Source organism: Spirosoma radiotolerans, from assembly GCF_000974425.1.
GTDB classification, from domain to species: domain Bacteria; phylum Bacteroidota; class Bacteroidia; order Cytophagales; family Spirosomataceae; genus Spirosoma; species Spirosoma radiotolerans.
Genome location: NZ_CP010429.1, coordinates 3,516,805 through 3,747,490, shown reverse-complemented (window position 1 = coordinate 3,747,490; position 230,686 = coordinate 3,516,805). Strand labels below are relative to the sequence as shown.

Genomic DNA, 230,686 nt, shown 5'->3' with positions numbered 1-230,686 from the left:
CCCATTCCCACTTCCTAATTATACGATCCTGTCTACCAACAAGCTTTCGAATTAGCGGTAGAGAAACAGTTAGTACAAAGTTAAGATGGTATATACAGCCGTTGCCTTTTGGGTGGCGGCTGTGTTTGCCTAGGTCCGTTGCCTCACTCCGATAAACCTTTTCCCCCAATAAGCGTAACTACTTTCTACTGCTGTATGCAGTGAATGGTGGAATGTATTCAGCTGTCATCTTGTAGGTGGCGGCTGTTTTTTTATACAGATCGCGAATTAATCGCGTAGCGACGGGATGTTTATAGACTATGCATAAACTGGACATTTTCGTGCCGTCAGGTATGCAAGCAGGCTATGTTACATACCTGACGGCACGAAAAAACGAGATGCGCGCCCTATCGCTACAAACATTTCGTCGTTACGCGACTGAGCCTGGTAAGAACATTTGAAACTGTTTAGATTTCACCTTTAGTCTTTACCTGTGCTTGCTCGTCGGTTCATTTTACCCCTAGAACTCCCAGCCACCCCCTGAATTTTCATTAAAAAAACGCTGACCCTACTAGAGTCAGCGTTTTGGGCCTATTCCACAAAATAGATGAATCAGTAAGACTCATGGATTTTATAACACATACGCGCTGGCCGAACCAAGTGTGGCAATGCCAGCCATTAATTATTCGGACGACCTGAAGGGGAGAGGCTACTCTCCATAAAGGCAAAAACCCAGCTACTTGAGCCGGGCCTTGCGATTTATGGGATAGATGTAGGCTTAAGACCTGGACGAGGTAATAAGTAACGGACCACATCAAAAAATAAGTTTAGCGAGGGTTCCCTGTCAAAAAATAGCCTCGATCGACACAAGAAGAGAAGAAGTCGATCGGGCGCTACTCCGATGAAAATAGGCTGTAACCACCCGACAGCGGAGTAATCCGACTAATTTTCTTTATTTCTCTTGGTGTACCTATATGCTCGTACGTATCCTAAAATAGAGCATGTCGCTTCAATTGGCTCCATTTTTGCTACAAATAGCCCAAAACAAAGTCTGTAGATATAACGATTAAATTTTAAGTAAACCTTTAGTGAGCACTATTACTTATTATGAAAATAGTTAAATTTATTGATACCAAAAATGACATTTTGCTAAAAGAGGGGTCTAAACAGTAAATAAACGGATTACATGGAAGGGAATACCCACCGAAGCAATAAACAGTCAATAGATCGATCGATGTACACCGTGGTGTTAACAAAATGGTTGGAGGCCGCATCTACTTTTTATAATCACTACAATCAATTACGGCCTTATGCCACACTGGTAAGTTCAGGACAGGACTTGAGCGCGGCCAAGTTTGTTAATCAGAGTCAATGTCCGGCTGGCCAGTTAAGAAGACTGCTGGGGCGAATGCATCAGGAATTGGAAATGCTCGTGCAGGATATGGACCAGGCCGAAACGCCCGATTCAGGCTGTACGCAGCAACAATGCCGCAAACTGACAACTCATACCCGTATCCTTACGCAGTTAAATCAACGGGCGCAGACCATGAGCCTGCTCATTACTCTACCCGCCAGTTAAGACAAATCGCTATTGTGTGTGGCCGTTTACTCCTTCCTGTGCACCAACTTGAAGCCAGCGCTACTATCGGCCACTGCAGAATCCTTACCTGATCGAATCGCATCACCGGTTGGGGCAAGAAATCAGCGTTGGCGGCTCCATCCTCCTAATTTTGGCTGTTTCTTCGGCGCTAAGCCGGCGCACTAATTGTACTGCTGTGAGGGAGGCTGTGAAAGACTACCCGTAAGTCAATCCGATTCATCGCCCGACGCCAGGATCTGGTAATTATACTCAGATTAAAATATATGTAAAAATTAGTCATCAAGCATCCATTGTATCTATTTGCCCTCTATATTAGCTTAATCGGATCGTACGATTCGCGAACTAAGTGAGTAAATCTCCTGTATAGTTGTTTTGTAATCAAATTAATAGGTATTTATAGAGACAAGCGCTACTGTATGAATGTTGCCCTGGCTATGATCGCATCTGTGCTCCTGCAAGCCGTGATGACGGTTACCTTCTTCCACGAAGCCCTGACGACCAAACAGGGAAATTACTGCCAAATCAAATGCACTGCCGCTGGCCTTCTGTATTTAGGTTTTGCCAGCTTACTCGTCTGGCTGCTTTTCACCCGCCAAATTCCGTAGTTGAAGGTGAACCAACCTTCCTGTAAACAGTATAGAAATCTGGCAACGGCGGGTTCATTGCCTTATCGTAAATGAAATATGGTTTTTTTATTCTCGCTGGGTTTTAATCTGGCGAGAATAAAAATATGCCGGTCCTTGTTTACCTCAAATTAATAAACTTGGCATTGCCAATACCGACGTCTTATAGCCTTCCTGAATGGGAAAGTAAGCGCATCGTTCACGTCAGAGGAGGCTGAAAACGTGGCCAAATAGAAAACCAGAACCTGCTTTTACGCGTATGTTGACCGAGCAATACATAAGAATGCATGAATTATGTTCTTTTTTATGGTTGGCAGGTGGGCTACCGTAAGTTTACGTCAGTCCAGCTTTTTCAGGACTTTTTTCAACTATCAATGGGGGATGCGTATGACCGGACACATTCACTTTTGAGCGGAGAAACGTTTTCACTTCCTCTCGATGATACCTACAGTGTAGACGAAGTGATTAGCCAGTTCAGGGCGATTGGGGCTTTGTGCCGCCCCATAAACAGTCCACATGGCACAGCGTGGGAGTAGAAGTGATTGGTAGCTGGCAAACAGCAGAAACACCCCTCTAAAAGATACCTACATTATCGAGGCCGCCATGATCTGGCCCGGATCTATACTCACCCCGGATTCGTAACTCCGTTAAATTCGCTAACACCGCCTGTATATCGGCTTTCGTTGCCCGCTCATATCCTTTTTTCCACCCGCTCAGTTCATCCAGCTTGATAGCGTAGCTGGTCCAGGTTGTGTTGGGATTATAGGCGGTATCAAAGGTGAGGGTGATCATCCCATTCGTTAAGATCACATCAGCTGTATTCCCCTGCGCGTCAGTGGCCGATTGAAATTGATCGAAACGGAGGGTTTTACCATAACCTTTTCTAACCTCATTTGTAAACGGAGTAGGCGCAATGAAGTACCAGACGCCATCTGTGTTATCTACCCCAACGACATAGCCACCGGGGTTACCACCCGTAGCACTAAAACTGCCAACGCCCCCAGCACTAACCCGCCAACCTTGGTCACCATCATCGAATGAGTTGAAATCTGGTGGGTCTAAAGGAGTAAGCGTAAACCGATAACACCCAATGACCAGCGCTAAAAGCAACCCACCGACAACCGCAAATTTATAAAAGACAACTTTTTCTGGGTTAGAGCCTAGTAACTTCATAAGTTGTTGATTTTTGGTTATTATCAACTTGAAGATACTTTTATTTGCAATAGAGTAATAAAAAAATGAGCTTGTGCGACCTAGTCACAGGGACAATCACCGATTGTTTAAACGGACGTAAATGGCATAAAGCTTAATAAATAGCAACGTTATCCAGACCGCCGCGATCGGGCCCGGCTCTGAACTCGCCCCGAATTCTCAACTCGGTCAGATTTTGCAATACCGTCTGCATATCTGCTTTTGTTGCCTTAACCTTCCCTTTTTTCCACCCACTGAATTCATCCAGCTTGATCGAATAGTGGGTCCAGGTCGTCTTTGGGTTGTAGGCCGTATCAAACGTGAGAATAGTTGAGCCATCCGTTAAAATGACATCATCGGCATTAGCTTGCGAATCAGTTGCGGATTGCTCAAGATCAAAGCCGAGGTTTCGCTCATAACTTTTTCGAGTTTCACTGACAAACTCTTTTGACGCGATAAAATACCAGAACCCAAGCGCGTTATCAGTTCCAATAATATAACCACCAGGATTGCCACCCGTAGCGCTGTAGCTGCTAATAGCACCGCTACTTATTTGCCATCCTTGATTATCATTATCAAACGCAATATAAGCTGGAGACGATAGAGTAGTCAAAGTTAATTCTGAACAACCGCTACTAAGAGTGCAAAATGAAATAAAAAGATACGTAAGGTTAGTTGGAAATGGTATGCAATTTAAGATTGGCCTACTTAAGTATGCAGTCAAAGATGAGAGAATATCATAAAAGGCTATCATATCATATCTAAAAAATGCTTTTATTCTGTAATAGCTAAGCTAAGTGTTTCAACCTTTTTAGAATGTACATCAAGAAACAATTCTTCATATTGGCTTGTAATTAAAGGCCAATGATATATCGTTGCAATTTTTTTGCAGTTTTTATTTACAAAAGACATATTATCTTGCTTCTTGTAGCTATTTAAAACAAGTGTAACATCTAAAGAATTCTCAAAATAATACGCGTCATCACCTAGAATTGATTTATTAAATATGTTATTATAAGCACAAATTAAAGCGCTAGATCCCATTGCTTCTAAAAGTGATGGATTTGTACCACCAACGCGGTGCCCATGAAAATACAAATTAGAATGATACCGAAGATTATTGAGTTTATCTAAATCATAGATACCACCCAAAAACATGATATTACGAAAATGCCTATATTTATCAACCAAGTACTTTCCATATCTAGTATTATGATTGCCTATAACTAGAAAAGGTCGTGTCACATTTGCTTCAGAGACACCCTTTAGAATTTCATCAATACTATTATCAGATTGTAGGCGAGCAATCAACATATTATATTGATATGGTTCTAAATGAAATTCATTAAGATAACTAATCTCTGGATTCTCAAAGACGTATGAACCATAAGGAATATAGGTGGATGGCTTCTCATATAATCCTTTAAGATGTTTTTGAATGCCAATAGAATCAGCAACTAAATAATCACTTGTTTGTACCGCCCACTTTTCAGCATGCTTCAAAAAGCGTTGAATTAATGGAGGGTATTTACTACGCATCCATTCTACACCATCCATGTTTGTAACAATAATAGATTTAGATGGTAACAACCAGCCCCAAACTGAATTCGTTGTATAACCTAATTGTAAAATTAGATCAAAATTACGTGAACGAGCATCAATGATACAGTTAAAGTCATAAATAAACTGTCCGGCTAAACCCATAAAGTTTCCTGGATCATAGCAGTGGATGATAGAAACACCCTTATATTCATGACTTTGATGGGGGTGATCATGCGAGTTATAAACGGAAACTGTATGTTCATCCTTAACAAGCTGAACTGCTAAATATTCAGCAAATTGCTCGAACCCACCATAATAGTTAGGAATGCCCCGTGTACCAATAATACCAATATACATAATAAAGGTGAATTAATTTATAGTAAATACTTTATCTAAACTTTCATGCATTTTAGCAACAGAGAATTTTTCAGTGAAAATATCATAGGCATTAAATCCATGAATTTTTAACAATTCTCTATCATTATAATATTGCCTTACATAAGAAACAAACTCAGTAACATTCCCGGGTGTAAATAAGAAACCACTAATATTGTGAGATATTATTTCAGTTAAGCCCCCATGGTTCGAAGCAATTACGGCTTTTTTTAAACTCATTCCTTCGATTGCAATACGACCAAAAGGTTCTGGTTTTAATGAAGGAATAATGATGACATCAGCCCAATCGAATTCTAAATATGTATCTACCATAAAAGGTATAAATGTCACTTTGTCTTGTAAATTTAATTTAGTTACTTTTTCCTTTAATTCATCAAGAATATATTCATTACCTTTAAAAGGGCTTCCAATAATTTTTAGGACCACATTTTCATTTTGATTGAGTTTTGATAATGCATCAAGAGCGAAGTCTTGACCTTTCCAGTTATTAATCCTGCCAATTAGTAATAAATTTAAAGAATGATGATCATTAATTATTTTATCATTTAAAACTTTATTAAAGCCTTCAAAAGCATTATGAATTACATGTGTATTGTCAAATAACGCAAACGCATTTTTAGTTGATAATGAGTTAAAAATAATTTCTGCATTTGAAAATTTACAGAGATAAGACAATATATTACTTATATAAAAATTTGGTATTTCTCGTATATGTATAATTTTTTTACCATGTAAAAAAGGTGATAGCAAATAAAAGTCTAGAATGACAGAAGTGTTGACATAAATAATATCAAATTTAGAAAAAAAAGTCAATTTCTTTCTAAGAAGAAAAAGAGGAGAGAATACTTTGGTAAATTGAAACTTTTTTAATTGCGATTTACTTATTACAGTTAACTTGATAATTTTAACACTGACTCCAATTTTCAATAGCTCATTAATTAATAGCCCTTGACATGGAACTACTACACAAATCTCTGAAAATTTATTTGTTAACTTTAAGTATTTAATTACTTGAAGAAAACTACGGTCAGAACCATACAGCTCGGCACTTTGATGGATACAGATAATTCGCATGTTTATGTCCTTATTTTAATTATTTTAGCAGGTACACCAGCAACTACTGCATTATCTGGTATACTTTTAGTAACAACTGCCCCTGCAGCTATAACACAATTATTTCCAACATATACACCAGCCAAAATAGTGACTTTTGCTCCAATCCAACAATTTTGACCAATTACAATTTTAGATCTAGTAGTGCCTTGATCTTTTATTAATAAATTAATGTTACTATAATTATGATTTTCGGGATGACAACTAAAGTATTGTCCAATAATGCAATTGTCGTGGATTTCGAGCCCTCCAGATCCTCCCAAACTTGAGAATTGTCCAATGCCAACGTTATTACCAATAGTAATGTGTTCTCCAATATTATTAAAAGAGGTTGAGATAATAATTTGGCTATATGAACCAATACCAGAAGAACGCCCTATAATAATCTTTCCTTTACCTAAGCCACTTAAATATACGCCCGTACCTATTGTACTCCAACTACCTAATTGTATATTCTGACTATTAAAAAAACTGACATTTCTTCCAATGAAAACAATTTTAGGTTTTTTGAAATGTAATATATAATACAAGAATCCTCTTAAAAAATCTAAAGAATACTTAAATAGTAAATTAATAAACGTTACACTATTTACATTTTCATCAAAAATAAACGAAGGATTTTTTTTGTTAACAATATATTGAATTAATTTCATAATAAAATACAAATTTTATATAAAAGATAAAGTCGATATACCTTAAAATATTAAAAACCTAATATCTTTATATTTTAAAGCAAGTTTAAATGCAACATAAATCGAATATAATGATGACAAAATACGTGCTAATGGCCTATTTTCGAATATAATTGGCCATGAGCTACGAAGTTGTTTAAACCTATTTAGCATAATCTCAACTGGTGGGTTAGACCATAAAACAGTATTATGTTGGAAGTTTGTTGAGAAAACATATAAATATCTATTGTTTTGTGCAAATTTTAACATAAACGATGAATCAATTCCATAAAAACTTAGTCGTTCATCAAAGTAATGATTATTTACTATAAAATAATCTTTTTTGATTAACATACCACTAGTAATGCATAATACATTTTTTGATTTTATAACACCAATTTTTTCAGTAGCCCAATGTTTACCTTTAAAATTCATTAAAGTGCCGGGACTAACAATTTTATTGCGATTTTTTATTATTGGGAGGAACAAATTTATATTTGGGAATAAATTCACAATGTTTGAAAGAGTATCAAAATAGTTCTTGGGAAACAAGCTATCTTGATCAAGCAAAAGAATGAAATTAAAATTATAATCTTTTATAATACTATTATAAACAATAGATAATTTTTCATTCTTAGCTTTAAAAATATACGAGAAGTTAATATTGTTTTGAACCATTATATCCATATCATCATCTGACAATGGTGTAGGGCTATTATCCCAAATTATTACTTTTAAAGAAAAAAAACCTTTTGTTAATTCTTGGCGTAAAATTGATGTAATCGTTTCCGAATCTTTAATAGTATTCTTAAACAATACTATTAATACCAAGAGATCAATTTTATTATCTTGATTTTTCATTATTTTAAATGTAGAAAATTTTGGTCACTATACATACTAATCCTTTTTTGTATTAATACATCAAAATTGTATTTATTTCTTAAAGTATTTTTGGAGTTGTTGATTAATTCCATTCCTAAAGAAGGATTTAAAATAATATCAGCTATATGACTACAAAATTCTGATGGGTGATCGCTAACGAGGCAATCAAAGCTATTTCTAAATTCTAAGCCTTCTAGACCTATAGTTGTAGAAACGAAGGGCGCTCCAATATTTATTGCATCAATTATTTTTATCCTAACTCCACTTCCTATTCGAATTGGAATAATAAAAACAGAATTTTTTAATTGAGTTTTTATTTCATCTAAAAACCCTAAAAATTCTATATCAACATAAATCGAGGTTAATTTATAAGATGTCTGTGCACTCCATTCTCCGACAATTTTTAGCTTTAAATTTGGAAATTGAGATTTTAAGCTATTCCAACAATTTTGTAGAAACCAGTTTAACCCTTCATTGTTAGGAAAATGGTTTTCTCCACCTAAGAAAACTAAATCATTTTTAAAAATGAAATTATCAGCTTTAATTAAAGTGTCTTCAGTTTGATAAAATAAAGCTATTGGGGAATTGTATATTTTACCCTCTAAAATGTAGTTATTAATTATACGTTGATCATTCTCTGAAAGAACACACACTAATTTGTACTTATTTAGATAATTTATTTCGTATTCTTTGTTTATTTTATATATATATCTTAAAAATGGTGAGTTGAAACTAAGTAACTTGAGTTCTCTTTCTTCTCTAATAAACCGCAATTCGTGATCCACATATATGGTTTTAATATGATTTGGTATATATTTTACAAAAGATATTAACTGATGGAATTCAATCTGGACGAAATCAAAATCACTATTTTCTACTAAATTTTTGAAGTGATTTATATAATCAATTGATAGAGAATAGTATTTTGATCGAAATAGGGTTGAATTTTTAATTAATAAGCGGTCTAAATAAGTTTTGTTTTTGGGATATAAGATGATAATGCCCAATATTCTTAAGATAATTGCCTTGAAATTGTAAAGGATTGAAATGATTTTTTTTGATTTAGTTTCTTTCAGAAGATATGGTTCTATTATAACATCATTCCACTTCTCTGATAGTGTCTTTACGTGATCAATTTCCTCAATTTTATATGTAAAGATTATGGTAATATCAAAAAAAAACCTCATTCGTTCTATGAAAGTATACTGAGCAATTTTACCTCCAGAGTTTAGTGGGTAGGGGATATAAGGAACAACTATCAAAATTTTTTTTTTCATATCATTAATTTACTACAGATTCAAAACAATTGATCTAAGATTTTTTTTGTTTGTTTATGAAAGTAGTCATATACAATTTGAGTTAATATATGACAGAGTACATTTAGCCTAATTCCTTTGTAATTTAGAGATTCTAAAATGTAGTAAGCAATCTCTTTCTTTTTGGAAAATTCAATTAGTTTTGATTTTAATACTATTCGAAAAACCCATTTAAATTTTTTAATTTTAGTTGTATAGTCTTTGATAGAATTTCTTGTAAAATAGAGTTCGACCCAATTTAAATATTTAATATTTGCCGTTAACTTTCTGATAATAATATCATTATTATCCTGAAATGAAGATATATTTATTTTACTTAACCTCCATTTTACTCTAGCCCCTTCAATTGACCTTATACCGCTCACATTTGAAAGTTTTATCCAAGCAGCGTCATCAGCTGACCAGGCTAAATCGAAATAATCAAACTTACCTAATTTGATGAACACTTGCCGTCTAAATATATATTCAACAACAAAACTTTCTATTTCTCTGTTCATTCTCATTTTAAAAAAATCAGAAGTGGAAATATGACGAGGATATTTCGTGCAATTATAAATTTTTTTGCTATTTTCATCAATAATTTGAACATTAAAATGAAATAAATTATCAAAGGAAAAATCATTTTTATTTTTGTAAAACAATTCTACACAGTTTGATTCCATTATATCATCGTCAGAAAAAAACCAAATCCACGGTTCATTCTCACTCATATCTATGCATCTATTCCAATGTGCAACTAAATCGTTTAAACCAAAATTTACTTCAAATACTTTATACTTAATATCAATGATACCACTAAATTCGTTAACAATTTTATCCAAATTGTATGGACTAGCATCGTTACCAATATAAACAGTAAAAAGCTTTACTGTCTGGTTTGAAATTGAATATAATGTTTCTCTTAAAAATGATTCTTTATATGCAGGAATAATGATAGCTAATTCTTTAAGCATTGTAATTTAAATGTAATTACTTTTGTTTAGTTGAATGAAAATTTAATCTTTATTGATCCATTAAGGTTGACCATCATTTGGAATTAGTTTTATTGACTTTCTGTACTTTTTTAAATTTAACAAATATAAAGCATTTTTTTCACTTATATATTGATATAGATATACAACAAATATATTTGCAATTAGGAATTTGTCCGCATATACTGAATCAGAAGTTAATGATGTAAACATTACCATCCATATATAATATTTTAAATAATAAAAGGGTTTAGGTACTTTAACCTTGAAGCTCTTATAAAATATAATAAAATATGCTAACACTGGTATTATTCCGCACATCGCATATAATCCAACTAAACCTATATCTGACAAGTAGTAGCCAACTGTTTGTAGTTTTAATTCTTCTCGTCCTAGAACAGACTTATCCCCATATGGAATTCCATTCCCAAGTATCCTACTTAATAAATTTGGCGAAAAATCTAAAATAAAGTATTTAGCAGAAAGAACTCTAATATACTCACTCCCTTGATGTTGAGTTTCTTTTTGTGTTTCAGATAGACCTCTTACTATTGAATGATTAGAATTTACAGCTATATATATTATACAAAATGAAATACTTAATATTATCAACTTTTTTAAGTTACTAGAAGAGCTAAAAAAATGGTATATATAAATAAAGATTAAAAATACGATACTTTGTCTTGTGACTTGTAATACAGTTACTACTGCTCCTAAACTAATAAAAGTTAACCAAATAATTTTATTTTTTTTGTTATAGCTTAGTTTACAGAGAGATATGAATAAGCTCAAAAAGAATATACCAGCTCCTGGGAAAATAATTCTTGTAATACCTCGATCTACTACAAACTCACTTTTTGTACCAAAATATACTATATCAGAATTTATAAATTGAAACAAAAATAGTATCATATAAAGTGCGCCATAAAATAGTGTTATTTTTTCAATAATTTTTATTTTTATTTTTTTTTGTATTAAAAAAAAATAAAAAAACCAAATTAAGTATGGCATTGTTGATTTAACGCTTAACCATATATCTTGTTTCCATGAAATATATGCAAGTGGAATAGATATTAGTATTGATGCACATATCATTTGTATGGGCAAATTAAATGCAAAGCTTCTCTTATAAAAAAAGGGAATAGATATTATAACTACTATTAAAGAAAAAGTAAAATTAACAGCTCTAATTGTTGCCTCAGATAAATATCGCCATTGAAAAAAATTTATTGAAACTAGAGTTAAAAAAAAAGTAAAATAAATTATTATCTTATTTTTGTTCATAGTTGTAAAAGCCATTACTTACTTTAAACACTTGTTATTTTTTTTTTTTTTTTTTCGATATTTAAAAAAATGATTTATGATAATTAAGTTTATACTCTATTCGTTTGTTACGATCTTTAATTACTTTAAATGGTATTCCACCGACTAATGTATACGCAGGAACATCTTTGTTTATTAATGACATTGCTCCAATCACTGCTCCTTCGTTTACAATTACAGAGGGTAGAATTACAGAATTACAGCTTATCCATGAATTCATCTCTATAATAACTTTTCCCCCACTACCCTCAAAGGTTGGACTATTATAGTCATGTTGTAAAGTATATATTGATACGTTTGATGAAATATTTACATTGTCTTTAATTATTAAACCCATTCTACCGTCGAGCAATGCATTTTCACCTATTATAACGTTATCTCCAATAGTTATTTTGCCCCTCCTAATTTGGCAACATCTGTGTATACTACTATTCTTTCCGATTTTTATTTTTAGAAAGGCTTTATAATAAAATAACCTTAGGCTATGGTTTGGTACATAGCCTATAATTAGCCCAATGTATTCTATGAAGTCAAATAAAAAAACTACAATTGTTTTTTTTACAACACTAAACTTTACTTTCATAGTTAATCTTCTGTTTTAAACCTTTTTGTAAATTTCTATTAATTTGTTATTACTAAATTTTCCAGTAAAAGCTTGTTTAAACGATGATATATATAATTGTATTAACTTTTTCCTGTCGCTTCGTTTCGCAATTACCAAAATTGTTCGAATTATATCTTTAAGGATATACAATGAAATTCTGATATTTATTTTATAGTGAACCAAAGCAATATTAATTATATTTCTTTTAGCCATGCACAGAAATACATCTTTCATTGTTATTGTATCGTTCCTGCTAGTGTTAACTCTTTTATTAGTCAATTTTCCTTCTGTATTTTTCCTCATTCCTATCAATTCGTTAATGTATACATCTGGTTGTATAGATATTGGTTCTACTTTGTGAAAAATAACTGCCTCTTTGATTAAATATATTTTGAAGCCGTTGTTTTGTATTCTAATAGAATATTCTACGTCATCGTGAAAAATGAAAAAATCTTCATTTGGATATCCAACAACTTTTACTATTTCTCTTCCTATACACATGCCAATGTATGAAGCAAATGTAATTTCATGAATGCTTTCTTTAAGTAGTTTTTTGTCATTAATTGGAGTCTGTAAAGGAATTTGGAATTTGTTTATAGATATATACCCTCTGTGTAAAAAATCAATTTCATTATTTTCTACTACAACAGGAGTAAGGATAAAATTTTTATTATATATTAGATTGTGGCAACTAAACATTTTTTCTAGACAGTGTTCATCTGGAAAAGCATCATCATCCATAATCCATATCCAATCAAAACCTTTTTTATATGCCTCCTTTATGCCCCTGTTAAAACCCCCCGATCCACCAGTATTCGTTTGGTAAAAAATTATTAAGCCTTTTTGATTTTCAAGCCATTCTTTAGTTCCATCATCACTGCCATTAATAATTACTACAATGTCATTAATTTTTTTTGTTTGTTTACGCAATGCCAGTATACATTTCTTCAACAAAGTGAGTCGGTTATATGTCACAACAACAGCTACAATTGAATCTTCCATTTCAATAAAGTTAATTTTTTTCTATTTTTTATTACATTCTATTTGCTTTAACTAATGTGTTTATGAGTGGGTTTAATTGCTGCTTTATAAAGTAAAGTCTAAAGAATTTTGTATCAACAGGGTTAATTCCATTTATTCTTAATAATACATACATTGTAAGAGTTATTAATATTTCTGTAATTAGCCAAGCAATTGCTGTTCCAATAAAACCATATTTTTGGACTAATATTACATTTAGTATAATACTTATCGTTGCGCCTATGCTTGTTGTATATAAAAATAATTTATCCATTTTCAAATGTAACATTATTTGTACTCCAAATAGATTACTTAAGGATACTACCATAGGAATAAATGAAAGTACTTGAAAGGCTTGGACGGCTGGTTCGTATTTGTTACCGAAAAAGACTTTTAATATATTTGGTCCTATACTTACCATTATAACCCCCATTAATCCGGTGCATAACATTACAAGTGGCAATGCTTTTTGAACTATAATTATTCCACTTTTTTTATTTTCTCCAAAAGCTTTTCCGATATAAGGGAAAAGTGCCATTGATAGAGGTAGGCTTATTACTGAACGTATGACATCCATCAATCTTTGGCCAGCTGAATAATACCCTACTTGCGTTTCATTTTGATAAAAGCCTAAAATGACAATATTCGTAGTTGTATAAAGACTAACAATTATTATCGAAAAAAAAACAATTTTTTCACTCCATAATACATTTATTATATTTTTGAATGAAATTTGTATGTATTTAACTTTATATCTTTTTAACGACCAAAAAAAAGTTATTACTGAAATACAAATTGTGATTAGACTACTTATTAGTGGTTGCCATATATAGTCTTCTTGCTGTTTTATTGCGGCAACTATTGCAATTGTAAATAAAAATCTGCCCCCGAAATTTACCAACGTAACTTTATGTAATTCTTGCATTGATTGGAATAACCAATTTTGGTTAAATACTACTCCAATGCATCCAATGAATGTAAAAATAGCTACTTTTTTTTCTAAGTTTAATGGTTGTACATTATATAGGCTTACAGAAAATATTATAAGTGACACAACAAACAATAAGATTTTCACATTCATTACTTCACTAAATATATAATTTCTCAGTATAATATTATTTGCATCTTTTGAAATCTTGCGTGTTGCTGTTAAATCAAATCCATAATTTATTAGTAAATTAAAATAAACCATAAAAGCAGCGGCATAGTTTATTACACCGAACTTTTCTGGACCAAATAGTCTAGATGTTATCGGTATAGTTATTAATGGGAAGATATAATTTGCTATTTGAATTAAGCTAAGCGAAGCTACATTCTTAAACAATAGTTTTTTGCTCACAGGTTTATGGTAGTTATTTAGTTTTCATTGTTTGGTTTATACTGTATAATTATGAAATCTATATAATTTCCGTTATATATTAATAGCTGATATTGCTTTACATTTAGTGGGCATTAATATCACCTTTCATCATAGCTGTCACTGTCCACCAGCATATTTTGATGTCGAGCCAGAATGATTTCTTACGATTATAGAATCGATCAAACCGAACGCGATGGATCATTTTAATGAGTTCATCGGTCTCACCACGGCAACCGCGGACCTGGGCTAGTCCGGTAATGCCTGGTTTTGTCCGGTAACGACTGCCATATTTGGGTAATACGCGCCAGAATTGGGCATCATGCTGCACCGCGTGGGGTCTTGGTCCTATGACACTCATCTGCCCTAGTAAGACGTTGATGAATTGGGGCATTTCATCCAGATTTGATTTGCGGAGGAATCGCCCAATGCGCGTTACACGATTGTCTTGTTTTTTGGCTTGCTTAAACTGGGCCTTTGGGTTGTGCGTCATGGTTCTGAATTTCAGGCAATCGAACCAGGTCCCCTTATAACCCGTACGCTTCTGGATGTATAGAATAGGGCCTGGTGAATCCAGTTTGATCAATATACCTAGTAGCGGAATTAACCAGGTGAGAACGAATAAGGCAACAAGTAGAGAAAAACAAATATCGAAGCCTCGTTTCCCAATAGTGTGGTAGTCTACTCTGCGCCGGGTGTTAGGCTCAGTGTACACGTACAGGGGCTTGTAGTGTGTGTCAAGACTAAGCATACAAGTTTAGTTTTAGTTGGGTTGATCGTGGAGAGAGGAAGCAATGTATTTGGTTTCTTTAGGTTGTTAGGCGAACTAGATCGCGATTCGCGTTACAGTCAGGCATTTCCGTTACCCAGCCATTTTTTCTTTTCGCTGCCGCCATAATATTCCCCGTAGTTATAATTGTAGTAATAGGATTCACCTTCGCCCACGCCGTTCAGAATGATGCTGAGCCGCTGGAAACGCTGCTCCTTAAATAGCACATCCACCATCTTGATCGAGTTCTTAGGTGTGTGGTCATGGCGCACCATAAACAGGGTCGCATCGGCATAAGGGGCAATCAGTTGGGAATCCGTCACCAGCCCAATGGGTGGGGAGTCCACTAGCACGTAATCAAAGCGTTCTTTCAATTCCTCGAATAACTTACCCAGGCGGGGCGAGCTCAACAGCTCCGCCGGGTTTGGCGGCAGCGGTCCAGCCGTAATAATGAAGTAGTTATCATAGCCGGTAACGGGTTGCAGCAGCTCGTCGATGGTCGCTTCGCCAATCAGGTAATTGCTCAGTCCCGAGTGGTTTTCCATATGCAGGCTCTTGTGGAGTTTAGGTTTGCGCATGTCCATTTCCAGAATAACCGTTCGGTTATTCACCAAGGCCAGGCTGGCACCCAGGTTAAGGGACATAAAGGATTTGCCCTCGCCACTGATGCTGGAGGTGAACAGCACCACCTGGGGCGTGTTTGGGTCACTCCGCAAAAAGTGTAGGTTGGTGCGCAGGGTACGGATCTGCTCGCCAATGACGGATTGCAGCCGGGGTTTGAACACCATGTTGTCGATGGTGATCTGGCGGCTTTTGACTACCTCGCCCAGAATAGGCACCTGGGTTACGTCTTCCACATCGGTCCGGTGCAAGACTCGGTTGTTCAGGGCATCTTTCGCCGTTAAAAATCCGACCGGCGCTAACAGACCCAGTAAGCCAAAGATGGCGAAGATGGTCATCTTTACCGGTTTTACGGGTTTGCTGCCGGCCCGTGCTGCATCCACTAAGCGGCTGTCCGGGATGGTGGAGGCTGCCGAAAGGGCCGTTTCTTCGCGTTTTTGCAGCAGGTAGGTATACAGACCGTTTTTGATGGCCTGTTGGCGCGTAATGTTGAGCAGCGCGCGTTCTTTACCCGGCACCGTCCGGATCATGCCTTCCAGACGCTGGTTGTTGGCCAGCAATTGGCCCCGGTTGCTTGTCAGTTGCTGCCGAATGGTTTGCACGTTTTCGTTGATGCTCGCTTTCAGGGTTTTCAGCTGGCTATCCAGCGATTGAACCAGCGGGTTGTTGGGCGACATGGTGCGCGACACTTCATCGCGTTTGGCTTCCAGCTCGGATACTTTCAGCAGCAATCCGGTCAGAATAGGATCACTCAGGCCCAGGGTCGCGGGAGCCAGGCCGCTCTGTCCGGCCTGGTGTTGCAAATACCGTTCCACATCGCCCAGGGCACTCAGGCGAATGTTGACCTCGTTCAACTGGGTATCGTTATCTTTTACGGTGCTTAGAAAGGTTTGTGCCTGTGCGCCCAGATCCGTAATGCCCTGGGTCGATTTATAGAGTTCGACTTCTTTCTCTACGGTCGAAAGCTCCCCGGAAATCAGGCCCAGCCGGTTTTCGATGAAGGTAAGCGTATTGCCCGCTTCTTTGTTCTTGTCGATAACGGCCTCCTTGTTGTATTCGTTGATGATCTGGTTCAGGATGGCCACGCCTTTGTCGGGGACAGCTTCATCCAGGGTCATCATGAGCACGGTGGCCTGTTTGGTTGTCGGCTCAACCGTCAGGTTTCCCAGATACCCTTCCACCGTTTCGGTATGGTTGGCGATGGTGGCTACCAGGGGCTCCATCTTACTGCTAATGGGCTTGCGGGTCAAAATACGGAGCTGGCCGTAGGGTGTCCGGATGCTCTGGTTCACGGGGTAGGGCTGCCCGTTCAACATCACCGTTCTGGCGTCTAAAAACGTAAACTCCAGGGCTTCGTCGGGTAACTGGGCCACCGGTTTCTCCACCAACAGGCGGATAGGGGAGTCGCCATAGATCTCTTTCTTTACCGTCCTGGTGGGGGTGTAGTAGTGGACATCGAGGCCAAGGTTCGTCACGACCCGATCCATGAGGGTATAGGACTTCAGGATTTCTATTTCATTTTCCACGACCTTACTGGGTGTAAACAGGTCGAGTTCTTTCAGCATGCTGGTTCCGTCCATGCCTTTCTTTTCGTCTTTGATCAGCAGGCTGGCTTTCACTTTATACCCCGGTGGCTGGTACAGCAGATAAACGTAGGCTGCTCCCAGCGCCAGTACCAGCGACAGCACGAACCAAGGCCAGTTGCGCACGTAGCGCATGAGCATGGCTCGTAGGTTGGTCTCCGGTTCTACTTCGTAAGCCTGAGCGGGGGTGTAGGAATTATTGGTTACCATGTTGGCTGGTGTTAAAGGCGCGTAACAATGATGGCGATAAAGGATAGAGCACTGATAATGATGGGTAAAAGCTGGAATGTCTGGTCGGCGTTATTCACGCGGGCCTTGCCGGGTTCTACATACACCACATCGTTGGGATGCAGGTAATAGTAAGGCGATTTGAAGACATCCCGTTTGGTCAGGTCGATGTGGTTAAAGGTCCGCTTGCCGTTTTCCTCACGGATAATCAGGACATTGTCCCGGCGGCCGTAGATGGTAATGTCACCGGCCAGTCCCAGGGCTGCGGGTAAGGATATGCGTTCATTGGGGATCGAGAAGAGCGAGGGCCGCGCCACTTCTCCCGATACGGCAATCTGAAAGTTCAGATTCCTGACGTTGACCGTGGGTTCTTTCAGGAAGTCGAGCAGTTTGGTCTTGATCTGGGCGGCCGCCTGGCTGTTGGTGAGTCCTGCTACGGTGAGCTGGCCCATCAGGGGTAGTTCGATCTGCCCTTCCTCGCTCACGACATAGCCGGGCGTGTAGGGCAGGGGTGTGGTGGGCGTTACCGTCTGGGGTGAGCCTGCCCGTTCGGCCATCGTAATGGCCGCGTAGGGATTAAAGAACGTGGTGGCTTCGGGGCTCAGGCTGCTGACCTGCACAGACAGCACATCACCCGGTTTAATGGTCGGAATGTAGCGGGGCGCCAGCGCAACGGTTGTGTCCGTACCTGCCGCACTTTGTTGGTACAGCACCAGCTCCTTGCTGGAGATGCAGCCAGACAATCACGCCACCAAACCAAGAAACAAGCACCCAGCCTGGGCACGCAGCACGCGTAATTTCATAAGGGTAAAAGTCATTAACTAATGATACTGATCCTGTATATACCGGCTGTGGTACTGCCGCAGCAGGGCATCCAGCTGGTAACCGACTTTATAGCGCGATGCAATGTTGTAACCCCGGCTATAGGCATATTCCCAGCGAAACTCCTCCGTTGTGCGGAGCCGTACCCGCTGGCCCTGTACAATCCGTCCGGGGGCCAGGGGAATGGCAAAATTGAAACCACCCGTTCCCCCGTTTCCCGTTTTGGTGGCATAAAAACCAACTTCCACATTGCCCAGCTGCCGGATGAGATCCAGTCTTACTCCCCGGTCATGGTGCAGATACTGCCCGCCCGATACCTTGATTGTCACATCGTGCCGGGGCAGCCGGTAAGCCACATCGGCCAGGATGAGCAGGTTATTCATGGATTCATAATAAAACCCGTTTTGCGGGAAGAAATAGAACCCCGTCAGGCCCGTTTCCAGGCCATACGACCAATTTTTGGTAAGATCGGCATGACGGTACTGCACATTGACGCCATACTGATCCGAATAAAACAACCCCGCCGACAGACTCATAAAATTGACCCCGTCCAGCGCCAGAAACTGGTTCAGGAAGGTTGGTGCGGGCCGCACATTCAGGCCCTGGTTGTCCAGGTGATTCGCAATGGGGAACAATACCCCCCAGTTCAGCACCAGCCCCCGGTTCAGGTACAACTGGCTTTGCAGCAACAGATTCGTTTTTGCTTCAACTGTCTGTTCCCGATACCCGAACTGGGCAATGAACTCGGGCTGCAATCGAAAGTCGAACTTGTAGGCCCGGCTGTCGAACGGATGCTGTTTTGCAAACCGTTGCCGTTCCTGCCGCGACAGGATCGTGGTGGTTACCGTGGTGTCCAGCCGGTATTGGGCAATGGGCACCCCCTGGTAGAGGGGCACAAACGTTTGTATGCCGTTGGCTGCCATGGGTTGAGCCGCATCCAGCAGCCCCATGAACGGGTTTCGATACAGCCGCTGCTCATAATACACCCGGTGTTCGGTGCTGTCCACCAGCAGGTTTTCCAGGTTGGACAGCCCCTTGCGCGACTGGGCAAGGCCGTCGGACAAGCCACTCACTAAGAGCGCTATCCCCAGTAACCAGACCGCGAGCCCATGACGTTTTTCCCTCCTCAAGCCGCTCCTCATGGTCGTTTCGGTTTACGGAGTAAAGGAATGGCGTAGGAGGTTGACGCCGTCACCTGATCGCCGTTCAGCAGTCCCGCCTGAACGGTCCAGTGCTTGAACAGCAAGGCATACGCCCCCACGTTGACATGCTGCGAATCCCACTCCACCATGAACCCACCTTTTTTGTTAACATTGAGGTTGACGCCCCCAAACGGCCCGGCCAGATAGTAGTTGGGTTTGTCGCGCTTGTCTTTCAGCGTATAACCCGAAAAAATGTCGGAATCTTTGTCATTTTTTACTTCAGCCCGATAAAGTGAATAGGGGCTGCTCATGCCTAGGGTAAAGGCCGTCGTAATCGACTTGGATATATTGACATGCTTGGTCGCTACGACCACATTGGTAATAAGCGAATTGTCAATGCCAAATGGAGCTGAAATAATAACTGCTACCGATGGACGCTTTGCTTTTTCGGTCAACAGCGCGTACTTAATGTCAATCTGTCTGTCACCGATACCCTTTGCACTATACTGGATAGGTCCATTGGGCAAAAGCAAATTTATATTCACTTCGAGTCTGGGGAAAACGACCAGGTTAACGAATGCAATACTTTCCGAATTACGTGTCGTTACTAATGGGTTAGCTTGTGGACTAAAGCGAAACGCATAGCTCGATGGGTTGAACCCATAGCCAAACGAGAACGTCCCATCTGCCACCACCTCGGCCGAGGGAATGTAGATTAACCCTGGCTTACCGGAAATATTTACCTGCGCCCACGCCAGCCCCGGAAGCCCAAGGCTAAGCACGATCCCTATATTGAAAACCTTTTGAACGGCCTTCAAAACGGAGAATGCTTTGAACGGTTTGCTATATACGTTAAGTATACTACTCAGGTAAATCATTGCCGGTGCTGGCTGAAAAATGGATTTAACAGACGAGTGGTGGCCCAAAGGCCTGATGAGCTATACCGGAGCATCAGGCCAGAAGTGGCTTGATCCATTTGGGACAACGTCCTGCGCTTCGTTTACTTAGTTGAATTTGACTTTTAGTGAGAGCCCCGCTTCCAGCCCGTTGAGGCTCACCTTCTGGGTCGTGCTGCTTGTCTCGCTTTTGACAACCTGGTTGTAGCTGCCCAGATGATACCGGACGTCGAGCGCCAGGAACAGTTTCTTCACCAGTTTTTTCTCGGCACCCACAAACACCTGCAGGCCGTAGTTATTGCCCGACTGGGTTTCGCTGACCGAACCGGTATTGCCTACGACCTGCCGCGAGAAATCATTATTGATAAAATAGCGGGCCACGCTCACACCTAGGTAGGGCGTCAGAAACGGCGCTTTGGGTTCACTGCCAGCTTCTTTGGTTGTTGTACTCACGGGAGCCGCTTTAGCAAAGGTGTACTTCAGGTCGAGCGAGACCGGAATAATGGAAAGCGTCAGTTTTTCGGACCGGTTTGTGCCCCCCACGCTGACATCCCCCGAAACGGAGTTTTTCCAGTAGCCAACCCGGCCACCGATGGAAAGTCCTTTGGTAAGGCCCACTTCCAGGGCGGCCGTAGGCATGATGCCCCCCGAAAAGGTTGCGCCTTTGCCGGCATTATAGTCGAGCAGCATGGAGCGTTCGTTCCAATAGTCGAGCGAGGGTTTCCAGTAACTGGCGCCTACGCTGATACTTTTCAGATTGACCTGCGCCTGCACAGCAGAAGGTCTGGCAAACAGGCCGCCCACGAGGGCCGCTATTGATAAAAAGAGGTAATTGGTTTTCATCGTACTGATTCGGTGTGAGTTACAACAAAATGTCTCTTGTGTGGAAGCATCTGAAAATCAACCGCCATTGCCCTGGTTGTGGCAGCTGGCCGTTGCTTTCGTCAGGGTTGCCTTGAGCGAGCCTGCGGCTGCATTGAAGTTGCTGTTGATCGTGTTCAGGTCTTTGTCGCGGGCCGCCTGGGCATTGGCCAGTTTAGCGGCTCCAACGGCATCGCAGGCGGTTGTTTCGGCAGCCTGTAGCTTGGTGAAAACGTCATTGGCATCGGCCAGCGCTGCCAGGTATAGTAACCTCAGCAGATCGTAGGCACCGCCCAGTATGGCTTTATTCGCATCCAGGCTAGCCATGCCCGCGTCGAAAGCCTGTTGAGCTACCGCCCGCAGGGGTGTGTACTTCGCCGTTAGACCAGCCTTACAGGGAGCACTCTCGGCCGAGATCCCCGTCTGGATCTGAGTAAAATTCGCATTGATAGCCGCTGTCTGGCTGGCCTGAGTTGCCTGCAGACCGGCCAGCGCTGTGTTATAGGCTGCATTGGCCGCTGCCTTACAGGCGTCGTCATCCAGCGCTGCGTTGGCGGTTGCTACGGTAGCGACAATGTTGCTGCCCGAGGTAGCCCCCACGCGTCCGCCCACTGCTTTCCCATTCACGGTCGGCAGGGTGAACGTTGGCAGATACGCTTTGAGCGCTGGATTGTTGCTCAGGGCGGTCAGCTGGCTTTTCAGGTTGGCCGGAATCTCCCCCGTGGTCGACATGGTTTTGATGACGTCGGGCGTGAAGCTGGCCGAAAGCTGCGAGGCAGCGGCTGGTGTAATGGCTTTACCGACATCGCTGGCGGCCTGTTGTACCGCAGCTGGCACGACGCCGGTGGCGCTCAGGCTCGATAGACCGGCACTTACGGCAGCGGCAGCGGTGGAGGAGGTAACTGAAGCCGCTGTAACCGAAACAGCAGCCGGTGCCGTTGGCTTGACGTCAGGCAGTTTGACATCCGTAAAGCCCTTGAAGGTATAGGTGAAAGGCGTCAGCGAATCAACGTCTTTCGTTTTACAATTGTACAGGACGGTTGCCAGACAAAACCCGTAAAAGAGCAACTTGATGTTCGGTTTTGCAGTTTTCATGTAAAGGTTTTTGTGTGATAGTGAAACGTGATTGAATAATTAAATGCCAACTACTTGCTCAATTGACATGATGAGTAAACCAGAGCAACTGGGGTAAAATGGATCACCAGCGTTCTGACCGGAGATTGTAGTATATACCAAGGCATCCAGGTGGTTTACTCCGTGCGCCATATTTGTATGAATAAACTATACAAGTAAAATTAGCGCATAGAATTCCCAGCCTATGAAAATATAGGTCAATGACAGATTGTATTTTCTCCTAGCTCGGTAAGAACAGAAATGTATCTTTAGAATTTATAGAGAGTACACCACCAGCGAATACTAAAAAACGTTATATAAACCTGGCGGGCTGAATCCAACGACAATCGTTTAGCGTATTATAGACTATCGTGAACTTGGTGTTCATAACTACTGTACCAGATCGGGGTAGTATGAATGATCATGAATGGATTTTGTCTCTTTGACAAAGTAGAAGTAAAAAAGGCCATAGATGTAGATAAGTATGTGATCTATCATGTTTACTGAAACATGATGAAGTAAATTTACAAATAAATTCATTCGATAATCTTTTTGATAAAACCCGGCTGTAAAACCGGGTTAAACCTTGTAAGTATATATTGGTTTACAGGTATGGATACATTTACGATGTGATACAGATATATTTTAACTAATTGTTTATATAGTTATACTATTAAGTCGATATAGGACTAAAAAAACATAGAAATGGGTGTTTCATAGAGAATCAATGCGCCGGTAACGCCCACTTATTATAAGTAATATCCCCCTATTTTTAATCTCTTTTTAATCTAAAAGCCTTTTTAGTGTGGAATTTACCATTTTGTACAATAGTAATTAAGAAGTTTACATTTAAAAATTTATGTTAATTAAATATTGGTGTATAAATGGAAACGGAGTATATTTTATAGTAACTTTTGTTGAAGAAGTATATTTTTTTGGTCTGTCTAGTAGCTCACCTCCAGTGTATAATTTAGACGACTGATTAATAAAAAAAAGTGTACATTGAGTATAAAACCATATATAAAAAAAACTGATAAGTATATATTTATATTGCGTTTAAAATAGGGTATAGTATTTAGTTTCTGGCTAATCTATAGATCATAAGAGTTACAACCACTATTAATAAATAGTAGTTAGTTTATACTATAAATTGCTCTACATATGTAGTGGTTATGAACAAGGAATCCTTTTCTCGAATGCAGGATATACGCATATCCTTACGGGTCTTCCTATTTCGATTATTCGTTACGTTGAACCGACAACATCGATAGCCAGGTCATCTATCGGAGCTGATCCATTGAATCAGATAGTGTTTTTTCGGGCAGCGGGAAGGAGACCAACGGGTATATTTGCCCGATGCATAGTGATGATGAGAAATTGATTGCTTTCTTTAAAGGACGAAAATTACCACCCAAAGGATACTTCCAGATCTCAGCCTGGGAATCCACATTCAACGTGAAGAAAACGATAGAACTGGCTATGCTTGGTCTGCAGGCAGGCGATAACGCCAGTCGGGAAACACTCAGACGAATCAAACAAAAGCTGGAAACAAGCGGGAAAATAGCCTAAAAAAGCCCGGCAAACTGAAGCTGACCGGGCAATTATCATAGGTTAGTAACGGTAATTTAGAGGGTATGTCAGAAAGAGCGTCACTTTGCACCGCTGTTGCATAGGTCCGCAGTCCTGACCGATGCCTACGTTTGCCAGGCTCCAGGCCACTTAGCTGAAAATTCGGGTTGACTCATAACCGCCAGATTAATCAAAAATTAATCTGACAAACGCGGACAGGATTCGTTAGAGAAGTACTGTATCAACGACTCACTATCCCCGATAACGTACGCATATGAGCGCTTTTGATCAACTTGTCCCTTTACCCGGTAGCGAAAAATCGGCTCCGGAGGCCACTCCCCTTCAAACACTTGACCCCAATGAAGTGCTGACTGTTACGGTTCGAATCCGTCGAAAGCAGCCGATGGCCCCATTGGTAAGCACCAGCAATCCGGTCGAGAACGTCGTGTCCCGCGCTGCCTATGCAGGTCGTTTCGGCGCCGATCCTGCCGTTATCAAGCAGGTAGAAGCCTTCGCCACGACATACGATTTGAGTTTGGTCGACCAGAGTGCGGCCCGCCGGACGGTGTTGCTGCGGGGAACCGTGGCCCAAATGGAACGGGCCTTCGGCGTCCTGTTAACCAATTACCGCACTGCCGACGGTATAGAGTTTCGGGGCCGAACGGGGCCGATCAATGTGCCGATGGAACTGGTCGACGCTATTGAGGGCGTTTTCGGGTTAGATAATCGGCCACAGGCACAGGCTCACTTTCAGGTTCTGAAGAATGGAGTGGGGGCGCACATTGCTCCGCTGGCAACGAATGTCTCGTTTACGCCACCGCAACTGGCCAGCCTGTACAACTTTCCGACGGGGGTAACGGGAAAAGGGCAGAGTATCGCCATCATTGAATTGGGCGGAGGCTTTCGAAAGGCAGACATCACTACGTACTTTGCCGGTTTGGGCCTCAAGCCACCGACGGTAGTGGCGGTTTCGGTCGATGGTGGCCTCAACGCACCCAGCACCGCCGATGGGGCTGATGGCGAGGTCATGCTCGACATTGAGGTGGCTGGAGCCGTTGCACCGGGTGCTACCATTGTGGTCTATTTTGCGCCCAATACCGATCAGGGTTTTCTGGATGCCATTACCACAGCCATTCACGATACAAAGTACAAACCATCCGTCATTTCCATCAGCTGGGGCGCGGCAGAGAAAAACTGGACACCGCAGGCGCTTACATCGTTCAATCAGGCTTTTCAGGCGGCAGCCGCCTTGGGAATAACCGTTTGTGCAGCTGCGGGCGATACGGGTTCTGACGATAGCGTTGGAGATGGAAAAGCGCATGTCGACTTTCCCTCGTCGAGTCCCTTTGTGCTGGCTTGCGGAGGAACAAAGCTCACCGCTTCGGGCAACTCGATCTCGGCTGAAGTGGTCTGGCACGAAAGCAAGACCAGTGCCACGGGGGGCGGGATAAGTGATGCATTCGACCTGCCCGATTACCAGCAAAAGAGCCATGTTCCGCCATCGGTGAATGATAAAAAACGAAAAGGCCGGGGTGTGCCCGATGTGGCCGCTGTGGCGGATCCGGCAACCGGGTATGCGGTTCGGGTCGATGGCAGTAACCTGATCATTGGCGGAACGAGTGCCGTGGCTCCGCTAATGGCCGGCCTGATTGCCCTCATCAACCAGCAACGGGGCAAAGCCGTTGGCTTTATTCACCCCATCATCTATGCCAATCCAAAAGCGTTTCGGGATATAACCCAGGGAAATAACAGCACAACGACGGGCAACAAAGGGTATACGGCGGTTGCGGGTTGGGATGCCTGCACGGGATTGGGCGTTCCGGATGGCAAGCAATTGGCTACCGTACTTGGGGGCTCGACGACAGCCTGAAAATTTGCTACAAAGCGACCCGGCTGAAACAAATGCGTAATGGCATGAGATCAACGACCTCAGATTAAAAAATACAACAGTCCGGGTATGGTTAGCAGAAAGAGGAGAACAAGCAAAAAAATAAGTTGCCAGAATCGGTCATAATGAACGTACCGGCTGTTCCCTGCAACCAGATTTATTAATTCGTTTATCCAATGGCGTATCATCCAGGTAATTAGGTGGTAAGGCCGGACGAAAGTAAGCGATTTCGGGATGTCCCTTGTATTATAAAATTGTTACGTGGGCAGCCGCTATTTTTTGCGTGGATAAAAATAAATGAATTGGATAGAGGTGAATGTTTTCTCCGTGCTGGTGTAATAGCCCGAACCGTTGATTGCCCAGCTAATGGCTTCTCCCTGCACTTCGTAGGCAAGTGGTAACCGCCGGGGTACACGCTTGAGGGCATCGGCAATGGTTTCCCCTTGCCGACGGCTGTAGTGAAAAATCTGTTCGTAGGTTCGAATCAGAATTTCATGGCCATCCGTCGAAATAGCCGCCGATGTCGCATGATCGAAGGGAATACGCAGCAGGGCCGTCATCCGGGTAGACTGGGTCAGTGACTGTGGATAAGCAGCACGGTACACGGCCGAGTAAGCGCCTTTGGAAATAAGAAACAGGTCTCTTGTGATTGGATCGAGAAGAATCGCTTCGGCATTTTGTGAACCATCGGGCAGGTATACCCGAATGGCTTCGGCATTAGTGATCTGCCCATCGAATGGAAGCACTTTCCCGACCAGGCTTGGTTCCGGAAACCGATAAATGACTTTTTCGGAACGCCAGCGCCGGTTATCGCCAATGTCGGCCACGTAAATGTAGGATTTGCCCGGTATTGGACCAGGCCCGACGGCTATATCTTCCCAGTCCCGGTTTCTCGCGCCTTCAATGCTGAACCGGGCCACTACCTGACCCTCGGGACTGATTAATTGAATTTGATTGGAATTACCGGAATCTTCTTCGGCCCAGAGGTAACCCGGATGATTACGGCTTGCGGCCAGGCCGGATACTTCAGCCAGGTCGGCGTCGTGCATGACGCCGACCTTGTGGGCTTCACTAAATAAGGTAGTATCTTTAGCCAACGTGGCAACGGAATAGGTTACCCAGGGTATCGAATCCGACTGCTGGTTGGATGACCCACAACCGCCAGACAGTACGGCTACTAACGCCAGTTGGAAACGGATGAATGTACGTGTTGGCATAAGGGCATTAATTCCTGTTAATAGATGGACGCGAATCGGCTTTCAGGAGCGCGCGTTGAGTGAGTTGTGTCCTCACCACATACTAATCCGGATGCGGACTACTCACTTATGTAGAGTTCATACGCTTAAAATGCCACTTAAACACGCCACGATCTACGAAGCTAAGTCAGCTATAAACTTACTTCCCCTGAAGGGAAGCTGAATTGACCACACTCCCCGGCACGGTCCTCAGCCGGGCTACCCGAATACCCGAAAGGCGCTTGTGCCATTGAACGTATTCGCTGATGGGGTATGCCGAAATGACCACCATCCCCTGATCGGATGAGGCATGAAGAAGGTGCATCCGGCCATCGGGCTGCCGAATGGCCAGACCAACATGCTTCATGTCCAGACCAGGCCGGGCCGGAACCATCATGACAATGTCTCCCTCATGGAGTTGAGCTTCGGCCTGCCGAATATGTTTCGTCGGTATAAACGAAAACGCCAACTGACTCAGTGAGGCTTCGGTAAGAGCCACCTGTTTAAATATGTCGGGGTTATTGAGTTGAGGATATTTGTAGGTTGTCGATGTCATGTAGGAAACGGGCTTGGCAACGGTCAGGCTACCCGGTAGTTCACCACTCACATCTGAGATCAATCCTTTCCGTTCGTTATCACGAAGCCAGTCCGAAAAATAGTGTAAGCGGCTGGCATAGCCATCAATTCGCCCGTTTCGGTACCGTAGTCTGGTCAGGTAATTGCGAAACGTTTGCTCAGACAGCACCGGATTGGGCTTGTTCGCGACGTCCTGCCAGGCCATAGTGAGCGCCAGCACGCTTTCTAAATACGTAGTGCAATCAAATTCACGGAGGTTGACCACCAGTTGTTCCGTTGCATTCTGGTCGAGCGTGTTCGGAATATAAGGCCTGCCCAGAAATTGCTTGCCGATGGTCAGGGCCGTTTCGGCCGGAGTTTGGCCACTCACGAAGGTGAACGACCGCAAATCGCCGGACGTCGTATCCTGCGCCCGGATGATCGGCGATAGAAACAGCAGGAAAAGTGTAGTAAACAATTTCGTCATGAATGGGCGGGGCTTTCGGGCGTAGTCTAATGGCGAAACGACGCCCGAAATGCGCGACGAAGTTACGATTTAATTTCCAGCACCCGCACACTCCAGGGGGTAAGCATCAGGGGTATTCCCGTTCGTCCAAGTGCTTCCAGTGTTTCGTTGGTCAGGAAGATATCGGTTAGTTGAAGCAATTTGTTGGGGTCAATCGCCATACTGTCAAACGCTGCGGCTGGGATGGCAATGGTGGTGTCGTAGGTCGTGTGTTGCGAAAAGTTACAGACGATGAGCAGTTTTTGCCGATCCGTGTAGCGCAGGTAACTATAAACCTGATGCGCATCGTAGCCCGCGCTTTGCCCATTGTCATTTACGTATTGCAGGTCATAGAAATACCCATTCTGGATGGCGTCGGAGCCATTGACCAGGTAATTTAACTGCTGGTAAAAGGCCCGCAGTCGCCGTTGTTCGTCGGCCAGATTCGCGCCATTGTACTGCCCCTGACTGAGCCACTGTTGCCATTCGGGGACGCCCCAGTAGTCAAAGATGGTCGTCCGTCCATCGTCGCCACTAAACCCTTCGGCGCCCTCTGCCCGAACGCCAACTTCCTGACCAAAATACAGGAGAACAGGGCCCGTATGCATGGTTGCCGACAAGGTCATGGCCGGAACGGCAGCCCAGGGATTATTGGCGAAGAAACGCGAGGCAATGCGGTGCTCATCGTGGTTTTCGAGAAACCGAAGCATGTGCTGCGCAAAGTCGCCGGATTCCTGCTGCCAAACGCGGGTCAGGTCATAGCACGAACCATGGCCTTCCATCAAGCGTCGGACGGCATCGTACAACCCGACTTTATCGTAGAGGTAATCAAAACCACCGTTCAGAATAAAGGGCCGATATAAGCCGGGCTCGTAAATCTCGGCGATGAAAAGCAGGTTGGGGTAGCGCTGTTTTACCTGACGGATGGCCCAGTGCCAAAACTCAATAGGCACCATATGGGCCATATCGCACCGGAACCCATCGACGCCTTTGGCTGACCAGAAAAGCAAAATGTCGAGCATCTGCGTCCAGGTGGCCGGAATGGGATCAAACTGGCGGCTTCCGTCAAATATATTGAGGCCATAGTTCAGTTTGATGGTTTCGTACCAGTCGTTCCGGTCGGGGGTAGCTGTGATGGAGCCACTGCCCGTTACTTTGGCCGGGTATTCGTGTAGGGTACGTGACGGCGGCTGGCTGTCAGCCTGTTCGGGGGCAACAAAGGTTTGCCCTGGCAGGTAATAAAAATTGTTGTTTGGCGCAAAGTCGACAGACGTATCGTCGTTCTGGCCGAGGTCGACAACATCCTGGGGTTTGGCATCGGACCGGTACTGCCGGGCGACGTGATTTGGAATAAAGTCGATGATCACCTTTAGCCCATGCGCGTGAGTGCGCTGAACCAGGGCCTCAAATTCGGCCATGCGGTTGGGCACACTGACGGCCAGATCGGGGTCAACATCGTAATAGTCTTTAATGGCGTAGGGTGATCCGGCCCGCCCTTTCACCACCGCCGGGTCGTCGGGCAGAATACCATAAGCTGAATAGTCCGTTTGGGTAGCGTGCTCGATAATTCCCGTATACCAAACGTGCGAAATGCCAAACTGCCGAATCGACTGGAGAGCCGCATCGTTGATGTCGTTGAATTTGCCACAGCCATTTTCTGCATAGGTTCCATTCCACTGGTTTGTGGTCGACTGGTTGCCGAACAGGCGCGTAAAAATCTGATAAATAATCAGTTTATCGATCAGAGGAACAACGGATGTCGTATGCATACAGGTAAATAAGGACGGAGTGAGACAATCTGTGAGGTTGGTAAACGCAAAACTATGGCCTTTTTTGACGAAAATGCTGGGTTATTTTTGCGTTATTGTTGCATTATTCTCAGTCTGTAACAGAACTCGGTGCGGCTGCACCCGGCCAACCTATGAAAAGAATCGCTTTTACTCTGCTCGTTTTCTTATCGGCTTGTTTATCGCTTGCTTTGGCGCAGCCCGCCCAGATCCAGCGCGTGAACCCCATAAACTGGTGGGTCGGCATGAAAAACCCCAACCTGCAACTGTTGGTGTATGGCCCTAATGCCGGAACTCTCACCTATACAATCAACTATGCCGGAGTTAAACTCCTGAAAACGCATACCGTTGAAAACCCCAATTACGCGTTCCTTGATCTGACCATTGCGCCGACCACAAAAGCCGGGACCATCCAGATTGTGGGCAAACGCGGCAGCCAAACCCTGACCCAGCCATTCGACCTGAAAGCCCGCGATAAAACGCCGAAAGGGCAGGGCGTTACATCGGCCGATTTTATTTACCTGATCATGCCGGACCGGTTTGCCAACGGTGATCCGGGCAATGACAAATTTCCGGATATGCTCGATACCGAAGCCGACCCTAAAAATCCCTACCTGCGGCACGGGGGCGACTTCAAAGGCATTATCAATCGGCTCGATTACCTGAAAGATCTGGGCGTTACGGCGCTCTGGCTAACCCCCGTGCTCGACAACGACGAAACCCTCAAAAAAGAAGGCCCTGACCGAAATCAGGCGGGCTATCATGGCTACCACTTCACGGATCATTATAAAATCGATAAACGCTTTGGCGGCAATGCAGGCTATATAGAACTGGCTGCGGCCCTGCACGCCCGGGGTATGAAGCTGGTGCAGGATGCGGTCTATAACCACATCAGCGACGACCATTGGTTCTTTAAAGATAAACCGATGAAAGACTGGGTAAACGAGTGGCCCAGTTATACCGGTTCGACCCACAAAGAGCAGTCGCTTTACGACCCGCACGGAGCCGCTGCCGATAAGAAAACGCTGCTGGATGGCTGGTTTACGCCTTTTTTGCCCGACATGAATCAGCGCAACCCGTACGTTGCCAACTTCCTGATTCAGCATGCCATCTGGTCTACGGAGTTATTTAGCCTCGATGCCTGGCGGATTGATACCTATAAATACAACGATCTGGCGTTTATGAATCGCTGCAACCAGGCGCTCATGGACGAGTATCCAAAGATTCACCTCTTTGGCGAATCCGTCGTGAACAACCCAGTTGGACAGGCTTTCTTTGTGAAAAATACGGTGGGCTTTCCCTTCAAGAGCAACCAGCCGGGCGGTCTGGATTTTGTTCTGTACAATGCCTTCAACGATGCGTTGAATCAGAGGTTCGACTGGGATTCGGGCGTGAACCGGATTCACCAGGTGCTGGCGCAGGACGATGTATATGCCGACCCCAATAAGCTGGTGACCTTTCTGGAAAACCACGATACGGATCGTTACTTGTCCGTCATTGGCGACGATTACGATAAATACAAAATGGGAGTTACCTGGCTGCTCACCACACGCGGCATCCCACACTGGTACTACGGCACCGAAATCCTGATGAAAGGCACTAAAAATCCCAGCGATGCCGAGGTCCGGAAAGATTTCCCGGGGGGCTTTCCAGGCGATAAGGAAAACAAATTCGAGACGGCCGGGCGTACGGACAAGGAGAATGCGGCTTTTCAGTTTGTCCGCAAACTAGCCACTTACCGGCGAGACAACCCCGTTTTGCATACAGGCAAGCTCATGCAATTTCTCCCGCAGGATGGTACGTACGTTTACTTCCGTTACGATGGCAGCAAGACCGTTATGGTGGCGACGAATACGGGCGATAAAGAAATCGGACTTGACACCGGCCGGTTCGCCGAACGGATGACGGGCTTTACATCGGCCCGTGATGTGCTGACCGATGCAAAACTGACGGACTTAAAACTGGTGAAGCTACCCGCTAAATCGGCGCTGGTGCTGGAACTGATAAAGTGAGTTTTGCTTAAATGCTGTGCCAATGTAGGTGAGTAGGAGTCGAAGCAAATAACCGCCGAATGGATTCTTATTAGCCCACTGCTTTAGCGGTGGATTTAATCAACATTGTCTCCATCACCTTAACCGTTGAAACGGTTTTTGCATGGTGAAACCGTTGTTTATATGCGTTTTGTTGGTGAGGAACCTACAGCTAAAGCTATGGGCTGATAGGTGTGAACTGGCGCTTATTTACTTCAAATCGATTGACCCGATGCTGCTCAAACCCGCCATTACCAGATTACTCTTAACCTAGCTTAAGGATATTTCTTAAGCTAGGTTATAGGTAAACGACTCGCTCAATAGCCACCTTTGTCGGATATTAATTTTGACCAAACGACCTGATGAAAGCTGCTATAACCATACAGCCCGGACCGCCTGAGGTGATCCAGCTACAAGAGAAGCCCCAGCCAACGGCGAAAGAAGGCTGGGTTGTCATTCGTGTAAAAGCCTTCGGGCTCAATCGATCCGAAATGTTTACGCGGCAGGGGCATTCGCCGGGGGTTAACTTTCCCATCATACAGGGCATCGAATGCGTCGGTGAAATCGAAGAGGATTTATCCGGGGTCTACACGAGCGGGCAAAAAGTAGCCGTCTGTATGGGCGGCATGGGCCGAAACTACGACGGCAGCTATGCCGAATTCGTTTGTGTTCCGGCAGATATCGTGATTCCCTTTTCCAGTGAGCTACCCTGGCCCGTGCTAGGGGCCATACCGGAGATGTTTCAAACGGTTTCAGGTTCGTTGCACGAAGCGCTTGACGTGAAGGCTGGTGAAACCCTGCTCATTCGCGGAGGTAGTTCCTCCATTGGCATGTTGGCCGGTCAACTGGCAGCGTATCTGGGCGTAACGGTCATTTCTACAACACGCAACGCCGATAAGCAGCAAACGCTGCTGGAAAACGGCGCGGCTCATGTGCTGCTGGACGATGGAAATATTCGGGAAGCAGTAAGAAAACTTTATCCGGCGGGTGTCGATAAGGTGCTGGAACTGGTAGGCATCACAACCCTGAAGGATTCCCTGAAGTGTATTAAGCCGAAAGGAACTGTTTGCATGACCGGTATCTTAGGCGGCAGCTGGACCATGAATGAGTTCACGCCGATGGGCGATATTCCGTCACTAGGCAAGCTCACTGTGTACATGGGCGAAGCCAGCAATTTAGGCAAAGAACAACTCCAGGACTTTATCGACGCCATTGCTAAAGGAGCTATTGTGTTAAATATAGATAAGACATTTCGTCTGGATCAACTGGTGGAAGCCCATCAGTACATGGAGAGTAACCAGGCGACAGGAAAGCTGGTTGTGGTGCTGTAGCAGGGGGTATGGCTCCGCACCTAAATCTGGCTACCTTTGGGCTTTATACAGCTAATAGCGCGCAAATGAGTCAGATAAAAGCCTTTCTTTTTGACCTCGATGGGGTTATTGTAGACACTGCTATTTACCACTACCAGGCCTGGAAACGACTGGCCACGGAGCTTGGTTTCGATATCTCCGAAGAGTTTAATGAGGGACTCAAAGGCGTTAGCCGGATGGATTCGCTGGATCTTATCCTGGCCCATGGCGGGCTAACCTTACCCGACGAAGAAAAAGCGAAACTCGCTGATCAAAAAAATGAATGGTACCTTGAGCTGGTCAGCCGAATGACGCCCGAAGCTATTTTGCCGGGAGTGGCTATGTTTTTCTCCCAGGTCCGTCAGGCGGGGCTGAAAACAGCCCTGGGGTCGGTTAGCAAAAATGCTCCTTTGATTCTGGAGCGCATCGGTATGACCGACGCCTTTGATACCATCATTGACGGTACTAAAATCAGCAAAGGCAAGCCCGATCCGGAAGTATTCACGAAAGGAGCAGACGAATTAGGCGTTCGGCCAGACGAGTGTGTTGTGTTCGAAGATGCCGTGGCGGGCGTAGAAGCTGGCAAGCGGGGCGGTATGTTTGTCGTTGGGCTTGGTTCGCCGGATGTGCTCCGACAGGCCGATCTGGTTGCGCCCTCGCTGGCCGAACTAACCGTAGATGAGGTGCTGAGCAAGAGTAAGTAATGTGGTTGGTATTCCTAAACAGCCAGAGGCTGTTTAGGAATACAGCACTAAAAACGAATGGAGCCTTTGGACCATTCGGTATACTTAGAACGGGCTTTTAAGAATACACCTGAGTGAAGTCAGATTTAAGAATCTGACTTCACAAAATGCTTACTGCACCGCTGGGAACGCCCGCTGGGCGGCAATAATCTGCCACTTTTTATCCTGCTCTTTCAATAGATGCGTGTAGACGGATGGCGAGGTTGCGGTTGAGTTGGTGGCCGTGCCATACACCAAAATCATGTGATCGTCGAGTGCTTCGGCGTGATCGACTTTTGTTTTTAAAACTTCAGGGGCTGTTCGTTTCAGGATATTTTTTTGCATGTCAGAACCGCTGAGGATCGTTCCGGCTTCGGTCAGAAGCGCTGTTTTAACGGGCATGATGGCCGCTAAAGCGCCCGTGTCACCTTTCGTATAGGCAGTAGCGTAAGCTGTTTCAACGGCGCTGGCAATGGAATCAACTTTAGGCTGAGCCATTGGGCCACCCCGTGGCCGTTCGCCCCGTACCAGGTCTTTACCCGCATTGGCCAGTTTTTTGAAAACCGGTAAATCGAACCCAATGCCCAATGCAAAAATGGCCACAATAACGACTGGAATAACGAACTCTTTCTGGATGGCTCCCGTCCGGCGATTTTTAGTGTAGCCCGTTATCGACGACCAGTTGTTGACAATATGAAATATCGAAGCGGCCACGAACAATATCCCAAACCAGGCATGCGTATGATCGACCAGGTGAGACCCTTGTCCGAAATAAATTAAGAGACCAGTAATGGACAGAACGAAAAAGACGGCTGCCACCGAAAGACTAACTAAATTTTTGGATTTCATCGGAGATATAGTGTAAATGATCTGGTAAAAGTAAGTGCGGAGAAGGCAAAAAGAAACCCCTCCTGCAAAGCAAGAGGGATTGATCACCAACCTAATCTAATTGTCAGAAACCCTGCCAGGCACGCTGGCCGGATGTAAATTTTTATTAACGTGGACGACCACCGCCTGAACGGCCACCGCCAGAACGACCACCGCCAGCTGGGGCCGACTGTTGAGCAGGCTGCTGTTGCTGGTTATCGCCACCACCGTCGCCTTCTTTTACGTCGTCGTTATTAACCGATTTCCGGCGTTTCTGGGGAGCATCGAAACTCATTTTACCGAGTTTGTAGCTGAATGTCAGGCGAACACCGGCATTGTAGAAACTCGTCTGCGAATTCTGGCTCAGAATAGGTGACGACAGTTCCGACCGCTGGGTAAATGGGTGGTTGAAAATATTCTCGGCTGCCAGTCCCAGACTTGCTCTCTTGTCATTAAACTCTTTCCGCATGCCAATGCTGTAGAAGTACATCGGGCTCTGATAACCCTGCAATTGTATCTGCTTGCCCCGGCCACCACCAAATACCTGGAAGCCCCAGCCATTGCTTAAAGAAAGGCTGCTCTGTAGGCGTCCGGCTATAACCAGTCCTGAGTTGGAGGCTGAATAAATCGGGTTCGCGTTGTTGTTTGTCAGACTAACATGGTAGATATCAATGCCGCCACCCAGTTGAAGTTTACGGAACAAGGTTCCGTTCCCAAACAGGTTCAGTCCATAGGCATCCTCGTGACCAACGTTCTGATAAGTGGTTTGGATGACCTGCTGAAATACCTGGCTGATCGGATCACCAACAGGCTGCTGGGTTACATCGCGGACAGCCGTGATCTCGCCATTGGTCCGCCGACCAAACAACGACGCATTTAGGTACAATCCTTTGATGTTGCCGCTCGTGCTAAACTCAACATTATCAGTGAACTCGGGCGATAACAGAGGGTTCCCACGGGTAATGTTGGTTGGGTTTGAGGAGTTCACGTTCGGGTTCAGGAACTGGATACCGGGGCGCTGAATTCGGCGGTTATAGGCCAGTTTCAGAATCCGGCCACCTTTCAGGCTTTTAGAAATGTTAACACTGGGTACCAGCGTACCATAGTTTGGAATGTTGGTCGGCGTTGCTGTCGATTCGTTGCTGAATCGGGCATCAATAACCGTATATTCGTAGCGCGCCCCCGCTTTGATGGTGTACTTGTTCTTCGTCGTCAGGGTGTACGACAGGTACGAGGCACCAATGTTCTGATTGTAGAACAGGGTGTTCGATGGACGAGTTTTGTCAACAATGTAATCGCCGGTGTCGCCCGTGGCGAGGTAGTACTGGTAGTCGCTGTTGGCTTTGCGGAAAATGCCTTTCACCCCAAATTCAAGCAGTTGATTCGTCTTGATTGGCGTTTGATAGTCAATCTGAAGGGTTGACTCCTGGTTGTAGCTCAGGTTATCATTGCGGATTCTGGACGAAATGGTCTGGAAGTCAGTGCCGCTCAGAATATCTGACACGAAGTCGTTGGTCCGGTTATTCCGGCTAAACAACGCCAGGATGCTGAACTCCTGCTGAGGTTTGTAAATCTTGGTATACGTAAGGTTTGCATCGACGGTGCCCGACAAATCAGTGGTCTTTACGTTACGGTCACTGATGGTTGGGAAGTAGCTTGTCGGAGAAGTTGTCTGTGTCAGCAGGTTATTCTGTTTGGCGGTACCGTTGCGGGCGCCATATCGAATGCTGGCAGTAAGCGATGTCCGTTTGTCGATGTCATAATCCCAGCCCAGCTGATAGTTGCCAAACAAACGCTGACTCAGGGTATTGGCTGTTTGCAGCGTCCGGGTGCTGGCCGAGTAGGTGTTGGTTGCCTGATCGTAGTTTCGGGTCGTCTGGTCATTGGTGAAAGCCCCTTTCACATTGTATTCAGCACGCCCGAAGCCGCTGAGCGAAAAGCCCATTTTGCCCGTGCGGTAGTTTCCGCTCAGGCCTAAATTGCTGCCCCGGTTGCCTGCGCCACCATTTACATCAAGAGTAGCGCCCTGCAGCGTTGTTTTCTTGGTGACGATATTAATGATACCCGCTGATCCTTCCGCATCATACTTGGCCGAGGGTGACGTGATCACTTCAACCGTTTTGATCATGTCGGCCGGAATCTGTTTCAGGGCGTCCGCTACGCTGCTGGCTACGATGGTCGAGGGTTTGTTGTTGATCAGTACCGTCACGTTGGCACTGCCCCGAAGGCTGACGTTTCCGTCGAGGTCAACCGATAACATAGGTACTTTACGGAGAATATCACCGGCATCGCCCCCTTTGGCGGCAATGTCCTTGTCGGCGTTATAGACCAGCCGGTCCACTTTTTCTTCGATCAGAGCGGCCTGCCCCACTACGTTTACTTCATTGAGTGTCCGAACATCGGCAGCTAGTTTAATGGTACCAAGGTTGATATCGCTGCTCCGGTCAATGGTAATCAGAGCGCTCCGCTTGTCTTTATACCCGATAAACGAATACTGGAGCCGGTATTTTCCGGGGGCCACTCTACCGATGGTAAACTTCCCTTTGGCGTCGGCAGTGGTGCCGTCGATGGGTTTGTTGGTGGCGGTATTGAGCAGGGCAATGGTTGCAAATTCAACGGGTTTGGTACTCGCCGAGTCAATCAGCACACCGCTGATTTTCCCATTACCACGGGCAATCGGATCCGTTTCCGATGGGGTGGCGGCTGGTTGGGGCTGTGTGCCGGGCGCCTGAATCGTGGTTGGACCACCAGGAGCCGTAAAGTTTTGTGGAGAAGTAGCTGCTGGTGTCGTGCCAAAAGGATCGGGAACCGCGCTGGCGGGTGGAGGAGCCGTGGCCGGTTGATTCGTTGCCGGCGTAACGGCTGTTCCGCTGGCTGGTGCACCCGGTACGACGGGCGTCTGAGCGAACAGCGTTGTTGCACTGACGATGAGTAAGGATAGTAGCAGGGCTTTCATGAGCTATTAGAATTAATGGGTCAAAGTTGATCCTACCCATTTGTAAGCAAAAAACAATCTGGCTGAATGCCGTTTTTTTTACGCCGAAAGCAAAAAATAACTGCACGAAGAACAAACTGGCTGCTAGAACTTTTGGACTCAAATCGACTGGTTTGTTAACCTGAATAATAGCGGAACGGTTAATAAAAAGGTTTTGGCTGGGCTGGTGTCTTGTGTGTAAACCAGTACATTTGCCGATTCGCCAATTGCAGTATCTGGGTTTTATGACGCGTCTTTTTTGGTTTCTGGGACTTTTCTGTCCTTTCTTTTTTCTGTTTACTTATAATTCTGGCTACGGGTACGATGCTTACGAATATTTGATTATTGCCCGTAGCCTCAACGAGGGCTATGGGCTCTACGACTTTATCCCATCCAAATCCTATTTGCTGTATTCGTCCACCAATGTTTTACTGAATTTGCTGGGCGGTTACAACCATGTCAGCGTTTCTGGACTCATTACCTTGCTGGCTACTGGGGCTGTGCTGTCTGCCTGGCGGGCCGCCCGTGTATTCAGTGAGCGAACCGCGTTCATTGCGGTTGGGCTAACGGCCGCCAGTTGTTGCTTTATGGAGATGAATTTTCTGGAACCGGAAAGCTGGGTGTCTATCTTTGGTCTCAATGCGTTTTCGCTGGCTGTGCGTGGAAAAGGACGCTCAGACTGGCGTTGGCTGGGCGCTGGCGTTCTGCTGGGAATTGCGATGTGTTTCAAGAGTGTTGCCGCCTTTTATGTGGTCGGTTTTGGTGCGTTCATTTTCGTTTTGTTTCTAACCGGCCACCTTAAATTCTGGCCGATGGTTGGACGGGGCCTGCTGGTTTTACTGGGGTTTATTCTGCCACTGGTCTTGTCGGCCCTTTATTTTTATTTGACAAACCGGCTGGAGGCTCATCTGGAGTGGACCTACATTTATCCGTTCGGGGGGTATCCGGCTCATACCATGTTCCTGACGAAATTTCTCCTCAAGCTAAGCTGGCTTTTACTTCTGCTGGCAATTTCGTTTGTGCTGGTCTGGCGGCAACCTTACCGAAAACAATACCAGCAGACCCCTGCTGTTTGGCTGGCTTTACTGCTGGCGGCCTTTGCCTGCGTATCCATGATTAAAACACAGGCCAGCCATTACTTTTTTCCGGCGGCCGTTTTCTTCGCCCTCCACCTCGGCTTTTTGGCTGATTTGTGGCTAAACCACTACGAAGCCCGTCATAAGGCGGTGTCGCACAAAATGGTGTTTCTGGGAAGTGGCCTGGTGGTGGTGTTATTGCTGATGAGTGGGTTACTGTACCGGCCCGCTACCATCAAGCGATTGGTGTCCATTGCCGATTATTCAAGTGAGGAGCAGGCTGGCGCGTTTATCCGGGAGCAGGCGGGTCCTACCGGAAAAGTGTTGCTGTTCGACAATGCGCTGAGTTTATACTACCTGTCGGACCGGGAACCCAACGTACCTTTTATCTTCACCGAGATGCAGACATCGCATTACATTGAATCACACCCCGATACCTACGGACGCGCGCTGGCCGACACCAGCCTGAAGCTGGTTGTGTTTGGCAATCGGTCGAGTGTTATTGATGACAGCACGGCCCTTAATAAACCGGCTAATGCCTATGCGATTCAGCAACTGCGGGATGGTTTACAAAAGAATTTTGTACAAATTAAAAATCCACACTTTCCGTTGATATACTGGGTACGCAAATAACACGGAACTTGTTTACCCGTTATCGTTTAAATTTGTTTTATGCTGCTATCTGTTCTTATCCCTGCTTACAACGAGATTAACTCTATTGATACATTACTTGAAAAAATTCAGGCTGTTCCCATAAATAAAGAAATAATTATTGTTGATGACGGCTCAACGGATGGCACCCGCGAACGGCTGAAGACATTTGACGCCGTGCCTAACATTCGGGTTATCTTTCACGACCATAATCAGGGAAAAGGGGCGGCCATTCGCACGGCCATTCAGCATATGACGGGCGACATTGCCATTGTCCAGGACGCCGACCTTGAATATGAACCACAGGATTACATGGCCCTGGTGAAGCCCATTGCCGATGGTAAGGAGAAAGTAGTTTACGGTTCCCGGTTTTTGAACCCCGAGAACCGACACTCGTATTATAGCTTTTATATTGGCGGCCAGGTGGTTACGTTGCTGACAAATGCGCTATTTAACCAGCGCCTGACTGATGAGCCAACCTGTTATAAAGTATTCGATGCTGATTTTCTGCGGTCTATTCCGCTCGAATGCACGCGCTTCGAATTTTGCCCTGAGGTAACGGCCAAAGTAGCCAAACGGGGGATTCGTATCAAAGAGTTACCCATTAGCTATTATCCCCGTTCCATTGCAGAAGGCAAAAAAATATCCTGGCTGGATGGCATCGAAGCAATCTGGGTATTGCTTAAATACAGGGTTATGAAGTAAGGGCGGTGTTTAGTCTACCCGCTCTTTCACCATACTCAGGAATAGTTTGGGCACGGGGGCATTGAAGTGCATGGCCTGGTCTGTAATGGGGTGCTTGAATGCCAGCACCTCGGCATGCAGCCCCAGCCGACCGATGGGGTCCGTGGCGGCACCATATTTAGCGTCACCTACTACGGGGTGGCCAATGTCCTGCATGTGTACCCGAATCTGGTTTTTACGGCCGGTTTCCAGTTCCAGTTCCAGCAATGCATAGCCATTATTGGCTTTCAGGACTTTGTAATTGGTAATAGATAATTGCCCATTTTCGGGGTTCTGGCTCGAATACACGATCAGGGCTTTACTTTCCCGAAGATAGGAGGTGATCCGGCCTTGTTCCGGGTTTGGGATCCCCTCAACCAACGCCACATAGGTGCGCTCTTTGGTGGTGGCGTTCCAGGATTCCTGCATCAACTTCTGCACCTTTTCGCTTCGGGCGAACATCATGACGCCCGATGTCTCGCGGTCGAGCCGGTGAATGATAAAGATCTTGTTTTTCGGGTTTTCCTTTTTGACGTAATCGCTCAGAATACCGTAAGCGGTGCGATCCCGCTCCTTATTGGTTGCCATAGAAAGCAACCCAGCCTGTTTGTTGATAACAATCAGGCTTTGATCTTCAAACAAGATCGTCAGGCCCCGGTATTGCGATGTTTGGGGGGCACGGTTTGCGGCAACCGTAACAACCTGGCCCGGCTTTAGCGGGTGATTAAACTGTGTAAACACTTTTCCATCGACCAGAATTTGCTTATTACTCAGCAACGACTTGATGTTGTTCCGGTTTTTATGCGGCAATTGGGCAATCAGAAAGGCCATTAATTCGGCGGGTTCCGAAACGGGCAGTATGACGTCGGTTCGCTGGCCGCGCTGCCGACGGGGCTGGTTTGGGTTCTCCATCTGGCAAAGGTACATCTTCATTTTCGATCTTACCTGTCTGCTCTGGTTTCTTATCGATTCAATCTGGTAATGTAAGCCGACCAGCTATGCCTTGGCTACAGGCCACAAATTTTATAGACGATTGCGTAGGCCCATGTTGAAAAGCGGATCGAATGCTATGCGCTAGTCGATCCGCTTTTCAACATGGGCGTTTGTCTTTTGTGATACTGAGTCAGTTATATCAAAATTTTTCAGGTGGGCTTAAATAAACCTATGAGTGGATGGGTTTGGCATGAAATTGGTACAAAGGGCATTGGAGGCCCTTTTTGTAAACGTGTAATAGCCAGAATTTAAAGAACGGTTATTTAAAATAGGCCATTTAGCACAAAAGGAGTTGGAGGTAAACCGTACTCAATGGCAAATCTGTATCAGGTGATGACGTATTCAGGGTGGTTAGGAAGGCGATGGTGGGCGCTCATACTGCTCTTTCTGTTCGTTCATAGCCTGGGTGTTCAAACAGCACACGCGACTCACTTCCGGTACGGGAACCTTACCTGGAGGCAATTACCCTCTGACGTGTCAGGACGTACCATTGAATTTAAGTTAACCATGGGGTTTCGGCTGGGTTTTTTCAGCCCAACGCCAGTTGTAGGGGGAACGTTTAGCAACGCGACGGCAAACTCATCCGCAGCGTTCAATTATGGTGATGGCACCTCCATAACGTCGTTTAATTTTTTGGTTACCACCGTTAGTACAGCCGATGACTATGTATATGGTGAGGCTACCCTGACCCATACCTACGCCACAGCCGCAACAGTTACCGCCTTCATCGAAGCCAGCGCCCGGCTTAGTACATTGCAAAACAACGCCGATGGGCGCTACCGGATCAACTCAACCGTCAATGTAGGCACAACCAATCTGCCTCCTGCCTCCACATTACCGCCCATTATTAATTTACCCTTTAATCAGGCAGCGGCTTCGTTTACGGTGCCCGCCAGTGATCCAAATGGCAATGCGCTTACGTTTAGTCTGGCGACCGCAGCAGACCTGGGAGCCACATATGCCTTCACCCAGCCAACAGGGTTGTCCATTACATCGGGGGGTGTTGCCACATTTGATACCCGGTCGCCAAAAGCCGTAGGGCAATTGTATAACGCAGTCGTAAAAATATCAGACGGACAGTCATTTGTTGTCGTCGACTTTCTCATACGAATCGTTGCCGCAAGCGATCCTCCTGTTTTTGTTTACGGAGGTGTTACGCCCGCCAACAACTCCACCATTCAGACCTACGTAGGCTGTCCGGTAAGTTTTACGGTCCGGGCAACCGATACTGACCCGACCAGCAATACGATTACGTTGCAGGCGGTAGGCGTTCCGCCCGGGGCGACGTTTTCGCCGGTTACGGCCTCCAATACGGTGGCGTCGCCCTTTAGCTTCACCCCAACCACAGAGGGGACATCCGTTACCTCGTTCATTGCACAGGATAATATTGGAAATCAGACGATAACGTCAGTTACGTTTCGGGTAATACAGCCTATGTTATCGGCCAATGGCCCGGTGGTTTGTGCTGGTAATACGGTGAATTTAACGGCCACAGCCGGAACAAGTGCGTCTGGTGTGACAAATTATACCTTCAGAGGACCGGGGGGAGTTATCGGGTCAACCAGTACCACCAATACCGCTTCGGTTAACGGGCTGGCCGCAGGCGTATATAGTTTTAGTGTTACGACCACAAACTCGGTCAATTCGAATTCTGCCTGCACCAGTACGGCGGTTACATCTGTAACGGTTGATGCGCTACCAACCGTTACGCTGACCAATTCAGGTACCCTGACCTGCACCAACACCAGTGTTACCTTAACGGCCAGTAGCAGTGCATCTGCTATTTCGTATTCATTCAGTGGGCCGGCGTTCAGCCAAAGTAGTGCGGCTAATACGGCGGTGGTTACGGGGGCAGGTACTTATAGCGTGGTGGCCACGACGGCAAGCGGTTGCACGGCTATCGCTACGACCACCGTCTCGAGTAATACAGTTGCGCCCGCAGCGCCCACGGTTAGTCTCGTACAGCCTAGTTGTACCCTGGCTACCGGAACGATTACCATCACGGCTCCAACAGGTGCGAGCCTGGTGTATAGCATAAATGGGTCTACGTACGCCAATACGACGGGTGTATTTGCCGGTGTGGCCCCAGGCAGTTATTCCGTTACGGTGCGTAACACCAATAGCGGATGTACCTCACCGATCACCTCCGTGACGGTAACGGCCCAACCGCCCACACCTGTGTTAACCTTGAACTCGGTGTCAGTTTGTAGCGGGGCATCAACGACATTAAGCGTAGGGGGCTGTACGGGAGGAACACTGCGCTGGTCGACAGGCGATAACACCGCGTCAATTGTGGTTATTCCGGTTGTCACAACGACTTATTCCGCCACTTGTACCAATGCCTTCGGCTGTTCTGCTACGGCATCCGCTACAGTAACTATACGGCCCACGCCCACCTACACAGGCATTCCCACCAGTACGCCCGCCAACTGCGTGGGTACTCTGGCAACGAATACTGCCCATATTGACTTTACCACGCTTCAGAACACCGAACGAGCCGATATTTCGATTGGGACAAGTTACGCTGGCCCTGCCTACGGGGCTATCAGTAACCGGATCGTCAGTGGGGGCGCGGTTAGTTTAATTAGTCTGCCCAATCCGTCAACCCGTCAGCCCTATACCGTTCGGCTATTTAGTGCATCAGGAACCTGCTACGTGGATGTGGGGATTGTCCTCGATCCGACGACTTGTCAATGCCCGGCGTCATCGTGTGTTAAAGTTAGTATAAAGCGCTGATTATCATAGATTTTAGTGGGGAATTCTTTTATCCGTATACGTACTCAATTAGCCATAATTTTACTTATTGACTTATGAAACCTAGTTTACTTAGACGCCTGCAGTCGTCATTGCGGTGGCTACTGTACTTTTGGGTAATTGGCCTGGGGCTGATTAGCCAGACGACACACGCTTATAAGCCTGGGAACGATTCTGCTCCGAACGTTCTGGGCATTGGTAACCTTGTTTTCCTCGACTATAACCGGAATGGTATTCAGGACGCAGGTGAGCCGGGTATTGCCAATGTACGTCTCCGGTTGTACCAAAGTGGTATTGAACGGGGACAGACACTAACAGATGGCAATGGTCAATACACATTCGCCACCGGATTGCTGCCCAATACTGCCTATGAAGTCAGGATTATTCCCGCTGATTTTCCGACAGGATTGAAATTAACCGGTTATCAGAAAGGGAGTGATCGGGAACTCGATAGTGATGCCCAGTTGATTGGTGGGTTTGCCGTCGTTTCATTCACCACAACGAGTACAAACACGGACGATAATTCCTACGATATTGGTTTTGTGGCTGGCAATCCCGATTTGCTGGTAACAAAGTCGACGGATGTTTCTCAAACTACGTTGGGAAGTAATGCAACTTTTACCATTCAGGTAGCCAATACGGGCAGCGGTGCCGCCACAAACGTTCAGGTACGGGACACGCTGGATGTGGGTCTGGCGTATGTGTCTTCATCGCCAGCCGCCACCACCACGGCCTACGGAGCTACCCGGATTCTGTCCTGGAGTGTAGGCACATTAACGGCAGGGGCTTCGGCAAGCCTAACGGTAACAACGACTACCCGAGCGGAAGGGGTGCTCTATAATACGGCTTATGCGACAACCACGGATACCGAAAATAGTGTGGCCAATAATGTCGGGCGATCGTGCGTAACAGTGCCTATCAAGCTGTGCTCGGGTGAGGAATATGTGGCCAGTTTACCCGCGCAATATACGGATGTCCAGTGGTTCAGGAATGGGGGGACAACCGCTGTAGGTTCTGGAAATAGCTTTACTATTGTTCAGTCGGGTAGCTATACGTTCACCACGACAGCCAATGCGAGTTGTCCGGCTAATGGCTGTTGCCCCATAATTGTAGAAGACGGACTTGTACCAACGCTGGCGATAACACCTGCTAATCCCATCATTTGTCAGGGGCAAAGCACAAGCTTGACCGTGTCTGGTTGCACAGGTGGAACCTTGCAGTGGAGTGCGAACACTGCTAGTGCCACCACCGCCAGTATTCTGGTGACCCCCACTTTAACAACGGTGTATTCTGTTACATGTACACCCACGGCCTATGGAACCTGTCCTGGTGTAACCTCGACAACGGTGACAGTCAACCCATCGGTGACCGCCACCTTGTCGAGCCTGACGATCTGTAACGGCACCAGCAGCACATTAGTGGCCACGGGAGGAAGTACGTATGCTTTCTCTGATGGCACTACCAACACAACCGGCCTATTGCCCGTGTCGCCTACAGTAGCCGGAACATTCCCTTACTCGGTGACCGTGACTTCGGCGTTGGGGTGTTCGGCCGTGGCCACCGCTACACTTACGGTCAACCCGTCGGTGACGGCCACTCTGTCAAGTCTGACCTTGTGTAACGGCACCAGCGCCACACTGACCGCCACGGGCGGGGGCACTGGGGGCACGTATGCCTTCTCGGGCGGGACCACGAACACAACGGGCCAGTTGTCCGTGTCCGCCACGACGGCCGGAACTTTTCCTTACTCGGTGATAGTGACTTCGGCGTTGGGGTGTTCGGCCGTGGCCACCGCTACACTTACGGTTAACCCGTCGGTGACGGCAAACATAACGGTTACCAGCACAACGATCTGTCAGGGGCAGAGCACAACGCTAACCGCTAGTGGAGGGAATAGCTACCTATGGACAACAGGTGAAACGACGGCAGCAATTTCTGTCACGGCGAGTGGTCCCTACTCAGTCACGGTTAATAGTGTGGCGGGTTGTAGTGGCGTTGCCAGTACGACCATAACGGTTAATCCAGCTCCTCAACTAACGATCAACACACTAACCTTATGTGCTGGTACTACCGCGACGCTATCCGTTAGCGGTTGTACGGGAGGAGTACTAACCTGGGCCACCGGCGACAATACGACGTCTCTCGTTATTACACCGCTGTTAACCACCACGTATTCTGCAACCTGTACTTTCCCCACGGGTTGTAGTGGGGTGATTTCGACAACAGTAGTTGTCAACGCGGCTCCCACCTATGATGTGCCGCCTGCGGTTGTATCCGCTACCTGTACCGGTGCCACTGCGAATACCAACGCCCGAATCGACTTCACAACCTTACTGAATACCGATCGAGCGGATATCTCGCTGGGCAGTAGCTACACCGGCCCCGCCTACGGAGCCGCCAGCAACCAGACGGTTAATGGGGGAGCCGTAAGCTTCACGGGGCTACCCAATCCGGCAAGCCCACAAGCATACACGGTTCGACTTTACAGCGCCGGTGGTACTTGTTTTACAGATGTGTCGGTCGTGCTAAGCCCGGCCGAATGCCAATGTCCGGCACCTAAGTGTGTTCCGGTCGTCATACGAAAAACTCGCTAGTTCGTAAACCAGATAGTCGTAAAAATCCCGGTTACAGGCCTGTAACCGGGATTTTTTATGCGGTTGCTCACTAATTATTCATGTTTCTGCCTTCCATGTAGAGTGTAAATGCGAATCGGACGTAGGTTACAAATCGTGTGCCGTTGTGACAAATAGGAAGCTGGTTTTGTTCGTAATTTCTCAATTATGATGGCAATGCGTATTTTTTATGTAGTCAATTTCTGAGGAAAGAAGTGAATAAGCACGATTTAAATCTGGCACTGAATTAGATAACAACCGTCCTGACCGTTCTTCCAGCTACTTATTGTCTGGTTAGTAATGGCTAGAATTAACTGCCCGACAGGAAACTTACGCAGTGTAGAAAGGATTGTTATGACTACTGTAAACCGCCCTAATTTTCGTTTAAGCAACTTCGTCATTTATTCGGGACTGATTTTACTGTTCCTGCTAATCAATAAAAATGCATATGCACAATGCACGTACCTCTTAAATACTGATTTCGAGAATACGCAGATTCCGGCCGCTAGCTTTAGCATAGTCAATCAAAGTGCCGGGGCTGTAGCGCCCTGGAAAACAACGGCTGCTGATGGTGCTCAGGAGGTATGGAGTAGCGGGTTCCTGGGTGTTCCGGCTTATTCAGGTAATCAATTTATTGAGCTAAATGCGAACGTTGCGGCTGTAACCTATCAAGATTTTACCGCTCCCGGCGGAGCGCAATTAACCTTGAACTTTGCCCACCGGGGCCGGTCAGGAACTGATGTAATGAACGTAACGATTGGTTCGCCGAGTCCAGCCAGCCTAGGAAATGGGACCGCCGTATCGGGGACAACTTACCTGAATCTAGGCAACTTTTCGGACGGGAATACAGCCTGGGGATATTACTCCATAACCTTCACTTTGCCAGTTGGGGTGGCCAATAATGCATTTTCCGTTCGCTTTGCATCTGTTTCGGCGGCTGGTGGCGACCCCGCCTATGGTAATTTTCTGGATGCCATTTCGATCACCGATGTGGCCCCTGCCTTAACAGGTACGCCATCCGTAACCCTTACTTGCCCGGCCGCAACAACGGACCTGAGCAGTTTAACGGCCACCAATCAGCCTAGTGGCGCAATCCAAACCTGGCATACAGGTCCCGTGGCTGCGGATGCCAACCGGCTCAGTAGTACTGTCGTGAATGCGCCAGGAACCTATTATACATCGTTCTATAATCCGGCAAAAGGGTGTTATGGGCCTACGGTTCCGGTCATCGTTACTGGACCAACGAATGTGCCCGAAGCGCCCACGGTTGTATTGACCCAACCTACTTGTCTTAGTCCTGTAGGCACCATCACGATCACGACTCCTTTGGGGGCTGACCTTACCTATAGTTTAGACAACATAAACTATACGGCGAGTACAACCTTTGCCGGACTGGCACCGGGCACCTATTCCGTATGGGTCAGTAATTGCACTATTGGTACACTGTGTGTCTCTCCCCCAACAACGGTGGTGATCAATCCCCCCATAAAACCGCTGGCTCCTACGGTGCATGTGACCACTCAACCCAGTTGCACGCTGGCTACAGGGACCATCACGGTCAGTGCATCGACCGATTTAGATTTGATTTACAGCATTGACGGCGCGACTTACAACAACACGTCAGGCGTATTCAATGGAGTAATGCCGGGAACATACCAGGTGACAGCTCTCAGTAAAGGCGGATGTTTATCGCCCCCTACGTCCATAACCGTAATGGCCCAGCCACCCGCCCCGCCGGCCCCTACGGTGAGCGTGACTACACAGCCCAGTTGCACGCTGGCCACAGGAACCATTACGGTGAGCGCGCCAATAAAGACGGGTTATAGATACAGTATTAATGGAACAGACTACACCAATACAACCGGAGTTTTTACGGGTCTCCCGGCTAAAGTATACGTAGTGACGGTTCGCGACAGCAGTGGATGTACCTCGGCCGCTAGCTCCGTGACGGTGATTGCACAGCCCTCTACGCCAACTTATCTGAGTATACCCGGCAGTATACCGGCAAGCTGTTTGGGTGCTACGGCGACCAGCACAGCCCGAATTGACTTCGTGGCCTTACTGAATACCGAACGGGCGGATATCTCGCTGGGCAGTAGTTACACCGGCCCCGCCTACGGAGCCGCCAGCAACCAGACGGTTAGTGGGGGAGCCGTAAGCTTCACGGGGCTACCCAATCCGGCAAATCCCCAGAATTACACGATTCGGCTTTATGGTAGCAGTGGCACTTGTTTCACCGACGTGACGGTGCTGGTCAATCCCGCTGATTGCCATTGTCCGGCGGCTTTGTGCATACCGGTGGCCATGCATAAAATGAACTGACCTCTTGTGGTCTGACGATAAAAAGTCCCGGTTGCCCATTGGTAATCGGGACTTTTTATCGGTTGGTTAAGGAATGTGTTTATTTGCCCAGCCACTCCTTAAACTCAGTCATCCGGTCGCCACTTACAAACACTTCCTGCCGTGATTTTGGGGTCAGGTCCAGCTTGAGCTTACCGGCCGAAAACGTATGAATTGTCTGAATCGCGGGCAATGAGACCAGGAACTGGCGGCTGATTCGAAAAAAATACCGTGGGTTCAGGAGTTGGGTAAGTTTGTCCAGGCTATAATCGACGGGTAGTGTCAGGCCATCTTTGGTGACCAGAAAAACTACCTTTTCTTCGAGATAAAAATACGCCACTTCACTGGTTTCAATGCTTCTAATTTTGGTGCCTACCGTAATCATAAACCGTTCTTTATAGTCGGTATGTTTCGATTTGCCAATCAGATTAAGCAGCGTTTCGATATCGTACGACGAAGATGTGTTTTGGCCAAACTGCTTTTTCAGCGATTTGAATTTTTCAATGGCGGCTATCAACTCGTCATAATTGATGGGTTTGAGCAGGTAGTCGATGCTGTTGACCTTAAACGCCTGAATCATGTATTCATCATAGGCTGTCGTAAAAATAACGGGGGTGGTCAACTGCGTTTGCTCAAAGATGCGGAACCCAAGATCATCTTCGAGGTGAATGTCCATAAAGACCAGATCGACAGGACGATCTGATTCGCCAAACCAGGATACGGCTTCTGCAACGGATGGTATACGGGCCAGGACGGTGATGGCTGGATCGTATTTATGAAGTAAACTTTCGAGCCGCTTCGCTGTCAGGTTTTCGTCTTCAATAATGACTACGTTCATAGGCTTAAAAAGTGAAATCGGACCGCTTATGCTAAGCGAATAAATCAGACTGTCTCCTGAAAAAGGAACCGGGCAACCTTTCGTTACGTCAGTAATGGGACTTTAATAATGAAATTCCCTTCGCTCTCGCCCACCCAAACGGGCTGCTCGGTAAGCATGGCGTAGCGCGTAATGATATTTTGTAGCCCCATACCTGTTGAGGTTTCTGACTGGGGGCGGGGCTGCAAATTATTTTTGACAACCAGGCAGTCGCTATCGAGCAGGATATGCACTTTCAACGGCTCCTTGCTCGACATGCGGTTATGCTTTACCGCATTTTCAACCAGTAACTGAAGGGTCAGCGGGGCAATGCTGTAACGAGTCTGGTCAACCTCGGGTACATTGATCACCACGTCGAATTTATTCTCAAAACGGATATTCAACAAAAAACGATAGGCCTGAATAAACTCCAGTTCCGTTTTGAGCAATACGCGTTCGTTATCTTTCTGTTCCAGAATATACCGATACGCCCGCGATAGCTGGTCGATGAATTTTTCGGACAGTTCCGCATCGGCATGCACCAGTGAGGACAGAATGCTGAGGCTATTGAACAGAAAATGCGGGTTTACCTGGCTTTTCAGGGCGGCAAACTGGGCTTGTACATTTTCTTTTTCCAGCCGTTCGGCTCGTACCTGAACAACCTCCAGCTCGCGGTAAGTGCGTCGGTTAGCCGCCAGATAGAATGCGGATAGCATGGCCATAACCGTTAATCCATTGTTCACCCGTCGGCGCTGATCGCTTCGTTTACGTCGTTCTTCCAGGATGTTAGGAGGCAATACGGGCCGTGCCTGGCGGGTATCCTGTTCGCGATAAATGCCAAAATTCTGTTCCATTGCTGTATCCAGACCGTGCCAGATCATGAAGAAGGCAAAATTAAAAACCAGCGCCAGCGCACTGGCAATGAACAGCGTAGCCAACTGGGCCGGTATTCTGAATTCGATCAGAAACCCTTCTCCAAAACGCTTGAAGAGCACTTGCTGAAGCCATTCCGTTACCGTGAGCCAGGCATAAAAGAACAGAACGGTTAGGATCGTTTCGAGAATCCAGAAGGGAATGTTACGGCCCATCAGGAGCCAGTTCCACGACGAGACATTGACATATAATCGGATTGGCCAGTAAATAACGAACACGCTGATAGCGAGTTGCCATTTTTGTGAGGTCGTTAGCCGATAGGATATCATGATAAGGTGGGTTTACTAAACAAAACTACTGATTACCCGTAAACAGCAAAAAAGAAACGCGCGGAATGCCAGATTCAGGAATCTGAATGACGCCATTCCGATTATGAACCGATGAAAGCTGATCTGGAAGGCGACTATTTGTACAGAGTCAATGGGTTCTACCACATCCAGAAAGATAAATCCTGTTGGATGAGCAGCGTTGGCAGGCACGAAAGTTCTGGGAGAAGGCTGTACATTTGTCCCAAACCCCACTTGGTATGAATCGTCTTTTCTTTGGTATATTACTGGTGCTGGCAGGGTGTGGCCCTGCTTCGAAAAAGAATGAAAAACCGGAAACCGGCACACTGGCTTCAGACTTTAAGCTTCCCTACCGGCTCACCGCGCCCGACGAAAAATATACCCTGCCCGGCACGCTGAATGAAATCTCAGGCTTGACCTATTATAAAGACGATCAATTGCTCTGTGTGCAGGATGAAGAGGCCGTCGTGTATGTGTTTGATACTAAAAAGGGGAAAGTGGTCAAGGATTTTGGCTTCGGGGGCTACGGTGATTTTGAAGGCATTGAATACGTAAACGACCAGGTATACGTGCTGGAAAGCAACGGACGGCTATCTCGCTTTACCCCGGAGTCGACCAGTATTGGCCGGACGAAAACGGATTTACCTAAGAAAACGGAAGTGGAGGGACTAGGGTACGATCCTAAAACAAAACGCCTGCTGATTGCCGTCAAAGAAGGCAAAGGATCGAGCGATAAAGCCGTTTATTCCTTCGATTTGTTGAACAAAGCTGTTTTTAAAGACATGAGTCTGAACGATGAGCAACTGGAAGCCGCCGGAATCGACCCCAAGACTTATAAACCGTCTGGCATTGCGGTGCATCCGATAACGGGCGAGTGGTATATGATTACGTCCGTTGGAAAGCGGCTGCTTATCACAAACCGACAAGCCAAGATCATCTATTCTGAACCACTCGATCCGAAGGCATTCCGCCAGCCCGAAGGCATTTGCTTTGCCCCAAACGGCGATCTATACATCGCCAGCGAAGGGGATGGCAAACGGGGGTATATCTTGACGTTTAAGTATTAGAAGTAGGCTGAACTACTTCTTAAACGCCAGCGCCTTCACGGGCTGAATCCGGTTGATAATGACCGTCGATAGCCAAAGCACCAGGCTGATCATCAGAATAGTGGCTGCGTTCAGGGCCAGAATTGTTTTCCAGTCCCAGGCAATGGGAACGTAGCTGATGAAGTAATTCTTCGGGTCGAGGGGAATCAGTTTGAAGCGTTCCTGCAGAAAACAAACGCCTAACCCAACCACGTTCCCAATCAGCAGCCCCCAGCCAACCATGTTGAGCCCGACAAAGACAAACAGGCGTCGGATGAGCGAATTGTTACCGCCAAGGGCCTTGAGTAGTCCGATCATGGGCGTCCGCTCCATCATCAGCACCAGCAGTACCGACACCATATTGAACGATGCGACAAACGTGATGAGACTCAACAGTATAATCATGTTCCGATCCAGCAGCAGCATCCAGTCGAAGAGGGGGCGGTACTGGTCCGTTACGCGGGTCAGGCGCATAGTGGGCGTCATGACCTCAAAAACATTGTCGGCTGCGGTTTTTAACTGATCGAAATTATTCACATAAATCTCATAGATCCCTACCGAATCGGGTCCCCAGCGATTGAGTCGTTGAACAAGCCGGATGTCGCCCAGGGCAATGGTCTTATCGACTTCCTCTAGGCCGGTTTCATAAATACCAACGACGGTCATCTTGCGGGCCCGGGGCGGATTACCCAGAAAATACAGCGGAACGGCATCGCCAACAGTTACTTTCAACTGGTTGGCCATCAGTTGGCTCAGCAACAGTTCGGTAGAGCCAGCCCCCGTATCGGCCCCAACGACAGGTACTTTTCCCGCAATGAGCGAGCCCCGAAACAGGTTCCAGTCGTAATCTTTGCCTACCCCTTTCAGAATGACACCGGTGAGTTCTTCGGGTGTTTTCAGAATGCCCGCTTTCAGGGCAACGGCCTGAATGTGGCGCACACCAGGAATTCGGGTGCTGTCCTGATAGAGCGTTGTCTTGAGTGGAAGGGCCGTTTGTTCGTAAGACGCGTTGTTGGTGAACTTGCTCACCTGCAGGTGAGCACCAAACAGAAAGATTTTCTGTTCGATGGTCCGTTTATACCCGAACAAGACGGCAAATGCGACAATCAGGATGGCCAGCCCGAGGGCAATACTGGCAACGCCAACGCGGGTAACGGTCGCCGAAAAGCTTCCTTCCGGTGCATGACGAACCTTTCGGGCCAAAAAAACAGGTACGTTCAAAGTGAGTAAGTGTTAATGAGTCGAAAGTGAATTCAGTGGTAAAGGCGTACTTGGTACCTGATTAACGTATCTTCTTTGTTATGCTGCGTAAAAGTAAGAGTTTTGCATGACGCACTTCCCGCTTGCTACAATGACTTTCTTGACAAAACTCTTTTTTATTGGCTTTAGTATGCTCGCCATAGCCTGCCAGGCCCAAACGAGTAAGCCAAAAACAACCCCTGCTGTTCAAACCGGAGCCGATCAGATGACTTTATATCTGCCCGCGCTGCAGGGAAAACGGGTTGGCCTGGTGGTCAATCATACGTCCAGGGTTGGTACATCGCATCTGGTCGACAGCTTGCTTAACCGGGGTGTAACCATTAAAACCATCTTCGCGCCAGAACATGGTTTTCGGGGGCAGGCTACCGATGGAGAAGAAATCAGTAGCGGGCGTGACCCCAAAACGGGGATTATGATCACCTCACTGTACGGCAAAAATCGCAAACCAACTCCTCAGCAGATGGACTCGCTGGATGTGGTTGTTTTTGATATTCAGGACGTGGGTGCCCGGTTTTATACCTACACCAGCACCATGCATTACGTGATGGAAGCCTGTGCTGAAGCCAACAAGCCCATGATTTTGCTGGATCGGCCCAATCCAAACGGGCATTATGTGGATGGTCCGGTGCTGGAGCCTAAATTTAAGTCGTTTGTCGGGCTGAACCCGATTCCTGTCGTGTATGGACTAACGATGGGGGAGTTGGCCCGAATGATTAATGGGCAAGGGTGGTTGGCGGGGGCAAAAACATGCCCACTCACGGTGATTCCACTCAAAAATTACACGCACCAGACGCCCTATACCTTGCCAGTGACACCATCACCGAACCTGCCGAACCAACAGGCTATTTTGTTGTATCCGTCGCTTTGTTTTTTTGAAGGCACAGTTGTCAGTGTAGGACGTGGCACCGACAAGCAGTTTCAGGTAATTGGCTCCCCTTACACTAAATACGGCCCTTACACATTCACGCCGGTCGATAAGCCAGGTGCCGTCAATCCTCCACTGGAAGGGCAGCTTTGCTACGGCCTGGATTTATCCGCCGTTGCGGTGTCGAAACAGGGCCTGATGCTGGATTACTTTTTTGATTTTTTCAATCGGGCTACTGATAAGAGTAAGTTTTTTCTGGCCAACAACGGTATTGACCGACTGGCGGGGACGGATCAGCTTCGGTTGCAATTACTGGCGGGTGTACCTGTTGCCAAGATCCGGAAAAGCTGGGAACCTGGCATAAATGCCTACAAACTTATTAGAAAGAAATACCTTTTGTATCCTTAGCTAGTTAATTTGTCTAATTGAAATCATTTGTTTATTCTTTATTAACAATCATTTAGTTACAATAAAGTACATTTGCCGCACACTACAATTGTTGGTAAAATTTCTTCCGTAACTCTGTGAAACTGTTATTAACCTTTTTACTTTTAAGCGTCATCGTCCCTTTTCGAGGGTCGGCGCAGGTTTCTGTTGCCTTCGACCAGTGGCCTGCCCGATTACAGCTTTATCCTCGCGACCAAACCAGCCAATGTGCGGTTGCGATTGCTGGCCGGGCGCCCGTTGGCGACGTGAAAGCTGTGTCACTTGTCGTCCTTCGGAATCAGCTTCGGTATCAATATGCCCGGACAGTCACAGACTCGAGTACCGGGCGTTTTTCGTTTAAGCCAATTATCAAAGCCGAGTTAAGTCAATACAGCTTTCAGGTATTTGTGCATCGGGCTACCCCCGGCGATTCCGTGCAGGTTGCCATTCGGGATAGCATTGTGTGTGGGGATGTATTCCTGATTATGGGCCAGTCGAACGCCGTTGGCCGGTTCAACGAAAATGCCTACAAAAGCGAATTTTGCCGGACGTTTGGCGTCAATAACGGAGCCGCAACCTACAATCCCGCCGACACAGCCTGGTGCCTGACCAACACCACCGAAGGCGCAAATACCCTATGGGGCGTTGAGCTTCAACGTTACATTAAAGAGCAGAATGGAATTCCAACGGCTGTGATCAATGGTGCTGTTGGCTCAACGGATATCAGCAGCCATGCCATTCGGGATGCCAGCCAACCGGCTTCAATGAACAACTTATACGGGCGCTTATATTATCGAGTCAGCAAGGCAGGTGTTGCTAGTCAGGTAAAAGCCATGATCTGGCGGCAGGGCGAGGCCGAAGCGGCCAATGATCCCGATGTATACAGCCGCGTTTTCCCCCAATTATACAGCTATTGGAAAAAGGATTATCCGGGTATAAAAAAGGTGTATCACTCGCAACTGAATTTACTTACAAATGATGTGATAAAAGCGGGTGCGTTACGAGATTTTCAACGCCGGTCAAAAACACTATTTGGGGATAATGAACCCATTGCTACGGTAGGACTGCCTGGCTATCAGGGCCTTCATTATGATGAAGTAGCGTATCGTCAATTCGGTCTGGAATTATACCGGCTTGTTGCCAGCGACTTTTATGCATCAGCCGATACCAATAATATTCATTCGCCCAACCTGCAACGCTTGTATTACAGTACACCCAAACAGGACGAAATTACCCTTGAATTCGAGCCTAACCAGGAAGTACACTGGCCCGCCGACACAACCATCACCAATCGGAGCAATGGCCATAAATACACCCAAAGCTTATCCAATTTCATTTATTCAGATTACCCGAATGGCGAAAGTGGGATCATTAAATCCGTGACAGAACAGGGGAATCGGCTGGTGTTAAAATTGACGAAGCCCATTACGGCCAAGCACCTGACGTACTTGCCCTCATCGTACAAAGACAATGAACTTGGTTTTTATGCCGGACCGGTTATCCGTAATAGTCGGGGAATGCGGGCCCTGACATTCTACCAGGTACCAATCGCTCCACCCCTGGCACCGGTTGCTGATTTACGGGCCGTTTCGATCGATACGACTGCAATCAAACTCACCTGGGAAACGAAGTCGGATAGTATTGCTCAGTGGGCCATCGAACGGGCCGATACCGGTGACCTGTTCAAGCCGCTTGTGCTGCTGCCAGGTACCGCCATTATGTATCAGGACCTGCGGAAGTCCAACCAGCCTGACTCTCTCAAGCTTGGTAAAATTTATAAATATCGGGTTCGGGCACTGGGCAATCGGGCTGAGTCGGATTATTCCCCTACAGTAACGGCTTCGTTACAACTGGTTTTAAATGTTAAAGTAGGACCCGAACTGGAGTTGGGTTATACGGGGTCATTGGCCAATTCAAGTGCCTTAGTATATCCAAATCCGGCAACGGATCAGGTGAATGTACGCCTGCCGTTAGACTGGAGTGGCGATGCTGTTTCGCTCACTTTAACCAATGAAGCAGGTAAAACGGCGCTACAACGAAACTACCAGGTGCCCGCAGGAACCCCGTTTTTGTCGTTTTCGGTCGCTTCTGTGCCAACCGGTACGTATGTGCTAACCATGCGGTACAAAACCGGTGGGGTCCAGTGTCGATTGGTAGTAACCCATTAAGCATTCAGAGGTAAGGTTGGGTTGATTAGGGCGTTTTCACGAAAAATGCCCTAACTTTGCATTTTAGAGACCTATTCATGGCCACCGAACAGATTCTGATTCTTGATTTTGGTTCTCAGTACACGCAACTCATTGCTCGCCGGGTGCGCGAACTGAATGTTTACTGCGAAATCCATCCGTATAATCACCTCCCAACCATTACGCCCGACGTTAAGGGCATCATTCTCTCAGGTAGTCCTTCGTCCGTTCGTGATGTCGATGCACCCGAGGTGCACCTGGCCGCTTTCCGGCATAAAATGCCACTTTTGGGCGTTTGCTACGGTGCGCAATTACTGGCTCACACCAGCGGTGGCGAAGTGAAAGCGTCATCCATTCGCGAGTATGGCCGGGCCAAGCTGGGCACCGTTAAGGCCGAAAATCCCCTGTTGAAGGGAATTGATCAGCACTCGCAGGTCTGGATGTCGCATGCCGATACGATCACGAGTGTACCCGATAATTTCGATATCATTGCGTCGACGGAAACGGTGTCTGTGGCTGCTTTCCAGGTAGAAGGTGAACCCACGTATGGCATTCAGTTTCACCCAGAAGTAACGCATTCACTGCAGGGTAAACTGCTCCTGCATAACTTCGTTGTCGATATCTGCGGCTGTTCGCAGAATTGGACGGCAGAGTCATTTGCTGAAACGACAGTGGCCAACCTGAAGCAGCAACTGGGCGACGATAGAGTTGTACTGGGGCTATCCGGTGGCGTTGATTCGTCGGTAGCGGCTATGCTCATCCATCAGGCTATCGGTAAAAATCTGTATTGCATTTTTGTCGATAATGGCGTACTTCGGAAAGATGAGTTTGCGGGTGTTCTGGAATCCTATAAAACATTGGGTCTGAATGTCAAAGGCGTTGATGCAAAAGAGCAGTTCTACCGCGCCCTGGCTGGTTTGACGGACCCGGAGGCCAAGCGCAAAGCCATTGGACGTACGTTTATCGAAGTCTTTGACCACGAGGCTCACCTGATCGACGGCGTATCGTGGTTGGGGCAGGGGACCATTTATCCGGACGTTATCGAGTCTGTTTCGGTGAAAGGACCTTCGGCAACGATCAAGTCGCACCATAATGTAGGCGGTCTTCCTGATTTCATGAAGCTGAAAGTGGTGGAGCCACTCAATACCTTATTTAAAGACGAAGTGCGCGCCGTGGGCCGAACGCTGGGTCTGCCAGAAGCGATCCTCGGCCGGCATCCGTTCCCAGGCCCTGGGCTGGCCATTCGTATTCTGGGCGATGTGACCGCCGAAAAGGTTGACATATTACAGCAGGTCGACGCGCTGTTTATCGATGGCTTAAAACGCGAAGGATTGTACGATAAAGTGTGGCAAGCGGGTGCCATGCTCCTGCCCGTACAATCGGTCGGCGTAATGGGCGACGAGCGTACGTATGAACGTGTCGTCGCATTACGGGCCGTAACGAGCGTAGACGGCATGACCGCCGACTGGGCACACCTTCCTTACGAATTCCTGGCCGATATATCGAACGAAATCATCAATCGGGTAAAGGGTGTCAACCGGGTTGTGTACGATATTTCATCGAAACCACCGGCAACGATCGAGTGGGAGTAGACCACCTGAATTTATTGCCTACACAAAATACCCGGTGTCAAGATCAGCACCGGGTATTTTTATGCAAAATCGTAAGCCATGCACTGCCCGGTTATCCGTGTTTTTGCCTACATTTAATCCGGATACTTACTATTTACTACGATGAAAACGACAAGCATAAAGCGCCTGATGGTCCTTACATTGGCAGGTGTACTGATGAGTTTAACGACCTGGGCACAAGGCGATAAAGCAAATCGGCCCAGTCCGCCCGCCATGGCCAGCGGAAAAGTCAATGGCGCCACGATCACAATCAATTACAGTAGCCCATCGGTGAAAGGCCGGCCTGTCTGGGATGCTGGCAGCACGCTTGCACCTTATGGAAAAGTGTGGCGCTCGGGCGCTAACGAGGCTACGACCTTCGAAACTGATAAGGATATTACGGTGGAAGGGAAGTCGTTGCCAGCCGGTAAATATGGCTTCTTTACCATCCCTGGAGAAAACGAATGGACCGTTATTTTCAACAAAGTAGCGAACCAGTGGGGGGCTTTTAAATACGACCAGGGACAGGACGTCTTGCGCGTCATGGCGAAACCTGTCAAAACTGCCCAGATGAACGAGCGACTGGTATATGATGTAACCGGTAAGGGCGTCTTACTTCGTTGGGAACATATCGAACTGCCAATTACAATCAAATAAGCTTGATTAACTAATTCGGCATAAATAAGCCCGGCTTGCAAGCAAGCCGGGCTTATTTATTATCGATATGAAACCGTTAATTCAGCTTCAACGCATCCTCTACGTTGTTGATGCCTGCTTTCGTTGCGTCGGCGGCATCATCAACTTTGTTGTTATAGGCTGTCTTAGCACGATCCTGATTATAGCTCGACTGAGCTTCGTTCTTCAACTGATCGACTTTATTCTCAGCTTTATTAGCATACTGGTTTGCCGTTGTTTCGGCCTTACCAACCAGTTTGTCGACCTGCGATTTCACTTGCGAAACGCCCTCTTCCCATTGGCTCTGTAAATCATTGACATTTTGGGTCAATTTTTCACGGGTTTCTTTGCCACTCCGGGGAGCTGTCAGATAACCAATAGCCAAGCCTGCTAATACACCTCTTATAAAGCTCATAATTCTGTTCGTTTTGAATTTCGTTTTGGGATTACTTACACTTATTAAAAACTATGCCATACTGTTTTGTTCTGTGGTATTCATCTGATAATAAATAGATTAACTATTTATTATTCGTTTGTTTTAAACGGAGCCTGTCTTGTATTGAGTAGTTTATTCCACAAGATGGGGGTTGCCGTTAGGCAATAAAAAAAGGCCACTCTAGGTAGAATGGCCTTTTTTAGTAGGCTAATTAGATGCTGCAGATTAGTTACAACTGGCGATTTTCGGCTAGCACTTCCCGAATATCATTGATGATTTTACCGGCCAGGTGATCGGCCGTTGCCAGTGTGTCAGATTCTGAATAAATACGAATGATCGGCTCGGTATTCGATTTCCGAAGATGAACCCATTCCTTATCAAACTCGATTTTGACTCCATCGATGGTATTGATGGGATTCTTGGCGTATTTAGCCTGAATTCGATCCAGCACCGCATCGACATTGATATCGGGTGTTAGCTCGATCTTGTTTTTGGAAATATAGTAGTTCGGGTAAATTCGGCGCAGCATAGAGGCCGACTTCCCAAATTTTGCCAGATGCGTCAGGAAAAGGGCGATGCCTACGAGTGCGTCGCGGCCGTGGTGCAGGTCGGGGTAAATGATTCCGCCATTCCCCTCGCCACCAATTACGGCATCTTTCTCTTTCATCATTTCCACCACGTTCACTTCGCCTACTGCAGAGGCAAAATGCTGACCTCCGTACTTCCGGGTTACGTCGCGTAGCGCAACCGTGCTCGACATATTGGAAATTGTATTCCCTGCCTTGCCTTCGGGTTTGTTTTTTAGCACATAATCGGCAACCGCAACCAGCGTATACTCTTCGCCAAACGCTGAACCGTCTTCACAAATTAGCGCCAGCCGGTCGACATCAGGATCAACCACAATACCCAGATCGGCATTGCCTTTCTCCATTTCTTTAATAATGTCGCGCAGGTTTTCGGGAAGTGGCTCTGGATTATGGGCAAAATTGCCGGTGGGTTCACAATGCAGCTTCGTGATCTGCTCAACGCCGAGTGCCTCCAGCAGCATGGGGACCGCAATGCCGCCGGTTGAGTTGACCGCATCGACAACAACTCGGAAGTTTCGGGTAGCAATGGCATTCCGATCAACCAGAGGCAGGGCCAGAATTTGGTCAATGTGTTTTTGAAGCCAGGTGTTATCCGCGGTGTATTTGCCTAATTTACGAACCTCTGCAAAGTCAAAGGATTCACTGTCGGCCATGGCCAGCACGTCGGCCCCATCCTGCGCGGAAATAAATTCGCCGGTTTCATTGAGCAGTTTGAGGGCGTTCCATTGAATCGGGTTGTGGCTGGCTGTCAGAATAATACCACCAGCCGCGCCTTCGCCAGCTACGGCCAGTTCAACCGTAGGCGTGGTGGACAGACCCAGATCGATCACATTAAGGCCAAGCCCCTGTAGGGTAGCGGCCACCAGTTTGGAAACCATCTCGCCTGACAAGCGGCCATCGCGGCCAATAACAACCGACTGGCGTTCGGGATTACGTTGCCGGAGCCATTGACCAAATGCTGCTGTAAATTTAACAACATCCAAAGGGGTCAGTCCGTCTCCGCTGCGCCCCCCAATCGTCCCTCGAATCCCGGAAATAGACTTAATTAATGCCACGTTTTGGGTTGGGTAAATAAAGGTAGATAAGTATGCAAAGATAGTCGATCGAGCGTCAGCAATAGGTGTTCAGGCCTTGTAAAGTTCAAGCAAAGGTGAGCTTATAACCGGGATTTTATACGAAGAGCAGTTCGGAACGTAAGGTGGAGTTGGCCCGCCCTTTAAATGTTCCGCTAATGGGAGCCGCTAATTCGGGCTTAGCAGTCGAGGTCAGAAAAATGTGCCGATTCAGCACGAGTGATCCTTCGGTAGGGTCGAATCCCCGCCAGCCGGCTCCCGGCAAATAGACCTCGGCCCAGGCGTGGAGTTGGTGCTCCTGCTGCGGATTTCCGAATAAATAGCCGCTCACGAAACGGGCCGCAATGCCCAGACTCCGGCAGGCGGCCATAAATAGCGTTGTATAATCCCGGCATGAGCCTTTGCGAAGGGTTAAGGTTTGCTCGGGTGGAAACGGAGCCCCTACTTCACGAATTTCGTACGTAAATTTTCGAAGAGCCTGGTTTAGGGCGATCAAAAAGCCCGTTGTCTGCCAGTTGGCGCCGGCCGCCAGTTCCCTGGCCCAGTTTCTGACACGATCTGAAACGCCTACCTGCTCCAGATAAGGCTGCAGTAGATCGTCAATGGCTTTCGGGTATCGAAAAGGTACCCGCTTCGTATCAAATGGATATAAAACAAAATCGAATGAATTGAAATCGTCGGACTGAAGTTCTATGTCAGCCACTACCCTGAGGTGCTTCGTTGGGTGGTTGAAATAGACCACCTGCTGAATATTCCCTTCCACATCAACATTGCGTACGACCCGCGCGGGTTGCGGATCGATCAGCAGTTCATAATTCAGCAACCGCTGGTAAGGATAGGTCCGGGGGTACAGGTAGAGCATTTGTGGACTCAGGGCCACGGGGCTGTCGTATGTATATTCGGATTTATGCCGAACGTGAAGCTGCATGATGAACGATGTAAGATATATGATGTATGGTATAGGATACATCATATATCTTACATCATACATCTTAATGGTATCATTTTTTCGTAGAACGTACTTTCTCAAAAATAGGGTCCATCCAATAGGTTGGCACTTTACGCACCGAATTGCCCAGTAAAGCACTCCATTGGTGAGATATTTCGTCCATATCTTCTTTCTCAAGCCGGTATTCGGTCATGTGAAAACTATCCTTTGGATAAACCACGACGTCTAACGGATAGTCCACATCATTGGCACTAACCCGGGTTGCATCAAACGCCAGAAAACCGATTTTCAGCGCATCTGCCATGCTGGATTCATACGATAGATTTCTGAATAACAGCGGCTTACCATAGCCGGAATTGCCGATTATTTTAAAGGGTGACCCTTGATCCACCTCCACCCAGTTTCCTTCGGGATACAGCATGAAGAGCTTGTGTTCTTCATCGTCTTCCAACTGCCCGCCTACGATGGCGTTCAGATTGAAATTCAACCCGCTGGCAACAATGGATGTTTTATCCTCCTGGGCCACTCGTTTTACCTGTTCCCCAAAGGCATTTACCGCTTTATAAAGTTTATTGAATGAGCGATCTTGTTCGGCCAATACTTCTTTGAAGTAGGTAATCGCTTTATCGCGTACGGAACGCAAACCCGATGTCATGATAAATAGAGAGTGATTCTCGACTTCGTGCACCGAAATTTTCCGGTTAGACGACACTTCGGAGCCCGAAGTTAATCGTCTGTCTGCGATGGCAACTAAGCCCGATGCGACTTTAATTCCTAAACAATACGTCATTCTATACAGTGGGAAAGCAACTTGTAAACCCAACAAATATACAGGTTGCCTACGTTTTTGTTCGATTTGCGAGTCTGTTTTCTCGAAAATGCTAGTATGTGCCGTCAAATCATGTACCAACTGAACGCGCCTGGCAGAAAGCGTTCCCGCTGAGTAGTAGGGATGCCAGCGGCTGAAGGAGGTTGCTTTCTGCGGGTGGCTTAAAGGGGCAGTGGAATACGCTGCTGACAGCTTTTTAGACCGCGGGGGTTTGTTTTTGGTTAACGATTGTGTTACTTTGGCAATCAGAAGGCGTTTATTCACTCTGCCCATTTTGTAATGAACTTTGACGACGAAGACGACGACGATAGCTTCATGGACTGGGATGGTTTCGACGAGGACTATGACCCTGAAGAAGCCCGTGCCGAGATGGAGGCCGAAAACCGGCGCATCAAAAACTTGCCTATTCTTCGGAAGGCCAACGAGTTAATGGAGCTGACGCAAGCCATCGTCGAAACCATTAATAAGGAAGAGGATGTCCTGATGATGCATGAGCAGATGCTGGCGAACGCGATGATGCTGGCGCCGAAAATCGTTGGGGCCGAAGGGGGTGATTTATATACATTGCGGATGGAAAACGCGGTCATTATAAAAATGCATGCCCGCGAATTATTGGCTCAAACATCGTATTGCAAAGCCGAAAAGCTAACCCAAACGGCTTATCTGAATGTGCTGCGCGAGGAAATTGAACAGTTCAGGCTGTTGTTTGTCGAATGGGTAAACAGCTTTGATAAAGATAACGATGCCCCGGATGACTGGGGTCTTTTTTACTAGATTCCCCACGCGTTGATGTGGGGTGCATGCTTTAAAATTGGGTAAACACAAGAAGGCCATCCAGACTCTGCCTGGGTGGCCTTTTTACTGTGTGACGCATTCTCCCTGACTGCCCGCTCACCGAAAACTAATAAACACGTGGCCACCTGCCTATGATGATGGCTTGTAACCTACATTTGTGCCTGCGAAAACAGCTTCGTTATGAATCAATCTGTACAAGTCTTTTTCTTGTTTTTTAAGCAAATAAACCGACTAACCTTACTCGGTTTGTTTACGTTACTCAGCTTAAGTACGACTGCGTGGGCAATTGACGATGGAGAAAATCAGGCCCCCAGCGCATTAGCCGTATCGGTGACCTCCGCAACCGTTTGTGCAGGAACCAAAACCGATCTGACTGCTTCAGGTTGTCCAGCCAATGGCTCTATTCGCTGGTCGACAACGCAGACCGGGGCAACTATCACGGTAACACCAGGAAAAACAACGACCTACACCGCCTTCTGTGACGTTCCCAATACCAGTCCTGGCAGTGGTACCGCCACCAGCGTAACAACAACGACTGCTACGGGCACCGTACAGGTTTATACGCCAATTGTGCTGACACCCACTTCGTTGTCTACGCTATGCAATGGCGGAAAAGACGGTCAGGTAGCCATCAATGCTACCGGTGGGACGGGTGCGCTTCAGTATCAATTTAATGGACAATCCTTTCAGACAACCAACACTGCGTTTGGGAACCTAACCGCAGGCACCTATACCGTGGCGGTTAAAGACGCCATTGGTTGCATTGCTCAGGCGACGGTTGAGGTGAAACAGCCCCCAGCATTGAGTGCTAGTGTTTCAGTCGTACTCCCGAAGTGCCTTGGGGGGGCAGATGGTGCTCTGTTAGCCGTTGCCTTCGGTGGGGTTGGCGATTACCGGTATCTCCTTGATTTAGGAGCTCCTCAGGTAAGTGGCACCTTCATAAACCTGAAGGCGAATACAACCTATTCGTTGGGGGTGACGGATAAAAACAATTGCATATTTTTTCAGGATGTTCGGATTGGTTCGCCGGCTCCTTTTGATATTAAACTGGATATGAAGCCCGCCCGTTGTACGGGTTCGGCGGATGGCATTGTTACGGTATCGGCTACCGGTGGGGCCGGAACGTATCAGTATCAGCTAGGAACGGGCCCTGTGCAAACAGGAACACAATTTACGGGCCTGGCGGCAAACACATACGAAATAACGGTGATTGATGGAAATGGCTGTCAGGGGAAAAAAACAGTGGTTGTTGAACAACCTGCTCCCCTGACATTGACTGCCGTGGCCGGAGCCGTCAACTGCTTCGGCCCGAACAGCGGCTCCATCAAAGTGACACCTACGGGCGGAACAGGCGCTACCCGCTATCAACTTTCTACGGGAAAAACGCCACAAACCAGCAATGTCTTCACCGGCCTGGCGGTGGGCGACTATACTGTTGTGGGTACCGATGCGAATGGGTGTACAAGCCTTGTTTCGGTGGCGGTAGGGGTAGCCGAACCGCTGAAGGCTCAGGTTGTTTCCCTGGCGGCCACCTGCTGTGTTTGCCCAACTGGAGCCGTAAAATTCACAACGACAGGAGGGACTGGTACGGTTAGGCAGTATCAGGTTATTGGTCAGCCTTACCAAACGGAGAGCCAGATCAATGGCCTTCGACCAAATACATATCGGCTGCGGGTCGCTGATGAAGTTGGTTGCACAGATTCTATTGTGGCCGTAGTGACAGACGGAGCTGCCATTACGCTATCGGCGGGTACGATTAAAGATGTGACCTGCACGGGCGGGCAGGATGGCCAGGCGACGGTGCAGGTGGCGGGTGGCACGAAGCCATTTAAATTTTACTGGACTACCGAGCGCCGGGACACCCTGAAAACCTTTACGGCTACCCAAGCCACCTTGACCGAGGGTACTTATACGGTAAGTGTTGTCGATAGCAACCAGTGCTCAACCAATACGCTGTTTGTGCCTATAAAAGCGCAATACCCTTTGCCAGCTAAGCCACTCGTTACACAAACGGGAAGTGGTACGCTGTTGACGGACCCGATGGCTGGTATTCAATGGTACATTCGCGCGGGTGGCGATCCAGGTAAGCCCGTTCCCAATGCGACGGGGCCATCGTTAGTGCCGTATCAGAGCGGCCAGTATTATGTGGTTGTGACCGCCAATGGGTGTGCTTCACCGCCATCAGACGCCATCAATTTCGTGCTGACGGCCCTGGCTGAACCCCCTTCCTCGCTGTCGGTTCGGGTGGTGCCGAATCCAATTGTCGATCGGCTGCGCATTGAAGTTGAACAAGATGAGCGGTCTATGGTGACCGTTCAGTTACTGGACGCGTCGGGCCGGACAGTCATGGCACAACATATACCTGCTTTTACGGGTAAGAAGCAAGCCGAATGGCCACTGACAGGCGTTGCCACCGGAAGCTATTTGCTAAAACTAAATGCCAACGCTCGCCAATCGGTGATTCGCGTGTTGGTGGAGTAGGGTTTACGGTTTAGAGGTTTACGGTTTACGGTTTACGGTTTACGGTTGGCTGACGCATGAATTGCTGACGCGAAAGTGGTCCGTGTCCTCACGGACCACGGTATGTGGATATAGCACCAACCACGAACTCTACCTTGTTCGTGGCCTGTGTCCCCCGGTCCACATTCGCGCCAGCAACACGTGCGTCAGCTAACCGTAAACTTCTAAACCACAAACCGTACTCCGTCATAACCGCTCGTCAAACAGTTTCAAAATTCGTTTGTACTCGTCCATCCAGCTTGTGGGTTCTACAAAGCCGTGGTCTTCCATGGGGTAGGCCGCTACTTCCCAATTGTCTTTTTTGAGTTCGATCAGGCGCTGCATGAGCCGTACGGTGTCCTGAAAGTGAACATTCACATCGACCATGCCGTGGCAAATGAGGAGGTAGTTTTTCAGGCCTTCAGCAAAATAGATAGGCGAGGAGCGACGGTAAGAAAGCGAGTCGTTCTGTGGTTCGTTCAGAATATTGGCGGTGTAGGGGTGATTGTAGGCTGCCCAGTCAGTTACGGGTCGTAGAGCCGCCCCCGCTTTAAAGACGTCGGGCGTCGTAAACATGGCCATCAACGTAATAAAACCCCCATACGATCCGCCGTAAATACCGATCCGTTTGGCATCAACGCCCTGGGTTTCAACCAGCCACTTGGCCGCATCGACATGATCTTCCAAATCTTTGCCACCCATGTGCCGATAAATGCCCGTTCGCCAGTCGCGGCCGTAACCGGCACTGGCCCGGTAGTCGATGTCAAGGACGGTATAGCCTCTGTCAGTCAGTAGGTTGTGGAACATGTATTCCCGCGAATACTGGCTCCACCATTTATGCGCGTTCTGTAAATAACCAGCCCCGTGTACAAACACAACGGCTTTACCGGTTGGCGTTTTCGCTTTATACAGGCGGGCATAGATTTGTTGCCCATCGCGAGCCGGAATGGTGACAAGGGCCGGTTCCTGCCAGGGATATGCGTTGAAGGCTTCGGTTGGCGAGTTGGTTAATTTAAGGGGTGCAGACACACCCGCCATCTGCGCCGGCTGAGAAGCCGCCCGTTTAGGGGTCGGCTGGTTAACATCCATTAAATACAACTCCCAGGGTTGATTGCTGGAAGAATACCGCACGGCCATCAGGGTTTCGTCTGGCGAAAGGACTACCTCATTGGCACCCGTCATGTTCGTCAAACGGGTTCGTTCGGGTCGCGAACCGCTTACCGGCATCCGGTAAAAATGCTGCTCGCCCGGATGGACTTCGTTGGTTTGCAGGAAAAAATGCGTTTTGTCTTTTGATAGCTGAACCTGCTGTACTTCAAACTTGCCCGCCGTTAGCTGCCTGCGTTCGCCTGTGAGCACATTGACCGTATAGATATGTGAGTAACCGTCTGCTTCCGACTGAAACCAGAGCGTTTGGTTATCTGCCAGAAAGTTCATGTTGCCCGGCGAATTAAGCGAACCGATGCCCGGCCCGCCAATCCAGGTATCTTCATGCTGACGGTCGAGGAGGGAAAGCTTCAGCGTTTCCGGTACGAAGCGCATAATCCAGCGATCTTTGTTATCCAGCGACCGGACCACAACCACACACATCTTGCCATCATCTGACCAAACAGGCCCACTGATTACCACCGGACGCATCTTTTTAGCTGTGTCGGCTTTTGCTTTACCGGCCGATTGCAGATAAGCCGGTTTGTCCATGATGCCTGGAATGTCTTTTACCGACACCGCCCGAACGGTGTCTTTGGCTAAATCATAAACGAAAAATTCCTGGCTGGCCGCCGGTGCGCCTACTTTTGTCCGGGCCGGAATCTCTTCTGTATAGCCCGATTCAGTTACGTAATTGGGTACCTGCGTGTTCTTTACGCCGGTTGCAGGCTTCGTTAGGCGATAGGTCACGAAACGACCATCGGGGCTGAGCTGCGGATTGACGACCGTTTTGTCGTCGAGGTAAATTTCCTTCGCGCGTTTGGGCCGGTCGGCCTTGCTGATCCGGTCGGCCTCATCCTTTTTCTCCTTACGTTCTTTTAGTACCGACGACAGCTGGAGTTGATTCTGCTTCAGAAATTTCTCTTCGTCGGTCAATTTGGGTTCCGCTTTTTTAGCGCCCGTGCGGAAGTCGGTAAGCTGGGTTAACTCGCCGGTTTTCAGGTCGATGCTGAACAAGTTGGACCCGCTTCGCCGAAACACGACCTTTTGCTCATCACTCGAGAACGTAGGATCTATTTCGTTCTCGACCGTATTGGTCAGTTGACGAACCGAACCCGACTTAACGTCGAGCAGAAACAAGTCGCCCTGCCGATCAAATAGCCGCTGGGTGTAGGCGCGGTTGTAGGTCGATACGGGTGGCGTTGGCAGCGCCCGGCGCTCACTGGGGCTGACTTTGATCGGCTCCGAGGCTGTGACTGTTTTTTTGCGGGTATCCCGATGGATGGTCACTTTATAAAGGGAGTCGCCTTTGGCCTGGCTGGGGTTCCAGTTAAAATAGAGCGTTCTGGAGTCGTCGGACCAGAATGGATTTGTTGGCGATGTGCCGACCCAGCTTTTTGGGTCCTGCATGATGGTTTCGACGGTCAGCGTAGGAGGGTTTTTCGGCGAAGATTGTGCCCAGAGCGATGATGCAGGCAACAGAAGTAACCAGTAGAGGAAACGATTCATTGATGAATGACGTGAGAGATTGGTCAAAAGCTGGAAATTAGGAAGAAAACGGCGAAAGACTTACTTTTCGACATGAAAACGCGCATCAGTCCGGTTATTGACCCCATTGTCCGGGCTTTTAAGAAGGCCATGCAGGAGTTTTATGGGGATCGGTTATGCGATGTGATTCTATATGGCTCTTACGCGCGGGGAGATTACGACGAGGAATCGGACATTGACTTCATGATCGTTTTGGTTGACGACGTCTGATTATGATATGGAGGCCGAGTTGGGCGAAAAGGAAGCGATTCAATTACTATAGGGCGCCAGAACATTCTACGACCTCACCATGGCTTATTTTGATCAAAATCCAGTCCGATAGCATTGGCTGGCCATCGAAAGATGGTATCTTGCTTACCGAAACAATTGGCTACTTGATGAAGTACATTGTACACGCTTACGATCATACCGGCCCCGGTGCGCTTGACCGGCGCATGGCCGTTCGGCCAGCCCACCTGGCGTATGTCCGTCAATTAAAAGAGAAAGGGCAGTTTGTGCTCGGAGGAGCGCTCCTCAATCCCGAACAAACCATGATTGGGTCCATGCTCATCCTTGACCTCGACTCGGAAGCGGATCTGCAAGACTATTTGAAAACAGATCCGTATATTGTGGAGGGCGTTTGGGAAAATATGGATGTGAAACCGTTTCGGCAGGCAGATGTATAATGGCCGGCCCGATAAGACCCTACCAGCGATGCGCCCCAAACGAGTACGATTCGCCTGTTTAATGGCTATCTTCCTCTTGTCCTTTTCAGGATTACTCGCGGCCTGTGGCCAAGAGACAAAAACGAAAACAGCTACGGTTCCCGTCGATACAACCATTGTTGACGACGATACACTTGAGGTCGATGACGTGTCCAAACCTAAACAAACGGAGCACGCCCGTTGATTTATCAAGTGAGAACCTAATACCTTACGAATTTTGATAGACGCAGCAATATTTGATATGGATGGGCTGCTGGTGGACTCTGAGCCTCACTGGCGTGCTATGGAACGGGTGGTATTTGATACCGTTGGCCTATACCTGACCGACGAAGAATGTAAGCAAACCACCGGAATGCCCATTCTGGAAGTTGTCCGGTACTGGTTTGCCAAGGCTCCTTGGTCGGAGGAGGCCGCAGCGGGCCGGAGCCTCGAAAATCTGGCCGATGCCATCACCGAGGGAGTCCATGACCGTATCGCGCGGCTGGCCGAACCTATGCCAGGAGCCATCGAAACCTTACAGTTTTTTGTTAGCCGGGGTATTCCAACGGCCATCGCGTCGGCCTCGCCGATGAGTTTGATTGAAGTGGTCGTTAATCGGCTGGGCATTCGGGACGCGCTGACGCTCTGGCACTCGGCCACGCTGGAAGCCCGTAATAAACCGGCTCCCGACGTGTACCTGGGTACGGCCCGTAAGCTCAATGTATCGCCTGCCAACTGCCTAACCTTTGAAGATTCGGGAAGCGGCCTGACGTCGGCTTATTCGGCTGGCATGCGTACCGTGGCCGTACCGGCAGCGTTTGAGTATGGTGACCCCAAATTTGCTGTTGCTGACCTGATTATACCATCGCTGACAGCATTCACGGCTGAGGCATTTAGCCTGTTGCTGACCAAAGATCAAGAGTCCTAATTTCCTAAACCGTGCCTTGTGCACCCTTAATCGTATGAGAATTTATCAACTTGATGCCTTTACCGACAAGCTTTTTGCGGGTAATCCGGCGGCTGTTGTCCCACTGGCTGAGTGGCTGCCTGATGAGCAGATGCAGCGGATAGCCGCCGAGAATAACCTTGCTGAAACTGCTTTTTATGTAAAAACCGACGAAGAAAATACCTACCATATTCGCTGGTTTACGCCGACTGTGGAAGTCGATTTGTGTGGCCATGCTACCCTGGCAACGGGTTATGTCGTGTTTTTCCTGGAAACCGATTTGCCCGGAAGCGACCAGATTTTTTTCAACTCCCGCAGTGGTTTGTTAAAAGTTTGCCGGGGTGAAAATGGCTGGCTCACGCTCGACTTCCCGGCCGATCCAGTACATAAAGCAAACGTACAGCCACCTGCCCTGATCGCCAGTATGGGCGAAAAACCCGTTGGTGTTTTCAAAGGCAAAACCGATTATATGCTGGTTTATGAGACCCAGGCCCAGATCGAAGCCTTACAACCCGATTTTCGGGAGATGAGCAGCGTACCAGCTCGGGGCGTTATTGTGACAGCGCCCGGCCGGGACAATCAGGGAGAAACGGTCGATTTTGTGTCTCGGTTTTTTGGGCCGCAGTCGGGCATTGATGAAGATCCTGTCACGGGTTCGGCCCATACCACGCTGGTTCCTTTCTGGGCGGAGAAACTTGGCAAAACCGAACTCACGGCCCGTCAGCTTTCCAAACGGGGCGGATACCTGCGTTGCAAACTCAATGATGATGGCGAAAACCCCGCCCGGGTCGATATATCGGGGCAAGTGCAGCTCTACCTGACAGGCGAAATTCTTCCATAAGTCATATAGCTATCCTTAGCGCATTTTCAGTAACCAAAGTATGGTTACTGAAAATGCGTTTCCCACTTTCTAATTTTAATTTGTAATAAATCTAAACAAGCGTACCTTTGCTGTCGTAAACGACTGACGTGAATGACTGCTGAGTTTAATTTTTCTGAAAACATACCTACTGCGAGCGACGCCAAACCGCTTTTGCAGGTCAACCCTTTCTTAGGTCAGGAATGCGTGTTGAAAAAGTGTTGCAAGAAGTACAAAAAAGGAAAACGCTGTAAGAAATGCCCGGATTGATCCGGCTAAGTCCTTCGTTCTTATCTGGATTTTAGCCAGTGGGGTTCATCCTTTTTCGCTTCATTGTGAACCCATGAGCTGCCTTTGTTGTCATTAAGATAGATGCACCTCTATCTACACATACCCTTCTGCAAGCAAGCCTGCCACTATTGCGACTTTCATTTTAGCACCAGTCTGGGGCAGAAATCAGCGCTGGTCGATACGCTCTGTGCCGAGATTTTCCTACAAAAAGACTACCTCCCTGGTCGAAATCTGGAAACAATCTATTTCGGTGGAGGAACGCCTTCCTTGCTCAGTGAGAGTGAATTACGCCAGATTTTTGCGGCTATACACGCGCACTTCACAGTATCCCCTACGGCCGAGATAACGCTCGAAGCCAATCCCGACGATCTCAATCGGGAGAAGCTCGCCCTGTTGCGTACCTATGTAAACCGCTTAAGTATTGGCATACAAACGTTCGATGAAGCCACGCTTCGCTGGATGAACCGCGCTCACACCGCCACCGAGGCCGAAGCCTGTGTTCGGCTGGCCCGGGAAGCGGGTTTCGAAAACATGAGCGTCGATCTGATCTATGGAATTCCAGACAGAAATACCGCGCTCTGGCAACTTGATTTACAAAAAGTCCTTGCGCTTGATGTGCCACACCTTTCGGCCTACGCTCTGACTATTGAGCCGGATACCGCTTTTGGCCGCTGGCAGAAAAAGGGGAAAATGCTTCCTGCTGACGAAGACATTGCCGCTGGACAGTTTGAGGAATTGACGAGGGTATTGACGGCGGCAAATTACGATCACTACGAAATCTCCAACTTTGCCAAACCCGATCAGTACGCGCGGCACAATACCGCCTATTGGCAACGCCGACCGTACCTGGGTATCGGACCCAGTGCGCATTCCTACAACGGGCATTCGCGGCAATACAATCTCGCCAATAATAGTCGGTACATGGCCGCTATCCGGCAGGGAGAGCTCCCCGCTACGGTCGAAATGTTGACGATGGCCGATCAGGTAAACGAGTATTTATTAACCGGTCTCCGAACAAAGTGGGGTTGTTCGCTGGGCGAGCTCAATAGTTTGTTAATGAGCGACTTCGCTGAAAAGCAGGGCCGAGATCTTGCCGCTATGTATGCAACTGGCTGGCTGTCCCGCGTTGATGATCGCTTACTGTTGACACCCGCAGGAAAGCTTTTTGCCGATCGAGTGGCCGCTACCTTATTTGTGGAGGAGTAGATGTAACGCTTTTTCATAATTTACACGTTAATTCGTGAAAAGCGCGGGTTTACAGCCGCCAGCCTATTATTTTCGCGGCAAGACCCTTCATCTATGAACCCGCAACGTCCAGTCAATAGCTTTCGCACGTCTCCAGCGCCGACACCCAGGCCCAAGGCGGCCAATTCGTCTGCCCAGCGGACGCAGCCAGCCGGACGGAAACCCGCATCGGAGAAAAAAGCTTCGTCGGGTAAGTGGCAGCAGGCACGTCGCTTTATTCGCGAACGGCCAATACTGGAGCGGGCGTACTGGTTCTTGATTAAAGCTTTCCTGTGGCTATTTTTCGGCTCCTTTGGTTATGTAGTTGCCTTGAAGTACGTGCCGGTTTGGGTAACACCGCTAATCGTATCGCGCTGGATGGATACCTTCGGCACCGACGAAAGCAGCCAGGTTTATAAGAAGTGGCGGCCTTACGATATGATCAGCAAAGAGGCCGCGCTGGCTGTGGTGTCATCCGAAGATCAGGCTTTCCCAACCCACTGGGGCTTTGACTTCGATGAGATTCAGGATGCCATCAAGGAAAACCAGACCCGCAAACGGCCACGGGGCGCCAGTACCATCTCTCAACAGGTTGCCAAAAATGTATTTCTCTGGAGTGGGCGTAGTTACCTTCGTAAAGGATTAGAAGTGTATTTTACGGCCCTGATCGAACTGATCTGGGGTAAAAAACGCATTCTGGAAGTGTACCTGAACGTTGCCGAAACGGGCCCAATGACATTTGGGGTCGAGGCTGCTTCCCAACGGTACTACGGCCATTCGTCGGCAACCCTTTCCCGCGATGAAGCCGCCCGAATTGCGGCCGTACTACCCAATCCACGCTTGTTTTCGATCAAAAAGCCATCGGCCTATATCCAGCGCCGAACGCGGCAGATTGCCCGACAGATGCGTTATCTGGGCGGTCAGAAATACATCCGGAGTCTGTAAGGCGTGTAGCTTGGAATAACGCCTGTTGATGCCTGGTCTACCCCAAATCATCTTCTATAAATATTGAGTTGCGATGGGACTACCTTGGCACCACGCCATTTGATATAGTCTGTTCTGACAGCCGTACGGTTCCTCATACCCTTGCATCGTTCGTTTCGTCAATCATAGCTGTTTTTAAGGAACCACAGAGGCACGGAGAACACAGAGGGTTTTCATTACGGACAGTAAACGGCGAAGAACCCTCTGTGTTCTCCGTGCCTCTGTGGTTCATCCCTTTTTACTTTCTCCTCCTGGAAGATAAACTACTTCACGATTTTCCTGAAAACCAGACGAGTGAAAGGCTGTTCTAATTTGTCTTTAATTGGCCAGGTATACCGGTTCTTGTATTGGCAGACATAGTAAAAACACTCCATAGTGTTCCTTTTACAGAAAGCTGAGAAAAGGTCTTCTCCACACCCAGAATCCTATGGTATTTGTTTTTCCTGAACCAATAACAAGAATAGTAGCATGAAACCATCAAGACGAAATTTTTTACAATCGCTGGGAGTTGGCGTCGCTGGTTTGGGTGTATCTACCCCAACTGTAGCTTCTGGTCCGAACCGACCTAAAGCTGTAAAGCCATCAGGAGACGAGCAAATCTTGTTCGTTGGAGACAATATCGCTGTTGCCAACACCGAACACGGCAAAGTTAGGGGCTTTATTCTTCGGGGTATTCACCAGTTTTTAGGGATACCGTATGGAGCCGATACGTCGGGAAAAAACCGGTTTATGCCCCCGCAAAAACCTACGGCATGGACTGATATCCGGCCCGCCCTCTGGTGGGGAAACTCAGCCCCGCAGATCATGGAAAAACGGTATGCGAACCCCTACGCTTCATTTGTCGACCATTGGAACTACGACGATGTGTCGGAAGACTGCCTCAAGCTGAATGTCTGGACGCCCGCCCTTGATAATCAGAAACGGCCTGTCGTCGTGTGGCTACACGGGGGAGGTTTCGTAAACGGAAATGCCATTGAACAGGACGGGTATCATGGCGAAAACCTGGCCCGTTTCGGAAATGTCGTTTTCTGTTCGATCAACCACCGGCTCGGTGCGCTGGGTTATACCGAACTGAGTGCGGCTGGCGGGTCTGCTGAATCGGGCAATGTGGGTAATCTGGACATGGTGGCTGCCCTCGAATGGGTCAAACACAACATTGCCAACTTTGGGGGAGACCCTAACAAGGTAACCATCATTGGCCAGTCGGGGGGAGGGGCCAAAGTAACGACCTTAATGAATATGCCATCTGCCAAAGGGTTATTTCACCGGGCGGTTGCGTTGAGCGGCAGCTCATTGACGGGAACCAATAAAGAGTATGCTGAAAAATTAGGGCTTAAAGTAATGGAAGAAGCTGGCTTGAAACCCGGTGAACTAGCCAAACTTCAACAGATTCCCTGGCGGGAGTACATTGACATCGCAAACCGGGCCGTTGAGAAAATGGCCGATGAAGCCAAACGGCTGGGCATTCAGCGAGGAGGATACGCGCCCGTTGCCGATGGGGTATCATTGGATGCAGGTGCTTTCTTCAAAGACCCCAATCACTTCTCGGCAGATATTCCTCTACTAATCTGTTCGACGTTTCATGAGCAAAACCCCGACAGGACGGATGCGAGCCTGGAAAGCATTTCCCTGGCCGAAGTGAAAGAAAAAGTTAGACCCCGCTTCGGTGATAAGGCTGGCGAAATTGTAGACGCGTATGCCAAGAACTTCCCGAAAGCTCGTCCTATCGAGATTTGGGCTTTAGTTGTTTCCAATCGAAAGAATGCCGTTGCCACCGCCGATGCGAAAGCCTCACAGCAAAAAGCTCCCGTCTATCTGGCTTGGTTTGGCTGGCAACCTCCGCTGTTTGACGGTCGAATGCGGGCTTTCCACTGCGACGATATTTGTTTCTGGTTTTACAATACCGATTTGATGCTTACCCATACGGGCGGAGGCAAACGGCCCCGAGCGTTATCGGAAAAGATGGCGGGCTCCTTTATCAATTTCGTGAAAACCGGTAATCCAAACGGCGGTGGTCTACCCAACTGGAAGCCGTATACAAGTCAAAATGGAGAAACCATGATTTTGGATGACTCGCCTAGTCTGGCCAACGATCCGGACCGTGATGCCCGAAAAACACTGGCCTAACGAGTCTGGGAGTGATTGTCTATAAGCTGTTTAGGATTACGGTAAAAAGCGGAGAAATGGTGAGTTTTTGTCATGCTGACGCAGGAAGCATCTTAAATGTCAAGCATTGAGATGCTTCCTGCGTCAGCATGACAAAAAAACCAAAATAAAATCCTGAAAGCTTCAGTATAAACAAATGAGAAAGCGTATTGTATTGGCCATCCCACCTGCTTGTTTAGCCGTATTCTTGTATCTTTTATGCGGATCGGCCTTTGCGCAGACTACGCCTGAATCGGTCAATGAACCGCTCCAAAACCCTTTTGAGCTGAAGAGCGGTGACCGGGTCGTTTTCCTGGGGAATTCGCTGTTCGAGGACGATTTTCAGTACGGTTACTTGGAGTTGGCTTTCACAACCCGGTGGCCCGAACGTGATGTTACCTTCCGCAACCTTGGCTGGACGGGCGATAATGTATTCGGTGTTGCCCGAAGCACCATTACAAACCCACCGACTGGGTATGACTTATTGATGGAGCACATCACGAAAGCACAACCGACGGTTGTTTTTCTTGGCTATGGCGGTATTGAAGCACAGGAAGGCGAGGCAGGTTTGGCTACATTCAAAGATGGACTAACGAAATTGCTCGACAAGATTGATCAGCTCGGAGCAAGAGCTATCCTAGTATCACCCATTCCAATCCTGTCCGCCGATTCTGTCGAAAGCCTGACAAAACGAAACGCCATGCTGGAACGGTATTCGGCTACGATTGCAAAAATGGCTGAAGAACGTGGTAAACGGTTTGTCGATGTTTACAAGCCAATTCAGGCCGTCCGTCAAACCCTTGCTCTTTCGGAAGATGGCATTCACCTGAACGAAGCAGGCTATTTTTACCTGGCAACTATTCTGGAAAAAGCACTGGGGCTGCCCCCCCGAATGAAGCCCGCTACCATAACAATCGTTAAAACAACAGCGGAGGCTGCCGCTGGGGAGACAGCCGCTCCGGTTAAACTCCTGGAAACTGACGCCAGTAAAGGTCACCTGACCTTCACGATCGATGAACCGTATTTACCGCTTCCGCTACCCATCGATGAAACCAGCGTAGCTGCCAAGGGGGCGCAGGTACTTAAAATAGCGGGTTTAAAAAAAGGAATTTATACACTTACAACTGATGATTCGGAGGTAATTACGGCTTCGGCCAGCCAATGGGAAGCTGGCATCAATATTAAGCAGGGGCCTTCCTTTGAGCAGGTTCGTGAACTGCAGCATATGATTTTGAAAAAGAACGAACTGTTTTTCTTTCAATATCGCCCCCTGAATACGACCTACATTCTTGGTATGCGCGCCCACGAGCAGGGTCGACATGCCAAAGGGTTGGAAGAGCAAAGCCTGATCATTAAATGGTTGGAAGGGCAGATCGCTCAGAATCGCCTACCCAAGCCCAAGGTTTATAAACTTACCCATCTGAAGTAGCATGAACGTTATACAAACGAGCTGGTCAGTGAAACTCTTCCGCCGACTGATTCTTATTCCGGCTGCACTGCTGCTCATCTCTTCGGTCAATCAGGGTGATCAGAAAGACAATCCTGATCCGGATGTAAAGCGGGAATTGGAATCTTTCAACGTCGCTGATGGGTTTGAGGTAACTCTGTTTGCCGCCGAACCGCTGGTGGCCAAGCCTATTCAGATGAACTGGGATGCCGATGGTCGGTTGTGGGTCGTGAGCAGCACAGCGTATCCCCACTTGAAGACGGGTGAACAGGCTAACGACAAGATTTTCGTTCTGGAAGATACAAACGGCGATGGCAAGGCCGACAAATCAACCATTTTCGCCGAGGGCCTGATTACACCGACTGGGATTTTGCCCGGCGATGGGGGCGTTTATGTGGCGAATTCAACCGAAATCCTGCATTTCGCGGATACCGATGGGGATGGCAAAGCGGACAAAAAGCGTCGAATTCTGAATGGATTTGGGACCGCCGATACACACCACCTCATTCATACCTTCCGTTGGGGACCCGAAGGTCTGCTTTATTTCAACCAGTCTATTTACATCTATAGCCATGTTGAAACACCATCCGGCATCAAGCGCCTGGAAGGGGGCGGTGTCTGGCAGCTAAAGCCCAAAGATCGCGAACTGGACATCTATGCCAAAGGGTTGGTTAATCCGTGGGGTTTGCAGTTTGATCGGTGGGGGCAAACGTTTCTGACCGATGGGGCTGGTTTCGAGGGAATCAATTATGCTTTTCCCGGCGCTACCTTTCTAACCTCTCCCGGTGCCTCCCGAATCCTGCGGGGACTAAACCCAGGGCAGCCCAAGCACAGTGGACTGGAGGTGATATCCGGTCGTCATTTGCCGGAGTCATGGCAGGGGAGTGTCATCACCAACGACTTTCGGGCTAACCGCATTAACCGGTTTAAACTGGAAGAACAGGGCAGCGGGTATGCATCCAAACAGGCCGACGATGTACTCTGGACAAATCATGTTGCTTTTCGGCCGGTAGATATCTCCGTTGGGCCAGATGGGGCAATCTATGTGGCCGACTGGTATAATCCCATTATTCAGCATGGTGAGGTAGATTTTCATGACCCGCGCCGGGATCATGAGCATGGCCGGATCTGGCGGATCGTGGCCAAAAACCGCCCCTTAGTCAAGAAACCGCAGTTGAGTAAAGCGAGTGTCAGCGAGTTGCTGGACGACCTGAAACTGCCGGAAGACTGGACCCGTTCTCAGGCTAAGCAGGTGCTTAAAGCCCACGGCGCCAGTGAGGTAGTGCCGGCTCTTGAAAAATGGGTTGCGGGTTTGGCAAAAACCGATGCAGAATACGAGCATAATCTGCTGGAAGCGCTTTGGGTGTATCAAACGCTTGAGGTGGTGAACGAGCCACTTCTTTTGCAACTACTAAATGCGCAAAACCATAGGGCTCGGGCCGCTGCGTTGCGGGCGCTTGAACTATGGTATCCCAAACTACACAACGTTCCGGCGCTGCTTGCCAAAGCTGTAGCCGACAAGCATCCTCAGGTACGGCTCGAAGCGGTGATTGCCCTCCGGAAAGTGCATACAGCCGAAGCCGCCCGCACGGCGTTAACGGTATTGGAAAACCCGATGGACGAGTTTCTGGATTACGCCCTGTGGCAGACCGTCCGCGAACTGGAACCGGTATGGATGACCCAGCTGAAGACCAGCCCCGAGTTCTTTGGTAATGCCAGGAAAACCACGTTTGCGCTGAAGTCAGTCAGTAATCCTGTTGCAGTGGCTCGACTAGCTCAGCTGTATCAGCAGGGGCAGATTCCTGAAGAGTACCAGAAAGATGTGCTCGGTTCGATTGCCAAATTTGGCAGCGCTGCCGATTTGACGGTTCTTTTTGATCAGACCGTTCAGGGAACGCAAGGGCGGACAAATTCAGTAGCCACACAACTGAATGCGCTGGAAGAAGCCGCCCGACGGGGGGTAATGCCGATTGGAAATTTGACCCGAATTGCCAGTTTCGTCGACAACGAGGAGGAGACGATTGCGTTGAATGCTATTCGGCTAATTGGGTTGTGGCATTTGACCGAGCAGAACGGTACGTTGGTTAACCTGGCCAAAAAGGGAGATAAAAATGTGCGAAAAGCTGCCATTGGGGCACTGGCTACGCTGAATAACGACCAGGCCCGTGCGGCCATTGTGGCCATGACCAACGCTGGTAATCCCGCCGAGCTGAGACTGGATGCGGCCGCTCAATTGGTTTCGATGAATACCTCTGAAGCCGCTCGAATGGGTGCTGACCTTTTACGGACGTTACCTGCACAAACCGACGTTACCGGGCTTTTTCAGGCATTTATCGCTAACAAGATGGGCGTACGGTTGCTCGCCGACGAGTTGGTTGCCAAAAAAATACCCGAAAGTAGAGCTAAACAGATGCGGCAGTTTTTACAGCGTAACCTGCCTGCCAATCGGCGCAATACGGATGATGCCAAACTTCTCACGCAGGCTCTGGAAGCATCCGGGGGTGTTTTAGTAGCTGAAAAAATGCCTCAGGAATTGACCGATCAGGAAATTGCCAGCCTGGCAAAAACCGTAAGAGAAACGGCAGATCCTGTTAAAGGAGAGTTAGTCTTTCGGCAAAATAATCTCAGTTGCCTGACCTGTCATGCCATTGGCGGGGCTGGTGGACGTATTGGGCCGGATTTGAGCAGCCTTGGAACGAGCTCGCCGTCCGAAACCATTATCCGGTCCATTCTGTACCCGAATCAATCCATTAAAGAAGGGTTTGAGCTTCAGCAAGTTGCCAAAAAAGATGGGAGTGAACTGATGGGTTATCTGGTCAGTAATGGTACGTCCGACATTGTCCTGCGCGACGTGAGTGGCCAGGAGGTTTCCATTCCAAAAAGTCAGATTAGTGGAGTTGAAAAAGTGCCCGGCTCGTTAATGCCTCCAGGATTGACGGCTAGTCTGGACAAAGAAGCCTTTGTCAATCTGGTCGGGTTTCTGTCGAAAATGGGTGAATCGGGGAAATTTCGGGTGCCCACAGCCCGGTTTGTACGTCGCTGGAGTACCGTTGCCGCGAACAAAGAACTGGCCCGAAAAATCGCGGCCGACGGGCCCGGCTATATCATAAAGGACAATGCGAAAGTGCCCTGGCAACCCGTTTATAGCAAAGTTTCCGGCGATCTTCCGGTAGACGAGTTGCCGGTTATCGATGTTTCTCCTGGTAAGCGGTTCAGTTTCGTTCGGTTCGATATTGAAGTGGTTAGCAAAGGCAACGTTAAGCTGACCATGAACCCGACGGTAGGCTTGAGTGCCTGGATGGGACAAAAGCCTCTCAAATTAACGGATCATGGGATACTGGCTGATTGTTCGCCGGGCATTCATTCCATCCTGGTAGCCATTGACAGAAACACATATAAGGCTGGTGCACTCGATATACAACTCGTAGACGCGGAAAATTCACCAGCCCAGACAAGGTTGGTCATTGGGCGATGAGAAGGCTTATGTAGCTTATGATCAAGGCCCTTAGGTAGCCCATAACGTAAGCAAAATCCTAAGATTGGCAGCTAGTTGTTTAAAGTATAACAATAACGTCAAAAAATTATAAGTTATACCTTATTTTTGTAGGTATGATTATACATACATTCTAGTAGGCTTCAGTCTCAATGAATGTATGATCCATGCCAATTGGAAAAGGATCTTAGCCTAAGCGCATTATTGTAACTAAGTGGACGAAATACAACTTTGGACCGCTTTTCAGTCGGGTGACGAGGAGGCTTACACGAAGCTTTATCAACTACACATTCGAGCGATGTACCGCTACGGTATGAGTCTGGTCGCGGCTTCGGAAGCCTTTGTGCTGGACTGTGTGCACGATGTATTCACGGAAATATGGGTAAAACGAACCCGACTCACGACACCGACCAGTGTCCGGCACTATTTACTGAAAGCGCTTAAAATTCGAATCATCCATCTACTCGAACGCAAGGAACATCCGTTTCAGTCGTTGACCGAAACGGACTACGATGCACTCTGGACGGAGCCTAATGATCTGGAACTTTTGGAAGAACTGGAAGCCGTTAACTCCCGGAAAGAGCGTTTACTGCGACTCATCGCTCAGCTGCCGCCCCGCCAGCAGGAAGCCCTTAAACTGCGCTTTGTCGAAAACATGAATTACAACCAGATTGGCGATGTCATGGATGTCAATCATCAGTCAGCCAAGAATCTGGTGTTCAGAGCCGTTGAGAAGCTCAGGGGGTGGGTTATACTACCTTTTTTAACTTTTTTCATTTTTTTTATGAATAAGTGAGTACGTTTTCGCGATCTCGTCATCTACTGATAAATCCAGTAGATTGTGCAGACCGATTACGACCATTTTTCCTCCGCTGATTTTTTAACCGACGACTTTTTCGTTAGCCACCAACTGGCCCCGACTTCCGAGTCAACAGCGTTCTGGGAGGCTTGGGTAGTGGAGCATCCTCAGGAGCAATGGCAACAGGCGGTGAGTTTGTTAGCAGCCATTCGGTTGGGGCTCGACGAGTATGCACAGACTCATTTGCCCGAAGAAACGATTCGTCAGCTGCTCATCCGAATTCAGCAGACGAATGCTCAGCAGAGTAAGGTAGAAGGGCCTGTTGCCCGGTTTGCCTGGATCAAGTGGGTGGCGGCTGCTTCTGTTGTTTTAGCGATTGGCGTGGGCATCTGGTGGCAAACCAAAGAAGACGTGACGCCGTATCAAAGCCGGTTAGCCACACTGACGAAAACATTTTCAGAAAAAGTTAATACGACCGATCAACCGCAGCTCATTCGTTTGCCGGATCAATCGGTTGTGTCGTTAAACCCGAATAGCCGATTAAGTTATCCAATAGATTTCGGTCAGAAAAACCGGCTTGTGTATTTGGCAGGAGAAGCCACGTTTTCTGTCACAAAAGATCCACACAAGCCTTTTCTGGTACTAGCGAATGAGCTTGTCACCAAGGTAGTAGGCACAAAATTTAGCATAAGAGCCTTTTCCAAAGAAGATCAGATTCGGGTTCAGGTGCTCTCTGGTCAGGTATCGGTTTATCGGGATCAGACCAACCCGTCACGCGTACAGCAGAAAGGGGTTTTGCTCCTGCCAAACCAGCAGGTTGTGTTCACCCGGGAAACGGACCAGTTCGATAAATCGCTGGTCAACCAGCCACTCGTCATCAGGACACCCGGCCGCCTAAAGCAATCCGCTGCCTTTGTCTATAATGAAACGCCCATTTCTCAGGTCCTGAAGGAAGTAAAAGAAGCCTATGGCATTGACATTCTCTACAATAAAGAAGCGCTCGTTGACTGCCAGCTAACCTCGTCAATGGATGGCCTATCCTTTGATCAAAAGCTGACGATCATTTGTAAAACGGTTGGTGCAACCTATGATATCATTGATGGACAGGTAGTTATCAATGGGGGCAATTGCCAGTAAGTTGTGTTGATTCGCTTCGTCTATGTACTATTTACACGATAATATCCCTACCGCCTATGAACCAGTAACCACTGATTTTCTTCTCGTCGAACCGATGTGAAAAAGCCAATGGTGGAGCAAGCACCATTGGCCCAACGGTTCCCTTTATGAACAGCCCATGGGAGCTGAAGGGAATTGCTTTGCCCGATTTCTAACCGACAAAACCAAGTCAAAATTATGAAAAAAGTAAACCCTTACTTACTAAGGTGTATGAAACGTACGTTCTTCCAACTCCTGCTGGCTCTTACTTGCGTAGGCGTATCGTGGGCCGACGACGCATCGGGCCAGGAACTGCTGGATCGCCGGCTAAGCCTGACCATTCAACATGAATCCATTAAAACGGTTCTGCGAAGCATTGAAAAGGCCGCAAACGTTAAGTTTTCTTATAGTCCTCAAATTGTCCGTTCGAAACAACTCGTTTCTATGCGGGTACAGAATAGCACGCTGAAAGACGTGCTGGAAAAATTGCTGGTTCCCCTACAGGTTAGTTTCAGTATCGCCGGCGAACAGATTATTCTGGCTCGCTCTTCGGCGTCCTCTGTTACTATTGAGTTGGGAGATCCCGTTGGGGGCGTTGAAGCCCCGACTGATCGGACGATTTCCGGCGTTGTTACGGACGAAAAAGGAGAAGGCCTGCCTGGGGTGAGTGTCGTTGTTAAAGGCGCTGCACGGGGTTCGGTAACGGATGCGTCGGGTTCTTTTAAACTAACCCTTCCTGATGGACCACAAACATTGGTTTTTAGTTTTGTTGGCTTTACAACCCAGGAAATTGCGGTCAGCAATCAGACAACGCTGAACGTGCAGTTAAAACCCGATGTAAAATCCATTAATGAAGTCGTCGTCGTTGGCTACGGATCATTGAGCCGGAAAGAAGTGACCAGTGCGGTTACGCACTTATCATCCGGTGATCTGCTTCGGGTAGGCAGTAACAGCCCGTTAATGGCTATTCAGGGAAAGGTGGCGGGGTTGTCTGTGACCAATACGGCCGCTGGTGATCCCAACTCAACGCCCAGCATTCAGTTACGTGGTGTTTCCTCGCGCAGTGCCGGACTGGGACCCCTGTTTGTCATTAACGGTATACCGGGAGGTAATCTGGACAATATCAACCAGAATGAAATTGAGTCCATCGACGTCCTGAAGGGTGGGGCTGCTTCCGCCATTTATGGAACTCGCGGTAGTAATGGGGTGATTGTGGTGACGACCAAAAAAGGATCTTCGGAGTCCCGCATTTTTTATGATGGGTACAGTTCGTTTGATTATACCACCAACAAGCTGTCTGTACTGTCTCATGACGAGTTTCTGGCCAACAAACGAGGGGTGGATCTGGGCGGAAATACAGACTGGATGAAGTCCGTTAGCCGTAGTCCTGCTTTTTCGCAAAAGCACACGTTACAGTTTTCCGGTGGCAACGGAAAAACAAACTATTTTACGTCGCTGGATTATCGGAATGCGAAGGGGATTGACCTACGCTCCGCCAAGCAGGAGTATGGTGGCCGGGTAAACATCAATCATACGTCGACCAATAATTTATACGCCATTACCTTCAGTGCAGCGCCCCGCTACGCCAAAACCAGTGGAGCCGATTATGGCGGATTTAACTACGCCCTGACGCTCAACCCTACGCAACCCCTGTATGACAATACCGGCAAATACGCGTACATCAACAATGGCTTTTTTGCCAACAACCCGGTCGAAGCCGCCAAGAATGTTTTGTCAGGGCAGGAGATAAAATACCTGGATCTAAACACGTCGTTCAAACTGAATCTGCTCGATAACTTATCGACAGTCGTGACGCTGGGCGAAGTAAGTTCATCCTTCCGGAATGAGAATTTTAGCCCCTCAACGCTGACGACGGTGATCAATGGGACGAAGCGGAATACAGCTGATCAATCTCTGGATGAAAATGATCAAAAGAGTTTCGAATGGATAGGTAACTACGCCCTGGAGACTGGTAAACATTCGGTTAAGCTGTTGGGTGGCTATTCGTATCAGGCCTTCATGTCATCCGGCTTTAAAGCGGTCAATGAAAATTTTCCCTCAGACGTTTTGACTTTCAATAACTTAGGGTCTGGCCTGTGGAACCTGGAAAAGGGAATCAACAACGTGAGTTCCTATCGGAATAGCTCCAAACTGGCGGCCTTTTTTGGCCGGGTAAACTACGATTTTGACCAGAAGTATTACTTCTCGGCCAGCCTGCGCCGGGAGGGATCGTCTAAGTTCGGGTACGATAATAAATGGGGATACTTTCCGGCGGCATCGGTCGGCTGGCGCATTACCCAGGAAAAATTCGCACAAGGAATTGGCTGGTTGAACGAACTGAAACTACGGGCGGATTACGGCGAGACCGGTAACCAGGACTTTGGCAATTACTTATCGCTGGACACCTATGGCGGGTATGGATATTATCTCTACAACAATACATCCTACCAGGTATGGGGGCCAAGTCAGAATACAAACTACAATCTGCGATGGGAAAAAGCGATCAACTTCAACGTCGGTCTTGATTTTGATTTCTTCAAAAACAGTCGGCTAACGGGAAGCTTGAACTACTACGTTCGCACGAATAAAGATCTGCTGGGTTCGTATAGTGTGCCTAACCCGCCTAACGTGCAGGGGTCGACCTTCGCGAACGTCGGGACGATGCAAAACTCAGGGCTGGAAATTCAGCTGAGTGCTGCCGTTGTTAGCCGCAAAGATTTTAGTTATAATCTGGCCTTTACCGGAGCGACCAACAGCAACAAGTTTGTCGCTTTTTCTAACGACGCCTATAAAGGGCAAACGTACATTGACGTGTTGGGTATGCCTGCGCCGGGTAGTCCGGGTAATATCCAGCGTCTGCAGGAAAACACCCGAATCGGTAGCTTTTATATGTTAAAGTCTGCCGGGGTAGATGAGACCGGCGCGTTATTGGTGTATAATAAGGCGGGCGATGTGATTGTTGCCAATAAAGCGACCAATGATGATAAACAATTCGTAGGCAATGGCTTACCCCAGTTTACCGCGGGCCTGACCAACAGCTTTAAGTATAAAAAGTGGGATTTAACGGTTTTTCTGCGGGGTGCATTTGGTTACAAATTATTCAACACCTACGCTTTCTACCTGGGGACGCCTGCAACCCAGCAGAATGCCAATACGCTGACTTCGGCGTATGACGGCGGCAAGTACTCCAAACTGACCAATGCTGCTACGTATTCCAGTTTGTCGGATTACTTTCTGGAGTCGGGGAGCTTCGTCAAAATTGACAATGTAATGCTGAGTTATACCCAGCCACTGACGGTTAAATTCCTGCGCTCCGTTCGGGTTTATGCTACCACCCGGAACCTGAAGACTTTCACCAAATTTACGGGGGGCGATCCTGATTTAATTCAGACCAACGGCTTGTATCCGGGAGTTAATCAACGGGTTGATAGTAATGGTAACACCGTCGGTACGCTTAATTATTTCCCATCAACGACGCAACTTCTGCTGGGTCTGCAACTCACGTTTTAATCTTATTACGACATAGACAATGAAAGGCAACCATATTTTTAATAGTCTTCTGGTCAGGGTGTCAGCCTCCTTTATTCTGCTGATGGCGGTGGGGTGTACCAACCTGGATGAAGTCTTATACGATAAAATTACCTCCGAAAACTTCCTTCAAACAAAAAGTGACGTTGTCCGGGATTTCCTGCGCCCATTTGAGCACAGCTACTGGACCATTCAGGGTGGCTCAACGTTCATGCTTCAGGAAAACAGTACCGACGAACTGATGACGCCAAACCGGCAGGGGGACTGGTTTGATGGAGGCCAATACCAGCGGGTCCATAACCATACCTGGACGCCCAACGACGGGTATACTACGGATGCCTGGAATGCCCTGTATGGCGGTGTTACCCTGGCGACGAACACACTGGAAGATTTGCAGGCCATTACCGATCCCGGCAAATTCGACATGACGCAGGCCGAGCTGGACGATATGATCGCTGAGGTGCGAACGCTTAGAGCCTGGCTCAATCTGAGGCTGCTGGATTTTTATCGGAACATTGTGTTGGTGAAAAAGGTAAAAGGTGAATCGGCCGGCGGGCCACAGGTTTCTCCACAGGAAGCGTTTTCGTATATCGAACAGGAACTGAAAGAGTCCCTGCCCAAGCTACCAACACGCCAGAGTCTGGGTGACAATGCCATTGGCCGATGGACACAGGGTGGCGCTGCGGCTTTGCTGGTTCGTCTCTATTTGAACGCGAAAGTATATACCGGTACCGACCATTTTGCGGATTGCGCAGCCGTTTGCCAGGACATCATTGCTGGTAAATACGGTACCTACGCGCTGGAAAAGCGGTGGGATGCACCATTTGATTATACGAATCCAACCTCTACAGAGGTGGTCTTTGGTTTTCCCGGTAGCTTTGGGCTGACGCACTGGCAGTATGATGGTGGTATGTATTTCTGGATGCTACCGGTCAACGCTCCTTATTATTTCGGATTTACTGATTTTGGTACGGCCAATCCTAAATATGCCTTGCAGCCCGGAAGAGATGTCGATAGCACCGAGTATACTTTTGCCTTAGGTAAACCGTATCTGAAATTTAGAAAGTATGCGGATGATTACCGGTTGAAAACTTACAAGAACCTGGGTAACAGCACACGGGAGGGTATGTTCCTGTCGGGTTACCTGCCCTACATCAACTCGAACGGCAAAGTAGATACCGTGCGTTCGACGAAGGGACCTTATGCGCTGTTTTTACGCGATCAGGTTGGGATGTTTCTGGATGCCAAGCCTGGCACCAAAATCGCCGACAAGGTATCGAACATGAACCATGCCGATCAAAATTCGGGGCTTGTTCCGGTTAAATACCCATACTATCCGAGCACCGATCCGAATAAAATTTCGTCGGCTTACGCTGAAATCCGACTGGCCGAAATTTATTATTCCTTAGCCGAATGCAAATACCGGGCAGGCGATAAAGCGTCAGCGGCTGTGTTGCTGAATACCGTTCGGGCCCGCAACTACCCGGCGGGTTCCCCCAGCCTGTATAAGCCAGACGGTAGCCAGTTGACCGATCAGGAAATGATTGATGAATGGGGACGTGAATTCTTAGTAGAAAGCCGTCGTCGTACGGACCTCATCCGGTGGGGTGTGTTCAACTCGGGTACCTGGTGGGATAAACAACCGGATGCCGATAATCACACCGCTATTTTCCCCATTGGGCAGAATGTCTTGAATGTTTCCACTCAGTTGAAGCAGAATCCTGGTTATTAGGTCTGATGAGCCTAGCTTAATAGTAAATAAAACCAAAAACGGCCAACCCTGATAGGATTGGCCGTTTTTGGTTTTAATACAACTGAATTTACTTTTTAGCCGAGGCAATCAGGTCATTGGCCATCTTTACATAATCCGCATTTTTTGCTTCGCTCGCCAAAGCAACCGTTTTCTCGGCGCTGGCAATGGCACTGGCTTTTTCTTTTAGTTTCAACTCGATCCGAGCTTTCAGCAACATCACCCAAAAGGCTTTCGGATTTTGTTCTGTGGCCTTGGTTACCCAGCCAAGAGCCTGTTTCAAATCCCGGTTTGTATCGTAATAGTAACTGGCGGCCTCAAAATAAGCCGGTTTATCAGACGCTAAGGAAGCCTCAATGTTCTTTACGATTGTTTGGTCAATATCAGCGGTGATGGCAACGGGAACGCGGGTTTTATCCCACATAATTTCCAGCACGGCTGAGCTAGGCTGAATATCGGCAATGTTGATGGTAAACGTTTCTACCTTGTTGGCCAGCGTAGTCGGTTTCACCTGAACACGAACGACTTCGCTCTCTTTTTTATAGTCGCCCACGTTTGCCCCCAGGTTCAGGTCTTTGGAAAGCATTACTTCCCAGCTATTCTTCCCTGGAATCGTGAACAGCCCGTACGTGCCCGCTTTCACCTCTTTGCCTTCCAACTTCACATCCGACGAGAAGGTGATTTTAGACGTTGCATTGGCACCCGTACGCCATACTTTATCATAAGGAACCAGATCACCGAAGATGGTTCGGCCCTTTACTGCTGGCCGGGAATACTCAAGCGTAATGTCGCCTAGGGCGAAACTCTGCTTGGTGGTCTGGGATGGACTGGCGGCTGGCACTTTGAGTTGAGCCTGCGCAGCTGATAGTGAGCAAAGGGTAAGGAGAACGGCTACGGCGATAGGGGTAAACTTTAAACTCTTCATGATACAGAAAGGATGAATGTATTAGCTATGCGTTTGTTTTTAATACCCAAAGGTACAGATTATCCCGCCCGTAACGATTCGTTGGTCATTAGGGAATCATAAAATTTGACTAGTCTATAGGTTTTGGTTTAACGTTGTTGATGCTTATTCTTCCACGTAGTCCAGGTCTTTCTTAAATGTTTCGTCCAGAAAAGACAGCGCAATCAGCGCGATGATCAGCGTAAGGAGCCCCACCGCTAAAGCACTGTAAATGGTGCCGAGAGCAGGTTTTAGCTGGATGAAGAGGGCACTCAGCGGAATGGTAGCGCCCCGCACAAAGTTCGGAACGGTCGTGGCGACCGTGGCGCGGAGGTTGGTGCCAAAGAGTTCGGCGGCAATGGTCACAAACAAGGTCCAGTAGCCGTTAGCAAACCCCAGGCAAACACAGACGACGTAGAAGAGCGTGATGTCGCGGACGGGAGCCAGCAGATAAACCAGCATAAAGACAAACGAAAGCAGCATAAACAATCGGATGACTTTCTTGCGGCTTTGCATCGACTGACTCAGAAAACCGCTAACCAGATCGCCCGCTACCTGTCCCGAAAAACTTAACATGACGGCTTTTCCCGCGACGACGGGTGCACTCAGACCGAGGGCCTTTCCAAACTCGGGCGAGAACGTGATGAGAATACCGACCACAAACCAGATCGGTAAACCAACCAGAATACTCTGAATGTATTTCGCCAGTCGAGCCCGGTCGGAAAAGAGCATGCCGATACTACCGCGTGATAAAGTTTGTTTTTGCGATTTGATAAACAGACCCGACTCCAGCACATTGAACCGTAAAACCAGAAGCGTGAGGCCCATACCACCGCCGATGAAATACGAAATGCGCCAATCAAAAAGGTCGGCCATGAAATACGCCAGTATGGCGCCCAGGACGCCCATCGTGGCCACAAGCGTAGTGCCGTAGCCCCGAATTTGCTTCGGCAGAATCTCCGTGACCAGCGTAATGCCCGCCCCCAGCTCGCCCGCTAGCCCCAGTCCGGCAATAAAGCGCAGGCCCACATACTGATTCAGTGAGGTAACGAAGCCGTTCGCAATATTGGCCAGCGAATACAACAGAATGGAGCCAAAAAGCACCGAAAGCCGCCCCCGTTTATCGCCCAGAATACCCCAGAAAATGCCGCCAATCAGCAGCCCGGCCATCTGGGCGTTGAGCAACAGAATGCCTTCACTCAGTAAGCGGTCGCCATCGACACCCAGTGCCTTTAAGCTGGGAACGCGCACGACACTGAACAAAAACAGGTCGTACATATCGACCAGATAACCAAGGGCCGCTACCAGCACGGGCAGTTGCAGAAGTTGGCTGATAACCGTACGGTTGGTGGAGGTTGTCGCTGGGGTGATCATTGGGTTTGAGCGTTAATTGAGATCAGGATAGTCTTGATTTGTGGGTGTCGGGATCGGATTGTCCCTGTGGAGTCGGGTTCTTAAACCCGACCACGCTCGCGTCAGCAATTAGAGTCGGGTTTGAGAACCCGACTCCACAGGGACAATCCGACACCACGGGGAATCCGGCCAGTGCTACACTTTCTCCGGTACGACAAACGGTGCCCGGTACTTACGCGTCAGCATCTGGTTGGCTTCCTTATCACTCACAAACACTTCGTTCTTGGGATCGAAATGCAGGGTGCGCCCCAGGCGGTAGGCGATATTGCCAAGGTGAGCGATCCCCGATGCCAGGTGCGCCGTTTCGACAGGGCCGTTTTGCTTTGCCGTATCCCGCGCCCGAACCGCTTCTATAAAGTTCAGGTAATGGTCACCTCCTTCGTTACGGGCCGGACCCGGAGCGCGTTCTTTTCCCAGAAAGGTTTTGTAATCCGAATAGCCGTTGACGACCATGTAGCCCTTATCGCCATAAAAAATATTGCCAATTTCAACCCCGTCTTCTTTATTGGTCATCCACGGGCGAACCTCGAATTGAATGACCTTTCCCGACGACGGGTACTTGTAGATCGACGTAAGCGTTTCGGGCGTTTCCTTGCAGTCATTCCAGAGGAATTTGCCGCCAGCCGATGTGATTTCTTCGGGAAGCCCAACGTCCAGCCCCCACATGCAGAGGTCCGTTTCGTGAATGCCCTGGTTGCCAATGTCGCCATTACCATAATCCCAGAACCAGTGCCAGTTGTAATGGACATAGTTTTTGCTGAACTCTTTGGCCTGTGCCGGTCCCTGCCACATGTTCCAGTTGAGTTCCGATGGCACGGGCGAGTTGCCTTTGTTGCCAATGTCGGGACGCCATTTATAGACCAGCCCCCGTGCCATATACACCTTGCCGATTAGCCCATCGCGCAGGTGCTTAATGGCTTCCTGAATGGCCACGGAGCTTCGCAGTTGCACCCCATGTTGCACAATACGCTTGTAGTGATGGGCGGCTTCAACTAATTTTCGGCCTTCGCGAAGGTTATGCGCACCGGGTTTTTCCACGTACACATCTTTGCCCGCCTGACACGCCCAGATAGCCGCCAGAGCGTGCCAGTGGTTGGGCGTGGCAATGCTCACCACATCAATATCCTTGTCTTCATAAACCTGTCGAAGGTCGGCTACGGTTTTTACTTTTTTGTTGTACTTCTTCTCGAAGTCACTGGCTCCGTTCTGAAGTACCGTGCTGTCCACATCGCAGAGGGTTGCAACCTCCACATCGTTGAGTCGCGAGAATCCCTGAATATGATCTTTCCCCCGCCCATTAATGCCGATAACCCCTACGCGAACCCGGTCATTGGCCCCGAAGGCACTTGCCGGAATAAAAGTAGGCATGCCCATAGCTGCCAACGAACTGACCGCCCCCGCCTTGAGGACATACCGCCGTGAAACTTGGTTTTCTTTCATGATGCAAATAGGTTTAGGGTTTGTGGTTTTACGGTTTGTCGCTTTTAGTTTTATACCTAAGGATTAGGTTGCACTCCGTGGGCCGTGTCCTCACGGCCTAACCATCCGGTCGGGTGGTCCGTGTCCTCACGGACCACGGAGTGCAACCTGATCACCCAAAATAGGTAGTTTATAGTTTGTTGTTCGTGTTTTCCGTGGGCCGTGTCCTCACGGCCCACTTATCCGGATGGTTAGGCTGTTTTTCCACAGCCTAGGGAATACAACCTAATCAGTCAAAACGGATAATTTGTGGTTCGTGGACGCGCCAGCCAACTATAAACTACAAACCGTTCACAGTCTCGGTATCGTCAGCCCACCGTCGACCAGAATGACTTGTCCGGTCGAATAGGGGAAATCGCCTTTTGCCAGTGCGGTTACGGCTCGGCCTACATCGTTGGGGAGCCCCCAGCGTTTCTGCACGCAAAGCCCGCTGTCGATGAGCGCGTCGTATTTGGCTGTTACGCCGGCCGTCATATCCGTTTTTATAATGCCCGGCCGTACTTCATAGACCGGTATATCATATTCGCCCAGCCGGGTTGCAAACAGCTGAGTCGCCATGCTCAGACCAGCCTTCGCTACGCAATATTCCCCTCGATTCACCGACGCAACCGTAGCCGAAACCGATGATACATTGATAATGCAACCCCAGAAATCAGCTTGCGCTGCCCGTTGGGCAATCATCCAGTTGGCGGCAGCCTGTGTCAGAAAGTAAGCTCCCTGCAGATTGGTTGACAGCACGTACTGAAAACTTTCTTCAGTTGCTTCCAGAATGTCCCGGCGCTCTTTAGGGGCTACGCCCGCGTTATTGACCAGCACATTGAGCCGACCGAAATGGGCCTTGATCTCCTGTAACATGTCTTCCCTCGCCGATGTCGACGCAATGTCGCCCTGGCAATAAATAACATCGCTTCCCCGGTCTTTCAAGCCATTAAGGGCATCCCTGACGGCCTCTTCCGGCCGAACACCATTGATGGCAAGGTCGAATCCGGCATCGGCCAACTGCTCCGCTATACCGTATCCGATGCCGCGGCTTCCTCCTGTGATCAAAGCAACAGGAGCAGTACGCCCGAACGGACCCTTCGCGTTTTTCATAGGCTTTCTTTTAGCGCTTTGAGCTGGTCGGCTTCGGCCGTTTTCTTGTAGAGCGGGTCCAGCGGATAGCAGCCGGAAATGAGGCCATTCCGGGGAGCTGTCGTGCAGTCCGAAAACGTACGGCAAATCTGGTTGCGAACCAGCGCCCGACCGGCAAGCATATCGGCGGGCATCGTCGGGTAAGACAGGACCATACGCCCAAAACCAACACTATCGGCCATACCCGTGCGCAGGACATGTTGGGCTACGTTAGGAAGCCATTCCTGTAAATACGAATACCCTGACCCAATAATGACCAGATTCGGAAAGGCCTGTTTCAGTTCGTGGGTAACATCGAGTTGGCGTTTCACCCCCAACAGCGGGTCTTCGGGTGGCAGATAACCGTCCGACGGGGGAAACAGCGCCGGTCGCATCAGGTGCGGGTTGTAGTAGGGGCTTCCCCCTGTCACACAGACCAGCTGTATACCAAGCGATTCTACCAATGACAGCAGCATTTTCGTCTCCGTCAGGTCGAAGCCTAATCCGTTGGCTTTCCCGCCAAAGGCGAACGGGTACTGTTCTGCCCCTTCGGGAATGCCCGCGCCCGTCGGCCCTTTTTTGAAGGGGAGCATATCGAATGCACTCAGGCGAATCCCGATCTCAAGCCCTGGCGCGGCTTCCCGAATGCCCGCAACGATGGTTCGCAGAAAGCGCGTCCGGTTCTCAAATGAGCCCCCGTATCGCCCTTCCCGGCTCACCGCACTTAGGAACTCATGACCCAGATAACCGTGGCAGTGTTTTACATCCACAAAATCGAAACCTGCTTTTTGAGCGAGTCTGGCGGCTTCTACGTATTGTTCGATGATCTGATCAATGTCCTCATCCGTGAGCACTGGGTGGTCAGCGCTCATGCCGAACTTGCTGTTCAGGAACGGATGACTGTACAGAATCTTCGGCTCAAAGGTTTTCTTATCCGCAGGTTTACAAAAGCGCCCTGAATGGGTTAGCTGAAGTCCAATCAATAAATCGTCGGTTTGCCCGAACGCTTCAGTATGGGCATCCAGAATGAGTTGTCGCAGCTCGACAAAATCAGAAAAGGTTTCATTATTCAGCACCAACTGGTTTGGGTTGGCCTTCCCCGAATGGCAAACGGCCACAGCCTCACAGCCAAACAGGAGTTTCGCGCCACTGATAGCGAACTTCTTCCAGCGGGTTCGGGTAAAATCCGTTGGTCGGCCGTCGGTGGTGCCGTCCCAGCCTTCCATGGGTAAAATGCAAAGGCTGTTGCCAATGGTTTTGCCTGACTTGAGCTGAATCGGTCGGTTAAACGGGCTTTCGGCAGGGGGCAATAAGGTTTCATCGAACGGCAGGCCAATGTCGTTCCTCGTTAAATAATCGCGTAGGTCAGTCGTGGTTTTCAACTGGGCCATGCGCGGAAACTGCGGCTTGTATTTCTCGCTCATCGGGTCTGGTGCGGTTCAGCGATGCGGTTAAAAAAGGTGTAGTAGGGTTGGTTGTGAATGATTCGCTGGAGATACAAGGCGACCTCACGCGCATGGTAATCGCCCCACATGCTCGATTCGCCGTTGGCAATTTTGCTCCCCGCCGGTACGTAATCCCAGCCGTTGGGCTGGTGGTAGATAGAATGCAAAAGCAAGCCTTGGTGGCTTGGGTCAGTACTGAGGTAGGGCTCGTCGAAGAGCGTGTTAAGGATAGTCAGTCCTGCCTGAAAATACCGTTGACCTGCTTCTGTATTGCCCGTCTGTTTCAGATAGTTGCCTAACCGTAACAATCCCTGCGCACCAATGGCCGCAGCCGAGCTATCGACGGGCTCAAACGCATTATACGGATCGGCCGGGCGATTCAGGTAGTCGCCTAAGCGGTGTAAGTTTGGTGCGCCTGTATCCCAGTAGGGAATGCCATCGGTCGGAGTATGATCAATATAAAAATCGCAGGTGGCCGTAGCGGCTTTTCGCATGAAGGCTTCGATGCGCTCGCGTCCGCCAAAGGCTTCCAATTCAGCATCATCGCGGGTGGCGAGCCATTCGAGTTCTTCGGCAAATCCACACATGGCCCAGGCGAGGCCACGCGTCCAGGTCGTAAAGCCCGAGTAACCTTGCTGCGAATTAGGGCAACGGAAATTGCCGTCTTTCGCATTAAAAACACTTTCGTGGGCCGTACGCCCCCAGATGTCATAGGTATCGCGTCCTTCGCCATAAAATACGGAGTAATCGGCCGTGGCTTTCATGTGCTGAAGCGCCCGTTCCAGGAGGTTGATTTTTACATCGCCCTCTCCCTGGAAAACATGACCCAGCGCGTGGCTCAGCACCAGGGACCGGCACGAGCGAATGGTATCGACAAAGAGGGAGTGCGGCCCGTTGAAGGAACTGATAAAGCCCCCGTTTCTGATGGGTGTCCAGCGGCTGGCCTGAACAGCTCCGGAGATTTTTAACGCTAGCTCGTAAACGTTTCGCTCCCAATCAGTAGCAGGAATCCGTCCTTCCTGCATCAGTCGAAGCAGGTTGCCATAGGTGCTGACGTTGTTGAAACCGTGGTCATGCACACCAATATGGCTGATGTGAGGAGCCATCACGCTGATTGTTTTCTGACGCCCCATCTCCAGAAAATAAGAGTCATCGGTGGCATCGAACTGTAAAATAGCTGACCCAAACTGAAAGCCCTGTGTCCATTCTGTCCAGCCTCGGGTAGTATACTTACCCTGAACGGTGAAGACTGGAGAACCTTTTTTTTCGTCGTATTCGGTATCGATCAGTCGGATCTTCTGACCCGAGAGCGTCCATAATCGGTCAAGTTTTGTTGATAGGTCGGCCGGGTGGAGCGAATGGTCAATCTGCATTGAGTAGCGAAGGCTGGGGTTTTGGTTTGGGTACTAGTTAATCATGGAATAGTCTAATAGGACAAAGAAGAAGAAGCCGGGTCGCTACTGTATGAAGCTGCTGAAAATGAACTATTCGTGTACAGGTGGGGCGGTTGGATGCATAATCGGCAACCTGATCGGCTGGGCGGGCATGTACAGATTGCTCGCCGTAATGTCAGTTTTAAGAATCGCACCGGCGGCCCGGCTTACATCACCGTGGCCTGATTATAGCGAGGGCAGTGCAATGAAGAACACACCAATCGCCTGATAAGTGAAAAGGAAACAACTGTCTTGAGCGGAAAATTAGAAAAGACCCTGCCCGAGGAAACGCGGTAGTGCAATGGGCTTATTATTCAGAATAAGAAAGTAAACCAATCCGGCCAGCACTAAATAGCTGAAGGCCAGCCATTTTCTTTTCTGGGCGAACTCCGCCGGGTGGTGGTAGTAATCGTATATCATGGATGCCGATAAGCCCATGACCATCAGAAAGAACGAGAACACGCCAAAATCTGTTCGATAATGACTCACCGACTGCATGAACTTTGCGCCCGACAGGATGTAAAGCAGCCAGGCACCGAACCCTGCCCGATACAGGTAGACGCTCAACCGCCGGTCGTTTTTAAGGTCAAAAAGGTCGTCAGTGAATTTTTCAGACATAGCCTGTTTTACTTTGGGCTTGTGAAAATACAAACTCTTTCCATTAAACGCAAAAACACAATGCTTGATTCACAACCGGTTGACACCGTTCAGGAATTTAAGACAATGCATGTCGAGCTGGTACGCGTCGACAATGCTTTTCATTTTGAAGCGCTTGGCACCTCAGGCGTGGCCCAGCATATGGATGCGGCAACCGACATTGGTGGCCATAATGCGGGCGCCCGCCCGATGGAAATGTTGCTGATGGGCCTGGCCGGTTGCTCGGCGATCGACGTGGTCCTGATCCTTCAAAAACAAAAACAAGTCATCGACGACTTTCGGATGAAAGTTGATGGTCTTCGGGAGAAGGACGCGACGCCCTCGCCTTTCAAAAAGATTCATATTACGTACCTGCTCAAGGGCCAGTTAGACGAAGTAAAGGTGAAACGGGCCATTGATCTATCAATGGACAAATATTGCTCGGCCACCGCGCAGTTCCGGCCTTCCACCGACATTACGTATTCATTTGAGATCCAAGCTTAAGCAGACATCTGCGCTTCACAGAAGCTGCCAAAGGTAGTGTCAGAAAGTGGCGTAGTTTTTGCACGCGTTTGAGCGATACACGATCGTATCAGAAACGTAAAAACGGGATTGATCATGAAAAAAACCATCCTGGGTGTTGCTTTGCTGGCTACCCTAACGACCCTGTCATTTGCTGGTGACATTCGTAAAGACAAGAAGGTTAAAAAAGCTGCGTCAGCGGCCTGTGACAAAGCGAAGTCGGCTGACTGCGAGAAAGGAAGCGGGCATGCGTGCTGCATGAAAAAAGCCCAGGCTTAGACCTTATATCCTTCCGTAATGGTGTACTCAACCCCTCCGCCTTTCGGGCGAGGGGTTTTATTTTTGCCCTAAAGTTTGCCTTCCCCCTCGCGACTTACGACTTTTGTTTATGCAACAATACCACGATCTCCTACGCCATATTCTCGCCAATGGTTCGCGTAAAACAGACCGCACCGGCACAGGTACTATTAGTGTTTTTGGTTACCAGATGCGCTTTAACCTGCAGGATGGCTTTCCACTGCTAACGACCAAGAAGGTACATACCAAGTCCATCATCCACGAATTGTTGTGGTTTATCAAGGGCGATACCAATATCAAGTACCTGAAAGACAATGGTGTTTCTATCTGGGACGAATGGGCGGATGAGAACGGGGACCTGGGGCCCGTGTATGGCAAACAGTGGCGAAGCTGGCAGTCGGATGGCCAAACGATTGACCAGTTGAGTGATGTGCTGAAACAGCTTAAAAACACCCCCGATTCGCGACGGATGATTATTTCGGCCTGGAATCCCGCCGATGTTCCCAGCATGGCCCTGCCGCCTTGTCACCTGTTGATGCAATTTTACGTAGCGCCCCCGGACCCCGAAAAAGGAGAGACGGTAAACAAGCTCTCCTGCCAGCTTTACCAGCGCAGTGCCGACGTGTTTTTGGGAGTGCCCTTCAACATTGCCAGCTATGCGTTGCTAACGATGATGATTGCCCAGGAGTGCGGCTACACAGCTCACGAATTTATCTGGACGGGCGGTGATACCCATTTGTACCTGAACCACCTGGAGCAGGTGGAAACACAGCTCGCCCGCGACATCCGGCCGTTGCCAACCATGCGGCTCAATCCAGCGGTGAAGTCGGTATTTGACTTTACGTACGACGATTTCACGCTCGAAAATTATGCCCCACACCCCGCTATCAAGGCGCCGGTAGCGGTATAGGTTTAAGTATTCGGTTTTGGTTTACGGTGAAAAAAGCGCGTTTGATTGTCAATTAACCCATCTATATAGACCCCAAACCAAAAACCGAATACCATTTCACTGACTCACCAGTTTCTGGTACTCTTTTTCAATCATGTTTTGCTCGCTGCTATGAAACACGGTGAGATAGTGTGAGACTAAGCCGATACCCCAGCCAATCATCGGGAAAATGGGCCAGGGGAAAACAGTGCCCGAATGGCCGTCTGACTGAACGGCGAAGGCGGTAAAAGCCCAGATGAGCCACAAGCCACTATTAATAATCAGGAAAGTGCGTAGGTGAATACGAAAACCGACGCGGGCTTTCGCTTGTTTCCACAAATAAGGGTCGCGCTGGGGCGTATTGTGTATCGTTTCCATGATCCTGCGTTTTTGTTTAGGAGTGATTAGACTGATTTGTGTCTCGACAGATCAAAGATCATAGCGCTAGCCTCTTGCTGTCCTTAAAATCTGACCAATTGCCTAACTTGCGGAGTGAATTCCCCCATTACCATGACCAATTCCGAAATCGTCGACCTGCTTGAATTGACTGGCCGGTTGATGGAGCTTCACGACCGTGATGCCTTCAAAACCCGTACCTTCCAGAGTGCCGCCTTTAACCTGGACAAATCCACGGCTGACCTGGGCAACCTGCCCGTAGAGGAACTGGTTAAACTGCCCGGCGTGGGCAAATCGGTAGCACAAAAAATCCGGGAAATAGCTGAAACCGGACACCTGACGGACCTGGATGAGCTGCTGGCCCAAACGCCCGAAGGTGTTCTGGACATGTTTCGGATAAAGGGATTGGGTGTTAAGAAAGTCCGTACTCTCTGGCATGAGTTGGGCATTACCAACCTTCGGGATCTTCAACTGGCGGGCGAGAACGGCCAAATCGCCAAAATTAAAGGATTTGGGACCAGCACGCAGGAGAAAATACTGGCTGCCCTGGAGTTTTTGCAGGAACAGCAAGGCAAGGTACGAATGGACAAAGCGGCCATGATGGCTAACTTGCTCCAGGACGAATTATCAACGCATTTCGAGCGCGTCGAACTCAGTGGTCAGGTACGTCGGAAAGCGCAGGAGGTGGATGTCGTCCAACTGCTGATCCAGACCAGCGATCCGATTTCGGCAATGGGTACGCTGAATACGTTGCCCAATCTACATCAAAACGAAGTCGAATCGTCGCCGTTTGTTTGGCGGGGACAATTAACGGGGTTCGATGTTCAGGTAGAATTGCTGCTGTATCCGGCCGAACAAATGAACCGGCAACTCTTCATTCATACCGCTGCCGACCCCCATTTACGCCAGGCCGGAACGGGAGGTATTCCCTTACTCCAGATTGCGTATGCGAGTAATCTGCCAGACGTAAAGAACCCAACGGCGACGGCAGTAGCTGACGCAGAAAAGGCTATCTACCAGCAGGCGGGTTTACCGTATATCGTTCCCGAGATGCGCGAAGATGACTTTGCTTTTCGCTGGGCCAGCCGCCATTCCAATGAAGAACTCGTCACCTGGGATGACCTTCGGGGAACGCTGCATAACCACAGCACCTGGTCGGATGGCAAGCAATCCGTGGCCGATATGGCGGCCTACTGCCGGGAACTGGGCTTGAGTTATTTTGGTATTGCCGACCATTCCAAAACGGCTTCTTATGCCGGTGGACTCGACGCCGAACGGGTGCATCAGCAACAGCTCGAAATCGATGAACTGAACAAAGGGTTTGGGGATGAATTTCGTATTTTTAAAGGCATTGAGTCGGATATTCTGAGTGACGGTTCCCTCGATTACGATGATGCTACGCTGGCTACCTTCGATTATGTGGTTGCATCGGTCCATCAAACCCTGACGATGACTCAGGAGAAGGCCACGACGCGGTTGTTACGGGCCATTGAAAACCCTTATACGACAATCCTCGGGCATCCCACCGGTCGTTTACTACTCGCTCGCGAAGGCTATCCAATCGATCACCGGGCCATCATCGACGCTTGTGCCGAGCACAATGTCATAATTGAAATCAACGCCAGTCCATACCGGCTCGACATTGACTGGCACTGGATCGATTACGCCATGCAGCAGGGGGTTATGCTGAGTATCAACCCCGATGCACACAATCTGGTTGGGTTGCTTGACATGCATTATGGCGTGGCCATAGGCCGAAAAGGCGGCTTAACCAAAGCCATGACCTTTAATGCCCTCACGCTGGAAGAGATGAGTAATTATCTTCAAAATAGGCGTAAAAATATACTTAAGTAGATTTGGTCGTCCAGACAAGCTTAGATTAATAATTGCTTAAGGTTAGTTAGAAATAGGGTATATCAATTATTTTGATTCTTTATTCCATTAAGTATCAGCTTGATGGACTCGTTTAATTGTGCCTTCTAACCACCACTCTATGCGTTTTTTATGTTTACTGTTGCTTTCATTATGGCTGCTCAATGGGGCTATGGCCCAGCAAAAAAACAACTCTACGGTTGCTCCGGCTACGTTCTCGGCAACGGGCTACGTTCGGGATGTGAAAACCGGTAAACCCATTCAGGGGGTCAACATTGTCGTACTGAACGTATCCAAAGGCTATGTGACCGCAAAAGATGGATTTTACATTGTCCAACTGCCGCCTGGCCAGTACGTCCTACGGTTCTCACACGTGGGCTATCGCTCTAAGCAGGATACCATTTCGTTGCAAAAAACGCTCTTCCGGGAGGTGACGATGGAAGACGATGCCAAAGACCTGGAAGAGGTCGTCGTGACCAGTGAAACACCCGACCGAAATGTTCGTAAAGTGGAAATAGGTGTTTCGCAATTGACCATTCGCAGCATCCGCCGGATTCCGCCCCTGATGGGCGAGGTCGACATCGTGCGCAGTCTGCTATTATTGCCGGGTGTAACAACGGTTGGTGAGGGCGCACCCGGTTTCAACGTTCGGGGCGGGAGCGCCGACCAGAACCTGATCTTGTTCGACGAGGCTCCGGTATTCAATTCCAGCCACTTAATGGGCTTTTTCTCCGTCTTTAACCCCGATGTGGTGCGCGACGTAACCTTGAATCGGGGTGGGGTAGCAGCCGCTTACGGGGGCAGGGCCTCGTCGGTACTCGATGTGAAGATCAAAGAGCCGGATGCCACTAAATGGAGTGTAAATGGAGGCATTGGCATCATTTCCAGCCGGTTAGGCATTGAGGGGCCAATCATTAAAAACAAACTGTCGTTTCTGATCGCTGCGCGGGCATCGTTTAATGATTTTCTGTTTAAACTGGCGCCCCCGAATCTGAAAGGGACACAAGCTAATTTCTACGACCTGACGTCTAAGCTTAAGTACCAGCCCAACGAAAAAAATACGATTACGCTGACGGGCTACCTGAGTAAGGATATTTTTAAGCTGGCGTCGGACTCCCTCTCCGGGCAGGAAATTAATGCCTCCTCAACCCGGTTCAATTATCAGACGATGAACGCCGTGCTGCGCTGGAATTACTTCATGAGTAAACAGGTCAATCTGGCCACATCTGTCATCTTAAGCCGTTATCAGGCTAATTTATCATCGCCCGACTCGTCGAACGCCTTTGAGTTGAAGTCAGGTGTCTGGCATCGGCAGATCAAATCAGACCTGACGTATACACCCAACGAAGTCCACCAATGGCAGACAGGCGTGAGCGCTATTGCTTACCAGATCCAGCCAAACACCCGTGTTCCGGGTCCGTATTCCAACGTGCTGCCGGTCGACTTAGCCCGCGAGCAGGCCTACGAACTCGCGGCCTATGTTCAGGACGAATGGAAAGTAAATACGGCGGTAGCGGTTATTGCCGGGCTGCGCTATTCCGAATTATTGAATCGGGGACCTGCCACGGTACGCACCTACCAGGAAAATGGCCCCCGGCAGGATGAAACGGTAGCCTCTCAGCAAACGTATGGGTCGGGTAAAATCTATCACTCAATGGGTGGACTGGAACCCCGGCTGGCCGTACGCTGGTCGGTCAGTGAGGGAAAGGCCATCAAAGTCGGCTATAGCCGACTGCGGCAGTATATTCAACAGGTAACCAATACAACAGCTGCCCTGCCCACGTCGCGCTGGCACCTGAGCGATATGTATACGAAGCCCGTAATCGCCGATCAGTGGTCACTGGGGTATTTTAGTAACACCGCCGACAATGACATTGAGGCATCGGGCGAAGTGTATTATAAAACACTGACCAATGCCATCGACTATCGGGACGGGGCCGAGCTGCAACTGGCGCAAGCGGTTGAAACGCAGATTGTGCAGGGGAGCGGCCGGGCCTACGGTTTTGAAGGCCTATTGCGCAAAAATAAGGGCCGTTGGACGGGTTTCATGAGTTATACCTATGCCCGCACCTTCCTGACCATGAATAGCCCGTACGCTAGCGAACGAGTCAACAACGGTAATCCATATCCGGCTAACTACGACAAACCCCATACCCTCAATGTACTGGCTACCCACCGTCCAACGCCTTGGTTTAGTATGTCGTTGAATTTTACCTACAGCACAGGGCGGCCAACGACGCAGCCGTCGGCCATTGCCCGGGTGGCAGGAATACTGATCCCGATCTATCTGGACCGTAACCAACAGCGCGTTCCGGATTATCACCGACTCGATTTCTCCATGACGTTTGAGCAGAATCCGCTCAAGCATAAGAAGAACCAGAGCAGTTGGGTGTTTTCGATCTACAACGTGTATGCCCACAAAAATGCGTACTCCATATTCTACAAGTTGAGTCCGGCCTCGGCTTCGGACGCCTATAAGCTATCAATTTTCGGTACGGCTTTCCCTTCATTGACTTACAACTTCAAATTCTGATGAGACTGCCTGTTTACGTATTTGCTCCGCTCTTGCTGTGTGCACTTCTCGTGGTTTCGTGCGTTACGGAGTTTCAGCCCGATGCCGTCAGCATTCCTCCCTCGTTGATTATTGAAGGACAGGTTACCGATCAACCCGGCCCGTATACGATCAAACTTACCCGCACGGCCGATTATTCGTACAAAAGCCTGAATTTGCTGGAGACAGGTGCCACGGTCGTCATTTCGGATAATTTGGGCAATAAGGAAACCCTAAAGGAACAAGCCCCTGGGGGAACCTACCAGACGGCCAGCCTGCAGGGTGTAGCCGGTCGGAGTTACAAGGTCAGTATTCAGACGAAAGCAGGGAAGAAGTATGAATCAGACGCTGAAGTACTACCGGCTGCTCCACCTATTTTAAAAATTTATTCAGAATACACAAAAGAATCGGGTGGGATAAGTCTGGCAAAGAGCCAGGGATGGGACGTGTATCTGGACACGAAAGACCCCGAAGCACCGGGCAACTTTTACAAATGGAATTGGACACATTACGAATTTACGTCCGTCTGTTTAAAGCAGGAACTGCTGGATGGTAGCCTGGTGGGCGTGGGTTGCTGTTCAAATTGCTGGGATATTACCCGCTGTTATACCTGCATCAACATCACGTCAGACGTCAATATTAATGGAAAAGCCATTAGTCGACAATTCATTTCGCGCGTGCCCTATAAATCGACAAGTGCGTATTACATTGAAGTACAGCAACAGGCGATCAGTAAAGGAGCGTATGAATTCTGGAAAAGCGTTCGGCAGTTGACGAGCAATACGGGTGGCCTGTTCGATGCTGCTCCGGCTACCGTGCGGGGGAACGTTCATTCGATGAGCGATCCAACCGAAATAGTCTATGGTTATTTTGGCGCAACAGGGATCGCAGAGCAATACATGAATGTGGACCGCAGCAAAGGGGAGGGTATTCCTGACATAGATGTTCCCATAATTGTACCGCAGCCTACGGGCTGTGCCGTTTGCGAAAATAACCTTTACCGAACCCCAATTAAGCCACGCTGGTGGCAGTTTTAACGAATGATAAAGAAAAAAATAGATTGCTTTAAACGAACGGGAAGTTGGGGTATCTGCCTGTTGATGCTGGCTATGTATGCGTGTGTAACCCCTTATCAGCCGGATACAATCAGTATCGACTCATCTCTGATCATTGAGGGCCAGATTACGGATCAACCGGGACCATATACCATCAAACTTTCGCGAACAGCCGATTATTCTTTTAAAAGCCTCAACCTGCTGGAAGCTGGCGCAACGGTTGTCATCTCCGACAATCAGGGTAATCAGGAAACCCTGAAAGAGCAATCACCGGGGGGCACTTATCAGACCAGTGCAACGGGGCTACGGGGCGTGCCGGGACGAAGCTATACGCTCACGATTCAAACTAAATCCGGCAAACGGTATGTGTCGACACCGGAAGTTTTACCCGCCGTTCCACCCATTCAGAAACTGTACTACGAATCCAATTACACACCCGCTACAGCCACTGCCGATGCCGTACAAACCTGGTCTGTTTTTCTGGATTCAAAAGATCCAGATACGTTAGGTAACTACTACAAGTGGAATTGGACGCATTATGAGATGGCCATTGCGTGCCAGAAAACCTTTGTGCCTGCCAGAAGTATCTATACGGGTATAACCTGCTGTTCTGACTGCTGGGATATTACCCGTTGTTACACTTGCATCAACCTTAATTCAGACGCAAACATTAACGGAAAAGCAATTAGCCGACAGTTTATTGCTGATGTACCCTTCACGTCATTCAGTCGATATTATATAGAAGTTGAGCAGCAGGCACTTAGCCGAAGCGCCTACCAGTTCTGGAAAAGTGTGCGGCAACTGACCAATAATACAGGCGGATTATTTGATGCAGCTCCGTCAACTGTGCAGGGGAATGTAAAATCTGTCAGTAATCCTGACGAATTGGTGTACGGGTATTTTGGGGCAACTGGCCTTTCGGCAGGTTATTTATATGTAGACCGCAGTACAGGTCAGGGAGCACCTAAACTAGATTTTCCAACGGAGACGCCCTACCCAACAACACCGCCCTGTATTGCGTGCGCAAACAACTTGTACCGGACACCCGTCAAGCCGCGCTGGTGGACTTATTAATTGGTTTGGTGAGGTATTAGAAATAGAATAGATTTGTAAAGAGATTACACTATGGCCTCCCCGGTGAACGTACTGATTCTGCAATTTGCCTCTATTGGCGATGTCGTACTGACATCGCCTGTTGTGCGTTGTCTGAAACAGCAAATCCCCAATGCCGTCATTCATTTTTGTACCCGTCGGGAATACCAGCCCATCGTTGCCCACAATCCATACATTGCTGAACGTCACTATCTGGAAGATAGCTTGTATGCGTTGATCCGGCAACTCAAGATCCAGCGGTTCGACTACGTTATTGACCTGCAAAATACGTTTTCCACCCGCCTGATTAAGGCAGCGCTGGGTTCGCGGTCGTACAGCGTTGACAACCAGTCTTTTCGTAAATGGCTTTACGTTGGCTGGAAAATCAATGCGCTTCCTGACCAGCATATTGTGGATCGCTATATGGCCACTGTAATGCCGTTAGGGATAGAAAACGACGGGCGCGGGCTGGATTATTTTATCCCGTACAAAGATGAAGTTGAAGCCAGCTGGTTGCCGGAAACGCACCAGAACGATTTCGTTGCCTATGCCATTGGCGGTAAGCACATGACCTGTCGGTTGCCCCTGTTGCGCATAATCGAGTTATGTCTTAAAATAAATTATCCCATTGTCTTGTTGGGCGATAAGGAGGACCGTCAGGTTGGCGACGAAATTGTGCGGGCCATTGGGCATGAGCAGATTTATAACGCCTGTGGCCTGTTTAATCTCAATCAATCCGCTTCGCTTTTACAACGGGCCCGGGTGGTTTTTAGTCACGACACAGGACTGATGCACATAGCCGCTGCCCTTCGGAAAAAAGTCTATTCCATTTGGGGGAGCACAACGCCCCAGTTCGGGTTCTACCCCTACAAGACGGCCCACGTTCGGCTCGAAACACCGGGTTTAGGTTGCCGTCCCTGTTCAGCCACTGGCCTCGGTAACTGCCCAATGAAGCACTTCAAGTGCATGAACGACCTCTCGTTTGATTTTGACGTGAAAGAGTTGCGAACGAAAAAAAAGAATTTTGAGTGAGACTGCATCGCAGGTAAATTGTGTGCATTTAATTTTATGCTCATCGTGTTTATTCGTTTGACGTAAAACAAGCCCCCAATTTCTAGTGCCATCAACCATTTCTTCTCCGTAAAATAAGCCACCCAGGTGGTTCATGACCGGCTGTAAACCATTCCCTTTTTCCATCGGAAGGCCCATACACCAATACTATCGGAAAAAAGTTGCTTCTGTGTGGCCATACGTGCCCTTATTTAGTTACAGATAGACCGGCTGAGTTGACCAGCGTAGCCAGCGCAACGGTTCAGTCTCGACGTTATAGCCACTTGATTGTATGGAAAAGTCCCCAAACAGCGAATCCAAGCCAAGTAATCCGGCCGAACAGGATATAAATAATGCACCCAAAAGCGGTGAACGTCCTAACCAGGGCACAGAAATGACCAATGATCACTACGACCCATCGGGTAAGCCCGATGCCGACAAGCGCGTTTTTCCTACCCCCGATAATGTAGGTGCTAAACGTAGAAACCCCGTTCTGGCTCAACCACCAGAAGCCTTTACGGGACTCAAACTAGGCAAACCCGCCACGGTGGCAGCCGGGGTTACCGCTGTACTTAAATCCATGGAATTTTCGTGGGGAGAAGCGGGGGTAGGCCGGGGTACGCATGCCCTGTTGAAACTTAACCAGAAAGATGGGTTCGATTGCTCATCATGCGCCTGGCCCGATCCCGACGACCATCGGTCGGTAGCGGAGTTTTGCGAAAACGGTGCCAAAGCCACTGCGTCCGATGCCGATCATCGGCGCGTCGATCCGGAGTTCTTTGCCAACCACAGTCTGGTAGAGCTATCGCACATGACCGACCGCGATCTGAACAATGCCGGCCGGTTAACGCATCCCGTTGTTCGGCGTCCCGGAGCAACGCATTATACCAAAATTTCGTGGCCCGATGCGTTTCAATTAGTGGCTGATGAACTCAATGCACTGAAATCGCCCAACGAAGCCATCTTTTACACATCGGGTAAGGTGCCCAATGAACCGGCTTACCTCTATCAGCTTTTTGTGCGGCAATTTGGCACCAACAATCTGCCCGACTGCTCCAACATGTGCCACGAAAGCAGCGGTTCGGGTCTAAGCCCCACCCTGGGCTTGGGTAAGGGGTCTGTAACGCTGAATGATGTACACGAAGCAGAAGTCATTCTGATCATTGGGCAGAACCCCGGCACTAATCACCCCAGAATGCTGACGGCGCTGCAAATTGCCAAGCGAAACGGAGCTAAGATCATTGCCGTTAATCCGTTGCACGAAGCGGGGCTGAGTCACTTCAAGAATCCACAGGATTTCATGAATCCTATTAAAGCCGTGGGTACGTTACTCAGTGCGGGCACACCCATTGCCGACCTGCATTTACAGGTGAAGGTGAACGGGGACATGGCCGTTTTGCAGGGCATCATGAAGCACCTCCTGCGGGCAGAAGAGCTAAATCCCGGCGAGGTTATCGACCACGAATTTATCAAGCAATACACGGCTCACTACGATGAGTTTCTGGAGAACCTTCGAAACACCAGTTGGGAAGATATCGAGGAAATCAGCGGACTATCGCAGGGACAATTGCTGGAAGCCGCTAATCTGATCGCACCCAAGCAAAAAATCATTACGTGCTGGGCAATGGGCATTACGCAGCAGAAGAACGGCGTAATGAGCGTGCAGGAGATCGTCAACCTGCACCTGATGAAAGGGGCGGTTGGCAAGCCGGGTGCAGGAACCTGTCCCGTTCGGGGTCATTCCAATGTGCAGGGCGACCGCACCATGGGCATTTGGGAACGGCCTCATAAAGAGTTTCTGGATGCACTGAAGGAGGAATACGGTTTCGAGCCGCCCCGCGAGCATGGTTATGATGTGGTCGAGTCGATCAAGGCGATGTATGAAGGCAAAACGAAGGTATTTATGAGCCTGGGAGGTAATTTCCTGTCGGCAGCTCCTGATACCGAGTTCGTCGCCGAAGCGCTTCGCAAACAGCGGCTTACCGTTTTTGTCAGCACGAAGCTTAACCGGGGTCACCTTGTAACGGGTGAAACATCCCTGATTTTGCCCTGCCTGACCCACGTAGACATCGATATGCAGCGCTCAGGCCATCAGTTCACGTCCTGCGAAAACTCCATGGGCGTGGTCAGCCAGAACAAAGGGGTGCTACAGCCCCTATCCCGCGAAATGCTCAGCGAGGTAGCTATTCTGTCCGGGATTGCTATTGCAACACTGGGCGACCGCTCGACAGTCGATTGGGTAGGATATACGGAAAACTACGATACGATTCGGGATGCGATTGCTCGGGTGATTCCCGGCTTCGATAAGTTTAACGAGAAGATTCGTAAGCCGGGTGGCTTTTATCTGCCCAATGGCCCTCGCGAACGAAACTTCACCACGGAAAATGGAAAGGCTAATTTTACCGTGACGGACATGCCGAAACATACCCTTGAGCCAGATCAACTGGTGCTGATGTCCATTCGGAGCCACGACCAGTTCAATACGACAATTTATGATTACAACGACCGATACCGGGGCGTGTATGGCGAACGGCGGGTGATCTTCATGAATCCACAGGATATGGATGATCGGCACATCCGTGAGCGGCAGTTGGTGACGATTACCAGCCATTTTGAGGGCCAGAAACGAATGCTGGAGCGATTCATCGCTATTCCCTACAACATTCCTAAAGGCAACACCGCGGCTTATTACCCGGAAATGAACCCGCTGGTTCCCATTGCCAGTGTTGCCTACATCAGCAACCAGCCGACCTCTAAGTTTGTGGTCGTTACGGTAGAACCAATTCCCGAATTGCTACCCGAAGGAAGTACATCGACCATCCGAATGACGGTAGCGGCCTAGTTTTTTGTCATTCTGAAGCCGGAAGAATCTTAACGTTTTCTCACTTGTGAGCGGATCTAATTTTAGATTCTTCCGGCTTCAGAATGACAAAAAATGATTATACGAAAGCTCATTACAGAGCGATCGGGTCTTGTATTGACGCGGCCGATTTAGTTGCCTTGTTTCTGATGTTTCTACGGCCCACCAGCAAAATCAGCAAGGCCACCAGGGATGTGGATGCCATAATGCTCACCATGGGTATGGCCGTATGATTGTTAAGAACACTTACACAAAAGGACGCCAAAGCACCGAGGCCCATTTGAGTCGCGCCCATCAATGCTGAAGCACTGCCTGCATTTTTAGTGAACGGGGCCAACGACAACGCTCCGTTGTTGGGATTGCTGATGCCGAGGCAAGCCAGAAAAGCAAACAGCAGAATCAGCGTACCGGTGAGCCCAATCCAGCCAAGGCTGGTCAGCAACAGAAAAATCAGGGTGATGGTCACCTGGCTACAAAGGGCGGCAAACACCAATTGTTCACTCCGGTAGTGCCGTAATAGGAGACCGTTGAGCTGGCTGGCACCAATCAAGCCCACCGACAATCCTGCGAATATCCAGCCATACACTTGCCCGCTGACCTTGAAAATATCCATGAACACCAGCGGTGAATCGGCTACATAGGCAAACAGGCCCGCAAAGGACATGCCGCCCGCAAAGGCATAGGTCGAAAATTGAGGCTCCCGAAGCACCGCCAGGAAGTTGGCCAGTATAGGCCGGGGCTTCAGCGACAACGAGGTGTCGGGTTGGTAGCCATTCGGCAATCCGTAGCGTGTCGCCAGGAGGAGTAGCGCGCCCATTATGGCCAGAATGATAAAAACAGACTGCCAGCCAAAAGCGGCCGTAACATAGCCACCGATGGTCGGCGCTAACAAGGGCGACAGGCCAAGCACCAGCATTAACAGGGCAAATACCTTTGCATTCTCTTCTACCGGAAACAGGTCGCGTACCATCGCTACAGCCGCCACGCCCGCTACACAACTACCCACCGCCTGCAAAAAACGAAGGGCAATCAACCAGTCGATGCTTTGCGCAGTCATGCACCCAATGGAGGTTAGGATGAACAGACTCATGCCCGCATACAGCGGTTTTTTTCGGCCGAACCGATCCAGCAGCGGGCCGTATAGCAATTGCCCCGCCGAGATACCAATGAAGAATGTAGAAAGGGAAAGGGCAACCTGAGGTACCGTTGTTTGCAGATCGCGGGCAATGGCCGGAAAACCAGGCAAGTACATGTCAATCGAAAAGGGAGATAATGCCGTCATGGCACCCAAAATCAGAATTATAGAAGTGCGTCGCCGTTGAGTCATAAGAAGGTGTTGTTGCAAGCGTAAAGTCAAATGTTTGCCATCCCGACCGGTCCGCCGGTGCGGAAGGAGAGATGACAAACATTCTTTCTAATGAACTTAAGTAGGTTAGGTATCCATAGTTTACATTTTTTAGCGCAGCATTTGCTTTACTCTATCCGAGACAGCTTCCACTGAAATGTCGTTCAGGCAGGCCAGGTCGCCCCGCCAGCAGGGTTTGTTGCCAAAGACGGAGCAGGGCCGGCAGGTAAGCACATCCGGTGAAATCTGCAGGATAGCTTCAGCGCTTTGACCCCACGGTCCAAAACCAGCATCGGGATGCGTAGCGCCCCAAATGGACAGCACCGGCACCCCACTCAGGGCGGCAAGGTGCATGTTTCCCGAATCCATGCACAGCATCCCGCTCAGTCGGCTAATGAGTAACAGTTCAGCAGCCATGGAAAGTTTTCCGGCAACCAGAATAGCCTGCGGGAATCGTTGTTGTAGAGTCTCAAGTTGAGCAATTTCATGTGCGCCCCCGCCAAACAGAAAAACTGTGAGCGCAGAATTCACGTACAACTGTTCCAGCAACGGGGCGAAGCGCTCGAAGGGCCACATTTTTTGCGTGTGCTGCGCAAAAGGTGCAATGCCGAGCCAGGGTGCATGACTGGTGATTGACAGGTTGTTCAGAAACGCATCAAGTTCAGCTTCGGCCGTTTTGAAGGGTGGAAATTGGAAGGGTTTCGCGGGTTGAAGAGCCAGGCCAGCTTCCTCAAATACGCGGGCGTACCGGTCCACACTGTGCGGTAATTGACGCCGAATTTTATTCGTCTTTCGGGTTAAGGCCCTTTTTTCTGCCCGCCCCTTATCGATCGTAAACGACGGAACGCCCACGAGTCGAAACAGGCTTTTCAGCACCGCCGAGCGCATGTTTTGGTGGGCATCCAGCACAACATCGAACGAGGCCAGTTGGCGTAATTCATTAGATAGGCGAATCAGGCCCATGAGGCCCTTGTGGGGACCGTCGAAATCGGCGCCGACAACTCGAACGTTTGGAAACTGCTCAAAAAATACGGCAAACCTAGCCCGTGTCACCAGGGTGATTTGGGTAGTCGGGTAACGCTGCGTAAACGCCTTTACAACGGGTGCCAGCAGGGCCACATCGCCCATCGCCGAGAACCGAAGAAGAAGCACATGCTTCATACACGTAGGGAAGGTATGAGGAACAACCCCAAAGCTTATTTTGCCTCGCTGTAGAGAACCGGATTCAGCGTGGGGTCATTGTACATTTTCATTTGCCGATACACCTTCATGTAGCGGTCACCGTTACGAATATCGTCCAGCAGCTCATCGAAGCAGCGAGCCAGATCCTGTTCCTGTTCAAGCAGAACGGTTAGTTTTTGCTGCGCTTTTTGGCGGTGTTCATCCGATACCGACGGGCGGTCGACCTGTTCCTGAAAGTGGTAAACTTTGAGCTGTAAAATCGACATCCTGTCGAGGAGCCAGGCGGGTGTTTCCGAATTTAGCCGGGCGGTTGGTTTGGCCGTTATGTCCCGAAACTGCTCAAAAAACCAACCGTCCATCTGTTCAACGGTATCGGTCCGGTCCTGGTTCGACTGGTCAATCCGGCGCTTAACCGCAACCAGTTCATCCGGGCGAATCGTCGGGCTGCGGATGATGTCTTCAAGGTGCCATTGAACCGTATCGATCCAGTTTTTCTGGTACAGCAGGAAGGCAATATCATCAGCCGGAAACGGGTTGTTGGCAGGGGTATCGACGTTGTCGGTCAGGTGATAGTCCTGAATACTCTGGCGGAACAGGTTGTTGGCGAAAGTGGCGTTCATATGCGGTTAATCAATCGCAAAGATACGATTTTCGCTGGTAATGCGGTCAGGAACGTTTCGGACGGTTATGGACGGGATGGCTCAAAATGTCCGCTGGTTGGCTCTTGGAAGATGAAATAACCCTGTACTTTTACAGCCTAACGAAACGGGTCGATGTCTCCTACTTCGCAAGTGATTTTTGTTGTGCCACCGTCTGTACATGTCCTCGATCTAACGGGGCCGGTTCAGGTTTTTTATGAAGCTGCCGAGTACGGAGCGCCATATCGGCTGGCATATTGCTCGCTGGGAATACCCGTTACCAGCTCAGCAGGGCTGAATTTCGGGGCTATGGCCTCGTTTGCCGACATAGAAGCCCAGCCCGGCGATTCTATTTTTTTGCCTGGTATGGACATGGCTTATCTTCGGTCAAGTGCGTTTAAACAGGAAACGGATTTTTTTGACTGGCTCCGGCAACAGCACAAAAAAGGCGTTAATTTATGCTCTGTTTGTACCGGTGCTTTTATACTGGCGCAGGCGGGTCTGCTTGATGGCCGAAAATGTACGACGCACTGGAAACGGATCGAGGAGCTACAGACTACATATCCCCGCTTAGTGGTTCAGCACGATAAACTGTTCACCAAAGATACGGGCATTTATACCAGCGCGGGCGTTACTGCCGGTATTGATCTGGCGTTGGCCATCGTTGAGGAGCACCAGGGGCCTTTATTCGCCACCAAGATAGCCCGCGAATTAGTCGTTTATTTTCGCCGGGGCGAAGGTCATTCGCAGAAAAGTGTGTATCTGGATTACCGCAACCACATGAATGTGGCCATTCACCGCATGCAGGACTGGCTGATTACCAATCTGGAAGCCAACGCAAGTCTGGAAGAGCTAGCCGACATTGTCGGCATGAGTACCCGAAACCTGACGCGTACCTTTCGGAAGGAAACCGGCACCACGATCAATGCCTACACAACCCTGCTGCGGCTCGAATTGGCCCATACGCTGCTCCACAATCCCGGCATGACGATGGAGGCTATTGCCGCCAAATGCGGCTTTCGGGATGCCCGCCAGCTCCGCCGAATCTGGAAAAAATCGGATTCTGTTTTAACTATAAAATAATCAGTTCCTTTCTGGAAACCATCTCTATGAACTCAACCATGTCTGCCGTACGCTGCCTTATCGCCATCGGTTTATGGGTAGCTTTTTTTACCCCAATGTATGCTCAGAAAACAGGCCTAAAACCAGACTTGATGGCTTACTATTGTGAACCTTGCGGCAACGCATGCGATCTGGAACGTCATAACGGGCCCGGCGTTTGTCAACATTGTGGCATGCCACTTATCAAACGCAGTGTTGCGCTAATGAACTCGGCTGCTGATCGTCAGCCAAAAGCGAAGAAGCGGAATGTAGCCATCTTTATTCATAATGGCGTTGAGGTATTGGATTTCTCAGGCCCAAGCGAGGTTTTCGCGTCAACGGAGGGATTCAACGTGTATACCGTTTCGCTCACTAAAGAGCCCATCATTAGCCAGGGGTTCATCAGGATTATACCGAACTACAGCCTGGCCGATTGCCCAGCGCCCGATATTGTTGTGTTACCTGGTGGGCAAACGGGCCCATTTATTGACAATAAACCACTGATCAACTGGATAAAAAGCTCCGCTGAACACGCCGAAATAATGCTGTCCGTTTGCACGGGAGCCGGGCTGCTGGCAAAAGCGGGGCTTCTGGACGGCAAGCAGGCGACTACCTTTCACAGTTACATCGAGCCATTACAAAAGGCGACGCCCAATGCCAAAATTTTACGAAATACCCGTTTCGTCGACAATGGGCAAGTCATTACAACCGCAGGCGTATCCGCCGGTATCGACGGAGCCCTGCACGTGGTTGCCCGGCTTAAAGGAATTGATGTCGCCCGGCAAACGGCTTTTTATATGGAGTACGATAAATGGAAGCCCAGTGAAGGGCTTGTCGTTGATCAGAAAAATAAACCAAAATCAATCGAATAATCTGCCCATTAGCTGCGCGTCGGCCATACCCGAAAGGCTTCGCCAGCCTCAAACTCCGAGCGTTCGGCAGGGAGTTCCATAAAGGCATCGGCCGCCAGTAAATTAGCGAAGTCGGCTGAGCCAGAGCCGGGTAAAGGGTGCGCCAGCATACGGCCGTCGGGTTCGGAGGTCAGATGAACGGGCAGGAAGTACGTAATGGCGGGTTTGAACACGACCGGCGTAGCCAGTTGCGCATACCGCGCGGGCGACAACGGCAGTCCGAGCGATGTTCGCAAATAGGGCAGTACGTACCGATAGGCGCAGAGCACCGTAGAAACCGGATTGCCGGGTAACGCAAAGACCGTTTTTGGCTCTCCAGCCAAGGTGTTCCCATCCTGTGCTGCAGTCGTTCCGAACCAGAGCGGTTTGCCGGGGCGCTGCTCAATTTTATGGAAAAGTTTCTGTACACCCAACTGGGCGAGCACAGAGGGCACAAAGTCAGCTTTACCAGCCGAAACACCCCCGCTTAAAATCAGCACATCATTGTCGGCAAGCAGGGTTTTTAGCTGGTCTTTCAGAACAGCCTCATCGTCGATGATGTGGTGCAGCGTGGCGGCAATACCCAGCGTTGCCAGGGCCGTTCGGAGCATGTAGGTGTTCGATCGGCGAATCTGGTAGGGCAGGGGTGTGACGCTAACGTCGACCAGTTCATCGCCCGTCGAGATGAGCGCCACACGCGGTAAGGCCGTTACGGTCAATGTGGTTTGCCCAACTGAAGCGGCTACGGCCAGTTCTGACGGGCCAAGCCGCATGCCGCTCGACAAAAGTTCATCGTCCGCCCGCCGGTCAGTTGCCTGTGGGTGAATGTGTTGCCCCAACTGCACATCTTCAATCGCAATGGTCGCCTGCGAATTGGCAATGCTTACGTCCTCATACCGAATTATCGTGTCGGCACCAATCGGTAGCATGGCCCCAGTCATAATTTCCAGACAGGTATCGGCTTCGCTCAGCGTTTGCTGCGGTTGACCAGCGAGTTGCGTTCCCTCAATACGGAATGTGCGTTGCCCGGCCGCATAGTCGGCAAATCGAATGGCGATGCCATCCATGGCCACCCGGTTAAAGGGCGGAAAGTCCCGGTCGGCACGAACTCCTTCGCGAAGTACCCGGCCCGCAGCATCGGCAAGGGAAACCGTTTCGGTCGGCAGGTTTAATCTATGCTGTTGAGTGAGGGCGAAAGCGTCGGTAACGGTAAGCATGACGTAAATGATGAATGATAAATTATAAATGATGAATTTTGGGTCAGGAGCCGCAAGCTATTCATTAAAGCTGTTTAAACTTTTAAAAATGGGTTGGCAATCGGTGTTTTTTATCATGGCACCGGCTACCCGGTCATCATTCATCATTTTCTGAAATGAACGTACTTTCTCATCTCAACGCAGACGGTAATCCGGCCATGGTCGATGTAGGCGCCAAGACAGTGACGCGTCGAATGGCCCGCGCCCAAAGCATTGTCGCCCTTGGTCCCGATATTATGCAACATCTAGCTCCATCACAGACCGGTAACGACATTGCCACAAAGAAAGGCCCTGTGTTCCAGACGGCAATCATTGCCGGAACCATGGCCGCCAAACGTACCGACGACCTGATTCCACTCTGCCATTCACTTGGTTTAGATAGCTGTCAGATTACCATCACGACAGAAGGAACCGACGCGATTATCGACTGTCTGGTGTCGACCGAAGGAAAAACCGGTGTGGAGATGGAAGCGCTGGTGGGCGCATCGGTGGCAGCACTGACGATTTACGACATGTGCAAAGCCCTGTCGCACGACATCATTATCCGGGAAACGAAATTAATGGAAAAGACGGGTGGAAAACGGGACTTTCGGCGCGCCTAAGCTAAACGGCCTGATCCTGACGGGCGGGCGCAGCACCCGCATGGGGCGTGATAAGTCGCAACTGATTTACCACGGAAAACCCCAGCGGGAACACCTAACCGAGTTGCTGGCGCCCTATTGCGAGGCCGTTTTCTGGTCAGTCAATACAGAACAGGCCGTTGAACTACCAACAACTGACCAGCCGCTTATTATCGATTTGTTCGACTTTCCAGGGCCGCTCAATGGTATTCTATCGGCGTTTACCCACGATAGCGCTGCGGCCTGGCTCGTGGTGGCCTGCGATATGCCGCTGCTAACCACTCGCTCGCTCGACGCGCTGCTTCGGGGAAGAAATCTGGCGAAACTGGCTACCGTTTTTTATGATTCGGACGGTCAGTTTCCGGAGCCATTGCTGGGTATTTATGAGCCAGCCTTTCACCCGGTTCTGAAGCAGGCAATGATCGCTGAACAATACTCACCGCGTCAGGCCCTGCAACAACATGATGTGCAGATACTGACGGTGCCAGACATCCGGGAACTGGCCAACGTGAATGACCCCGCCACAAAGGCCCTTCTGGGCTTATAAACATCGATCCATACAGGCTGTTTATACCCAAAATCAGCGTTTATGACATCCTTCCGAAAATTCTTTTTAACGGCTGGTTCTGTGCTGCTGGGCAGTGCGGTGATAGGGCAGCGCGTGACCCCTTCCGCCGAATTGCGCGAGTTTACTGAGCAACGGATCCGTCATCAGAAAACCCTAGGGCTGACGCTCGGTAGCTTTGCCCTGGCCAACATTGCGGTTGGGGCTGTCGCAGTTGGGCAGACAGCCGGTGAAACCAAGTATTTTTACAAGATGAATGTGTATTGGAATCTGGTTAATCTGGGTATCGCCGGGGCTGGCTTGCTGGGTTCACGCAAAAAGAGGGCTGATGCTGAAACGCTGGCGGATGCCGTCAGGCAGCACGAAAACATGAAGCAGGTTTTGCTGATCAATGCCGGGTTGGACGTAGCTTATGTGATCGGTGGCGCGTATTTGCGGGAGCGGGCCGAGCCTCATCCCGCCAAGGCCGATCAATTGCGCGGTTATGGGACGTCCATTATGGCCCAGGGCGGATTTTTATTGGCTTTCGATCTGGTCAACTACTTTATCTTCAAGAGTAGGGGCGATAAACAGGAACGGCTGTTGCTCTCCTCCAGCCCGAACGGACTGGGGGTTGTGCTGCCCATCCGGTAAGTGTTGTTGAACTAATCGAAATACGCGGTCGTTCCATACTAATTTACTAATCTCAACTGCGTATGCCGTCTCATCTACAACCGTTTCAATCATTTATCGACAAGGCTATTCAGATCTGTCAGCAAGACTCCGAAGCGATTGGATTAGCCGCAGGCGGCTCGTGGATAACGGGCGAGATCGATGCTTATTCGGACCTTGATCTGGTGCTCATTACTACCCGACAGCTAGCGCCTGATGTTGGCCACATGCGCGATTATGCGGCCCGGTTCGGAACATTGTTGGCTTCCTTTCGGGGTGATCATGTCGGGGAGCCCCGGTTGCTGATTGCCTTGTATGAGTCGCCCTTGCTGCATGTGGATATCAAGTTTCTAACCCCGGTCGAGTTTTACGAGCGCGTGGAAAATCCAGTTGTATTGTGGGAGCGGGATCAACTGCTGACGACCATTATCCAGCAATCGACAGCGCAGTACCCGCCCATCGATTTCCAGGCAACGGAAGATCGATTCTGGATCTGGATGCATTATGCCGCCCTGAAAGTGGGGCGGGGTGAGTTTTTTGAAGCCGCTGATTTTCTGGCATTCGTGCGTACTATGGTGCTGGGACCGTTGTTACACCTGAAAAACGGCGGTTTGCCAAGAGGAGTGCGCCGGGCCGAAACGGCATTCAACGCGGTTGATGTAGACCGGCTCCGGAAAACCATAGCGACCCCTGATCGGGAGGCTCTTCTGTCGAGTTTAACTGAAGCCATGCATCTTTACGAAGAACTCCGCGATGCCCTGGCACCAGCATCATTGCTTAAAAATAGAACAGCCCAATCGGCCGTTACACACTATATGGACACAATTCAACAGGTAACTGTTTCTATTTAATCGTATATAATGACGAATCAGGATGATTTTTTTCTGCGCGAGGCCATTCAACTGGCCCGCGAAGGCATGACAAGTGGACAAGGTGGACCCTTTGGTTCTGTCATTGTGCGCGATGGTGTGATCGTGGGGAAAGGGTGCAACAAAGTTACCTCGACCAATGACCCGACCGCCCATGCGGAGGTCGTTGCCATTCGGGATGCCTGCCAGAATCTCGGCACCTTTCAACTGGATGGTTGTACACTCTATGCCTCCTGCGAGCCTTGTCCGATGTGTCTGGGCGCTATTTACTGGGCGCGTCCCAGCCGGATTGTCTATGCGGCCTTTCACTCCGATGCCGCTGATGCCGGTTTCGACGATCAGTTTATCTACGAGGAAATCGACAAACCCCGAGCGGAGCGCCATATTCCTATGCATCAGCTTCTTCGCGATGAAGCCAACACGGTTTTTGAGGAGTGGGTCGCTTTGGGAAAACGGATACCTTATTAACGAATAGGCGTTTCCCGAAAATCCATGTATTCGTTCTCGGGTGAAAACCCGTACTTTTGCAGATAACTGGTCGCCAGGTAAATCAACTTTCTGAAGCGACCCTCTAAACGGATTACGTCATGCCAGGAATGGAATTTTTCGGAGCCGCTGAGCGCACAGAAATTAACGATGTGCTCGAGACCGGCATCCTGTTTCGGTATAATCACGAAGCACAACGCAATAATATCTACAAAGCGCGCGAATTTGAGGCCGAGGTTGCCAAACTCGTTGGGGCCAAGTATGCACATGCCGTATCGAGTGGGTCGACCGCCGTTCTGTGCGCCCTGGCTGCAGCCGGCATCGGTGCCGGCGACGAGGTAATCGTGCCTCCTTTCACCTACATTGCCACCGTCGAAGCGGTACTCATGGTGGGGGCGTTGCCCGTCTTCGCCGACATCGACGAAACCATTTGCCTGAGTGCCGACGGCATTCGTAAGGCCATCACGCCTAAAACGAAAGCCATTTGCCTGGTCCATATGTGTGGCCAAATGGCTGATATGGATGCCATTATGGACGTCGTTAATGAGCACAATCTGGTACTGGTTGAAGATGCCGGACAGGCAATGGGAGCCAGCTACAAAGGCGTTTCGACCGGACTTTGGGGTAAAACGGGCGCTTATTCGTTCGATTTCTTCAAAATCGCAACGGCTGGCGAGGGGGGCATCATGGTTACCAACGATGAAGTCGCTTATAAACATGCCGATTCCTATTCCGATCACGGCCACGACCACATCGGTAGCAACCGGGGTATGGAGCAGCACCCGGTTCTTGGTTTCAACTACCGGATCAGCGAGCTGCACGCGGCTGTTGGTCTGGTTCAGACGCGCCGGGTGCCCGAAATTATCAGAAACAACAATGCCCACAAACGTCAGTTAATGGCCGCGTTGGGGCAAGTGCCGGGCGTATCATTTGCCCGTATTCCCGACGAAAACGGCGATTCCGCTACATTCCTGAATCTGCTGATGCCCGATACTGATACGGCGCAACGGGTTGTGGCTGAGATGAATGCGGCTGGAATTGGGGGCTTCAACTACTGGTTCACCAACATGTACCACTTCATCAATCAGTGGGATCATATCAAACAAATGCGGACCGCAGCTGCCCTGCCGATTGAAAAATTCGGTGCGCCACAGGACTACAACAACCTCGCTATTCCAAATGCACAGGCAACTATCGGTCGACTGATTTCTTTCGGTATCCGGGCCACCTGGACATCGGACGAAGTAGCCGCTCTGGCCACCAATATCGAAGCGGCTATCCGCAAAGCAACTCTGGTAGAAGCGTAATTTTTTTTAGCCAGTATGGCTTGACGATACTATGGTAGTTACACCAACACAAACCACGCATAAGAATTTTAAGGGCGTCGAGAAAACGGTTTTCGGACGGGGAAGCTTCTCGCAACTCGACGAAATCCTGGCTCCGCACCGGGTCGAGAATGAAGGCTACTTCGTTTTCCTGGTCGATAATTACTTCAAAGGTAAAGCCCTGGAGGGCCAGGTTCCGGTTCATGCCGAGGACTTGACCTATTACATCAGTGTTGAAGAACACGAGCCCACCACGGATCAGATTGACCAGTTGCGCGATGAGATTCTGGCCAAAAAAGGGCTGCCATCGGGTGTCGTTGGCATTGGGGGCGGCAGCATTATGGATATTGCCAAAGCGCTGTCGTTGATGCTCACGAACGAAGGGTCTTCGACGCTTTATCAGGGGCTGAACCTGATCAAAAAGCCGGGTATTTACCACGTTGGTGTGCCCACTATTTCGGGTACGGGCGCTGAAGTGTCCATGACGGCCGTCCTGACCGGCCCAGTAAAAAAACTGGGGCTCAAGTGCGAATGGACCGTTTTCAACCAGATTGTACTCGATCCCGAATTGATTGCCAGCGTGCCGCGCAACTGGTGGTTTTATACGGGTATGGATACGTACATCCACTGCATCGAATCGGAGAATGGCCGCATGAATAATGCGTATTCACACGCCTACGCCGAACAGTCGATGAAGCTTTGCCGGGAGGTCTATCTGGGACCTAACTCAGGCCAGACGCCCGAAAATGACGATAAACTCATGGTGGCGTCCATGATGGGTGGCCTGAGTCTGACTTATTCTGAGGTTGGTGTGTGTCATGCGCTCAGCTATGGGTTGTCCAAGATTCTGGGAACCCGGCATTGTTATGCCAATTGTCTGATCATGAATCACCTGGCCGACTATTATCCGGAAGGCGTTGCCGAGTTCAAGGAGATGGTGGCGTATCACCAGATTGATTTGCCGCAGGGCTTATCGAAGGACTGGAGCGATGACACTATTACCCAAATGGCCCATGTCTCCTATAACCTGCCGCATATGTGGCTGCACGCCATCGGCGATAACTGGCAGGAGGTGATCACCATCGACGTGCTGAAGGATTTATTCCGACGGCTGTAAATGAATAAGTTATGACACAGAGATACGCAGAAATAATAAAGAGAAAAAGCTCTGTGTATCGCTGTGTCACAATTCATTAATCAAAAAAAAATATGTCTCAGAAAATTGTTCGCGTTGGCGACATCGAATGTGGGTCTGATGAATTGTTTCTCATCTCGGGACCGTGTGTTATTGAGGACGAAAAAATTATGATGAGTGTGGCGGAGCAGCTTCGTGAAATTCAGGAGCGGCTTGGCATCAAAATCATTTATAAATCATCGTTTCAGAAAGATAACCGCTCCAGCCTGAACTATTACAATGGACCGGGCCTCGACAAAGGCATTAAAATCCTGGCGAAGGTGAAAGAGCAGTTTGGCTTTCCGCTCCTCACCGACGTTCATTACCCGGATCAGTGTGCGCCAGCGGCCGAAGTCGTCGATGTGCTGCAAATTCCGGCTTACCTCTGTATGCAAACCATGCTGGTGGTAGCAGCCGCTCAAACAGGCCGGGTTGTCAACGTGAAGCACGGCCAGTTTTTGGCACCGGAAAACATGAAACACCCGGTCAAGAAAATCGAAGATTCGGGCAATGAACAGATCATCCTAACCGAGCGGGGTTTTACCTTCGGATACAACGATCTGGTGGTCGATCCGCGTAGTTTCTACCACATGGCCCGTACCAATTACCCGGTTGTGTTCGACGTAACCCATGCCATTCGGAAATACGGTATCCCGTCGGCCGATGCCAAAGGGGGCGCTCGTGAGTACTTACCCGTACTGGCCCGCGCTGGTGTTGCCTCGGGTGTAGATGGTTTATTTATCGAGTCGCATACCTGCCCGTCGGAAGCGCTTTGCGACGCGGCCAGCCAACTCGATATCCGCTACCTGGAAGAGTTCATGAAGCCCCTCATCGAACTCCACGCGGTAGAAGTAAAATACCGCAATACACTGCCGGAACTAGCGTAAATGATGTATGATGTAGGTGGTGTCGGGTTCTCAAACCCGACACAATTGCTGACGCGAGCGTGTCGGGTTTGAGAACCCGACACCACAATAAATGACTGATATCCAACAAACCTTCACCGCGCTGGGCGGTCAATTTGTAACCCCGGTTCATATACTGACCGAAAAGCTGAAAGCCGTCCGGGCCATTGTGTTCGACTGGGATGGCGTGTTCAACGATGGCATCAAAACGGAAGCGGGCAGTAGCTCATTCAGTGAGGTGGATTCGATGGGTACCAATCTGCTGCGTTTTGGCTTCTGGCTACACCATGGGGGAAAACTGCCAGCCGCAGCGGTCATAACCGGTGTAACAAATGGGCTGGCGGATGCGCTCGTGCGTCGGGAACATTTTCATGCCTGTTATTCGCAGGCCAAGCACAAGATCGATGTACTGGCCCATTTTCTGGCGGAACACAACCTTCAACCGCATGAGGTTGCTTTTTTCTTCGATGACGCCCTCGATTTGTCCGTTGCCGAAGTGGCCGGCGTCCGGATCATGGTGCGTCGGAATGCCAATCCACTCTTTACGAATTACGTCGTCCAGAACGGTCTCGTCGACTACGTGACTGGTAGCCAAAGCGGCCAGTTTGCCGTACGGGAAGGGTGTGAACTGATGCTGGGTCTGCTGGGTCTGTTCGATACGGTCATGGCTGAGCGGCTGCGCTACAAGCCTGTGTATGACCAGTATTACCAGCAACGGCAGGCGGTTGAATCAAGCTACTGGACAGTTGGCGTCAGTGGCCCGGAGCGCAAACGTATTGAATTCGTCTAAATCAGCACCCGAAGTCGGTCAGCGTATCGATTCGACCTTAACAATCGCCGTAAACTTCCGGTTGCCTTCCTAAGCTACTTTGCCTTTCAACTTCTATTACCTATGATTATCGGAATAATTCCTGCTCGTTACGGCTCCTCTCGTTTCCTTGGCAAACCCCTGGCCGACATTGGTGGAAAAAGCATGATTCAGCGGGTGCTCGAACAGGCTAATCAGGCGACATCGTTGGCGAAAGTTGTCGTCGCTACAGATGATGAGCGTATTGCCGAAGCGGTGCGCCGGATCGGTTTCGAAGCCGTTATGACCCGCACCGATCACCCCAGTGGCACCGACCGCTGTTGGGAGGCTTATGATCGGCTGAAAGCGGATGGGTTGATCACGGGAAGCCCATCGGATTATATTCTGAATATTCAGGGCGACGAACCCTTTATCGACCCCGCTCAGATTGATGAATTAGCGTCTGTTCTGGACGGTACCATCGAACTGGCAACGCAGATGGCAACGGTCGATTCGGCCGCGATGTTGCACGATCCGAAGGAAGCGAAGATCGTTATCAATGAGCAAAACGAAGCGCTGTATTTCAGCCGGTCGGCCGTTCCGTATTTGTGGGGCGTAGAGCCTGATCGCTGGCATGAGCAGCATGCGTACCATCGCCATGTTGGGCTGTATGCGTATCGGGCGGATGTGCTTGAACAGATCACCCAACTGCCCCCTTCGCCCCTCGAACGGGTTGAGTCACTGGAGCAACTACGCTGGCTGGAAGCGGGTTACCGCATCAAACTTGTCGCTACGACTTACCAGACGCCAAGCGTAGATAGCCCAGGCGATATCGAAAAAATATTGCAAAGCGGTCTGGTTGTCAAGTAGCTCCAGTTTTCTATGTCATCGCATCATATTGTCCGGGAAAAACAGGAACCTGCCTTATTAATTGCCAATGGGGAAGCCTGTTCGAAAGAACTGGTAGGCCAGCTTCTGGAATGGAGTCCAACCGTTGTGGTACTCGATAGTGCCATCTGGCGTGTATTCGATTTGGGCATCAAGGTCGATGTGCTTCTCGGTGACTTCGACCGGAATCTGGATCTGGACAATATCCGGGCGCAACAGTACCCGCTCGATATTGTGCACGCCCCTGATCAGAATAAGACCGACCTCGATAAAGGAGTCGAATACCTGATCGATCAGGGCTACCCCGCCGTGAACATCATTTGGGCAACCGGCCGCAGGGCCGATCATACACTGACGAACATGACCAACATTGTCCGGTATAAAGATCGGATCCGGATTGTGATGCTCGACGATCATTCCAGGATTTTTCCGTTGGTTGGGCGGTTTGAGAAATGGTATGAAGCCGGAACCCCCATCTCGCTGATTCCCGTTGGCACGGTGACAGGCTTCACCTCGGAAGGGCTGACCTACAATCTTCAGGAGGCTACCTTAAAGCTGGGCTATTTCACGAGTAGCAGCAACGAAGCCGCTGAAGACGGCTTTGTCCGTATCGAAGCAAAAACGGGTGATCTGCTGATTATGGAATGTTGGGATTAGGGTAGGGTGGCCCGTTCTGGACTAAGTCATTTAACCCGGTTATACTTTTTCAACACGTCAATAACCAGCTTGTGCGGAAGCGCGTAGGCTTTGTTTCCGTTTATACCTTCTGTCGTTTCGGCGGCTACCATGGCATTGATAATCGCTTCTTCAACTGCCTGCACTGTGGCTTCAAATAATGGATTGATCAAATCATTGGGTAACTGATCGACCCTGGAAACGCTTGTACGCTGAAACGCCGATGAATTTGCCGTAGAAAAAGCGATAAAAATATCACCGGAGCCATTTTCCCCCCGACCGCCAACCTTGCCCACGCCAATCGGAACCCTTGCCGCTATTCGTTTTAACTGATGAGGTAGCAAGGGCGCATCGGTTGCTACCACGACGATAATGGAGCCATCGCCTTCCTGCCGATAATGGACGGGTGGAGCTTTGAATACCGTATTCAATGTGTCTTTTAACGCTACACCAACCGGAACGCCGGCAATCGTCAGATTCTTTTTAGCGCCAAAGTTAGATTGAACCAATACCCCCACCGTGTACGTCGAATCCTTGATTTTAACTACCCTCGACGATGTACCGGTCCCCCCTTTAAATCCCAGACACATCATGCCGGTGCCGCCCCCAACATTGCCTTCCTGAAGAGGACCCGTTTTGGCACTTTCCAATGCTTCGTACGCATGGCTTTCTTTCACGTGAAAGCCATAAATGTCATTTAAGAAGCCATCGTAGGTTTCGGCGACAACCGGGTAGGTGTACCAGAAATTTTCTTTATACCAGTGCTTTTCAACAAACCATTTTAATACTGCATCCCGCACCACACCCACGCTGTTGGTATTGGTAATCATGATGGGTGTTTCCAGAAAACCTGATTCAGTTATCCAGGTTGTGCCGGTCATTTCGCCATTTCCGTTCAATGAATACCAGTTTGCGTAAACAGGGTTATTTGTTTTGCCTCTTGGCAGAATGGCTGTGACCCCAGTGCGAACGGGGCCTTTTCCCAGCACGTTTTTACCCTGTCCGGATATGATGGTACTATAACCCACCCAAACGCCACGGACGTCAGTTATGGCGTTGAATTTTCCGGTAGTACCGTCAAAGGGAATGCCAATGTCCCTAGCCCTTGGCTTTTGTGCCTGAAGGGCTACATGGAACAATAGAAGTGAACTGATTAGAAGCGTACTTTTTACGTGTTTGCGCATGGTAAGGTCAATGAGGAGGGTTGCTTAAATATACAAAACGTTTCACGTTGCAGCTTTTTTTATGTTAGCAGCGCCCCCTGGCCTCGTAATGGTCAACTGCATGTTTTATAGGAAAGCGCTGTTTTTCAACACCTGATACTAGTTCCGTAACCACCGGGCCAGCGGCTTCTCGATATAGTTGTACAACCCATAGGCAATCCCGGCCAGCATACAGAATAGAAGTCCGTAATTGGTTATGTCCAGTTTTTGCAGCCCCGCTGCTACCACACCAATGTGTATGAGGTAAAATGCGTAAGCGCTTTCGCCAAACCGCTGAATTGTAGGCAGCGAAAGAAATTGACGAAGGAGGGAGGGACGAGTAAGTAATCCCACGAAAAGCAGGCCGATACCAACCGGTAACAGGCCGTTATAAACGACCACTTCAGACCAAAATAAACCATTTTGGCTGGTGGTATGACTACCTAAATCCGCTTGCCAGATAAGACAACCCGCTATGATGAACAGACCATTGTATGTGGTCTGTGGACTCGGAGGTACCTTGTTTTGCTGCCACCATTGGGCTAACCACATACCTGTAACAAACTCGAAGGAACGCCCAAAAAAGGTGTAGAATAGCACAAACGATAAGTTTCCGAACAGACCATGCCAGGCCAATTGGCCAATTGTTGCCCATAGCAATAGCCCGATGCCCACTAATCCGATGGTAACACACAACGCGCCCCACCGTGTTAACCCGACAAAGAGGAAGGGAGCTATCAGGTAAAAACATACCTCGACGGTCAGGCTCCAGCTCTGGGCAATACCGCTGAACTTATAGGATTCGAAAAGTCCTTGCAGCAGGGTGAGGTTCAGGACGACCAATGGAAAACGAATGGAATGGCCCAGTTGAGCCCTGATAGCAATCGTTACCAGCAGAAGCAGGACATAGAGCGGAAAAATTCGGGTAAAACGCTTTTGCAGATACCGTCGCCACGACCAGTTGATTTGCTCCAGGTAATTATCGGCATAGCGGTGGTAGATCAGAAATCCACTCAGTACAAAAAATACCGATACACCAATGTATCCCTGCTGGAAAAGTCGATTCGCGAACGTGCCGACAGGGGCCGGATTGTAATGATGCAGAAAGACCAGATAAGCCGCCATGGCCCGCAGACCTGTAAAGGCAGGGATATAGGAAGCCGTTTGGCCGTTTTTCTTCATGGACGCAGGTAAGGGTTAGTGCGAACTTCGTCTGTATCAGCGATTCAGGATAAGCCGGCCGTCTAACTTTCCCAACACATCGTCGGCCACGGGCCAGTCAATACCGTCAGCCGTGGAAAGGGCTAGTTTGTAGAGATAGGCCCCGGCCGGTAGCAGCCTGCCCGAATTATCGCCACCGTCCCAGGTCCACTCATTCAGGCCCACGCGGACCGACCGTGTTATCTGCCGCACCGGGTGTCCGGAAAGGTTGGTTATGGTAAGCGTTGCATGTGCCGGAGCCAGATCACCAGTCAGGTAGAAACTGAAGAGGACCTGATCGTGAAATGGGTTCGGGGAAATGGTGAGTTGGGTGAGTTTTCGATCATTCACCACCTGAAAACGCACCTGATACGGCACGGCCCTATTCCCGATACGGTCACTGGCTGTCACGAGAAGCTGGTAAACCCCTTCGCTCAATGGGGGCGATGGATAGCGCAACCGAAACACATTATCGGGGGCGGTGGGCCAACTAATGGCGTTATGCCAGCTTAGCCGCTCAAAGGCAATATTCTTGCCGGGCCGTTGCAGGTATAAATCCAGGCCGGATGTATCCCGACGGATCAGGGCTCGGTTGTCGTCGGCCACGAGAATGTCGATAACGGGTTGTGCCGATATAGTGGCACCGTTGGTGATGCGAGCGCCATCAATTCCCACTTCGAGTATTGGCCCTAACCGGTCGGGTTGTACGGGTAGGGAGAGGTCGAGGGTATTGTTCAGAAAGGAGTATTCGGGTTGAAGACGCGGGTTAACGGTTAAGACAACCCGGTTGATGCCAGGTAGTTTTTCCGTATCAATTGAGGTGGTCAATTGGAGCGTATCGCCGGTAAGTGGGGCTTTCACGGTCCACGTTTTCGTTTGCGCATTGGCTAAGCCAGCCGCGTAAATCGTCTGCCTGACGATCAGCGAATCGGTAAAGGAAACTGGGCTCAGGTTCGTGAAGTGCGCACTGATCGAAAGGATATCCCCTTGCTGGGCATCGACTGGTAGGGGAGCTGACAGCCAAAGCTGGCCTTCCGGTAAGCCGATGGCCGTGCTGTTGGGCACATACATAAATGAGCCGGTTACCCAGGTGTTTAGGTTATCCTGGGTCGCGCCGTCGACTTTTTCGGCTAATCGAACGCGCCAATAATAAGTCGTATTAGGCCGCGTCGGCAAAACGGCCGGGTAGCTGATGCGGTTGGAAGCAACAATGCGCTGTCGACGTGTAAACGCACTGTTAAACTGTGCTGTACTATCGAGTTCAAGCTCGAATGTATGAGTGCCTTTGGTCAGGTATTGGGCGGTCAACGGGATGGCTGTCTGCCCGATCAGGCTGTTGGGGGCGGGGAAGATCAAAACCGGCTTTTGGTCGGAAATTGTTAGCTCGGCAGTAGCCTGATTGTTGGCGTGATTCGCTTCGTTCTGGCCAATGGGCGAGTCTGCCGGGTTAACCGTTACCTCGAACTGGTTTTGTCCGTCGGCATCGCGCTCGTTGGGAAACGATAAACGGAACGTGTCCTGAAAGGCAACCGGCGATACACGCAGATTGAACACGCCTGATTCGCGGCCATTCACCCATCGACGCACCCGCACCGGAAGCACTCCACGCCAGTATTGCCCCTTGTTCTGAACGACAGCCCTGATCTGAACCGAATCGCTCAGGCTCGTTAGCGGCTTTTGATCCGCACCCGCGACCGTCAATCCACCAGCTGTCAACGCATAATCGGGGGTGCGGAATGGAAACAGGCGAATGGCCGGGTCGCCCTGCAACACCATTTGCTGACAATTCGCTACCGCTCGTCCGTCTGTCGATTGAGCCAGCACACGCCGGATGGTTTCCTGCTGGAGTTGACCAACAGACTTATCTACCTGTAAGCTGTCGGCCAGCAGACCATAGAAGGTGGCGCTGTAGGTATGCATCACATCCACGTAGCCGAGGTGGCTATGGGCAATGGCCGCAATAGCGCCCCGGTCGGGGGCCAGCACCCAGTCGGTGGCCAGCGTTGGGTGACCGTAGAAGAAATTTCCAAGGGCGCAACCGTTGACGAGTAGCAGCGGATACCTGTCCTTATTTCGGTAGCCGAGGGCGTCGTTGGAACAGAAACCAATGTCCAGATCAGTAATATCCAGGCCCGAATGACCAAAAAAAGTGATGAGCCCAACGCCCTCATTAACAGGTGTTACAACCTGAGCCGATTCAACGGTTCTGTCCGTTTCTTTTGACAGAACCGTTACCTGAGCACCCAGCGATTGCGTGCTGGCCTGGGATCGGTAGCTTTCGACCAATCGGTGAAACAAGTCCTGTTCACCCGGTGTCTGCCCACCACTCAAATGGAGCAGACGCTTACGCCAGCTTTTGTCGGCGTCTGGATGTTCATAGGCCTTGACCTTAGCCAGATAGTTGAGAACGTCCTCGGGTGTTGCGGCATTGATTCGCCCCGTTGGAATGGCCGGTACCTGTTCGGGGTATCCGTTCAGGCCAGCCGAAAAAACAATATCGGAGCCGGGAAAACCGGCTGTCATCACCATGTCCAGCATTGCCTGATTTGGGTTTCGCCGAATGCCGGGGGTACTGCGGGATTGCCCAATGAGCAGCAAATAGGCAAGGGAGCTTTTGCTTTGCTGGATAAGCTGCGTCAAAAACCGGCGGATGGCCAGTGGGTGACGTTCGCCATAGCTGTATTGGTCGAATAACTGCTGCATGGTTACCGTCAGGGTATCGTAGCCACCGCCCACGGCTGAAGCCCGGTAGGCGGCATACTCCTGGACCGCATTGGCCGATGTCGCCCCTGGCTTCAAGAGAGTTTCGTGGCTGATGATCAGATAAGTTGGTTTTCGGTGACTCCAGTTTGTGAAGGTAACCGGGTGGATGGTCGATATCGATAAAGGCTGACTTGTGCAGAAAATAGTCTTCCAGGTTAAGGAGCCGTGAACCAGTAGTTGCGTTGAGCCAGTGGCAGAGCTCGTTGTCCTAAGTTGAACCGGGGCGTTTGGATCGGTAATGTCCCAGAAACGGGTGTTGGCGGGTGCGTCCGAAATCACCAGCAGCGAGCGGTCCAGACCAGCGTTTGGCTCAAGCTGAAACAAGCGAAAGGGCTGCCCGTTGGCTGTAAGAGTCTGCGGATAGCGGAACCGGATGTAGGACACGGAATAATTGTCGGCAGTACTATTCTCGCCCCGCGACACAGTCGAAATGAACAGGATGCCGTCCGAGCCAACATCCGACCAGTCGATCGGCTGCTGAATACGTGCATTGTCATAAGTCGAAAAGCGAACGGAGTCGAGCAGGCGCATCTGATCGGGACGTGGTCCAATGAAACAATCGACCTGATGGTTGGTGTAATCACGCCCTGTGAGTAGTATGTCAACCGATGGCAACGGCCCGGTGGTAACGGCATTCGAGAGCAGATATGTGGTGGTGTAAGGCTTTCCTTTCTGTTGAACAACGCCCGTATAGCCTTCGCCCGCTTCATAAAAACTGTACTCGATTTTAGGCGCGATACCAGCCGCCCAGCCGGGGTAATTTTCCGTAAATACCCGCAGATCTTCCGCCCAGTGGTAAGGGGGGAGGAGTAGTTCGCCATGCGTTGTATCCACATAGGTGGTCATGCGTCTGCCGGGTTTGCCGTTCGCTTGCCAGGTCAGGAAATAGGCGGTTGTATCGTTGAAAAGACTATAAAAGCGGTGAGGTTGAGCCCGGTTTGGATGATACAGCAGCGAATCGGGCACGCCATCGTTACCGCGCCCGAAAAACTCCAGAAAGTCATCCATATCGAAACGCCGGTCTGCTTCACCGGCCAGAAAGATAGCCTGCTCGACTCCCCGATGAAAAAGCTGTATGGTCGTTGGGTCGATTTCATGAACCGGCACGCCAGCCTGTTGCAGATCGCGGGTCGTAATTCGGTAGATACCCGCTTTGGCAATCGGAATTTTGTAGTACGACTGTGAATAGGTTAACCACCGAGTCGGGTCAGGGTCGGCCGTCGATTGCCCTTGAGTCATACAGGGAATAAACGTCAATAAGACGATAAGCAGAGCAGTAAATCGGTGCGCCATACAGGTAGATTATTCCCATAAGACGCACCGTCCTGGTATGAAGTATCAGATCCAGGTAAGACTTTTACCGCACCGGGCTAGCTGATTAAGTCAAATCAATCAACCCGGGGTCACATAAAACTATTCAGTTGTTTCGGCGTGTGGCGTGTGCAGGAATACTTTACTGGCCTGCTTGAAGTTGAGCAAAGCCCGAAACATACCGAAAATCAACGAGGGCAGAACAAAGAAGTCGTGAATCGATATTTTTTTCCACAGGACGGTTGGAATAGAGACCACCAGGCAAAAAACCATCAGAGCGAACATACCCACCGAGAACAGTTGAAAGGGGAGGTTGCCTGTAAAGAGACTCACACTGGCCATTAGGAAAAGGGCGGTCAGTAAAATGGACCGGGGTAGCAGCAGCGATCTGAAAAAGGCGTTAAATGCCTGCCAGTTGCCTTTCCGTAGTTGTTGGAAGCCTACTTTGTAATAGGCTTTGATAAAATACAATTGAGCGGCTATCCAGCGTGTACGCTGTTTATTGAACACGGCTACATTTTGTACTTTTTCGTCGTAGATGACCGCGTCCTGTAAATACCCAACCCGAACATGGTTGATGGTCAGAAGCATTTCAAGCTCTTTATCGTAGCCGCCTACGGTCTGGATCTGGTTCATGACCCGCTTCATGAGGTTGGTTTCAAAGGCCATGCCCGAGCCAATACACATGGCCGAAAGGCCCAGGGCCCGCTGGCCTGCCCGAAAGAGGTTGTTATTGACTTCTTCGTTCATGGCATCGAAAATAGCCACGCTCTTGTTCATATTCTTAGCTTTCCGATGCCCCTGAACAGCCCGCCACCCTTGCCCAAATGCGTAGTTGATTCGTTCCAGAAAGTCGGGGGCCATGTGGTTATCCGCGTCCGAGATCACAACGAAATCATACGTATTCTCGGGAAGCGCATTCAGGGCATACGTAATGGATTTTTGTACTGTCGATTGCTCGAAATGAACCTCAATCACTTTAATGGGATAGTGTGAAAGTTTTTCCAGTGTTTTGGGCAGGAAGGAATCTGCAATCACGACCAGATCGTATAAAGCAGAAGGATAGGTCTGTTTCAAGTTAGCCACCACTGACCCCAGAATGACGGCATCCTCTTTATAGGCCGGAATCAGGACCGCGATGCGCCGTTGAACGTCATCAGCCTTGGGTAAGTAAACATCACTTTGACAACCCAATCGGCCCGCTATTGCTGAAACGAACAGGTAGCTAACGTTAAGCGCCAGATAACCAGCGAGTAAGAATCCGACAAAGTAAATAAAGTAAAAGAATAGAGCCATTGTAAATGAAGAGAATATGATCTATACCTTTGTTAATACAAATCAGTGAATAAAATTAATAAACATTTAAATTAATATACAATTAGTATATGAAATATTGTTATAATAAATAAATCTTTTAAACTTTACCTTAATTGTTCAACCAGATCATACATGGAAAAAAATTTACTTTCACTCTTTACGTGCGTTGCTATAGTATTGACGGTCAGTATCCATACTGATTGGGGTAAAACAACCGAGTTACAAGCGCCAGCTGTATCCAGTCAGTATGCAGCCAATGGGGTAAGCGTTGGTGTGCCGGGTCGAATCCAGGCAGAGAATTTCGTCGCTATGCAGGGCATAGGGCTGGAAACAACCGATGATCAGGGTGGGGGGCAGAATATTAACAGCATTGATACCGGCGACTGGCTTACGTACAGCATCAGTGTGCCGCAGACCGGCGTATATTCCTTTCGCTTTCGGGTGGCCAATGGTTATGGCGATGGCTCAAAATTCCAAATCCGATTGGCTGATGGTACGGCGTTAAGCACCATCGATGTGCCCCGAACGGGCGGTATCCAGAACTGGCAAACAACGGGTGCAACGGCCCACCTGAATGCCGGCACCCAGATCATTCAGCTCTATGTGCTGAAAGGCGACTGGAATCTGAACTGGTTCGATATCACAACCGGCCAGTCGCTTCCGGGTAAAGTACAAGCCGAAAGTTTCGATGTAGCCACCGATGTTCGTCCTGAAGATGTGACCGATACCGATGGGGGACAGGACCTAAGTTACATCGACGATGGTGACTGGATGGATTACAACGTCACGGTTCCCTCGACCGGCGTCTATACGTTCCAGTTTCGGGTAGCCAATAGTTGGGGAAATGGGCTTATTGACATTCGGACCGAATCGGGAGCGGTTTTAGGCAGCCTTGATGTGCCCCGAACGGGCGGCTGGCAAAACTGGACCACGATAAGCACCACCGCTACGCTACAGGCGGGGAGCCAGGTGCTACGGATCTTTTCCGTTCGCGGAGCCTGGAATTTTAACTGGGTCAATATTACGCAGGGTGGTCAGGCTTTGGCGCCAACGGTTATCAATTTTGCCGCCCTGCCCGATAAGACAACCGACGATGGCGATTTTGCATTGGTTGCTACAAGCAATAATAATCAGACGCCCATTACCTTTTCGTCATCTAACCCCTCCGTTCTGTCCGTGTCGAACACTACCGGTTCCTGGAGGGCAACCGTTGTTGCTGCCGGGACTGCTATCTTAACGGCGTCTCAAGCCGCTTCTTCGTCATTTTTAGCGGCAAACGACGTCGCTCAAACGCAGGTTGTCCAGACGTCATCCATTATAGCTGCCGCTCGGAAGATTCCGATTGATCCTAAACGCTGGTATCAGCTGACAAACGTGAGTAATGGATTACAGGGACTGTTCGATGGGGTTACCGATGCAACCGTTGAAACGGGTTGGGGTAAAGTATTGCCGCAGTATGATGCCTATTATCCGTTGCTGAATGGGGAGTCGATGACCCTGGAAAGTTTACGATTCTACGATTTCGTCGGCTCATGTCAGGATACACCCATGACGCTGGCAGTCATTACGGATCAGTGGCAGCGAATTCCCATTGCTACCTTCACGGGGAGTGATTATGCCAATTGGGTTGGCCCGTATCCTGATCGTTCCACCACCGGTAATGCCAAGTTTAAGCTCGACCAGCCTATCGCCAATGCCCGGTATCTGGTGATCAATACCTACGGCTCCTTCCCAACAGAGATTGAACTGTATGGTTCCTATACGGCGCCTAGCCAGCAGCCAACCCCGACTCCGGCAAAATCCGTCAGGCTGGGCGATATGCTGGGCGTCAATGCCTACGAGTGGAACTTCGAAGATGGCAACTCGCCCTGGATGATCAATGAAGCCAAAATGAGCATCGTGAAAAGCTTTTCCGGTATTCGGCATTACATGGACTGGAACAAGCTTGAGTCGACTGAGGGAAGCTACTCCTATAATCCAACGATGAGCGGAGGCTGGAACTTCGACGCGATCTACGAACGCTGCAAAGCCGAAGGAATCGACGTGCTGGCCTGTCTGAAAACAATTCCGGATTGGATGGTCAATACCTATCCTCAGGACCAGCGTGACGCTGAAAATACACCCTTGCGCTACACCAAAGACTTCTCAGATCCGAACTCGTATCTGGAACAGGCAAAAATGGGGTTCCAGTATATGGCGCGCTACGGCTACAATCCGAACGTGAACCCGGCCCTGCTACACGTTAATTCGACGCCCCGCTGGACGGGTGATACGCCTAATTCAGTTAAAGTTGGATTAGGGCTGATTAAATACATTGAATGTGATAACGAGCGCGACAAATGGTGGAAAGGCCGCAAAGCGTATCAAACGGCCCGCGAATATGCGGCCAATTTATCCGCTTTCTACGACGGGCACAAAAACACAATGGGCGTGGGCGTTGGCGTTAAAAACGCCGATCCGTCGGTAAAAGTGGTTATTGGCGGATTGGCGTCAGCGTCGAGCGGGTCTGATTACGTAAAGGGGATGATCGACTGGTGCAAGCAGTACCGGGGTTACAGAGCCGATGGCTCGGTTAACCTGTGCTGGGATATCATCAACTACCATATGTATTCCGATAACACATCGTCGTCGCAGAGTGGAACCTCCACGCGGGGAGCGGCTCCGGAAGTGACGCCGATCAATAAAATTGCTGACGATTTCCGTCAGACGGCACATCGGCAGTCCTACGACATGCCAGTCTGGATTACGGAGGCTGGGTACGATGTAAACCAGGGAAGCCCGCTGCGGGCCATCCCCATCGGGAGCAAGTCGGCCCTGGAAACGCAGGGCGACTGGATACTGAGAACGGCTTTATTGTATGCCCGACAGGGGATCGAGAAAGTATTCTTTTACCAGTTGTACGACGATAATTCTAGCGGGGGTATGTTTGGCACATCTGGTCTGGCCAACGGCGATAACACAACCCGTCGTCCGGCGGCTGATTATCTTTTCCAGACGAAAAAGCTGTTTGGGGATTATGTCTACAAGGAAACGCTTGCCCGCGATCCGTTTGTGGATCGGTATGAACGGAGTGGTAATTCGATGTATATGCTGGTGGTTCCGGATGAAGTGGGCCGTACGGCTTCCTACACGCTAGACCTGGGTAATGCGACACAGGCCCGGATTTATCGCCCCAAGGCCGGCAGTGATGATATGGCGCTGGAAGTGGTTACGACGAACCAGGGTAAAGTACAACTGACCGTAACAGAAACGCCCCTGTTTGTAGTAGCTGGTAATGCCGCACCCAATGCGCGGCAGGCCGTAGCATCCGACGTAAAAAGCCTGGATGAGTCCGTCCAGGTATACCCTAACCCAACGGTCGATTTTGTGACTATTCAGGCCGAGCGAGCGGCTACAGTCCCAATACGCGTACGGGTTTTCAGTGCTGCAACAGGTCAGATGTACCAGCGGTTGGTTATCCCGAATACGGGCGACCATTTTTCAGGTAAGATTGACCTGTCTCAACTGCCTACCGGACACTATCTGCTGGAAATAAAGCAGGGAGACGAACGGGTTTTGCGAAAAGTACTGAAAAATTAACCAAGCGATTTTATGGTCTGATTACCATATTAGTCAATCAGGAGGGACTTTGGTACTATAGTTTTATTGAACCACAGAGCCACAAAGAACACAAAGGGTTCTCTTCCCAAAAGAAGTAAGAACCCTTTGTGTTCTTTGTGGCTCACCTTTTTTAGCGTTGGTATGACGTAAAAAGGCGTAATGTCAGCCCAGCCGATTCAACTCTCTCCACAACAATAGAACACCAGTTATTCTCAGCTATACCTTCATCAACTGGCCTAGTTTAGCACTTAGGTTTTGGTAAATGAATGAAATGAAATATATTTAGTTTATTTTACTTAGAAAAAGTAAATATTGAGTTTATATTTATGGTGGTTTTAATATGCATGTAATTGAGATGTCAAAAACCGGGGTAATCGTCTGATCAGGATGGATACCTGTATAAAGTATGGCAGACATAGAACGGAAAAATACAACACCACTCATATCCCTCATTACGGTCAACTATAACCAGGCGGTGGTAACCTGTGATCTGCTGGAATCAACCCGGCAACTTACGTACCCCAATTTTGAGATTATTGTTGTCGATAATGGGTCGGTAGAAGACCCAACCGAACGAATAAAGGCGGGTAACTACCCCCATGTCCGTATAATCGTCAGTCCGGAAAATCTAGGCTTTTCCGGCGGAAACAACCTGGGGATTCAGCAGGCAAAGGGCGACTATTTTTTTTTGCTTAATAACGATACCATTGTTACACCTGACCTCCTGGAACAGTTGATAAAACCCTTCTTCCAGGAGTCGACGATTGGCGTTTGCTGCCCTAAAATCCGGTATTACGATGAACCGGATGTTATCCAGTATGCGGGTTATTATCCGCTCAACAAGTACACGGGCCGAACGTGGGCCATTGGACTGATGGAACCTGACCAGGGACAATACGATCGGGCCGAACCCACTCATTTTGCGCATGGAGCAGCCATGCTGGTTAGCCGGGAGGTACTGGACCGGGTGGGTAGCCTGGACGACAGTTTTTTCCTCTATTATGAGGAACTGGACTGGTCGATGCGGATACGAAAGGCGGGATACCAGATCTATTATCAACCTGAAGCTCTGATCTATCACCGCGAGTCGATGAGTGTGGGTAAGCAGAATCCCATGAAGGTGTACTACCACACACGCAACCGGCTGTGGTTCATGCGCCGGAACGTGGAAACACTGCCGCTGCTGGTTTTTTACACCTACTATTTTGGACTGGCGCTGCCTAAGGCACTCCTTCAGTACACGCTTCGATGGCAACCCGATTACCTAAAAGCCGTGAGCGATGCAGTTATCTGGAATCTGAAGCATAAAGTGACCGAAACCCATTCTGAAGGAAAACCGTCACCCGTAGCCAAGCCGTTCGATGCGATGTTAACGAATTAGTGACACGACACGGACAAACTAATATTCGGAATCAGCATGCCCCTATCTGCCATTTCTATCTCTAGCAACCTCAGGTCGAATCAGTTCTGGTTATTTACGCTCCTCGGAGGTATTTACACCATCGCTGTAGGCTATTTTGTGAGTAAGCTGGGTGTACCGGGGGCTGTACTGACTATTGTGGCACCCATCGCCTTGGGACTGGTCATTCTGGTATTCATGGAGCCGCGCTGGGGCCTGTTCCTGTATGTGCAACTAAGCTATATCATTGGGTTTACGCGATTTCTGCTGGTTCAGCTTCCCGTGGGCCTGCTCATTGACGGCTTGTTGTTTCTGACGTTGTTTAGCCTGTTTTTGAATGGTCAGCGGATGGAGTGGACCCGGTTGCGCACCGGCGCGTTTGCCCTTATTGCCATCTGGTTTTTGTACACGGTTATTGAACTGATCAACCCCGAAGCCCCGTATCGGCCAGCCTGGTTTTTTCACGTTCGCCCTTTTTCGCTACACTGGATTATCGTGGCCTGTGCGGTGCTGGTGATACCGCTTACTCGCCGGGACGTTCGGATTTTTGTCAATACCTGGCTGATCTGGTCGTTCATGGCGGCATTATGGGGATTCAAGCAACAGTACATAGGCTTGTCGCCCGCTGAAGTCGTCTGGCTGAATAGTGGCTTCAATGCCCGAACGCACATGCTCTTTGGTCAGCTCCGCTGCTTCTCGTTCTATTCGGACGCGGCTCAGTTTGGGGGCGAAATGGCCGGGGTGACGCTGGTGGCGCTCATTCGGGTTTTTGAAGAAAAAACGCTCCCCAAAAAAATAGCCTACACGGCCCTTACACTGGTTTATTTCTGGGGATATGCCATTTCAGGAACGCGCAGTGCGCTATTCGTCATGGTAGGGGGCTTTGCGTTTTACCTGCTGCTCAAGCGCGATGTCCTGAAGCTGGTAATCGGTATGGTTTTATCCGTTCCGCTGTTTTTGCTCCTGATGTATACCAGCGTGGGAAGCTCAAACTATCAGGTGCAGCGCATGCGCTCGGCAATGACACCCATGAATGATCCCTCGTTTATTCTTCGTCTCCAGAATCAGGCGAAGTTGAAAGCTTATCTGGCCGATCTGCCCTTTGGCGCAGGCATCGGCACCTCAACGGACATGGGAGCCCGGTTCTCGCCCTGGCATTGGGCGTCCCAGATTCCGCCAGATAGCTGGTACGTTGAACTTTGGATCGAAACCGGGCGGGTAGGGGTCGCCCTGTACATCGCCATGCTTGTCGGCCTTGCCGGCATAGGTGTGTACCGGGTCTGGCAACTGAAAGATCCCTGGATGATTAAGGTCATGTATGCCTTTCTGGCCGAGTTTGTCGGTATGGCCATTATGGGCTATTCCAATCCTGTGCTGGGCCAGTTTCCAACTAGTAGCATTGTATTCATCAGTACCATGCTGGTTGCTTCCTGCAATCGGTGGGATACCCGCCCTGCCCTGTCCGGTCCCGTCAATGAAGAACGCCTACTCGTAAAGCCTAAACCCTATGGAGCAATTTGACAGTATTATCTGCCTGACCCAGACACCTTGGACGGGCGATTTTCAGAAGGCCGTAGTGCAGCTAATGACCGAATTATCCGCTCGTCATCGGGTGCTCTTTGTCGATTATATGTATACCGCTAAAGATCTGGCGGCTGGTCGGAAGGAGATGCCGATTCGGGAAACCCTGCGGCTCAACACCCCATTAACCAAAATTTCGACAAAGCATGGTGGCGAGCTGTATGTCTGGAATCCGCCCCTGATGCTACCAATCAACTGGCTGCCGGCGGCCGCACACGATCGTCTACTCCGTTGGAATACCAACCGGCTAGGCAGCAGCCTGCGGGCAGTCATGCGTCAGTTAGGTATGCGTAAGCCGCTGATCATCAATGCCTACAATCCCGTCATTGGTCTGCCCTTGCTGGGCAAGCTGAATGAGTGTGCTACGATCTATTATTGTTTCGATGAGATCACGGCGGCCGGTGATTGGATGAGTAAGCATGGCGACCGCTACGAAGACGAATTTATCCGGCGTGTCGATGCCGTTGTAACGACCTCCGAAGCCTTGCGAGAGGATAAGTCACGGCTGCAACCCAGGACGTTTTGCGTTAAGAACGGCGCCAATTTCGAACTGTTTAATCGCACCCGGCAATTGGCACAACAACAGCCACCGACAAAGCCCGTTGTTGGCTATCTGGGCTCGGCTGATAACCGGATTGATGCGGAATTGATGGCGTACTGTGCGGAAAAAATGCCGGATGTCGAGTTTCAGTTCATTGGTGAGGTTCATGACCCAACGTTGACCGAACGGTTGGCTCCCTTCCCGAACGTGCAATTCATTCCACCCCACCAGCCCGCCGAATTACCGCCGTTGCTGGCAAAATTCAGTGTCGGCATCATTCCGTTTGTGTGCAACAAGCATACCTATACCATTTATCCGCTTAAGATCAACGAATACCTGGCCGCCGGGTTGCCGGTTGTTTCAACGCCATTCTCGATACTGGATGAATTTGCCGGAATTATTGAGTTGGCTGACCGCCCCGATCGCTTTGTCGACGCGCTCCGGCGGGCACTGGCCGACACCGAAGAGGAGCGCATCCGGCAACGCGTCGACATGGCACAGGCGAACTCCTGGGAACAACGGGCCAGGGAATTCGATGCGGTGATTCAGCATGTACCCAAGGCCTGGAAACAGGAACAACTAGTTCAATAATAAACCGACACACGCTATAACGTACGACTTTACTACCTGGTTAATGAATCGTTTTCGTCAATTTATTCGTCAATGGCTGCTGGGCCTGGGGCTGTGGGCTACAGCGGCAACCGCTATGTACGGACAAGTGGCAACGCCCGCACCCGTATCGGCCAAGCCAGTCATTACACCGGCCGACGGATTATCTACGGATAGTCTGGGGTTTGATTTTAATAAGGATATTGCTGTTCAGCTTATTCCGTTCGAAGAAATCTTCAAGCTGGCGCTGGCCTACGCCCCATCCGTAAAATTTGAAGGGGCCGTGGCGAACTCGCAGGCCGCTGCCTACCGCTTAGCCAAGTTGCAGGTGTTGCAGAACTTTACGGGCTATGCCAATTACTCGACGGGTAATCAGGCCATCCTGTCAACAGGAACAAACGTCACGGATCAGTTGGGGCAAATATCCAATGGGTACCGCGCCGGGGTCAACGTAGCCATCAGTATTCATGATTTGTTTGGGCGGTCACAACAGATCCGCTTGGCCCAGGCCAACTACGAAGCCACACTGGAACGCCGTCGCACGGCTGAGATTCTCTTGAAACGGGACGTATTCAACTTATACCAGGATCTGATTCTGGCCCAGCGCATTCTGCAAATCCGTCTGCGGGATGATCAAGCATCGCTGGCTTCTTTCCGGATTGCGGAGGTAGAATTACAAAAAGGAAAGATTACGCCTGAAGCGCACTCCTTTAACAGTAACCGTTACGCCGAAACCCGATCGACCGTCGAGCAGGCAAAGACCTCGTTTGTCAAAAGTATATACGCACTGGAGTTATTCGTTGGGGTGCCTATTCATCAACTGAAACGCAATTAATCATGACTATTCAAGGACTTGTTCGGCTCCTGAAACAGCATCTTATCTGGTTCATTCTATTTCCCTGCCTGGCTGGGGGAACGGTATATTACTTCATGCGTAATGAAACCAAAGTATACAAAACCAAGGCCACGCTGTATACCGGCCTAACGTCAGGCTATACCCTGCGGTCGGCGCAGGAGGGTTTTCAGACAGATTATTCGGCGGTCAGTAATGCTTTCGACAATATTCTGACCACGCTGACGTCTAACCAGACGCTGTATTATGTTGGCCTGAACCTGCTGGCAGAGCACCTGCAACTTACCAAGCCATCGGAACGGGAGCTTTCGGCGGCCAATTTTCAGATGCTACAAGGGGCCATTCCAGCCAGTTTTCGGCAGTCATTGCTCCGTCCCGGCGACCTGGCCTATACCCGTACGCGGCTCGATAGTCTGGCGAAAAGCTCGACAGATAATCCGGTCCGGCAGCTATTGATCGGGTCCGATACCTATTACTCCGCCGATGTCATTGGAAAAAAACTGAAGGCAAACCGAAGGAGTGGCAGTGACATGCTGGACCTGGAGTATGAAGGGGACGACCCCGCCGTGGTTGAGCAAACGTTGAAACTGGCCATCAGTGAACTTAACCAACGGTATACTGCTCTGAAACGGGGTGAGACCAATCCCGTAGTTGGTTATTACGAAAACAAAGCGAAAGAGGCCAAACGGTTGCTGGATAACGCGGAGGCTAAGCTGAAGGCATTCAATGTGCAGCATAACGTGCTGAATTTTGAAGAGGAACTGAAAACGCGCTCCGTTACCAGGGAGGCTCTGGTGGCTGAATATAACCAGGAGGTCATGAGAAACCAGGCTGCCAAAGCAGCTATGAATGCACTGAATCAGCGGATGACTCAGGGTGGTAGTTTACTCAAGATCAATACCGCGCTGACCGACAAACAGGCTGAATTAACCGCGGCTGAATCGCAGATGATTACGGCCCGGACCAATGGCCAGCCACAGGCTGTTCTGGATAAATACCAGGCTAAAATCAATCAGGCATCGGACGAGCTGAAGCAGATTGCCCAGAATTACTTTGCGGCCGATAACGGGTCGGAGTCTGTTCCAAAACTAAAACTGGTGAATGAATGGCTGACCAAAGTGCTGGAGTATGAAGAGTCTGGAGCCCGGATGGGCGTCGTCAAAAAACGATTGGACGATTACCAGGCTGAATCCACGACGTTTACCCCACTGGAATCGGAACAGCGTCAACTGACCCGCGACATGGATATTGCCGAAAAAGAATACCTGAGCCTGGTGCAGTCGCTGAATCAGGCTACTACGCATCGGCAGGACATTAGCATCGACGGGTCGTTATCGGTGCTGGACCCGCCCGCTTTTCCACTATCGGCGCAACTGCCCAAACGGCTGCTGTTCACTGCCATTGCGGCTGGTGCCGGCCTGGTGGTTGCGTTACTGCTGGCTGCCATCCGGTTCTGGGTCGATAAGCGAATCAACTCCCTGGAGCAGGCTGAACAGGTCCTGGAGAAGCCTATGACGGCGGTGTTTCCGCTGGTCAAGAAGTTTGCCGCCAATTCGCGGGCCAGCCGGGCTGCGGTCGGGATGTTCGACCAACTGGGGAACGCTATCAATATTGAGATCGAGCACCGGCGACTCTCAGACCACGCGCCCCTGATCACAATATTCAGTATGCGCTCGAAGCAGGGGAAAACCTGGTGTGCACACGGGCTGGCCCGAATGTATGCGGAGTCGGGCGAGAAGGTGGCTTATTTCTACCCACGGCTGACCGAAACGGACAAGTCATTTGAACAGGATAATATCGTTTTTCTGCCTTACGAGATGCATCCTAATTTTATGAATGTGCGGGAGCCGGAAGAGTTGATGATCAATGGTGACATGCCGCTGATGAGTACGGTGAACAAGATCATTCTTGAATTGCCCGCGCTCGTTGGAAGCCCCATACCGCTGTACCTGGTCAACCAGAGTGCCGTGTCGCTCATGGTGCTGACGGTGCACACACTCTGGGGACGTCGGGATCGGGAATTGTTTGGGCTCTACGCCAAAGGGGTTCGACACCCGATGCTCATCGCGCTCAATAAAGTGGAGGGTGGCGATACGGATGCGCCAACGCTGGGCGATATCGAACAGGGGCTGGTGCGCACCAAGCGCTATACCGAGCCTAATCTGGTGGTACCTGGTGCCTCCGGCACCCCAGAAAAAGTACTTGACCGGCAACCCAAATGAGTCAGAAACAGCAGGCACTAAGCGGTGGCAAATGGATGAGTATGTCCACCGCCATTTCCACCGTCTTTCAGTTTGGGCAGGTTGCCATTCTGGCTCGGTTGCTGGAACCGTCGGTGTTCGGGATTGTCAGTGTGAGTACGTTGATGATCGCTTTCTTCAGCATTTTTGCCAACCTCGGATTTTCCAATTCCATCATCTACAAGCAGGAGGAAGACCGGCGGGTATTATCGACCATTTACCTGCTCAACCTGATCCTGGGCTTACTGATTGGTGTCGTTGTTTTTTTTAGCTGGCCGCTGGTGGTGGCCTATTACAAAGAACCCCGACTGGAGCAGGTTATCAAACTGTCGTCGCTTTATTTCAGTATCGTTTATGTGGGGCAGATCTATCTGTTTCTGCTTCAGAAAGAGCTTCAGTTCAAGGCGGTTGCCAGCATCGACATTGCCGGAACCGTTTTCGGCAGCAGCGTAACCATTCTGCTGGCCTATAACGGCTACGCTGAATTGTCGCTGATGTATGGGCAACTGGCGCAACAGGCCATTAAGTCGGTTCTTCAGTTGCTGTATGGGCGTAAGCTGTTTAAACCCGTGTTTACGTTCGACCTGAGTCTGATCAAGGATCACCTGCGGTTTGGCCTGTACAATGTTGGCGATGGCATTGTTGGGTTCATTCAGGCCAACTCCGACAATATTCTGGTTGGAGGTATGCTGGGCGTCAAGCAACTGGGCTATTATACCCTGGCCTCTCAACTGGCGGTATTTCCCATTCAACGGCTCAGCCCGATTGTGCTGCAGGTCGCTTACCCAATTCTGGCCCGGCTAAAAGGGGATACCAACGAGTTGAAAAAATCGTACCTCACCATTCTTGATCTGCTCAGCTACGTGAATTTGCCGCTGCTGACAGGGTTATTTATCATGGCCGACAGTGTCGTATTTCTGTTTTATGGACCGGGGTGGGAGCCAACGGTTCTGTTGATCCGGATCTTCGTCTTCGTCAGCATTTTCACCTTTCTGAGCAATCCATTGTTTACACTGGCCTTCTCGAAGGGAAAACCGAAACTGCTGTTTTTTCTCAACGTCATTACCCTCGTCATTAAGATTCCGCTGGTCTTTTTGTTTGCCCAGCAGTGGGGCGTAGTCGGTATTGCGTCGGCTTTCCTGGTGGCCACGTTTCTGAACCTGGTCTTTAATTTCGGCATCGTTCATTCGCTGATCGGCTCATTTCTGGGCGCGTTTGCCCAGAATATCAGCAAGCCGATCCTGTTCTGCGGACTCATGGTGACCGCCATTCTGCTCTATAAATCGTATGCCGATTCCATCAACACGGTCAATACACTCGTGGAGATAGTCTTGGGCGGGCTGATTTACGTCGGCCTGACCATTCGTTACAAATACCCCATCACCGACCTGAAAACGTTTGGCAAAGCTGCCTGAGTCTATGCAAAAGTTGCTGTTGAAATCCCTGTATGTGGTCGCCCGGCTCAAGTACCCGAAACTGCCCCATGATCTATGGTATTTTGTGCGGGATAATTACTACTGCAAGCTGGTTCAGGGGCGTTATGTGGTTCGCGATTATGTCCTCAAGAAGAAGTATAAAGTGATCAGTTACCACGGCGAGTTTGACCAGGAACTGCGGTATGTGCTGCCGTTTGCCTACTGGCATCATCTGAATGGGACGCTGCGTAAAACGATTTCGACCCGGCAGACGAAAGAATTTTATTTCTTTAGCGAAGACCACGAAGAGCGATTCGAGAAACGGGTCTGGACGGAATCCTATGCACATTACGATGTGCCGAACATGACGCACAGCAACTCCTATAGTTTCCGGAAGTGGGCGCAGGTGCCGTATAAAACGCATTTCAAAAATGATGTTTTCGTTTTCGACAAGCCCATTCTGATCATTGCCAATAAATACAACATCGAGTGGGATCAACCACCTATTAATTTTCTGGACATTCCCACCCTCGACCGGATTATTAAGCAGGTTGGAGCCTCCTATCAGATTGTGTATAATCGGCCCTTACCGACGCACATCGTTCAGGACAATAGTGAAACGATGGTGCTCAACGAGCATGCCTGGCTACGGGAAAACCACCCGGAAGTTGTGTTGATGGACGATTTATTTGCCCAATATCACCCGGCTACGGTTGCCAACTATAATCATCTGCAATTGATGGTCTATGCCAATTGCAACCATTTCATTTCGATGCACGGGGGCACTGCCGCGCTGGCCAGCTGTTTTGGGGGCACAAACATTATACTCTCAAACACAGCCTGGGGAAAAGAACACCCCTTCAATGAGTATCAAACGTTGTTCCCCAAGCTATCCGGGGCCAAAATCCTGCATGCCAAAGACCGGGAAGAAGTACTAACACATTTAGCTACTAATTATTGAATTCAATAAATTTTATTTTCTTCATATTTGATATAATTTGCATTAATATTAACTTTAAGTTTATAAAAACTATATTTACGGAACTATTTTATTCTGTGTCCTCGGTCTATGAGGATGCGAACTGAGGAATCAAAACGAAACAGGAGACGTGGTGCAGACCGACTATGATTATTAGCAGAATTACCAGTGGCTTAGGAAATCAGCTGTTTCAGTATGCAACAGGCCGGCATCTTGCCTTGAAAAACAAGGCCGCTTTGTACCTGGATTTAAGCTATTATCTCTACGAGTACTCCGACGATACAGTGCGTCCGTTCAAGCTGGACCACTTTACGGTTCCCTACCGGCTGCTCCAGAAATCACCCATGGAGTACGTTTCCAAAGCCACAAAACTGCTTCCTAATCGGAGTTTGCCGCCAGTGGTTCGGTTTCTGAAAGAAAAGCACTTCCACTTCGATCAGAGCATTCTCGATGCCCGCGCTGCCTGCATCATACTGGAGGGATTCTGGCAGTCGGAAGCGTATTTTCGGGATGATGCCGATACCATCAGGCAGGAACTAACCCTGGCTGGCGTGCCCAGTCCTGAGTTTTCGCATTACCAGCAACAGATCCGGAATACAGCGACACCCGTGTCGATTCACATTCGGCGGGGCGATTACGTAAATCACCCGGAGTTCAGCAAGACCTTTGGCTTCGTGGGGCTGGACTACTATAAGCAGGCGCTTCAACAACTGAATGAGCACTTCGATCAGACTCAGTTGTACGTTTTCAGCGATGATCACGCGTGGGTGCATGAGAACCTGACGCTTCCGGATAATACGGTTTTTGTGCAGAATACCGGACCCAACGGCGACGTTGCCGACCTGGTGCTAATGAGTTATTGCCGCCATCATATCATTGCCAACAGTTCCTTTAGCTGGTGGGGTGCCTGGCTCAATCCACACTCGGATAAGCTGGTCATTACGCCCCGCAAGTGGTATAAACAACAACCTACCTGGAATACCAAAGACCTGTTACCATCGGCCTGGCTGGCCCTTTAACCCTGACGAATGACACACCTTTCCGACCGTTGCAGACGATGACTAAAGTATTTATTGACCATCAGAAATTCAGTACCCAAAAATACGGAGGCATCAGCCGCTACTTTGCCAACATCATTCAGGGAATAAAGCGTACCGATAACATGACGTATCAGCTGGGGGTGATGCACGCAAAAAATCACTACATCCAGAACGAACCCCTGCCCATAAAAGGCAGTCTGAGCGATAAAGTCCTGAATCGGAATGAACGATATGACTACCGGCTGAACGAATTTTACTGCAAACGCCTGCTGGATAAAGCTGATTTCGACGTATTTCATCCCACCTACTACGATACCTATTACATGAATCGGCTGAAAAAGCCGCTGGTGATTACCATTCATGACATGACCTACGAGCGGCTGCCGGAGTACTTTTGGGCGCTTGATCCGCTCACCCGGCAAAAGCGCGAAAATATTCTGCGGGCCGACGCCATCATTACCATCTCCAATACCACCCGGAAGGACATGCTCAGCTTTTTTGACATCGACCCCAAAAAAGTCTGGACGATCTACCACGGCATTGATCTGGACAGTCCGGTGGTGACGCAGCCCGTGCCTGACTTGCCGGAGCAGTATGTGTTGTTTGTCGGAGATCGGAGCGGGTACAAGAATTTTTATCTTTTTCTGAATGCGATCAGTAAACTGGCTCCCCGTTTTCCTGCGTTGAATGTCGTGCTCGCTGGGGGCGGGAAACTGGAAGTCGCGGATCTTGAATTCATTCAGCGGTTAAAGCTGACTAGCCGGGTGAGGCACATTGGCGCAACGGATGGACAACTCAATTACCTCTACCAACACGCACAGGTGTTTGTGTATCCCTCGCTTTACGAAGGGTTTGGGTTACCCATTCTGGAGGCCTTCAAAGCCAAATGCCCTATTCTGTTGAGTGATACGGAGTGCTTTCGCGAGATAGCCACGGATGCTGCGGTTTTTTTTAGACCAAATGATCTCGATGATCTGGTCGAAACACTGGCCGACATGCTGGCCAAGCCAGCGCTGAGAGCCCAGTTAGTAGCGAAAGGAACGGAGCGGCTGAGCGACTTTTCGCTGGCGGAATCCATTGATCAGACCCTCAACGTTTACAAATCTTTAGTCTGATTGTGTCATGAGATTCAGAGCGGTTGATTCGTTTCGGGGTATGGCGGCCATCATGGTGATTCTGTTTCATTTACAGCATCTGAACCTGTTGTCGGGCATTGCCTTCATTGCCAAAAGTGACATTTTTGTCGACTTCTTTTTTGTGCTGTCCGGCTTTGTCATTACCCACAGCAACTATGATCGGATCAGCAACCTGGCCAGTGTAAAGCCTTTCATTAAAAAACGGTTTAACCGCCTGTATCCTCTCCATCTGTTCACGCTGCTCCTGGTGCTGGGGTTCGAACTGGTTCGGTACGGCATTGATCGGTACGTTGTTAAATTGACCAACCCTGTCTTTGCCTCTGACAAGAGCCTGCCATCTTTTTTGGCCAACCTCACCTTAACGCAGTCGCTGAACCTGTTCGATCAGGTTACCTGGAACGGGCCAAGCTGGAGCATCAGCGTTGAGTTTTATACCTACATCGTGTGGGCGTTGTGCCTGGTTCTGTTTCGCAAGAACCTGCTGCTTATGTGTAGCCTGCTATTCTGTCTGCTGGGCTGGTTTATTGTGCAGCATCACGGCAGTATCATTTTTAACTACGATTACGGGTTTGTGCGCTGCCTCTACAGCTTTCTGATCGGTATGCTTACCTACCGGCTCAACCGGCAGTTGCCAATCCCATTCAGTTACCGGCAGTTTTCGGTTGTCGAAGTCTTTCTGTTTGCCCTGACCATCGTTGCGGTCAGTTCATTTACTCACAGCGAAAGCTGGTTGATGCCGTTCCTGTTTGCCGCGGTCATTGTTGTTTTCTCCCGCGAATCGGGCGCTGTTTCTACCGTGTTGGCCAGCCATCGGGTTGAGTTTCTGGGGAAGCTTTCGTACTCGTATTACCTGAATCACGCGGTTGTGCTGGCCGTTATGGATCTGCTTTTTTTCAAGCTGATCAAGATACCGCACTCCGGCCTGGGCGAATTACTTTTTGTGGTTACCTGCCTGGCTTGTGTTCATCTGATGTCAGTCTTTACGTACCGCTATGTTGAGTTAATTCGTCAACCTCCTGCACCGAATCGATCCGGCAAAGCTATGCCCGAAATGGTGGTTTCCTAAGTTCGACCTTTACTGAAGACACACAATGAGCATTTTCAACGCGCCCACTTGGCTTGAGCAGTTCAATTTCCCTTATACGTCATACGACGACGTACCCCAATCGACGTTCGATGCCATCAACCGGGATCTGGATGCGCTTCAGCATCCCGAACCCCTCGTGAGTATTGTTATTCCGGCCTGGAATGAAGAGGTGAATATTCTCCGCAGTATTGCCTCGCTGGCTAAACTAAAGACGTCCATTCCCCTGGAGATTCTGGTTGTCAATAACAACTCCACCGATCAGATGCAGAAGACGCTGGATCAACTGCATGTTCGGTCGGTATTTCAGCCCATACCGGGTTGGGGCCCGGCCCGGCAAATGGGACTCGAGCAGGCGAGGGGTAAATACCTGCTGACGGCCGATGCCGATGGAATCTACCCGCCCGAATGGGTGAACGAAATGATGGCGGTATTGCAGCAACCGGGCGTCATCTGTGTGTGTGGTCGTTATTCGTTTATTCCCGCGCCGGGCTTTCCGCGCTGGGTATTGTCGATTCATGAAACATTGAAAGATACACTTGCAACGGCCCGCCATGTGAAACGACCTCACCTGAACGCGTATGGTATCAGCATCGGCTATGAGCGAAAGTATGCGCTCAAAATTGGCTATGTCATGCGCAAGGTCCGGGGAGAAGATGGCCGGATGTGTTTCGATATGCTGCAATATGGCAAGGTGAAACTGGTGAAGTCGAGAAAGGCCCGTGTCTGGACCGGTACCCGCACACTTCGGGTAGAAGGCAATGGAAGTTATGCCAGAGCCTTGTGGATGAAAGTAGGCCTCGAACTCCGGCGGTTGGGGGGACTCTTTGTGGCGCAGGCTCCCCATGATACAAAGACATCTGTGAATGAATAAGTGCGCGGTGGCCCTCAGCCTGTTTCTGCTACTGGCAACAGCCAGTGTGTGTCAGGCACAGTGCAGTGAGGGGGCTATCATTTGCGAAACGTTTGGCAGCGGGCCAAAGGGTCCGCTGCCGCAAGGGGTTACCAATTTCAGGTATGTCTCAAAAGCCTGCCCCGACGACGGTGAATACACTGTTCTGGACACCGTAGCCGGGAGTTGCCACGGAGAAGCCTGGCATGCCGTGCGGGAAGACCATACGCCGAACGACGTACGGGGCAATATGTTCGTTGTCAACGCGTCTTACCAGCCCAGTGAATTTTATAGCCAGAAAGTGGCAGGTCTTTGCCCTGGTGTGGTGTATGAGTTCTCGCTTTGGGCACTTAACCTGAACCGGATTTTGCAGGCGGGTGCCTGCGACGACTACAGCCTGCGCAATCCTATCATTGCCATGCGGATTGAACTGCCGGATGGTACGCTGATTAATGAAGTGGTGCAGCCCGCGATTGCCCGTTCCGCAACGCCCACCTGGACGCCCCTGTCCATGCAGTTCTCTATCCCCACAAGTGGCAATGATATTGTTGTTAAGCTCATCAACAAGGGGCTCGGAGGTTGTGGGAATGATCTGGTCATCGATGATATCAGTTTTCGGCCCATTCACCCGGTCCTGAATATTCAGTTTCCCGGCTCTTCAGCGGCTGAAATGACCGTTTGTGCCGATACCCAGCTTAAGCTAACCGTTGGCGCGGCCCCTGGGTATGTTAACCCGGTTTATCTATGGCAGCAAAGCCAGGACAACATAAACTGGACCCCCGCGCCCAACGGTAATCAGGCAACCTACGTTATTAATCCGGTTCGGGCGGGGCGCACCTATTACCGGCTTCGAAACACCCAGGCCATCAATGCCGCTGCCGTGGGTAGTGCCCAGTGCTCCTCCGTATCGAATGTCCTGGTTGTGAATGGGCGTCCGGATAGTCCTTTCAGCCTGGGCGATGATCTGGCGCTCTGCCAGGGCCTTGCGAAAGTGTTGGGGAAAACGGATGCCTGGCCAGCCGGTACCACCTTTCTATGGTCTGATCAAAGCACGAATGCCACCCTCAAGGTTACTACGCCCGGTACATATTGGCTGGAAACGAGCCTGAATGGATGTACGTATCGGGACACTGTCGAGGTGAATCATCAAAACTGTCGGCTTAGTGATATTTATGTTCCCGATGCGTTTTCTCCCAATGGGGATGCCTATAACGACCAGTTTCTGGTGTTGCATGAAGGCCTGTTTACAACCTTCGCGTTTCGGGTTTATGACCGTTGGGGAAGCGTGATTTTCTTTAGCCAGCAGGCCGACATTGGCTGGGATGGTACGTACCGCAACCGCCCCTGTTCTGCCGATGTATATGCCTGGACGGTTGATTACAGTGTTATGGATCAGACCAATAAGGAAGAACATTTTGTCCGGAGCGGGCGGGTGCTGCTGGTACGCTAGCGGTGCCTGAAGGCGGGTTGTACAACAGCGTACCCGTGTGGTTTATGTACATGATGGTACGCCCTGGTGAGAACAGCTGATTCTCAGGTAAATTTTCCCAGCTCATCCATATAAATAGCGTTGCCTTTATCGAGAACAACCAAATGTTCGCCCATAATTTCAGTTACGTAGCAGGTTTGCCCTTCTGTATCGTCGACCGGATGGGTCTTGAGTTTACCTTCCAAAAAGATCAGACTTCCTCTTTGCAGGTATTTATGCGCCAGTTCAGCCAGTTCTCTCCGTAAGACAATCGTGTGTTGTTCTGTGTTTGTCTGTATCTGTCCATTTTTATCGTTGACGGTTTCCGTAGTCGTTAGCAAAAACCTGGCTACACTGATACTGCCTTCCAGATGCTGGATTTCGATATCTTTAGATATGCTCCCGATCAGGGTTACTTTATTTAATCCTCTCATAGTTTAGGGATATACTAGGTTGACCAGATTTTGGATTTATCTTTAATCAAAAAGAATAAGTTACCGACTAAGTGCCTATCAGACGAAGAATGGATTTGTTGGTAACGTTAGTTACTTGGGTTATAAAGTGAATCCGGCAATGAGTAATGGACAGCGGCTTGTTCCTTTATCAGGAATGACTATACTTATTCGATCTCTGCTTTTCGTCGCCACCGCTGGCTTACTGGCCCTGACCGTTGCCAAACCCACCCGAGTTGTGTTCTTCGGGGATTCCATCACCCAGGCGGGCGTGAACCCCGGCGGCTACATTGACCGCCTGAAAAAAATGCTTCCCGCCGAGCAGTTCGAGTTGGTGGGAGCTGGAATCGGCGGCAATAAAATTTATGATTTATTCCTGCGTATGGACGATGACGTGCTGGCCAAACAGCCCGATGTCGTGATTGTATGGGTAGGCGTGAATGATGTGTGGCACAAAGCCTCGTTTGGGACGGGTACCGACCCCGACAAGTTTGTGAAATTTTACGAAGCGGTTATCCGGAAACTTCAGGCCGCCAATGCGAAAGTGATGCTTTGCACACCGGCAACCATCGGGGAAAAAACGGATTTCAGTAACCAGCAGGATGGCGATCTGAACCAATACAGTCAACTGATCCGCGATCTGGCCAAACGGCAAAACATACCACTGATCGACCTTCGCAAGGCGTTTCTGGACTACAACCTGAAGAACAATCCGGAAAACAAAGAGAAGGGTATTTTAACTACCGACCGTGTTCACCTGAACGAAGCGGGGAATCAGCTTGTGGCCGAACAAATGCAGAAGGCGCTGCTGGGCATGGGAAAGTGAGTAGGTCGTTGACCTGTTTTTAAAGCCAATCTACGCGGGAGTTAATTGTGATCTTGTGCGCTCCCGAACTAAACGGGGCTGCAATTTCATCGGCAGCTAACTCGCCCCAGCTAATGAGTGCAGCCTAAGGATACTGATGAGTAATGGATTGGTGGGTACGGTGTTGTTTTGTTACGATCCGCCATCCGTAAAGGGATGCTTTGCTAAAATAAGGTTGTGGTTGTCGCGTTCTTTTTTCTGCCAGTTACGGTTGATGACTTCCTAAAAGTTCTTCCTGGTTGTCAAATCGTAGGTAATTAACCATGAGCCGTAACCGGCGTTTCCAGGTTCAGTTAGGAAGGATGCGTTGGTGAGTTTCATAACCAGCAAAAGCCGAGCATCCCGCCCGGCTTTTGCTGTTTTATACTTATACTAGTTCCTCACACATAAAACCAGCTTCATGCATCACCTGAAGGATGGCATGGGGAGAGATACGGGTGGTTTCTACGCGCAGAATTTTGTCGCAATCATCTAGGTCGACGGTCCAGCGGATGGCATTGCCAAAACGGCTTAAGGCCTTGGTAACGGTTTGCTTGCACCCGGCGCAAACCATGTTGGTTTTAAACACCAGTACGGTCATTGAGGTGTTGGCCGGCCGGGTAAGTGACGAAAGATTTTATGATCTGCGTAGAAGGTACCTCCCGGAACAATCGATGCCACTAGCGCTAACAGCGTTTTACCCAAAGGCCATTCGTATTCGGTCTTCGCCTGAATAACCGTCAATACGTAAAACAAAAACAGTAGGCCATGAATGGGGCCAATGAGTTGAACCACTTCCGGGTGCCCGCCCAGGCGCTTCAGCGGGACACCAATAAATAAGAGCAGCAGGTATGAAACCCCTTCTGCCAGCCCCACAACCCGTAGGCGAATTTTGGGCGAATTAAACAGCGTATCGGTCATTGTGTATACAGTTAAAAAGTTCGTGTCCAGGGACGAGTAGCTAAGGGCGAAAAGGGCCAGGGTATAGCGATCAAAATCAGGATAAGGCCGATGGTGAAATAAATCGCCGTGGTCTTAAATTTCTGCTTAGCGTCGGTCTGCCGCTTTGCCTTGCTTGAGCCAACGGTCATTATGATGACGGAGGTGAACATTAACCCAATATGAATCAAGCCAAAGAACCTAAACTCGGGCGCATCGGTGCCCGCGCCTAAGTGCCAGTAATAGCTGACAATCGGGCTAATGGCGTAAAGGTAAAAACCAATTAGCAGTTGTGTATGCGCAATAGATGTGGCCACAACCCGTACCGTCTGGTCGGCTGGTCGGTAGGAGCGGCCCCCTAACCAGCCTGAATAGCCGCTGACCAGCACCGCCAGTAGGCTGGCCAGCACGAGCCAGCGAAAAGCATTATGAATAACTAAAACGATTGGGTAAACCATTAATGAATAGTGGGTTAAATTTTCGCAAAGTTCATGGCTGCCGATTATTAACTGTTAGGCCAGATTCGTCTAAAGTTGGTCTAAAGCAATCATTTTCCGAAAGTCGGTCGGGCTGAGGTGTGTATACTTCCGAAATAGTTTGCCAAAACTTGACTGATCATCGAAGCCCATTTCAAGGGCAATCTGAGCGACCGTCAGGTTTGACTGGAACAATAAAACTTTCGTTTCCAGAACAATACGCTCGTCGATCCAGACAGATGGCGACTGGCCGGTATGGGCTTTAACTACTTTATTTAAGTGGTTAGGGCTAACATTTAGTTGATCGGCATACTGGCTGACCAATCGCTTTTCGCGAACGCTCTCGGTAAGTAAGTCCATGAACCGTTGGACCAGACGATCTCCGGCATCAATTTTAGCCGGGGCCTTGCTGACGTAAACCCGATTGATTTCGATGAGGAGGGCGGCTAAATATGGGCGAATCAGGTCGGTTTTATCGGCTCCATTTTCGTAATAATCAATCGTGAGCCGGTCAAGTATGTTGGTAATGAAGCCCGTTTGCTGTATCGACAGGGGGATGCGTGGCTGGCTGGTTAATTTCAGAAAGTCAAAATCGACATCACTGGCTGAATTTAGAACTAGCTCGTTGCTGAAGAAACACATGAAGCCACGGGCATTTTCGGGAATATCAATGAGCGAAAAAATCTGCATGGCTGGTACCATCAGTACGTCCTGAGCAGCAAGCGTGTAAGAATGTTGTCCTACGGTTGCCGTTAGCTGGCCAGCTGTTACCAGAAACAGCGCATGATTACTTGTTCGGGAAGGAGGGAGGGGGAGTTTAATGACGGGACGACCGTATTCGAGCGATGAGATAATAAACTGATTAAAGTTAGGCTTAAACCGACTGGTCCACGATTCATCCTGTATCAGGAAACGTTCGCGGGCCATGGCCGGACTAATAGCCGGAAATGAACTCTCAGAAAGTGAAGGCATGGGGGTAGCTGTTAACGATGCCCCAAGATAGACTCCAGGTGGCTTAAACCCCAATTCTGGTCTTAACCACGTTAAACCGCAGGCGGTGTCCAGTTCAATCGGGCCATTTCTCCAGGCCTGCCGCAATACGCAGAGCCCGCTGAACGTCTTCCCAATAATAGCCACTGTCATAACCGGTGGACAGCCTATCGCAGATGCTAAGAAAATCAGTTGCGTCTTCCACCTGCTGTTTCAGGACGATCGTCGGGTCGGGCTGCCGGGGTTGTTGATCAGACTGGGCTTCCATGGTTACTTGGTCAAAATGTAGGAGGCACGAAAAAAGCCTCACCAGGAAAAGGGGAGGCTTGACGAAACGTAACAGGTATAAAACGTCGATTTGAGCCGTTTATTGTGTGCCCTGAAACAGGAAGGGCCTAATTTGGCAAAATTTTAGGCCTCAATGGCAGCGGCCATTTGTTCAAGGGTCGCAAGATGGGTTTAAGACACACTATGGGTTATCTGTGAGTAGGAGTCGATCAGGTGCGCGGCAGAAAAACGCATAGTTCCTAAAGATGCTGTGAGTGCACTTTGACTTGTTTTTAGCGTAGATTTCACCCGGCATAGTGACAAAACACCTTCCTGGCTTTACCCATCTCATCCAGTTGGAAAACTTCGCTGGCCAGTCGGTTATTGACCGACGTGTAGTAAATAACCAGGGTGTCGATTCCGACAAAAACGGTATGCAACGTAAAGTGTAGATCGGGGTAGGTGGTCAGGCCCAGCTGAAAATAGCGCGCCAGATCGCGCTTGCTGGTGATACGGCCTGACTCATTGAACTTCAGGAGCGGAATAAAAGGCGAATAAAATTCCAACTCGTCGGTATAATGGGACAGAATGGCGTCCAGATCGTGCGCATTAAATGCACGGATCCATTCATCGGCAAATTGAGTGGCTTGTTGTTGCGTCATGGTTTTTGGCTTATTGGTGATCCGGTTTCAGATAAGCGTCAGTAAAATGTTCTCTATGTTTGGGCTGGGCGAATTTCTCGGCGTTAAATTGCCTGGACTCACCTCTTGGAATCGAGAGCGACGTCCAGTTTTTCGCCAGCATTTTCCCCAGAAAAACCAGTTGGCCGATGTGGTACGAATAATGAGCCAACTGCCGGTTGATGGCTTCCACCACCGTATGGCCCTGATGTCGGATATAGACTATTTTGGAAAGGTCATCTTCCTGTAATGAGTTGAGGGTGTCTAAAAGAACGCGCCAGCCTTCATCCCATTTCTGCTGTAGTTCATCTCTGGACTGGCTATCATTGGCAAACTCGCCCTCCCGATCGCGCCATTCTTTCTCCCCATCAGTCGAGAGGAAATCCGTCCAGCGACTCAGCATATTCCCCCAAAGGTGGTTCACCAGAATGGCAATGCTATTGCTTTCCGGGTTGTAATGCCAGAAAAGCGCGTCGTCGGGCAGTTGTGCCAATGTTTTTTCTCCGAGTAGTTTATAATACTCAAATTGGCTGATCACACTTTTTAAATAATCGTTCTGCATGCTGTACGTGGCGTTATGGCTTACAATTAACCGTAAATTTTCCTGAAGCAGAAAAGGCTCACCGTAAAAAACGGGCGATCAGGCTGACCACTTCGTCTATTTCGTCCAGCATATTAAAATAATGGGGCGACAATCGGACCACCCAGTCTACACCCTTTCGTTGAAAATCGATCCGGGCTCCCTGGGGATACTGGACCGTGAAAAGCACTCGCCCGTGTCGGAGGGCGGCTTCCAGCGCGGGCAGCGACTGGCGGCCCGTGTGAAAGGTCAGGATATTGCTTTGCCGGGAGCCCCAGTCCAGCAGGGTCAGCCCGTCGAGTGATTCCAGACCCGTTCGGAGCCGGTGCATCAGGCGTAGGTTCTGTTGGGAAATAGCCTTTATGCCCACCTGATTGGCGTACCGAACCGCTTCGGCCAGTCCAACGCTGAGCAACGAAATCTCCTGTGGCTCAAATCGGCGGGCACTGGTCTGCAAAGCGTAGGTATCTGGCTCAGTCCAGGTAGCGGCCCGCCGGTCGATGAACAGGGGCGCCAATCCGGCCTCCAGCGCCCTATCCGATACGTAAAGAAAACCGGTGTTACGCGGGCCACGCAGAAACTTACGGCCTGTTGCTACCAGAAAGTCGGGCTGAATCCGGGTGACATCGAGTGGCAATTGCCCCACCGATTGGGCCGCATCGAGCAGATACCAGACGCCGTATTGCCGGCAGAGGTTGCCCACTTCTTCAGCAGGCAACACCAGACCGGAGTTCGTCGGTATGTGGGTAGCCGCGACCAGTACCGGCCGGTGTGTTCGTATCAACTCCTCCAGGTGAGTTAGATCAAGGTCGCCGTTGGGCAGGTCATTGATCCGCAGTAGCCGGATGCCCAACCGCTGCTGCATCGACAGAAACGCCAGTTGGTTAGAGACATAATCGTTCGAAGTGGTCAGAATCGTATCGCCCGCCCGGAAGGGTATGGCCGACAGCGCCTGAATCGTGGCATCGGTAGCACTATAGGCATAGGCAATGTTGCCGGGGTTCGTGTTCAGTAGCCGGGCCGCTTCATCATAAAAGCGGTTGATCTGGCCCATTCGTAACCGTTCAACTTCATAACCGCCCAGTTGGGTTTCCTGCTGAAGGTAATCCCGCATCGCTGTTACAACAGGTTGCGGCATCAAGGAAGCACCGGCACTATTCATGAACAGGCATTCTTGGCAGCCTGGTGTATCTGCCCGCAGCCGGGCGACATCGAGAAAGGAAGTTGTTTGGAATTGCATGGGACAAAACAAGTGAACGGGCAATTCCCTAAACAGATACACTTTAGGCGTTACCAGCCCATACAGCTTTCTTTTTCGCGGCTGGCTGGATATAGTCAAACTGTACGGCTTAGTTTCACAAAATCTGTATGGTAACGCGTACAGATGAGACCGTTATTTTTGCTCAATAAAGCAGAATCGCTATACCCAAACTGACTATGGCCCTTTCTACCCCTAAATATCAGCAGATCGCTCGGCAACTGGGCGATAAGCTGCGGTTGGGTATGCTAACCGGGGGCGATAAACTTCCGTCTGTTCGTATGCTCAGTCAGGAGCTTGGAGTCAGCATCAATACAGTACAACAGGCCTATTACTGCCTGGAAGCCGAAGGGTTGGTGGAAGCCCGGCCCCAGTCAGGCTATTACGTCCGAACCCTGATCGAACGGATGGGCCAGGTACCACGCCGGTCCGCGCCCCAGGCAATGGCCCACCAAATTAGCCAGTCTGATCAGGAATCCGTACTGCTGAGGCTGATGCGCCAGCAACGGCTGCCCGGCTGGCTCCCGTTTTCATTAAGTGTGCCGGCTCCTTCACTACTGCCTGTCGGTAAGTTAATGAAGGCTTTCCAGCAGGCCCAGCGCGAGCTCCCGCATGGCGGAATCGAGTACGAACTAATGGCCGGTAATGCGGCTCTACGGCGGCAGATTGCCCGGTACGCCCTATACTGGGGTGGGCAACTTACCGATGAGGAAATTATCACAACGGAGGGTTGCACGGCTGCGCTCACCCTATGCCTGAAGACTGTCGTCCGGCCGGGCGATACTGTGGCTGTAGAAAGCCCCATCTATTTCGGTATCTTACAGACCATTCTCTCGCTGGGCCTGAAGGTGCTCGAACTGCCCACAGATTCCCTGACGGGCATTGACCTGGACGTGCTGGAAGGCCATTTGGAGTCGGGTCGGATACAAGCCTGTTTGCTGGTGCCCAACTTTAGTAATCCGCTCGGCAGTTGTATGCCGAATGCCCATAAGCAACGGCTGGTGCAGTTGATGGAGACGCACCAAATTCCCCTGATCGAAGATGACCTCTACGGCGATCTGCATTTTGCGCCTGACCGCCCGTTGCCCTGCAAAGCTTTTGACCGACAGGGCCTCGTCTTGTGGTGTGGCTCGGTCAGTAAAACCCTGGCCCCCGGCTACCGGGTGGGCTGGGTGGCTCCCGGACGCTATTACGATGCGCTGCTACAGGTGAAGCGCTACCAGTCCGGTTTCTCCCCAGGGATTACCCAGCAGGCAGTGGCCAATTTTCTGGCCAATGACCGGTATGAGTTGCACCTGCGCCGACTGCGGCAGCGACTGAAAAGCAACTGCCAACGCTACCAGCAAACCATTCGGAGCTACTTCCCCGACGGTACGCGCATCAGCGAGCCACAGGGCGGCTTTACTTTATGGGTTGAAATCGATGCCAGGGTGAATACGCTGCATCTGGCTGATCAATTGGCTCCGTATAAAATCAGTATCATGCCCGGTAGTTTGTTCAGCCTCCAGCCACAGTATGCCAACTGCATGCGGCTCAGTTACGGGCTGCCTTTTGACGAGCACGTTGCCTGGGGCCTGCAAACCATCGGACAGCTTATTCACCAACAGTTGCCGTTGATATGATAAAAGATCTATTCCGGCGGGTCATTGTCCTATCCGCCGTCTTTGCTCAATTCCTGTCGGTATCTCTGCTTACTTCCGTATGCGCGGCTGTCCCGGTGGCCGAGCGGTATCAGAAGCTGGAATACCGAATACCGATGCGCGACGGGGTTACGCTCTATACCGCCGTGTATGTGCCACGCGATGCATCTCCGGGCCATACCTATCCCTTTCTGATGCAACGGACCTGCTTTGGGTCCAGGCCCTATGGTCCTGATCAGTACCCATCCGCCCTGGGCCCTTCGCCCACGCTTCAGGCGGATGGGTACATTTTTGTGTATCAGGATGTGCGGGGGCGCTGGGCGTCGGAAGGCCGCTGGACCAACATGACACCCATTGTCAGCGACCGGACAAAATCGCCAGGCTCCGGGCCTGTCGACGAAGGCACTGATACCTACGACACCATTGACTGGCTGCTCAGCCATGTGCACCATCACAACGGCCGGTTCGGGCTGTGGGGCATGAGTTATGCGGGTTTTTATGCCATAGCCGGTTCGATCAATGCCCATCCGGCGCTGAAGGCCTCGTCGCCCCAAGCCCCCATTGCTGACCTTTTTCGCGATGATATTCACCATAATGGAGCGTTCACGCAGGTTTATTTACAGGCCTATCCGCTGTTCGGTGACCGTCCATCCGGACCAACGACCAACCCCTGGTTCATGGCTGATTGGATACAGACGGGAGGCCAGACGGAATATGCCTGGCATATGGGCCTGGGGCCGCTGGCCAATGCGCAGCCCTATCTGGCCCGAAATGTGTTCTGGCAGCAAACGGTGGCCCATCCCAATTACGATACCTTCTGGCAGGAGCGAAACCTACTGCCTCATCTGAGGAAGGTTCGGCCTGCGGTGCTGGTGGTTGGTGGCTGGTTCGATGCCGAAGATCTGTACGGACCCCTGAGCATTTACAAGACGCTTGACCAACACAGCCCGGAATCGCATCTGGTGCTGGTGATGGGGCCGTTTGGGCACCGGGGCTGGTCGGAAGAGACCGGTCATACGCTCCATAACGATCTGTATTTTTGGCGACAGTCTGGCAACCTATTATCAGCGTGAACTGGAAGCGCCTTTCTTTCATCATTACCTGAAAGGCGCTGGCGATGGCAAAACGGGGTTACCTAAAATCTGTCTGTTCGATACAGGGCTGAAGACTTGGAAAACGTTTTCGACCTGGCCCGCATCCGCCAGCCACCGCCTAAGCTGGTATTTAACCCCAACGGGGCAGCTAAGTACACAGGTTACTAACCCGACCCGTTTTCGGGAATATGTCAGCGACCCCGCTCATCCAGTCCCTTACAGCGAAGCGACCCTGACGGCCGAATCTGATTTCAGTGCGTTATTTAGTTATATGTCGGCCGATCAGCGGTTTGCCAGTAAGCGGGCTGATGTGCTCACCTTTCAAACGGACATACTTACCCAAAACCTGACAGTAGGTGGAGAAATTGCAGTTCGGTTGAACGTCAGCACCACGGGTAGCGACGCCGACTGGGTCGTTAAGCTCATTGATGTGTATCCACCCGACGAGCCGAATCATCCCTACCAGCCCAACGCCCAAACGCCATTAGCCAGTTATCAGCAGTTGGTCAGGGCGGATGTGATGCGGGGCCGGTTTCGGCACAGTTTCGAAAAACCCGAACCCTTCATCCCGAATCAGGTCACAGAGGTGACGTTTCAGTTGCCCGACGTGCTGCATACGTTTAAAAAAGGACATCGGGTCATGATTCAGGTGCAAAGTAGCTGGTTTCCGCTGATCGACCGAAACCCGCAGACGTTCGTAGAAAACATTTATAAAGCAGGAGCCGCTGACTTTCAACCGGCCCGTCATCGGCTGTATGGGGCTTCTGTCATTGAGGTGACCACCTTACCCTGAACAAATCACCTTAACAAGCCTGGTCGTTTCTTGACCGAGACAACCCACCGCTCATGGAAAACCCTGTTTATATAATTGGAGCCGGCGCTATTGGTATGACCTTAGCTGTGCTGCTGAAGCAGTCCGGCAAAGAAGTCATGTTGCTGCACGGTCGGAAAGGGAGCGTCCCGGAAACCGAAGAAACCAGTATTACCGTTGAGCTCAGCGATGGTACAGCCGTGACAGCGTCTGTTCCCATCCGCACCCTGGAACAGGTGGGCCTTTTGAACGGCCTTGTGTTGCTGACCAGCAAATCGTTCGGCAACCCGGAGCTGGCCCAGCGATTAAGAGGAAAGACAGGTCAGTCGCCCCTGGTTTTGCTGCAAAACGGGCTGGGTATCGAAGAGCCGTTTTTAGACGCCGGTTTCCCTGCCGTGTATCGGTGCGTGTTATTGGCGACTAGTCAGGTGCAGGCTCCGCATGTGGTGAGCTATAAGCCCGTTGCGGCTTCGGCAATTGGGGTAGTTCAGGGCCATGAATCCATACTGACAGCACTTGTCGAACAGATGAGTACACCCCAGTTCCCGTTCCGCGCCGAGCGAGCCATTCAGCAGACTATCTGGGAAAAAGTGATCACCAACTGTGTTTTCAATGCCATCTGCCCACTGCTGGGGATCGATAATGGCATTTTTCACCGGAATGTGCCAGCGCTGGCGTTGGCTGGTGAGATCATCGACGAATGTGTGGCTGTGGCCGAAGAAGTGGGCATCAACCTAAACCGGGAGGCCGTAGAACAGCGACTGCTGCAGATCAGTCAACGTTCCGATGGCCAGCTGATTTCTACCCTGGTTGACATTAACCACGGTCGCGAAACGGAAATCGATACACTAAACCTGGCTGTCGCCCGTCTGGCTGAACGGCTGGGTAAGCCTGAACTGGCCAACCGAACTCGATTATTGGGCGAACTAATCCGTATAAAGGCAGACACCAACCGCGTTCCGTAGGAAATAACCAACCCAGTTAATACGCCCTGGGAGCCTACCGAAGAAGTATCCCCTTAGTTGATAGGTGTCTATTTTACAAACGGAGCTTGATTCACATACGAATAGGACCTCTTCACCGCTTCTAATTGGGATACCGAAGAACTACTACTTGGATTCGGGTATTCAAGCTCGACATAATATCGTTCCAGACCACCTTTGGCATAACCGGCCGTAAAGATGTTAGCAAAGTTCATAAACCCCGTTGAACCCAGAATGTCCCGGTCTTTGATATGCAAAAGCGGAAAGCGGCCAGGGTAGCGGTTGAAATAGCTGACTGGGTCACACTGGCCCATGACGGCCCAATACACATCCATTTCAAAAAAAACCAGGGCAGGGTCGGTATGGGTCAACAAAAAATCATAGAAGATTTCGCTAGGGTAAGAGGTTGGAGTGATGGCCATCTCCGAGGACCAATCCTGGCCCCGCTTTAGTCCAATCCGTTTGAACTCCGCACTATGGTTGTGGTAGCCCCACCGCAGGTTGGCCTGTTTGGCGAGTTCACCGGTTTGGTTAAAGACGTCACAAACCCGTTTAGCGTCATCCACTGTATTGACAATGGGCATTGCCGGTTGTACCATCACTGGAACGCCTAAGGCCTGATGATCGGCAATGGCTCGTTTCCAAAAATCAATAATGGCCGGGATATTCTGTTTGGTGTAGGGTTGTATCTGGATGCTGCGCTCCCCTTTGCCTGAGCCACCACCATCGCCAAATTTGTAAACGCTTTGCAGGGGTGGTTCCAGGTGAGAACTGGTTGGCTCTAAGCCAATGTCTTCCAGGATTTTGCGATAATCGGTTAACGAATAGCCCAAGATAGAGCCCTTTTTGTCTTGCTGTTGATAGCCATAGAGTTCCACATGGGAAAAGCCGATGGCCTTCAACGCTTTCAGGGAGCCGATCATATCCTGCTTTAATTCCCGGCGGATGGAATAGGTCTGAATGCCAATTTTCTTGGTCTGTTGCGCAGTCACTGGCCAGCCATACGCCGATGAAACCAGTCCACCAGCTGCTACCAGGGCGTTTGTAAGCAATTCTCTTCTGTTCAGCATCAGGAGCGTAAAGGGTAGTGAAGCTAAGTTAAACGGTATTCTACTAAAAGGAAACGTGACGATTGAGTTGGACTGCTCAGGCGAGTTGGAGCGCCACATCTACTCGTAGCCACCTCATCAAGCCGCCAATTAACACCATAACCTCATAATTAGCCCTTTTTGCTGCCGTTTGCTTTGGTAAAGTGTTTCGCTTATGCCCAACTGATCGATGTAGGCGCAGTTTTGGACAAAACCTTTATTAATCTTTAAATACTATGAAAACGAAAGCCGTACTGGGTGGTCTGGTTGCGGGACTGGCCGGAGTAGCTGCCATGACACTAGCCGAGAAACTGGAGCAGTTAGTAACCAATCGTCCCAACTCGTACGTACCGGCTCACACCCTGGAGCGGTTACTTCGTCTTCCTCACAAACCCGACCAGCAGCGGCTAGGACTCAACTGGACCATGCACTGGGGGCAGGGGATCGTGTTAGGAATCGTTCGGGGCGTAATGGCTCAACACGGCATTAGAGGGCCGGTAAGCTCGTTTTTGTTCATGAACCTGCGGTTACTCAACGATCAAACTCTGGAGAATGCCACCGGTGTGGGTGCGCTACCCTGGAGCTGGCCTGCGGATGAGCAACTTATCGACTTGATGCACAAGGGGATCTATGCCTTCACCACTGGTGTCGTAGCAGATAATCTCGTTACAGGGCCTCCTCAATCGGCTGACCAGCGTGCAGGATGGCGCTTAGGTCAGAAAGCCTGAGCCTCCGGTTCGGTTGGTTCGTGCAACGCGTTTATGAAACGGGTAGATAAACGGTAAACGTAGCCCCTTCGCCCTCCCGGCTCCAGACGGTGATTTCCCCACGGTGGTTGTCGACTACTTTCTTGACGATAGCCAGACCAATGCCCGTACCACTGTAGTTACTGGTGCGGCCGTGTAGGCGCTGAAACGTACCGAAAACACGATCGCCATACTTTTTTGCATCAAAACCGATGCCGTTATCGGCGACTGAAATGGCCCAGAACGAGGCAACGGCTTCGGCTGCCAAATGAGCGGGTATTGCTGTCAGCTGTTCGTTGTCAGGCACTTTATTTGGCGAGCGGAGTTCGCAAGTGACCCGCACCTGGGGCCTCCGGCCCGCTTGCGTAAATTTCAGGGCGTTACTTAGTAAGTTCTGAAAAAGCTGGCGCAGTTGCAGCGCATCGCCCATGACAGTCGGTAAACTGGCGACGTCAACAGCTGCGTCTTTGTCAATAACGACCGCTTCCAGGTCCATCAGTACTTCGTGCACCAGATTTTCCAACTCAACCGGTTGAAAGGTTTGCTGCTGGGTGGCTAGGCGGGACAGGGCCAGTATATCCCGGATAAGGCCCGACATACGGTCGGAAGCCGCCTGCATGCGTTGCAGCATTTCGCTTGCTTCCGTCGACAACTCCGTGGCGTGTTGTTGTAGCAGGATGTTGCTAAAGGAATGGATTTTACGCAGGGGTTCCTGTAAATCATGGCTGGCCACATAGGCAAAACTTTGCAGGTTCTCGTTGGACTTTATGAGTGTCCTGTTGGCCGCTTCAATATGCTGCTGAGCCTCATGTTCAAGCGTTTTGTCCTGTACGGTCAACACCATGCCGTCTCCCCGTTTAACGGCCGTATACCCAAACCAGCCGCTACGATTAGGGTAAGTATAGGCCCCTTCCCAGTGCCAGGGCTGCCCTGTCTCGATGACCCGCCGATAGCCGTCAAGGAGCCCCAATTCAACGACATCGGGAAAGAATGACCGCATGGTTTGGCCCAGCAGTTGCTCATCCGACCGACCAACGCGCTGGCGATTGACTTCGTTTTGCAATACATACCGCAGATCAATCAGGGTGCCGGCCTGGTCACGGACGGCATCGAACGCAATGACCGCGTTCGGCGATCCATCCAGTACCGATCGGATTAGCTCCGCCTGCTGCTCGGCCTGCCACTGAGCGGCTTTCAGATCATTGATAATCCGGTAGGTCGTAATCAGTCGGTTATGATTAGCCCGGCATACTTCGCCGATGATGTAATTCTTGTAGCCATCATACTGGTAGAATTCTTCGAATCGCTGGGGTTCGTCGGTTTGCAGAGCCGCTTGGTAGGCTGGCCAGTAGGATGACTGTCTGGCTGTGGGGAACAGGGTTATCAGGGTATTACCAATGACCTGCTCACGGCTCAGCCCCGTATCACGCAACATCTGATCCGAGACAAACTCATAGCGCAGATCGGCTAACTGGCCAGTCTCATCCCAGATGATCTGAAACACATTCAGCCCATGCGTGACAGCCCCTAAAACGGCCTGGAACGTATCGGCCTGGTACTTCAATTGCGACTCGATTTGCTTGCGCTCCGTAATGTCGGCAAAGGTGTGCATAATTCCCATCCCCAATTTGGTGATGGACACGTCAACCCAGATTTTAAACTCCGGATAATACTTCTCCAGTCGTAGCGGCTGGCCAGTTTGATACACGCTACGGTGTTCCTGAAACAACCCCCGCTCTTTGTAATCTGGATAAATCTCCGATGACAAACGTCCCGCTGTATTTTCCTGGGTAAGATTCGGCAAGCGGAAAGCAGTAGGGTTGGTGAACTGGAATCGAAAATCGGTCACTTGCCCCTCCTCATCCAGGACGGGCTCATACACGGCTATACCCACATACGCGTTGTTGAATACGGCCTGTAGTAACTCGGCCTGCTCGCGTTGTTTTTGCTCCGACTCGTGCAGGGCTGTGATGTCCCTGAAGCTAACCAGCACACCCACCCCCAGCCGGCGAACCTCCACCTCCAGCCAGCTTCGTAGCCCAAATTGATCGTAAAAGGTATCGAACGTGCGCGGCTGTTCATCGTTAAAAACCCGTCGGTAAATCGCAAAGTTTTCGGTTTCTTGCCAGCCAGGGAACAACTCGCCTACGCCCCGCCCATCCGTTAACTCCTGAATAGACTTCCCAAAACGACGGGCGTTATAGTCGTTGATGACGATGTTCCTGAAGTCAACGATCTGGCCAGTCTTGTCGTAGAGTGGCTCCAGCAGGGAGACGCCGGTTGTAATGTTGTTCAGAACGGCTTGTAATTGCTCGATCTGGTGCTTCAGTCGGTCATTTTCTTCCTGTATAGCTGTTTGGGTAGCAGTAAGCATCGAGGATAAGGGAGTCGTCTTTCTGTAAGCCGACAGGAATCAGATGGCCGACAAATAGCGGGTGAAGATACCCCTTTTCTACCATATGAGCTAATCCACGAAGAAGCCACACAAGGCTTTCAAGGGAGCCGTCGAGTTTGCCGATTAGGCGAATAAGGGCTATAGGCTGATACGAAAATGGACGTTGACTCTTGACGCTCAGTATTACGAAATAAAAGACTTTTCTGGATAGCGTGAGGAGATGTACAAAATTGAGAGACTATTACACGTACTCAATTCATAATTGTACTACCACTCATCCTCACTTTTTTGCCATTAATACCGAAATATGGATAAAAAATATAAGGTACCTTGCATCGCATAGTACCTTATTGTACCTTTGATACAAGAAATTAACGAAATCAAATACACCAATGAATATAGAAAATGCTCAGGTGCAAATGCGGAAGGGAATTCTGGAATTCTGCATTTTGCACATCATATCGAGGGGTGAAATATATGCCTCCGATATGCTCGACGAGCTGACTTCCGCCAGAATCATGGTTGTAGAGGGCACACTGTACCCGCTGTTAACCCGCTTGAAAAATGCCGGTCTGCTCGATTACAAATGGGTAGAATCTACGTCGGGGCCGCCACGTAAGTATTATATTCTAACCGATCTTGGCCGCAATTCGCTGGAATCCCTCAACGACACCTGGCAGGAACTTGCCGAATCTGTTAATGCGATCATTGGAAAAGTTGATCTCCATAAAAAGCTCACGAATGGTGCTGTTGCCGTTTCGCCCTCAGCCGATTCAACCATCCCTCCAGCCAACGCTTAACCTATTCCCTTCATAAAACCGCAACGTCGGACCGCAATGAAAAAGACCATCAGTATTAATATTAGTGGCGTCATCTTCCACATCGAAGAGGATGGCTACGACAAATTGAAAAATTACCTGTCTACGGTTCAGCAGTATTTCTCAACCTACGAAGACAGCCAGGAGATTGTAACGGATATTGAAAACCGGATTGCCGAAAAGCTGCTGGCTAAACTGAAAGCAGCCGACAAACAGGTCGTGTCGCTCGACGATGTGAATGAACTCGTGGCCGCCATGGGTACCGTCGCTGATTTCGAAGCTGTAGAGGAGGAAGAAGTACTGGTTACGAACGGTGGTCGGCATTCGGCAACATCGGCTGGTAGTGCGCAGGCAAAAGGCAATCCGGCAAACGGCTCGACGACAACTACATTCGCCCCACAACCAAACCCTGGGGTGTCGTATGAGCCCCGTCGCCTGGTGCGTGACCTGCGTCGGAAGACACTGGGTGGCGTCTGCGCCGGACTAGCCCACTATTTCAACATGGACGTGGTGTGGGTACGGCTGATTTTTGTCGGGCTGTTCATCGGTCTGCCGGCCCTGAGTGGTGCTTCCAATGGCCCCGATGGGTTTTTCGGTGGCCTGAGTGGGTTTACTTTCATCGTCTACATTGCTATGTGGATTGCGCTGCCCGGCGTTGTAACGATTGAAGATGATAAAACCGTCAAAAAGTTTTTCCGTAACCCCGAAGATAAAGTCCTGGGGGGCGTTGCTTCCGGAATTGCCGCCTACTTTGGCATCGATACGGGCATTGTTCGGTTGTTGTTTGTGCTGGGTATTGTGTTTTTTGGGGTAGGTTTCCTGCTGTATCTGGTTCTCTGGATGATTGCGCCGACCGCTAATACGCTTACCGAAAAGATGGAAATGCAGGGGCAGCCCATCACGCTGTCCAACATCGAGAACAGCATTAAACAAAACCTGAATATTAACGAAACGGCCAACAACGAGAGCGCTCTGACACGGATTCTGCTGTTCCCTTTTCGCGCCATTGCCACCATTCTGGGCGGACTGGGCCGGGCATTAGGACCACTTTTGAACGGCGTCGTATCGCTGATCCGGGTTTTTGCCGGGGTGCTGATGCTTATAATGGCTTTCGCCTTCATGATCGCTTGCCTGGCCTTTATCGGGGCTGCCATTGGTATATGGTCAAGTACATCCATTGGCCCCGGCGGGTTTCCTTCTGATCTGATTCGGGCCGACGTGACGGCGCCGATGGTCTTGTCAGGTATTGTTGTGGGGCTTATTCCTGCCTTCGCGCTGGCCGTGCTGGGCATCATGCTGATCACCACACGGTCGGTCATCTCGACGCGAACGGCCCTTACATTGGGCGGTATCTGGCTGGTGGGTCTGGTTGTTTTTGGCGGAACGGTAACTCCCCTGATCAGCAGCTTTCAACGCCGGGGAACGGTCGAAGAAACCAAAATACTGACCGTACCGGCGGCCATCCCGATGTTTGCCCTTAATGATGTCGACAATGACGGGGACAATTGGGATACGCGTCCATCAATTGATTTGAAAGGGTATGAAGGCACGACGCTGAACCTTGTCCAGTCGTTTCGGGCGCAGGGTCGCACCCGCGCCGAAGCACAAGCCAATGCCCGGCAGGTACGCTACGCCTACACGATTAAAGACTCGGTTGTACGGTTCGATAATTCGATGGAGTTATTACCGAAAGCTCATTTCCGGGCGCAGGACCTGGATATGGACCTGATGATTCCATATGAGAAACCATTCCGGATGACCGAGGACTTCGCCCGCTACATCCGCAATGAGTTTGGCGAACGGGAATTGGACCGGATGTCGTCCAGCCTCTGGAAGTTTACCAAGCAGGATGGGCTGGTCTGTATCAACTACCCGCGCGAAAAAGATCATAGCGACAATGATGAAGACAACGACGTGACTGATCTGACCGACGATGTACAAAGTGCCGTAGCCAGTGAACTTGGCGACGATTTCGACCGCATCGGCGACCATACGCGCCAGTTTAATGTGACGGCGTTCTCGAAGGTTGATATTGCGGGGGCCTTTGTTGTCCGGTTCCGGAAAGGAGATACGTTTAAAGTTATCGCCGACGGTCGTGAGGATGACATGAGCGACATGGACGTTCGGGTGAACGGCAGCACGCTGGAAGTGAAAATTGACCGGAAAGGAGGCTTGTTCGACTGGAACAACCGCAAACGGGTCGGCCTGACTATCACCGTACCAAACATCGATGAACTGAAACTGTCGGGTGCTTCCAAAGCGAGTCTTGTTGGTTTCGGCAATTATAAAAACCTGGACATCGACATGAGTGGTGCCTGCCGGACGGTCTTCGACGGAACGGTCGAGAAGTTATCCATTCAATTATCGGGCGCATCCAACGCTGTGCTGCGGGGGCATGTCGATCAACTGGAAGCCGATTTGAGTGGAGCCAGTAAAATCGAAGCAACAGGCCTGAACATCGATAAAGCGTCGGTAGATGCCAGCGGAGCCAGCCACGCAACACTTGGTCATGTTGGTTCACTTGACTCTGAAACGTCGGGTGCCAGCAAAGTGACGCGTCAGTAAAGAGTAACCTATAGTGAAAATGGCTGTGGAATTGGCCGGGTTTTGTCTGGAATTGCCGGACGAGATGCCTCTCAATTCGCAGCCATTTTTTATGGACTATGTATCCCAATTGGGCCGATAACCAACCTGACTAACCATTGTTACGCATGTCTCGCACAAGTCAATTACTAGTACTTATTGCCTTTCTGTTCACCTTCTCTACCGGATTTGCACAACAGCCCGATACCTTATGGACGCGTCTGCTGAAGGAAAATACCCTATTGCTACAACCCAGTGCGGCCGGCTTTACGGGTAAAGGATGGAACTTGATTCAGGCGGGGGTCAAAGACAATCAATATGTATTGATCGGGGAGGATCATTTCATGTCAGAGATTCCTTACTTCACCGAGCAAGTACTGAAAACCGCTTCGTTCAACACCTTCGCGCTGGAGGTAGACCCCTATGTTGCGCAGCTACTGAACCAAAAACTTGCTCAATCGGATACAACCTCACTCATGAAATGGGCCGTACAGGCCGGGCCCGCCCTCTCATTTTACAGCCTGCAGGAAGAGTTTCACATGCTTCGGGAAGCAAGCCGTACGCACACGTCTCTAATCGGTCTCGACCAGGTCATGATGATGTCGGACCAACTGCTGTACAATGAACTGGCGCACAAAGCCACTCGCCCCAGCACGCGCCAGCGTTATGCCGCCATGACCGAACGGGCTACCATCTCGGCAACGAAAGCAACGCTGGATCTGAGCCATCCCATGTACATGCAAAGTGCCGCCTTTGACCAGGATGTGGCCGCTTTGGCAAAAGAACCCATGACCGCTTATGAGAAAGAAGTACTGGATGCCGTTCAATTATCGGCCCGTATTTATAAAACCCAAAGCCATGCCCTGCGGGTGCAATTAATGAAACACCAGCTCATGTCGGCTTATGTATCGTCAATCAAAGATAAAAAAGTATTGGTTAAACTGGGAGCCATGCATTGCGCTCGCGGGGAGAGCTACCTGACCGTTTATGACTGCGGAAGCCTGCTCAGCAACCTGGCCGAAAGTGAGTACAAAAGCTCGTACCACATTGCCATTTTTGGCAAAAACGGAATTCAGGGAAGCCCCTTCAAGGCTTTGCCGGCTCATCAACTCGACCCCGTCAACGGCGATTTGAAGTTTATAAAGCCTTTTTTCGAGGCTACACCTGAGCAGAATTGGGTTGTATTTAACCTGTTACCGATCCGAAAGGCGTTACAACGGCAGAAGCTCAACATAGACGATGTTGATCTGCGCCGAACAATTCTGGGTTACGATGCCCTGGTGATTTTTCCAACAGCTCATCCGGCGCACAGCATGAATTGATTCCGTTTTAGTGCACGTTTCAGTGAGCCAGAGATTTTATTGTACTAAAGATTTTATTGAACCACAGAGGCACAGAGAACACAGAGGTTTCTTCACTGCTTACTTTATGTAACGAGCACGCTCTGTGTTCTCTGTGCCTCTGTGGTTCAATAAAATCTCTGGCTTGAGTTTTTAGATTTATTTCTTCAACTCGGCTTCTTTTTCCACGCGTTCCTGGGCTATCGCGACCTCTTTTTCCTGTTTCTTATTCTCCCGTTCGAATACCTGGATCAGAACAATGAAGTAGGACACAAGTAAAGGACCAACAACCAGACCCAGAATGCCGAAAATAGGAACGCCTAACACAATGCCTGCTAAAGTGACGAGTGGGTGAATGTCGCCCATGCGCTTGGCCAGCATAATCCGGAGCAGGTTATCGATATTAATGATCACGACAACGCCCACCACTAAAATACCAATGCCCTGACTCGTGTTGCCCTGCGAGAGTTGAATGAGTCCGGCTGGTCCCCAAACCAGTGGCGTGCCCAGCACAGGAATGAACGCCATGAAAAAGGCTACTGTACCCCAGAAAAGAGCATCGGGAACGCCAAAGATCCACAGTGTTGCGCCTGTCAACACACCTTGTACCAAACTGACCAACGCCTGGCCGAGTACATTGGCATTCACGTTGTTTTTGAGAGATTCGCCAAGTTCTTTCTGGGTATCATGTTTGAAAGGCAGGTATTTCTGAAGCCCTTTCTGAAAGGTTTCCTGCTGAACAAACATAAAATAGAGGGTGAAGAACATCAGACCCAGAATGACAATAAAATCCAGCGCACCGCCTGCCAGCGAAGGCAATAGCCGACTGGCATACGTTCCGCCCTGCCGAAGAATAGCCTGAATATTCTGCTGGCTGGTAATCTGATAGCCCGTTAACTCTTCAGCTTTCTTCGCTAGATTCAGGATATCTTCGGTATGCTGTGAATAGTACTGGATGCGATCAATCAAAAGCAGACTCAGCGTGAGAAACGGCATGATGATCACAACGATGGAGAAGACAATTAGGAGCGCAGTGACTAGAGACCGATTCCAGTGTCGCTTGAGGGCCAGGGCTGTGAACCAGGGACGGAAAACGACATACAGAATGCCAGCTCCCAGAAAAGCGGATATATAACCACTTAAGCCATATATGATGAAGCCTGCGATAATAATCAGGCTAGTGATGAGCAAAATGCGTTGTTGCTGGGGTGTATAAATAGTTGTCATAGGTCCGTGTAAGGCCGCGTTACTAAGCGGATTTATTAAAAAAGTATTAAAAGCGACCAATTGTTTAACCCAATGCTCGGGCAAGCCTTCACAAAAGTGAGGGTGAAAAGAAAGAAGCGCTTCATGTCGCTCCCCTTTTCACCCTCGTTTGGTGTGCTTCCAGTATACTCAAATTTGCATAGAGTATTAATACTCAGCATTCTGTCGCGCTGAGTGCCAGCCCAGCCTGCGACGTTTCCTTGTACTTGGTTGACATATCGCGGCCAGTGGCTTTCATTACTTTAATAACCGCATCAAGCGAAATTTTTTGAAACGAAGCGGATCCCGATGTGGCCAACAGGTAAGCATTGTAGGCTTTCACGGCTCCCATCGCGTTGCGCTCGATGCACGGAATCTGTACATAGCCGCCAATGGGATCGCAGGTCATGCCGAGGTGGTGTTCTATGCCGATTTCGGCAGCGGCTTCAATCGGACCGATATCGCTGGTAGACTGGGTGCAACGCGTCAGGAAAGCCGCTCCCATGGCCGAAGCCGAACCAATTTCGCCCATACAGCCCATTTCAGCGCCCGAAATACTGGCGTTATGCTTGATCAGAAATCCGATGACGGCTGCGGCCAGCATGCCCACCCGCATCGTTGCCCGGTCGTAGTGAAAATGATGTTTAGCCAGAAAGGTCAAGCCCGGAATCACGCCCGATGCGCCGGAAGTGGGAGCGGTCACAACGATGCCACCAGCTGCGTTTTCTTCAGATGCGGCCAGGCAATAGGCGTTTAAAAAAATGAGGAAACTGTCTGAGCGGAGGGCCGCCCCCGGATGACTCATGCCTTTGGCCTGCTGGAACAAAATGGGCGCTTTGCGGTTCAGCCTGATGTTGCCTGGCAACACGCCTTTGTGCTTGAGGCCGCGCCGAACGGCCTTGTGCATAAAATCCAGAATCTGGTCGATCCGCTGGTTTACTTCCGCGCGACTTCGGTTGGTCAACGCCATTTCATTTGCCATCAATAGTTCATCCAGCGAAATGGAATGGGTTTTAAGGTGTTCTTTCAGCTCGGCCATCGAACTGTATGGGTAAGGCACGGTATGGGAACTGGTGCCCGCTTCGGGCTCTCCTTTGCGACTGATAAACCCGCCCCCAATTGAGTAATATTCCTCTTCGGCCAACACCTCTTCGCCCGATTTTAACTTGAGCACCATCGTGTTGGCAAAGGGTGAGTCATACCGTTTCCGTTCGAAATGAATCTGTGCCGCGCCAACATCAATTGTTTGGTTGCCCAGTGAAACGGGGTACAAAACCTCCGGGTCGCGCAATAGCTTCAGCATGGCAGCGGGGTCCGTCGTTTCGGGTTGCCAGCCCAGCAAACCTGCTACTACCGCGCGGTCGGTTCCGTGCCCTTTTCCGGTTGCACTCAGTGAGCCATAGAGGTGAATATGAATAGCATCGGCCCGCTGCTGGATATCCGTGGGTAATTGAGCCAGCCGTTGGCGGAAATCAAAAGCCGCCTTCATGGGGCCAATCGTATGCGAACTCGATGGCCCCGGCCCAACCTTGAACAGGTCGAAAATGGATGTGGTGATGGGCGATGTAGTCATGTTGATGAAGTTGATGGCGCCAGGCTCCAGCCTGGTGTCTATTATTTTCCGGCCTTTGGCCGGTATTGAGAGAACTGTGATTTGTTACCGGTCAGAGGCCGGAGAATAGTAGGCACCAGGCTGGAGCCATCATTCATGGAACACCGTAAACGTACTACTGTAAACTCATCGGTCCAAACCTCGGATTTGATCGAGGTATTCGGTTGGTAACAGCACCCGTTGAACAACGGAGCGAAGCCCCAGCGTATTCAGAACTTTATACAAACCAATTGTATGCGTTAGAAAAGGTTTTTCGGGTAAAGCTAGCCGCTGGCTAACTTGCTGAGGAACGAGAACGGCCTGCGCTTGCCGGAGCAGATCATACCGCCAGTTCCCCAATTGTTCGCGATACCGCTGAAAGAGCTTATCCGTAAATTCACTGCGCACCAGATCGCGGTTCAGGTGGGTTTCCCGGTCGATTCGCCAGTCGGCGTAATTTGTCGGCAGATCGGGAACATGCATGCCCGCGCCCACTTCCCGAAAGGTAGCAAACACATCTTCCCGCTCGATGTCGGTCAAGGGGTGGTGGAGGGTTTCGAATGCTCGTATGGAGTAGTCGATCAGCATATACAGCACATCACGGTAGGCCCAGTCGGGAATCTGGTACCCTCGTTTCTGCTCAACACCCGAATGAATGGCACTCATGCGGGCGATGGCTTGGCGGGCTTTTTCGTCCGACGAAAAGACGATATCCTGCGCGTAGCGAACCGTCGAAAAGAGCCGGGCTATGGGGTCCGCCGGGAGTTTACCCGTATAAAATAACCAGTCTACCGCCCGATTCAGGGCAAACTCGGCGGCTGAACCGGCAAAAACGAGAAGAATAACATCGGCATCGCCCCATATCTGGCGGGTAATTGAGCCGGGTTTAACAAAAAAACTCATTGATGAACAGTTACGATAGTCATTGGTGATCAGGCAGTTCGCTGGCATTGCCCATTTAGTAATAAGCTTGCCTGGAACCACCAATCACTACAATGATAAGACAACAAATTCAACGCGTCGGTTCTTTCGTTTGTTATCTTCTGTATCGTTGGGGGCGGCCGGTTTGCTACTGCCATAACCCGCATGGCGCAATCGACTTTCCGGAATGCCCTTGTTGACGAGGTAATTGGTGATAATTCGGGCCCGGTTTTCGGACAGTGCCTGATTGAGTCGCCGGTCGCCTACGTTATCGGTATGTCCGGCAATTTCAATGACCAGCTTCGGCGTGGCGATCAGGGTTTTAACCAGCTTGTTCAGCTGCGGATAGGATTCTGGCCGGAGTACATAACTGCTCTGGTCGAAATAGACATTGTCTAATCGAAACGCCTGGTTGACTTCCAGGTTACGAAACACACTGTCCGTCTTAGGATCTTCTTTTTCAAGCCGAATTACATACTCAAAAGCACAAGTATCACAGAAAACAGTCATTAGTTCTTCCGCTTCGTAATAACCGGGCGTACTGGCAATAACATTGATTGTATCTGGATGAGTTAATGTGAACGAATATGGAATGCCAAGCCTACTTTCTCCGCTAAATTTCTGCTTGGTCTGTTTAGCCTGAATCGTGAATTTGGCAGGTAATACCGCTGATGTTTTATCATCAACGGCCGAAATGGTAAAGGGTATATCCCGGCGTTTAGCAGGCTGCGGGACGAGGGATACGTTTACCTGGCCGAACGCATAGGACAAACTCAACAGGTGTATAAGAGCGATGAATAGAATGCGCATTTTAGGACAGTAAGTGGCGGTAAAGACGCACCCCGCAAAAAAAATGCCGGATATTTTGAGGCTCCTGTGCTAGTGGACAAGCCGGCTGCCAGACCCACGATGCGACCGGGTTGTCAGGTCGTCGCCAGGGTGATGGGAACAGGCAGGCCAAACCCTTCGCGCAGGGCCACCCTGGCCGCATGATAGCCGCACATACCATGTACCCCGCCACCGGGCGGGGTAGAGGAGGAACAGATAAACATACCCGGCGCTGATGTTTTGTAAGGTGATAAGCTAACCACAGGTCGCGTATACAACTGCCCGATGTCGATGATCCCGCCGTTGATGTCGCCCCCGATGTAGTTGGCGTTGTAGGTTTCCATCTGAGCGGTGTTCATCGTATGCCGATCCAGAATCCGGTCCCGAAAACCGGGGGCGAATCGCTCGACCTGTTGCTCAATAATCTGGGTTCTGTCAACCGTTGATCCGTTTGGTACATGGCAATACGCCCAGGCCGTATGTTTTCCGGTCGGGCTCCGGCTCGGATCGAACAGGCTTTGCTGAGCTAACAAAATGTAGGGTTTATCGGGATGTTTGCCCGATGACGTGGCCTGTTCCGCATCGGCAATTTCCTCAAATGTACCGCCAATATGAATTGTCCCTGCCTGCTGGCATTCGGGTGCCGTAAACGGAATGGGGCCATCCAGCGCCCAGTCAATTTTAAAAACGCCCATGCCATAGCGGTAGTGCTCCAATTGGGTTCGATAAAGGGCTGAAAACCGTTCACCAGCAATGCCGAGGAGTTGCCGGGGCGTCACGTCGAACAGGACAACCCGTGTAGACGGAATATCTTTCAGCGACTGGACTCGCTGCCCCGTTTCAATTTTCCCGCCGAGGGAACGGAAATAGGAGGCCAGCGCATTGGCTATCGTTTGTGAACCACCTTTGGGAATCGGCCAGTCGTAGAGGTGTCCTGCGGTCATCAGTACCAGCGCAATGGCCGAAGTGGTCAGGTTGCTCAAGGGTTGAATGGCATGTGCGGCCATGCCGCCAAACAGCCCTCGCGCTTCTTTCGTTTTGAACCGTTTGACCAGTTGCGTAATGGGCAAAAGAGCATCGAGGCCAAAACTGGCCATGTTGATCGGGTGTTTCGGGAACCGCAGCGGCCCCAGAATATCGGGGGCCATGGTTGGCCAGTCCTGAACGATAGGCGCCAGCAGGTTTCGATAGGCCTGTTCATCAACACTGAGCGATTGAGCCGTCTCGACTAGCGAGCGTCTGAGCGCAGCCGCTGTACCATCATCGAACGGATGGGCCGCTGCAATGGGTGGATCGACAAATTCCAGGCCATGGTCCGCGAGCGGTAAGGTTCGAAAAAACGGTGAACCGGCGGCCAGCGGATGAATGGCCGAACAGATATCGTGCACAAAGCCAGGTTGAGTTAGCTCGGCCGAGCGAAGCCCCCCGCCAATGGTCTCTTTTGCTTCCAGCACCACGACCGACAAGCCAGCGCGTTGCAGTGTAATGGCAGCGCTCAGTCCGTTAGGACCGGAGCCGACAACCACGGCATCAAATTCATAGTTAGCCATTAGCAGGAATTAGAATCAAGCGCATAACAGCCGTTTCGGGCTTAACTGTTCCGGTGTAGGTGTGATCTATTTTTGTTTTAGCCTAATACTCGCCCGCATTCAGCGTGCTTTTTGATAGGGCGTAATTGCGGTTAATTCGATGCAATACTACATAAACGGAGTCTTTATTTTCATTGATGCCGGTTAGCACCACCCGTGAGCCGTCGGTTGTCTGGTACTTGAGAATCATGCGTTTACGCGTTCCATCTTCCTGCCGGGATTCCGCTTTAATGCCTTTAGTGCGCCGGGTCGTGCGGGCAATCGAAGCAATCTTTGGGTCTTCCGGGCCAATATTGGCCAGTGCAGACGCTGGAATCCACTGGTCGTCAGCGATGGCCTGTTTATTCTTTCTGGTGGATTTCGTCGTTGCCTGCTTTTTGGCAGTACCTTCCTCATTCTCGCCACCTTCTCCCCGCCGACCTGTGGCGGGCCGGTATTTGTCCTGCAGATACAGCACATGATTGACCGGGTCTGCATCGTAATAAAATACCCGCTGACCACCAGCCACCCCTGTCAGCTCGAACGTTCGGTTGATGTCGCGCATGGGTGAGCCGCCCCCATTAGAGAGGTCGAGTGGGACAGCCCGATTTACTTTAAACGTGAGTGTCGACCAGTTTTCGAAGGTAGCATCCTGCCACCGGATGGAGTCTACCGGCGAATACGGAATTTCCTTATTGTTAAGCCTGAATTCGGTTACGGCATAATTGCCCCGAAGTTCCCGAACGCCTTTCTGAGCTGGCTGTTTGTACGGATCGTACCGAAAATTGACGTATTGAATCCAGAAGAGAAGAACGAGAAAAATGCCAATAGTTGCCGTTTTTAACCCGATGCGGGCGCCCTGTTGCCAACCCGAAAACGAAGGGTAGTAATGAGCTGGAATCGTGAGCTGTTCTTTAATTAATAGAGTGTACAAATCCCGAATATAATACACCAGCAGAAAACCCGACAGGACAACGAAATAAGAACTGTACCCATGTACGCCACCATCATAGGCAAGGTTGACGTAGACAATATCGGCCAGTGCGCCAAACAACAGAACAGCTCCCCAGAAGGTGGTTGCCCGGAAAAACAAAAGCGCACCGGCCAGCACTTCCACAACGCCCGTAAACACTTCATACCAGGGGACAATGCCGATGGATAGCCAATAGATTTTCTGGGCGGTGAGATCGCCGAAATTGGTGTTCAGCAAGCCAAGCGACGGGTAGGGTAACTGTGTGGGCAGCAGTTTGGTGAAACCAAAGCCAATGATGCCTATGCCCGCCCGGTAGCGAACAACCACCCGAAGCCAGTAATAGAGCCAGTTGTAATCCCGTGGCTCTGTCCGTCGGAGGGCAACAACGGCGGTCCAGACCAGGCCCGCTACAGCAGACACCAGCAGGATGAAAACCCACTCGCCATAGCCCATCCAGGCGGGCCACCAACTTACCCGGCCGAGAATGTTTGGCTGAAAGCGGGCCACGTCATACAGGTCGCGGTAGTGCAGGTGTAGCCAGTCGAGGGAGGCTACATTTTTGTACCAGCTCGCATTGGTCGGCATGGACATCACAATGAAGAAAATAAACGCAATGCGGAAGGCAATTTTCTCGCTTCGTGTCCAGGCTGGGTAGCGGCCTTTTTTGGTGCCCTCCGTGTGCGCTTGTTTTTCTGTAAATGGACGGGCAGGAACCACCGGTTGCCTGTCTGCGGTTTGCGTGGCGGTTCGTTCATCGGGTGAAACCAGGCCTAAGGCCAAACGTTCGGGGTTACTATTCGGGAGTGCCATTGTTTTGCGTAATTAAAGCGTAAGGGTTCCCCGGCGACCGGCTTTGGCAGCCTCGTTCAGCAGGTATTTTTTGTTGAGTTTGTTCAGAACCACGTAGACGGAATCACGGCGTTCGTTAAGTCCGGACAGGACAAGTTGATGGGGTGACTGCCTGTAACGGAGCGTCAGTGTTTCGTTCGGGTAATGCGGGTTGCGATTGGTGAGCGTTAGAATATGCTGAGCCGAGTCGACCTGGTAGCTGTAGTAGTGGCGGCCCGTTGTTCCAGCCTGTTCGTAAGTGCGATTGGCATCATCGACCGGAATTTCCTCCGTGTTTGAGCGATCTGGAATAACCGGCCGGTTCGACTTAATGCTCAACGTGTTCCAGGTTTCAAATACGACATTCTGCCAGCGTACTGAATCGGTTCGAGAGTAGGGGAGTGTTTCGCCAGCTAGTTTAAACGTCTGAACATCATAGACGCCAGCGGCTCCGGGTAGGCCTGGCGTTTTGGGAAACTGATATGGTCCCATCTTATAGGCTGCGTAGGTTTTGTAACCATAGAGGAACACTGCAAAAAAGACGAAACCAGTTTTTAGGGCCAGTCGGCCATAGCGTTGCCAGGCTTCGGCAAATACTGGTTTGAAGCGATTGGGCAGGGCGGCTTGCTCCAGCGAAACCAGGCGAAACAGGCGAACCGCATCGAAAGCAAACAACAGCAGGGCAAACGTAATGAGCCGTAAACTATACACAGACTCACCCCCTTCGTAGGCCAGATTGGATACAAAAACGTTGCCCAGAAACGGCAGGATAATCAGGGTGCCAATGACGGTCGTTTTGCGGTTAAGCAGCAGGAGTCCACCCAAAATTTCGACCATGCCCAGGAAGGATTCATACGAGGGTGTAATGCCCAGACTAAGCGAGAAAAGCTTCCAGGCTGTAAGCTCTCCATAAGGCGTGTTGAGGCTGCTAAGGGATGGAAATGGGGCCTGCATAGGGAACAATTTGATGAACCCATACGCAAGGATCGCAACTGCCAGCCGGTACCGGACAATGACCCGGAGCCCGTAATATAGCCCGTCGTAAGTCATTCGTTTCGGATCACGAACAGTCCAGACTATCGTACCCGCCAGTGCGATCAGGGCGACAACTGCCCAGTTTATGAACGTATCGGTCGGGCCGAAAAAGTGGGGAGCGTAGCGTGCCAGGTAGAACAGGTCGCGGTAGTAGGAAGCTCCCCAGTCGATTGACAATAGGTTTCGATAAAATCGCCAGTCGAGGGGAATGGCCTGAATCAGGAAGTAGATAAAGACAAAGCGAAAGAGCGTTTTTTCCGGTCGGGTCCACGCGGGTTCGGATGGAGTAGGAATTAGGGTAGACATAGTGAATAGTATGTTATATATTCTATAGGATAAATAGATTAATTGTGCAATGGACAGATAGGTTGAGTTGTAGTGTTCTATTTCTGATTGTGGTGTCAGCTTCTCAAAACTGACACCACAATCAGAAATAGAGCCTGTTTCCTCGGTTCGTGTCCTCAAGGACCGTTCCTATCAGTCGGCTCCGCCAGATATGCTACTAGTGATGCGGTCCGTGAGGACACGGACCGAGGAAACGGGCGTAAGCCGTCCATTGAGCATCAACTCACTTTGCCGGTTCATTAGGCCGTTGCGGCTGCTGGCTGATTACTTTGCGCCCCTTTAAATCAAACTTCTGTCCTTTGCCCAGGAAGTAAAACGGACCTCCGCTGCTGTTCTGCCCCGACGGATATTTACCGTTGCTGGCAATCTGCCCCGCTTCGTAGATGCCCACATACGAGTTGCCGATTACATCGAAGGTATTCTGCTGAACCACAATGGCGGTGCCCTCATCAATGGCAATGCCCAGTAATTCCGGTCTTGCTTTGATTACCTCAATAAGATCAAATTGACGGTTCCGGCGTAGAAAATGCTGATCGATGGTGACGTTATGAATAAAATCCAGCCCTTGGGTGTGGTCGCCAACCATGATCGAATTGCCTTTGGTGTCGCCCCGTACCATAAAAGAACCCAGAATGGTAGCGCCTGCTGACGTACCGCCAATTACTCCGCCCCGGCTTAGTACGGCGTTGAATTCCTTGTGCGCCAGCGTATTCAGGTACGAGTCGGCCAGCCGCCAGTGCCGGCCGCCCACAAACCAGACGCCGGTGGCTTTGCGCAGGGGCGCGACAAACGATTCCTGATTAGCAACGTTGGGATCGCGGGTGTGCAGGACAGTAATGTTTTTAACCCCTAGGCTTAGCAGTTTTTCCTTTTCGCGCGGTGTGCTGTTCGCGGAGGAATCTTCACCGGCTGTTGGAATAATAACAATGTTGGCTGCGGCAGGTCCGCCCGCCAGCTCCACAAACCGGTTCCAGAGTTCGGGACCCATGCTGCCCCCGCCCACAATAACGAGCGCCCCCTTTTCAGGGCCAATGGTCTGGGGCGTTTGGGCCGAAAGTCTTCCTGCAACTAATGCCAGCAAAAGGAGAGGAAGTACGAAAGAATGTTTCATGATAAGCGGTTGTTTTCGAGTGTTGGCGTATCTGTACCCAACTTCACGAAGATAAGTTAATAACCTTGATTCTGTACTAGTGCTTTATCGGCCAGAATTTCGCTGTTCGGAATCGGCAGCACGTATTTAGTGGTATCTGTAATGCCCAGCACGGTAGCTACCCGCCCTGTTCGGATCAGATTGAACCAGCGGTCGGCTTCAAACGGAAACTCTACCTGCCGTTCGGTTTCAATGGCCAGCAACAGAGCGTCTCTCGTCGCGGCCTGCGCTGCCGGTACGGCTGCCCGGTCCCGAACGGCATTCAAATCGGCAAGTGCGGCCGCTGTTTTGCCAAGTTGTGCCCGAGCTTCCGCCCGAATCAGATACAGCTCCGCAATCCGAATGACATAGGCCGGATCAGTGCCGAGCGGAGTGCGATAATACAGTTTGCCATACCACAAATTACCCGGCGGACTCGTTTGTGCAATCAGCTCCTTCCGATTACCACCCACATTGGGGTCATTGAGCAGGGCCACGAGCTTGTCGTTGGGTGCCCATTCCCGGCGACCGCTGAGGGCTGGCGGTAGCCACCAGTTGTAGTTCCCATTTTTGAATGAGTTGCTGTAGGCGATTTCAAACACCGATTCGGGCGTGGCTACGGCGTTGTTTGCAAAAAAAGCGCTGTAAGGTTTAGCCAATTTGTAGTTTGAATCCTCAATGAGCTTGCTGGCGTAGGTTTCGGCCTGGTCCCATTCCTGACGGTATAGATGGTAACGTGCCCGCAGCGCCCAGACGGTTTTCCGGGTGACTTTGTTGCGGTTGGTCGTTGCACTCAGTAATGGTTCGGCCGCCGTCAGGTCTTTAAGTACCTGGGAGTAGGTATCGTCGGCACTTCCGCGTGTAATGCCCGTATTATCGGATGGCGTACGGGTTGCTTTCAGGACGACCTGCACACCACCCCAGCCCCGCACCAGGTCAAAATATGACAGGGCCCGTAAGGCATACGCTTCGCCCTGAATCTGGTTTTTCCGGTCAGCAGTTAGTAGGGGGTCAGCCAGCGTAGGTACGGTTTCCAGCAGGTAATTGGCCTGAAGAATGGTCCGGTAAATTGCCGACCAGGCCGCGCTAACATAACTATTGTCGGCCGTTAATTTGCGCGCCGTGATTTCCTGGGGTGCGCCCTGTGAACCAGTCCATTGAATGTCGCCACCCGATAAATAGACCAATGACTGGAAGTTAGAGCCATAATAGCCATCGCTGCCCAGGCGATTGTATAAGCCATTTAACGCAGCTTCGGCAGTGCTGGCATTGGTAATGGCCTGTGCCTCATCGACCTGCAGCTCAGGCTGTACGTCTAAAAAAGAGTGGCAGCCCGTTAGCAAGAGGAAAAAGGAGATTAGTTTAAACTTGATTTTCATGGTAAATAAGCGCTAACGAATCAAAAGGTCAGATTAAGGCCGAACTGAGCCGTTCGGGGTTGCGGGGGCGTACCCAGGTCATACCCCTGGGTGGTTGGGTCGGCCGTCACGTTCACTTCAGGGTCTGGCCCCTGATACTTGCTTACCAGCCACAGGTTCGAGCCGCTATAATAAACCCGGGCCGAGGCAACGCCCAATCGGCGAAGCACCGATTTTGGTATCGTGTAGCCAAGCACGAGCGAGTTCAGCCGCAGAAACGAACCATCTTCTACAAAGCGGCTGATTGGGCTGAGGTTGTAGTTATTACCAATGGTGGTAACCCGTGGCACATCCGTAATATCGCCTTCTTTCTGCCAGCGGTTTAACTGGTTCTTGTTAATGGCCCGCCGGTCGTCCCGTGTACCACCCGATTCCAGGAAGAAGCGGTTGTTGTTCAAGACTTTGCTGCCGTAGCTGAAATTGAAGAAGACCGACAGGTCGAAGCCTTTGTAAGCGACGGTGTTATTCAGACCACCGAAAAACTTGGGCAGTGCGCTCCCGTAAAACTGTTTGTCGGCCACGGTGATCTTTCCGTCTTTATTGACATCGTCATAGACTGCATCGCCCGTTTTTGGGTCGACATAAAGCTGTTTATAGACGTAGAACGAGTGGAATGATTGGCCCTGCGCCATTCGTTCGGCTGCGTAACTGGCATCGACGGGAATGGATAACTTCTCGATCCGGTTAACGTTACCCGCAATGTTGAAGCTGGTATTCCATTGAAAATCAGCTTTGTTGATGTTTTGGGAGTTGACGGCAAATTCAAGTCCCCGGTTACTGATTTCGCCATCGTTCCGGTAAATACTGGCAAATCCTGAACTCTGAGCCAGCGGTACCTGAAGCAACAGGTCGTAGGTGTATTTTGAGTACGCGTTGACTTCAACGCCAATTCGGTTATTCCAGAGACCAATGTTTAGGCCGATGTTGGTTTGCCGGGTAGTTTCCCATTTCAGGTCAGGGTTGGCTAACTGCACCGGTGTCGTCCCCGGATTATCGAGGTAGTTATTTCCCCCGCCCCACAAGCCCCGCGACGCGTAGTTACCGATACCATTCTGGTTTCCCGTCCAGCCCACACTGGCCCGAACTTTCAGATCATTGACCAAACTAACATCCCGCAGGAAGTTTTCCTGTTTCAGTTGCCAGGCAACTCCGGCTGACGGAAAATAACCCCACTGATGCCCCTGTGCGAATTTTGACGACGCATCGGCCCGAAGGCTGGCTTCGAAAAAGTACGTCTTCGCAAAGTTATAATCGGCCCGGCCAAAGAAGGAAACCAGGTTATACTGGTTGCGCGTTGACGAAGCCGTCGTTACCGAAGCCGACGCAATCTGTTTGAAGGCATCTGACGGAAAATTGGTGCCCTGCGCCAGTGTCTGAGTAGCCACGTTACCCTGTAATGTATTGCCTACTAAAATCCCGACATTGTGCTGATTACCAACACTTTTTCGGTACGACAACGTCTGCTCATTAATCCAGATCGTGTTTTTGCTGACACTCGATGTGGCTAACCCTTTGCTGGCGCTGCCCCGGTTGGTCAGTGTATTCCAGTATTCGTATTCGTCATAATTGTTGTAGTCGAGACTCCAGCTACTGCGTAATTTAAGGCCCCTGCTAATGTCGAATTCACCGTAGATGTTACCAATGTAGCGGGTGCTGGTCGAGTGCATATCGGTGTTGTTGATCAACACATCCAGGTTATCGAAACCAGCCCATTTCGCGTACGTACCGTCGGTGTTGAACTTGGGCAAATACGTTGGCGTATGCAGAGCTGCCTGTAAAATACCGCCTTGTGGTCCATCGCCAACGCGGGCATTTGTGCGGTTCGACTGGGAGAAAATATTGCTCGTACCGATGCGGATTTTATCGGTAATGTCCTGATCCAGATTAAGTTTGAAGCTTGCCCGGCTGAAGTCATTGGTGCGAAGCGTTGCCTGTTGGCTCGTGTAGCCGCCACCCAGGTAAAAGCGGGTCTGTTTGGTGCCACCCGAGACGGCCAGATCGTAATTTTGGAGCGCTCCCGTCCGGAAAATATCACGCAACCGATCATAAGTAGGCTGTTCTTCCGGTAACCCGCGCCCCCCTTCCGAAACGGGACGAAAAGGCCGGGTAGCCGCTGGTTTGCCATCGTTGATCCAGGCTTCGTTGATGATCGTTGCATGTTCGGGACCCGTGGCCAGATCCCAGAGTTTGGGTGCCCAGGCCTGCCCCACCGATGCATTCAGGCTAACTTTCGTTTTGCTGTTATAAGCCCCCCGTTTCGTGGTAATCAGGACAACCCCGTTGGCGGCCCGTGCGCCGTAAATAGCGGTCGCTTCGGCATCTTTCAGAATCGAGATAGACTCAATATCGGCGGGGTTAATGTCGGCCAATGGGTTGTTTGACTGGCCCTGGGTCGTAATTTTCTGGAGTGACTGGTTATTTACGAACACACCATCGACAACATACAGCGGGTCATTACTGGCGTTGATCGACGTTGTTCCCCGGATACGGAAGAAAATCCCATCACCCGGTACGCCCGTGTTGGCCGCCACCTGAACGCCAGCCGCCCGACCCTGCAACTGCTGATCGAAACTGGCAACCGGGCGGTTTTTGATTTCGTCGGCGTTGACCTGCGAGACTGAACCGACCAGGTTTTTGCGGTCCTGGGTGCCATAGCCCACCACCACCACTTCATTTAATTGCGAGGCCGATTCCCGTAATGAGACATCGAGCGTTGTTTTTAAGCCAACTTTAACCTGCGTTGTTTGATAGCCAATGGCCGAGATGACCAGTTCGTCGCCCGAGCGGGCTTCCAGACTAAAAAGGCCATTGGCGTCTGTTGTGGCTCCTTTTGTCTGGTTTTTTAGCACCACGTTAGCGCCCGGCAGTGGCTCGCCGTTATCGGTTCGAACGGTGCCCGATAATCGTGTTACGGTAGATTGTGCCAGCAATCCTCCGAAAGAGAGTAGCCAGACTACTCCCGCAAATAAAAGTTTTTGCATTACTTTGTCTTGGTTATGTTAAAATTAGGCTTGTCAGAGCCTTCTTGTTAGCCAGCCGGAACGGTTGCCGCCGTTCCGGCTTTTTTATGCGCCTGTACATCAGTTGCCGCTGATTCACAGGCCGGTAATCGAAAAAGAATCTACTAGACTTCCCGCACACTCACCATACCCCGCACGGAGCGCAACCGCTGGACCAGAAAACCGTTGAGCCGATGTTCTTCCTGCATCTGAACCGTCAGCAATCCACTGGCTTGTATACCATCGCCCTCAAAGGCCAGGGCCCGAATGGTGTAACCTTCATCCTGCGGTATGGTATTGGTAATGTCACTGACAAAGTTCAGCCGATCGAAACCCGCTATCTGGTACGTTACGTGCGCAACAAGTTCTTTCGCGTCGGACTGGGAGGAAATGAGTGAAGTGTGCATAGTTGAATGGCTGATGGAAAGAAATGTTTCATCGAGTGTTTATATATTCTATTGATTAAGTAGGGTAAGATTTTCTTCGTTATATCCTGTCTGTTTGCGGATATGGGCTTGAGTAAGCAGGGCAAACGTGTTCCGTCAGATAAACGGGCACCTACTACAGGGCGGAGACGAACTTAGCTGCAGCAACAGAGATGCATCGGCATTCGGCACATTCCTGAATTCCGGGAAGGAGAAACGGTGATGTTTGCAACGAAATGTGCCGGTTGGTGTAACGTGGTCATGCGAATCGAACGGGTAAAGCTTTGCTAGCCTTGTTAACTACTAGGCAAAGGTGAATAGTGTATTTTGTTTTTCCAAAATAAATGTAAAAAAATGATTATCAAGCGATTACCTAATACTCTATCGGGATATACGGTTATTAGTGGCTACTCGCAGCGCTGTTAATGGATCTAATCAAAGTAAGTATGAAAGGAAGGGGAGACCTAAGTTTTAGAGTTTGAGTGTATTAGACAGGGGACGGCTTATTCAGGGAAGAGTAATTCTTGCCAATTATTTTGCGTCGCCCGTGCTTACGATTTACGCGCTACCTGCGCCCGAATCCGGCTTAACGAAGGGCCTTTGATTCCCAAAAAAGAAGAGATATGACCCAACGAAACCCGGTTGAGAAGATCCGGATGGTTCGTTAACAAGTCGACATAGCGTTCCTCGGCGGTTTGGGTCAGCAAACTCTCTGATCGAATTTGGTTCATCAGAAAATACTGCTCCGCCAACAGCCGGCCAAATCGCTCCCAGCCGTGCGAACGGGCATACAGTTGTTGCAGGTGATCATACTGCATGACCATCAGTTCTGAGGTTTCCAGCGCTTCGATGGTGTATGGGCAGGTGGTTTGGGTCAGCAAACTTTTCAGAGAGGTGACAAACATATTTTCCGTGGCAAAGTAAAGGTTATGTTCCAGTTCCGTTCGGGGGTCTACATAATACACTCGAAAGATTCCCTTTACGATGAAACCAATATGCCGGCAAAGGGAATTGGGCGTATTGAAAAAATCATGTCGGCTGACGGTTCTGGCTTGCCAGAAATCAGTTGCGAGGTCAATGTCTGCATCCGAAAGCTGGGCGAACTGTTGTAATTGCTGCTGTAAGGTAACGTACTTGGGAGATGCCATAGGCTAGATTTGAGACGGTAATTCCGTTTTTGATCACAAATACTTTTTAACATAGGTGAAAAATAGGTAGGATCGTGCTTCTTACTTTTGACCCAACAAAACGAAATTACAAACGAAGTCAACCAATAAAATTATGAAAATTACCCGCAATGCACAGGCTCATTGGGCCGGAACCGGTAAAGATGGTCAGGGATCCGTAACGACGGCCAGTACCGTGTTGAACCAAACGCAATATTCGTACAAAACGCGTTTTGAAAATGGCGTAGGGACAAATCCAGAAGAGTTGGTAGCAGCGGCTCATGCGGGCTGTTTTGCCATGCAATTGGCATTCAATATTCAACAGGCTGGCTTTGCTGCTGATTCCCTTGATGTAAACTGCGCGATTACCCTCGAAGATGGCGGCATCACGAGTTCCGTGCTGACACTCAAAGCGGCCGTACCGGGCCTCGACAAGGCGAAGTTTGACGAACTCGTCGATCATGCTGAGCACAACTGCCCGATCTCAAAACTGTTTAACACAACGATCAAGGTAGACGCTACGCTGGCGTAGTCAATTGGCATCTTTATAATTAAGAAGGCCAGCCCGGAAACGAGCTGGCCTTCTTAATTAATTGATTTTCAATACGGCCATAAAGGCTTCCTGCGGTATTTCGACATTGCCAACCTGGCGCATTCGTTTCTTCCCTTTCTTCTGCTTGTCGAGCAGTTTACGCTTCCGGGAAATATCACCGCCATAACACTTGGCCAATACGTCTTTACGGAGGGCACTCAAGGTTTCGCGGGCAATGATTTTCTGGCCAATGGCTGCCTGGATTGCAATTTCAAACTGTTGCCGGGGAATTAACTCGCGGAGCTTTTCGCACAGTTTCTTGCCCCATTCGTACGACTTCGAGCGGTGAACGATGGCAGAGAGCGCATCCACCTTGTCGCCGTTGAGCATCACGTCGAGCTTCACCATGTCCGACTCGCGGTTGTCCATAAACTCATAATCGAGGGAGGCATACCCGCGCGAAATTGTCTTGAGTTTATCGAAAAAGTCGAACACCACTTCGGCCAGTGGCATCTCGAACTGAAGTTCAACACGGTCGGCGGTCAGATACACCTGGTTTTTGAGCAAACTCCGCTTGTCCATGCAGAGCCCCATGATCCCACCGACATATTCGGCCTTCGTAATGATCTGTGCCCTGATAAACGGTTCTTCAATGTAGTCGATCAGGTTTGGATCGGGCATATCAGCGGGGGCCGATACCTGAAGCTCTTCGCCTTTGGTGGTCATTACTTCGAAACGTACCGATGGCACCGTTGTGATGACGGTCATGTCAAATTCGCGCTCCAGGCGTTCCTGCACAATCTCCATGTGGAGCATACCGAGGAAACCACACCGGAAACCAAAGCCCAGAGCCGCCGATGTTTCGGGTTCCCACACGAGGGCGGCATCATTGAGTTGCAGCTTCTCCATGGCATCGCGGAGGTCTTCGAACTCGCTGGTCTCTACCGGATAAATACCTGCAAACACCATCGGTTTTACTTCCGAGAAACCCTGAATCGCTACGGTAGCCGGATTGTCGATTGTGGTAACGGTATCGCCGACTTTTACTTCTTTGGCTACTTTAATGCCTGAAATCAGGTACCCTACATCGCCACATTCAATGACGTCTTTGGGTTCCTGGGTCAGGCGGAGCGTCCCAATTTCATCGGCGGTGTATTCTTTCCCGGTATTCATAAACTTCACCTTATCGCCTTTGCGAATGCGGCCGTTCTTGACCCGGAAAATAACTTCGATGCCCCGGTAGGAGTTGAAATGCGAATCGAAGATCAACGCCTGCAACGGACCCGCGGGCTCGCCTGTTGGGGCTGGGATGCGCTCGACAATGGCGGCCAGAATTTCAGGAACACCAATCCCTTCTTTACCCGACGCCGGAATAATGTCGTCACGTTCACAACCCAGCAGGTCCACCATTTCGTCCTTGATCTCTTCGGGCCGGGCACCCGGCAGGTCGATCTTGTTCAGGACGGGGATGATAACCAGGTCGTTATTGAGGGCCAGATACAAATTTGAGATTGTCTGGGCCTCGGTTCCCTGCGATGCATCGACCAGAAGTAACGCCCCTTCACAAGCGGCAATCGAGCGTGACACCTCGTAGCTAAAGTCAACGTGACCCGGCGTATCGATCAGGTTCAGCGTGTACGTTTCTCCTTTGTGGACATAGTCCATCTGAATGGCGTGGCTCTTGATCGTGATGCCTCGCTCACGTTCCAGGTCCATATCATCCAGCAACTGGGCCTGCATGTCGCGGGAGCCAACTGTTTTGGTGAACTCTAACAAACGGTCGGCCAGGGTACTCTTGCCGTGATCAATGTGGGCGATAATGCAAAAATTACGAATATGTTTCACGTTGGAATATCGGATCGTCGTTACGACGGGGAGTCTTTCTTACTTAATAAACGGCAAAAATACGCAAAAAAGTCCGCGTTTAAGCTAGACGTGGGTAGCGCTGGTGCGACAAGTTTGTAGCTGTCAATGGAGAAACAGATATGAACGAAGCTTTTTCAGGTATGAGGACTCCGTTGAGGAGATTTTCCTGACTACTATCCTGGGCAAAGGAGTTTTCCCGCAATGGCTGTAAAAAAACAAACGCCGGACTCATCGGGGAGCCGGCGTGTTCAATTACACTTCATCAACAAACTAAAATCGTTGCCCGCTTAAGCGGAGCGTTGCTGTAGGAGGGGGACTCGAACCGCCCACGGTGCAGTTAGCTACAGTACAACTCTGGTGGTCAACCCCAGTCGCCTTTGCAGGCGGCATTATGCTGCGTTTATCCTTTATCACCACCCCCGAGACAGGAGGGCACGTCTGCCAATTTCGACATCCTACAGTGTGAGGAAAAAAATCAAGAAGACCGGCGTGTGACCCCGCTCGATCAACTTGACAATACAAAGATAGTGCAGATGGGCTATTCGTTGCAAATTTTATATAAAAATTTCCTAAAATTTATAAATGGCTCAAAAAAGAGGTAATTTTGTTGACACTCATCAAAAAATGCTCTAAAATGACGGAGAAAAATTTAGAAATTGATAATACGGATCTGAAAATACTGAGTCTATTGATGCAAGACGCCAATATGGCCTATACCGAAATAGGTAAACGTATTTTTGTCTCTGGCGGTACTGTTCACGTCCGGATGAACAAATTGAAGCAGATGGGTATTGTGCGTGGGTCGCAACTGGTTATCGATCATGCAAAGCTTGGCTGGGACATCAGCGCTTTTCTGGGTATTTACCTGGATAAGAGTTCGTTGTATGAAGAGGTCTCCCAGCAACTCGAAAAAATTCCCGAAGTGGTTAATATTCATTATACGACCGGTATCTATAGCATCTTTGCCAAGATTGTTTGCCGGGATACCCAACACCTGCGCGAAGTACTGCACGATAAAATTCAGAAAGTGAGTGGTATTCAGCGAACCGAAACGTTTATCTCGCTCGAAGAAAGCGTAAACCGGCCAATTCCTTTTGCGGAAGGGTAGATGGCGGTTTACTCTTTGTAGTATTCGGTTAGCGTGTCGACAGGCTCATACAGGGCCAACCAGCCATAGCAACGGGTTGCCTTTACCCACAAACCGTAACCCAAATACCAAATACAATGAACCCTAAACCCCTTTCGGCCTGTTATACACATCAACAAATTACAATTCATGCAACCCAAAATTCATGCAACTACAGTAGTCGGGATTCGGCACAATGGCCAGGTATCACTTGGCGCCGATGGGCAGGCTACGATGGGCAATACCGTTGCCAAGAGTAATGTGCGTAAAGTGCGCATACTGATGGGCGGAAAAGTACTGGCTGGTTTTGCCGGGTCTACCGCCGACGCATTTACGCTGATTGAACGTTTCGAGGAAAAACTCAATGCCTACGGGGGAAACCTTAAACGGGCCGCTATTGAATTAGCCAAAGACTGGCGGACAGACCGCTATCTTCGTAAGCTGGAAGCCATGTTAATTGTAGCCTCCAAAGACGATCTGTTGTTGGTGTCGGGCACGGGTGATGTCATTGAGCCTGATGCCGATGTAGCGGCTATCGGCTCCGGCGGGATGTATGCTCAGTCAGCAGCTTTAGCTCTGAAAAAACATGCATCGGGCCTGTCGGCCGAAGAAATGGTTCGTGAGAGCCTGCACATTGCCGCCGATGTATGCATATATACGAACCATAATTTGGTCGTTGAAACGTTATAGAAATTGACGACACCCAGCTTCGTTGTCTATCTTTGTACTGATTAACTCTACGGTATGCAAAAAATGAACGTAATTGGCTCATTGCTGATGAACCGTCGCATCGCGATGGGTTTTATCGTAGCTATGGTGCTGATTGGTTCAGGATTTACCATCTCGTTCTACAGCTATATCCGGTATGGCGACGATACAAAACAGGTTCGCCACACGTATGAAGTTATTCAGGTGCTTAATAATATCCTCTCGTTGGTCAAGGATGTCGAAACCAGTTCAAGAGGGTATACCATTACAAATGACGTCACCTACCTGGAGCCCTATCGAGCCGCGCTTCGGTTGTTACCCTCAGAAATTAACAAATTACGAAACCTGACCAACGATAATCGCGTTCAAATCCGACGTCGGTTCCTGCTGGAGAAGCTCATTAAGGACAAGCTGGCTATTACAAAGTCGCGATTAACGACTAAACTTCTTGACCCCAAAAGTTTAGTAATTAATAAGGAAAGCAAACACCGAATGGATTTGTTGAGAACCCATGTGGCGTTGATGGTCGAAACGGAGCAGACATTAATGGATGTACGAAACCGGCAGGCTGATCGATCGTTTCGAAACACGCTCATTATTATTGCCGCGTTATCGCTGCTAACCTTCCTTACCTTAGTCGTTCTATATCGGTTGCTGGAGCAGGAGTTGGCCCATCGGCAGCAGACCGAAGATCAGTTGCGCGCATATGATACGCAGTTGAGAGGCCAGATTCGACAACTGGAAGCATCGAACGAAGAACTGGAGCGATTTGCGTTTGTGGCAAGCCACGATTTGCAGGAGCCGTTGCGTAAAATTCAGTCATTCGCGAATCTAATTACGGACCGATACGGTAACTTGTTCGATCCCGACAGTATGCTGTTCATGGGTAAAATATCGAACTCGGCCGAGCGCATGTCCAAACTTATAAAAGACCTGTTGAATTTTTCCCGCATTTCCAGTCACCGGGAGAATTTTGAACCGGTTTCATTGAGTGACATCGTGCAGCGAATTCTGGATGACCAGGAATTACGCATCAAGGGGTTGGATGTTCAGCTTGAGGTAAGCAGTTTACCCGTCATTGAAGGCATTGCCAGCCAAATGGATCATTTGTTCAATAACTTGATCTCCAATGCTTTAAAATTCGTTCGTCCTGATGTTCAACCGCTCCTTCGTATTGATGTTCAGGCAATCGATGGGGAGTCTTATGCCGGGTTAATACCCGGCCGAAACTATTTTGAAATTACGATCGAGGATAATGGAATTGGGTTTGAGGAGAAATATCTTGACCACATCTTTAAAGTTTTTCAACGATTACATGGCAAAAGCGCTTTTGAAGGAACCGGTATTGGACTGGCCATCTGCAAGCGCGTTGTCATGTATCATCACGGTTACATTACAGCCCGCAGCCAACCAAATGAGGGCACCACGTTTGTAGTCGTTTTACCAGAAAGCCAATCACAACAACAGTATGACCGACCAACTTCAGAAACCTATTCATATCCTGCTGGTTGACGACGACGAAGACGACCGTTACCTTACTCGGGAGGCCTTTCATCAGCATTACCCAGCAAGCCGTATTTCATTTGCTGAAGACGGCGAAGACCTGCTGGATTTCCTGCGGTATGAAGGGCGGTATGCAGGCGCAGCTCATACGCTGCCTGAGCTTATATTACTTGATTTGAACATGCCTCGCAAAGATGGCCGGGAAGCCCTGCGGGAAATTAAGTCGAACGATGCCTTTCGGCATATTCCCATTCTGGTGCTGACCACGTCAGATGCTAAAGATGATATTGAAACGTCTTATTTTAATGGTGCCAACAGCTTTATAACAAAGCCGCCTACCTTTCAGCGACTGAGCGAAGTGACGAAAGCCATTGGTCAGTACTGGTTCAATGTGGTGACTGTTTGTGAACACTCGGAGGACGAATAGAAAAAGAGTGAATGAGTGAATAAACGTCCTGCTAAACCACTCTTTCACTCTTTCACTCTTTCACTCTTTCCTTTCAGACCGACCAGATCGACAAAAATCTTTTCCAGCGCGTTCGTTACGGCGCGGTTCTGGCCAGGAGTGAATTTATTGACCAACACACAAAAACTCATCCGTTCGCCGTCCGAAGCGGTAAAGTAACCCGCATAGGCCCGAACACCCTCGATGGAGCCACTCTTGGCCCGGATATTACCTGCTGCGGCTGTTCCGCGGGCCAGCGTTCGTACGGTTCCGGTCTGCCCAACAATTGGAATCGTTTCATAAAATTGAGGGAAGACCTTTTCGCGGCCCATAAGGCTAAGAATCCCGGTCATGTTATCCGCCGTGAGGGCGCCCACAGTCGAAAGGCCGCTTCCATCCCGAATCCGAAATCCGTTCAGATCGACTCCTTTGTTTTTCCAGTAGGCCGTTAGGGCGTCCACACTAGCCTCCGTCGACCGAACGGGTTTGGTCAACGCCAGTGCCGTTGTTCGCAGAAACGCTTCGGCGTATAGATTGATACTCTGGTAATTTGTTTGCTGAACTAACTCCGTCAGCAACGGAGACTTATGTTGACTAAGGAGCGTTCGTTTGCCGGTTGAAACAACCGTTTTGGGTAAGCCGCCCCCTTCCGATACGGCTGAGTTGCTGACCGGTACATTATCCTGGATGAGTTGATTTTGAAGCGCAAAAGCGGCAAAAAAAGCAGGGTCGGGTAGGGAGCCTTTTACGCTGAACTCGTTGGCCGGCTCGCCAAGCGGAACTTTGCCCGTCAGCCACTGCTGATTCATAAACGGGACCCCGTAAATATTGACCTGATCGCCTGTATTGGCCGCATCGGTCGTAACCGTGTTTCGAAAGTCAAGATAAGGGAGTACAGGGTCTGTGCGCAGCACGCTCGCGGGTGCACCGACGGATTTGCCAGGTCTGAAAAACACACGAAACAGGTTTTCATTTATATTTAGTGCACTTAGGCTGGCGCCGTAGTAATTACCAAGATCGCCAAATGGCCAGGTGCCGGGCGTCGTCAGGTCGTCGTACAGGCTGGCATCGCCTACAACCGTCCCCTGAATTTTTCGAATGCCCGCAGCCCGAATCGCATCTGACCAGCTTTTTAGTAAAGCCGGTAAATCATAATAAGCCGGAAACCGCCAGCTTCCCAGCGAAGGATCGCCCGTACCCCGGATGTACACATTACCGGTCAGCACACTGTCTTTTACCGCGCCATCGTACTCAAGATTTGTCGTGTAGGTATAGCTGGGGCCCAACACCGCCAGGGCTGTCGCTGTGGTAATAAGTTTTAATGTTGAGGCTGAGGGCAGACTCAATCGGGCATTATATCCGACGAATTCTTCCCCGTCGCGTACCCGCCGAACGGACAGCGCCACGGTACCATTACGAATGGCCGGACTCGCCTGGAACGTTTCTACCTGCCTGAGCAGTTGCTGAATAGCCAGTGAATCCGCTGATGGCTGGGGTTGGGAGAAAGTAGGAAAAGTGGCAAAAAAGAGGAGCAGACAGGCTAGCAAAACAAGCGAAAAGAAGGCTCGAAAATGGGGAATAAAGCGCATTCAGGAACAGTTAGGCGATTCAACGGCTATTTCGTACTTTTGCAAACTTACGAAGTTTGCGCCACCCAACTTGCGTTAAAAGCACCTATCCTAAGATATCGAATAAACGACACCGAATAGTTAAAGTTGCACGCATGAAATTATCATTTTTGGGGGCGGCCCGGCAAGTAACTGGCAGTATGTATCTGCTGGAACTGGAGGATGATTACCGCATCCTGATTGACTGTGGTTCCGATCTGGAGCGCTCTGGTTCAAACGGTCAAACACCCCCCGCCGTTACTCATCCGGGATTTTTTCCGTTTGAGGCATCAAGTATAAATCTGGTTCTGCTGACCCACGCCCACGTGGATCACTCGGGTAATTTGCCCAATTTATATCGTGAAGGCTACGAAGGCCAGATACTCTGTACGGAGCCCACGTTCGCCCTGACTAATGTGCTGCTTAAAGACTCCGCATCGCTCAATCAAAAGCGCATCAACGAGCTGAACGCCAGCAAAAAACAGCGGGTGAAAGATCGGCAGCTGCAGATGCAGAAGGACTTGTTTTTAGACAAGCAGGTTCGGGAAACAATGGAGAATGTTGTCCCCATTGGCTTCAACCGCAAGTTCAGGGTTGCCGATGGCGTCGATGTGACGTTCATTCCGGCAGGCCACTTACTCGGGGCAGCGCACATTGTTATCAATGTGATGGAAAACGGCGAGCGAAAAAGTATTTGCTTTTCGGGTGATATTGGGCGGAAAAATTACCCGCTTTTAGTCGACCCGGCTACGGTGCCCGCCGTTGATTACCTGGTTTGCGAAAGTACCTACGGAAACCGCCTTCATGAGAACCAGATGACGCCCGAAGATGCCCTGGCTGATATTATTCAGCGCACCTGCATCGACATTCCGGGGCGGCTTATTATTCCGTCGTTCAGCGTTGGCCGGACACAGGCGCTGCTGTATACACTTAATCGGTTATACACGGAGCGAAATTTTCCGCCTATCCGGGTCTTTTCGGACAGCCCCATGGGGTTCGAGAGTACCAAAATTTACATGCAGCACATTAGCATGTTAAATAAGGAAGCCAGGGAGTTTTATAAGGAGAACGAAACGTTGTTCGATTTTCAGAATTTCCAGTTCCTGGAATCATCAAAGGCCAGCAAAGCGGTCTCCAATTTTGCTGAACCCTGCATTATCATCTCCTCATCGGGCATGGTGCAGGGCGGTCGGGTCGAATACCACGTGGCTGAAAACATCAGCAATCCGTATGCGACGATCTTGATCATTGGCTATTGTGCTGAAGGTACGCTCGGCTGGCGCCTACTGAATGGCCAGCAGACCCTCAGTATTAAAGGCACAGACCACCAGGTGCTGGCCAATGTTGAAAAAATTGACGTTTTCAGCGGTCATGGTGACCGCAATGACCTGATCAATTTTGTGCGGATGCAGTCGCCCGAAACGCTCAAAAATATTTTCCTTGTTCACGGCGAATACGAAAGCATGGAGTCGTTTAAGGCCACGCTGGCCGAAGAAGGTTTCCCACAGGTTATTATCCCGAAGAAGGGCGAAAGTTTTGACTTATAAAGGATGACTGCTGAGGTAGGCATGATGGATGAGGCTGCGGGCTGCTTTTATCATGTCTACCTCAGCAGTCATAATCGTACCGGCGACCCGGTCATCATCATACATGAGAACATACCTTGACTTTGAAAAACCCATTGCTGACCTTGAAGCCCGGCTGGAGGAGACTAAGAAATTAGCGCAAACCAGCAACGTGGATGTCAGTGAAGCGGTTAACGTGCTGGAACAGAGCATTGATAAACTGCGACGGGAAATTTTTCAGAATCTTACCCGCTGGCAGCGCGTCCAACTATCGCGGCATCCAGATCGTCCCTATACGCTCGATTACATTTCGCTCATGTGCGATCAGTTTATCGAACTGCACGGCGACCGTACTGTTCGCGACGACCCAGCGATGGTCGGCGGCTTCTGCGAACTGGGCCGTGCCGGCGAACCGGGCCAAACCGTGATGATCATCGGTCAGCAAAAGGGGCGGAACACCAAGCAGCGCCAGTACCGGAACTTTGGTATGCCCAACCCCGAAGGCTATCGGAAAGCCCTGCGCCTAATGAAACTGGCCGAGAAGTTTAACAAGCCTATCGTTACGCTGATCGACACCCCTGGTGCGTTTCCGGGTCTGGAAGCCGAAGAGCGCGGGCAGGGAGAAGCGATTGCCCGCAACCTGAAAGAAATGTTTATGCTGACGGTGCCCGTTATTTGCATCGTGATTGGCGAAGGCGCTTCGGGTGGTGCGCTGGGTATCGCCATCGGCGATAAGGTATTTATGCTCGAAAATACCTGGTACTCTGTTATTTCGCCCGAAAACTGTTCGACCATTCTGTGGCGTAGCTGGGACTTTAAAGAACAGGCTGCCGAAGCCATGAAGCTAACGGCCCGTGATATGCAGATGAACAAACTGGTGGATGAAATTGTGGAGGAACCGCTGGGTGGTGCTCATAATGACCATCAGGCCATGGCCAACCATCTGAAAGAAGTTATTCTGAATGCCATTGAACAACTAAACGCCATCGACCCACAGGAACGAATCAATCAACGCATTGACAAATTCTGTGAAATGGGTGTTGTTCTGGAATAAGTGTCCGGGCTAATCTCCAGATTGGCCGTTGCCTAAACGAACGAAGCCGCCAGGAAATCCCCTGGCGGCTTCGTTCGTTTAGGCGAAGCGTTTAATATTTCCGTGGTATAAGGCCGCGCCTAACTCGGCAAATTCCAGTTGATCATTGAGGTCGGTTGCCTGTCGGGTGGACCTTGCTGTCGTACGGCCAACACAAGCATAGGCTTCAATCCGCTTTATTTAAATTCTAACTGCTCCTGAAAGTATAAAATCGTTGTCTTAAGTTGCTCTTTCGCCTTACGAAGTTGTTCTGCTCGACGGGCAGCGTGATCGACTTCCTTTATTTCGATGAAGCAAAATGTTTTACTATCGAAAACGGCGCAGTCGCAGCGTTGAGTACCATCACTATCCAGAAAAAGACATTTATCTATGGCCAGAAAGTGGAGGTTACGTTGTGTCGGGTTCTCAATCGTAAAATGTTTTATGCCACCAAGATCACTCTGGATTGTACACCGACCTTTATCCGTATCATAAATGCAGAATTCGGAATCCGTAAGGGTTTGTAAGCAATTGTTTTCCTGAATTTTTGGGAATGTTTGTCGGATAGTATCAATCACGGGGTACGCTACGGCTAAGTTCGAGTAATTGGTCCTGTTCTCCGGCTAAGTCTTCCGAAACATCGTCGAGTTCGTTATCGGCAATCAATCCGGTTTTCTCACTGATAATGCTTCGAACTGTACCGCCATCTACGTAATAAGCGGCAAAATCATTGGGATTGATCCAGCACCGAGCCGGTATGATTCTCTCAACTTCTGCCCGTAATTCCTCACTGCGTTGCGCCACCTTGTACGCCAGCATCAACGTGTTAAATGAGCTGAGCACATAAGGGCTATGCGTTGTGATAACCCATTCTGCATCCTGGTAATTAACGTCGGGTTGGAGACCACCCATTAAGCTGTATATTAGGTTTTTTTGAGCGGTAGGGTAAAGGTTGAGCTCGGGTTCTTCGATGATGAAGCGACGACTGTACTGTATTCGCAACTGTTCAACAACCATTAATAAAGGAATATTGATTGGTAGCCGCTTGCACTTTGATTTAGGTCAATTCTGCCGTTTGCGTGTATTAAAATGTCTTTACCTTGAATATGTTCGAAAGTGATATTTAGAAATGGAATATGAAAGTCTACAATCTGGTTGCGAACGCTTTCAAATTTACTGGCAAAAGCAAGAATAGTTGCAGGGAAATCTACATGTGCGTTCACTAAGCTCCATAGCGAGTTTGAAAGCACAGAAAGTAACATTCGTTCAGATGGAATGTACTCTTCTACTATCGCGCCTGAAGAGCGCCACACATTGGGAAGTTTTTTTATTCTGCTGAGTAAGTTTTTCAATAATTCAGAGGTTTGAATATCAGGCGTAAGTTCAGATATTTTTTGTAAAGCTTCCAACATGTCGCCTTGATCAGTTGGCCAATCGGCAGGCTTTGATTCGATATCTGGGAGTGCTGAATCTTGAGCTAATACCTTTCCTTCGTCATCTAACACACTATAAGTTAGACTACCATCACGTATAATTGCTTGAAAACGGCTACTATAAAATGATACTGTTGAGTTAGGAGTAATGTAATTATGTATGTTATAATCCCTAAATGTTTCACGAGTGAACTTACCTGACTTCCTTGATGATAGGATTGCAATCAACTTCGCAAGCGTACTTTTCCCCGAACCCTGCGGGCCGATAAATACGGTATGCTTCTTCACCTCTAACTCAGCCTCTTTGATCGGGCCGACGTTCTTTACCGTCAACTTTGCCATCCTGTTTCACCGTTTGTCTGCAAATCTAACGTTATCTTTGGCTTCCGGTTTACCTAATGCCCGAACCGACGCTATACGTGCAGGTTATGCTCAATACATCAACGCTTAAAAACCTTATTTTCGACCTCGGCGATGTGATCATCCCGATAGATCTGACCGCTCCCATTCGCAACTTTGCCATGCTGGCCAACCTGCCCGAAGAGCAGGTGCGGGAACTTTGGATGCAACACGACATCGTTGGGCAGTATGAAACCGGCCTGATCGATGATGATGCCTTTCGGACGCACGTGCGAACGCTGCTGAAAAACCGGGCCAGCGAACCGGGTTCTGAAACGGTGTCATCAGACCAATGGGCCGATGAGGTAATCGACACCGCCTGGAATACCATCCTTCTCGACTTGCCGATTGAACGCATTGAGCGGATCAAAGAATTGAAATCGGGGTATCGCCTGTTCCTGCTAAGCAACACCAGTCCGATTCATATCCGCAAGGTAAATAGCGTGTTGACGGGTATGGGGCAGCCACCGCTGGAGGAGCTTTTCGAACGGGTGTTTTACTCCTACGAGGTTCGTCTGGCAAAACCATCGCCCGAAATCTATCAGCATGTGCTGTCTGAAGGTGGACTGGTTGCCGAAGAAACCGCTTTTTTTGACGATAATGCTGCGAACATCAAGGCTGCTGCCGGGTTAGGTATTCAGGCCGAACACGTACAGCCGCCGTTGACAATAATTGACTATCTAAAAGATTTATGATGTTGGATGTATGATATAGGCCGACGACTAGCCATACATCATACATCCTATATCATACATCCGACATCATAAATGAGCCCACGTACCCGTACCTACCTCCTCCACGGAGGTCTTTTTTTAATTACCCTGATTACGACCACCATGGCGGGAGCCGAGTGGATGTTTGGACGTCTGTTCATACCAATTGAGGGAATGAAAACGCTCGGTTGGGCGGAGTTTGTGGAGGGATTTAACTTTTCGATCCCTTTTCTGGCCATTTTGACTGTTCATGAGTTTGGCCATTATTTTACGGCAAAAGCCAACCACGTGCGGGTTACATTGCCTTTCTATATTCCGTTGTGGATTGGTATTGGGCAAAGTATTGGTACGCTGGGAGCGTTCATTCGGATCAAAGACTACATCAACAGCCGTCAGAAATACTTCGATATTGGTATTGCTGGTCCACTGGCTGGTTTTGCCCTGGCGCTGGTTGTGCTCTGGTATGGGTTTACGCATTTGCCGCCCCCCGAATTTATCTTCACCATCCACCCGGAATATCAGAAATGGGGGCTCGACTATGGCCGTTATGCGTATCAGAATTTGCCGAAAGACGTTGCCCCCCTTGCTCTCGGTGATAATTTGCTCTTTAATTTCTTCAAAAACCACGTAGCCGATCCTGCCCGCGTGCCGCATCCATACGAAATGGTTCATTATCCATATCTGATGGCGGGTTACCTGGCTTTGTTCTTCACGTCATTGAACCTCATTCCCATCGGGCAGTTAGACGGTGGCCACATTTTGTATGCCCTCATTGGCCGCAAGCGGTTCCAATGGGTATCGCCTATATTATTTACCGCTTTTGCCTTTTACGCTGGGTTGGGTGTGTTTAAGCCAAGCGATTTTGCCGTTCCAACCGACGAAGCTTTTTATTCGGAGTTGGGCAATTTTGGTCTATACATTGGCTTCCTGTATCTGGCTTTTTCGCGGATCAGTGAAAACCGGATGACATCCCTGATCATTACACTCAGCGTTGTCGCTACTCAGTTGGTGGTCGTTTGGGTGCGGCCGGATATCGAAGGGTACTCTGGATTTCTAGCGTTCGCCTTCGTATTAGGACGATTCCTGGGGATTTACCACCCAGAAACTGAACTTGAGGAGCCGCTTAATGGTAAACGGCAGTTGTTGGGGTGGCTGGCGCTGGTTGTTTTTGTCCTGTGTTTTAGCCCCCGTCCGTTTGTATACTAAGCTGCTGGCTGCGCTTCCGTTTTAGCTCTTAACGCGAAGCACTTCGTTTGGCCGGCACCACCGGTTTGGCAAGCACATCGAATTGTAACGAAAATTCGTTTTTGATCGCCTGGTCGCCCAGATCGGCGAAGAAACTTGTCGAATTATACCGGATCCCGAACTGAGTCCGGTCAATGAGCGCCCGGCCTTTGATGCGTAGACCAGCGCCATCCGGACTAATGGTAACGGGAAACGAAACGGGCTTCGTAACACCTTTCAGCGTGAGTTGTCCCGTAGCCGTGGTGCCGGATAGCGACCGCAAAACAAAGGTAGCCGTTGGAAAACGAGCCACATCGAAGAACGCTTCATCCCGAAGGTGCGCTTGCAGCCGGTCATTTTCGTGTTGAATGCTGGTCATATCCATCGTCATTGTGGCGCTGCTGATCTGGTTGCCCGTTCGGGTTACGTATCCTTTGGCCAGACGCAGTGTGCCGGTGGGTGCCCATGAACCCACTTCGGCATAACCCGTCCAGGTAAGTTGACTGGCGTCAGGGTCAATGTTGAAGGATTGGCTCTGGGCCCGAGAGGAGGTCGATAGGGCGAGTACGAAAACAAAGACGGAGATGAGGTTTGTAAGCGTTTTCATGGACGTATTTGGTTTGAATGAGTTGATTAATTATTGAGTTTTCCTTCCGTTTCGATCAGGCCGTAGCCTTTGTATAATTTTCCTGAGCGATCTCGCGCGATGATGTACCATAAGGCATCGCCCCCGTAGGCCTTTTTGCCAAATCGCCAGTTTTTACCGAACGTGTAGGTCTGATCCTTTTTTAATTGTCCTTTTGGGCAGTCAAATTTTTCGGCGAACAGGTTAGTATCGTATTGCAGGTTGGGATGCCATCCCGTTGAGTCGTACCAGATAAAACTACCTGCTTCAACCAGTTCGAGGTCGCTAACTTCAGCGCGAACCATCGTGGCATGTTTCCAGTAATAGGTATCGCCTTCCAGCGTAGGAACGCAGGGGTTGTTGGTATGCCAAAGCGTAAGCCCAACCGGTAACGACCGGAGCTTGTCGGGTAGTAGTCGGCTTCTGTCTGACCAGCCTGAATCCCGACGTTGAGCGGTGGCAATTGGGCCAATGAACAGGCCAGTGACAAGGGTTGTGAGGAGGAGAATAAATGGGCGCATCGTTGGAACGTGTTTAATTCGTTTGAACGATACAAAGGTGGGAGTTCAGGTAGCCATAAGCGCCCCAGAATAGGATTGGGACGTCCCAACGGATGATTTGGGCTTAGTCGGGCTGGGCAAACTCGCTGGGCGATTGCCCGGTATGCTGCCGAAATATCCGGTTAAAGGTCGTCTTTGAGTTGAATCCTGATTCCAGCGCAATACCCAGCAAAGTAAGGCGAGCCAGGTCATTTGAGCGCAACCGCTGTTTCACTTCGCTAACCCGATAGTCGTTTACAAAATCATTGAACGACTTGCCAATCCCTGCGTTAATGACCTGCGAAACAACCTTTGGGTTTAAATCGACATGCTGGGCCAGTTCGGTTAGGGTAAGGGTGGGGTTGAGGTACAGTTTGTCAACATCCATGGCTCGGCGAATGCGCTCGACATGGTCTGGATTGACGTCGATGGCTACTTTGACCGGGTTAATCGGACTATCGGCTGCCGCATCATTTTTAAATTGTACGCTGGCTAAATTGTCCTGCTTCAAACCGGCCACACCCAGCACAATCAGAAGCAGACAAAGCAGCCAGTATGAGTAATCATATTGGTAAAAGGAGTGAAAAACGTCGCGCAGAATAAGTTCGACCGCCCACTGTACGCACACCACGGCCAATATCACCAGTAAAACCTGAAGCCACCGTAAGGTCAACCGGCTGGTTTCCGAGAAGTTTTCCTGCACATAGCGGCTATACTTTCGGAGCAGCCGCAAGGATAAAATCAGGTAAATCAGCAAGGAAAGCCAGGAACCGTCGAACTCGATGCTGTAAGTGATCGGATAATGAACCGTTGCCCAAAACCAGTTTCTGAATTCGTAGGACTGGCAAGTGAGGAAGATATACAGCAACGCTTGAATGGCAACCGGCAAAAAATGCAACCAGTGTTTTCGTTCGAACCGGAAATCGCTATTGGTCAGACTTTTGACGTAAAAATAAATAAGCGGCCCAAAGGCAAACGAATAGAAAATAGGCAGGAAATACAACCCCGCGTTTTGTCTGTATAAGCCCGACACCCGGAAAAAACCGTCAATCTGCCAGAAAGAGATAGCCGTCATTAATCCCGCCAGAAAGCGGTTAGCTTGCCGGTTGTAGCTTGTAAACCAGAGCAGCCCGGCCGAAAAAAAGCCGATGTTGATGATAGACAACGCCAGGACTACCTCAAACGCGAAGCGAATCTGCATGCTGTTAGGCTATTAATTTCATCTCATCGGCCAGTTTAAAGACTTTTTTCAGGCATTTGGCCGTAAGTACGGCGTCTTCCAGGGCATTGTGAAAGCCGTCTTCACGGGTAAACCCAAAGTAACCGGCAATCGCCGTAAGACTCAGACGATCGGGTACTTTTTGGCCGTTTGCTTTCAAGACCCGGAAGGTAAAATAAGCCAGCGTATGCAAATCGAGCAGCACCCGGGAGTAAGGCCATTTCAGTTTCTCGTAGCGATACGCTTCCTTGAGAAAATTGATGTCGTTTATTACACTTTGCCCGCAGATAATCACGTCGCGTAAGAATGGGGTTCGGTCCAGTTGCCCTTTGGGTACGCGAAGGCCAAGTTGCGTACAGATCCACTCTTCCAGTTCAGGCAGCACATCATAGATCATAGGCGCGTCTTCCAGCTCAGCCAGCGATAGGTTATGAATCTGCTCAGAAGAAGACGAAAATGCTTCCTTATTTTCAGGATACACGTTTGTGAGGTAAGTGCCTTTCTCAATCCAGTTGTCATCGAACAGGACAGCACCAATCTGAATAATCTCGTTGTAATCAGGCTCGGGTCCCGTCATTTCGAGGTCAAGAACTAAATAAGGCATGTTTTTAACGCTTAAATGCAATAAAAAGAATTAAGAAAAAAAGTTACTGTTTAAAATGAAAAACTACTAGACAGTTTTTCTATACCGGAACAAATCGAGCGCTAACACCGTTTTACTTACAACAAGCCGAGAAAGTCCCCATAGTCAATCTATTGGGGACTTTTTTATTTGTCTACCCGCTCCACCAGTTTCCCGATATCACTGCTGACCTGTTGAATAAACGCTAGCTGATCACTCAAGAGTGGGTCAGCTGGATTGTCTGCAACTGGTAAAGAAACGGATGTAACTCCTGTGGTATCCTGAACCGGTTTTTCGGCTGTTGCCCCTAACCGACGGAGGCTTTCCGTCAACGTAAAGAGAGCCCGTTTGACCGGTCGTACCAATGAGGTTGGATAAACCATAGGCTGGGCCGTCAGTTGAGCAGACGTGATCGTGGCGATGTTTGCCGACAGAATGTGATTCAGGACAACAAATTCGTAAATAAGTTTCTCATTTCGCTGTTTATGTTTCGGTTCAGACAGCATCCGTTCGAAAGCTGCCGACAAGTTCGCCGAGGTTACGTACACTTCTTTTCGGGCCAGCTTGTACTCGACCAAATCAATTTTTCCACCCGAAAGACTATCGAGCAGAAGCTGTAAATACCGAATGTTAGCGTGCAGAATGGCTTTCATGGGTTTGATTAACTGATCGGACTCCCATTGTGGGAAAAACGCATACCCGGCTACCAAAGCAATAACGCCCCCCAGCAATGTATCGAAAAAACGCTCTTCGGCAACGCCTAAATAGCTAACGCCCAGAAAGCTAAAGAGGATCAGCACAAAGGGCGTTACGCAAATTACCATAACGATGTAGTTGATACGCTGGGCGCTGTAGGTACCCAGCATAAACAGGACCATAAAGCCAAACTGTACGTTTTTGTTGGGGAAATAGGTTAACACAAGCACACCAAGAATGCCCCCGGCCAGTGTGCCGCTGATGCGTTGAATATTTCGTTGCTTGGTCAGGCTAAACGCGGGTTTCAGGATCACCGAAATCGTCAGCAGCACCCAGTAACTATGGTGCCCGTAAGGCAGGAGCTTGGTGATGATAAATCCCAGCAGCATGGCTATGGCTACTCGTATCGAATAGCGGAACGTTAACGAACTGAGCGTCAGATTGTCCAGAAACGACTTCAGGTCGATTTCCTGATGAGACACAAACCGGCCATATTCCATAGCCTCGTTGTCGACCGGATTCAGTTTAGTAGATGCCAGGTTTTTTTGTAATGTACTGACCCGCTGGCTGATCGTTCGTAAGCTGACCAGCACTTTTTTGAGGACTAATGTACTGCCATCCTGATCGCTGATGACGTCGATGCTGCGTTTCAGGTTCTCCAGATCAGCCATGTTATTTACGGGCCTATGGAATGGTACCGGTAACTGGATGGCTAAGCCGATGTGGTCAAGTTCTACCGACAACCGCCGAATGGAGCGGGAAATCTCATCCAGCACCCCCGACTTCCCGAATCGTTCGCGAATGTCAGAATAATCATAATACATCGCGATGATTTGCTCGTACAGATCGACTACGTCCACAAACGTCAGGAGCAACAACCGGCCGGTTCGCGTGGATTCCGTAACAATACGTCGACTTTTAAACAGCACTTCCCGCACGGCATCCTGTTTTTCGCTCACATCGACCTGCTGGGCAATCAACCGGCGGTAATTGTCGTCCAGTTGGGTGCTGGTATCGTAAAAGTCCGCTTTGATAGCCATCAGTTTGGCGATCTCATGAATACATTGACCCAGTGCCTGCTGCGCCAGCCGGTAGGGTTGCAGCCGGGATGCTATCAAACTGATGGTACTGTACCAGACGCTGCCGGCCAGCACTAACGTACTCTCATGTACGACACCCCGCGCATCGAGTGGCCGGTCGATCATCAGGATCATAATGAGCAAGGCCGCCGTCCCGACAGACGTAGCGCGGCTGCCGTAGATGGCAAACATGGAAAAGAAAAAACTGAACAGCAAGATCTCAAGGCCTAACACGTAAGGGTGCATTCGGGCGAAACCCGTTATGAACGTTACGGAGAAACTGATCAAGGCACTGATAGCCATTCCGTTGCGTCGGTGCATAACCGGACCGGGAGCATCGCTCAGGCTTACATTCAAGGCTCCCAGCGACATAGCCATGCCTGCCTGGAGCTGTCCGAACTGAGCAAGCAGTAAAGAAGGCAGCAGAATGGACAGCGTTATGCGTAACCCATCAGAAAAATATTGGCTGGACAAAAAATAGCTGACCTGCCGACCACGCTTGTTCATAAAGAAACTCCTATACGGTATTGGCAAAAGCCGTGCCCCGATGACGCTGGCATCACCGGCAACCCGAGCCGGTTTCGTGTCAATGCTCTATGCTGCTAAACTACGCAGGAATTACTGGCCAATTGACGTCAGGCTTGTTCGGCGCTCACCGATTTGCTGCCGCCACATGGCATAATATAGGCCTTTTTGGGCAACCAATGCATCGTGACTGCCCATTTCAACAATTTTGCCCTTCTCCAGCACAAAGATGGTATTGGCGTGCAGGATGGTCGACAGCCGGTGAGCAATCAGGATGGTGATCTGCTCATTCAGAGCCGACACACTCCGAACCGTATCGGTAATTTCTTCTTCAGTCAGCGAATCGAGCGCCGACGTGGCTTCATCGAAAATCAGCAGGCGTGGATGCCGGACCAGCGCCCGAGCAATGGATAACCGCTGTTTTTCGCCCCCCGACATTTTGAGGCCTCCCTCGCCAATTTGTGTGTCGAGCCCGTTGGCCGAGCGAGCCAGCAGGTGATCGCAGGCCGCTTTATCGAGCGCATCGAGCATTTCAGCTTCAGTTGCATCGGGCTTGACAAAGAGTAGATTTTCGCGGATGGTGCCAGCAAACAGGTGCGTATCCTGCGTAACAAAGCCGATTTGCCGACGCATCGGATTAAACCGGATGTCTTTAGTGGAAATGTCATTGTAATAGATTTCCCCACCAACGGGCCGGTAAAGCCCAACCAGCAGCTTAACCATTGTAGACTTCCCGGACCCGGACGGCCCGACAAAGGCAATGGTATCACCTAGTTTAGCTTCGAAGGAAACGCCATCGATTGCATTCTGAGCAGCGCCATTGTGGCGAAACACGACGTCGTCGAAGCGCAATCGCTCCAATGGCCCGACGACGACGGGGGATTCCGGATTTCGTTCGATGGGTTTCTGCATCAGTTTGTCGAAACTATGCAAGCCCGCTTCGGCTTCGCGATACGCCAGAATGATATTGCCCAACTCCTGGAGCGGGTTGAAAATGGCGACCGAAATAAACTGCATGGAAATCAACTCGCCAGTGCTCAACACATGGCGGAAAATAAGCCAGAGCAGCGTGAACAAGACAGATTGTTTGAGGATATTCAGGGTTGTACTTTGCCAGAACGAGAGCAACCGAACCCGTTTTACCTTAAACATTTCCAGATCGAAGATTCGCCCGGTCTGGATTTTCAATCGTCTGATTTCCGGAAACGTTAGCCCCAGGCTTTTGATCAGTTCGATATTGCGGAGTGACTCGGTAATGACGCCCGATAACAACGCCGTTTCGCGGTTGATCGACCGTTGCGTAGTCTTAATCTGGGTACTGAGCAAACCTGTCAGCCCACCTAGTAGCAACACGCCGATCAGAAACACCGGAACGAGCGCCCAGTGTTTCGTGACGGCATACCAAATAAGAAATCCAATGCCGACCAGCGACGAAAACAGGATGTTCACGAAGGCATTAATGAACTTCTCGGTGTCGGTACGGACTTTTTGCAGAATGGATAGCGTAGCTCCACTGCTCTGATCGCCAAACTCCTGATAGGAGAGTCGAAGGGTTTGTTTCAGCCCATCGTTAAAAATATCGGTGCCAAATTTCTGAACAACCAGCCGCGTGGTATATTCCTGAAAGGCCTTGGTTATGTTGGACAGAACAGCCACCCCAACGGCGATTCCCAGCAGGAACAACACCCCGTTGATCTTCTCTGAATCGGTTTTTTTGCCGGGATTGGTTGCATACTGATCGATAAGCTTGCCAAAAATAATGGGGTCGACCAAGGCCAATATCTGAGCAATACCTGCCAGGGCTAATGCCAGCACCGCCAGCCAGCGATACGGTTTCAGGTAGTTCCAGAGTATGAGCATGGTCGAATCAATTACTGGTCAAGCTCCTGAATGCGGGCCAGGTGCCGACCACCTTCAAAGGGTGTGTCGAGCCAGATTTTAACCAGGTTGAGGGCTGTTTCTTCGCTCATCATCCGTTCGCCGATTGATATAACATTGGCGTCGTTATGCTGGCGGCACAAACGAGCCGACTCTTCGTTCCAGCACAGGCCGCAGCGCACGCCTTTGATGCGGTTGGCCATGATCGCTTCTCCGTTGCCTGAACCGCCCAGCACAACCCCCCGCTCCACTGCGCCCGCAGCAACGGCTTCGGCAACGGGCCGAATGAAAAGTGGGTAATCGACCGAGGGTGTTTCGGCATACGTGCCCTTATCAATAACCTCGTGTCCCAGACCGGTGAGGAATTGTCTGATCGCTTCTTTGTAGCGGAAACCAGCGTGATCGGAGCCTATGGCAATTTTCATATGTAAACAGTAGGAATTAAAACAACAGCCAAAAGTAGCAGAATCATGTGCTAAGATGAAACCTTAACTGAGTAAACTTGTTCGGAAAACAGACTGGCGGTAATTTGCAGCCCGTCAATACAATCGACTATGATTCCAGCTACTAATCAGCGCCCATCGGCAACGATCTTATTTATCTTTGGTGGCAGCGGAGATTTGAATCTCCGTAAATTGACCCCCGCCCTGTACAACTTGTATCTTGATAACTACTTATCGGACCAATTTGCCGTGGTTGGATTGGGTAGGAGCGAGTATACTGACGAGTCGTTTCGGGAGCGGCTCCTGGAAGGAGTACAATCGTTCTCCCGCCGAAAAGACGACCTGGAGGCTACGTGGAAGTCGTTTTCAACGGCCATCTCGTACCTGCAAATGGATGCGGGCGATGCGGGTGCGTACTCGAAACTTAGTGACTTTGTAGCCGCAAAAGAAGGCGAATGGGGCGGCCCGGCCAATATTGTTTTTTATCTGGCGGTAGCGCCCCAACTGGTGCCCGGTATTGCAACCAACCTGGGTAAACTCGAACTCTGTTGTGATAAATCGCGTGTTCGAATTGTCGTTGAAAAACCATTCGGGCATGACCTCAAAACGGCGCAGGAACTGAATGCCCTGTTGGGTGGCCTCTTTGCCGAAGAGCAGATTTATCGGATCGACCACTATTTAGGGAAAGAAACGGTGCAAAATATTCTGGCCCTCCGCTTTGCCAACTCGCTATTTGAGCCAATCTGGAACCGGCGTTATGTTGAATATGTACAAATTACTGCTTCGGAGACGGTAGGTCTCGAAGGACGGGGCGGCTATTATGAAGGATCTGGTGCCCTGCGCGATATGATTCAGAATCACCTGCTTCAGATGCTCTGTATGGTGGCTACCGAAGCCCCTATATCGTTCGATGCTAACGAGGTTCGTAACAAAAAAGTGGATGTGTTGAACGCCATCCGCCGGATCAAGCCCGAACAAGTGAAGGATGTGGCCGTTCGCGGACAGTATGGCCCTGGTCAGAAAAACGGCAAAGCTATTCCCGGCTACCGCGAGGAGGAAGGCGTTCAGCCCGATTCAAAAACCGAAACGTTTGCCGCTGTCAAATTATTTGTCGACAACTGGCGGTGGGAAGATGTGCCGTTTTACCTGCGCACTGGCAAGTCGCTTCCCGAAAAAGCAACGGTTATCAATATCCAGTTCAAACCGGCTCCCAACTACGCTTTCCCTGATGAAGCCACCGAAAATTGGTCTTCGAACCAATTGACGATCGGGATTCAACCGGCTATGGACATTCGGCTGCGGTTCCAGGCCAAGCGGCCAGGGCAAACCCTCGCTATCGACCCCGTAGAAATGGTGTTCAGCTACAAGGAAGCCTACAAAGAACAGGAGCCGGAAGCCTACGAAACACTTTTACTGGATGTCATGACCGGTGATGCTACGCTATTCATGCGGGCCGATCAGGTTGAAGCCGCCTGGAAAGTGGTTACCCCAATTCTGGAAGCCTGGGAATCCGACACTGTCGATTTCCCAAATTATGAACCCGGTTCCTGGGGGCCCGACGCGGCTCAGCAACTGGTCGAGAAAGATGGTTTTCAGTGGATGATGAAATAGACGTTGATGGTTTGTGGTTTACGGTTGGCTGACGCATGTGTGGCTCGTGAGAACACAAGCCACGGAGAAAGTCAACTGTAAACAACCGTAAACGACAAACCACAGCATAGGCCCCAACCTCTCCGTGGCCCGTGTCTCCACGGGCTACCTGTCCGGTAGGTAAGCAGGCTGACGCATGAGTGGCCCGTGAGGACACAGGCCACGGAGAAACCACAAACCGAATACCACAAACCAAGTACCGTAAACCATGTCCCAACTCGCTACTCTGTTTGTCGATGACCAACGCTTACCGTGGGAAACGGTAGCCGAGGGCGTGAAGCGTAAAATCATGACCTACGATGCTAACCTGATGATGGTCAAAGTGGCGTTTGAAGCGGGAGGGATTGGTGCAGCGCACAGCCATGTACACACCCAGATGAGCTACGTGGACAGTGGTGTGTTTACCATCTCGATTGGAGATGAAACGCGAATTGTGCGGGCAGGAGACGCCTATTACATTCCACCAAACGTCTGGCACGGAGCCGTTTGTGAAGAGGCTGGTGTGCTGGTCGATGTGTTTACGCCCATGCGCGAAGATTTTGTTTAACAACCACTCGCTCAGTGTTGGGAGCGAGAGCTGAACTGTCTGTTATGCAACTCATTATCAAAAAGAACCCGGCAGATCTGGCCAAAGCCGCTGCTGACTTTATTACCAAACGCATTAAGGAGGTTCTCAAAACTCAGGATCGTTTCACGATTGCCCTGTCGGGGGGAAGTACGCCTAAAGCGTTGCATGAGTTATTGGCAAAGGCCCCTTACGTTGATCAGATCCCGTGGCTTCAACTTCATGTTTTCTGGGGCGATGAGCGCTATGTGCCCATCGACGATGAGCAAAGCAATGCAGGTATGGCTTATGATACCCTGCTAGGGCACGTTTACACCCCCGAAGAGCAGATACACGTCTGGCGAACGGATCTCGAGCCCGAAGCTGCTGCCGCCGATTATGATCGAATTCTACATGAATATTTCGGCGATACCGGACCTACTTTCGACCTTGTCCTGCTAGGCATGGGCGACGATGGGCATACACTTTCGTTGTTCCCAGGCACTGAGGTCGTACATGAAACAACTGCCTGGACCAACGCTTATTTTCTGACTCAACAGGACATGTACCGATTGACACTCACGGCACCCGTTGTGAATCGGGCTTCCTGTGTTGCGTTTTTAGTCGCCGGTCCTAAAAAAGCGGAACCACTGAAAGAAGTACTTGAAGGAAACTATAATCCGGATAAATATCCGTCGCAGGTGATCAAGCCTGCCGATGGTGAACTGGTCTGGCTAGTCGATGAGAAAGCGGCTGCTCTTCTAAAAAAATAACTTCTTTCGTACCCGTATAATGACAAAGACCCTTAGTGATGAGGGTCTTTGTCATTATACGGGTACGAAAGAAGACTACTTGATGGAGTCTTTCTTGGTTGTGTCGCTCGTCATTGTCGATGTAGAGTCGGTCATCGTTTGTGTTGAATCGCTCATCATGGATGTGCTGTCCGATACAGCAGTTGTCGATGTGGTTGATTCTGTTTTTGAGCTGGAACAAGCCGTGGCTAAAGCCATCATTGACAGAAAGAAAAAAGCAGATTTTGCCATGTCGTTGGTGAAATTGAAGTGGTTAGTAGATTTCTACGTTGTTAATACGCTGCAAGAAAGAAAGTAACCCATAGTAGTTTTTTATTTTTCCAGTATTGCCAACTTTTTAGTTATTATTTCTGGAAAATACAGCCAAAAAATTATGGGGTAAGCGACCTTAAGCCGAAAGTTTCATCTGTTTAATTCTATCTGGCTGGTGTCGTCATTAAGTCCGGCTCGCTATTCAATTTGTAGCTACCTACACTTTTCCTGATCAGTGGTCAATCAGCACACAGAAGCTGAAGAGGCAACTGATAGATAAGACAGGTGCCTACCGAATTGTACTTGGTTCTTATGGAGTGGCTGCAGAAGTACTAAGCCAGTTTCGCTTTTAAAAATTTCGTTGTCCGCTCCCAGGCCAGTTTGGCAGCGGCTTCATTATAACGCGTGGGTGCTGTATCGTTGTTAAAGGCATGTTGAGCGCCTTCGTACACGTACAATTCGTAGGGGACGCCTGCTTTCTTGAGGGCCTCCTCGTAAGCTGGAATGCCGGCATTGATACGCTCATCCAGACCACCATAATGGAGCTGTACGGCTGCTTTTATCTTGGGCACATCGGCGGCATCGGGCTGGCGGCCATAGAAAGGAACCGCGGCTTTCAGGTCAGGATAGTGAACGGCGAGCTGATTGGCCATGGCTCCGCCCCAGCAGAAACCTACGCATCCTACTTTACCCGTGCTTTCAGGACGTGTTTTGAGATAATCGAGGGCTTTCTCAAAATTCTCACGGGTTTTCTGAGGATCCAGTTTGCCAAACAGTTCACGCATCTGCGTTTCATCGGCTGGTGTGCCGCCTGAGGACGAAAGGGCGTCAGGGGCCAGGGCCAGAAAACCGGCCAGCGCCAGTCGGCGGGTTATGTCTTCAATATGCGGGTTCAAACCCCGATTTTCGTGAATGACTACAACGGAAGGGTACTTTCCAGCCGCTGCGGGTCGGGCCAGGTACCCTTTCATGGTCGTGTCCGAACCGGGAAATGTCACCGATTCGGTTTTGATCCGGTCGTCCTGTTGGGCTACTGTTTCGGCATGCGCATAGTTGACTTCCAGAAGCGGTAAAACGGTTAATGCCGTGGCCATACTGCCTGTTAGCTGCGCCAGTCGTTTCAGGAAATCGTCTCGTTTCAGCGGCTTGTGCGTGTATTCGTCAAAGAGATTGATAATTCGTTGATCCATGAGTAATCTGGTTAAGGGCTTATCCTGTAAAACTGACGAATCGTTCACGGAAATACAAGCGTGCACCAGCCAGACGCCTTACTTGACAAAAAAAGGTCTGTGAGGACACAGACCCTGACAAATGCTTGCTCGCCTTTATTCGGACCAATACTTTTTACGGAAGACGATTTTTACAAAAACATGCCGCCCGAAACCTCAATGCGTTGCGCGTTGATCCACCGGGCTTCCTCGGTGCACAAAAACGCAACCACTCCACCGATATCATCCGGCAGACCGACACGGCCCAGTGCCGTAACCGAGGCCAGCTGGCTGTTAATCTGGGCGTTGTCGCGCACATGGCCTCCGCCAAAATCGGTTTCGATGGCACCGGGCGCTACAACGTTGGCCGCGATTCCCCGTGCGCCCAGTTCTTTGGCCAGGTATCGGGTGAAGACTTCGACTCCCCCTTTCATGCTGGCGTAGGCTGAATAGCCTGGCGTAGCAAAGCGAGCCAGCCCTGTTGAAATGTTGATGATCCGGCCACCGTCGTTGAGTAGGGGCAGGGCTTTTTGAGTCAGGAAGAAAATACCCTTCAAGTGGATGTTCACCATCTCGTCAAACTGCTCTTCGGTGGTATCGGCGAACGACGCATACGCGGCCGTACCAGCATTATTGATCAGGAAGTCGAAGCGATCTGTCATGAACGTGTCTTGCAGCGCGGTTTTAAGTTGCTCATAAAACGCATCGAAGCTCCGGACGTCGCTGGTATTGAGTTGCAGGGCTACCGCTTTTTGGCCAAGGGCCTCAATTTCAGTCACGACTGATTGGGCTTCCTCCTGTTTGCTGTTATACGTCAGCACGACACCAATGCCTTTTTGTGCCAAACGGAGGGCCATATTTTTGCCCAAACCCCGGCTGCCGCCGGTCACTAATGCAATTTTGTTTTCAGTTGCCATCGTATTGTGTTCAAGTATGATGGCACAAAATTGCGGCTTAGAGGCCGTCGGGTTATGGTGACAGCTTCAGATTAAATGGTGAGTAGTTCAGTTTTTGCCCATTCTTCCTGCAAAACCGATTCCCGATACTGCTTGGGCGTCATTCCCTGAAACCGTTTAAAGAACTTGGTAAAGTTTGACGGGTCGAAAGTGAGTGTAGTGGCAATGTCAGCAATGGAGCGCCGGTTGTCCTGTAACATCGCTCGGGCAATGATCATGATCTTTTCTTCAAAAAAGAAGCACGGCGCCTTACCGGTTGTCAGTTTGATGGTATTGCTGAGGTGCGTCGGGTGAATGTGCATTTCCTCGGCAATGTCCCGGATTTCGTACATATCCAGCACGCGACCATCGACGATATCGGCCAGATGCCGGTCAATGATATGGAGGAAATCAGCCGTTATTTCGTGCTGACGAGCCGCTATTTTCTGGGGTAGTTTGTAAGGAGGCATATTGAAGTCCTTTTGGCCTTTTCGTCAATACTAACTGTTTTGAGTCGATTTTAGATCGCATAGGCCACTACTCCTGAGCTTATTTCAGCCTTGGGTCAAACGAATGTGGTTCAACACTAATCAATTTAAGTGTTTCGTGCTCGGGGTGAAGAGGATTGAGAAGATAATTGAACTCAGTTGGGGAATGAACGGATGGGACTTGCAATAGCCAATAGGCCATTGCTTTCTGCCATTGTTCCGCGATTATAGCCAATTCGGAACGGTATGGAATTGTTCGCCAATTTGTAGGGAGCGTGCCTAGCGGAACGTTAAAACAGGTAGCATCCTCCGGAACCTCAAGGGTTACTAACATAAGGTTATCCGGTAATGTTGTCGAGTTGGCCAGTAGCTCAAGTTTTGCGAGCGAGACACAGTCTGACGTATACAAAATTCTAGTTCCTTTACGATTCCATCGCCCAGCACTGTAGAGGCCACCGGTACCGCTAAGATCGTTTGCAAAAGCGGTTGGCGAGAAACGGTATAATCGCATGGTCTATGAATAAATACCGTACTGGATGCGAAATAAGATTTCCATTGCCTCTTGGCGTCCAATAGTTGAGTCCAGTAAATCGACAGGTTTTCGATTTCCCAGCGCGTAGTTAGGATTGTCTAACCAATAGTGGAATTTTTCTGAGCTACCGAAAATATCAATCCCTTTGGCATAGAGTTCTGAGAGGGAAATAGCTTTTTCGGTTTCATCTTTAGTTAAAGATGACTTGGCCCTAATTCGACGCTGATAGGTACTTTCAGAAATGGCTAATAAATGGCTCATTGTACGGTTCGAAAAGCCAAGCCTGTCTTGTAAAAACTTGACTGATTGCATTGGCAAGCCTTCATTGACCAAGTCAATTAAGTCAAACGTGTTTTCTACATGTCGCTTTACAACTGATTCTCCCCCCAGAGCAGTCATTATTTGAGGAATGGATACTTGCATAGTAATTTGATAGTTTTATTCCTGTTAAATGATAACAGTAGGCTAAAGGTAAGAATTCAGTTCAACCCAAAACGATAGGCGAGAATTGTTTTTCAGTTCTACCTTTGCAGTCCTATTACCGAGTGAACGAGCGAAAATTGACTGAGCGAAACCCATCGTCTATCTAAATCGCTCGTTCACTCTCACACTCTTTTACTCTTTATTCATGGAATACCGTATCGAAAAAGACACGATGGGCCAGGTACAGGTGCCGGCCAATGTTTATTGGGGCGCCCAGACCCAGCGCTCGATCGAGAACTTTAAAATTGCTCAGGACATCAATAAAATGCCCCGCGAAATTATCCGGGCGTTTGCCTATCTGAAAAAAGCAGCCGCCCTGACCAACCTCGACGCGGGTACATTGACGCAGGAAAAGAGCGACCTGATCGGGCAGGCCTGCGACGAAATTCTGGACGGAAAGCTGGACGATCAATTTCCCCTCGTCGTGTGGCAAACCGGTTCCGGTACGCAGTCGAACATGAACGTCAACGAAGTGATTGCCTATCGCGGGCACGTTCTGCATGGTGGACAACTCGCCGACGAGAAAAAGTTTCTGCACCCGAATGATGATGTAAACAAGTCGCAGTCATCGAACGATACGTTTCCGACGGCGATGCACATTGCTGCCTATAAAATTCTGGTCGACGTGACGATTCCGGGCATCACCAAACTGCGCGACACGCTGGCTGCCAAGTCGAAACAGTTCATGCACATCGTCAAAATCGGTCGGACGCACTTCATGGATGCGACGCCACTAACGGTAGGGCAGGAGCTTTCGGGCTATGTTTCGCAACTCGATCATGGTCTGCGCGCCATTAACAATTCGCTGGCTCACCTGAGCGAACTGGCCCTGGGTGGCACCGCAGTGGGAACCGGCATCAACACGCCCCCGAATTACTCTGAGAACGTGGCTAAGCACATTGCCAGCGTTACGGGTTTGCCCTTCATCACGGCCGAAAATAAGTTTGAAGCACTGGCTGCTCACGATGCCATTGTGGAAGCTCACGGTGCGCTGAAAACCGTAGCCGCCAGCCTCATGAAAATTGGTAATGACATTCGCATGCTGTCGAGCGGCCCGCGCGCGGGTATCGGCGAACTGCACATTCCCGACAATGAACCGGGGTCGTCGATCATGCCGGGTAAGGTGAACCCTACCCAAAGCGAAGCCATGACAATGGTGGCCGCGCAGGTAATGGGCAACGACGTGGCCATTAACATTGGCGGTATGAGCGGTCATTTCGAACTGAACGTGTTCAAGCCGGTCATGATCTTCAACTTCCTGCATTCGGCCCGGCTGATCGGCGACGTGTGCGTATCGTTCAACGACAAGTGTGCTGAAGGCATTGAGCCCATCGAAGCGAACATCAAAAAACACGTCGATTCGTCGCTGATGCTGGTAACCGCTCTAAATACGAAGATCGGCTATTATAAAGCTGCTGAAATTGCTCAGACGGCCCACAAAAACGGGTCTACCCTGAAAGAAACGGCCCTCAAACTTGGCTACCTGACGGAAGAGGAGTTCAATGAGTGGGTAAAGCCGGAAGATATGGTAGGGAAGATTGAGTAACGCTGTATAATACAGTCGGAGATCAGTTTCAAAAAGCGATCGGCTATTTATTGGCTGATCGCTTTTTGTCTTTACTTTTAGAGGATTGACCTTTTCTGATTACCAGTCAACTACGACGCGCAACCTCGATGGCTACAGAATCCACTGCATTAAAGAAGGCATTGACACCAATTCATTTATGGGCCATTGGCGTGGGACTAGTCATTTCCGGCGAATACTTCGGCTGGAATTATGGTTGGGGAGTCGCTGGAACCGTAGGACTGTTGCTGGCTACCTTGTTTATTACCCTGCTTTATTTTACGTTTATTTTTAGCTTCACCGAACTCACAACGGCCATTCCGAATGCGGGTGGGCCGTTTGCCTACGCCCTGCAAGCCTTTGGACCTCTGGGGGCGTTAGTGGCCGGGTATGCCACCCTGATCGAGTTTTTGTTTGCCACACCCGCCATTGCGCTGGCGCTGGGCAGTTATGTCCATTTTCTGTATCCTGCCATTTCGGTTGTCTGGTGTTCCATTGGGTCATTCGTCGTGTTTACGCTCATCAATTTGCTGGGCATAAAAGAAGCGGCCTGGTTCTCCCTGGCGATGACGATCATTGCCATCGGCGAACTGCTGCTTTTTATTGGCGTCGTGTATCCATACACCCGCTTCGATACGTTTCTCCACAACCCAATGCCGTTTGGCTGGTCAGGCGTTTTTGCGGCCCTGCCATTTGCCATTTGGCTGTTCGTTTGTCTGGAAGGCATCGCGATGGTGGCCGAGGAAGTGAAGGATGGCAAAAATACCATCGCCAAAGGGTATATTTCAGCGGTATTGACGCTGACATTTCTGGCTCTTACGGTCATGATCAGTGTGGGCGGCATTACAAACTGGGAGAACCTGGACCACCTCGATTACCCAATGCCCGAAGCCATTGCCATTGTGCTTGGCCGACAGAATCCACTGACCAAATTCTTTGCCAGTGTTGGCCTATTTGGTCTGATTGCGTCGTTTCACGGCATTATCATCAGCTATTCCCGGCAGATCTTCGCGCTGGCCCGTAGCGGCTATCTGCCTCACGGACTGGCTTCGGTCAGTAAAACCCGTAAAGTCCCCGTCTGGGCGTTGCTGGCGGGTGCTGTCTTTGGCATTATCGCGCTGCTTTCGTTTGATACGAGTAAGCTGGTGATCTTGTCCACGATTGGGGCCGTCGTCGTTTACATCATCAGTATGCTGTCGTTGTTCCGGCTTCGGCAGACCCAGCCTGCTTTACCGCGATCCTTCAAAGCGCCGTTGTATCCTTACTTTCCGGCGCTGGCGTTGTTGCTGGCGGTTGTGACGCTCATTGCCATGATTTACTTTTATAGCTGGTTGAGCTTTCTATTCTTTATTGGGCTGGTTGTTCTCACGGGCGTGTTTTACGCATCGGGCAGGTATAAAAAAGTTAAACAGGTCTGGCAGCAGGAAATGATGGCGAGCCCGGCTGAGTAATACAGCACAACGAAAAGTCTCCCAAAGCGATAAATCACAAACGCAGAATGGCCTATACTTGCACCATTGGTAGCTTTACGTACCGCTTTCAGGACCTGAAGGAACTGTTGGCCAAAGCAACTCCGCTGCGTTCGGGCGATGCGCTGGCGGGATTAGTCGCTGAGAGCTATGAAGAGCGAGTAGCGGCCCAAATCGCGCTGGCCGATGTACCGTTGACTGCCTTTCTGAACGAGGCCGTTATTCCGTACGAAAGCGACGAGGTAACGCGCCTGATCATAGATACACACGACAAGGAGGCCTTCTCATCAATTAGCCATTTTACCGTTGGTGACCTCCGCGACTGGCTGCTGAGCGACGAAGCCAGCACCGTTCTGTTACGCCAGATCGCGCCCGGACTTATGCCCGAAATGGTCTCTGCCGTGTCGAAACTAATGCGGAATCAGGATTTGATCCTGGTGGCTAAAAAATGTGAAGTCGTCACCCGATTCAGAAATACGCAGGGCTTGCCGGGGCACTTATCCGTCCGTTTGCAACCGAATCACCCAACCGACGACGCCCAAGGGGTAGCTGCCAGCATTATCGATGGACTACTCTATGGCAGTGGCGATGCCATGATTGGGATTAACCCCGCCACAGACAGCCCGGCGGCAACGGCGCAACTCTTGTACATGCTCGACAATCTGCGCGAGCGGTTCGATATGCCAACCCAAAACTGCGTGCTGAGCCATGTAACGACCACCTTGCAGTTGATTGAACAGCGGGTACCCGTCGACCTTATTTTTCAGTCCATTGCCGGTACCGAAAAAGCGAATGCCAGTTTTGGCGTCACTTTATCGCTCCTGCAGGAAGCGCACGAAGCGGGCCTCTCGCTGAAGCGGGGTACGATGGGCACCAACCTGATGTATTTCGAAACGGGGCAGGGGAGTGCGCTCTCATCGGGAGGGCATCATCAGGTTGACCAGCAAACGTGTGAGGTCCGGGCCTATGCCGTAGCCCGGCAGTTTAATCCCTTTTTGGTTAACTCTGTGGTTGGCTTCATTGGCCCGGAGTACTTATTCGATGGGAAGCAGATCATTCGGGCGGGGCTTGAGGATCACTTTTGCGGGAAACTAATGGGCTTACCCATGGGTATGGATATCTGCTACACCAACCACGCGCAGGCCGATCAGGACGATATGGATACGCTGCTGACGCTCCTGGGCGTAGCCGGTATTACCTTCATCATGGGCATTCCCGGCGCCGACGACATCATGCTCAACTACCAGTCGACCTCCTTTCATGATGCCCTGTACCTTCGCCGGGTGCTCGGCCTGCGACCAGCACCCGAATTTGAGGAGTGGCTTCTTCGGCAGGGCATAATGGATGGTATGGGAAATCGCTTGGCGGGCGGTGCGCAAAAACAGTTATTCGCGGCCCTTCTTCCAGCATGAACGAACCGAAAAAAAACGGCATACAGGCCGACGAATGGGAGTCCCTGAAGGCATATACCAGAGCCCGGATCGCGCTTGGGAGAACCGGTGTTTCGGTGCCACTAAACGAATCACTTCAATTTAAACTGGCGCATGCACACGCAAAAGATGCCGTGTATTCGCACTTGGATTTAGCGGATTTACAGGCGTCTCTGGCCGGTGTTGAGTTGCCCATTTACAGCCTGCGAAGCCGGGCCGAAAATCGGGATATGTACCTGCAGCGACCCGATTACGGACGCTTGCTCAACGACCGTTCTGTTGAGTACCTTCAACAGCTTAATAGTCCGCCCGCCGACATCAGTATTATCATTGCCGATGGGTTATCGGCAACGGCAATTATGAAAAATGCCGGTCCGGTGGTTCAGTTATTGGTCAACAGGGTTCAGCAGGCGGGTTATTCGCTGGCGCCACTCCTGGTGGTTGAGCAGGGCCGGGTGGCCATTACCGACGCAATTGGGGGAATTCTGCGTCCTCGGCTGGCCATTATATTCATCGGTGAACGTCCGGGGCTAAGTTCATTCGATAGCATGGGCGCCTATATCACCTACGCGCCCACGCCCGGCTTGACAGATGAGCGCCGAAACTGTATCTCGAACATTCGGGAACAGGGTTTATCGGCAGAAATGGCCGTCGATAAGCTCATGTACTTAATTCAAGCCGCTTTCCGGCTGCAATTGACTGGAGTTGCCTTAAAAGATAATAACGGCCTCGACACAAGTGATTTACCACGAAACCTTACCGAATAATGAGGCTGGGAAACGGCGGGCTGCCCTCTCTCTTCAAATGATTTACCCATTTATGGAAGGGATTTTTGTTTATATCCGTTATACTTTTGGCAAGTCAACGATGCTGAAGGCTGGAAGGCCGATCGACTATTGACGTAAAACCACTGACCATTGACTGTTATGAATATTGGGGATAAAGTCCGGTTACTGCGGGCAAAAGAACAGGGTGTCGTATCGCGTTTTTTACCCGGCGATATGATTGAAATCGAAATTGAAGACGGGTTCCGGATTCCGGTCATGCGTTCGGAGCTGGTTCCGGTTTCACCGTTGGAAGCCGACCGTCTGCTCAGAACCAGTACGTTTGCTCCACAAAAAACAGCAGAGCCCAAAGCTCCGACGATCCTGTCGAATCAGGGTATTTATCTGGCGTTTATGCCCGTCAATGATCGGGAGTATACGCTTCACTTGATCAACAATACCGATTGGGAGTTTGCCTATGTGCTGGGTGAGGAATCGGCGGGTATTAGCGGAGGGGTTCAGTTCCGGGGGCTTCACAGTGGCCTCCTGAAACCCAAATCGCAGCAAAAAATGAACGATCTGTATGCGCATGCCAGCTTCGAAAACTGGCCGACGTTTGTGGTGCAGGGGCTTTGGTTCAGAGCAGGTAAATCGTCGTTGCGCCAGCCACTGGTCAAACGGTTTAAAGCACGGGCAACGACTTTCTTCAAGAATAAAACTACCGCGCCTGTAATCAACCTACCGGGTTTCCTGACGCAACTGGATGCCGAGAGTGATCTACCGCAACCAACCGCACCAGCCAGCAATCGGCCCGCCCAGCCAAAGCCAACAATCATTCATGCCGAGGATTTAAAGGCCGAAATGCTGAAGCCTAAATCCGATCCAGACAGCGTATCCATTGAACGGCCGACATCGGTAGTTGATCTGCATATCGAGAATTTGCTGCCCAAAGGAGCGGGTAACCGCAATCCGGCCGAGTTACTGAAGCTTCAACTGGATACATTTGAAAAAACGCTCGAAAACGCCATTGCCAGTGGCATGAGCGATATTACGTTCATTCATGGCGTAGGCAGTGGTTCACTGCGCACCGAACTTCACAAACGGTTAGGTCAACACCCGAATGTTAAATTTTTTGAAGACGCTCAAAAGCAGAAATTTGGCTATGGTGCCACCAAGGTCACCCTTAAATAAGAAGGAACACGGGTCCGTATTTTCGCAGGTCACGGGTTTGGCCTGGTGCTATGCGGCCCGATGTTTATCCGTCATTTTTCTGTGTTGTAGTTTTTTTCTGTTAAGTTGCGGACATCCATCTGGTAATCGTCTGACTACCAGAGCACCTAAAGAAGCTTATACGACCACCGAAATGGAAGTTCGAAATGAACGCTTTTTGTCAACTGCGCATGTCCCTGTATCCATTGCGCTGGGCGATGTTGAACGGCAAATCAATGCACAGGTAAATGGACTGATCTATGAGGATAACAGCCTGGACGACAATAACCGTGATCAATTCATGACAAAGGTCTGGAAACGGGGTACTATCCTGGTCAATGCCCAGGACAGCCTGTTTCATTTCACCGTGCCGCTGCGGATCTGGGTTAAAGCAGGTGTGTCGGTACTCGGCTTTACGCAGTACAAAGAAACGGAGTTTGAAATCGATCTGCGTTTCAAAACAAAGTTCGACCTGGACCATGACTGGTCCGTGAATACGCATACCGAAGCCGATGGGTACGGCTGGGTGCGTCGGCCAACGGTGAATATTGTCGGGCTGAATATCCCGATCACAAATATTGTTGGCCGGATGATCGACAAAAACCTGGGTACCATCACGAAAACGCTGGATCAGCAGGTGCGTAAGAATATCGACTTGCGAACGCCCGTGTTAAAAGCCTGGAATACAATCCGGGAGCCTTATTTGATCTCCGAAAAGTACCGGACCTACCTGCAGGTAGTACCCAAACGGATACTCATTACACCCTTGCGTTTTGAGGGGCGGGTTATCCGGTCTACCATTGGTTTTGAAGGATTTACCCTCACCACAACCGGTGCTAAACCGGAAGTGAAGCCAGCCGTATCACTCCCCGATCTGGTCGTTGTGGCGCAGGTAAAAGATGATTTTCAGATTGGGCTACTGAGTGAGGCCACGTATCCGGAAGCGGCTAAACTTGCCGCCGATGAGTTTGTCGGGAAGTCCTTTTCCTTCAGCGAAAATCGGTACACCATCACGATTACGAGCATGGATATGTATGGTCAGAATGATAACCTCATTATCAAAGCTGGCTTAAAAGGAACCATCAATGGCGACATTTACTTAAGCGGCCGGCCCTACTACGATCCTCAGCAGCAGACCATTTCGCTGAAAGACCTACGCTATGACCTGGACACTCGAAACGTGTTGCAGCAATCAGCCAGCTGGTTGTTGAAAGGCCCCTTTGCCCGAACGCTCGAAAAACAACTCACAATACCGGTCGGCTCCCAACTAGCCGATATGCAAAAATTATTGCAGGAGCGGCTGAAGAATAACCAGATTGCCAAAGGGATCACGATCAATGGGCATATTGACGAAATAAAACCCGATCAGGTTTATTTAACCCCAACGGCCATGCTGGCGGTTGTCAATGCCAGAGGACGGATTGACGTGAAGGTAGAGGGATTGCAATAAGACAAGCGCTGGAAGGATATCCGCCCAGATTGGTTTCTCAAAACCGCCACATATCTGTACCTTTGCGCTCCCCGAACGATACGAGTCGGCTTATCGCGTCTGAGCAATTAGGCGAGGAAAGTCCGGGCAGCATAGGGCACCCTACTTCCTAACGGGAAGGCGGGCGGTTGGGAACGACCGTTCGACAGCCAGTGTCACAGAGAATATACCGCCCCGCTTTGGTGGGGTAAGGGTGAAAAGGTGGAGTAAGAGCCCACCGCCCGCTGGGTGACCAGCGGGGCAGGATAAACCTTAGGGGCTGAAAGACCAAATAAGCGTCGGACGTGGGGCGGCCCGTTCCCGTTTCAGCGTAAGCCCAACCGGGCCTGCGTTTACTGCCGATGCGGGTAGGTCGAACGAGGTGGCCGGTGACGGCCATCCTAGATAAATGATAAGCCATTTCGCTTTTGGCGGGAAGACAGAACCCGGCTTATAGACTCGTGTTGTGAGGGATTTTTTGGTTTATGGTTTACAGTTTGTGGTTTACGGTTGGCTAACGCATCGAACGTGTATGCGCCAGCCAACCGTAAACCACAAACTGTAAACTTTTTTGGTCTACCCGAATTTTTTCTTACCTTTGCGGCCACGTTTTACAAGGGGGATGCGTCTCCCGTCAAAAACAAGCAAGCACAAATGGCTGTTAAAATTCGTTTAGCGCGTCGTGGACGCAAGAAAATGGCGATGTATGACATCGTGATCGCTGAGTCAACCTCTCCTCGCGATGGCCGGTTTATTGAAAAAATCGGTTCATACAACCCCAACACCGACCCTTCGACGGTCGTTTTGAAGTCGGAACGGGCCGTTTACTGGCTCATGGTAGGTGCTCAGCCGACGGATACCGCTCGTTCGGTATTGTCGCACGAAGGCATCATGTATCGCAAACACCTGCAGGTTGGCGTTAACAAAGGAGCCATCTCACAGGAGCAGGCCGATGAAAAGTACACGGCCTGGAAGAGCGAGAAAGAAAACCGCAAAGCCGGTGCTGCCGACACTAAATCGCAAACCAAAGAGCAGGATCGTGCTGCTCGTCTGGATGCTGAGAAAAAAGTGAACGAAGCGCGCGCTGAAGCTATCGCTAAGAAAAACAAGGTAGAAGAGCCTGTCGTTGAAGCCGCTCCAGAAGTGGAAGAAGCCCCAGCGGCTGACGCACCTGCTGCTGAAGCTGCCCCTGCAACGGAAGCCGCTGCACCGGACGCACCAGCTGCTGAATAATTTTCTACGGAGCCCCGCGCTTCTGTAAAAATGCTACTTAATAGCCTGTTCATCGTTGAACAGGCTATTTTTGTACAACATGCGGTCGGTCGGCGTGGTAACGGTCGTTGCTTTGCTGAATTGCCGCATCAATAATTAAAAAGAATAGGTTCTGATAAAGCGCCAGCGGGCCACTTTATATATGACAAAAGATGATTGTTACCAGCTAGGACACATCACCAAAACGCATGGCGTCAGTGGTGAGTTAGTCCTTTTTTTAGATGTAGACAACGCGGCCGAATACGCCGATCTGGAATCCGTTTTGCTGGAGGTGAAGGGTGACCTGATTCCGTACTTTATCGAATCCATCGCTATTGTTAAAGGGAGCCGGGCTATCGTTGCGTTCGAAGACGTAAACACCATTGAGCAAGCCGAGCGGCTCATTAATTGTGGCGCATTTTTACCACTGGATGAACTGGAGCCTATTACTGATGAAACGCGTTTCTACTTTCACGAAATCGTTGGTTACCAGGTTGTTGACGCCGAATCGGGTGAGCTAGGCACTGTCCGGGGGGTGTACGCCATGAATGCGCAGGACTTGATCGCGATGGATTACCTGGGCAAAGAAGTGCTGATTCCCATCAATAGCGACATCGTTCGGACGGTTGACCGGGCTAGTCAGAAACTCAATGTGGTGTTGCCCGATGGCTTACTTGAGATCTACATGGAAGACGATAGCAAGACTGATGAAAACGCAGAAGTGAACGGTGACGCTGACAATACCGATGAGGATTGATATTATAACCTGCCTGCCCCGGCTGTTGGATAGTTTCTTTGCCCATTCCATTCTGCAACGGGCACAGCAGGGTGGTTATGTCGAGGTTGTTGTTCACGACCTGCGCGATTACACGGCCGACAAACACCGGCGTGTAGACGATTATGCTTTCGGAGGTGGGGCCGGTATGGTCATGCAAATTGAGCCGATTGCGCGGTGCATCCGATCACTACAGGCCGAACGTACCTACGATGAGGTTATTTATATGACGCCGGATGGCGAACGACTGAACCAACAGACGGCTAATTCACTTTCCTTAAAACAGAACCTTATCATCCTGTGCGGCCATTACAAAGGCGTCGATGAGCGGGTGCGCGAGGTATTCATTACCAGGGAAATGAGTATTGGCGACTATGTACTGTCTGGGGGAGAACTGGCTGCCTGCGTGCTGTCTGACGCCATAATCCGGTTACTGCCGGGCGTTCTGAATGACGAAACATCCGCTTTGACCGACTCGTTTCAGGACAACCTGTTAGCGCCACCCGTCTATACGCGTCCCGCCGAATTTGAAGGTCATCGCGTTCCCGATATTTTACTCTCGGGCCATGAAGCTAAAATCGACGAATGGCGGCACGAACAGGCCCTCGAACGAACACGAATTCGGCGACCTGATCTGCTGGAGTAAAGGCCCACCGTTCTGCAACGACTAACCGAAACAAGATGTCCCCGCGTTCGTCCTACACGTATTTTAACCGGGATCTGAGCTGGCTCAGTTTCAATCGCCGGGTTCTTCAGGAAGCGGCTAATCCGGCAGTGCCGCTGTATGAACGCATTCGATTTCTGGCCATTTTCTCATCCAACCTGGAGGAGTTTTTTCGGGTCAGAATGTCGGCCCTGATGGCGCTGGGTGAACTCGGGTCTACCGATCATGAAGCTACCGATCCGCACTTGCTGCTTGAGGTACAGGCAACGGTGCTGCAATGTCAGGAAGAGTTTGGGCGATTGTTGACAAGTCAGCTTCTGCCGCAACTGGTGGAAAACGGCGTGCATCTGTATTATGGCGAACCGCTGATACCCACCCATGAACCAGCCGTAACCGATTACTTTTTTAGCCAGGTGCTGACCTTTATTCAGCCCATATGGCTTTCTGAGGCCAACCGGGAAGCAATTCAGTTGCCCGACAGTTCGCTTTATTTTGTCGTCGCCCTCAAAACGCCCGAAGCAACAGAACCCGTCCGATACGCCCTGTTACCTATCCCTCGCCAGCACCTGCCTCGCTTTTATGAACTGCCTGCCCTGGATAATTGCTGTCAGTTGGTGTTTCTCGACGATGTGATTCGGCAGCATCTGACCGCTGTTTTTCCGGACTTTACGATACAGGGATGTTATAGTATCAAAATCAACCGAAACGCCGATGTTAGTATCGTGGATGAGTTCTCGGGAGAAATGGACGAGAATGTAGCGCATATGCTCGACCAGCGCACCGCTGGTCGTCCGACCCGGTTTCTGTACGATGCAGCCCTGCCTACCGACCTGCTCGATTTTCTCTGCGGTTATTTTGACCTGACCCGACAGGAACTGACCAGGGGCGGGCGTTATCATACGTTGAGCGATCTGGCTGATCTGCCCAATCCGGTGGGTAATCGGCTAAGGTACCCATCACGGCCTCCGCTTGCTTATCCGGTTCTACAGGGCGACACCTCTATTTTTGCCCAGCTCGATCAGCAGGACCATTTGCTGCATTTGCCCTACCAGTCCTATAATTCGATACTGCGTTTTTTTAACGAAGCCGCCATCGACCCGCACGTGCGCGAAATATACGTAACCCTGTACCGGGTAGCGGCCAATTCAGCGATTGTGAATGCCCTGATCAGCGCGGCAAAGAATGGCAAGGAGGTTACGGTTTTCGTTGAACTGAAAGCTCGTTTTGACGAGGCCAACAACCTAAAATGGGGAAAGCAACTGAAAGCGGCTGGTGTTCGGCTCGTATACAGTATTCCGTCATTAAAAGTACATGCTAAAACGGCGCTGGTAAAACGGCAGCAGGGTTTACGCAGCCAGCAGTATGGCCTGTTGGCAACGGGTAATTTTAATGAAGGGACGGCTCGGTTTTATACCGATCATGTATTGTTGACGAGCCATCCGGGCTTGACGCAGGAACTGGATTTGCTCTTTACTTACCTGCAAACCCGTGAGCAGCCCGACAAATACCCGTCTCTTTCTTTCCGACACTTGCTCGTGGCCCCGTTCAACTTGATGGATCATTTTTTTGCCCTGATTGATCGGGAAATTGCGCACCAACGGGCTGGCCGGGAAGCCCATATCACGATTAAACTCAATAATTTACAGGAAAAAACGATGGTCGACAAACTCTACGAAGCCAGCCAGGCCGGGGTGCGGGTAGAGTTGATCGTTCGGGCCATCTGTACGTTAGTGCCGGGTGTGCCTGGTCAGAGTGAGCACATTACCGTTCGGCGGATCGTTGATCGCTACCTCGAACATGGGCGAGTCTACATCTTCAACAATAATAATCAGCCCGAAACATACCTTGGCTCGGCGGATTGGATGAACCGGAATCTCTATCGGCGCATTGAAGTTTGTTTCCCCGTTTATGAGGCTCGTTTGCAGGCCCAGATCCGGCAATTGATCGACTTCCAACTGGCCGACAACACACAGGCGTATTTTATCGATGACCAGTTAAGGATGGTTCCCGTCTTAACAGAGGGTGCGCCGATACGGTCGCAGGAAGCCATCTATACGCACCTGTTGAGAATTAATGAATAATCAATTTTTAGTTTAACTATGACTATTCGTACCGCCCTCTGCCTCTGGCTGGTTGTTATCCATAGTGTGTATGGTCAATCGGATTCTACGAACCAGAAGATTTACCAGGTAACCAAAAAATATGAACTAACCGGTTCAATACTCTTCATCGGCGTATCCTCGGTTGGGTTTAAGAAACTGGACCATCTGGCCTCGTTTACGGCAGAAGACGTCAAGGCACTCGACATTAACAAAATCAACGCCTTCGACAGGCCAGTCGCACTCTACAATCCAGCCGGATTTGAGCGAGCACAGGCCCGGTCGGACCTCTTTCTGAATGTCGCTATTTTAAGCCCGGTATTGCTGATGGCCGACAAACGCATACGAAAAGACTGGCTCGACCTGCTGACTTTATACGCAGTAACGCACGCCGTCGATAACATTATTTACTTCGCATCGGCTTACTCAATCCGGCGGGCAAGGCCATTGACCTACAATCCGGGACTTCCGCTGGAATCGAAAATTGGCGAGGCAAAAACCAACTCATTTTATAGCGGTCACGTTTCGTTTAGCTCCACGTCTACCTACTTTCTGGCAAAGGTATTTACTGATTATCATGGTATTAAAGGCTGGAAACGTATCCTGACCTACTCCGTTGCCAGTGTGCCACCGGCTCTGGTTGCCTGGAATCGAATGGAGGCTGGCAAGCATTTCAGGACAGATGTCATGACGGGCTTTGCGGTAGGAGCGGCCTGTGGCATACTCATTCCAGAGTGGCATAAACGAAGAAAGAACATGGAGAAGGTAACCCTCGATCCTTACTTCACGCCAACCGGACAAAGCGGACTTACGCTTGGTGTTAAACTTTAAAAAGTTCTTCTACAAACATCCAATCGCGTAGCGATTGAATAAAACGATTACTCACGTTAAAACAGTAAAAACTGAAAAGCTGATTTTGGGTTATGTCTGTAGCTAAAATCAGCTTTTTATGCAAGTACTCGTAGTAGGTGCCACCGGAGGTACAGGGCGGCAAGCGGTAGAACAGGCACTTCAGGCGGGCCATTTCGTGACGGCTTTCGTTCGTGATCCGGCCCGGCTTTCCATTCAACACCCCCATTTGACCGTCATAACCGGCGATGTTCTAAAGCCCGAAACCTTATTGCCAGCCGTTCGGCGTCAGGAC

The 230,686-nt window shown here is 49.8% G+C and carries 191 protein-coding genes and 1 other RNA gene (1 of these 192 cut by a window edge); 104 read left to right on the top strand and 88 right to left on the bottom strand.

Annotation, left to right across the window (positions count from 1 at the left end):
• Positions 1-1,165 precede the first annotated feature (1,165 nt).
• From SD10_RS15275 to SD10_RS15265, 3 genes are all read left to right on the top strand, one after another.
• Complete coding sequence (locus tag SD10_RS15275; RefSeq protein WP_148562454.1) at positions 1,166-1,558, top strand: hypothetical protein; 393 nt, start codon at positions 1,166-1,168, stop codon at positions 1,556-1,558.
• A gap of 437 nt (positions 1,559-1,995) precedes the next feature.
• Positions 1,996-2,184, top strand: coding sequence for a hypothetical protein (locus tag SD10_RS15270; protein ID WP_046574798.1), 189 nt, complete (start codon positions 1,996-1,998; stop codon positions 2,182-2,184).
• Positions 2,185-2,489: 305 nt separating this feature from the next.
• Positions 2,490-2,738, top strand: a complete 249-nt coding sequence (locus SD10_RS15265; RefSeq protein WP_046574797.1) for a hypothetical protein — start codon at positions 2,490-2,492, stop codon at positions 2,736-2,738.
• Positions 2,739-2,775: 37 nt separating this feature from the next.
• Here SD10_RS15265 and SD10_RS15260 read toward each other — a convergent pair whose 3' ends face one another.
• The 19 genes from SD10_RS15260 to SD10_RS15170 all read right to left on the bottom strand — a co-directional run bounded on the left by SD10_RS15260 (position 2,776) and on the right by SD10_RS15170 (position 22,605).
• Positions 2,776-3,375, bottom strand: a complete 600-nt coding sequence (locus SD10_RS15260; RefSeq protein ID WP_082111608.1) for a laminin B domain-containing protein — start codon at positions 3,373-3,375, stop codon at positions 2,776-2,778.
• Between the two features lie 133 nt (positions 3,376-3,508).
• Positions 3,509-4,006 (bottom strand): laminin B domain-containing protein, encoded by a 498-nt coding sequence (locus tag SD10_RS15255; protein WP_046574796.1) that lies wholly within the window; start codon positions 4,004-4,006, stop codon positions 3,509-3,511.
• Positions 4,007-4,167: 161 nt separating this feature from the next.
• Entirely contained in the window at positions 4,168-5,292 is a 1,125-nt protein-coding gene (locus tag SD10_RS15250) for a DUF1972 domain-containing protein (RefSeq protein WP_046574793.1), read from the bottom strand.
• Positions 5,293-5,304: 12 nt separating this feature from the next.
• Positions 5,305-6,405 carry a glycosyltransferase family 4 protein gene (locus tag SD10_RS15245; RefSeq protein ID WP_052731198.1) on the bottom strand — a complete coding sequence of 367 codons (1,101 nt, stop codon included), beginning with the start codon at positions 6,403-6,405 and terminating at the stop codon, positions 5,305-5,307.
• A 2-nt stretch (positions 6,406-6,407) separates the two neighbouring features.
• Positions 6,408-7,097, bottom strand: coding sequence for an acyltransferase (locus SD10_RS15240; RefSeq protein WP_046574791.1), 690 nt, complete (start codon positions 7,095-7,097; stop codon positions 6,408-6,410).
• 42 nt (positions 7,098-7,139) lie between these two features.
• Positions 7,140-7,976, bottom strand: coding sequence for a glycosyltransferase (locus SD10_RS15235; RefSeq protein ID WP_046574790.1), 837 nt, complete (start codon positions 7,974-7,976; stop codon positions 7,140-7,142).
• A complete protein-coding gene (locus SD10_RS15230; protein WP_046574787.1) occupies positions 7,976-9,274 on the bottom strand; it encodes a glycosyltransferase in 1,299 nt (432 codons plus the stop codon). Before SD10_RS15230 ends, SD10_RS15235 begins: the two co-directional genes overlap by 1 nt.
• A gap of 20 nt (positions 9,275-9,294) precedes the next feature.
• Entirely contained in the window at positions 9,295-10,266 is a 972-nt protein-coding gene (locus SD10_RS15225) for a glycosyltransferase (protein WP_052731197.1), read from the bottom strand.
• A gap of 60 nt (positions 10,267-10,326) precedes the next feature.
• Positions 10,327-11,568 (bottom strand): hypothetical protein, encoded by a 1,242-nt coding sequence (locus tag SD10_RS15220; RefSeq protein ID WP_148562452.1) that lies wholly within the window; start codon positions 11,566-11,568, stop codon positions 10,327-10,329.
• A 61-nt stretch (positions 11,569-11,629) separates the two neighbouring features.
• A complete protein-coding gene (locus tag SD10_RS15215) occupies positions 11,630-12,190 on the bottom strand; it encodes an acyltransferase (protein ID WP_052731196.1) in 561 nt (186 codons plus the stop codon).
• A 15-nt stretch (positions 12,191-12,205) separates the two neighbouring features.
• A complete protein-coding gene (locus SD10_RS28790) occupies positions 12,206-13,213 on the bottom strand; it encodes a glycosyltransferase (RefSeq protein WP_052731195.1) in 1,008 nt (335 codons plus the stop codon).
• Between the two features lie 31 nt (positions 13,214-13,244).
• Positions 13,245-14,570: a flippase gene (locus tag SD10_RS15205; protein WP_046574784.1), complete on the bottom strand. Its 1,326-nt coding sequence runs from the start codon at positions 14,568-14,570 to the stop codon at positions 13,245-13,247.
• Between the two features lie 103 nt (positions 14,571-14,673).
• Entirely contained in the window at positions 14,674-15,339 is a 666-nt protein-coding gene (locus tag SD10_RS15200) for a sugar transferase (RefSeq protein ID WP_046574782.1), read from the bottom strand.
• Between the two features lie 98 nt (positions 15,340-15,437).
• Entirely contained in the window at positions 15,438-17,771 is a 2,334-nt protein-coding gene (locus SD10_RS15195) for a GumC family protein (RefSeq protein WP_046574780.1), read from the bottom strand.
• Between the two features lie 11 nt (positions 17,772-17,782).
• A complete protein-coding gene (locus tag SD10_RS15190; RefSeq protein ID WP_227698985.1) occupies positions 17,783-18,502 on the bottom strand; it encodes a polysaccharide biosynthesis/export family protein in 720 nt (239 codons plus the stop codon).
• Between the two features lie 108 nt (positions 18,503-18,610).
• A complete protein-coding gene (locus tag SD10_RS15185) occupies positions 18,611-19,753 on the bottom strand; it encodes a YjbH domain-containing protein (RefSeq protein WP_148562451.1) in 1,143 nt (380 codons plus the stop codon).
• Positions 19,750-20,571 (bottom strand): YjbH domain-containing protein, encoded by an 822-nt coding sequence (locus SD10_RS15180; RefSeq protein ID WP_227698984.1) that lies wholly within the window; start codon positions 20,569-20,571, stop codon positions 19,750-19,752. Before SD10_RS15180 ends, SD10_RS15185 begins: the two co-directional genes overlap by 4 nt.
• Before the next feature lie 186 nt (positions 20,572-20,757).
• Positions 20,758-21,492, bottom strand: a complete 735-nt coding sequence (locus SD10_RS15175) for a hypothetical protein (protein WP_046574778.1) — start codon at positions 21,490-21,492, stop codon at positions 20,758-20,760.
• 57 nt (positions 21,493-21,549) lie between these two features.
• The gene (locus SD10_RS15170; protein WP_046574777.1) at positions 21,550-22,605 is read right to left on the bottom strand and encodes a hypothetical protein; all 1,056 of its coding nucleotides are present in this window, start codon (positions 22,603-22,605) and stop codon (positions 21,550-21,552) included.
• Between the two features lie 1,374 nt (positions 22,606-23,979).
• Here SD10_RS15170 and SD10_RS15165 point away from each other — a divergent pair.
• Together SD10_RS15165 and SD10_RS15160 are read left to right on the top strand one after the other, a co-directional pair.
• Complete coding sequence (locus SD10_RS15165; RefSeq protein WP_046574776.1) at positions 23,980-24,192, top strand: DUF6965 family protein; 213 nt, start codon at positions 23,980-23,982, stop codon at positions 24,190-24,192.
• A gap of 274 nt (positions 24,193-24,466) precedes the next feature.
• Complete coding sequence (locus SD10_RS15160) at positions 24,467-26,062, top strand: S53 family peptidase (RefSeq protein WP_046574774.1); 1,596 nt, start codon at positions 24,467-24,469, stop codon at positions 26,060-26,062.
• Positions 26,063-26,352: 290 nt separating this feature from the next.
• On the opposite strand, the gene SD10_RS15155 is transcribed toward SD10_RS15160, so the two are convergent.
• The 3 genes from SD10_RS15155 to SD10_RS15145 form a co-directional block, all read right to left on the bottom strand.
• Positions 26,353-27,297: an NHL repeat-containing protein gene (locus SD10_RS15155; RefSeq protein ID WP_052731194.1), complete on the bottom strand. Its 945-nt coding sequence runs from the start codon at positions 27,295-27,297 to the stop codon at positions 26,353-26,355.
• A gap of 178 nt (positions 27,298-27,475) precedes the next feature.
• The gene (locus tag SD10_RS15150) at positions 27,476-28,357 is read right to left on the bottom strand and encodes an N-acetylmuramoyl-L-alanine amidase-like domain-containing protein (protein ID WP_046574773.1); all 882 of its coding nucleotides are present in this window, start codon (positions 28,355-28,357) and stop codon (positions 27,476-27,478) included.
• A gap of 62 nt (positions 28,358-28,419) precedes the next feature.
• Positions 28,420-30,144 (bottom strand): alpha-amylase family protein, encoded by a 1,725-nt coding sequence (locus tag SD10_RS15145; protein ID WP_046574771.1) that lies wholly within the window; start codon positions 30,142-30,144, stop codon positions 28,420-28,422.
• Between the two features lie 152 nt (positions 30,145-30,296).
• On the opposite strand from SD10_RS15145, the gene SD10_RS15140 reads away from it, so the two are divergent.
• From SD10_RS15140 to pgmB, 3 genes are all read left to right on the top strand, one after another.
• Positions 30,297-32,174 (top strand): glycoside hydrolase family 13 protein, encoded by a 1,878-nt coding sequence (locus tag SD10_RS15140; protein WP_046574769.1) that lies wholly within the window; start codon positions 30,297-30,299, stop codon positions 32,172-32,174.
• Positions 32,175-32,554: 380 nt separating this feature from the next.
• The gene (locus SD10_RS15135) at positions 32,555-33,523 is read left to right on the top strand and encodes a zinc-binding alcohol dehydrogenase family protein (protein WP_046574767.1); all 969 of its coding nucleotides are present in this window, start codon (positions 32,555-32,557) and stop codon (positions 33,521-33,523) included.
• 65 nt (positions 33,524-33,588) lie between these two features.
• Positions 33,589-34,245 carry a beta-phosphoglucomutase gene (pgmB, locus tag SD10_RS15130; RefSeq protein WP_046579590.1) on the top strand — a complete coding sequence of 219 codons (657 nt, stop codon included), beginning with the start codon at positions 33,589-33,591 and terminating at the stop codon, positions 34,243-34,245.
• A 150-nt stretch (positions 34,246-34,395) separates the two neighbouring features.
• Here pgmB and SD10_RS15125 read toward each other — a convergent pair whose 3' ends face one another.
• The gene (locus SD10_RS15125) at positions 34,396-35,112 is read right to left on the bottom strand and encodes a DUF4405 domain-containing protein (RefSeq protein WP_046574765.1); all 717 of its coding nucleotides are present in this window, start codon (positions 35,110-35,112) and stop codon (positions 34,396-34,398) included.
• 145 nt (positions 35,113-35,257) lie between these two features.
• On the bottom strand, positions 35,258-38,086 hold the full coding sequence (locus SD10_RS15120) for a TonB-dependent receptor domain-containing protein (RefSeq protein WP_046574763.1): 2,829 nt from the start codon (positions 38,084-38,086) through the stop codon (positions 35,258-35,260).
• A gap of 263 nt (positions 38,087-38,349) precedes the next feature.
• Here SD10_RS15120 and SD10_RS15115 point away from each other — a divergent pair, with 263 nt between their 5' ends.
• Together SD10_RS15115 and SD10_RS15110 are read left to right on the top strand one after the other, a co-directional pair.
• Positions 38,350-39,813, top strand: a complete 1,464-nt coding sequence (locus SD10_RS15115) for a glycosyltransferase family 39 protein (RefSeq protein ID WP_046579588.1) — start codon at positions 38,350-38,352, stop codon at positions 39,811-39,813.
• 39 nt (positions 39,814-39,852) lie between these two features.
• On the top strand, positions 39,853-40,536 hold the full coding sequence (locus SD10_RS15110) for a glycosyltransferase family 2 protein (RefSeq protein WP_046574762.1): 684 nt from the start codon (positions 39,853-39,855) through the stop codon (positions 40,534-40,536).
• Positions 40,537-40,545: 9 nt separating this feature from the next.
• On the opposite strand, the gene SD10_RS15105 is transcribed toward SD10_RS15110, so the two are convergent.
• Positions 40,546-41,466: an RluA family pseudouridine synthase gene (locus SD10_RS15105; protein WP_046579586.1), complete on the bottom strand. Its 921-nt coding sequence runs from the start codon at positions 41,464-41,466 to the stop codon at positions 40,546-40,548.
• A gap of 393 nt (positions 41,467-41,859) precedes the next feature.
• Here SD10_RS15105 and SD10_RS15100 point away from each other — a divergent pair, with 393 nt between their 5' ends.
• The 3 genes from SD10_RS15100 (at position 41,860) to SD10_RS28785 (ending at position 49,235) form a co-directional block, all read left to right on the top strand.
• Positions 41,860-44,283 carry a hypothetical protein gene (locus SD10_RS15100; protein WP_148562450.1) on the top strand — a complete coding sequence of 808 codons (2,424 nt, stop codon included), beginning with the start codon at positions 41,860-41,862 and terminating at the stop codon, positions 44,281-44,283.
• Between the two features lie 74 nt (positions 44,284-44,357).
• Positions 44,358-46,895: an SdrD B-like domain-containing protein gene (locus SD10_RS15095; protein ID WP_046574759.1), complete on the top strand. Its 2,538-nt coding sequence runs from the start codon at positions 44,358-44,360 to the stop codon at positions 46,893-46,895.
• A 372-nt stretch (positions 46,896-47,267) separates the two neighbouring features.
• On the top strand, positions 47,268-49,235 hold the full coding sequence (locus tag SD10_RS28785) for a hypothetical protein (RefSeq protein ID WP_052731193.1): 1,968 nt from the start codon (positions 47,268-47,270) through the stop codon (positions 49,233-49,235).
• Positions 49,236-49,314: 79 nt separating this feature from the next.
• On the opposite strand, the gene SD10_RS15085 is transcribed toward SD10_RS28785, so the two are convergent.
• Positions 49,315-50,091, bottom strand: coding sequence for a LytR/AlgR family response regulator transcription factor (locus SD10_RS15085; protein ID WP_046574757.1), 777 nt, complete (start codon positions 50,089-50,091; stop codon positions 49,315-49,317).
• Positions 50,092-50,174: 83 nt separating this feature from the next.
• Positions 50,175-51,308 carry a sensor histidine kinase gene (locus tag SD10_RS15080; RefSeq protein ID WP_052731344.1) on the bottom strand — a complete coding sequence of 378 codons (1,134 nt, stop codon included), beginning with the start codon at positions 51,306-51,308 and terminating at the stop codon, positions 50,175-50,177.
• A gap of 260 nt (positions 51,309-51,568) precedes the next feature.
• Here SD10_RS15080 and SD10_RS15075 point away from each other — a divergent pair, with 260 nt between their 5' ends.
• The gene (locus tag SD10_RS15075) at positions 51,569-52,396 is read left to right on the top strand and encodes an SdiA-regulated domain-containing protein (RefSeq protein ID WP_046574754.1); all 828 of its coding nucleotides are present in this window, start codon (positions 51,569-51,571) and stop codon (positions 52,394-52,396) included.
• 12 nt (positions 52,397-52,408) lie between these two features.
• On the opposite strand, the gene SD10_RS15070 is transcribed toward SD10_RS15075, so the two are convergent.
• Complete coding sequence (locus SD10_RS15070) at positions 52,409-53,635, bottom strand: ABC transporter permease (protein ID WP_046574752.1); 1,227 nt, start codon at positions 53,633-53,635, stop codon at positions 52,409-52,411.
• A 130-nt stretch (positions 53,636-53,765) separates the two neighbouring features.
• On the opposite strand from SD10_RS15070, the gene SD10_RS15065 reads away from it, so the two are divergent.
• The 4 genes from SD10_RS15065 to SD10_RS15050 all read left to right on the top strand — a co-directional run bounded on the left by SD10_RS15065 (position 53,766) and on the right by SD10_RS15050 (position 59,418).
• Positions 53,766-54,947, top strand: a complete 1,182-nt coding sequence (locus tag SD10_RS15065) for an exo-beta-N-acetylmuramidase NamZ family protein (RefSeq protein WP_046579582.1) — start codon at positions 53,766-53,768, stop codon at positions 54,945-54,947.
• A gap of 116 nt (positions 54,948-55,063) precedes the next feature.
• Positions 55,064-57,133: a sialate O-acetylesterase gene (locus SD10_RS15060; protein WP_227698983.1), complete on the top strand. Its 2,070-nt coding sequence runs from the start codon at positions 55,064-55,066 to the stop codon at positions 57,131-57,133.
• A 77-nt stretch (positions 57,134-57,210) separates the two neighbouring features.
• Positions 57,211-58,743 (top strand): glutamine-hydrolyzing GMP synthase, encoded by a 1,533-nt coding sequence (gene guaA, locus SD10_RS15055; protein WP_046574751.1) that lies wholly within the window; start codon positions 57,211-57,213, stop codon positions 58,741-58,743.
• 141 nt (positions 58,744-58,884) lie between these two features.
• Positions 58,885-59,418, top strand: a complete 534-nt coding sequence (locus tag SD10_RS15050; protein WP_046574749.1) for a DUF2911 domain-containing protein — start codon at positions 58,885-58,887, stop codon at positions 59,416-59,418.
• A 76-nt stretch (positions 59,419-59,494) separates the two neighbouring features.
• On the opposite strand, the gene SD10_RS15045 is transcribed toward SD10_RS15050, so the two are convergent.
• The 4 genes from SD10_RS15045 to SD10_RS15030 all read right to left on the bottom strand — a co-directional run bounded on the left by SD10_RS15045 (position 59,495) and on the right by SD10_RS15030 (position 63,271).
• Positions 59,495-59,851, bottom strand: coding sequence for a YtxH domain-containing protein (locus SD10_RS15045; protein WP_046574748.1), 357 nt, complete (start codon positions 59,849-59,851; stop codon positions 59,495-59,497).
• 250 nt (positions 59,852-60,101) lie between these two features.
• A complete protein-coding gene (gene glmM / locus SD10_RS15040) occupies positions 60,102-61,514 on the bottom strand; it encodes a phosphoglucosamine mutase (protein ID WP_046574746.1) in 1,413 nt (470 codons plus the stop codon).
• A 115-nt stretch (positions 61,515-61,629) separates the two neighbouring features.
• On the bottom strand, positions 61,630-62,460 hold the full coding sequence (locus tag SD10_RS15035; protein ID WP_046579578.1) for a transglutaminase family protein: 831 nt from the start codon (positions 62,458-62,460) through the stop codon (positions 61,630-61,632).
• A 73-nt stretch (positions 62,461-62,533) separates the two neighbouring features.
• Positions 62,534-63,271, bottom strand: coding sequence for a peptidase (locus tag SD10_RS15030; RefSeq protein WP_046579576.1), 738 nt, complete (start codon positions 63,269-63,271; stop codon positions 62,534-62,536).
• Positions 63,272-63,589: 318 nt separating this feature from the next.
• Here SD10_RS15030 and SD10_RS15025 point away from each other — a divergent pair, with 318 nt between their 5' ends.
• Together SD10_RS15025 and SD10_RS15020 are read left to right on the top strand one after the other, a co-directional pair.
• Complete coding sequence (locus SD10_RS15025) at positions 63,590-64,084, top strand: hypothetical protein (RefSeq protein WP_046574745.1); 495 nt, start codon at positions 63,590-63,592, stop codon at positions 64,082-64,084.
• 201 nt (positions 64,085-64,285) lie between these two features.
• Complete coding sequence (locus SD10_RS15020; protein ID WP_046574743.1) at positions 64,286-66,586, top strand: T9SS type A sorting domain-containing protein; 2,301 nt, start codon at positions 64,286-64,288, stop codon at positions 66,584-66,586.
• 225 nt (positions 66,587-66,811) lie between these two features.
• Here SD10_RS15020 and SD10_RS15015 read toward each other — a convergent pair whose 3' ends face one another.
• The gene (locus SD10_RS15015) at positions 66,812-69,259 is read right to left on the bottom strand and encodes a prolyl oligopeptidase family serine peptidase (RefSeq protein ID WP_046574741.1); all 2,448 of its coding nucleotides are present in this window, start codon (positions 69,257-69,259) and stop codon (positions 66,812-66,814) included.
• Between the two features lie 72 nt (positions 69,260-69,331).
• On the opposite strand from SD10_RS15015, the gene SD10_RS15010 reads away from it, so the two are divergent.
• The 14 genes from SD10_RS15010 (at position 69,332) to SD10_RS14945 (ending at position 88,584) form a co-directional block, all read left to right on the top strand.
• Positions 69,332-69,508, top strand: coding sequence for a nucleotidyltransferase domain-containing protein (locus SD10_RS15010; RefSeq protein WP_082111607.1), 177 nt, complete (start codon positions 69,332-69,334; stop codon positions 69,506-69,508).
• Between the two features lie 89 nt (positions 69,509-69,597).
• Entirely contained in the window at positions 69,598-69,963 is a 366-nt protein-coding gene (locus SD10_RS15005) for a YciI family protein (protein ID WP_227698982.1), read from the top strand.
• A gap of 28 nt (positions 69,964-69,991) precedes the next feature.
• A complete protein-coding gene (locus SD10_RS29680; RefSeq protein WP_158500570.1) occupies positions 69,992-70,186 on the top strand; it encodes a hypothetical protein in 195 nt (64 codons plus the stop codon).
• 57 nt (positions 70,187-70,243) lie between these two features.
• A complete protein-coding gene (locus tag SD10_RS14995; protein ID WP_046574738.1) occupies positions 70,244-70,909 on the top strand; it encodes an HAD-IA family hydrolase in 666 nt (221 codons plus the stop codon).
• 34 nt (positions 70,910-70,943) lie between these two features.
• Positions 70,944-71,768 (top strand): PhzF family phenazine biosynthesis protein, encoded by an 825-nt coding sequence (locus tag SD10_RS14990; protein ID WP_046574737.1) that lies wholly within the window; start codon positions 70,944-70,946, stop codon positions 71,766-71,768.
• A 390-nt stretch (positions 71,769-72,158) separates the two neighbouring features.
• Positions 72,159-73,283 carry a radical SAM family heme chaperone HemW gene (gene hemW / locus SD10_RS14985; protein WP_046574736.1) on the top strand — a complete coding sequence of 375 codons (1,125 nt, stop codon included), beginning with the start codon at positions 72,159-72,161 and terminating at the stop codon, positions 73,281-73,283.
• Positions 73,284-73,376: 93 nt separating this feature from the next.
• Complete coding sequence (mtgA, locus tag SD10_RS14980; protein ID WP_148562449.1) at positions 73,377-74,246, top strand: monofunctional biosynthetic peptidoglycan transglycosylase; 870 nt, start codon at positions 73,377-73,379, stop codon at positions 74,244-74,246.
• Positions 74,247-74,753: 507 nt separating this feature from the next.
• Positions 74,754-76,412: a carboxylesterase/lipase family protein gene (locus SD10_RS14975; RefSeq protein WP_046574734.1), complete on the top strand. Its 1,659-nt coding sequence runs from the start codon at positions 74,754-74,756 to the stop codon at positions 76,410-76,412.
• Between the two features lie 175 nt (positions 76,413-76,587).
• A complete protein-coding gene (locus SD10_RS14970; protein ID WP_046574732.1) occupies positions 76,588-77,859 on the top strand; it encodes an SGNH/GDSL hydrolase family protein in 1,272 nt (423 codons plus the stop codon).
• 1 nt (position 77,860) lies between these two features.
• Positions 77,861-81,352, top strand: a complete 3,492-nt coding sequence (locus SD10_RS14965) for a PVC-type heme-binding CxxCH protein (protein WP_046574730.1) — start codon at positions 77,861-77,863, stop codon at positions 81,350-81,352.
• Positions 81,353-81,584: 232 nt separating this feature from the next.
• The gene (locus SD10_RS14960) at positions 81,585-82,166 is read left to right on the top strand and encodes an RNA polymerase sigma factor (RefSeq protein ID WP_046574728.1); all 582 of its coding nucleotides are present in this window, start codon (positions 81,585-81,587) and stop codon (positions 82,164-82,166) included.
• A gap of 45 nt (positions 82,167-82,211) precedes the next feature.
• Positions 82,212-83,306, top strand: coding sequence for a FecR family protein (locus tag SD10_RS14955; protein ID WP_046574726.1), 1,095 nt, complete (start codon positions 82,212-82,214; stop codon positions 83,304-83,306).
• Between the two features lie 249 nt (positions 83,307-83,555).
• Positions 83,556-86,834, top strand: coding sequence for a SusC/RagA family TonB-linked outer membrane protein (locus tag SD10_RS14950; protein ID WP_227698981.1), 3,279 nt, complete (start codon positions 83,556-83,558; stop codon positions 86,832-86,834).
• 19 nt (positions 86,835-86,853) lie between these two features.
• On the top strand, positions 86,854-88,584 hold the full coding sequence (locus SD10_RS14945) for a RagB/SusD family nutrient uptake outer membrane protein (RefSeq protein WP_046574724.1): 1,731 nt from the start codon (positions 86,854-86,856) through the stop codon (positions 88,582-88,584).
• Between the two features lie 88 nt (positions 88,585-88,672).
• On the opposite strand, the gene SD10_RS14940 is transcribed toward SD10_RS14945, so the two are convergent.
• From SD10_RS14940 to SD10_RS14910, 7 genes are all read right to left on the bottom strand, one after another.
• The gene (locus SD10_RS14940; RefSeq protein WP_046574722.1) at positions 88,673-89,527 is read right to left on the bottom strand and encodes a DUF2911 domain-containing protein; all 855 of its coding nucleotides are present in this window, start codon (positions 89,525-89,527) and stop codon (positions 88,673-88,675) included.
• 144 nt (positions 89,528-89,671) lie between these two features.
• Positions 89,672-90,919: an MFS transporter gene (locus SD10_RS14935; RefSeq protein WP_082111605.1), complete on the bottom strand. Its 1,248-nt coding sequence runs from the start codon at positions 90,917-90,919 to the stop codon at positions 89,672-89,674.
• Between the two features lie 174 nt (positions 90,920-91,093).
• Positions 91,094-92,398 carry a Gfo/Idh/MocA family protein gene (locus SD10_RS14930; RefSeq protein WP_046574720.1) on the bottom strand — a complete coding sequence of 435 codons (1,305 nt, stop codon included), beginning with the start codon at positions 92,396-92,398 and terminating at the stop codon, positions 91,094-91,096.
• A 330-nt stretch (positions 92,399-92,728) separates the two neighbouring features.
• A complete protein-coding gene (locus SD10_RS14925) occupies positions 92,729-93,529 on the bottom strand; it encodes a 3-ketoacyl-ACP reductase (RefSeq protein ID WP_046574718.1) in 801 nt (266 codons plus the stop codon).
• Positions 93,526-94,971, bottom strand: coding sequence for an oxidoreductase (locus tag SD10_RS14920; RefSeq protein ID WP_046574717.1), 1,446 nt, complete (start codon positions 94,969-94,971; stop codon positions 93,526-93,528). The genes SD10_RS14925 and SD10_RS14920 overlap by 4 nt, the downstream gene beginning before the upstream one ends.
• On the bottom strand, positions 94,968-96,365 hold the full coding sequence (locus tag SD10_RS14915) for a glycoside hydrolase family 88 protein (RefSeq protein WP_046574715.1): 1,398 nt from the start codon (positions 96,363-96,365) through the stop codon (positions 94,968-94,970). Before SD10_RS14915 ends, SD10_RS14920 begins: the two co-directional genes overlap by 4 nt.
• Positions 96,366-96,689: 324 nt before the next feature.
• Positions 96,690-97,043: a hypothetical protein gene (locus SD10_RS14910; RefSeq protein ID WP_046574713.1), complete on the bottom strand. Its 354-nt coding sequence runs from the start codon at positions 97,041-97,043 to the stop codon at positions 96,690-96,692.
• A 60-nt stretch (positions 97,044-97,103) separates the two neighbouring features.
• On the opposite strand from SD10_RS14910, the gene SD10_RS14905 reads away from it, so the two are divergent.
• The 3 genes from SD10_RS14905 to SD10_RS14895 all read left to right on the top strand — a co-directional run bounded on the left by SD10_RS14905 (position 97,104) and on the right by SD10_RS14895 (position 98,790).
• A complete protein-coding gene (locus tag SD10_RS14905) occupies positions 97,104-97,565 on the top strand; it encodes an OsmC family protein (protein ID WP_046574711.1) in 462 nt (153 codons plus the stop codon).
• A gap of 114 nt (positions 97,566-97,679) precedes the next feature.
• Complete coding sequence (locus SD10_RS14900; protein ID WP_046574708.1) at positions 97,680-97,862, top strand: hypothetical protein; 183 nt, start codon at positions 97,680-97,682, stop codon at positions 97,860-97,862.
• A 109-nt stretch (positions 97,863-97,971) separates the two neighbouring features.
• Positions 97,972-98,790 carry a thymidylate synthase gene (locus SD10_RS14895; RefSeq protein WP_046574704.1) on the top strand — a complete coding sequence of 273 codons (819 nt, stop codon included), beginning with the start codon at positions 97,972-97,974 and terminating at the stop codon, positions 98,788-98,790.
• Positions 98,791-98,886: 96 nt separating this feature from the next.
• On the opposite strand, the gene SD10_RS14890 is transcribed toward SD10_RS14895, so the two are convergent.
• Positions 98,887-99,186, bottom strand: coding sequence for a 2TM domain-containing protein (locus SD10_RS14890; protein WP_046574703.1), 300 nt, complete (start codon positions 99,184-99,186; stop codon positions 98,887-98,889).
• 132 nt (positions 99,187-99,318) lie between these two features.
• Here SD10_RS14890 and SD10_RS14885 point away from each other — a divergent pair, with 132 nt between their 5' ends.
• From SD10_RS14885 to SD10_RS14860, 6 genes are all read left to right on the top strand, one after another.
• Positions 99,319-101,058 (top strand): helix-hairpin-helix domain-containing protein, encoded by a 1,740-nt coding sequence (locus SD10_RS14885; RefSeq protein WP_046574702.1) that lies wholly within the window; start codon positions 99,319-99,321, stop codon positions 101,056-101,058.
• Positions 101,059-101,197: 139 nt separating this feature from the next.
• A complete protein-coding gene (locus tag SD10_RS14880) occupies positions 101,198-103,609 on the top strand; it encodes a TonB-dependent receptor (RefSeq protein WP_046574701.1) in 2,412 nt (803 codons plus the stop codon).
• Complete coding sequence (locus tag SD10_RS14875; RefSeq protein ID WP_046574699.1) at positions 103,609-104,664, top strand: DUF4249 domain-containing protein; 1,056 nt, start codon at positions 103,609-103,611, stop codon at positions 104,662-104,664. The genes SD10_RS14880 and SD10_RS14875 overlap by 1 nt, the downstream gene beginning before the upstream one ends.
• A gap of 3 nt (positions 104,665-104,667) precedes the next feature.
• Positions 104,668-105,756: a DUF4249 domain-containing protein gene (locus SD10_RS14870; RefSeq protein ID WP_052731191.1), complete on the top strand. Its 1,089-nt coding sequence runs from the start codon at positions 104,668-104,670 to the stop codon at positions 105,754-105,756.
• A gap of 51 nt (positions 105,757-105,807) precedes the next feature.
• Positions 105,808-106,806, top strand: coding sequence for a glycosyltransferase family 9 protein (locus SD10_RS14865; RefSeq protein WP_046574696.1), 999 nt, complete (start codon positions 105,808-105,810; stop codon positions 106,804-106,806).
• A 310-nt stretch (positions 106,807-107,116) separates the two neighbouring features.
• The gene (locus SD10_RS14860; RefSeq protein ID WP_046574695.1) at positions 107,117-109,666 is read left to right on the top strand and encodes an FdhF/YdeP family oxidoreductase; all 2,550 of its coding nucleotides are present in this window, start codon (positions 107,117-107,119) and stop codon (positions 109,664-109,666) included.
• A gap of 112 nt (positions 109,667-109,778) precedes the next feature.
• Here SD10_RS14860 and SD10_RS14855 read toward each other — a convergent pair whose 3' ends face one another.
• From SD10_RS14855 to SD10_RS14845, 3 genes are all read right to left on the bottom strand, one after another.
• Positions 109,779-111,011, bottom strand: coding sequence for a multidrug effflux MFS transporter (locus SD10_RS14855; protein ID WP_046574692.1), 1,233 nt, complete (start codon positions 111,009-111,011; stop codon positions 109,779-109,781).
• Between the two features lie 129 nt (positions 111,012-111,140).
• Complete coding sequence (locus SD10_RS14850) at positions 111,141-112,190, bottom strand: glycosyltransferase family 9 protein (RefSeq protein ID WP_046574691.1); 1,050 nt, start codon at positions 112,188-112,190, stop codon at positions 111,141-111,143.
• Between the two features lie 35 nt (positions 112,191-112,225).
• The gene (locus SD10_RS14845) at positions 112,226-112,831 is read right to left on the bottom strand and encodes a DUF4254 domain-containing protein (protein WP_046574689.1); all 606 of its coding nucleotides are present in this window, start codon (positions 112,829-112,831) and stop codon (positions 112,226-112,228) included.
• 153 nt (positions 112,832-112,984) lie between these two features.
• Here SD10_RS14845 and SD10_RS14840 point away from each other — a divergent pair, with 153 nt between their 5' ends.
• Both SD10_RS14840 and SD10_RS14835 read left to right on the top strand, forming a co-directional pair.
• Positions 112,985-113,932, top strand: coding sequence for a GlxA family transcriptional regulator (locus SD10_RS14840; protein WP_046574687.1), 948 nt, complete (start codon positions 112,985-112,987; stop codon positions 113,930-113,932).
• Between the two features lie 212 nt (positions 113,933-114,144).
• Positions 114,145-114,822: a DJ-1/PfpI family protein gene (locus SD10_RS14835; RefSeq protein ID WP_227698980.1), complete on the top strand. Its 678-nt coding sequence runs from the start codon at positions 114,145-114,147 to the stop codon at positions 114,820-114,822.
• A gap of 8 nt (positions 114,823-114,830) precedes the next feature.
• Here the strand turns inward: SD10_RS14835 and SD10_RS14830 are convergent, their stop codons facing one another.
• Positions 114,831-116,057, bottom strand: a complete 1,227-nt coding sequence (locus SD10_RS14830) for a molybdopterin molybdotransferase MoeA (RefSeq protein ID WP_046574684.1) — start codon at positions 116,055-116,057, stop codon at positions 114,831-114,833.
• A 155-nt stretch (positions 116,058-116,212) separates the two neighbouring features.
• Between SD10_RS14830 and moaC the strand changes: the two genes are divergently transcribed.
• The 11 genes from moaC to SD10_RS14775 all read left to right on the top strand — a co-directional run bounded on the left by moaC (position 116,213) and on the right by SD10_RS14775 (position 125,023).
• Positions 116,213-116,698, top strand: a complete 486-nt coding sequence (moaC, locus tag SD10_RS14825) for a cyclic pyranopterin monophosphate synthase MoaC (RefSeq protein WP_046574682.1) — start codon at positions 116,213-116,215, stop codon at positions 116,696-116,698.
• Positions 116,670-117,263, top strand: coding sequence for a molybdenum cofactor guanylyltransferase (gene mobA / locus SD10_RS14820; RefSeq protein WP_227698979.1), 594 nt, complete (start codon positions 116,670-116,672; stop codon positions 117,261-117,263). Before moaC ends, mobA begins: the two co-directional genes overlap by 29 nt.
• Before the next feature lie 42 nt (positions 117,264-117,305).
• Positions 117,306-117,914, top strand: a complete 609-nt coding sequence (locus SD10_RS14815; RefSeq protein ID WP_046574678.1) for a DUF6992 family protein — start codon at positions 117,306-117,308, stop codon at positions 117,912-117,914.
• Between the two features lie 62 nt (positions 117,915-117,976).
• Positions 117,977-118,783, top strand: coding sequence for an aminoglycoside 6-adenylyltransferase (locus SD10_RS14810; protein ID WP_046574676.1), 807 nt, complete (start codon positions 117,977-117,979; stop codon positions 118,781-118,783).
• 9 nt (positions 118,784-118,792) lie between these two features.
• Positions 118,793-119,269, top strand: coding sequence for a nucleoside deaminase (locus SD10_RS14805; protein ID WP_046574674.1), 477 nt, complete (start codon positions 118,793-118,795; stop codon positions 119,267-119,269).
• A 119-nt stretch (positions 119,270-119,388) separates the two neighbouring features.
• The gene (locus SD10_RS14800; RefSeq protein WP_227698978.1) at positions 119,389-120,594 is read left to right on the top strand and encodes a DegT/DnrJ/EryC1/StrS family aminotransferase; all 1,206 of its coding nucleotides are present in this window, start codon (positions 119,389-119,391) and stop codon (positions 120,592-120,594) included.
• A 31-nt stretch (positions 120,595-120,625) separates the two neighbouring features.
• A complete protein-coding gene (locus SD10_RS14795) occupies positions 120,626-121,729 on the top strand; it encodes an iron-containing alcohol dehydrogenase family protein (protein ID WP_046574671.1) in 1,104 nt (367 codons plus the stop codon).
• 92 nt (positions 121,730-121,821) lie between these two features.
• Positions 121,822-122,673 carry a 3-deoxy-8-phosphooctulonate synthase gene (kdsA, locus tag SD10_RS14790; protein ID WP_046574670.1) on the top strand — a complete coding sequence of 284 codons (852 nt, stop codon included), beginning with the start codon at positions 121,822-121,824 and terminating at the stop codon, positions 122,671-122,673.
• Positions 122,674-122,764: 91 nt separating this feature from the next.
• Positions 122,765-123,481, top strand: coding sequence for a phosphatase (locus SD10_RS14785; protein ID WP_046574669.1), 717 nt, complete (start codon positions 122,765-122,767; stop codon positions 123,479-123,481).
• Between the two features lie 102 nt (positions 123,482-123,583).
• Positions 123,584-124,348 (top strand): 3-deoxy-manno-octulosonate cytidylyltransferase, encoded by a 765-nt coding sequence (kdsB, locus tag SD10_RS14780; protein WP_046574668.1) that lies wholly within the window; start codon positions 123,584-123,586, stop codon positions 124,346-124,348.
• 12 nt (positions 124,349-124,360) lie between these two features.
• Positions 124,361-125,023, top strand: a complete 663-nt coding sequence (locus tag SD10_RS14775) for a thiamine diphosphokinase (RefSeq protein ID WP_046574666.1) — start codon at positions 124,361-124,363, stop codon at positions 125,021-125,023.
• A 26-nt stretch (positions 125,024-125,049) separates the two neighbouring features.
• Here the strand turns inward: SD10_RS14775 and SD10_RS14770 are convergent, their stop codons facing one another.
• From SD10_RS14770 to SD10_RS14755, 4 genes are all read right to left on the bottom strand, one after another.
• The gene (locus SD10_RS14770) at positions 125,050-126,225 is read right to left on the bottom strand and encodes a DmpA family aminopeptidase (RefSeq protein ID WP_046574664.1); all 1,176 of its coding nucleotides are present in this window, start codon (positions 126,223-126,225) and stop codon (positions 125,050-125,052) included.
• Positions 126,226-126,363: 138 nt separating this feature from the next.
• Complete coding sequence (locus SD10_RS14765) at positions 126,364-127,425, bottom strand: acyltransferase family protein (protein WP_046574662.1); 1,062 nt, start codon at positions 127,423-127,425, stop codon at positions 126,364-126,366.
• 36 nt (positions 127,426-127,461) lie between these two features.
• On the bottom strand, positions 127,462-131,445 hold the full coding sequence (gene porU2 / locus SD10_RS14760) for a putative type IX secretion system sortase PorU2 (protein WP_227698977.1): 3,984 nt from the start codon (positions 131,443-131,445) through the stop codon (positions 127,462-127,464).
• Positions 131,446-131,619: 174 nt separating this feature from the next.
• Positions 131,620-132,813 (bottom strand): glycosyltransferase, encoded by a 1,194-nt coding sequence (locus SD10_RS14755; RefSeq protein WP_046574659.1) that lies wholly within the window; start codon positions 132,811-132,813, stop codon positions 131,620-131,622.
• 153 nt (positions 132,814-132,966) lie between these two features.
• On the opposite strand from SD10_RS14755, the gene SD10_RS14750 reads away from it, so the two are divergent.
• The 13 genes from SD10_RS14750 to SD10_RS14690 all read left to right on the top strand — a co-directional run bounded on the left by SD10_RS14750 (position 132,967) and on the right by SD10_RS14690 (position 151,653).
• Complete coding sequence (locus tag SD10_RS14750; protein ID WP_082111604.1) at positions 132,967-136,413, top strand: carbohydrate-binding protein; 3,447 nt, start codon at positions 132,967-132,969, stop codon at positions 136,411-136,413.
• A gap of 427 nt (positions 136,414-136,840) precedes the next feature.
• Positions 136,841-137,815, top strand: a complete 975-nt coding sequence (locus SD10_RS14745; protein WP_046574657.1) for a glycosyltransferase family 2 protein — start codon at positions 136,841-136,843, stop codon at positions 137,813-137,815.
• Between the two features lie 36 nt (positions 137,816-137,851).
• Positions 137,852-139,354, top strand: a complete 1,503-nt coding sequence (locus SD10_RS14740) for an O-antigen ligase family protein (RefSeq protein ID WP_046574656.1) — start codon at positions 137,852-137,854, stop codon at positions 139,352-139,354.
• Positions 139,341-140,546: a glycosyltransferase gene (locus SD10_RS14735; protein WP_046574654.1), complete on the top strand. Its 1,206-nt coding sequence runs from the start codon at positions 139,341-139,343 to the stop codon at positions 140,544-140,546. The genes SD10_RS14740 and SD10_RS14735 overlap by 14 nt, the downstream gene beginning before the upstream one ends.
• Positions 140,547-140,589: 43 nt before the next feature.
• Positions 140,590-141,399: a TolC family protein gene (locus SD10_RS14730; RefSeq protein ID WP_082111603.1), complete on the top strand. Its 810-nt coding sequence runs from the start codon at positions 140,590-140,592 to the stop codon at positions 141,397-141,399.
• Positions 141,400-141,401: 2 nt separating this feature from the next.
• A complete protein-coding gene (locus SD10_RS14725) occupies positions 141,402-143,639 on the top strand; it encodes a GumC family protein (protein ID WP_046574653.1) in 2,238 nt (745 codons plus the stop codon).
• Positions 143,636-145,072: an MOP flippase family protein gene (locus tag SD10_RS14720; RefSeq protein WP_046574652.1), complete on the top strand. Its 1,437-nt coding sequence runs from the start codon at positions 143,636-143,638 to the stop codon at positions 145,070-145,072. The genes SD10_RS14725 and SD10_RS14720 overlap by 4 nt, the downstream gene beginning before the upstream one ends.
• A 4-nt stretch (positions 145,073-145,076) precedes the next feature.
• On the top strand, positions 145,077-146,033 hold the full coding sequence (locus tag SD10_RS14715) for a hypothetical protein (protein WP_046574650.1): 957 nt from the start codon (positions 145,077-145,079) through the stop codon (positions 146,031-146,033).
• Between the two features lie 164 nt (positions 146,034-146,197).
• Positions 146,198-147,070, top strand: a complete 873-nt coding sequence (locus SD10_RS14710; protein WP_046574646.1) for an alpha-1,2-fucosyltransferase — start codon at positions 146,198-146,200, stop codon at positions 147,068-147,070.
• Between the two features lie 38 nt (positions 147,071-147,108).
• Positions 147,109-148,206 (top strand): glycosyltransferase family 4 protein, encoded by a 1,098-nt coding sequence (locus SD10_RS14705; protein WP_046574645.1) that lies wholly within the window; start codon positions 147,109-147,111, stop codon positions 148,204-148,206.
• A gap of 7 nt (positions 148,207-148,213) precedes the next feature.
• Positions 148,214-149,293 carry an acyltransferase family protein gene (locus SD10_RS14700; RefSeq protein ID WP_046574644.1) on the top strand — a complete coding sequence of 360 codons (1,080 nt, stop codon included), beginning with the start codon at positions 148,214-148,216 and terminating at the stop codon, positions 149,291-149,293.
• A 25-nt stretch (positions 149,294-149,318) separates the two neighbouring features.
• Complete coding sequence (locus SD10_RS14695) at positions 149,319-150,185, top strand: glycosyltransferase family 2 protein (protein WP_046574643.1); 867 nt, start codon at positions 149,319-149,321, stop codon at positions 150,183-150,185.
• Entirely contained in the window at positions 150,178-151,653 is a 1,476-nt protein-coding gene (locus SD10_RS14690; protein WP_046574641.1) for a T9SS type B sorting domain-containing protein, read from the top strand. Before SD10_RS14695 ends, SD10_RS14690 begins: the two co-directional genes overlap by 8 nt.
• An 83-nt stretch (positions 151,654-151,736) precedes the next feature.
• On the opposite strand, the gene SD10_RS14685 is transcribed toward SD10_RS14690, so the two are convergent.
• Positions 151,737-152,105 carry a single-stranded DNA-binding protein gene (locus SD10_RS14685; RefSeq protein WP_046574639.1) on the bottom strand — a complete coding sequence of 123 codons (369 nt, stop codon included), beginning with the start codon at positions 152,103-152,105 and terminating at the stop codon, positions 151,737-151,739.
• Positions 152,106-152,280: 175 nt separating this feature from the next.
• Here SD10_RS14685 and SD10_RS14680 point away from each other — a divergent pair, with 175 nt between their 5' ends.
• Positions 152,281-152,949: an SGNH/GDSL hydrolase family protein gene (locus tag SD10_RS14680; RefSeq protein WP_046574637.1), complete on the top strand. Its 669-nt coding sequence runs from the start codon at positions 152,281-152,283 to the stop codon at positions 152,947-152,949.
• Between the two features lie 406 nt (positions 152,950-153,355).
• On the opposite strand, the gene SD10_RS14675 is transcribed toward SD10_RS14680, so the two are convergent.
• The 8 genes from SD10_RS14675 to SD10_RS14640 form a co-directional block, all read right to left on the bottom strand.
• The gene (locus SD10_RS14675; RefSeq protein WP_046574635.1) at positions 153,356-153,568 is read right to left on the bottom strand and encodes a heavy-metal-associated domain-containing protein; all 213 of its coding nucleotides are present in this window, start codon (positions 153,566-153,568) and stop codon (positions 153,356-153,358) included.
• Positions 153,565-153,888 (bottom strand): DUF3817 domain-containing protein, encoded by a 324-nt coding sequence (locus tag SD10_RS14670; protein WP_046574633.1) that lies wholly within the window; start codon positions 153,886-153,888, stop codon positions 153,565-153,567. The genes SD10_RS14675 and SD10_RS14670 overlap by 4 nt, the downstream gene beginning before the upstream one ends.
• A gap of 11 nt (positions 153,889-153,899) precedes the next feature.
• Positions 153,900-154,364, bottom strand: coding sequence for a hypothetical protein (locus SD10_RS14665; protein ID WP_046574631.1), 465 nt, complete (start codon positions 154,362-154,364; stop codon positions 153,900-153,902).
• 69 nt (positions 154,365-154,433) lie between these two features.
• Positions 154,434-155,354, bottom strand: coding sequence for a helix-turn-helix domain-containing protein (locus SD10_RS14660; RefSeq protein WP_046574630.1), 921 nt, complete (start codon positions 155,352-155,354; stop codon positions 154,434-154,436).
• A gap of 94 nt (positions 155,355-155,448) precedes the next feature.
• Positions 155,449-155,640, bottom strand: coding sequence for a hypothetical protein (locus SD10_RS14655; RefSeq protein WP_046574628.1), 192 nt, complete (start codon positions 155,638-155,640; stop codon positions 155,449-155,451).
• 304 nt (positions 155,641-155,944) lie between these two features.
• On the bottom strand, positions 155,945-156,301 hold the full coding sequence (locus SD10_RS14650; RefSeq protein WP_046574626.1) for a nuclear transport factor 2 family protein: 357 nt from the start codon (positions 156,299-156,301) through the stop codon (positions 155,945-155,947).
• A gap of 10 nt (positions 156,302-156,311) precedes the next feature.
• Entirely contained in the window at positions 156,312-156,881 is a 570-nt protein-coding gene (locus tag SD10_RS14645; RefSeq protein ID WP_046574625.1) for a DUF1572 family protein, read from the bottom strand.
• Between the two features lie 58 nt (positions 156,882-156,939).
• Complete coding sequence (locus tag SD10_RS14640; protein ID WP_046574624.1) at positions 156,940-158,139, bottom strand: aminotransferase class V-fold PLP-dependent enzyme; 1,200 nt, start codon at positions 158,137-158,139, stop codon at positions 156,940-156,942.
• A gap of 197 nt (positions 158,140-158,336) precedes the next feature.
• On the opposite strand from SD10_RS14640, the gene SD10_RS14635 reads away from it, so the two are divergent.
• From SD10_RS14635 to SD10_RS14625, 4 genes are read left to right on the top strand one after another with little or no spacing between them, the layout of a single operon-like run.
• Complete coding sequence (locus tag SD10_RS14635) at positions 158,337-159,779, top strand: aminotransferase-like domain-containing protein (RefSeq protein ID WP_046574622.1); 1,443 nt, start codon at positions 158,337-158,339, stop codon at positions 159,777-159,779.
• Positions 159,776-160,870, top strand: a complete 1,095-nt coding sequence (locus SD10_RS30375) for a CocE/NonD family hydrolase (protein ID WP_316933114.1) — start codon at positions 159,776-159,778, stop codon at positions 160,868-160,870. Before SD10_RS14635 ends, SD10_RS30375 begins: the two co-directional genes overlap by 4 nt.
• Positions 160,779-161,684 carry a CocE/NonD family hydrolase gene (locus SD10_RS30370; protein WP_316933113.1) on the top strand — a complete coding sequence of 302 codons (906 nt, stop codon included), beginning with the start codon at positions 160,779-160,781 and terminating at the stop codon, positions 161,682-161,684. Before SD10_RS30375 ends, SD10_RS30370 begins: the two co-directional genes overlap by 92 nt.
• A 53-nt stretch (positions 161,685-161,737) precedes the next feature.
• A complete protein-coding gene (locus SD10_RS14625) occupies positions 161,738-162,667 on the top strand; it encodes a ketopantoate reductase family protein (RefSeq protein WP_046574620.1) in 930 nt (309 codons plus the stop codon).
• 68 nt (positions 162,668-162,735) lie between these two features.
• On the opposite strand, the gene SD10_RS14620 is transcribed toward SD10_RS14625, so the two are convergent.
• The gene (locus tag SD10_RS14620) at positions 162,736-163,755 is read right to left on the bottom strand and encodes a sugar phosphate isomerase/epimerase family protein (protein WP_046574618.1); all 1,020 of its coding nucleotides are present in this window, start codon (positions 163,753-163,755) and stop codon (positions 162,736-162,738) included.
• Positions 163,756-164,009: 254 nt separating this feature from the next.
• Between SD10_RS14620 and SD10_RS14615 the strand changes: the two genes are divergently transcribed.
• Positions 164,010-164,501 carry a hypothetical protein gene (locus SD10_RS14615; protein ID WP_179945464.1) on the top strand — a complete coding sequence of 164 codons (492 nt, stop codon included), beginning with the start codon at positions 164,010-164,012 and terminating at the stop codon, positions 164,499-164,501.
• Between the two features lie 31 nt (positions 164,502-164,532).
• Here SD10_RS14615 and SD10_RS28780 read toward each other — a convergent pair whose 3' ends face one another.
• Positions 164,533-166,893, bottom strand: coding sequence for a PAS domain-containing sensor histidine kinase (locus SD10_RS28780; RefSeq protein WP_052731190.1), 2,361 nt, complete (start codon positions 166,891-166,893; stop codon positions 164,533-164,535).
• A gap of 413 nt (positions 166,894-167,306) precedes the next feature.
• Between SD10_RS28780 and SD10_RS14605 the strand changes: the two genes are divergently transcribed.
• From SD10_RS14605 to SD10_RS14595, 3 genes are all read left to right on the top strand, one after another.
• Positions 167,307-167,714: a PadR family transcriptional regulator gene (locus tag SD10_RS14605; RefSeq protein ID WP_046574616.1), complete on the top strand. Its 408-nt coding sequence runs from the start codon at positions 167,307-167,309 to the stop codon at positions 167,712-167,714.
• 36 nt (positions 167,715-167,750) lie between these two features.
• Complete coding sequence (locus SD10_RS14600) at positions 167,751-170,297, top strand: PspC domain-containing protein (protein ID WP_046574615.1); 2,547 nt, start codon at positions 167,751-167,753, stop codon at positions 170,295-170,297.
• Positions 170,298-170,443: 146 nt separating this feature from the next.
• Positions 170,444-171,637 (top strand): hypothetical protein, encoded by a 1,194-nt coding sequence (locus SD10_RS14595; protein ID WP_046574612.1) that lies wholly within the window; start codon positions 170,444-170,446, stop codon positions 171,635-171,637.
• Between the two features lie 177 nt (positions 171,638-171,814).
• On the opposite strand, the gene SD10_RS14590 is transcribed toward SD10_RS14595, so the two are convergent.
• From SD10_RS14590 to SD10_RS14535, 12 genes are all read right to left on the bottom strand, one after another.
• Entirely contained in the window at positions 171,815-172,882 is a 1,068-nt protein-coding gene (locus SD10_RS14590; protein WP_046574611.1) for an AI-2E family transporter, read from the bottom strand.
• A 193-nt stretch (positions 172,883-173,075) separates the two neighbouring features.
• Positions 173,076-174,473, bottom strand: a complete 1,398-nt coding sequence (locus SD10_RS14585) for an L-serine ammonia-lyase (RefSeq protein ID WP_046574610.1) — start codon at positions 174,471-174,473, stop codon at positions 173,076-173,078.
• A 165-nt stretch (positions 174,474-174,638) separates the two neighbouring features.
• The gene (locus tag SD10_RS14580; RefSeq protein ID WP_179945463.1) at positions 174,639-175,394 is read right to left on the bottom strand and encodes an oxygenase MpaB family protein; all 756 of its coding nucleotides are present in this window, start codon (positions 175,392-175,394) and stop codon (positions 174,639-174,641) included.
• 87 nt (positions 175,395-175,481) lie between these two features.
• Entirely contained in the window at positions 175,482-176,222 is a 741-nt protein-coding gene (locus SD10_RS14575; RefSeq protein ID WP_046574607.1) for an OmpA family protein, read from the bottom strand.
• Between the two features lie 113 nt (positions 176,223-176,335).
• Positions 176,336-177,790, bottom strand: coding sequence for a phytoene desaturase family protein (locus SD10_RS14570; RefSeq protein WP_046574599.1), 1,455 nt, complete (start codon positions 177,788-177,790; stop codon positions 176,336-176,338).
• A gap of 82 nt (positions 177,791-177,872) precedes the next feature.
• Positions 177,873-179,591, bottom strand: a complete 1,719-nt coding sequence (locus SD10_RS14565; protein WP_046574597.1) for a hypothetical protein — start codon at positions 179,589-179,591, stop codon at positions 177,873-177,875.
• A gap of 12 nt (positions 179,592-179,603) precedes the next feature.
• Entirely contained in the window at positions 179,604-180,950 is a 1,347-nt protein-coding gene (locus tag SD10_RS14560) for a hypothetical protein (protein ID WP_046574596.1), read from the bottom strand.
• 262 nt (positions 180,951-181,212) lie between these two features.
• Positions 181,213-182,100, bottom strand: a complete 888-nt coding sequence (locus SD10_RS14555) for a cyanophycinase (RefSeq protein ID WP_046574594.1) — start codon at positions 182,098-182,100, stop codon at positions 181,213-181,215.
• A gap of 56 nt (positions 182,101-182,156) precedes the next feature.
• Positions 182,157-183,497: a RagB/SusD family nutrient uptake outer membrane protein gene (locus tag SD10_RS14550; RefSeq protein ID WP_046574592.1), complete on the bottom strand. Its 1,341-nt coding sequence runs from the start codon at positions 183,495-183,497 to the stop codon at positions 182,157-182,159.
• 20 nt (positions 183,498-183,517) lie between these two features.
• Positions 183,518-186,517 carry a SusC/RagA family TonB-linked outer membrane protein gene (locus tag SD10_RS14545; protein WP_046574590.1) on the bottom strand — a complete coding sequence of 1,000 codons (3,000 nt, stop codon included), beginning with the start codon at positions 186,515-186,517 and terminating at the stop codon, positions 183,518-183,520.
• 143 nt (positions 186,518-186,660) lie between these two features.
• Positions 186,661-186,942, bottom strand: a complete 282-nt coding sequence (locus tag SD10_RS14540) for a hypothetical protein (RefSeq protein WP_046574588.1) — start codon at positions 186,940-186,942, stop codon at positions 186,661-186,663.
• A gap of 569 nt (positions 186,943-187,511) precedes the next feature.
• On the bottom strand, positions 187,512-188,108 hold the full coding sequence (locus SD10_RS14535; RefSeq protein WP_046574586.1) for a Crp/Fnr family transcriptional regulator: 597 nt from the start codon (positions 188,106-188,108) through the stop codon (positions 187,512-187,514).
• A gap of 133 nt (positions 188,109-188,241) precedes the next feature.
• Between SD10_RS14535 and SD10_RS14530 the strand changes: the two genes are divergently transcribed.
• A complete protein-coding gene (locus tag SD10_RS14530; RefSeq protein ID WP_046574584.1) occupies positions 188,242-188,658 on the top strand; it encodes an OsmC family peroxiredoxin in 417 nt (138 codons plus the stop codon).
• Positions 188,659-188,715: 57 nt separating this feature from the next.
• Here SD10_RS14530 and lepA read toward each other — a convergent pair whose 3' ends face one another.
• On the bottom strand, positions 188,716-190,503 hold the full coding sequence (gene lepA / locus SD10_RS14525) for a translation elongation factor 4 (protein ID WP_046574582.1): 1,788 nt from the start codon (positions 190,501-190,503) through the stop codon (positions 188,716-188,718).
• A gap of 655 nt (positions 190,504-191,158) precedes the next feature.
• Between lepA and SD10_RS14520 the strand changes: the two genes are divergently transcribed.
• The 4 genes from SD10_RS14520 (at position 191,159) to SD10_RS14505 (ending at position 194,288) form a co-directional block, all read left to right on the top strand.
• On the top strand, positions 191,159-191,632 hold the full coding sequence (locus SD10_RS14520) for an Lrp/AsnC ligand binding domain-containing protein (RefSeq protein WP_046574580.1): 474 nt from the start codon (positions 191,159-191,161) through the stop codon (positions 191,630-191,632).
• Positions 191,633-191,800: 168 nt separating this feature from the next.
• Positions 191,801-192,340 carry an ATP-dependent protease subunit HslV gene (hslV, locus tag SD10_RS14515; protein WP_046574578.1) on the top strand — a complete coding sequence of 180 codons (540 nt, stop codon included), beginning with the start codon at positions 191,801-191,803 and terminating at the stop codon, positions 192,338-192,340.
• A 54-nt stretch (positions 192,341-192,394) separates the two neighbouring features.
• Positions 192,395-193,870: a sensor histidine kinase gene (locus SD10_RS14510; RefSeq protein WP_227698976.1), complete on the top strand. Its 1,476-nt coding sequence runs from the start codon at positions 192,395-192,397 to the stop codon at positions 193,868-193,870.
• A complete protein-coding gene (locus SD10_RS14505; RefSeq protein WP_046574576.1) occupies positions 193,827-194,288 on the top strand; it encodes a response regulator in 462 nt (153 codons plus the stop codon). The genes SD10_RS14510 and SD10_RS14505 overlap by 44 nt, the downstream gene beginning before the upstream one ends.
• Positions 194,289-194,332: 44 nt before the next feature.
• On the opposite strand, the gene dacB is transcribed toward SD10_RS14505, so the two are convergent.
• Positions 194,333-195,895, bottom strand: a complete 1,563-nt coding sequence (dacB, locus tag SD10_RS14500) for a D-alanyl-D-alanine carboxypeptidase/D-alanyl-D-alanine endopeptidase (protein WP_046574575.1) — start codon at positions 195,893-195,895, stop codon at positions 194,333-194,335.
• 134 nt (positions 195,896-196,029) lie between these two features.
• Between dacB and SD10_RS14495 the strand changes: the two genes are divergently transcribed.
• Positions 196,030-197,460: an MBL fold metallo-hydrolase RNA specificity domain-containing protein gene (locus SD10_RS14495; RefSeq protein WP_046574573.1), complete on the top strand. Its 1,431-nt coding sequence runs from the start codon at positions 196,030-196,032 to the stop codon at positions 197,458-197,460.
• Between the two features lie 103 nt (positions 197,461-197,563).
• On the top strand, positions 197,564-198,532 hold the full coding sequence (locus tag SD10_RS14490; protein WP_046574571.1) for an acetyl-CoA carboxylase carboxyltransferase subunit alpha: 969 nt from the start codon (positions 197,564-197,566) through the stop codon (positions 198,530-198,532).
• 588 nt (positions 198,533-199,120) lie between these two features.
• On the opposite strand, the gene SD10_RS29455 is transcribed toward SD10_RS14490, so the two are convergent.
• Together SD10_RS29455 and SD10_RS29450 are read right to left on the bottom strand one after the other, a co-directional pair.
• Positions 199,121-199,462 carry a hypothetical protein gene (locus SD10_RS29455; RefSeq protein ID WP_148562447.1) on the bottom strand — a complete coding sequence of 114 codons (342 nt, stop codon included), beginning with the start codon at positions 199,460-199,462 and terminating at the stop codon, positions 199,121-199,123.
• A 104-nt stretch (positions 199,463-199,566) separates the two neighbouring features.
• On the bottom strand, positions 199,567-200,325 hold the full coding sequence (locus tag SD10_RS29450) for an ATP-binding protein (protein WP_148562446.1): 759 nt from the start codon (positions 200,323-200,325) through the stop codon (positions 199,567-199,569).
• Between the two features lie 56 nt (positions 200,326-200,381).
• On the opposite strand from SD10_RS29450, the gene SD10_RS14475 reads away from it, so the two are divergent.
• Complete coding sequence (locus SD10_RS14475) at positions 200,382-201,077, top strand: HAD family hydrolase (RefSeq protein WP_227698975.1); 696 nt, start codon at positions 200,382-200,384, stop codon at positions 201,075-201,077.
• Between the two features lie 72 nt (positions 201,078-201,149).
• Complete coding sequence (locus SD10_RS14470; RefSeq protein ID WP_046574568.1) at positions 201,150-202,301, top strand: site-2 protease family protein; 1,152 nt, start codon at positions 201,150-201,152, stop codon at positions 202,299-202,301.
• Positions 202,302-202,329: 28 nt separating this feature from the next.
• Here SD10_RS14470 and SD10_RS14465 read toward each other — a convergent pair whose 3' ends face one another.
• The 7 genes from SD10_RS14465 to rpiB all read right to left on the bottom strand — a co-directional run bounded on the left by SD10_RS14465 (position 202,330) and on the right by rpiB (position 209,927).
• Positions 202,330-202,926, bottom strand: coding sequence for a YceI family protein (locus tag SD10_RS14465; RefSeq protein ID WP_046574566.1), 597 nt, complete (start codon positions 202,924-202,926; stop codon positions 202,330-202,332).
• A 26-nt stretch (positions 202,927-202,952) separates the two neighbouring features.
• Positions 202,953-203,465 (bottom strand): hypothetical protein, encoded by a 513-nt coding sequence (locus tag SD10_RS14460; RefSeq protein ID WP_046574564.1) that lies wholly within the window; start codon positions 203,463-203,465, stop codon positions 202,953-202,955.
• Between the two features lie 103 nt (positions 203,466-203,568).
• The gene (locus SD10_RS14455; RefSeq protein WP_046574563.1) at positions 203,569-204,684 is read right to left on the bottom strand and encodes a helix-turn-helix domain-containing protein; all 1,116 of its coding nucleotides are present in this window, start codon (positions 204,682-204,684) and stop codon (positions 203,569-203,571) included.
• Positions 204,685-204,688: 4 nt separating this feature from the next.
• A complete protein-coding gene (locus tag SD10_RS14450) occupies positions 204,689-205,306 on the bottom strand; it encodes a 3'-5' exonuclease (protein ID WP_046574560.1) in 618 nt (205 codons plus the stop codon).
• 164 nt (positions 205,307-205,470) lie between these two features.
• Positions 205,471-207,606, bottom strand: a complete 2,136-nt coding sequence (locus tag SD10_RS14445; protein WP_046574559.1) for an FUSC family protein — start codon at positions 207,604-207,606, stop codon at positions 205,471-205,473.
• Positions 207,607-207,717: 111 nt separating this feature from the next.
• The gene (locus SD10_RS14440) at positions 207,718-209,484 is read right to left on the bottom strand and encodes an ABC transporter ATP-binding protein (protein ID WP_046574557.1); all 1,767 of its coding nucleotides are present in this window, start codon (positions 209,482-209,484) and stop codon (positions 207,718-207,720) included.
• A gap of 11 nt (positions 209,485-209,495) precedes the next feature.
• Complete coding sequence (rpiB, locus tag SD10_RS14435) at positions 209,496-209,927, bottom strand: ribose 5-phosphate isomerase B (protein WP_046574555.1); 432 nt, start codon at positions 209,925-209,927, stop codon at positions 209,496-209,498.
• A 129-nt stretch (positions 209,928-210,056) separates the two neighbouring features.
• On the opposite strand from rpiB, the gene zwf reads away from it, so the two are divergent.
• The 4 genes from zwf to SD10_RS14415 all read left to right on the top strand — a co-directional run bounded on the left by zwf (position 210,057) and on the right by SD10_RS14415 (position 213,249).
• On the top strand, positions 210,057-211,556 hold the full coding sequence (zwf, locus tag SD10_RS14430; protein WP_046574553.1) for a glucose-6-phosphate dehydrogenase: 1,500 nt from the start codon (positions 210,057-210,059) through the stop codon (positions 211,554-211,556).
• Positions 211,557-211,803: 247 nt separating this feature from the next.
• Positions 211,804-212,142 (top strand): cupin domain-containing protein, encoded by a 339-nt coding sequence (locus SD10_RS14425; protein ID WP_046574551.1) that lies wholly within the window; start codon positions 211,804-211,806, stop codon positions 212,140-212,142.
• Positions 212,143-212,186: 44 nt separating this feature from the next.
• Positions 212,187-212,912, top strand: a complete 726-nt coding sequence (gene pgl, locus SD10_RS14420; RefSeq protein ID WP_046574550.1) for a 6-phosphogluconolactonase — start codon at positions 212,187-212,189, stop codon at positions 212,910-212,912.
• A gap of 19 nt (positions 212,913-212,931) precedes the next feature.
• Positions 212,932-213,249: a hypothetical protein gene (locus tag SD10_RS14415; protein ID WP_227698974.1), complete on the top strand. Its 318-nt coding sequence runs from the start codon at positions 212,932-212,934 to the stop codon at positions 213,247-213,249.
• Between the two features lie 286 nt (positions 213,250-213,535).
• Here SD10_RS14415 and SD10_RS14410 read toward each other — a convergent pair whose 3' ends face one another.
• The 5 genes from SD10_RS14410 to parS all read right to left on the bottom strand — a co-directional run bounded on the left by SD10_RS14410 (position 213,536) and on the right by parS (position 216,789).
• Positions 213,536-214,393, bottom strand: a complete 858-nt coding sequence (locus SD10_RS14410; protein ID WP_046574548.1) for a dienelactone hydrolase family protein — start codon at positions 214,391-214,393, stop codon at positions 213,536-213,538.
• A gap of 170 nt (positions 214,394-214,563) precedes the next feature.
• Positions 214,564-215,328, bottom strand: coding sequence for an SDR family oxidoreductase (locus tag SD10_RS14405; RefSeq protein ID WP_046574547.1), 765 nt, complete (start codon positions 215,326-215,328; stop codon positions 214,564-214,566).
• 71 nt (positions 215,329-215,399) lie between these two features.
• The gene (locus SD10_RS14400) at positions 215,400-215,816 is read right to left on the bottom strand and encodes a helix-turn-helix domain-containing protein (RefSeq protein ID WP_046574546.1); all 417 of its coding nucleotides are present in this window, start codon (positions 215,814-215,816) and stop codon (positions 215,400-215,402) included.
• Positions 215,817-215,895: 79 nt separating this feature from the next.
• Positions 215,896-216,345 carry an RES family NAD+ phosphorylase gene (locus tag SD10_RS29140; RefSeq protein WP_082111601.1) on the bottom strand — a complete coding sequence of 150 codons (450 nt, stop codon included), beginning with the start codon at positions 216,343-216,345 and terminating at the stop codon, positions 215,896-215,898.
• A gap of 3 nt (positions 216,346-216,348) precedes the next feature.
• Entirely contained in the window at positions 216,349-216,789 is a 441-nt protein-coding gene (parS, locus tag SD10_RS14395; RefSeq protein ID WP_046574544.1) for a type II RES/Xre toxin-antitoxin system antitoxin, read from the bottom strand.
• A 205-nt stretch (positions 216,790-216,994) separates the two neighbouring features.
• Between parS and fumC the strand changes: the two genes are divergently transcribed.
• The 13 genes from fumC to SD10_RS14335 form a co-directional block, all read left to right on the top strand.
• Complete coding sequence (gene fumC, locus SD10_RS14390) at positions 216,995-218,395, top strand: class II fumarate hydratase (protein WP_046574542.1); 1,401 nt, start codon at positions 216,995-216,997, stop codon at positions 218,393-218,395.
• Positions 218,396-218,523: 128 nt separating this feature from the next.
• On the top strand, positions 218,524-219,864 hold the full coding sequence (gene eat / locus SD10_RS14385) for an ethanolamine permease (protein ID WP_046574540.1): 1,341 nt from the start codon (positions 218,524-218,526) through the stop codon (positions 219,862-219,864).
• Between the two features lie 47 nt (positions 219,865-219,911).
• On the top strand, positions 219,912-221,294 hold the full coding sequence (locus SD10_RS14380) for an ethanolamine ammonia-lyase subunit EutB (protein WP_046574538.1): 1,383 nt from the start codon (positions 219,912-219,914) through the stop codon (positions 221,292-221,294).
• Positions 221,291-222,079 carry an ethanolamine ammonia-lyase subunit EutC gene (eutC, locus tag SD10_RS14375; RefSeq protein WP_046574536.1) on the top strand — a complete coding sequence of 263 codons (789 nt, stop codon included), beginning with the start codon at positions 221,291-221,293 and terminating at the stop codon, positions 222,077-222,079. Before SD10_RS14380 ends, eutC begins: the two co-directional genes overlap by 4 nt.
• Positions 222,080-222,238: 159 nt before the next feature.
• Complete coding sequence (locus SD10_RS14370) at positions 222,239-223,267, top strand: Smr/MutS family protein (RefSeq protein WP_046574534.1); 1,029 nt, start codon at positions 222,239-222,241, stop codon at positions 223,265-223,267.
• 172 nt (positions 223,268-223,439) lie between these two features.
• The gene (locus tag SD10_RS14365; protein ID WP_046574532.1) at positions 223,440-224,735 is read left to right on the top strand and encodes a DUF4403 family protein; all 1,296 of its coding nucleotides are present in this window, start codon (positions 223,440-223,442) and stop codon (positions 224,733-224,735) included.
• Positions 224,736-224,812: 77 nt separating this feature from the next.
• An RNA gene (gene rnpB, locus SD10_RS28980) (RNase P RNA component class A) lies at positions 224,813-225,223 on the top strand.
• 184 nt (positions 225,224-225,407) lie between these two features.
• Positions 225,408-225,986 carry a 30S ribosomal protein S16 gene (locus SD10_RS14360; RefSeq protein WP_046579541.1) on the top strand — a complete coding sequence of 193 codons (579 nt, stop codon included), beginning with the start codon at positions 225,408-225,410 and terminating at the stop codon, positions 225,984-225,986.
• Between the two features lie 181 nt (positions 225,987-226,167).
• The gene (gene rimM / locus SD10_RS14355; RefSeq protein WP_046574530.1) at positions 226,168-226,761 is read left to right on the top strand and encodes a ribosome maturation factor RimM; all 594 of its coding nucleotides are present in this window, start codon (positions 226,168-226,170) and stop codon (positions 226,759-226,761) included.
• A complete protein-coding gene (gene trmD / locus SD10_RS14350; protein WP_046574529.1) occupies positions 226,751-227,425 on the top strand; it encodes a tRNA (guanosine(37)-N1)-methyltransferase TrmD in 675 nt (224 codons plus the stop codon). The genes rimM and trmD overlap by 11 nt, the downstream gene beginning before the upstream one ends.
• 35 nt (positions 227,426-227,460) lie before the next feature.
• Positions 227,461-229,524 (top strand): polyphosphate kinase 1, encoded by a 2,064-nt coding sequence (gene ppk1, locus SD10_RS14345; RefSeq protein WP_046574527.1) that lies wholly within the window; start codon positions 227,461-227,463, stop codon positions 229,522-229,524.
• Positions 229,525-229,542: 18 nt separating this feature from the next.
• The gene (locus SD10_RS14340) at positions 229,543-230,373 is read left to right on the top strand and encodes a phosphatase PAP2 family protein (RefSeq protein ID WP_046574525.1); all 831 of its coding nucleotides are present in this window, start codon (positions 229,543-229,545) and stop codon (positions 230,371-230,373) included.
• 118 nt (positions 230,374-230,491) lie between these two features.
• Positions 230,492-230,686: the 5' portion of an NAD(P)-dependent oxidoreductase gene (locus SD10_RS14335; RefSeq protein ID WP_046574523.1), read on the top strand. It continues 438 nt past the right edge of the window; only the first 195 of its 633 coding nucleotides appear in the window; it begins with the start codon at positions 230,492-230,494; its stop codon lies off the right edge, out of view.

Excerpts from the sequence above, each read along its gene's own strand:
- SD10_RS15275 (WP_148562454.1), top strand. The coding sequence starts at position 1,166 with ATGGAAGGGAATACCCACCGAAGCAATAAACAGTCAATAGATCGATCG.
- SD10_RS15270 (WP_046574798.1), top strand. The coding sequence starts at position 1,996 with ATGAATGTTGCCCTGGCTATGATCGCATCTGTGCTCCTGCAAGCCGTG.
- SD10_RS15265 (WP_046574797.1), top strand. The coding sequence starts at position 2,490 with ATGAATTATGTTCTTTTTTATGGTTGGCAGGTGGGCTACCGTAAGTTT.
- SD10_RS15260 (WP_082111608.1), bottom strand. The coding sequence starts at position 3,375 with ATGAAGTTACTAGGCTCTAACCCAGAAAAAGTTGTCTTTTATAAATTT.
- SD10_RS15250 (WP_046574793.1), bottom strand. The coding sequence starts at position 5,292 with ATGTATATTGGTATTATTGGTACACGGGGCATTCCTAACTATTATGGT.
- SD10_RS15245 (WP_052731198.1), bottom strand. The coding sequence starts at position 6,405 with ATGCGAATTATCTGTATCCATCAAAGTGCCGAGCTGTATGGTTCTGAC.
- SD10_RS15240 (WP_046574791.1), bottom strand. The coding sequence starts at position 7,097 with ATGAAATTAATTCAATATATTGTTAACAAAAAAAATCCTTCGTTTATT.
- SD10_RS15235 (WP_046574790.1), bottom strand. The coding sequence starts at position 7,976 with ATGAAAAATCAAGATAATAAAATTGATCTCTTGGTATTAATAGTATTG.
- SD10_RS15230 (WP_046574787.1), bottom strand. The coding sequence starts at position 9,274 with ATGAAAAAAAAAATTTTGATAGTTGTTCCTTATATCCCCTACCCACTA.
- SD10_RS15225 (WP_052731197.1), bottom strand. The coding sequence starts at position 10,266 with ATGCTTAAAGAATTAGCTATCATTATTCCTGCATATAAAGAATCATTT.
- SD10_RS15220 (WP_148562452.1), bottom strand. The coding sequence starts at position 11,568 with ATGAACAAAAATAAGATAATAATTTATTTTACTTTTTTTTTAACTCTA.
- SD10_RS15215 (WP_052731196.1), bottom strand. The coding sequence starts at position 12,190 with ATGAAAGTAAAGTTTAGTGTTGTAAAAAAAACAATTGTAGTTTTTTTA.
- SD10_RS28790 (WP_052731195.1), bottom strand. The coding sequence starts at position 13,213 with ATGGAAGATTCAATTGTAGCTGTTGTTGTGACATATAACCGACTCACT.
- SD10_RS15200 (WP_046574782.1), bottom strand. The coding sequence starts at position 15,339 with ATGCTTAGTCTTGACACACACTACAAGCCCCTGTACGTGTACACTGAG.
- SD10_RS15195 (WP_046574780.1), bottom strand. The coding sequence starts at position 17,771 with ATGGTAACCAATAATTCCTACACCCCCGCTCAGGCTTACGAAGTAGAA.
- SD10_RS15185 (WP_148562451.1), bottom strand. The coding sequence starts at position 19,753 with ATGAGGAGCGGCTTGAGGAGGGAAAAACGTCATGGGCTCGCGGTCTGG.
- SD10_RS15175 (WP_046574778.1), bottom strand. The coding sequence starts at position 21,492 with ATGAAAACCAATTACCTCTTTTTATCAATAGCGGCCCTCGTGGGCGGC.
- SD10_RS15170 (WP_046574777.1), bottom strand. The coding sequence starts at position 22,605 with ATGAAAACTGCAAAACCGAACATCAAGTTGCTCTTTTACGGGTTTTGT.
- SD10_RS15165 (WP_046574776.1), top strand. The coding sequence starts at position 23,980 with ATGCATAGTGATGATGAGAAATTGATTGCTTTCTTTAAAGGACGAAAA.
- SD10_RS15160 (WP_046574774.1), top strand. The coding sequence starts at position 24,467 with ATGAGCGCTTTTGATCAACTTGTCCCTTTACCCGGTAGCGAAAAATCG.
- SD10_RS15155 (WP_052731194.1), bottom strand. The coding sequence starts at position 27,297 with ATGCCAACACGTACATTCATCCGTTTCCAACTGGCGTTAGTAGCCGTA.
- SD10_RS15150 (WP_046574773.1), bottom strand. The coding sequence starts at position 28,357 with ATGACGAAATTGTTTACTACACTTTTCCTGCTGTTTCTATCGCCGATC.
- SD10_RS15145 (WP_046574771.1), bottom strand. The coding sequence starts at position 30,144 with ATGCATACGACATCCGTTGTTCCTCTGATCGATAAACTGATTATTTAT.
- SD10_RS15140 (WP_046574769.1), top strand. The coding sequence starts at position 30,297 with ATGAAAAGAATCGCTTTTACTCTGCTCGTTTTCTTATCGGCTTGTTTA.
- SD10_RS15135 (WP_046574767.1), top strand. The coding sequence starts at position 32,555 with ATGAAAGCTGCTATAACCATACAGCCCGGACCGCCTGAGGTGATCCAG.
- pgmB (WP_046579590.1), top strand. The coding sequence starts at position 33,589 with ATGAGTCAGATAAAAGCCTTTCTTTTTGACCTCGATGGGGTTATTGTA.
- SD10_RS15125 (WP_046574765.1), bottom strand. The coding sequence starts at position 35,112 with ATGAAATCCAAAAATTTAGTTAGTCTTTCGGTGGCAGCCGTCTTTTTC.
- SD10_RS15120 (WP_046574763.1), bottom strand. The coding sequence starts at position 38,086 with ATGAAAGCCCTGCTACTATCCTTACTCATCGTCAGTGCAACAACGCTG.
- SD10_RS15115 (WP_046579588.1), top strand. The coding sequence starts at position 38,350 with ATGACGCGTCTTTTTTGGTTTCTGGGACTTTTCTGTCCTTTCTTTTTT.
- SD10_RS15110 (WP_046574762.1), top strand. The coding sequence starts at position 39,853 with ATGCTGCTATCTGTTCTTATCCCTGCTTACAACGAGATTAACTCTATT.
- SD10_RS15105 (WP_046579586.1), bottom strand. The coding sequence starts at position 41,466 with ATGGAGAACCCAAACCAGCCCCGTCGGCAGCGCGGCCAGCGAACCGAC.
- SD10_RS15100 (WP_148562450.1), top strand. The coding sequence starts at position 41,860 with ATGGCAAATCTGTATCAGGTGATGACGTATTCAGGGTGGTTAGGAAGG.
- SD10_RS15095 (WP_046574759.1), top strand. The coding sequence starts at position 44,358 with ATGAAACCTAGTTTACTTAGACGCCTGCAGTCGTCATTGCGGTGGCTA.
- SD10_RS28785 (WP_052731193.1), top strand. The coding sequence starts at position 47,268 with ATGACTACTGTAAACCGCCCTAATTTTCGTTTAAGCAACTTCGTCATT.
- SD10_RS15085 (WP_046574757.1), bottom strand. The coding sequence starts at position 50,091 with ATGAACGTAGTCATTATTGAAGACGAAAACCTGACAGCGAAGCGGCTC.
- SD10_RS15075 (WP_046574754.1), top strand. The coding sequence starts at position 51,569 with ATGAATCGTCTTTTCTTTGGTATATTACTGGTGCTGGCAGGGTGTGGC.
- SD10_RS15065 (WP_046579582.1), top strand. The coding sequence starts at position 53,766 with ATGACTTTCTTGACAAAACTCTTTTTTATTGGCTTTAGTATGCTCGCC.
- guaA (WP_046574751.1), top strand. The coding sequence starts at position 57,211 with ATGGCCACCGAACAGATTCTGATTCTTGATTTTGGTTCTCAGTACACG.
- SD10_RS15050 (WP_046574749.1), top strand. The coding sequence starts at position 58,885 with ATGAAAACGACAAGCATAAAGCGCCTGATGGTCCTTACATTGGCAGGT.
- SD10_RS15045 (WP_046574748.1), bottom strand. The coding sequence starts at position 59,851 with ATGAGCTTTATAAGAGGTGTATTAGCAGGCTTGGCTATTGGTTATCTG.
- SD10_RS15035 (WP_046579578.1), bottom strand. The coding sequence starts at position 62,460 with ATGCAGCTTCACGTTCGGCATAAATCCGAATATACATACGACAGCCCC.
- SD10_RS15030 (WP_046579576.1), bottom strand. The coding sequence starts at position 63,271 with ATGACGTATTGTTTAGGAATTAAAGTCGCATCGGGCTTAGTTGCCATC.
- SD10_RS15025 (WP_046574745.1), top strand. The coding sequence starts at position 63,590 with ATGAACTTTGACGACGAAGACGACGACGATAGCTTCATGGACTGGGAT.
- SD10_RS15020 (WP_046574743.1), top strand. The coding sequence starts at position 64,286 with ATGAATCAATCTGTACAAGTCTTTTTCTTGTTTTTTAAGCAAATAAAC.
- SD10_RS15015 (WP_046574741.1), bottom strand. The coding sequence starts at position 69,259 with ATGAATCGTTTCCTCTACTGGTTACTTCTGTTGCCTGCATCATCGCTC.
- SD10_RS15010 (WP_082111607.1), top strand. The coding sequence starts at position 69,332 with ATGAAAACGCGCATCAGTCCGGTTATTGACCCCATTGTCCGGGCTTTT.
- SD10_RS29680 (WP_158500570.1), top strand. The coding sequence starts at position 69,992 with ATGCGCCCCAAACGAGTACGATTCGCCTGTTTAATGGCTATCTTCCTC.
- SD10_RS14995 (WP_046574738.1), top strand. The coding sequence starts at position 70,244 with ATGGATGGGCTGCTGGTGGACTCTGAGCCTCACTGGCGTGCTATGGAA.
- SD10_RS14990 (WP_046574737.1), top strand. The coding sequence starts at position 70,944 with ATGAGAATTTATCAACTTGATGCCTTTACCGACAAGCTTTTTGCGGGT.
- hemW (WP_046574736.1), top strand. The coding sequence starts at position 72,159 with ATGCACCTCTATCTACACATACCCTTCTGCAAGCAAGCCTGCCACTAT.
- mtgA (WP_148562449.1), top strand. The coding sequence starts at position 73,377 with ATGAACCCGCAACGTCCAGTCAATAGCTTTCGCACGTCTCCAGCGCCG.
- SD10_RS14975 (WP_046574734.1), top strand. The coding sequence starts at position 74,754 with ATGAAACCATCAAGACGAAATTTTTTACAATCGCTGGGAGTTGGCGTC.
- SD10_RS14970 (WP_046574732.1), top strand. The coding sequence starts at position 76,588 with ATGAGAAAGCGTATTGTATTGGCCATCCCACCTGCTTGTTTAGCCGTA.
- SD10_RS14965 (WP_046574730.1), top strand. The coding sequence starts at position 77,861 with ATGAACGTTATACAAACGAGCTGGTCAGTGAAACTCTTCCGCCGACTG.
- SD10_RS14950 (WP_227698981.1), top strand. The coding sequence starts at position 83,556 with ATGAAACGTACGTTCTTCCAACTCCTGCTGGCTCTTACTTGCGTAGGC.
- SD10_RS14945 (WP_046574724.1), top strand. The coding sequence starts at position 86,854 with ATGAAAGGCAACCATATTTTTAATAGTCTTCTGGTCAGGGTGTCAGCC.
- SD10_RS14940 (WP_046574722.1), bottom strand. The coding sequence starts at position 89,527 with ATGAAGAGTTTAAAGTTTACCCCTATCGCCGTAGCCGTTCTCCTTACC.
- SD10_RS14935 (WP_082111605.1), bottom strand. The coding sequence starts at position 90,919 with ATGATCACCCCAGCGACAACCTCCACCAACCGTACGGTTATCAGCCAA.
- SD10_RS14930 (WP_046574720.1), bottom strand. The coding sequence starts at position 92,398 with ATGAAAGAAAACCAAGTTTCACGGCGGTATGTCCTCAAGGCGGGGGCG.
- SD10_RS14925 (WP_046574718.1), bottom strand. The coding sequence starts at position 93,529 with ATGAAAAACGCGAAGGGTCCGTTCGGGCGTACTGCTCCTGTTGCTTTG.
- SD10_RS14920 (WP_046574717.1), bottom strand. The coding sequence starts at position 94,971 with ATGAGCGAGAAATACAAGCCGCAGTTTCCGCGCATGGCCCAGTTGAAA.
- SD10_RS14915 (WP_046574715.1), bottom strand. The coding sequence starts at position 96,365 with ATGCAGATTGACCATTCGCTCCACCCGGCCGACCTATCAACAAAACTT.
- SD10_RS14910 (WP_046574713.1), bottom strand. The coding sequence starts at position 97,043 with ATGTCTGAAAAATTCACTGACGACCTTTTTGACCTTAAAAACGACCGG.
- SD10_RS14905 (WP_046574711.1), top strand. The coding sequence starts at position 97,104 with ATGCTTGATTCACAACCGGTTGACACCGTTCAGGAATTTAAGACAATG.
- SD10_RS14900 (WP_046574708.1), top strand. The coding sequence starts at position 97,680 with ATGAAAAAAACCATCCTGGGTGTTGCTTTGCTGGCTACCCTAACGACC.
- SD10_RS14895 (WP_046574704.1), top strand. The coding sequence starts at position 97,972 with ATGCAACAATACCACGATCTCCTACGCCATATTCTCGCCAATGGTTCG.
- SD10_RS14890 (WP_046574703.1), bottom strand. The coding sequence starts at position 99,186 with ATGGAAACGATACACAATACGCCCCAGCGCGACCCTTATTTGTGGAAA.
- SD10_RS14885 (WP_046574702.1), top strand. The coding sequence starts at position 99,319 with ATGACCAATTCCGAAATCGTCGACCTGCTTGAATTGACTGGCCGGTTG.
- SD10_RS14880 (WP_046574701.1), top strand. The coding sequence starts at position 101,198 with ATGCGTTTTTTATGTTTACTGTTGCTTTCATTATGGCTGCTCAATGGG.
- SD10_RS14875 (WP_046574699.1), top strand. The coding sequence starts at position 103,609 with ATGAGACTGCCTGTTTACGTATTTGCTCCGCTCTTGCTGTGTGCACTT.
- SD10_RS14870 (WP_052731191.1), top strand. The coding sequence starts at position 104,668 with ATGATAAAGAAAAAAATAGATTGCTTTAAACGAACGGGAAGTTGGGGT.
- SD10_RS14865 (WP_046574696.1), top strand. The coding sequence starts at position 105,808 with ATGGCCTCCCCGGTGAACGTACTGATTCTGCAATTTGCCTCTATTGGC.
- SD10_RS14860 (WP_046574695.1), top strand. The coding sequence starts at position 107,117 with ATGGAAAAGTCCCCAAACAGCGAATCCAAGCCAAGTAATCCGGCCGAA.
- SD10_RS14855 (WP_046574692.1), bottom strand. The coding sequence starts at position 111,011 with ATGACTCAACGGCGACGCACTTCTATAATTCTGATTTTGGGTGCCATG.
- SD10_RS14850 (WP_046574691.1), bottom strand. The coding sequence starts at position 112,190 with ATGAAGCATGTGCTTCTTCTTCGGTTCTCGGCGATGGGCGATGTGGCC.
- SD10_RS14845 (WP_046574689.1), bottom strand. The coding sequence starts at position 112,831 with ATGAACGCCACTTTCGCCAACAACCTGTTCCGCCAGAGTATTCAGGAC.
- SD10_RS14840 (WP_046574687.1), top strand. The coding sequence starts at position 112,985 with ATGTCTCCTACTTCGCAAGTGATTTTTGTTGTGCCACCGTCTGTACAT.
- SD10_RS14835 (WP_227698980.1), top strand. The coding sequence starts at position 114,145 with ATGCCACTTATCAAACGCAGTGTTGCGCTAATGAACTCGGCTGCTGAT.
- SD10_RS14830 (WP_046574684.1), bottom strand. The coding sequence starts at position 116,057 with ATGCTTACCGTTACCGACGCTTTCGCCCTCACTCAACAGCATAGATTA.
- moaC (WP_046574682.1), top strand. The coding sequence starts at position 116,213 with ATGAACGTACTTTCTCATCTCAACGCAGACGGTAATCCGGCCATGGTC.
- SD10_RS14815 (WP_046574678.1), top strand. The coding sequence starts at position 117,306 with ATGACATCCTTCCGAAAATTCTTTTTAACGGCTGGTTCTGTGCTGCTG.
- SD10_RS14810 (WP_046574676.1), top strand. The coding sequence starts at position 117,977 with ATGCCGTCTCATCTACAACCGTTTCAATCATTTATCGACAAGGCTATT.
- SD10_RS14805 (WP_046574674.1), top strand. The coding sequence starts at position 118,793 with ATGACGAATCAGGATGATTTTTTTCTGCGCGAGGCCATTCAACTGGCC.
- SD10_RS14800 (WP_227698978.1), top strand. The coding sequence starts at position 119,389 with ATGCCAGGAATGGAATTTTTCGGAGCCGCTGAGCGCACAGAAATTAAC.
- SD10_RS14795 (WP_046574671.1), top strand. The coding sequence starts at position 120,626 with ATGGTAGTTACACCAACACAAACCACGCATAAGAATTTTAAGGGCGTC.
- kdsA (WP_046574670.1), top strand. The coding sequence starts at position 121,822 with ATGTCTCAGAAAATTGTTCGCGTTGGCGACATCGAATGTGGGTCTGAT.
- SD10_RS14785 (WP_046574669.1), top strand. The coding sequence starts at position 122,765 with ATGACTGATATCCAACAAACCTTCACCGCGCTGGGCGGTCAATTTGTA.
- kdsB (WP_046574668.1), top strand. The coding sequence starts at position 123,584 with ATGATTATCGGAATAATTCCTGCTCGTTACGGCTCCTCTCGTTTCCTT.
- SD10_RS14775 (WP_046574666.1), top strand. The coding sequence starts at position 124,361 with ATGTCATCGCATCATATTGTCCGGGAAAAACAGGAACCTGCCTTATTA.
- SD10_RS14770 (WP_046574664.1), bottom strand. The coding sequence starts at position 126,225 with ATGCGCAAACACGTAAAAAGTACGCTTCTAATCAGTTCACTTCTATTG.
- SD10_RS14765 (WP_046574662.1), bottom strand. The coding sequence starts at position 127,425 with ATGAAGAAAAACGGCCAAACGGCTTCCTATATCCCTGCCTTTACAGGT.
- porU2 (WP_227698977.1), bottom strand. The coding sequence starts at position 131,445 with ATGACTCAAGGGCAATCGACGGCCGACCCTGACCCGACTCGGTGGTTA.
- SD10_RS14755 (WP_046574659.1), bottom strand. The coding sequence starts at position 132,813 with ATGGCTCTATTCTTTTACTTTATTTACTTTGTCGGATTCTTACTCGCT.
- SD10_RS14750 (WP_082111604.1), top strand. The coding sequence starts at position 132,967 with ATGGAAAAAAATTTACTTTCACTCTTTACGTGCGTTGCTATAGTATTG.
- SD10_RS14745 (WP_046574657.1), top strand. The coding sequence starts at position 136,841 with ATGGCAGACATAGAACGGAAAAATACAACACCACTCATATCCCTCATT.
- SD10_RS14740 (WP_046574656.1), top strand. The coding sequence starts at position 137,852 with ATGCCCCTATCTGCCATTTCTATCTCTAGCAACCTCAGGTCGAATCAG.
- SD10_RS14735 (WP_046574654.1), top strand. The coding sequence starts at position 139,341 with ATGGAGCAATTTGACAGTATTATCTGCCTGACCCAGACACCTTGGACG.
- SD10_RS14730 (WP_082111603.1), top strand. The coding sequence starts at position 140,590 with ATGAATCGTTTTCGTCAATTTATTCGTCAATGGCTGCTGGGCCTGGGG.
- SD10_RS14725 (WP_046574653.1), top strand. The coding sequence starts at position 141,402 with ATGACTATTCAAGGACTTGTTCGGCTCCTGAAACAGCATCTTATCTGG.
- SD10_RS14720 (WP_046574652.1), top strand. The coding sequence starts at position 143,636 with ATGAGTCAGAAACAGCAGGCACTAAGCGGTGGCAAATGGATGAGTATG.
- SD10_RS14715 (WP_046574650.1), top strand. The coding sequence starts at position 145,077 with ATGCAAAAGTTGCTGTTGAAATCCCTGTATGTGGTCGCCCGGCTCAAG.
- SD10_RS14710 (WP_046574646.1), top strand. The coding sequence starts at position 146,198 with ATGATTATTAGCAGAATTACCAGTGGCTTAGGAAATCAGCTGTTTCAG.
- SD10_RS14705 (WP_046574645.1), top strand. The coding sequence starts at position 147,109 with ATGACTAAAGTATTTATTGACCATCAGAAATTCAGTACCCAAAAATAC.
- SD10_RS14700 (WP_046574644.1), top strand. The coding sequence starts at position 148,214 with ATGAGATTCAGAGCGGTTGATTCGTTTCGGGGTATGGCGGCCATCATG.
- SD10_RS14695 (WP_046574643.1), top strand. The coding sequence starts at position 149,319 with ATGAGCATTTTCAACGCGCCCACTTGGCTTGAGCAGTTCAATTTCCCT.
- SD10_RS14690 (WP_046574641.1), top strand. The coding sequence starts at position 150,178 with ATGAATAAGTGCGCGGTGGCCCTCAGCCTGTTTCTGCTACTGGCAACA.
- SD10_RS14685 (WP_046574639.1), bottom strand. The coding sequence starts at position 152,105 with ATGAGAGGATTAAATAAAGTAACCCTGATCGGGAGCATATCTAAAGAT.
- SD10_RS14680 (WP_046574637.1), top strand. The coding sequence starts at position 152,281 with ATGACTATACTTATTCGATCTCTGCTTTTCGTCGCCACCGCTGGCTTA.
- SD10_RS14675 (WP_046574635.1), bottom strand. The coding sequence starts at position 153,568 with ATGACCGTACTGGTGTTTAAAACCAACATGGTTTGCGCCGGGTGCAAG.
- SD10_RS14670 (WP_046574633.1), bottom strand. The coding sequence starts at position 153,888 with ATGACCGATACGCTGTTTAATTCGCCCAAAATTCGCCTACGGGTTGTG.
- SD10_RS14665 (WP_046574631.1), bottom strand. The coding sequence starts at position 154,364 with ATGGTTTACCCAATCGTTTTAGTTATTCATAATGCTTTTCGCTGGCTC.
- SD10_RS14660 (WP_046574630.1), bottom strand. The coding sequence starts at position 155,354 with ATGCCTTCACTTTCTGAGAGTTCATTTCCGGCTATTAGTCCGGCCATG.
- SD10_RS14655 (WP_046574628.1), bottom strand. The coding sequence starts at position 155,640 with ATGGAAGCCCAGTCTGATCAACAACCCCGGCAGCCCGACCCGACGATC.
- SD10_RS14650 (WP_046574626.1), bottom strand. The coding sequence starts at position 156,301 with ATGACGCAACAACAAGCCACTCAATTTGCCGATGAATGGATCCGTGCA.
- SD10_RS14645 (WP_046574625.1), bottom strand. The coding sequence starts at position 156,881 with ATGCAGAACGATTATTTAAAAAGTGTGATCAGCCAATTTGAGTATTAT.
- SD10_RS14640 (WP_046574624.1), bottom strand. The coding sequence starts at position 158,139 with ATGCAATTCCAAACAACTTCCTTTCTCGATGTCGCCCGGCTGCGGGCA.
- SD10_RS14635 (WP_046574622.1), top strand. The coding sequence starts at position 158,337 with ATGGCCCTTTCTACCCCTAAATATCAGCAGATCGCTCGGCAACTGGGC.
- SD10_RS30375 (WP_316933114.1), top strand. The coding sequence starts at position 159,776 with ATGATAAAAGATCTATTCCGGCGGGTCATTGTCCTATCCGCCGTCTTT.
- SD10_RS14625 (WP_046574620.1), top strand. The coding sequence starts at position 161,738 with ATGGAAAACCCTGTTTATATAATTGGAGCCGGCGCTATTGGTATGACC.
- SD10_RS14620 (WP_046574618.1), bottom strand. The coding sequence starts at position 163,755 with ATGCTGAACAGAAGAGAATTGCTTACAAACGCCCTGGTAGCAGCTGGT.
- SD10_RS14615 (WP_179945464.1), top strand. The coding sequence starts at position 164,010 with ATGAAAACGAAAGCCGTACTGGGTGGTCTGGTTGCGGGACTGGCCGGA.
- SD10_RS28780 (WP_052731190.1), bottom strand. The coding sequence starts at position 166,893 with ATGCTTACTGCTACCCAAACAGCTATACAGGAAGAAAATGACCGACTG.
- SD10_RS14605 (WP_046574616.1), top strand. The coding sequence starts at position 167,307 with ATGAATATAGAAAATGCTCAGGTGCAAATGCGGAAGGGAATTCTGGAA.
- SD10_RS14600 (WP_046574615.1), top strand. The coding sequence starts at position 167,751 with ATGAAAAAGACCATCAGTATTAATATTAGTGGCGTCATCTTCCACATC.
- SD10_RS14595 (WP_046574612.1), top strand. The coding sequence starts at position 170,444 with ATGTCTCGCACAAGTCAATTACTAGTACTTATTGCCTTTCTGTTCACC.
- SD10_RS14590 (WP_046574611.1), bottom strand. The coding sequence starts at position 172,882 with ATGACAACTATTTATACACCCCAGCAACAACGCATTTTGCTCATCACT.
- SD10_RS14585 (WP_046574610.1), bottom strand. The coding sequence starts at position 174,473 with ATGACTACATCGCCCATCACCACATCCATTTTCGACCTGTTCAAGGTT.
- SD10_RS14580 (WP_179945463.1), bottom strand. The coding sequence starts at position 175,394 with ATGAGTTTTTTTGTTAAACCCGGCTCAATTACCCGCCAGATATGGGGC.
- SD10_RS14575 (WP_046574607.1), bottom strand. The coding sequence starts at position 176,222 with ATGCGCATTCTATTCATCGCTCTTATACACCTGTTGAGTTTGTCCTAT.
- SD10_RS14570 (WP_046574599.1), bottom strand. The coding sequence starts at position 177,790 with ATGGCTAACTATGAATTTGATGCCGTGGTTGTCGGCTCCGGTCCTAAC.
- SD10_RS14565 (WP_046574597.1), bottom strand. The coding sequence starts at position 179,591 with ATGGCACTCCCGAATAGTAACCCCGAACGTTTGGCCTTAGGCCTGGTT.
- SD10_RS14560 (WP_046574596.1), bottom strand. The coding sequence starts at position 180,950 with ATGTCTACCCTAATTCCTACTCCATCCGAACCCGCGTGGACCCGACCG.
- SD10_RS14555 (WP_046574594.1), bottom strand. The coding sequence starts at position 182,100 with ATGAAACATTCTTTCGTACTTCCTCTCCTTTTGCTGGCATTAGTTGCA.
- SD10_RS14550 (WP_046574592.1), bottom strand. The coding sequence starts at position 183,497 with ATGAAAATCAAGTTTAAACTAATCTCCTTTTTCCTCTTGCTAACGGGC.
- SD10_RS14545 (WP_046574590.1), bottom strand. The coding sequence starts at position 186,517 with ATGCAAAAACTTTTATTTGCGGGAGTAGTCTGGCTACTCTCTTTCGGA.
- SD10_RS14540 (WP_046574588.1), bottom strand. The coding sequence starts at position 186,942 with ATGCACACTTCACTCATTTCCTCCCAGTCCGACGCGAAAGAACTTGTT.
- SD10_RS14535 (WP_046574586.1), bottom strand. The coding sequence starts at position 188,108 with ATGGCATCTCCCAAGTACGTTACCTTACAGCAGCAATTACAACAGTTC.
- SD10_RS14530 (WP_046574584.1), top strand. The coding sequence starts at position 188,242 with ATGAAAATTACCCGCAATGCACAGGCTCATTGGGCCGGAACCGGTAAA.
- SD10_RS14520 (WP_046574580.1), top strand. The coding sequence starts at position 191,159 with ATGACGGAGAAAAATTTAGAAATTGATAATACGGATCTGAAAATACTG.
- hslV (WP_046574578.1), top strand. The coding sequence starts at position 191,801 with ATGCAACCCAAAATTCATGCAACTACAGTAGTCGGGATTCGGCACAAT.
- SD10_RS14510 (WP_227698976.1), top strand. The coding sequence starts at position 192,395 with ATGCAAAAAATGAACGTAATTGGCTCATTGCTGATGAACCGTCGCATC.
- SD10_RS14505 (WP_046574576.1), top strand. The coding sequence starts at position 193,827 with ATGACCGACCAACTTCAGAAACCTATTCATATCCTGCTGGTTGACGAC.
- dacB (WP_046574575.1), bottom strand. The coding sequence starts at position 195,895 with ATGCGCTTTATTCCCCATTTTCGAGCCTTCTTTTCGCTTGTTTTGCTA.
- SD10_RS14495 (WP_046574573.1), top strand. The coding sequence starts at position 196,030 with ATGAAATTATCATTTTTGGGGGCGGCCCGGCAAGTAACTGGCAGTATG.
- SD10_RS14490 (WP_046574571.1), top strand. The coding sequence starts at position 197,564 with ATGAGAACATACCTTGACTTTGAAAAACCCATTGCTGACCTTGAAGCC.
- SD10_RS29455 (WP_148562447.1), bottom strand. The coding sequence starts at position 199,462 with ATGGGTGGTCTCCAACCCGACGTTAATTACCAGGATGCAGAATGGGTT.
- SD10_RS29450 (WP_148562446.1), bottom strand. The coding sequence starts at position 200,325 with ATGGCAAAGTTGACGGTAAAGAACGTCGGCCCGATCAAAGAGGCTGAG.
- SD10_RS14475 (WP_227698975.1), top strand. The coding sequence starts at position 200,382 with ATGCCCGAACCGACGCTATACGTGCAGGTTATGCTCAATACATCAACG.
- SD10_RS14470 (WP_046574568.1), top strand. The coding sequence starts at position 201,150 with ATGAGCCCACGTACCCGTACCTACCTCCTCCACGGAGGTCTTTTTTTA.
- SD10_RS14465 (WP_046574566.1), bottom strand. The coding sequence starts at position 202,926 with ATGAAAACGCTTACAAACCTCATCTCCGTCTTTGTTTTCGTACTCGCC.
- SD10_RS14460 (WP_046574564.1), bottom strand. The coding sequence starts at position 203,465 with ATGCGCCCATTTATTCTCCTCCTCACAACCCTTGTCACTGGCCTGTTC.
- SD10_RS14455 (WP_046574563.1), bottom strand. The coding sequence starts at position 204,684 with ATGCAGATTCGCTTCGCGTTTGAGGTAGTCCTGGCGTTGTCTATCATC.
- SD10_RS14450 (WP_046574560.1), bottom strand. The coding sequence starts at position 205,306 with ATGCCTTATTTAGTTCTTGACCTCGAAATGACGGGACCCGAGCCTGAT.
- SD10_RS14445 (WP_046574559.1), bottom strand. The coding sequence starts at position 207,606 with ATGAACAAGCGTGGTCGGCAGGTCAGCTATTTTTTGTCCAGCCAATAT.
- SD10_RS14440 (WP_046574557.1), bottom strand. The coding sequence starts at position 209,484 with ATGCTCATACTCTGGAACTACCTGAAACCGTATCGCTGGCTGGCGGTG.
- rpiB (WP_046574555.1), bottom strand. The coding sequence starts at position 209,927 with ATGAAAATTGCCATAGGCTCCGATCACGCTGGTTTCCGCTACAAAGAA.
- zwf (WP_046574553.1), top strand. The coding sequence starts at position 210,057 with ATGATTCCAGCTACTAATCAGCGCCCATCGGCAACGATCTTATTTATC.
- SD10_RS14425 (WP_046574551.1), top strand. The coding sequence starts at position 211,804 with ATGTCCCAACTCGCTACTCTGTTTGTCGATGACCAACGCTTACCGTGG.
- pgl (WP_046574550.1), top strand. The coding sequence starts at position 212,187 with ATGCAACTCATTATCAAAAAGAACCCGGCAGATCTGGCCAAAGCCGCT.
- SD10_RS14415 (WP_227698974.1), top strand. The coding sequence starts at position 212,932 with ATGACAAAGACCCTTAGTGATGAGGGTCTTTGTCATTATACGGGTACG.
- SD10_RS14410 (WP_046574548.1), bottom strand. The coding sequence starts at position 214,393 with ATGGATCAACGAATTATCAATCTCTTTGACGAATACACGCACAAGCCG.
- SD10_RS14405 (WP_046574547.1), bottom strand. The coding sequence starts at position 215,328 with ATGGCAACTGAAAACAAAATTGCATTAGTGACCGGCGGCAGCCGGGGT.
- SD10_RS14400 (WP_046574546.1), bottom strand. The coding sequence starts at position 215,816 with ATGCCTCCTTACAAACTACCCCAGAAAATAGCGGCTCGTCAGCACGAA.
- SD10_RS29140 (WP_082111601.1), bottom strand. The coding sequence starts at position 216,345 with ATGCGATTATACCGTTTCTCGCCAACCGCTTTTGCAAACGATCTTAGC.
- parS (WP_046574544.1), bottom strand. The coding sequence starts at position 216,789 with ATGCAAGTATCCATTCCTCAAATAATGACTGCTCTGGGGGGAGAATCA.
- fumC (WP_046574542.1), top strand. The coding sequence starts at position 216,995 with ATGGAATACCGTATCGAAAAAGACACGATGGGCCAGGTACAGGTGCCG.
- eat (WP_046574540.1), top strand. The coding sequence starts at position 218,524 with ATGGCTACAGAATCCACTGCATTAAAGAAGGCATTGACACCAATTCAT.
- SD10_RS14380 (WP_046574538.1), top strand. The coding sequence starts at position 219,912 with ATGGCCTATACTTGCACCATTGGTAGCTTTACGTACCGCTTTCAGGAC.
- eutC (WP_046574536.1), top strand. The coding sequence starts at position 221,291 with ATGAACGAACCGAAAAAAAACGGCATACAGGCCGACGAATGGGAGTCC.
- SD10_RS14370 (WP_046574534.1), top strand. The coding sequence starts at position 222,239 with ATGAATATTGGGGATAAAGTCCGGTTACTGCGGGCAAAAGAACAGGGT.
- SD10_RS14365 (WP_046574532.1), top strand. The coding sequence starts at position 223,440 with ATGGAAGTTCGAAATGAACGCTTTTTGTCAACTGCGCATGTCCCTGTA.
- SD10_RS14360 (WP_046579541.1), top strand. The coding sequence starts at position 225,408 with ATGGCTGTTAAAATTCGTTTAGCGCGTCGTGGACGCAAGAAAATGGCG.
- rimM (WP_046574530.1), top strand. The coding sequence starts at position 226,168 with ATGACAAAAGATGATTGTTACCAGCTAGGACACATCACCAAAACGCAT.
- trmD (WP_046574529.1), top strand. The coding sequence starts at position 226,751 with ATGAGGATTGATATTATAACCTGCCTGCCCCGGCTGTTGGATAGTTTC.
- ppk1 (WP_046574527.1), top strand. The coding sequence starts at position 227,461 with ATGTCCCCGCGTTCGTCCTACACGTATTTTAACCGGGATCTGAGCTGG.
- SD10_RS14340 (WP_046574525.1), top strand. The coding sequence starts at position 229,543 with ATGACTATTCGTACCGCCCTCTGCCTCTGGCTGGTTGTTATCCATAGT.